This is a genomic window from Roseateles sp. (assembly GCF_047654805.1).
In the GTDB taxonomy this organism is placed as follows: Bacteria; Pseudomonadota; Gammaproteobacteria; order Burkholderiales; family Burkholderiaceae_C; genus Pelomonas.
In genome coordinates this window covers 4,657,668-4,880,261 of the sequence record NZ_JASGIV010000001.1, presented here as the reverse complement: position 1 = coordinate 4,880,261, position 222,594 = coordinate 4,657,668, and the positions used below count along the sequence as shown (strand labels likewise).

At 68.8% G+C, this 222,594-nt stretch carries 214 protein-coding genes, 2 tRNA genes and 3 pseudogenes (2 of these 219 running past the window's edge); 111 read left to right on the top strand and 108 right to left on the bottom strand.

Annotated features, from left to right (window positions below; genetic code table 11):
* A protein-coding gene (gene prsT, locus QM732_RS22045; RefSeq protein WP_415658230.1) for an XrtA/PEP-CTERM system TPR-repeat protein PrsT crosses the window boundary here: on the top strand, window positions 1-502 show its 3' end. 2,285 nt of this gene lie to the left of the window's left edge; the window shows 502 of its 2,787 coding nt (coding positions 2,286-2,787); its start codon lies beyond the left edge, outside the window; its stop codon occupies window positions 500-502.
* Here prsT and QM732_RS22040 read toward each other — a convergent pair whose 3' ends face one another.
* Together QM732_RS22040 and QM732_RS22035 are read right to left on the bottom strand one after the other, a co-directional pair.
* Window positions 503-1,777, bottom strand: coding sequence for a D-amino acid dehydrogenase (locus QM732_RS22040; protein WP_415658229.1), 1,275 nt, complete (start codon window positions 1,775-1,777; stop codon window positions 503-505).
* 18 nt (window positions 1,778-1,795) lie between these two features.
* Window positions 1,796-2,434 (bottom strand): LysE/ArgO family amino acid transporter, encoded by a 639-nt coding sequence (locus QM732_RS22035; RefSeq protein ID WP_415658228.1) that lies wholly within the window; start codon window positions 2,432-2,434, stop codon window positions 1,796-1,798.
* 73 nt (window positions 2,435-2,507) lie between these two features.
* Between QM732_RS22035 and QM732_RS22030 the strand changes: the two genes are divergently transcribed.
* A complete protein-coding gene (locus QM732_RS22030; protein WP_415658227.1) occupies window positions 2,508-3,413 on the top strand; it encodes a LysR family transcriptional regulator ArgP in 906 nt (301 codons plus the stop codon).
* Here QM732_RS22030 and QM732_RS22025 read toward each other — a convergent pair whose 3' ends face one another.
* Complete coding sequence (locus tag QM732_RS22025) at window positions 3,414-3,587, bottom strand: hypothetical protein (protein ID WP_415658226.1); 174 nt, start codon at window positions 3,585-3,587, stop codon at window positions 3,414-3,416.
* 294 nt (window positions 3,588-3,881) lie between these two features.
* On the opposite strand from QM732_RS22025, the gene QM732_RS22020 reads away from it, so the two are divergent.
* Window positions 3,882-4,103, top strand: coding sequence for a hypothetical protein (locus tag QM732_RS22020; protein WP_415658225.1), 222 nt, complete (start codon window positions 3,882-3,884; stop codon window positions 4,101-4,103).
* On the opposite strand, the gene pssA is transcribed toward QM732_RS22020, so the two are convergent.
* The 6 genes from pssA to QM732_RS21990 all read right to left on the bottom strand — a co-directional run bounded on the left by pssA (window position 4,100) and on the right by QM732_RS21990 (window position 8,845).
* The gene (gene pssA, locus QM732_RS22015) at window positions 4,100-4,717 is read right to left on the bottom strand and encodes a CDP-diacylglycerol--serine O-phosphatidyltransferase (protein WP_415658224.1); all 618 of its coding nucleotides are present in this window, start codon (window positions 4,715-4,717) and stop codon (window positions 4,100-4,102) included. The genes QM732_RS22020 and pssA overlap by 4 nt on opposite strands.
* A gap of 26 nt (window positions 4,718-4,743) precedes the next feature.
* Window positions 4,744-5,832: a nucleotidyltransferase family protein gene (locus QM732_RS22010; RefSeq protein WP_415658223.1), complete on the bottom strand. Its 1,089-nt coding sequence runs from the start codon at window positions 5,830-5,832 to the stop codon at window positions 4,744-4,746.
* Window positions 5,829-6,740 carry an HprK-related kinase A gene (locus QM732_RS22005; RefSeq protein ID WP_415658222.1) on the bottom strand — a complete coding sequence of 304 codons (912 nt, stop codon included), beginning with the start codon at window positions 6,738-6,740 and terminating at the stop codon, window positions 5,829-5,831. Before QM732_RS22005 ends, QM732_RS22010 begins: the two co-directional genes overlap by 4 nt.
* Entirely contained in the window at window positions 6,737-7,021 is a 285-nt protein-coding gene (locus tag QM732_RS22000; RefSeq protein WP_415658221.1) for an HPr-rel-A system PqqD family peptide chaperone, read from the bottom strand. Before QM732_RS22000 ends, QM732_RS22005 begins: the two co-directional genes overlap by 4 nt.
* 66 nt (window positions 7,022-7,087) lie before the next feature.
* Window positions 7,088-7,798: a hypothetical protein gene (locus QM732_RS21995; protein ID WP_415658220.1), complete on the bottom strand. Its 711-nt coding sequence runs from the start codon at window positions 7,796-7,798 to the stop codon at window positions 7,088-7,090.
* 174 nt (window positions 7,799-7,972) lie between these two features.
* Window positions 7,973-8,845, bottom strand: a complete 873-nt coding sequence (locus QM732_RS21990; protein ID WP_415658219.1) for a neutral zinc metallopeptidase — start codon at window positions 8,843-8,845, stop codon at window positions 7,973-7,975.
* A 128-nt stretch (window positions 8,846-8,973) separates the two neighbouring features.
* On the opposite strand from QM732_RS21990, the gene QM732_RS21985 reads away from it, so the two are divergent.
* The gene (locus tag QM732_RS21985; RefSeq protein WP_415658218.1) at window positions 8,974-9,771 is read left to right on the top strand and encodes a head GIN domain-containing protein; all 798 of its coding nucleotides are present in this window, start codon (window positions 8,974-8,976) and stop codon (window positions 9,769-9,771) included.
* 25 nt (window positions 9,772-9,796) lie between these two features.
* On the top strand, window positions 9,797-10,438 hold the full coding sequence (locus QM732_RS21980) for a hypothetical protein (protein ID WP_415658217.1): 642 nt from the start codon (window positions 9,797-9,799) through the stop codon (window positions 10,436-10,438).
* Here the strand turns inward: QM732_RS21980 and QM732_RS21975 are convergent.
* Complete coding sequence (locus QM732_RS21975; protein WP_415658216.1) at window positions 10,428-12,077, bottom strand: alkaline phosphatase family protein; 1,650 nt, start codon at window positions 12,075-12,077, stop codon at window positions 10,428-10,430. The two genes, QM732_RS21980 and QM732_RS21975, sit on opposite strands and share 11 nt — an antisense overlap.
* Before the next feature lie 112 nt (window positions 12,078-12,189).
* Between QM732_RS21975 and QM732_RS21970 the strand changes: the two genes are divergently transcribed.
* Both QM732_RS21970 and QM732_RS21965 read left to right on the top strand, forming a co-directional pair.
* Complete coding sequence (locus tag QM732_RS21970; protein WP_415658215.1) at window positions 12,190-12,951, top strand: enoyl-CoA hydratase/isomerase family protein; 762 nt, start codon at window positions 12,190-12,192, stop codon at window positions 12,949-12,951.
* A 95-nt stretch (window positions 12,952-13,046) separates the two neighbouring features.
* Window positions 13,047-13,283, top strand: coding sequence for a hypothetical protein (locus tag QM732_RS21965; protein ID WP_056266878.1), 237 nt, complete (start codon window positions 13,047-13,049; stop codon window positions 13,281-13,283).
* Window positions 13,284-13,457: 174 nt separating this feature from the next.
* Here the strand turns inward: QM732_RS21965 and QM732_RS21960 are convergent, their stop codons facing one another.
* The gene (locus tag QM732_RS21960; protein WP_415658214.1) at window positions 13,458-14,018 is read right to left on the bottom strand and encodes a thymidine kinase; all 561 of its coding nucleotides are present in this window, start codon (window positions 14,016-14,018) and stop codon (window positions 13,458-13,460) included.
* A gap of 165 nt (window positions 14,019-14,183) precedes the next feature.
* Between QM732_RS21960 and QM732_RS21955 the strand changes: the two genes are divergently transcribed.
* Complete coding sequence (locus QM732_RS21955) at window positions 14,184-14,387, top strand: hypothetical protein (RefSeq protein WP_056875494.1); 204 nt, start codon at window positions 14,184-14,186, stop codon at window positions 14,385-14,387.
* Between the two features lie 15 nt (window positions 14,388-14,402).
* On the opposite strand, the gene QM732_RS21950 is transcribed toward QM732_RS21955, so the two are convergent.
* The 4 genes from QM732_RS21950 to QM732_RS21935 form a co-directional block, all read right to left on the bottom strand.
* Window positions 14,403-15,782 (bottom strand): efflux transporter outer membrane subunit, encoded by a 1,380-nt coding sequence (locus QM732_RS21950; protein WP_415658213.1) that lies wholly within the window; start codon window positions 15,780-15,782, stop codon window positions 14,403-14,405.
* A gap of 5 nt (window positions 15,783-15,787) precedes the next feature.
* Window positions 15,788-19,066 (bottom strand): efflux RND transporter permease subunit, encoded by a 3,279-nt coding sequence (locus tag QM732_RS21945; RefSeq protein WP_415658212.1) that lies wholly within the window; start codon window positions 19,064-19,066, stop codon window positions 15,788-15,790.
* Window positions 19,067-19,171: 105 nt separating this feature from the next.
* Window positions 19,172-20,386, bottom strand: a complete 1,215-nt coding sequence (locus tag QM732_RS21940) for an efflux RND transporter periplasmic adaptor subunit (protein WP_415658211.1) — start codon at window positions 20,384-20,386, stop codon at window positions 19,172-19,174.
* A 19-nt stretch (window positions 20,387-20,405) separates the two neighbouring features.
* Window positions 20,406-21,188: an alpha/beta hydrolase gene (locus tag QM732_RS21935; RefSeq protein WP_415658210.1), complete on the bottom strand. Its 783-nt coding sequence runs from the start codon at window positions 21,186-21,188 to the stop codon at window positions 20,406-20,408.
* 128 nt (window positions 21,189-21,316) lie between these two features.
* On the opposite strand from QM732_RS21935, the gene QM732_RS21930 reads away from it, so the two are divergent.
* Window positions 21,317-22,249, top strand: coding sequence for a LysR family transcriptional regulator (locus QM732_RS21930; RefSeq protein ID WP_415658209.1), 933 nt, complete (start codon window positions 21,317-21,319; stop codon window positions 22,247-22,249).
* A 7-nt stretch (window positions 22,250-22,256) separates the two neighbouring features.
* Here the strand turns inward: QM732_RS21930 and QM732_RS21925 are convergent, their stop codons facing one another.
* The 7 genes from QM732_RS21925 to trpE all read right to left on the bottom strand — a co-directional run bounded on the left by QM732_RS21925 (window position 22,257) and on the right by trpE (window position 28,302).
* Window positions 22,257-22,415: a hypothetical protein gene (locus tag QM732_RS21925; protein WP_415658208.1), complete on the bottom strand. Its 159-nt coding sequence runs from the start codon at window positions 22,413-22,415 to the stop codon at window positions 22,257-22,259.
* A 241-nt stretch (window positions 22,416-22,656) separates the two neighbouring features.
* Window positions 22,657-23,358: a uracil-DNA glycosylase gene (locus tag QM732_RS21920; protein ID WP_415658207.1), complete on the bottom strand. Its 702-nt coding sequence runs from the start codon at window positions 23,356-23,358 to the stop codon at window positions 22,657-22,659.
* Window positions 23,355-24,146 carry an indole-3-glycerol phosphate synthase TrpC gene (gene trpC, locus QM732_RS21915; RefSeq protein ID WP_415658206.1) on the bottom strand — a complete coding sequence of 264 codons (792 nt, stop codon included), beginning with the start codon at window positions 24,144-24,146 and terminating at the stop codon, window positions 23,355-23,357. The genes QM732_RS21920 and trpC overlap by 4 nt, the downstream gene beginning before the upstream one ends.
* Window positions 24,146-25,180: an anthranilate phosphoribosyltransferase gene (trpD, locus tag QM732_RS21910; protein ID WP_415658205.1), complete on the bottom strand. Its 1,035-nt coding sequence runs from the start codon at window positions 25,178-25,180 to the stop codon at window positions 24,146-24,148. The genes trpC and trpD overlap by 1 nt, the downstream gene beginning before the upstream one ends.
* Window positions 25,181-25,183: 3 nt before the next feature.
* A complete protein-coding gene (gene ltaE / locus QM732_RS21905) occupies window positions 25,184-26,233 on the bottom strand; it encodes a low-specificity L-threonine aldolase (RefSeq protein WP_415658204.1) in 1,050 nt (349 codons plus the stop codon).
* Window positions 26,230-26,814 carry an anthranilate synthase component II gene (locus tag QM732_RS21900; protein WP_415658203.1) on the bottom strand — a complete coding sequence of 195 codons (585 nt, stop codon included), beginning with the start codon at window positions 26,812-26,814 and terminating at the stop codon, window positions 26,230-26,232. The genes ltaE and QM732_RS21900 overlap by 4 nt, the downstream gene beginning before the upstream one ends.
* The gene (trpE, locus tag QM732_RS21895; RefSeq protein WP_415658202.1) at window positions 26,815-28,302 is read right to left on the bottom strand and encodes an anthranilate synthase component I; all 1,488 of its coding nucleotides are present in this window, start codon (window positions 28,300-28,302) and stop codon (window positions 26,815-26,817) included.
* Window positions 28,303-28,575: 273 nt separating this feature from the next.
* On the opposite strand from trpE, the gene QM732_RS21890 reads away from it, so the two are divergent.
* Window positions 28,576-29,175: a chalcone isomerase family protein gene (locus QM732_RS21890; protein ID WP_415658201.1), complete on the top strand. Its 600-nt coding sequence runs from the start codon at window positions 28,576-28,578 to the stop codon at window positions 29,173-29,175.
* A gap of 18 nt (window positions 29,176-29,193) precedes the next feature.
* On the opposite strand, the gene QM732_RS21885 is transcribed toward QM732_RS21890, so the two are convergent.
* A complete protein-coding gene (locus QM732_RS21885) occupies window positions 29,194-29,658 on the bottom strand; it encodes a MarR family winged helix-turn-helix transcriptional regulator (RefSeq protein ID WP_415658200.1) in 465 nt (154 codons plus the stop codon).
* A gap of 130 nt (window positions 29,659-29,788) precedes the next feature.
* On the opposite strand from QM732_RS21885, the gene QM732_RS21880 reads away from it, so the two are divergent.
* The 4 genes from QM732_RS21880 to QM732_RS21865 all read left to right on the top strand — a co-directional run bounded on the left by QM732_RS21880 (window position 29,789) and on the right by QM732_RS21865 (window position 34,578).
* Window positions 29,789-30,544 (top strand): hypothetical protein, encoded by a 756-nt coding sequence (locus QM732_RS21880; RefSeq protein ID WP_415658199.1) that lies wholly within the window; start codon window positions 29,789-29,791, stop codon window positions 30,542-30,544.
* A 123-nt stretch (window positions 30,545-30,667) separates the two neighbouring features.
* A complete protein-coding gene (locus QM732_RS21875; protein WP_415658198.1) occupies window positions 30,668-32,209 on the top strand; it encodes a methyl-accepting chemotaxis protein in 1,542 nt (513 codons plus the stop codon).
* A 1-nt stretch (window position 32,210) separates the two neighbouring features.
* On the top strand, window positions 32,211-33,293 hold the full coding sequence (locus QM732_RS21870) for an HD domain-containing phosphohydrolase (protein ID WP_415658197.1): 1,083 nt from the start codon (window positions 32,211-32,213) through the stop codon (window positions 33,291-33,293).
* A 4-nt stretch (window positions 33,294-33,297) separates the two neighbouring features.
* Window positions 33,298-34,578 carry a diguanylate cyclase domain-containing protein gene (locus QM732_RS21865; protein WP_415658196.1) on the top strand — a complete coding sequence of 427 codons (1,281 nt, stop codon included), beginning with the start codon at window positions 33,298-33,300 and terminating at the stop codon, window positions 34,576-34,578.
* A gap of 28 nt (window positions 34,579-34,606) precedes the next feature.
* Here the strand turns inward: QM732_RS21865 and gph are convergent, their stop codons facing one another.
* The 10 genes from gph to QM732_RS21815 all read right to left on the bottom strand — a co-directional run bounded on the left by gph (window position 34,607) and on the right by QM732_RS21815 (window position 45,932).
* A complete protein-coding gene (gene gph, locus QM732_RS21860; protein ID WP_415658195.1) occupies window positions 34,607-35,284 on the bottom strand; it encodes a phosphoglycolate phosphatase in 678 nt (225 codons plus the stop codon).
* 410 nt (window positions 35,285-35,694) lie between these two features.
* Window positions 35,695-38,484: an AAA family ATPase gene (locus tag QM732_RS21855; RefSeq protein ID WP_415658194.1), complete on the bottom strand. Its 2,790-nt coding sequence runs from the start codon at window positions 38,482-38,484 to the stop codon at window positions 35,695-35,697.
* A 103-nt stretch (window positions 38,485-38,587) separates the two neighbouring features.
* Window positions 38,588-41,365 (bottom strand): AAA family ATPase, encoded by a 2,778-nt coding sequence (locus QM732_RS21850; RefSeq protein ID WP_415658193.1) that lies wholly within the window; start codon window positions 41,363-41,365, stop codon window positions 38,588-38,590.
* Window positions 41,366-41,407: 42 nt separating this feature from the next.
* A complete protein-coding gene (locus QM732_RS21845) occupies window positions 41,408-41,632 on the bottom strand; it encodes a hypothetical protein (RefSeq protein ID WP_415658192.1) in 225 nt (74 codons plus the stop codon).
* 13 nt (window positions 41,633-41,645) lie between these two features.
* Window positions 41,646-42,317, bottom strand: coding sequence for a hypothetical protein (locus QM732_RS21840; protein WP_415658191.1), 672 nt, complete (start codon window positions 42,315-42,317; stop codon window positions 41,646-41,648).
* A gap of 1 nt (window position 42,318) precedes the next feature.
* Window positions 42,319-43,053: a hypothetical protein gene (locus QM732_RS21835; protein ID WP_415658190.1), complete on the bottom strand. Its 735-nt coding sequence runs from the start codon at window positions 43,051-43,053 to the stop codon at window positions 42,319-42,321.
* Window positions 43,054-43,064: 11 nt separating this feature from the next.
* A complete protein-coding gene (locus QM732_RS21830; protein WP_415658189.1) occupies window positions 43,065-43,805 on the bottom strand; it encodes a hypothetical protein in 741 nt (246 codons plus the stop codon).
* Between the two features lie 30 nt (window positions 43,806-43,835).
* Window positions 43,836-44,441 carry a LysE/ArgO family amino acid transporter gene (locus QM732_RS21825; protein ID WP_415658188.1) on the bottom strand — a complete coding sequence of 202 codons (606 nt, stop codon included), beginning with the start codon at window positions 44,439-44,441 and terminating at the stop codon, window positions 43,836-43,838.
* Between the two features lie 31 nt (window positions 44,442-44,472).
* A complete protein-coding gene (locus QM732_RS21820) occupies window positions 44,473-45,183 on the bottom strand; it encodes a hypothetical protein (protein WP_415658187.1) in 711 nt (236 codons plus the stop codon).
* A gap of 29 nt (window positions 45,184-45,212) precedes the next feature.
* Window positions 45,213-45,932, bottom strand: coding sequence for a hypothetical protein (locus QM732_RS21815; protein WP_415658186.1), 720 nt, complete (start codon window positions 45,930-45,932; stop codon window positions 45,213-45,215).
* A 169-nt stretch (window positions 45,933-46,101) separates the two neighbouring features.
* Between QM732_RS21815 and QM732_RS21810 the strand changes: the two genes are divergently transcribed.
* The 3 genes and pseudogenes from QM732_RS21810 (at window position 46,102) to QM732_RS21800 (ending at window position 48,317) form a co-directional block, all read left to right on the top strand.
* Window positions 46,102-46,467 carry a Rid family hydrolase gene (locus QM732_RS21810; RefSeq protein ID WP_415658185.1) on the top strand — a complete coding sequence of 122 codons (366 nt, stop codon included), beginning with the start codon at window positions 46,102-46,104 and terminating at the stop codon, window positions 46,465-46,467.
* Window positions 46,468-46,489: 22 nt separating this feature from the next.
* A pseudogene (locus QM732_RS21805) lies at window positions 46,490-46,645 on the top strand (IS3 family transposase); the annotation flags it as partial.
* A 637-nt stretch (window positions 46,646-47,282) separates the two neighbouring features.
* Window positions 47,283-48,317, top strand: a complete 1,035-nt coding sequence (locus tag QM732_RS21800; RefSeq protein ID WP_415658184.1) for a GSU2403 family nucleotidyltransferase fold protein — start codon at window positions 47,283-47,285, stop codon at window positions 48,315-48,317.
* A 7-nt stretch (window positions 48,318-48,324) separates the two neighbouring features.
* Here the strand turns inward: QM732_RS21800 and QM732_RS21795 are convergent, their stop codons facing one another.
* Together QM732_RS21795 and alaC are read right to left on the bottom strand one after the other, a co-directional pair.
* The gene (locus QM732_RS21795; RefSeq protein ID WP_415658183.1) at window positions 48,325-48,525 is read right to left on the bottom strand and encodes a hypothetical protein; all 201 of its coding nucleotides are present in this window, start codon (window positions 48,523-48,525) and stop codon (window positions 48,325-48,327) included.
* Window positions 48,526-49,076: 551 nt separating this feature from the next.
* Entirely contained in the window at window positions 49,077-50,297 is a 1,221-nt protein-coding gene (gene alaC, locus QM732_RS21790; RefSeq protein ID WP_415658182.1) for an alanine transaminase, read from the bottom strand.
* 140 nt (window positions 50,298-50,437) lie between these two features.
* Between alaC and QM732_RS21785 the strand changes: the two genes are divergently transcribed.
* From QM732_RS21785 to QM732_RS21765, 5 genes are all read left to right on the top strand, one after another.
* Window positions 50,438-51,115, top strand: a complete 678-nt coding sequence (locus QM732_RS21785; protein WP_415658181.1) for an alpha/beta family hydrolase — start codon at window positions 50,438-50,440, stop codon at window positions 51,113-51,115.
* A gap of 10 nt (window positions 51,116-51,125) precedes the next feature.
* Window positions 51,126-52,034 carry a carbohydrate kinase family protein gene (locus tag QM732_RS21780; RefSeq protein ID WP_415658180.1) on the top strand — a complete coding sequence of 303 codons (909 nt, stop codon included), beginning with the start codon at window positions 51,126-51,128 and terminating at the stop codon, window positions 52,032-52,034.
* Window positions 52,031-52,939 carry a pseudouridine-5'-phosphate glycosidase gene (locus QM732_RS21775; protein WP_415658179.1) on the top strand — a complete coding sequence of 303 codons (909 nt, stop codon included), beginning with the start codon at window positions 52,031-52,033 and terminating at the stop codon, window positions 52,937-52,939. Before QM732_RS21780 ends, QM732_RS21775 begins: the two co-directional genes overlap by 4 nt.
* Before the next feature lie 108 nt (window positions 52,940-53,047).
* Window positions 53,048-54,241 carry an efflux RND transporter periplasmic adaptor subunit gene (locus QM732_RS21770; RefSeq protein WP_415658178.1) on the top strand — a complete coding sequence of 398 codons (1,194 nt, stop codon included), beginning with the start codon at window positions 53,048-53,050 and terminating at the stop codon, window positions 54,239-54,241.
* On the top strand, window positions 54,238-57,339 hold the full coding sequence (locus tag QM732_RS21765; RefSeq protein ID WP_415658177.1) for an efflux RND transporter permease subunit: 3,102 nt from the start codon (window positions 54,238-54,240) through the stop codon (window positions 57,337-57,339). Before QM732_RS21770 ends, QM732_RS21765 begins: the two co-directional genes overlap by 4 nt.
* Here QM732_RS21765 and QM732_RS21760 read toward each other — a convergent pair whose 3' ends face one another.
* Genes QM732_RS21760 through QM732_RS21745 form a run of 4 tightly spaced genes read right to left on the bottom strand, consistent with a single transcriptional unit; the run spans window position 57,340 to window position 59,871 of the window.
* Window positions 57,340-57,813, bottom strand: a complete 474-nt coding sequence (locus QM732_RS21760) for a low molecular weight protein-tyrosine-phosphatase (RefSeq protein ID WP_415658176.1) — start codon at window positions 57,811-57,813, stop codon at window positions 57,340-57,342.
* Between the two features lies 1 nt (window position 57,814).
* Complete coding sequence (rpe, locus tag QM732_RS21755; RefSeq protein ID WP_415658175.1) at window positions 57,815-58,504, bottom strand: ribulose-phosphate 3-epimerase; 690 nt, start codon at window positions 58,502-58,504, stop codon at window positions 57,815-57,817.
* Window positions 58,505-58,513: 9 nt separating this feature from the next.
* Window positions 58,514-59,128 carry a DNA-3-methyladenine glycosylase I gene (locus QM732_RS21750; protein ID WP_415658174.1) on the bottom strand — a complete coding sequence of 205 codons (615 nt, stop codon included), beginning with the start codon at window positions 59,126-59,128 and terminating at the stop codon, window positions 58,514-58,516.
* Window positions 59,125-59,871, bottom strand: coding sequence for a substrate-binding periplasmic protein (locus QM732_RS21745; protein WP_415658173.1), 747 nt, complete (start codon window positions 59,869-59,871; stop codon window positions 59,125-59,127). Before QM732_RS21745 ends, QM732_RS21750 begins: the two co-directional genes overlap by 4 nt.
* A gap of 62 nt (window positions 59,872-59,933) precedes the next feature.
* On the opposite strand from QM732_RS21745, the gene apaG reads away from it, so the two are divergent.
* The 3 genes from apaG to QM732_RS21730 all read left to right on the top strand — a co-directional run bounded on the left by apaG (window position 59,934) and on the right by QM732_RS21730 (window position 63,502).
* A complete protein-coding gene (gene apaG, locus QM732_RS21740; RefSeq protein ID WP_415658172.1) occupies window positions 59,934-60,308 on the top strand; it encodes a Co2+/Mg2+ efflux protein ApaG in 375 nt (124 codons plus the stop codon).
* 13 nt (window positions 60,309-60,321) lie between these two features.
* The gene (locus tag QM732_RS21735) at window positions 60,322-62,280 is read left to right on the top strand and encodes a site-specific recombinase (protein WP_415658171.1); all 1,959 of its coding nucleotides are present in this window, start codon (window positions 60,322-60,324) and stop codon (window positions 62,278-62,280) included.
* Window positions 62,281-62,386: 106 nt separating this feature from the next.
* Entirely contained in the window at window positions 62,387-63,502 is a 1,116-nt protein-coding gene (locus tag QM732_RS21730; protein ID WP_415658170.1) for a murein transglycosylase A, read from the top strand.
* Window positions 63,503-63,529: 27 nt separating this feature from the next.
* Here the strand turns inward: QM732_RS21730 and QM732_RS21725 are convergent, their stop codons facing one another.
* Complete coding sequence (locus QM732_RS21725; RefSeq protein ID WP_394405714.1) at window positions 63,530-63,811, bottom strand: DUF427 domain-containing protein; 282 nt, start codon at window positions 63,809-63,811, stop codon at window positions 63,530-63,532.
* Between the two features lie 25 nt (window positions 63,812-63,836).
* Between QM732_RS21725 and QM732_RS21720 the strand changes: the two genes are divergently transcribed.
* The 6 genes from QM732_RS21720 (at window position 63,837) to QM732_RS21695 (ending at window position 66,819) form a co-directional block, all read left to right on the top strand.
* Window positions 63,837-64,088, top strand: coding sequence for a hypothetical protein (locus QM732_RS21720; protein ID WP_415658169.1), 252 nt, complete (start codon window positions 63,837-63,839; stop codon window positions 64,086-64,088).
* Window positions 64,085-64,471 carry a c-type cytochrome gene (locus QM732_RS21715; RefSeq protein ID WP_415658168.1) on the top strand — a complete coding sequence of 129 codons (387 nt, stop codon included), beginning with the start codon at window positions 64,085-64,087 and terminating at the stop codon, window positions 64,469-64,471. Before QM732_RS21720 ends, QM732_RS21715 begins: the two co-directional genes overlap by 4 nt.
* A 5-nt stretch (window positions 64,472-64,476) precedes the next feature.
* Window positions 64,477-65,124, top strand: coding sequence for a glutathione S-transferase family protein (locus QM732_RS21710; protein ID WP_415658167.1), 648 nt, complete (start codon window positions 64,477-64,479; stop codon window positions 65,122-65,124).
* Window positions 65,125-65,273: 149 nt separating this feature from the next.
* A complete protein-coding gene (locus QM732_RS21705; RefSeq protein ID WP_415658166.1) occupies window positions 65,274-65,690 on the top strand; it encodes a GFA family protein in 417 nt (138 codons plus the stop codon).
* Window positions 65,691-65,782: 92 nt separating this feature from the next.
* Window positions 65,783-66,004 (top strand): hypothetical protein, encoded by a 222-nt coding sequence (locus tag QM732_RS21700; protein WP_415658165.1) that lies wholly within the window; start codon window positions 65,783-65,785, stop codon window positions 66,002-66,004.
* Between the two features lie 51 nt (window positions 66,005-66,055).
* Window positions 66,056-66,819 (top strand): IS5 family transposase gene (locus QM732_RS21695; RefSeq protein ID WP_415654614.1). Its coding sequence is split into 2 segments (ribosomal slippage): window positions 66,056-66,371 and window positions 66,371-66,819, totalling 765 coding nucleotides; the frame shifts between segments, so codons are not numbered across the junction.
* Window positions 66,820-67,242: 423 nt separating this feature from the next.
* On the opposite strand, the gene QM732_RS21690 is transcribed toward QM732_RS21695, so the two are convergent.
* The 4 genes from QM732_RS21690 to QM732_RS21675 all read right to left on the bottom strand — a co-directional run bounded on the left by QM732_RS21690 (window position 67,243) and on the right by QM732_RS21675 (window position 71,789).
* On the bottom strand, window positions 67,243-68,955 hold the full coding sequence (locus QM732_RS21690; protein ID WP_415658164.1) for an NAD(P)/FAD-dependent oxidoreductase: 1,713 nt from the start codon (window positions 68,953-68,955) through the stop codon (window positions 67,243-67,245).
* 97 nt (window positions 68,956-69,052) lie between these two features.
* Complete coding sequence (locus QM732_RS21685; RefSeq protein ID WP_373716936.1) at window positions 69,053-69,217, bottom strand: hypothetical protein; 165 nt, start codon at window positions 69,215-69,217, stop codon at window positions 69,053-69,055.
* A 63-nt stretch (window positions 69,218-69,280) separates the two neighbouring features.
* Window positions 69,281-71,389, bottom strand: coding sequence for a putative bifunctional diguanylate cyclase/phosphodiesterase (locus QM732_RS21680; protein WP_415658163.1), 2,109 nt, complete (start codon window positions 71,387-71,389; stop codon window positions 69,281-69,283).
* Between the two features lie 31 nt (window positions 71,390-71,420).
* Window positions 71,421-71,789 carry a methylglyoxal synthase gene (locus QM732_RS21675; RefSeq protein ID WP_415658162.1) on the bottom strand — a complete coding sequence of 123 codons (369 nt, stop codon included), beginning with the start codon at window positions 71,787-71,789 and terminating at the stop codon, window positions 71,421-71,423.
* A gap of 196 nt (window positions 71,790-71,985) precedes the next feature.
* On the opposite strand from QM732_RS21675, the gene QM732_RS21670 reads away from it, so the two are divergent.
* Window positions 71,986-72,789: an isocitrate lyase/PEP mutase family protein gene (locus QM732_RS21670; RefSeq protein WP_415658161.1), complete on the top strand. Its 804-nt coding sequence runs from the start codon at window positions 71,986-71,988 to the stop codon at window positions 72,787-72,789.
* Here the strand turns inward: QM732_RS21670 and QM732_RS21665 are convergent.
* From QM732_RS21665 to QM732_RS21650, 4 genes are all read right to left on the bottom strand, one after another.
* Window positions 72,780-73,415: a hypothetical protein gene (locus QM732_RS21665; RefSeq protein WP_415658160.1), complete on the bottom strand. Its 636-nt coding sequence runs from the start codon at window positions 73,413-73,415 to the stop codon at window positions 72,780-72,782. The genes QM732_RS21670 and QM732_RS21665 overlap by 10 nt on opposite strands.
* A gap of 10 nt (window positions 73,416-73,425) precedes the next feature.
* The gene (locus QM732_RS21660; RefSeq protein ID WP_415659427.1) at window positions 73,426-74,313 is read right to left on the bottom strand and encodes an EamA family transporter; all 888 of its coding nucleotides are present in this window, start codon (window positions 74,311-74,313) and stop codon (window positions 73,426-73,428) included.
* A gap of 65 nt (window positions 74,314-74,378) precedes the next feature.
* Complete coding sequence (locus QM732_RS21655) at window positions 74,379-75,116, bottom strand: metallophosphoesterase family protein (RefSeq protein ID WP_415658159.1); 738 nt, start codon at window positions 75,114-75,116, stop codon at window positions 74,379-74,381.
* A 140-nt stretch (window positions 75,117-75,256) separates the two neighbouring features.
* The gene (locus QM732_RS21650) at window positions 75,257-75,754 is read right to left on the bottom strand and encodes an Lrp/AsnC family transcriptional regulator (RefSeq protein WP_415658158.1); all 498 of its coding nucleotides are present in this window, start codon (window positions 75,752-75,754) and stop codon (window positions 75,257-75,259) included.
* Window positions 75,755-75,972: 218 nt separating this feature from the next.
* On the opposite strand from QM732_RS21650, the gene QM732_RS21645 reads away from it, so the two are divergent.
* Window positions 75,973-79,515, top strand: coding sequence for an indolepyruvate ferredoxin oxidoreductase family protein (locus QM732_RS21645; RefSeq protein WP_415658157.1), 3,543 nt, complete (start codon window positions 75,973-75,975; stop codon window positions 79,513-79,515).
* A gap of 56 nt (window positions 79,516-79,571) precedes the next feature.
* Here the strand turns inward: QM732_RS21645 and QM732_RS21640 are convergent, their stop codons facing one another.
* Entirely contained in the window at window positions 79,572-80,084 is a 513-nt protein-coding gene (locus QM732_RS21640; protein WP_415658156.1) for a DUF4440 domain-containing protein, read from the bottom strand.
* Between the two features lie 125 nt (window positions 80,085-80,209).
* Here QM732_RS21640 and QM732_RS21635 point away from each other — a divergent pair, with 125 nt between their 5' ends.
* The 10 genes from QM732_RS21635 (at window position 80,210) to QM732_RS21590 (ending at window position 88,283) form a co-directional block, all read left to right on the top strand.
* A complete protein-coding gene (locus QM732_RS21635; protein WP_415658155.1) occupies window positions 80,210-80,989 on the top strand; it encodes a substrate-binding periplasmic protein in 780 nt (259 codons plus the stop codon).
* Between the two features lie 85 nt (window positions 80,990-81,074).
* Window positions 81,075-81,953: a DUF2167 domain-containing protein gene (locus tag QM732_RS21630; RefSeq protein WP_415658154.1), complete on the top strand. Its 879-nt coding sequence runs from the start codon at window positions 81,075-81,077 to the stop codon at window positions 81,951-81,953.
* Window positions 81,953-82,672: a site-2 protease family protein gene (locus QM732_RS21625; RefSeq protein WP_415658153.1), complete on the top strand. Its 720-nt coding sequence runs from the start codon at window positions 81,953-81,955 to the stop codon at window positions 82,670-82,672. Before QM732_RS21630 ends, QM732_RS21625 begins: the two co-directional genes overlap by 1 nt.
* 102 nt (window positions 82,673-82,774) lie before the next feature.
* Window positions 82,775-83,629, top strand: a complete 855-nt coding sequence (locus QM732_RS21620) for a DMT family transporter (protein WP_415658152.1) — start codon at window positions 82,775-82,777, stop codon at window positions 83,627-83,629.
* Window positions 83,630-83,731: 102 nt separating this feature from the next.
* Entirely contained in the window at window positions 83,732-84,268 is a 537-nt protein-coding gene (locus QM732_RS21615) for a cytochrome b (protein WP_415658151.1), read from the top strand.
* Between the two features lie 16 nt (window positions 84,269-84,284).
* Window positions 84,285-84,818, top strand: coding sequence for a YceI family protein (locus QM732_RS21610; protein WP_415658150.1), 534 nt, complete (start codon window positions 84,285-84,287; stop codon window positions 84,816-84,818).
* Window positions 84,819-84,853: 35 nt separating this feature from the next.
* Window positions 84,854-85,423 carry a YceI family protein gene (locus tag QM732_RS21605; RefSeq protein WP_415658149.1) on the top strand — a complete coding sequence of 190 codons (570 nt, stop codon included), beginning with the start codon at window positions 84,854-84,856 and terminating at the stop codon, window positions 85,421-85,423.
* A 172-nt stretch (window positions 85,424-85,595) separates the two neighbouring features.
* Entirely contained in the window at window positions 85,596-87,044 is a 1,449-nt protein-coding gene (locus tag QM732_RS21600; RefSeq protein WP_415658148.1) for a sensor histidine kinase, read from the top strand.
* Window positions 87,041-87,445, top strand: a complete 405-nt coding sequence (locus QM732_RS21595; RefSeq protein ID WP_415658147.1) for a hypothetical protein — start codon at window positions 87,041-87,043, stop codon at window positions 87,443-87,445. The genes QM732_RS21600 and QM732_RS21595 overlap by 4 nt, the downstream gene beginning before the upstream one ends.
* Window positions 87,446-87,461: 16 nt before the next feature.
* A complete protein-coding gene (locus QM732_RS21590) occupies window positions 87,462-88,283 on the top strand; it encodes a LytR/AlgR family response regulator transcription factor (protein ID WP_415658146.1) in 822 nt (273 codons plus the stop codon).
* Here QM732_RS21590 and QM732_RS21585 read toward each other — a convergent pair.
* Window positions 88,270-89,184, bottom strand: coding sequence for a LysR family transcriptional regulator (locus QM732_RS21585; RefSeq protein ID WP_415658145.1), 915 nt, complete (start codon window positions 89,182-89,184; stop codon window positions 88,270-88,272). The two genes, QM732_RS21590 and QM732_RS21585, sit on opposite strands and share 14 nt — an antisense overlap.
* Window positions 89,185-89,278: 94 nt before the next feature.
* Here QM732_RS21585 and QM732_RS21580 point away from each other — a divergent pair, with 94 nt between their 5' ends.
* Window positions 89,279-90,283, top strand: coding sequence for a bile acid:sodium symporter family protein (locus QM732_RS21580; RefSeq protein ID WP_415658144.1), 1,005 nt, complete (start codon window positions 89,279-89,281; stop codon window positions 90,281-90,283).
* Here the strand turns inward: QM732_RS21580 and QM732_RS21575 are convergent, their stop codons facing one another.
* The 3 genes from QM732_RS21575 to soxR form a co-directional block, all read right to left on the bottom strand.
* A complete protein-coding gene (locus tag QM732_RS21575) occupies window positions 90,284-91,060 on the bottom strand; it encodes a ferredoxin--NADP reductase (protein WP_415658143.1) in 777 nt (258 codons plus the stop codon).
* Window positions 91,061-91,160: 100 nt separating this feature from the next.
* Window positions 91,161-91,886, bottom strand: coding sequence for a hypothetical protein (locus tag QM732_RS21570; protein WP_415658142.1), 726 nt, complete (start codon window positions 91,884-91,886; stop codon window positions 91,161-91,163).
* A gap of 65 nt (window positions 91,887-91,951) precedes the next feature.
* Window positions 91,952-92,410, bottom strand: coding sequence for a redox-sensitive transcriptional activator SoxR (soxR, locus tag QM732_RS21565; protein ID WP_415658141.1), 459 nt, complete (start codon window positions 92,408-92,410; stop codon window positions 91,952-91,954).
* Window positions 92,411-92,461: 51 nt separating this feature from the next.
* Between soxR and QM732_RS21560 the strand changes: the two genes are divergently transcribed.
* The 4 genes from QM732_RS21560 to QM732_RS21545 are packed head-to-tail and all read left to right on the top strand — an operon-like array spanning window position 92,462 to window position 95,120.
* Window positions 92,462-93,463 carry a questin oxidase family protein gene (locus QM732_RS21560; protein ID WP_415658140.1) on the top strand — a complete coding sequence of 334 codons (1,002 nt, stop codon included), beginning with the start codon at window positions 92,462-92,464 and terminating at the stop codon, window positions 93,461-93,463.
* A gap of 30 nt (window positions 93,464-93,493) precedes the next feature.
* The gene (locus tag QM732_RS21555) at window positions 93,494-94,069 is read left to right on the top strand and encodes a helix-turn-helix domain-containing protein (protein ID WP_415658139.1); all 576 of its coding nucleotides are present in this window, start codon (window positions 93,494-93,496) and stop codon (window positions 94,067-94,069) included.
* Window positions 94,066-94,584 (top strand): GNAT family N-acetyltransferase, encoded by a 519-nt coding sequence (locus QM732_RS21550; protein ID WP_415658138.1) that lies wholly within the window; start codon window positions 94,066-94,068, stop codon window positions 94,582-94,584. The genes QM732_RS21555 and QM732_RS21550 overlap by 4 nt, the downstream gene beginning before the upstream one ends.
* Window positions 94,585-94,598: 14 nt before the next feature.
* Window positions 94,599-95,120, top strand: a complete 522-nt coding sequence (locus QM732_RS21545; RefSeq protein WP_415658137.1) for a GNAT family N-acetyltransferase — start codon at window positions 94,599-94,601, stop codon at window positions 95,118-95,120.
* A gap of 2 nt (window positions 95,121-95,122) precedes the next feature.
* Here the strand turns inward: QM732_RS21545 and QM732_RS21540 are convergent, their stop codons facing one another.
* From QM732_RS21540 to QM732_RS21530, 3 genes are all read right to left on the bottom strand, one after another.
* A complete protein-coding gene (locus QM732_RS21540; protein ID WP_415658136.1) occupies window positions 95,123-97,438 on the bottom strand; it encodes an ATP-binding protein in 2,316 nt (771 codons plus the stop codon).
* 94 nt (window positions 97,439-97,532) lie between these two features.
* Window positions 97,533-97,814, bottom strand: coding sequence for a DUF3567 domain-containing protein (locus tag QM732_RS21535; protein ID WP_415658135.1), 282 nt, complete (start codon window positions 97,812-97,814; stop codon window positions 97,533-97,535).
* Window positions 97,815-97,937: 123 nt separating this feature from the next.
* Window positions 97,938-98,843: a hypothetical protein gene (locus QM732_RS21530; protein WP_415658134.1), complete on the bottom strand. Its 906-nt coding sequence runs from the start codon at window positions 98,841-98,843 to the stop codon at window positions 97,938-97,940.
* 46 nt (window positions 98,844-98,889) lie between these two features.
* Between QM732_RS21530 and QM732_RS21525 the strand changes: the two genes are divergently transcribed.
* Window positions 98,890-99,663, top strand: coding sequence for a fumarylacetoacetate hydrolase (locus QM732_RS21525; RefSeq protein WP_415658133.1), 774 nt, complete (start codon window positions 98,890-98,892; stop codon window positions 99,661-99,663).
* A complete protein-coding gene (locus QM732_RS21520; RefSeq protein WP_415658132.1) occupies window positions 99,660-100,601 on the top strand; it encodes a nucleoside hydrolase in 942 nt (313 codons plus the stop codon). Before QM732_RS21525 ends, QM732_RS21520 begins: the two co-directional genes overlap by 4 nt.
* 3 nt (window positions 100,602-100,604) lie before the next feature.
* On the opposite strand, the gene QM732_RS21515 is transcribed toward QM732_RS21520, so the two are convergent.
* The 3 genes from QM732_RS21515 to QM732_RS21505 all read right to left on the bottom strand — a co-directional run bounded on the left by QM732_RS21515 (window position 100,605) and on the right by QM732_RS21505 (window position 104,748).
* The gene (locus tag QM732_RS21515) at window positions 100,605-100,964 is read right to left on the bottom strand and encodes a hypothetical protein (protein WP_415658131.1); all 360 of its coding nucleotides are present in this window, start codon (window positions 100,962-100,964) and stop codon (window positions 100,605-100,607) included.
* 95 nt (window positions 100,965-101,059) lie between these two features.
* Complete coding sequence (locus tag QM732_RS21510; RefSeq protein WP_415658130.1) at window positions 101,060-103,768, bottom strand: GNAT family N-acetyltransferase; 2,709 nt, start codon at window positions 103,766-103,768, stop codon at window positions 101,060-101,062.
* A gap of 41 nt (window positions 103,769-103,809) precedes the next feature.
* Window positions 103,810-104,748, bottom strand: coding sequence for a histone deacetylase family protein (locus QM732_RS21505; protein WP_415658129.1), 939 nt, complete (start codon window positions 104,746-104,748; stop codon window positions 103,810-103,812).
* 119 nt (window positions 104,749-104,867) lie between these two features.
* Here QM732_RS21505 and QM732_RS21500 point away from each other — a divergent pair, with 119 nt between their 5' ends.
* Together QM732_RS21500 and QM732_RS21495 are read left to right on the top strand one after the other, a co-directional pair.
* Window positions 104,868-105,548, top strand: coding sequence for a DUF4197 domain-containing protein (locus QM732_RS21500; RefSeq protein WP_415658128.1), 681 nt, complete (start codon window positions 104,868-104,870; stop codon window positions 105,546-105,548).
* 35 nt (window positions 105,549-105,583) lie between these two features.
* Complete coding sequence (locus tag QM732_RS21495; RefSeq protein ID WP_415658127.1) at window positions 105,584-106,405, top strand: ProQ/FINO family protein; 822 nt, start codon at window positions 105,584-105,586, stop codon at window positions 106,403-106,405.
* Here QM732_RS21495 and QM732_RS21490 read toward each other — a convergent pair.
* Window positions 106,390-107,772, bottom strand: coding sequence for a leucyl aminopeptidase family protein (locus tag QM732_RS21490; RefSeq protein ID WP_415658126.1), 1,383 nt, complete (start codon window positions 107,770-107,772; stop codon window positions 106,390-106,392). The two genes, QM732_RS21495 and QM732_RS21490, sit on opposite strands and share 16 nt — an antisense overlap.
* Window positions 107,773-107,933: 161 nt before the next feature.
* Between QM732_RS21490 and QM732_RS21485 the strand changes: the two genes are divergently transcribed.
* The 5 genes from QM732_RS21485 to QM732_RS21465 all read left to right on the top strand — a co-directional run bounded on the left by QM732_RS21485 (window position 107,934) and on the right by QM732_RS21465 (window position 112,228).
* Window positions 107,934-108,116: a hypothetical protein gene (locus QM732_RS21485; protein WP_415658125.1), complete on the top strand. Its 183-nt coding sequence runs from the start codon at window positions 107,934-107,936 to the stop codon at window positions 108,114-108,116.
* Window positions 108,117-108,368: 252 nt separating this feature from the next.
* Window positions 108,369-108,950, top strand: coding sequence for a hypothetical protein (locus QM732_RS21480; protein WP_415658124.1), 582 nt, complete (start codon window positions 108,369-108,371; stop codon window positions 108,948-108,950).
* Between the two features lie 3 nt (window positions 108,951-108,953).
* Window positions 108,954-109,511, top strand: a complete 558-nt coding sequence (locus tag QM732_RS21475) for a tRNA-uridine aminocarboxypropyltransferase (protein ID WP_415658123.1) — start codon at window positions 108,954-108,956, stop codon at window positions 109,509-109,511.
* 9 nt (window positions 109,512-109,520) lie between these two features.
* Complete coding sequence (locus tag QM732_RS21470) at window positions 109,521-111,620, top strand: protein-disulfide reductase DsbD family protein (protein WP_415658122.1); 2,100 nt, start codon at window positions 109,521-109,523, stop codon at window positions 111,618-111,620.
* A 2-nt stretch (window positions 111,621-111,622) separates the two neighbouring features.
* On the top strand, window positions 111,623-112,228 hold the full coding sequence (locus QM732_RS21465) for a redoxin domain-containing protein (RefSeq protein ID WP_415658121.1): 606 nt from the start codon (window positions 111,623-111,625) through the stop codon (window positions 112,226-112,228).
* A gap of 6 nt (window positions 112,229-112,234) precedes the next feature.
* On the opposite strand, the gene QM732_RS21460 is transcribed toward QM732_RS21465, so the two are convergent.
* Window positions 112,235-113,146 (bottom strand): glutaminase, encoded by a 912-nt coding sequence (locus QM732_RS21460; RefSeq protein ID WP_415658120.1) that lies wholly within the window; start codon window positions 113,144-113,146, stop codon window positions 112,235-112,237.
* Window positions 113,147-113,180: 34 nt separating this feature from the next.
* Between QM732_RS21460 and QM732_RS21455 the strand changes: the two genes are divergently transcribed.
* Window positions 113,181-114,101, top strand: coding sequence for a class I SAM-dependent methyltransferase (locus QM732_RS21455; protein WP_415658119.1), 921 nt, complete (start codon window positions 113,181-113,183; stop codon window positions 114,099-114,101).
* 466 nt (window positions 114,102-114,567) lie between these two features.
* Here the strand turns inward: QM732_RS21455 and QM732_RS21450 are convergent, their stop codons facing one another.
* Window positions 114,568-115,605, bottom strand: coding sequence for an IS110 family transposase (locus QM732_RS21450; RefSeq protein ID WP_415654893.1), 1,038 nt, complete (start codon window positions 115,603-115,605; stop codon window positions 114,568-114,570).
* A gap of 165 nt (window positions 115,606-115,770) precedes the next feature.
* On the opposite strand from QM732_RS21450, the gene QM732_RS21445 reads away from it, so the two are divergent.
* Entirely contained in the window at window positions 115,771-116,490 is a 720-nt protein-coding gene (locus tag QM732_RS21445; protein WP_415658118.1) for a PEP-CTERM sorting domain-containing protein, read from the top strand.
* Between the two features lie 100 nt (window positions 116,491-116,590).
* Window positions 116,591-118,981 (top strand): CehA/McbA family metallohydrolase, encoded by a 2,391-nt coding sequence (locus tag QM732_RS21440; RefSeq protein ID WP_415658117.1) that lies wholly within the window; start codon window positions 116,591-116,593, stop codon window positions 118,979-118,981.
* 59 nt (window positions 118,982-119,040) lie between these two features.
* Here QM732_RS21440 and QM732_RS21435 read toward each other — a convergent pair whose 3' ends face one another.
* The 6 genes and pseudogenes from QM732_RS21435 to QM732_RS21410 all read right to left on the bottom strand — a co-directional run bounded on the left by QM732_RS21435 (window position 119,041) and on the right by QM732_RS21410 (window position 126,674).
* Entirely contained in the window at window positions 119,041-120,477 is a 1,437-nt protein-coding gene (locus tag QM732_RS21435) for a serine/threonine-protein kinase (RefSeq protein ID WP_415658116.1), read from the bottom strand.
* A gap of 19 nt (window positions 120,478-120,496) precedes the next feature.
* Window positions 120,497-121,369: a DUF3365 domain-containing protein gene (locus tag QM732_RS21430; RefSeq protein WP_415658115.1), complete on the bottom strand. Its 873-nt coding sequence runs from the start codon at window positions 121,367-121,369 to the stop codon at window positions 120,497-120,499.
* A 542-nt stretch (window positions 121,370-121,911) separates the two neighbouring features.
* Entirely contained in the window at window positions 121,912-124,212 is a 2,301-nt protein-coding gene (gene bglX, locus QM732_RS21425) for a beta-glucosidase BglX (RefSeq protein WP_415658114.1), read from the bottom strand.
* Between the two features lie 107 nt (window positions 124,213-124,319).
* Window positions 124,320-125,525, bottom strand: coding sequence for an MFS transporter (locus QM732_RS21420; RefSeq protein WP_415658113.1), 1,206 nt, complete (start codon window positions 125,523-125,525; stop codon window positions 124,320-124,322).
* 22 nt (window positions 125,526-125,547) lie between these two features.
* Window positions 125,548-125,793: pseudogene (locus QM732_RS21415) on the bottom strand (MFS transporter); the annotation flags it as partial.
* Window positions 125,794-125,885: 92 nt separating this feature from the next.
* On the bottom strand, window positions 125,886-126,674 hold the full coding sequence (locus QM732_RS21410) for a DeoR/GlpR family DNA-binding transcription regulator (protein WP_415658112.1): 789 nt from the start codon (window positions 126,672-126,674) through the stop codon (window positions 125,886-125,888).
* A 90-nt stretch (window positions 126,675-126,764) separates the two neighbouring features.
* On the opposite strand from QM732_RS21410, the gene QM732_RS21405 reads away from it, so the two are divergent.
* Both QM732_RS21405 and QM732_RS21400 read left to right on the top strand, forming a co-directional pair.
* Window positions 126,765-127,742 (top strand): phosphotransferase family protein, encoded by a 978-nt coding sequence (locus QM732_RS21405; RefSeq protein WP_415658111.1) that lies wholly within the window; start codon window positions 126,765-126,767, stop codon window positions 127,740-127,742.
* Between the two features lie 29 nt (window positions 127,743-127,771).
* On the top strand, window positions 127,772-128,350 hold the full coding sequence (locus tag QM732_RS21400; RefSeq protein WP_415658110.1) for a sugar O-acetyltransferase: 579 nt from the start codon (window positions 127,772-127,774) through the stop codon (window positions 128,348-128,350).
* Window positions 128,351-128,522: 172 nt separating this feature from the next.
* On the opposite strand, the gene QM732_RS21395 is transcribed toward QM732_RS21400, so the two are convergent.
* The 6 genes from QM732_RS21395 to QM732_RS21370 form a co-directional block, all read right to left on the bottom strand.
* Window positions 128,523-129,551, bottom strand: a complete 1,029-nt coding sequence (locus tag QM732_RS21395; protein WP_415658109.1) for a hypothetical protein — start codon at window positions 129,549-129,551, stop codon at window positions 128,523-128,525.
* A gap of 48 nt (window positions 129,552-129,599) precedes the next feature.
* Window positions 129,600-130,736 (bottom strand): SPFH domain-containing protein, encoded by a 1,137-nt coding sequence (locus QM732_RS21390; protein ID WP_415658108.1) that lies wholly within the window; start codon window positions 130,734-130,736, stop codon window positions 129,600-129,602.
* A gap of 237 nt (window positions 130,737-130,973) precedes the next feature.
* Window positions 130,974-131,047, bottom strand: a tRNA-Met gene (locus QM732_RS21385).
* Between the two features lie 183 nt (window positions 131,048-131,230).
* The gene (locus QM732_RS21380) at window positions 131,231-131,791 is read right to left on the bottom strand and encodes an HNH endonuclease (protein WP_415658107.1); all 561 of its coding nucleotides are present in this window, start codon (window positions 131,789-131,791) and stop codon (window positions 131,231-131,233) included.
* A 155-nt stretch (window positions 131,792-131,946) separates the two neighbouring features.
* Entirely contained in the window at window positions 131,947-132,840 is an 894-nt protein-coding gene (locus tag QM732_RS21375) for a hypothetical protein (protein ID WP_415658106.1), read from the bottom strand.
* 660 nt (window positions 132,841-133,500) lie between these two features.
* The gene (locus QM732_RS21370; protein ID WP_415658105.1) at window positions 133,501-133,680 is read right to left on the bottom strand and encodes a hypothetical protein; all 180 of its coding nucleotides are present in this window, start codon (window positions 133,678-133,680) and stop codon (window positions 133,501-133,503) included.
* Between the two features lie 163 nt (window positions 133,681-133,843).
* Between QM732_RS21370 and QM732_RS21365 the strand changes: the two genes are divergently transcribed.
* Window positions 133,844-134,212, top strand: a complete 369-nt coding sequence (locus QM732_RS21365; protein WP_415658104.1) for a hypothetical protein — start codon at window positions 133,844-133,846, stop codon at window positions 134,210-134,212.
* Window positions 134,213-134,231: 19 nt separating this feature from the next.
* Here the strand turns inward: QM732_RS21365 and QM732_RS21360 are convergent, their stop codons facing one another.
* From QM732_RS21360 to QM732_RS21350, 3 genes are read right to left on the bottom strand one after another with little or no spacing between them, the layout of a single operon-like run.
* Window positions 134,232-135,455: a beta-ketoacyl-[acyl-carrier-protein] synthase family protein gene (locus QM732_RS21360; protein ID WP_415658103.1), complete on the bottom strand. Its 1,224-nt coding sequence runs from the start codon at window positions 135,453-135,455 to the stop codon at window positions 134,232-134,234.
* Window positions 135,455-135,718, bottom strand: a complete 264-nt coding sequence (locus QM732_RS21355; RefSeq protein WP_415658102.1) for an acyl carrier protein — start codon at window positions 135,716-135,718, stop codon at window positions 135,455-135,457. Before QM732_RS21355 ends, QM732_RS21360 begins: the two co-directional genes overlap by 1 nt.
* The gene (locus tag QM732_RS21350; protein WP_415658101.1) at window positions 135,702-136,544 is read right to left on the bottom strand and encodes an alpha/beta hydrolase; all 843 of its coding nucleotides are present in this window, start codon (window positions 136,542-136,544) and stop codon (window positions 135,702-135,704) included. Before QM732_RS21350 ends, QM732_RS21355 begins: the two co-directional genes overlap by 17 nt.
* A 118-nt stretch (window positions 136,545-136,662) precedes the next feature.
* Between QM732_RS21350 and QM732_RS21345 the strand changes: the two genes are divergently transcribed.
* Complete coding sequence (locus QM732_RS21345) at window positions 136,663-137,331, top strand: response regulator (protein WP_415658100.1); 669 nt, start codon at window positions 136,663-136,665, stop codon at window positions 137,329-137,331.
* 177 nt (window positions 137,332-137,508) lie between these two features.
* Window positions 137,509-138,885, top strand: coding sequence for a sensor histidine kinase (locus tag QM732_RS21340; protein WP_415658099.1), 1,377 nt, complete (start codon window positions 137,509-137,511; stop codon window positions 138,883-138,885).
* Window positions 138,886-138,926: 41 nt separating this feature from the next.
* Here QM732_RS21340 and QM732_RS21335 read toward each other — a convergent pair whose 3' ends face one another.
* The 10 genes from QM732_RS21335 to QM732_RS21290 form a co-directional block, all read right to left on the bottom strand.
* Window positions 138,927-140,837, bottom strand: coding sequence for a B12-binding domain-containing radical SAM protein (locus QM732_RS21335; RefSeq protein ID WP_415658098.1), 1,911 nt, complete (start codon window positions 140,835-140,837; stop codon window positions 138,927-138,929).
* Window positions 140,838-140,906: 69 nt separating this feature from the next.
* Window positions 140,907-141,248, bottom strand: a complete 342-nt coding sequence (locus QM732_RS21330) for a hypothetical protein (protein WP_415658097.1) — start codon at window positions 141,246-141,248, stop codon at window positions 140,907-140,909.
* A 40-nt stretch (window positions 141,249-141,288) separates the two neighbouring features.
* Window positions 141,289-142,938, bottom strand: coding sequence for a GMC family oxidoreductase (locus tag QM732_RS21325; protein WP_415658096.1), 1,650 nt, complete (start codon window positions 142,936-142,938; stop codon window positions 141,289-141,291).
* 50 nt (window positions 142,939-142,988) lie between these two features.
* Window positions 142,989-144,284 carry a cell envelope integrity protein CreD gene (gene creD / locus QM732_RS21320; RefSeq protein WP_415658095.1) on the bottom strand — a complete coding sequence of 432 codons (1,296 nt, stop codon included), beginning with the start codon at window positions 144,282-144,284 and terminating at the stop codon, window positions 142,989-142,991.
* Window positions 144,285-144,343: 59 nt separating this feature from the next.
* Window positions 144,344-145,768 carry a two-component system sensor histidine kinase CreC gene (gene creC, locus QM732_RS21315; protein WP_415658094.1) on the bottom strand — a complete coding sequence of 475 codons (1,425 nt, stop codon included), beginning with the start codon at window positions 145,766-145,768 and terminating at the stop codon, window positions 144,344-144,346.
* Between the two features lie 3 nt (window positions 145,769-145,771).
* Window positions 145,772-146,440, bottom strand: coding sequence for a two-component system response regulator CreB (creB, locus tag QM732_RS21310; RefSeq protein WP_415659426.1), 669 nt, complete (start codon window positions 146,438-146,440; stop codon window positions 145,772-145,774).
* Window positions 146,428-147,456, bottom strand: a complete 1,029-nt coding sequence (locus tag QM732_RS21305; protein ID WP_415658093.1) for an NAD(P)H-dependent flavin oxidoreductase — start codon at window positions 147,454-147,456, stop codon at window positions 146,428-146,430. The genes creB and QM732_RS21305 overlap by 13 nt, the downstream gene beginning before the upstream one ends.
* 10 nt (window positions 147,457-147,466) lie before the next feature.
* Window positions 147,467-148,108, bottom strand: coding sequence for a MarC family protein (locus QM732_RS21300; protein ID WP_415658092.1), 642 nt, complete (start codon window positions 148,106-148,108; stop codon window positions 147,467-147,469).
* Between the two features lie 15 nt (window positions 148,109-148,123).
* Window positions 148,124-148,894, bottom strand: coding sequence for a helical backbone metal receptor (locus QM732_RS21295; RefSeq protein WP_415658091.1), 771 nt, complete (start codon window positions 148,892-148,894; stop codon window positions 148,124-148,126).
* On the bottom strand, window positions 148,891-149,790 hold the full coding sequence (locus QM732_RS21290; RefSeq protein WP_415658090.1) for a hypothetical protein: 900 nt from the start codon (window positions 149,788-149,790) through the stop codon (window positions 148,891-148,893). The genes QM732_RS21295 and QM732_RS21290 overlap by 4 nt, the downstream gene beginning before the upstream one ends.
* Before the next feature lie 233 nt (window positions 149,791-150,023).
* Here QM732_RS21290 and QM732_RS21285 point away from each other — a divergent pair, with 233 nt between their 5' ends.
* Window positions 150,024-150,536 (top strand): RNA recognition motif domain-containing protein, encoded by a 513-nt coding sequence (locus QM732_RS21285; protein WP_415658089.1) that lies wholly within the window; start codon window positions 150,024-150,026, stop codon window positions 150,534-150,536.
* Window positions 150,537-150,623: 87 nt separating this feature from the next.
* On the opposite strand, the gene QM732_RS21280 is transcribed toward QM732_RS21285, so the two are convergent.
* The 5 genes from QM732_RS21280 to QM732_RS21260 form a co-directional block, all read right to left on the bottom strand.
* Window positions 150,624-152,930 carry a carbohydrate binding family 9 domain-containing protein gene (locus QM732_RS21280; RefSeq protein ID WP_415658088.1) on the bottom strand — a complete coding sequence of 769 codons (2,307 nt, stop codon included), beginning with the start codon at window positions 152,928-152,930 and terminating at the stop codon, window positions 150,624-150,626.
* 213 nt (window positions 152,931-153,143) lie between these two features.
* On the bottom strand, window positions 153,144-153,917 hold the full coding sequence (locus QM732_RS21275; RefSeq protein WP_415658087.1) for an SDR family oxidoreductase: 774 nt from the start codon (window positions 153,915-153,917) through the stop codon (window positions 153,144-153,146).
* Window positions 153,914-154,573, bottom strand: a complete 660-nt coding sequence (lptC, locus tag QM732_RS21270; RefSeq protein WP_415658086.1) for an LPS export ABC transporter periplasmic protein LptC — start codon at window positions 154,571-154,573, stop codon at window positions 153,914-153,916. The genes QM732_RS21275 and lptC overlap by 4 nt, the downstream gene beginning before the upstream one ends.
* Window positions 154,570-155,148, bottom strand: coding sequence for a KdsC family phosphatase (locus tag QM732_RS21265; protein WP_415658085.1), 579 nt, complete (start codon window positions 155,146-155,148; stop codon window positions 154,570-154,572). Before QM732_RS21265 ends, lptC begins: the two co-directional genes overlap by 4 nt.
* Window positions 155,148-156,134: a KpsF/GutQ family sugar-phosphate isomerase gene (locus QM732_RS21260; RefSeq protein WP_415658084.1), complete on the bottom strand. Its 987-nt coding sequence runs from the start codon at window positions 156,132-156,134 to the stop codon at window positions 155,148-155,150. Before QM732_RS21260 ends, QM732_RS21265 begins: the two co-directional genes overlap by 1 nt.
* A 138-nt stretch (window positions 156,135-156,272) precedes the next feature.
* Between QM732_RS21260 and QM732_RS21255 the strand changes: the two genes are divergently transcribed.
* From QM732_RS21255 to QM732_RS21230, 6 genes are all read left to right on the top strand, one after another.
* Complete coding sequence (locus QM732_RS21255; RefSeq protein WP_415658083.1) at window positions 156,273-156,980, top strand: phosphatase PAP2 family protein; 708 nt, start codon at window positions 156,273-156,275, stop codon at window positions 156,978-156,980.
* A gap of 108 nt (window positions 156,981-157,088) precedes the next feature.
* Entirely contained in the window at window positions 157,089-158,891 is a 1,803-nt protein-coding gene (locus tag QM732_RS21250) for an FAD-dependent oxidoreductase (protein ID WP_415658082.1), read from the top strand.
* The gene (locus QM732_RS21245) at window positions 158,888-160,723 is read left to right on the top strand and encodes a 2-oxoacid:acceptor oxidoreductase subunit alpha (protein ID WP_415658081.1); all 1,836 of its coding nucleotides are present in this window, start codon (window positions 158,888-158,890) and stop codon (window positions 160,721-160,723) included. The genes QM732_RS21250 and QM732_RS21245 overlap by 4 nt, the downstream gene beginning before the upstream one ends.
* Window positions 160,720-161,772 carry a 2-oxoacid:ferredoxin oxidoreductase subunit beta gene (locus QM732_RS21240; protein WP_415658080.1) on the top strand — a complete coding sequence of 351 codons (1,053 nt, stop codon included), beginning with the start codon at window positions 160,720-160,722 and terminating at the stop codon, window positions 161,770-161,772. The genes QM732_RS21245 and QM732_RS21240 overlap by 4 nt, the downstream gene beginning before the upstream one ends.
* Window positions 161,773-161,781: 9 nt before the next feature.
* Window positions 161,782-162,273: a hypothetical protein gene (locus QM732_RS21235; protein WP_415658079.1), complete on the top strand. Its 492-nt coding sequence runs from the start codon at window positions 161,782-161,784 to the stop codon at window positions 162,271-162,273.
* A gap of 147 nt (window positions 162,274-162,420) precedes the next feature.
* Complete coding sequence (locus QM732_RS21230; protein ID WP_415658078.1) at window positions 162,421-165,495, top strand: diguanylate cyclase; 3,075 nt, start codon at window positions 162,421-162,423, stop codon at window positions 165,493-165,495.
* On the opposite strand, the gene QM732_RS21225 is transcribed toward QM732_RS21230, so the two are convergent.
* Entirely contained in the window at window positions 165,479-166,105 is a 627-nt protein-coding gene (locus QM732_RS21225; RefSeq protein ID WP_415658077.1) for a hemerythrin domain-containing protein, read from the bottom strand. The genes QM732_RS21230 and QM732_RS21225 overlap by 17 nt on opposite strands.
* Window positions 166,106-166,223: 118 nt before the next feature.
* On the opposite strand from QM732_RS21225, the gene tkt reads away from it, so the two are divergent.
* The 4 genes from tkt (at window position 166,224) to QM732_RS21205 (ending at window position 172,635) form a co-directional block, all read left to right on the top strand.
* Window positions 166,224-168,239, top strand: a complete 2,016-nt coding sequence (gene tkt / locus QM732_RS21220) for a transketolase (protein ID WP_415658076.1) — start codon at window positions 166,224-166,226, stop codon at window positions 168,237-168,239.
* Window positions 168,240-168,374: 135 nt separating this feature from the next.
* A complete protein-coding gene (locus QM732_RS21215) occupies window positions 168,375-169,358 on the top strand; it encodes a hypothetical protein (RefSeq protein ID WP_415658075.1) in 984 nt (327 codons plus the stop codon).
* 81 nt (window positions 169,359-169,439) lie between these two features.
* A complete protein-coding gene (gene gap / locus QM732_RS21210; RefSeq protein WP_415658074.1) occupies window positions 169,440-170,438 on the top strand; it encodes a type I glyceraldehyde-3-phosphate dehydrogenase in 999 nt (332 codons plus the stop codon).
* 133 nt (window positions 170,439-170,571) lie between these two features.
* A complete protein-coding gene (locus QM732_RS21205; protein WP_415658073.1) occupies window positions 170,572-172,635 on the top strand; it encodes a S8 family serine peptidase in 2,064 nt (687 codons plus the stop codon).
* Here QM732_RS21205 and QM732_RS21200 read toward each other — a convergent pair.
* The 3 genes from QM732_RS21200 to QM732_RS21190 are packed head-to-tail and all read right to left on the bottom strand — an operon-like array spanning window position 172,612 to window position 174,483.
* On the bottom strand, window positions 172,612-173,286 hold the full coding sequence (locus QM732_RS21200; RefSeq protein WP_415658072.1) for a hypothetical protein: 675 nt from the start codon (window positions 173,284-173,286) through the stop codon (window positions 172,612-172,614). The genes QM732_RS21205 and QM732_RS21200 overlap by 24 nt on opposite strands.
* Complete coding sequence (locus QM732_RS21195; RefSeq protein ID WP_415658071.1) at window positions 173,283-174,014, bottom strand: biotin--[acetyl-CoA-carboxylase] ligase; 732 nt, start codon at window positions 174,012-174,014, stop codon at window positions 173,283-173,285. Before QM732_RS21195 ends, QM732_RS21200 begins: the two co-directional genes overlap by 4 nt.
* A gap of 4 nt (window positions 174,015-174,018) precedes the next feature.
* Window positions 174,019-174,483 (bottom strand): SET domain-containing protein, encoded by a 465-nt coding sequence (locus QM732_RS21190; RefSeq protein WP_415658070.1) that lies wholly within the window; start codon window positions 174,481-174,483, stop codon window positions 174,019-174,021.
* Window positions 174,484-174,602: 119 nt separating this feature from the next.
* Here QM732_RS21190 and QM732_RS21185 point away from each other — a divergent pair, with 119 nt between their 5' ends.
* The 7 genes from QM732_RS21185 (at window position 174,603) to QM732_RS21155 (ending at window position 186,835) form a co-directional block, all read left to right on the top strand.
* On the top strand, window positions 174,603-177,194 hold the full coding sequence (locus QM732_RS21185) for a DNA topoisomerase III (RefSeq protein ID WP_415658069.1): 2,592 nt from the start codon (window positions 174,603-174,605) through the stop codon (window positions 177,192-177,194).
* A 58-nt stretch (window positions 177,195-177,252) separates the two neighbouring features.
* Window positions 177,253-179,121 (top strand): ATP-binding protein, encoded by a 1,869-nt coding sequence (locus tag QM732_RS21180; RefSeq protein WP_415658068.1) that lies wholly within the window; start codon window positions 177,253-177,255, stop codon window positions 179,119-179,121.
* 4 nt (window positions 179,122-179,125) lie between these two features.
* On the top strand, window positions 179,126-180,121 hold the full coding sequence (locus tag QM732_RS21175; RefSeq protein ID WP_415658067.1) for an AEC family transporter: 996 nt from the start codon (window positions 179,126-179,128) through the stop codon (window positions 180,119-180,121).
* 70 nt (window positions 180,122-180,191) lie between these two features.
* Window positions 180,192-183,074: a M16 family metallopeptidase gene (locus QM732_RS21170; RefSeq protein ID WP_415658066.1), complete on the top strand. Its 2,883-nt coding sequence runs from the start codon at window positions 180,192-180,194 to the stop codon at window positions 183,072-183,074.
* Window positions 183,075-183,146: 72 nt separating this feature from the next.
* Window positions 183,147-184,967, top strand: coding sequence for a hypothetical protein (locus QM732_RS21165; RefSeq protein ID WP_415658065.1), 1,821 nt, complete (start codon window positions 183,147-183,149; stop codon window positions 184,965-184,967).
* Between the two features lie 20 nt (window positions 184,968-184,987).
* Window positions 184,988-186,247 (top strand): glutamate-5-semialdehyde dehydrogenase, encoded by a 1,260-nt coding sequence (locus QM732_RS21160; protein ID WP_415658064.1) that lies wholly within the window; start codon window positions 184,988-184,990, stop codon window positions 186,245-186,247.
* Between the two features lie 84 nt (window positions 186,248-186,331).
* Window positions 186,332-186,835, top strand: a complete 504-nt coding sequence (locus QM732_RS21155) for a YybH family protein (RefSeq protein WP_415658063.1) — start codon at window positions 186,332-186,334, stop codon at window positions 186,833-186,835.
* 15 nt (window positions 186,836-186,850) lie between these two features.
* Here QM732_RS21155 and QM732_RS21150 read toward each other — a convergent pair whose 3' ends face one another.
* Window positions 186,851-188,446, bottom strand: a complete 1,596-nt coding sequence (locus tag QM732_RS21150; RefSeq protein ID WP_415658062.1) for a DUF4139 domain-containing protein — start codon at window positions 188,444-188,446, stop codon at window positions 186,851-186,853.
* A 120-nt stretch (window positions 188,447-188,566) separates the two neighbouring features.
* On the opposite strand from QM732_RS21150, the gene QM732_RS21145 reads away from it, so the two are divergent.
* From QM732_RS21145 to QM732_RS21130, 4 genes are read left to right on the top strand one after another with little or no spacing between them, the layout of a single operon-like run.
* Entirely contained in the window at window positions 188,567-189,697 is a 1,131-nt protein-coding gene (locus QM732_RS21145) for a Kelch repeat-containing protein (RefSeq protein WP_415658061.1), read from the top strand.
* Between the two features lie 10 nt (window positions 189,698-189,707).
* A complete protein-coding gene (gene queC, locus QM732_RS21140) occupies window positions 189,708-190,412 on the top strand; it encodes a 7-cyano-7-deazaguanine synthase QueC (RefSeq protein ID WP_415658060.1) in 705 nt (234 codons plus the stop codon).
* On the top strand, window positions 190,409-190,954 hold the full coding sequence (locus tag QM732_RS21135) for a LemA family protein (protein WP_415658059.1): 546 nt from the start codon (window positions 190,409-190,411) through the stop codon (window positions 190,952-190,954). Before queC ends, QM732_RS21135 begins: the two co-directional genes overlap by 4 nt.
* A gap of 1 nt (window position 190,955) precedes the next feature.
* Window positions 190,956-191,495, top strand: a complete 540-nt coding sequence (locus tag QM732_RS21130) for a demethoxyubiquinone hydroxylase family protein (RefSeq protein ID WP_415658058.1) — start codon at window positions 190,956-190,958, stop codon at window positions 191,493-191,495.
* 5 nt (window positions 191,496-191,500) lie between these two features.
* On the opposite strand, the gene folE is transcribed toward QM732_RS21130, so the two are convergent.
* Entirely contained in the window at window positions 191,501-192,211 is a 711-nt protein-coding gene (folE, locus tag QM732_RS21125) for a GTP cyclohydrolase I (RefSeq protein ID WP_415658057.1), read from the bottom strand.
* A gap of 43 nt (window positions 192,212-192,254) precedes the next feature.
* Here folE and rsmB point away from each other — a divergent pair, with 43 nt between their 5' ends.
* The 8 genes from rsmB to ltrA all read left to right on the top strand — a co-directional run bounded on the left by rsmB (window position 192,255) and on the right by ltrA (window position 201,216).
* Window positions 192,255-193,595: a 16S rRNA (cytosine(967)-C(5))-methyltransferase RsmB gene (gene rsmB, locus QM732_RS21120; RefSeq protein WP_415658056.1), complete on the top strand. Its 1,341-nt coding sequence runs from the start codon at window positions 192,255-192,257 to the stop codon at window positions 193,593-193,595.
* Window position 193,596: 1 nt separating this feature from the next.
* Window positions 193,597-194,160 carry a DUF4390 domain-containing protein gene (locus QM732_RS21115; RefSeq protein WP_415658055.1) on the top strand — a complete coding sequence of 188 codons (564 nt, stop codon included), beginning with the start codon at window positions 193,597-193,599 and terminating at the stop codon, window positions 194,158-194,160.
* Window positions 194,157-196,442: an ATP-binding protein gene (locus QM732_RS21110; protein ID WP_415658054.1), complete on the top strand. Its 2,286-nt coding sequence runs from the start codon at window positions 194,157-194,159 to the stop codon at window positions 196,440-196,442. Before QM732_RS21115 ends, QM732_RS21110 begins: the two co-directional genes overlap by 4 nt.
* Before the next feature lie 6 nt (window positions 196,443-196,448).
* Window positions 196,449-197,150, top strand: a complete 702-nt coding sequence (locus tag QM732_RS21105; protein WP_415658053.1) for a response regulator — start codon at window positions 196,449-196,451, stop codon at window positions 197,148-197,150.
* A gap of 75 nt (window positions 197,151-197,225) precedes the next feature.
* Window positions 197,226-197,301: transfer RNA gene (locus QM732_RS21100), tRNA-Phe, on the top strand.
* Window positions 197,302-198,199: 898 nt separating this feature from the next.
* Window positions 198,200-198,559 (top strand): HU family DNA-binding protein, encoded by a 360-nt coding sequence (locus tag QM732_RS21095; protein WP_415658052.1) that lies wholly within the window; start codon window positions 198,200-198,202, stop codon window positions 198,557-198,559.
* A 14-nt stretch (window positions 198,560-198,573) separates the two neighbouring features.
* Window positions 198,574-199,242 (top strand): hypothetical protein, encoded by a 669-nt coding sequence (locus QM732_RS21090; protein WP_415658051.1) that lies wholly within the window; start codon window positions 198,574-198,576, stop codon window positions 199,240-199,242.
* Between the two features lie 600 nt (window positions 199,243-199,842).
* Window positions 199,843-201,216 carry a group II intron reverse transcriptase/maturase gene (gene ltrA, locus QM732_RS21085; protein ID WP_415659425.1) on the top strand — a complete coding sequence of 458 codons (1,374 nt, stop codon included), beginning with the start codon at window positions 199,843-199,845 and terminating at the stop codon, window positions 201,214-201,216.
* Here ltrA and istB read toward each other — a convergent pair whose 3' ends face one another.
* The 3 genes from istB to QM732_RS21070 all read right to left on the bottom strand — a co-directional run bounded on the left by istB (window position 201,217) and on the right by QM732_RS21070 (window position 204,079).
* Window positions 201,217-202,005 carry an IS21-like element helper ATPase IstB gene (gene istB / locus QM732_RS21080; protein ID WP_415654705.1) on the bottom strand — a complete coding sequence of 263 codons (789 nt, stop codon included), beginning with the start codon at window positions 202,003-202,005 and terminating at the stop codon, window positions 201,217-201,219.
* Window positions 202,002-203,495, bottom strand: coding sequence for an IS21 family transposase (istA, locus tag QM732_RS21075; RefSeq protein WP_415654706.1), 1,494 nt, complete (start codon window positions 203,493-203,495; stop codon window positions 202,002-202,004). Before istA ends, istB begins: the two co-directional genes overlap by 4 nt.
* Window positions 203,496-203,812: 317 nt before the next feature.
* Window positions 203,813-204,079 (bottom strand): hypothetical protein, encoded by a 267-nt coding sequence (locus QM732_RS21070; protein ID WP_415658050.1) that lies wholly within the window; start codon window positions 204,077-204,079, stop codon window positions 203,813-203,815.
* A 357-nt stretch (window positions 204,080-204,436) separates the two neighbouring features.
* Between QM732_RS21070 and QM732_RS21065 the strand changes: the two genes are divergently transcribed.
* The 5 genes from QM732_RS21065 to QM732_RS21045 all read left to right on the top strand — a co-directional run bounded on the left by QM732_RS21065 (window position 204,437) and on the right by QM732_RS21045 (window position 208,406).
* Window positions 204,437-204,739, top strand: a complete 303-nt coding sequence (locus QM732_RS21065) for a helix-turn-helix domain-containing protein (RefSeq protein ID WP_415658049.1) — start codon at window positions 204,437-204,439, stop codon at window positions 204,737-204,739.
* Entirely contained in the window at window positions 204,736-206,058 is a 1,323-nt protein-coding gene (locus QM732_RS21060) for a type II toxin-antitoxin system HipA family toxin (RefSeq protein WP_415658048.1), read from the top strand. The genes QM732_RS21065 and QM732_RS21060 overlap by 4 nt, the downstream gene beginning before the upstream one ends.
* 1,024 nt (window positions 206,059-207,082) lie before the next feature.
* Window positions 207,083-207,490 carry a hypothetical protein gene (locus tag QM732_RS21055; RefSeq protein ID WP_415658047.1) on the top strand — a complete coding sequence of 136 codons (408 nt, stop codon included), beginning with the start codon at window positions 207,083-207,085 and terminating at the stop codon, window positions 207,488-207,490.
* Window positions 207,491-207,535: 45 nt separating this feature from the next.
* Window positions 207,536-208,048 (top strand): hypothetical protein, encoded by a 513-nt coding sequence (locus tag QM732_RS21050; protein ID WP_415658046.1) that lies wholly within the window; start codon window positions 207,536-207,538, stop codon window positions 208,046-208,048.
* Entirely contained in the window at window positions 208,017-208,406 is a 390-nt protein-coding gene (locus QM732_RS21045; protein WP_415658045.1) for a DUF6959 family protein, read from the top strand. The genes QM732_RS21050 and QM732_RS21045 overlap by 32 nt, the downstream gene beginning before the upstream one ends.
* Window positions 208,407-208,733: 327 nt before the next feature.
* Here QM732_RS21045 and QM732_RS21040 read toward each other — a convergent pair whose 3' ends face one another.
* Window positions 208,734-209,816 (bottom strand): IS110 family transposase, encoded by a 1,083-nt coding sequence (locus QM732_RS21040; protein WP_415658044.1) that lies wholly within the window; start codon window positions 209,814-209,816, stop codon window positions 208,734-208,736.
* 169 nt (window positions 209,817-209,985) lie between these two features.
* Here QM732_RS21040 and QM732_RS21035 point away from each other — a divergent pair, with 169 nt between their 5' ends.
* From QM732_RS21035 to QM732_RS21025, 3 genes are all read left to right on the top strand, one after another.
* Entirely contained in the window at window positions 209,986-210,381 is a 396-nt protein-coding gene (locus QM732_RS21035; protein ID WP_415658043.1) for a hypothetical protein, read from the top strand.
* A gap of 138 nt (window positions 210,382-210,519) precedes the next feature.
* On the top strand, window positions 210,520-211,023 hold the full coding sequence (locus QM732_RS21030) for a hypothetical protein (RefSeq protein ID WP_415658042.1): 504 nt from the start codon (window positions 210,520-210,522) through the stop codon (window positions 211,021-211,023).
* Between the two features lie 161 nt (window positions 211,024-211,184).
* Window positions 211,185-211,604, top strand: a complete 420-nt coding sequence (locus QM732_RS21025) for a hypothetical protein (RefSeq protein ID WP_415658041.1) — start codon at window positions 211,185-211,187, stop codon at window positions 211,602-211,604.
* A 100-nt stretch (window positions 211,605-211,704) separates the two neighbouring features.
* On the opposite strand, the pseudogene QM732_RS21020 reads toward QM732_RS21025, so the two are convergent.
* Window positions 211,705-211,815, bottom strand: a pseudogene (locus tag QM732_RS21020) (IS5/IS1182 family transposase); the annotation flags it as partial.
* A 188-nt stretch (window positions 211,816-212,003) separates the two neighbouring features.
* Between QM732_RS21020 and QM732_RS21015 the strand changes: the two are divergent.
* Entirely contained in the window at window positions 212,004-212,390 is a 387-nt protein-coding gene (locus QM732_RS21015) for a DUF3597 domain-containing protein (RefSeq protein ID WP_415658040.1), read from the top strand.
* Between the two features lie 165 nt (window positions 212,391-212,555).
* Entirely contained in the window at window positions 212,556-213,356 is an 801-nt protein-coding gene (locus QM732_RS21010) for a PEP-CTERM sorting domain-containing protein (RefSeq protein ID WP_415658039.1), read from the top strand.
* 106 nt (window positions 213,357-213,462) lie between these two features.
* Here QM732_RS21010 and QM732_RS21005 read toward each other — a convergent pair whose 3' ends face one another.
* Complete coding sequence (locus tag QM732_RS21005; protein WP_415658038.1) at window positions 213,463-213,726, bottom strand: helix-turn-helix domain-containing protein; 264 nt, start codon at window positions 213,724-213,726, stop codon at window positions 213,463-213,465.
* A 142-nt stretch (window positions 213,727-213,868) separates the two neighbouring features.
* Here QM732_RS21005 and QM732_RS21000 point away from each other — a divergent pair, with 142 nt between their 5' ends.
* The 6 genes from QM732_RS21000 to QM732_RS20975 all read left to right on the top strand — a co-directional run bounded on the left by QM732_RS21000 (window position 213,869) and on the right by QM732_RS20975 (window position 219,217).
* A complete protein-coding gene (locus QM732_RS21000; RefSeq protein ID WP_415658037.1) occupies window positions 213,869-214,492 on the top strand; it encodes a hypothetical protein in 624 nt (207 codons plus the stop codon).
* A 5-nt stretch (window positions 214,493-214,497) separates the two neighbouring features.
* Complete coding sequence (locus tag QM732_RS20995) at window positions 214,498-214,992, top strand: RNA polymerase sigma factor (protein WP_415658036.1); 495 nt, start codon at window positions 214,498-214,500, stop codon at window positions 214,990-214,992.
* A 53-nt stretch (window positions 214,993-215,045) separates the two neighbouring features.
* Window positions 215,046-216,119 (top strand): FecR family protein, encoded by a 1,074-nt coding sequence (locus QM732_RS20990; RefSeq protein WP_415654696.1) that lies wholly within the window; start codon window positions 215,046-215,048, stop codon window positions 216,117-216,119.
* A 232-nt stretch (window positions 216,120-216,351) separates the two neighbouring features.
* A complete protein-coding gene (locus QM732_RS20985; RefSeq protein ID WP_415658035.1) occupies window positions 216,352-217,098 on the top strand; it encodes a phosphatase PAP2 family protein in 747 nt (248 codons plus the stop codon).
* Window positions 217,099-217,190: 92 nt separating this feature from the next.
* Window positions 217,191-217,850 carry a response regulator gene (locus QM732_RS20980; RefSeq protein ID WP_415658034.1) on the top strand — a complete coding sequence of 220 codons (660 nt, stop codon included), beginning with the start codon at window positions 217,191-217,193 and terminating at the stop codon, window positions 217,848-217,850.
* Window positions 217,850-219,217: an ATP-binding protein gene (locus QM732_RS20975; protein ID WP_415658033.1), complete on the top strand. Its 1,368-nt coding sequence runs from the start codon at window positions 217,850-217,852 to the stop codon at window positions 219,215-219,217. The genes QM732_RS20980 and QM732_RS20975 overlap by 1 nt, the downstream gene beginning before the upstream one ends.
* Before the next feature lie 192 nt (window positions 219,218-219,409).
* Here QM732_RS20975 and QM732_RS20970 read toward each other — a convergent pair whose 3' ends face one another.
* The 4 genes from QM732_RS20970 to QM732_RS20955 all read right to left on the bottom strand — a co-directional run.
* Entirely contained in the window at window positions 219,410-220,204 is a 795-nt protein-coding gene (locus QM732_RS20970; RefSeq protein WP_415658032.1) for an alpha/beta fold hydrolase, read from the bottom strand.
* Window positions 220,205-220,262: 58 nt separating this feature from the next.
* Window positions 220,263-221,399, bottom strand: coding sequence for an MFS transporter (locus QM732_RS20965; RefSeq protein WP_415658031.1), 1,137 nt, complete (start codon window positions 221,397-221,399; stop codon window positions 220,263-220,265).
* Window positions 221,396-221,854, bottom strand: a complete 459-nt coding sequence (locus tag QM732_RS20960; protein WP_415658030.1) for a thioredoxin family protein — start codon at window positions 221,852-221,854, stop codon at window positions 221,396-221,398. Before QM732_RS20960 ends, QM732_RS20965 begins: the two co-directional genes overlap by 4 nt.
* Before the next feature lie 131 nt (window positions 221,855-221,985).
* On the bottom strand, window positions 221,986-222,594 hold the 3' portion of the coding sequence (locus QM732_RS20955; protein WP_415658029.1) for an alpha/beta hydrolase family esterase. Its footprint extends 354 nt past the window's final position; 609 of the gene's 963 nt are visible here — the last part of the coding sequence; its start codon lies beyond the right edge, outside the window; its stop codon occupies window positions 221,986-221,988.

Below are 222,594 nucleotides of genomic sequence, written 5' to 3'. Positions count from 1 at the left end.
CCGCGACGAGGCGCTTGCGTTTGAAAAGCAATGGCAGACGTCGCATCCCCAGGATGTTGTCTTTGCCGGCGCCGTGGCCGACGTGTTGCTGGCCCGCGGCGACATCGAGGCGGCGCTGACGCGCTACGAAGCCCTGCTCAAGCGCAGTCCCGATGCGTTGGCCGTCATCAACAACGTGGCATGGCTGCGCAGCAGGCTGGGCAAGGCCGATGCGCGTGAACTGGCCGAGCGCGGCCTCAGGATCAACCCCGACTACCCGGCCCTGCGAGACACCTACGCCACCGTGCTGGCCAACGAGAAGGACTTCGGCAAGGCTGTGCGCCTTCAGCGCCAGCTGGTGGCCGATCAGCCCGATCAGCCGGCATTCCGCCTGAATCTGGCTGAGATCCTCATCCAGTCCGGTGACAAGCCGGCCGCCAAGACCGAGCTGGAGGGGCTGGCCCGGCTGGGCGCGAAGTTCCCTCAGCAGACCAAGGTGGCGGCGCTGCTGAAGACGCTCTGATCAGGCGCCGTAGAAGCCGAAGGCCATGTCCGGCCTGCGACCGGCGATGAGCTCGGCCATCGCATGGCCCGAGCCGGCGCCATGCGTCCAGCCCAGCGTGCCATGGCCGGCGTTCAGCCACAGGTTGCGCGCCTTCCTGCTGCGGCCGATGTAGGGCACGTTGTTGGGCGTGCTGGGGCGCAGGCCGGTCCAGTAGTTGGGCTCGCTGGTGTCGGCCACGCCGGGGAACAGCTCCTCGTAGCGTCGCACCAGGGCCGCGCAGCGCACCTTGGCGGTGGGCGAGTCGAGGTTGAGATCGAAGCCCGACAGCTCGGCCGTGCCGGCGATGCGGATGTGGTCGCCCAGGCGCGAGATGGCGATCTTGCGCGTGTCATCGAGCAGGCTGACGACGCTTGCGGCCTCGGGTTTCTTCAGGCGCAGCGTTGCCGAGTAGCCCTTGGCCGGGTAGATGTTGAGATGCTCGCCCAGCGGCCGGACCAGGGCTGGCGTGTATGAGCCCATGGCGGCGACGAAGGCGTCGGCCTTGAGCGACTTGCGCTCGCCGCTGCGGGTGTGGGCGATCTGCACGGCCTCGATGCCGTCGGCGACGCGTTGCAGGCCGAGGATGTCGTGCTCGTACAGGAACTGCGCGCCGCGTTGTGCGCACAGCTGCGCGAGCTTCTGCGTGAAGACCTTGGCATCGCCGCTTTCGTCGCTGGGCGTGAAGGTGCCGCCGAAGATGCGGCTGCCGAAGGCAGCCAGCGAGGGCTCCACCTTCAGCACCTCCTCGCGGCCCAGCACGCGGCGGTCCACGCCGTGCCGGCGCATGATCTCGGCGCCGGCGGCGCCGGCGTCGAAGTCGGCCTGACTGGAGAAGAAATGCAGGATGCCGCGCTCCAGGCGGTCGTACTCGATGCCGGTGCGCGCAACGAGGTCCTTCAGCGACTCGTGCGAATAGCGGCCCAGTTGCACCAGCTCCTCGACGTTGCGCTCGAAGGCCGCGTCAGTGCACTGCGTCAGGAAGGCAAGGCCCCAACGCCACTGGTTGGGATCCAGGCGCGGGCGGAACAGCAGCGGCGAGTCGTCCCGTAGCAGCCACTTGGCCACCTTGAAGGGCGCGCCGGCATTGGCCCAGGGCTCGCAGAAGCTGACGGAGATCTGCGCGCCGTTGGCGAAGCTCGTTTCCAGAGCTGCGTCGGCCTGGCGGTCGACGACGATGACGTCATGCCCCTCGTCGAGCAGATACCAGGCCGTGGCGATGCCGATGATGCCGGCACCGAGAACGACGATCTTCATGGCTTTCCTTTGGTGTTCCTAGAGGGGTTTCAGGAGGAGTTGTAGACCCAGGCCGGCCATCAGCAAAGCGACCGTGGCGTCGACGACCCGCCAGGTGGCGGGGCTGCGCAGCTTGGGTGCTGCTGCGGCGGCACCGAAGCCCAGCAGGCCGAACCACATGGCCGACGCGAGTCCGGCGCCGGCCGCGAAGGCCGCGCGCGACTCGGGCGGCTGGCGCGCACCCAGGCCGCCCAGCAGCACGACGGTGTCCAGGTAGACATGGGGGTTCAGGTAGGTGAAGGCGAAGGCGGCCGACAGCGTGGCGCCCAGTCCCGCGGACGCGCCTGCGGCGTCCAGCCCCGCGACGGGGCGCCAGGCACGCCGGGCCGCGAGCAGCCCGTAGCCCATCAGGAAGGCGGCGCCACCGAAGCGAAAGATCTCCAGCAGCAGAGGCTGGCCCTGGATCAGTGCGCCCAGTCCGAAGACACCCAGCGCGATCAGCAGCCAGTCCGACAGCGTGCAGACGGCGACCACGGCGCCGACATGCTCGCGCCGCAGCCCTTGGCGCAGCACCAGGGCGTTCTGGGCGCCGATGGCCAAAATCAACCCGGCGCCCATGGCCCAGCCCTGCGCGAAAACGGCAGGCGTGGTCGGGTCGGCCAGGACGGCGGCAGGCATCGGCGGATTCTCGGCAGGCACCGCGGATTCAAGAAGCTTCATTCATATTATTCGCCATACATTAGCGGAGCTTATGAACGAGTTCGATCCTGCCGCCCTCGACTGCCTGGCCGCCCTGGCTGACGAACAGGGCTTCGAGCGCGCTGCGCAGCGCCTGTCCATCACGCAAAGCGCCGTCTCCCAACGGCTGCGCGGGCTGGAGGCGCAGGCCGGGCAGCCGCTGGTCGTGCGCTCGCGCCCGCTGCGCCTGACCGAGGCCGGCAAGGTGCTGCTGCGCTTCGCCCGCCAACTCCAGGCATTGCGCGTGGATGTGGCGCGCGAGCTGGGTGAGCGCGTGGCGCCGCAGTCGCGGCTTGCCATCGCCGTCAATGCCGACAGCCTTGCAACCTGGGTGCTGCCGGCCCTGGACGCTCTGGTGCAGCAGGGCTTGCGCGAGGGCTATGGGCTGGAGCTGGTCGTGGACGACCAGGACTTCACCCACGACAGCCTGCGCCAGGGGGCCGTGCTGGGCTGCGTGTCCACCGTGGCCGAGGCCTTGCAGGGCTGCCGCGTGCAGCCGCTGGGAGTGATGCGCTATGTCGCGGCAGCCAGCCCGGGATTCCTGGCAGCGCAACTGCCCGAGGGGCTGCATGGTGGCAACTTCGCCGACACGCCCTTCCTGGTCTTCAATCGCAAGGACGACAGCCAGTCCCAGTGGGTCTCACAGGCCTTCGGCGTGCGCGCGCCGCGGCTGAGGGAGCGCTTCGTGCCGTCCAGCGAGGCCTATGTGCGTGCCGCCGTCATGGGCTGGGGCGTGGGCGTCGCTCCGGAGATCCAGGTGCGTCCGCTTGTCGAGGCCGGTCAGTTGGTGGTGCTGAAGCCGGAGGTCGGTGTCGATGTGACGCTCTACTGGCACCAGTGGCAGCTGCAGGGCCGGGATGCGCTGCTGGACCGCATCGGCCAGGCCCTGGCCGATGGCGCCAGGCGGGCACTGGGCTGATCAGCGAGTGGCCGTGGCGGGTGCGGACGCGGCAGCCGCGGCAGGTGCGACCTGGGCGATCAGCAGACTTTTGCTGCCTTGTTCGGGATGGATGGCGTAGGCCATCCACAGCGTGCTGACCAGCACAACGGCAATCAGGCCGTTGGCGAGCCACTTCAAAAATGCTGAACTCATGCGGAGCCGGGGGGCTTGAAAGGTTGCGCAGCTTAAGCGCCGGAGCAGCGAACCCTATCCTTGGCGCTGCGAAGCGGGGAAATGAATTGCAAATCAGCAACGCCCCCTCGAATTGAGGGGCGCCGCTCGGAAGGCCCTGTCGCCACTGGGAAAAACAGGTCTTGCACTTGTGCGGTAATGCCAGTAGAGGCAATATTTACTCACAGTTGCGGGGTCCTTTTGTCACATGAATCCCGCACACTGGACCCACGGAGCCAATAGGGTTGTTGGCCCGTCAAGCCAGAGAGGTCTGCCATGCGATTCGTTCCAGCGCTGCGTTTCTTCCGCCGTGACGCCGCTGCGCGCAGCGCGCCGGACCCGGCCGACCTCGGTACCGCCTTCGGGCTGGACGCCTGCCTTGATGGCGGTGGCGTCAGCGAATACCGCAGCCAGCCGCCGAGCGATTTCCTCGAGTCGCAGGGCAACCACGCGGCGCAGGAGTCGCCACTGAGCTGGCTGTCGCGCCGGACGGCCTAGATCTTCGGAATCCGGATCCGGCTCACCATCAGCGAGCCGGACAGCGCAAACATCAGCACCAGCGGGTGCAGCCGGAAGCCCGCCAGCCACCAGACCCCGCCCCAGAGCGCGTCACCGAGGGCGCCCTGGGCCACCGCGACCCACAGCACCGCGACCAGCAGCATCGACGTCGGGATCGGCGTTCCTTCGAAGTAGGCCACCTTGCCGGTGCCGCCGCTGAGCTTCTCGGCGGTGACGTTGTAGCGGGCCAGCCGGCTGACGCCGCAGGCCACGAAGAACACCAGCACGATGCGGTCGTACAGCCCCTGCATGCCGCAGCCATAGGCGATGACGGCTGGCGCGACGCCGAAGGAGATCACGTCGGCCAGCGAGTCCAGCTCGCGGCCCAGCGCCGAGCTCTTCTGCCGCCAGCGCGCGATGCGTCCGTCCAGCACGTCGAAGGCCAGGGCCAGCGGGATCAAGGCGCAGGCGTACTGCAGGTGCAGCCGGTCGCCGCTTTGCAGGAAGCTCATCACCGCGAACAGCGCACCCATGCCGGCGCAGGCATTGCCCAGCGTGAACCAGTCGGCGAGGTGGAACTCGCGGATCATCGAGAAGGGCTTGGGTCGGTCCATGGCCCGTCGATTGTCGGCTTCGCCGCCTAGGGCTGGGCTTCTTTCGCCGGACGCATGCGCAACCAGGTCTTGCGCGCCAGGTGCTGGACCAGCAGGCCGAAGGGCATGCGCAGCCAGTGCGAGCGCACATAGAGGGCCAGCCTGGCGCCGCTGGTCAGCGGGCCATCGCAGCTCGGGTGGTCGGGCATCAGTGCACGGTCGTAGCAGGCGTCGAGCAGGCCCTGGCAGGCCGGTGCGTCGGCCGCGGCTGCCCGCATGACGTCGTGCGGTACAGGCGTATCCAGCCAGCGCGTCGTGTAGCGCAGGGCGTGAAAGAGGGGCCGGCCCAGGCCCAGCGCGCGGGCGCGCGGCACCAGGGCGGTCCAGAACGCCGGATCGCGGCCGAAGTCACGCAGCAACGCATCCAGGTCGAACAGGTCGCGCAGGCCTTTCTCGAGCTCCCCCTCGTGGAACAGGTGGGCTGCGCTGTGCAGCACCATGGTCACCGGTGCCAGTACGTGGACACCCGGGTGGCCGGGGAGCTCGCGCGCATCCTCGAACAGCGCGGCGGTATCGACCTGTATGCGTGCCGACGGTGGCAGGATGGTGTGGTGGACGTCAAGGCTGCTGCCGCGGTCCACGTGTGTCAGCGGGGGGATCTCGTGCATCCACTCGCGGTAGTAGCGCTCGTCGTAGGCATCCAGGTCTTGCTCGAAGCTCCAGCCATTGGCGAGCAGCGCCGCCTCGATGTCATCGATGCGCGCCTTGGGCACGAGGATGTCGACGTCGCCGAACACGCGGCCGTAGCTGGCCGGCAGGCCCGCCATCAGGTAGGCCGTGCCCTTGAGCAGGATGGGTTCGACGCCCAAGGGGCGCAGTGCCGCCTGGATCCGGCTCACCTCCCAATGTGTCAGCTTCGACTGGCGCTCCGCGGTCAGCAGCGCGGCATGGAGGTGATGCCCGGGACCGGATGGCACGCCGTCCAGCCAGGGTTTGAGCAGGACCGCCAGCTTGGCCAGCAGCACGCCTCGCCGTGCCTGGCGCAGGAGCAGATCCCATTCCAGCGGGCGCAACTGCAATGCCGAGCCGGGGTCGCGCAGTACGCGCAGCAGCAGGGGCGCGTGAGAGGTCGTCACGCTCGCGCCGCCAGTTGGTCGATGTGCTGCACGGCGTCGTCCAGCGACGAGTACTCGAATTCCAGGCAGTCGCAGCTGTCCACAAGGTCGGCGGTGGCCTCGAAGCCTTTGCGGCCATGGAGGTCGTAGTTGAACGCCTGTTCCGCCAGCAGCAGCAGCATCCGGGCCTTGGGAACGTCGGTCAGCGCTGGTGCTGCGCCAGCGGTGTAGCGGGGCATCACGATCCAGGTCGGCCGTGCCGGCTCGCGGATACGTGCAACGCTCTCGGCGGGGGCCTTCATCAGCGCGAGAGTGCCCTTGGTCGTGTCCGGAACCGGCCGCGTCAACTCCGCCTGTGGCGCGAACTTCCGGACCAGCTCGATGGACACGTTCTTCAGGTTGACCGGGCGCCCCATGCCGGTGACCTGCCGATCGACCAGGTCGTAGAGCGTGATCTCGTCAGACATCAGCCGCCAGCCGCTATGGGCCAGCGCTGCGGTCAGGGTGCTCTTGCCGGAGCCCGGGGGTGCCGGCATGACCAGCGCCCGACCATCGCGCTCCAGCGCTGCCGCGTGATAGGAGAGGTAGGGGTGAGCCATGGTGCTGACGGCCCAGTTCAAGCCCCACTCGACCATGTGGAAGGCTTGCTCTGCCGGCAACTGGCTGAATGCCGGTTCTCCGTCCGCGAAGAAGCGGGCCATGGGCTTGACCCAGCGGCGCAGGCCACCTTCGCGCAGCACCTCGAGATGGAAGTCCGCGAAGTCCTCCGGCGTGCCGAGGTCGAAGTCGGCGTAGAGCAGGCTGAGGTCCTCGGCCACGCGGTCGACATCGGAGCGCAGGCGGGCCACGAAAGGAGGGACGTTCAAGACCAGGTCGCCACGGGCCAGCCTCCCGCGCAAGTCGCCCAGGGCCAGATCGCGGACCTTCATGCCGGCTCGACGAGCCCCATGTCGCGCATGGACCTTAGCTGGCGTTCGAAGAAGGCGAAGGCGGTGGCCTGATCCATGGACTCGGGCAAGGCATCGCCCAGCAAATCGACCAGCTGTCGAACCGACAGCGGCTGCCGTGTCAAAAGCTCCAGGAACTCGATGACGAGCGCATCGACCAGATGCGTGTCACCCGAGCCGTCGTCATAGACCGCACCCAGGCCGTCCCAGTCGCGCCAACAAATGTCAGCAGGCCTGTGAACGCTCCAAAGGGGCTCCCGCATCTGCGCTCAGGTGCTTGGGTTCGGCGCGCAACGGCCTGAAGTCGGCAATACCCGGCGGGGTGAGACTCAGCTCAGGCGGCCGATGAGGTTGTTCCTCAAGTAGTCCTGCACGTTCACCACCGTCCACGTCTTGCCGTCTGGGCCTTTGCCCCCGCCGTTCGCGACGATGGTGCTCAGCGTGTTGAGCTGATTGGTGGAGAAGGAATCGATCACGCAGACGTCCGTATTGGTCGTGCGACTGATCTGGAAGTTCAGCCAGGCGACCAATATCTGCTTCTGCGCATCCGAGCACGTGCGCTTGCCGGTCTTGTCTTTGTTCGAATCGGCATCGTTGAGCATTTCCCAGATCAGCTTCGTGCCAGGCACGCCGGCTGTGCTGGTGCCTCCGCATGCCTGCGAAACCTTGTAGGCCTTCACGGCGGCAACGGTGTTGCAGCTGATGGTCGCGCGCGTCCAGCCGGCACAACCCGTCCCCTTCCAGTCATCCTTTGTGAAGCAGGAGACGGTCGGCGCATTGTTGGCCTTGCGTGTGTAGGTGCTCGCCGTCGTGTTGACCAGCGACTGGATGGAACCCCAGGCCGAAGCCGAGAAGCACTTGCCGGTGGCGGTGGTGGCCAGAACCGGCCGGCTGCTCAATGTCAGCGCCACGGGAATGACGCCTGCGCCGGCCTTGATGAACCGGCGGCGTCGTGCCGAGGCCAGCTTGATGGCGGACGCGTCGACGGAGGTCGGCGCCTGGGGCGTCGACTGCGGGTCGTTGATCTGGCGTTCGCTCATGACAGTGGCCTCGGTGGATGGTGCGGGTCGTCCCCATCAGGGGGCAACTTGCCCTGGATTTCAGGGTTGGCCGATGCTAATAGAAGGCTCGGCGATTTGGATGGGAGTGTTTCACACAAAGCCTTTTGGGCGCTATCCAGCGCCCCCTTGATTGGGTGGGCCTGAATCGGGGACTCAGAGGGCGGCGGACGAAAAGGTGTCGCAGGCCTTCAGGTCGCCGGCGTCCAGGCCCCGTTTGAACCAGCGCACCCGCTGGGCGCTGCTGCCGTGGGTGAAGCTCTCGGGCACGACGCTGCCCCGGGAGCGCTTTTGGAGGGTGTCGTCGCCGATCTGGGACGCGGCGTTCAGCGCCTCCTCGATGTCGCCCTGTTCCAGCCAGCCCTTGCTGCGCTGCGACAAGCTGGCCCACACGCCGGCAAAGCAGTCGGCCTGCAGTTCCAGCCTGACACTCATGGCGTTCATCTCCCGCTCGGAGACGCGGCCGCGGGCCTGGTCCAGCTTGGCGGTCGTGCCCATCAGGTTCTGCAGGTGGTGGCCGACCTCATGGGCGATGACGTAGGCCTGGGCGAAGTCCCCTGGCGCACCCAGGCGCTCCCGCAGCGTGTCGTAGAAGCTCAGGTCGATGTAGACCTTGCGGTCGGCCGGGCAGTAAAACGGCCCCATCGCGGCTTCGCCGGTGCCGCAGGCCGTTGGCTCGCTGCCGCGGAACACGCGCAGCTTCGGGTTGGGGTATTGCTGGCCGCTGCGCTGGAAATAGGCGCCCCAGACGTCCTCGGTGTCGGCCAGGATGACCTTGACGAAGCGGTAGCCGGGGTCCTGGGCATGGGAATCGGGCGCCGGCGCCTGGACCGGCGTGCCGCCGCCGCCCCCGCCGCCCAGAAGGCCCAGCACCGTCAGGGGGTTGACGCCCAGGACCCAGGAGGCCAGCAGGGCGATGACGATGCCGCCCAGGCCGATGCCGCGCCCGCCGATCGGCAGCCCCCCTCGACCACCTCCGTCGCGGGCGTCTTCGACGTTGTCACTCTCGCGCTGGCCTTCCCACTTCATGTTGCGTCTCCTGCTGGTCGGCCCATCCTACGGCCCATGACTGCAAAAGCGCAGTCCATCGCCTGCCGCGGGCGTGGGATCTCCCGGCTGGACACACTGCCGCCGCATCGCCGCACCGGGAGTCCCGAATGAAACGTCTTGCCATCATGGCCCTTGTCGCCGCCTTCGCTACCAGCGCCGCCCTGGCCGGTGACAACGACTGGCGACTGCGCATCAAGAAGGAGGCTGATGGCTGGTCGGCCAGTTTCAGCGGTCCCACCGACTACGGCAGCAGCAGGAACCGCGTGCGCGGCTCGGGCGTCAAGGTGGAGAAGCTGCGCTCCCTGGCTGCCTTCAGCCAGTTGCGCATCGACGGCCCCCTCGACGTGAAGCTGACGCAGGGCGGCAGCGACGAGGCCGTCGTCGTCGCCGATGACAACATCGAGCCGCTGATCGAGACCATCGTGGAGGGCGATGCCCTCGTCGTGCGCCTGAAGCGTGATGCGGGCTTCACGACGCGCCACGCGCCGGCGGTGCGCATCAGCGCCCGCGCGCTGCAGACGATCGCCATCCATGGCTCGGGTGACCTGGGCGTCGACAGCTTCCGGGCCGACAGCCTGGGCCTGAGCATCGACGGCTCGGGGGACGCCCATTTCGGGCTTGTCGAGCTCAAGGAGCTCAACGTCAGCATCAGTGGCTCGGGCGACGTGCGCCTGGCCGGCCGGGCGGAGCAGCAGCGCTGGCGCGTCAGCGGCTCCGGTGATGTCGATGCACGCGCGCTGGCGGGGCGGGCCGCCAAGGCCAGCATCAGCGGCTCGGGTGATGTGGACCTGGGCGTGACCGAGCAGCTGGACGTGCAACTGAGCGGTTCCGGCGATCTCAGCTACGCCGGTCGCCCCCAGTTGCGCCAAAGCGTCAGCGGTTCGGGGGAGATTCGCCGCCGTTGAGCCGCGCCGGCCCAGAATCGGGGCCGTGACTGAAGACGAACTCTGGTGGCAGACGCTGACCGAGGGCCCGCTGCTGCTGGCCCTCTTCGATGAGCATGACCGCCTGCTGCGCGCCAATGCAGCCTATCGCCAGGCCTGGCATCTGGCCGAGGGCGCCACACCGGCCTGGGAGCAGATGGTCGACGCTGCACGGCAGGCTGGTGTCGGTCCGGTCGAATCGCCCGAGCGACGCAGCCGCCAGGCCCAGCGCGGCTATGAGCAGGCCTGGCGCGACGGCCGGCGCTTTTGGTGGGTGGCGCAGCGCACGCCCGACGGCGGGCTGGCCCTTACCGGCGTGGACATCAGCGCGTTGGCCCGACCGCGGGCAAGCGCCGGGCAGTTGCTGCCGACCCAGGCCGGCAGCGAGCTGCTGCAGGCCTTGCTGTCAGACCCCGGTGCATGGCCGCTGTCCGTCGCGACGCTGGCCGTCGGGGCCGATCCGGCCGAACTGCTCGCGCGCATCCGCGGCGAGGACGGCTGCATGCGGCTGGCCGACGGCCGCTTGCTCGTCATGCTGCCGGCCACCGGCCCCGCCCAGGCCCGGGCACTGGGCGTGCGCCTCGGCGCGCAGGCGCTGACCGAGGCCACCTGGGGCGAGTCGGCTGCGGCCTTGCTGGCTAGGGTTTGAGCTTCAGGTCCCGGCCTTGCGCCTGGGCGGGCGCGGGCAGGCCGGCGACGGCCGCCAGCGTGGGGGCCAGGTCGGCCACCTCGGCGCGTTCCTTCATCTCGCCCTGGCCGACGTAGCCCGGCCCCCAGAACAGCAGCGGCACATGGGTGTCGTAGCTGTAGGGGCTGCCATGGGTGCTGCCGCCCGGGCGGTAGCTGAAGATCCAGTTGGGCTTCAGCACGATCTGCAACTGCGCGGCTCGCGTCGGGTCGAAGGACTTGCGCATGGCTTCCAGGTAGGGCGTGGTCGTGTCGTTGCCGAGCAGCTGCTCGCGCGTGAACACGGCGGCGACGCCGGGGAGCTTGAGCAGCTCCTCGCGCGCGGTCGCCTGCACGGCGGCGAAATCCAAGCCCTTCTCGGCGGCGAGCTTGTCGTTGAGCAGCAGGCCGGACGCGGAGAAGGCGCGCGCCAGACGCTCGACGCCGAACTTCGCGCTCAGTGCCGTGTTGACGGCCAGCAGCGACGGCGGGTTGTTGAAGCGGCCGGCATCGCGGCCCTGGGTGATGGCCCATTCCGGCGTGTCGGTGAAGCCGTGGTCGGCCGTCAGTGCGAGCACGTAGTTGCCGGCGCCCACTTCCTTGTCCAGGAACTGGAAGAAGGCCTGCAGGTGGCGGTCCAGGTGCAGTGTGTGGTCGTGTGACAGCCGCGACTCGGGGCCGAAGGCGTGATTGATGTAGTCATGGCTGGACAGGCTGACCGACAGCAGGTCCTGTACGCCGCGCTGGCCCAGCTTCTCGTTCTTCACGGCGGCGCGGGCGAAGGCCAGAGTCAGCTCGTCGCCGAACGGCGAGGCCAGCAGGCCGCCGTAAAAGCGCGGGCCGGGGGCATCCATCTTGTCGCCGATGACCGCGGGCAGGCGGTTGCCGTTGCCGCTGGCGACCTGCCAGGACTGGCCGTCCGGCACCGAGCGGGCATAGGCGGATTCCGGCAGCAGCGGCGCCCAGGTCTTCTTGAAGAAGGCGTCGGCCGGCCTGGCGGCATTGAAGTCCGTCACCCATTGCGGGTGCTGCTGCATGTAGTACGTGCTGGACGCGAAGCGGCCCGTCTCCGACATGTACATGTAGGCCGTGCCCTTGTGGCCGGCCGGCAGGATGGCACCGCGGTCCTTGCCCGAGATGCCGATGACCTTGGATTGCGGCGAGCGCGTGCGCAGCACATCGCCCAGTGTTTCCACCTTGAGGTTGCGCGGGCTGGTGCCGGCCAGCGGTGCCGTCGGGCTGTCGATGTACTTGTAGTCCGTGTCGCCGGTGTTGTAGACCTGCTCCCCGGTATCCGGATTGCGCCATTCGTTGCTGATGATGCCCGTTCGCTGCGGGTAGGCGCCGCTGAGCATGACCGAGTGACCCGCCGCCGTGACGGTATGGCCGTGGCCGTAGTGCGCATCGGCGAACCAGCGACCATGGTCCAGGAAGCGTGCGAAGCCGTCGGGCGAAAGCTGGTCGCGATAGCCGGTGACCTGGCGCATGGGCAGGCCGTCGATGACGACAAGGACGAGCAGCTTGGGTGTCTGGGGAGCTGCGACCGGCGACGGAGTCGTCGTGCAGGCGGTGAGGGCACTGGCGAGGGCCAGGGTCAGCAGGCGGCGTCGGGTGAAGAACATGACGGTTTTGTGACGGTGAAGGGCGCGAGCTTACGTCGTCACAATGTCTGATTTGTAAAGCCATGACCCAGCACGACCACATCCATTCCGAATGGGCCACGGGGCGACGTCCGTGAGCAGCGGCCAGGCCCCGTTGCTGGAGATGGCCGGCGGCGTGGCGCGCATCACGCTGCGCCGGCCGCGCCAGGCCAACCGCCTCGCCGTCGACGACCTCGCCACGCTGCGCGGCCAGCTCGATGCCGTCAATGCGGACGAGGCGGTGCGCGTCCTCGTGCTGGCCGGCGAAGGTCGGCATTTCTGCAGCGGCTTCGACCTGGGCGCGCTTGGCGCCATCGACGCCGGTGCGCGTTTCGGCGACCTGGCGGATGCGCTGGAAGGCGTGCGGCCCATCACCGTGGCGCGTCTGCACGGCGGCGTCTACGGCGGCGCTGCCGACCTCGCGCTCGCCTGCGACTTCAGGCTTGGCGCGCCTGCGGTCGAGATGTTCGTTCCCGCTGCACGCATCGGCCTGCATTTCTACGCCGGCGGCCTGCGGCGCTTCGTCGACCGCCTCGGGCTCGCGACCGCCAAGCAGGTGTTGCTGGCCGGGCGCACGCTGGACGCACAGGCCCTGCTCGGTTGTGGCTATCTGGACCAGTTGCTGCCCGATGTCGAAACGCTGGATGCCGCGCTGAAGGCCCTGGTCGATGAATTGCTGGGCATGGCACCGCTGGCACTGCTGCCGATGAAGCAGCACCTGAACGCGATCGCGGCTGGCCGGCTGGATGCGACCCGGCTCGCGGACGACATCGTCCGGGCCCGCGATTCGGCCGATCTCATCGAGGGACAGGCGGCCTGGGCCGGAAAAAGACCGGCCTGTTTCAAGGGGGGTTGAAAGCCCTAGGCCGGGGCTTTCGCCACATCGTGGAAAATATGGGGCCTGCGCCTCTGCCCGGCGCCTTCTTTTACACACTCTTCGACAGGACCAGCGTGGCCAAAGAAACCACCAAGACCACCATCGAAGCGGATGGTCTGCGCTACCGCTCCAAAGCTCCCGGTTCGCCCTTCGCGGCGACTTCCTCCTTCGGCGCGGCGACGATGTCGTGCTTCCTGTGCGGCAAGCATCGCCCGCGCGCGATGCTCAAGTCCAAGAAGCTGCTGGGCAAGTCGCAGCCCGTCTGCTCGCCGTCCTGCAAGGAGCTGGACGCGCAGATTGCCGCGAAGTAAGTGAGCTCCCGGCCCGCGGGTACGCGGGCTGACCCCTTAGCCCTTGGGGGGTCGATTCATTGGGGGGCGTTTGCCCCTCAATGAATCGAGAAGCACCACCCGTGAGTGGCGTCGGCGACGCCGCTCAGGGATGGCACGCCTTGCTCGTACGGCGGGGCCGCCGCTGGCCGGTGCCTAGCCCTGGCGGAAACAACGCCCGCAGACGGAGCGGTAGCGTGCATTGCCGCCGATCTCCACCTGGGCGCCCTCGGTGACCTTGCGGTTGCTGGCGTCCACGCGCATGTTCATCGTTGCCTTGCGGCCGCAGTCGCAGATGGTCTTCATCTCGTCCATCTCGTCGGCCAGCGCCAGCAGCGCGGCGGAGCCGGGGAAGAGCTCGCCCTGGAAATCGGTGCGCAGGCCGTAGCAGATGGCCGGCAGGCTGCGCAGATGCGCCATCTCGTGGAGCTGCTGCACCTGGCGCTTGCTGAGGAACTGAGCCTCGTCGACGAGGATGCAGGCGATGCCGGGGTTATCACCCATCAGCGCGATGAAGTCGGTGTCGGCGTCGAACTGCTCGACCTCGCGCTGCGGGCCCAGCCGCGACGTGACGAAGCCGCGGCCAAAGCGGTCGTCCAGCCGCGCCGTGAAGATGCGCACGCGGTGGCCACGCTCCTCGTAGTTGTGCGCCACCTGCAGCAGGGCGGTGGACTTGCCGGCGTTCATCGCGGCATAACGGAAAAAGAGCTTGGCCATGGGGGTGTCTGAAGCGGGGTCGCATTGTCCTCGCAGGCCGACCCCGCAGATCGGGGCAGGGAAAGCCCGCGGTTTCGGTCCTTTTGGGCTGCAACTGCGGGCTTGCGAGATGGCGCTGTCATCTGGGCCGTGAGTCAATTCGCCTTTCCCTGACCTGTCTGAAGAATGAGCAAAGACACCGTCACCGCGGTCCGCCAGGATGGCTTGCGCTACCAGTCGAAAGTGGGTGGTTCGCCCTTCCTCGGCAGCGGCCACACCCGCTCCTGCTTCAAGTGCGGCAAGCACCGCGCGCCGGCCAGCCTGCAGTCCATCCGGCTGCTGGGCCGCAACGAAGTGGTCTGCAAGCCCAACTGCAAGACGTTGCCCTAGCCCCGGCCGCGCCGTTCAGGCTCCGGGGCCGACCCAGCCGCCGCCAAGGGCCCGGATCAGGCCCACCGTGGCTTGGTATTGCGCCGAGCGCACCTGCAGCGCCGAGCGGCGGTTGGCCAGCTCGCTGCGGCGCGCGTCCAGCAGCTCCAACTGACTGACCAGGCCGTTGCGGTAGCGCGTGTCCGACAGCTTCAGCGCCTGGCCGGCCGCGCTGACGGCGCGCGCGCTGGCCTGCTCTTGAGCCTGCAGCAGCGACAGCGCCCCGAGCTGGTCCTCCACGTCCTTCAGCGCCAGCAGGAACTGCTCGCGGAACGCGATGGCCTGCGCGTCCATCTGCGACCTGGCCGCGTTGACGCCAGCCTCGCGGCGGCCACCGTCGAAGATGGGCAGCGCGCCCAGCAGGCCCACGCCCCAGGTACTCGCGCCGCTCTTCAGCAGGTTGGACAGTTCGCTGGAGATGCCGCCGCCCTGGGCCGTCAGCGACAGGCTGGGCCACCATGCCGCCTGTGCGACGCCCACGCGGGCCTGCGCGGCCTGCAGCTGGCTGCGTGCAGCGGCGAGGTCTGGGCGGCGCTGCAGCAGCTCGCTGGGCAAGCCGGCCGGTACGGCGGGAAGTGCGGTCGTCCACGCGTGCGGCTCCAGGCTGAAGCCGGACGGCACCTCGCCGACGAGCACGGCGAGTGCCGTCTCCAGCTCGATGCGGCGGCGCTCCAGCGACAGAGCCTCGGACTCGTTCGCGGCCAGTTCCGCGCGCACGCGCGCCAGGTCCAGGTCGGCGACGTCGCCCGCGCGGGCGCGCTTCTCGGTCAGCGACAGCGTCTCGCCGTAGGCGGCCACGGTGTCGCGCACGATCTCGCGTTCCGTGTCCAGCGCCCGCAGCGCCAGGTAGCCGCGCGCCACGTTGGCCTGCACCAGCAGGCGGGCGTCTGCCAGCAGCTGCTCGCGCGCCTGCACGTCCAGTGCCGCGGCATTGCGCTCGTGCAGCAGCCGCCCGCCCAGGTCCAGCTCGTAGGCGAGGTTCAGGCCGGCGCTGTACTGGTTGGCGGGCTGCGGCGCGGCCTGGCCGGGCGTGGACGAGCGGCCGGCACCGGCCGCCGCGCCGAGCTGCGGCAGCCGGCCGGCCTGGGCCGAGCCCAGTGCGGCGCGCGCCTGCGCCAGCCGGCTGGCGGCCGACTGCACGCTGGTGTTGGTGGCCATCGCGCGGGCGACGAGGTCGTCCAGCACCGGGTCGGCGAAGGGCCGCCACCAGCTCGCGGTCAGTGCGGCCGCGTCGTTCGCGACCGTGGCCTTGTAGGTCGCCGGCGCCTGCGGCAGCTGTGCCGGGTCAATGGTGCCGACGGAGGCGCAGCCGGCCAGCAGCAGCGCTGCAATGAGCGGGGTAAGAGTCAATTTCATGATGATCACTTGCCTCGTTGAGGAAGGGCGTCGGCCACGGGGGTGGCTGGCGCGACATGCGCATCAGGGACCCCAGGGGCATCAGGCGCATGAGGAGCGTCGTGAGCGGCCGGGGCGGCCACTTGGCCACCGTGGTGGCGCAGCGGCGCGTTGCCGGTCAGGCGACGCACGATGACGTAGAACAGGGGCGTCAGGAACAGGCCGAACAGCGTCACGCCGATCATCCCGGCGAACACAGCCACGCCCATGGCTTGTCGCATCTCCGCGCCGGCGCCGGTGCTGAGCACCAGCGGCAGCACGCCCATGACAAAGGCCATCGACGTCATCAGGATCGGCCGCAGCCGCAACCGTGCAGCCTCGAGCGCCGCCTGCACCGGCGAGCGGCCGGCGAACTCCAGCTCGCGGGCGAACTCGACGATCAGGATGGCGTTCTTCGCCGACAGGCCGACCAGCACGATGAGCCCGATCTGCGTGAACACGTTGTTGTCGCCGTGGCTGAGCCACACGCCCGTCATCGCGGCCAGCAGGCCCATTGGCACGATGAGCAGGATGGCGATGGGCAGCGTCAGGCTCTCGTACTGCGCGGCCAGCACCAGGAACACCAGCAGGATGGCCAGCGGGAAGACCCAGGCGGCTGAGTTGCCGGCGATCTTTTCCTGGTAGGTCAGGTCGGTCCACTCATAGCCGATGCCCGGGGGCAACGTCTCGGCGGCGATGCGCTCGACGGTGGCCTGCGCCTGGCCCGACGAGAAGCCTGGAGCGGCGCCGCCGTTGATGTCGGCGGCCAGGAAGCCGTTGTAGCGCAGCGCGCGCTCGGGGCCGAAGCTGGGCGTGACCTTCATCAGCGCGGACAGCGGAACCATCTCGCCCGACGACGAGCGCACCTTCAGCGCGCCGATGTCCTCGGCACGGGCGCGGTAGGCGGCGTCCGCCTGGACGCGGACCGAGTAGGTGCGGCCGAACTTGTTGAAGTCGTTCACATACAGGCTGCCGAGGTAGATCTGCATCGTGTCGAACACGTCCGTCACGGCCACCCCGAGCTGGCGTGCCTTGGTGCGGTCGAGGTCGGCGAACAGCTGCGGCACGTTGACCTGGTAGCTGGAGAACAGGCCGGCGAGTTCGGGCGCCTGGGCTGCCTTGGCCATGAAGGCCTTCACGGCGCCGTCCATCGCCTCGTAGCCCAGGCCGCCACGGTCCTCCAGCTGCAGCTTGAAGCCGCCGGTGGTGCCCAGGCCCTGCACGGGCGGTGGGGGGAACATGACGATGAAGGCGTCCTCGATCTGGCCGTACTGCGCGTTCAGCGAACCGGCGATGGCGCCGGCCGACAGGTCCTTGGTCTCGCGTTGCTCGAAGGGCTTCAGCGTTGCGAACACGATGCCGGAGCTGGCGCTGTTGGTGAAGCCGTTGATGGACAGGCCGGGGAAGGCCACCGCATGCTCGACGCCGGGCGTCTTCAGCGTGATCTCCGTCATGCGGCGGATCACGTCCTCGGTGCGGTCCAGCGTGGCGCCGTCAGGCAGCTGCGCGAAGCCGATCAGGTACTGCTTGTCCTGACCCGGCACGAAGCCGCCGGGCACGGCCCTGAACAGGCCGGCCGTGGCCGCGACCAGGCCCAGGTAGACGACCATCATGATGGCCTTGCGCGACATCAGCGTCTTCACGCCGCCGCCGTACTTCTCGGAGCTGCGCGTGAACAGGCGGTTGAAGCGCGCAAAGAAGCCGCCCAGCACGCGGTCCATGCCGCGCGTCAGCGCGTCCTTGGGTGCGTGATGGTCCTTCAGCAGCATCGCGGCCAGAGCCGGTGACAGCGTCAGCGAGTTGATCGCCGAGATCACCGTCGAGATCGCGATGGTCAGCGCGAACTGCTTGTAGAACTGCCCTGTCAGGCCGGTGATGAAGGCCAGCGGCACGAACACCGAGATCAGCGTCAGTGCGATCGCGATGATGGGGCCCGACACCTCGCGCATCGCCCGATAGGTCGCGTCGCGCGGGCTCAGGCCCGACGCGATGTTTCGCTCCACGTTCTCGACCACGACGATGGCGTCGTCGACGACGATGCCGATGGCCAGCACCAGGCCGAACAGGCTCAGCGCGTTGATCGAGAAGCCGAAGACGTGCATTACCGCGAACGTGCCGACGATGGAGACCGGCACGGCCAGCAGCGGGATGATGGACGCGCGCCAGGTCTGCAGGAACAGGATGACGACCAGCACGACCAGCGCGACGGCCTCCAGCAGCGTGTGGATGACCGACTCGATGGACGCGCGCACGAATTGCGTCGGGTCGTAGACGATGGTGTAGTCCACGCCTTCGGGCATCGCGGCCTTCAGCTCGGCCATCGTGGCGCGCACGTTGGCGGAGATGTCCAGCGCGTTGCCGCCGGGGGCCTGGAAGATCGGAACCGCGACGGCGGACTTGTTGTCCAGCAGCGAGCGCAGTGCGTACTCGCTGGCACCCAGCTCGATGCGGCCCAGGTCGCGCAGCCGAGTGACGGCGCCCGAGGCCGACCCCACGCCGGTCTTCACGATGATGTCCCCGAACTCCTCGGCCGACTGCAGTCGACCCTGTGCGTTGACGGACAGCTGCAGGTCGATGCCTACCAGGCCCGGCGATGCGCCGACGACACCGGCCGCGGCTTGCACGTTCTGGCCGCGGATGGCCGTCACGACGTCACTGGCCGACAGGCCGTGCTCGGCGACCTTCTGCGGGTCCAGCCAGATTCGCATCGAGTAGTCGCCCGAGCCGAACAGCTGTACCTGGCCCACGCCCGGGATGCGCGCGAGGCGGTCCTTGACGTTCAGCAGCGCGTAGTTGCGCAGATAGGTCATGTCGTAGCGGTCGTTGGGCGACGTCAGGTGCACGACCATCGTCAGGTCCGGGCTGCTCTTGACGGTCGTCACGCCCAGGCGCTTGACCTCCTCGGGCAGTCTCGCCTCGGCCTGTGCGACGCGGTTCTGCACCATCTGCTGCGCCTTGTCCGGGTCGGTGCCAAGCTTGAAGCTGACAGTCAGCGTCATCAGGCCGTCAGTGGTCGCCTGACTGCTCATGTAGAGCATGTCCTCGACGCCGTTGACGGCCTCCTCGAGAGGCGTAGCGACCGTCTCGGCGATGACCTTCGGATTGGCGCCGGGATACTGGGCGCGCACGACGACGGACGGCGGCACGACGTCGGGGTATTCCGAGATCGGCAGCGCGCGTATCGACAGCAGGCCGCCGATGAAGATCAGCAGCGACAGCACGCCCGCGAAGATCGGTCGGTCGATGAAGAACTTGGAGAGATTCATGGGTGCTCCTGGCGAGCGCTGCGTTTTCAGGCGAAAGCACGCCCCCCGCAGGCCGGCTGGACCGGCCCGCAGACAGCGCTCGCGGGTGGGGTTAGGCTTCTTGGATCAGGAGTTCTTGGCAGCGCCCTGCTGAGCAGCCAGTTCGGGCTTGGCGTCCATCGCGACATCCTTCGGCGCGAGAACAGAACCCGGCCGCACGCGCTGCACGCCGCCGACGACGATGCGCTCGCCGCCCTTCAGGCCGCTGGTCACGACGCGCAGGCCGTTGACGCTGGCACCCAGCGTGACGGGTCGCCATTCGGCCTGGTTGCCGGCGCCGAGGACGATGACGTAACGCTTGTCCTGGTCCGTGCCGACGGCGCGCTCGTTGACAAGCAGCGCCGCCTCATCCTTGGCCTGGCCCATGCGCAGCTTCGCGAACTGGCCCGGAATCAGGCGGCCGTCCTTGTTGTCGAACACGGCGCGCACGCGCAGCGTGCCGCTCTTCGCGTCGACCTGGTTGTCGACCAGTTGCAACCGACCGGTCTGCGCGTCGCTGGCGCCGTTCAGCATCTCCACCGGGATGCGCTCCAGGCCGCGGCGGTTCGATCCACCGTCGGGCAGCGCGGCGAGCGCGCCGCGCACGATGCTCTCGTCGGCGTCGAAGCTCGCATAGATGGGGCTGACCGACACCAGCGTCGTCAGCACAGGCGCGCCAGCGCCGGCGGCGACCAGGTTGCCGGATGTGACCTCGATCTTGCCGACGCGGCCCGCCACCGGGGCGCGCACCTGCGTGTAGCCCAGCGACAGCTGGGCCGCTTGCAGCGCGGCCTGCGCGGCGCGCAGGTTGGCAGTGGCCTCGCGGGCGGCGTTGTCGCGCTCGTCGAAGTCGCGACGTGCGACCGCGCGTTCCTCCAGCAAGGCCTTGGAGCGCGCCAGCTCGCTCTGCGTGTAGCTGACGCGGGCCTGCGCGGCGGCCACAGTGGCCTCGACGCGGGCGACCTCGGCCTGGTAGGGCGCGGGATCGATGCTGACGAGCAGATCGCCGGCCTTCACGAGGCTGCCCTCACGGAAGTGCACGGCCTGCACGGCACCGGACACGCGGGCGCGAACGTCGACGCGGTCCACGGCCTCCAGCCGGCCGGAGAACTCGTTCCATGCCGAGACCTGCTGGCTGACGACCTGGGCAACGGACACCGGCGTGGCCGGTGGCGCGGCGGGGCCGGAGTTGGCGCGTGCGGGCTGGCCGAACTGGCCGAGCCCCACGGCGCCGAGTGCGACCAGGGCGATGGCACCGGCGAAAAGGCCGAGGCGGCGGTTGAGGCGAGGGGTGGACTGCATTTCTATTTCTCTCCGGGGATCAAGCAGGATTCGTGAGTGCCTGGCGGGTGGCCTGGCTGAGGAAGTCGTGGATGGGTGCCAGCATCAGCTCGCTGGTCAGTGCCGGCAGCGTCAGGCCGCGCGCGCTGCCGCCGTGCTCGCGCAGGGCGCTGGCGTACCGCACGGCTTCGTCATTCAGCGGATGGCCGGCGACGCTCAGTACCAGCGCGGGCGCGAGGCCGGCCAGGCGGCTGGCGTTCAACGGCGTGGCGTAGGGGTGGTCGGCGCGGGTGCAGTCGCCCAGGTAGGCCTGCCAGCCCTTGGCATAGATGCACTGGCTGTCGCCGCACTCGCCCTCGCGCATGGAGGCACTGCCCAGCTGCGGGTCCAGCATGGGCGAGATCAGCAACTGGCCGGCCAGGGCTGGTGCCCGCTGGTCGCGGGCCATCAGTGCCAGCGCCGCGGCGATGTTGCCGCCGGCTTCCTCGCCGGCGACGAAAAGCGCTGTCTGAACGCTGCCGACCAGCTTGGCCGGCTTGGCGGCGATGGCCTGCAGCGCTTCGAAGGCTGCGACCAGGCTGGCCGGGAACGGGTGCTCGGGGGCCAGGGGGTAGTCCAGCGCGACGACATCGGCGCCGGCCTCGGCCAGAAGCTCGCAGCGCGCCTCGGCGGCCGCGCAGGAACCCTCGGTGAACGTGCCGGGGTGCAGATAAAGCATCAGCGCACGACCACCGCCGGCCAGCGGGCGGCGCGCGGTGAACACGCAGGCGTTCAGCCCCGGGGCGGGGCCGAGGCGCAAAGTCGATGGGGCCATCTTGTCCATGGACCGAAAGATAGAGATTGATTGCTCGGCGATAAACGGCCTTCGAGACGACTCACTTTTCTTGTGCGTGGAACAATCGAAATTCCCGTGCCGCTCGTAGGGGCGCGTTCCAACCCAACCGGACGACCATGGATCGACTCCAAGCCATGCAGGCCTATGTGCGCGTCGTCGAGGCCGGCACCTTCACGAAGGCGGCCGACTCGCTGGACCTGCCCAAGGCCACCGTCACGCGCCTGATCCAGACGCTGGAATCCCATCTGCGCACCAAGCTGCTGAACCGCACCACACGCCGCGTGACGGTGACGCCGGATGGCGCCGCCTACTACGAACGCGCGATGCGGCTGCTGTCCGACCTGGAAGAGCTGGAAGGCAGCATGAACCAGGCGCGCATGACGCCGCGCGGGCGCATCCGCATCGACGTCCCTGGCGTGGTGGGCCGCGAGATGATCATTCCGCACCTGCCGGACTTCTACGCGAAGTACCCGGACATCCAGATCGAGATGGGCGTCAGCGACCGGCCGGTGGACCTGATCGGCGACAACGTCGACTGCGTGATCCGAGGCGGCGAGCTGACCGACCAGAGCCTGGTGGCAAGGCGCATCGGCGAGTTCCGCTTCATCACCTGCGCGACGCCGGAGTACCTGCGCCGCCACGGCACCCCGGCGCACCCGCGCGAGCTGGGTGAGCCGCCGCACCGCATGGTGGGCTACTTCTCTGCGCGCACCGGCAAGATCGTGGGCGACACCTTCCGCCGTGGCGACGAGGTGGTGGATGTGGTGGGCAACCACGCGATCGCCGTCAACGACGCGAATGCCTATCTGAATGCCGGTCTGGCCCACCTGGGGCTGGTGCAGGTGACCTGCTTCATGGCAGGGCCGCTGCTCAAGAGCGGCGAGCTGGTGCGGGTGCTGGAGGATTGGGACACCGACCCGGTGCCCGTCTACGTGGTCTACCCGCCGAACCGCCACCTCAGCAGCAAGCTGCGCGTGTTCGTCGACTGGGTCGTGGAGCTGATCGGCCGCGAGGCGCTGGGTGGCGTGAAGATGCGCTGTACGGCCTGAGCGGCGCTCAGGCCTCGTCGTTGCTTGCGGCGACGGTGACTGCCTGGCCGAAGTCCTCTGCTGCGGGCACGGGTGCACTGATCGCCAGCAGCATGCCTGCCGCCAGCGCCGTGACGGCCGTCGCGGCGGTGATCAGCGAGAAAAGGGAGCGGGTGTTGTTGTTCATGGTGACTCTCCTGGTCGATCACCCGGTGGGGACGGGGTGTGCCGACAGGTTGTCACTTTAGGAATTGCGGCCCGCGAGAAAAAGCCGGCGCAGCAGAATGGCGAGTTGCTGTTGGCGGAACAATCCGCCCGGGCTTGGCGGTGCTCCCGGGGCTTGGCACGGGAATCCTGCTCGATCCGGCGAAAGTCCGGGCTTGCCGGGGCGGTGGCCTGCCGTGATGACGGCCACCCGGCGGGCAAGCCTAGTCAGTCGACTGGGCGCTGGTGGCGGATCGTCCGCGCCCGCGCTCTTCCAGCCAGGCCTTGGCTGTTGAGAAATGGCCACAGCCTATGAAGGGGCGCGGTGGCTTCAGTGCCGACAGCGGCGACGGATGGTTGGCCTTCAACACCAGATGGCCCTGGCGCGCCGCCTCGATCAGCGGTGCCTTGGCCTGGGCATAGCTGCCCCACAGCATGAAGACCTTGGGGGCCGGGTCTTCGGCGGCGGCCTTCATCAGCGCATCGGTCAGTGCTTCCCAGCCCTGGTTGGCGTGGCTGGCGGGCTGGCCGTCCTCCACGGTCAGCACGGCGTTCAGCAGCAGCGTGCCACCCTCGGCCCAGCGCACCAGGCTGCCGTTGGGCGGGAAGGGCTTGCCCAGGTCCCGCTGGATCTCCTTGAAGATGTTGCGCAGGCTGGGCGGCAGTGGTACGCCCGGCGGCACGCTGAAGGACAGGCCCTCGGCCTGGCCTGGGCCGTGGTAGGGGTCCTGGCCCAGGATGACGACGCGCGTCTGCGCCAGCGGCGTCAGCGTGAGCGCGCGCAGCGGTTCGGGCGGGTAGATGGTGGCGTCGACGGCCGCGCGTTGTTCGAGGAAGGCCTGCAGCCGCTGCCCGGCAGGAGATGCGGCCCAGGCGTCGACAACGGGACGCCAGTCGGTGTCAGGGAGTTGCAGCGGCAGCTTCATCCGAACAAGTTTGCCAGGGCCTCGCCTGGCTCCGGTGCGCGCATGAACGCCTCGCCGACGAGGAAGGCGTGCACATTGGCGTCGCGCATGCGCTTTACGTCCGCCCCGCCCAGGATGCCGGACTCCGTCACCAGCAACCGGTCAGCCGGCACGCGCGGCAGCAGGCCGAGGGTCGTGTCCAGCGTGACCTCGAAGGTGCGCAGGTTGCGGTTGTTGATGCCCACCAGCGGTGTCTTCAGTTTCAGCGCGCGTTCCAGCTCGGCGCCGTCATGCACCTCGACCAGCACGTCCAGGCCGACAGCATGAGCCGCGGCTTCCAGATCGGCCATCTGCGCGTCGGCCAGGCAGGCGGCGATCAGCAGGATGCAGTCCGCGCCCATCGCGCCGGCTTCCATGACCTGGTATTCGTCCACCATGAAGTCCTTGCGCAGGACCGGCAGCTCGCAGGCTGCGCGGGCGGCCTGCAGATAGGCGACCGAGCCCTGGAAGAAACGCTCGTCGGTCAGCACGCTCAGACACGCTGCGCCATGGCGGGCATAGCTCTCGGCGATGGCGGTGGGACGAAAGTCCTCGCGCAGTACGCCCTTGGATGGGCTGGCCTTCTTGACCTCCGCGATGACGCCCGCGTGGCCCGCGGTGATCTTGCTGCGCAAAGCGCGCTCGAAGCCACGCTGTTCGCCCCTGCGGGCCTCGGCCTCTTCGCGTTGGGATGCCAGCGAGCGCCTGTTCTTGGCCGCCGCGATCTCCTCCCACTTGACCTCGACGATGCGGTTCAGGATGTCGGCCATCAGCTCGCTCCCAGCCCTTGCGTGGTCTTCACGAAGGTATCGAGCTTGGCGCGTGCGGCGCCGCTGTCCAGGGCCTGGCGGGCGCGGGCGATGCCGTCGGGCAGGCTGGCCGCCACGTTGGCGGCGTACAGCGTCGCACCGGCGTTCAGCAGCACGATGTCGCGCGCGGGGCCGGGCTGGCCATCCAGCACGCCGATCAGCATCTGGCGTGACTGCTCGGGGCCTTCGACCTTCAGGCTGCGGTTGCTGGCCATTGCAAAGCCGAAGTCCTCGGGATGGATCTCGTACTCGCGCACGGCGCCGTCCTTGAGTTCGCCGACCAGCGTCGTCGCGCCCAGCGAGATCTCGTCCATGCCGTCCTTGCCGTAGACCACCAGCGCATGCTCGGCGCCCAGGCGCTGCAGCACGCGCACCTGGATGCCGACGAGGTCGGGGTGGAACACCCCCATCAGGATGTTGGGTGCGCCGGCCGGGTTGGTCAGCGGACCCAGAATGTTGAAGATGGTGCGTACGCCCAGTTCACGGCGTACCGGCGCGATGTTCTTCATCGCGGGGTGGTGGTTGGGCGCGAACATGAAGCCGATGCCGCACTCGGCCACCGACGCGGCCACCTGGCGCGGCGTCAGCTGGATGTTGGCCCCCAGCGCCTCCAGCACGTCGGCGCTGCCGGTCTTGCTGCTCACGCTCCGGTTGCCGTGCTTGGCCACCTGCGCGCCGGCCGCGGCCGCCACGAACATGGAGCAGGTTGAGATGTTGAAGCTGTGGGCGCCGTCGCCGCCCGTGCCGACGACGTCGACGAGATGGGGCAGCGGCCCCAGCGGCACCTTGTTGCTCAGCTCGCGCATGACCTGCGCGGCAGCGGTGATCTCTCCGATGGTTTCCTTTTTCACGCGCAGGCCCGTGATGAGGGCCGCGGCGATGACGGGCGACATCTCGCCAGCCATGATGCGGCGCATCAGGGTCAGCATCTCATCGTGGAAGATCTCGCGGTGCTCGATGACGCGGGTCAGGGCTTCGTTGTCGGTGATCGGCATGGCTCAGCTCTTGAAGAAGTCGGCGGCGGAGGCAATGGCGTGTTCGATGCCGGCGGCATCGACATCCAGATGGGTGACGAAGCGCAGGCCGATGAGGCCGGTGGCCAGCACGCCGCGCGCCTTCAGGTGCTCCAGCAGTGCCGGGCCGCGACCGTCGCTGACCTGGACGAAGACGATATTGGTCTGCGGTGGCGTGACGGTGACACCGGGCAGGGCGGCCAGGCCCTCCGCAAGGCGCCGGGCCAGCGCGTGGTCGTCGGCCAGGCGTTCAACGTGATGGGTCAGCGCATGGTCGGCCGCGGCGGCCAGCAGGCCCACCTGGCGCAGGCCGCCGCCCACCATCTTGCGGATGCGGTGCGCGCGATGGATGAGCTCGCGCGAGCCCACCAGCATGGAGCCGATGGGCGCGCCCAGGCCTTTGCTGAAGCAGATGGAGACCGAGTCGAAGTGGCGCGCGAGCTCCGTCACCGTGCGGCCGGAGGCGACCGCGGCGTTGAACAGGCGGGCGCCGTCCAGGTGCGTGAACAGCCCGCGCGAATGGGCCAACTCGCAGGCCGCCGTCACGTAGCTGGCAGGCAGCACATTGCCGCTCCAGGTGTTCTCCAGCGCCAGTAGCCTCGTGCGTGCAAAGTGCGGGTCGTCGGGCTTGATGGCCGCGGCGATGTCCTCCAGCCTGATGGAGCCATCGGTCTGATTGGGCAGAGGCTGGGGCTGGATGCTGCCCAGCACGGCCGCACCGCCGCCCTCGTAGCGGTAGGTATGGGCGAGTTGGCCGACGATGTACTCATCGCCGCGACCGCAATGCGCCAGCAGGCCGCAGAGGTTGCTCTGCGTGCCGCTGCTCATGAAGAGGGCCGCCTCCTTGCCGAGCAGCGCGGCGACGCGCTCTTGCAGTGCATTGACGGTGGGGTCGTCGCCAAAGACATCGTCGCCAACCGGGGCGGCCTTGATGGCCTCCCGCATGGCTGGCGTCGGTCGGGTCACCGTATCGCTGCGCAGGTCGACGACGGCATCGCCACCGTGTCCTCCGGAACCGGGCGCGTAGTCGCTCATGGCTTCAGCTCCAGGAAGTTGCGCAGCATCGCGTGTCCATGCTCGCTGAGGATGGACTCGGGATGGAACTGCACGCCCTCCATCGGCGTGGCCGTGCCGGCCAGCTCGCGATGGCGCACGCCCATGATCTCGCCGTCGTCGCTGCGCGAGGTGATTTCCAGCACCGCCGGGCAGCTCGCTTCCTCGATGACCAGGGAGTGGTAGCGGATGACGCTGAAGTCCTTGGGCAGGCCTGTGTAGACGCCGCGCTGGTCGGTCGTGATGGTGCTCGCCTTGCCGTGCATCTGGCGTTTCGCCCGCACGATCTTGCCGCCCAGCGCCTGGCCCATGGACTGGTGGCCGAGGCAGACGCCCAGCAAAGGCTTCTTGCCCATGAAGTGCTGGATGGCCTCCACGCAGACGCCCGCCTCGTTGGGTGTGCACGGACCGGGCGAGAAGACGATGTGGTCGGGTTTCAGGGCCGCCATGTCTGCCACGGTGATCTCGTCGTTGCGCACCACCTTCACGTCGGCGCCCAGCTCACCGAAGTACTGGACGATGTTGAACGTGAAGCTGTCGTAGTTGTCGATCATCAAGAGCATTTAGAAGCCCTCCTCAACCAGCTCGGCGGCGCGCAGCAGCGCGCGGGCCTTGGCCTCTGTCTCCTGCCATTCCAGCTCGGGGACCGAGTCGGCGACCACACCTGCCGCGGCCTGCACGTACAGCGTGCCGTTCTTGATGATGCCGGTGCGGATGGCGATGGCCAGGTCCATGTCGCCGGCAAAGCTGAGATAGCCGCAGGCGCCGCCGTAGATGCCGCGCTGCACGGGTTCCAGCTCGTCGATGAGCTCCATGGCCCTGACCTTGGGCGCGCCGGTCAGCGTGCCGGCGGGGAAGGTGGCCTTGAGCACGTCCAGCTGGCCCACCTCGTCCCGCAGCGTCCCCTCGACGTTGGAGACGATGTGCATCACGTGCGAATAGCGCTCGACGACGAAGGCCTGCGTCACCTTGACGCTGCCGGTGCGGGCGATGCGGCCGATGTCGTTGCGTGCCAGGTCGATCAGCATGAGATGCTCGGCGCGTTCCTTCGGGTCGGCCTGCAATTCGGCTTCGAGTTCCTGATCGCGTTCGGTCGTGGCGCCCCGCGGGCGGGTGCCGGCCAGCGGGCGAATGGTCACCTTTCGCGAACCGTCGCCCGAGTGCTCCTCGCGCACGAGGATCTCGGGACTGGCGCCGACGATCTGGAAGTCGCCCAGGTCGTAGAAGTACATATAAGGGCTGGGGTTCAGCGCGCGCAGCGCGCGATACAGCGCGATGGGCTCGGCCTTGTAGGGCTTGGAGATGCGCTGCCCCACCTGCACCTGCATCAGGTCACCGGCGGCGATGTAGTCTTTGGCCTTGGCCACGGCGGCCAGGTAGTCGGCCTTGGTGAAGCCTCGCGTGACCGGGTGGGATTCGCTGCGCGGCACACGCGGCACGCTGACGGAGTAGCTCAGCTTGTCGCGCAGCTGGGAGAGCTTCTTCTTCGCGCGGAAATAGGCCTCGGGCTGTCGCGGGTCGGCCCAGACGATGAGGTACAGGCGCCCGGAGAGGTTGTCGATGACGGCGACTTCCTCGGACAGCAGCAGCACGATGTCCGGCGTGCCGAGCGATTCGCCCTTGTGCTCGCGGTCGAGGCGCTTCTCGATCGCGCGCACGGCTTCGTAGCCGAAGTAGCCGGCCAGGCCGCCGCAAAAGCGTGGCAAGCCGGCAGGGATCCTGGGCTTGATGCGCTCTTGGTAGGCCGCGATGAAGTCCAGCGGGTTGCCTTCGTGCGTCTCGACGACGGCGCCATCGGTGACGACCTCGCTGAGGTGTCCCGTCGCGCGGATCAGCGTGCGCGCCGGCAGGCCGATGAAGGAGTAGCGCCCGAACCGCTCGCCGCCGACGACGGACTCCAGCAAGAAGCTGTTGCGGCCCTGGCCGGAACCGGCGCAGAGCTTGAGGTAGAGGGACAGCGGGGTTTCGAGATCCGCAAATGCCTCGCTGATGAGCGGGATGCGGTTGTAGCCCTCGGAAGCGAGGCTCTGGAATTCGAGTTCGGTGATCACGGTCAAACCTTGAAACGGCAGTGTTCAGGGCTTGGCGTGCAGCCCGGTTCGTGAACGGGCAACGCGTACGGGAGCGCGTCAGGGCGCGCCAAGCGGCATCAGGCTAGGGCTGACCAGCGACGCCAGGGCCAGGCTCCCCGGTCGCTCGACCCCGTGATGTGCTTGCGCGTGATGAACATGATCGGGTCAGTGTATCAGCCGGGTTTTCACCTTCTCGGGCCATACTTCGCCTCGCGAAGAGGCCGCTATCGCGGCACGACAACGGAGCGAGACATGCGCGCATTCATCGTCGCGGCACTGCTGGCCGCAACCGGGCTGTGTGGCGGGGGAGCCCAGGCCCAGGCCGTCGAGGTGGCCAATGTGAAGTACGAGCAGACGCTCGATCTTGCCGGGCAGAAGCTGCAACTCAACGGCGCGGGCATCCGCTACAAGTTTGTCGTCAAGGTCTACACGGCGGGGCTGTACCTGACGCACAAGGCCGGCACCACGCAAGAGGTCCTGGCTACGCCCGGCCCCAAGCGCATCCACATCCAGATGCTGCGCGACATCGACGGCAACGAGTTGGGCAAGCTCTTCACCAAGGGCATCGAGGCCAACGTGACGCGCGACGAGTTCGCCAAGTCCATCAACGGCGTCCTCAAGCTCAGCGAGGTCTTTGCCAGCCGCAAGCAGCTCAACAGCGGCGAGAACTTCTCGGTGGACTACGTGCCCGGCATCGGTTCCACAGTGCTGCTCAACGGCAAGCCCATCGGCGAAACCATCAAGGAGCCCGAGTTCTTCAGTGCGCTGCTGCGCATCTGGCTGGGCGACAAGCCTGCTGACGACGGCCTGAAGGACTCGCTGCTGGGCGTCAAGCGCGAACGCCGGCGCTGACGCCCCCAGGGCCTGACCTCACTGCGGGGCCGGTGACGGTCCCGGTCGGTGCACGCTGGTCAGCAGCCCAAGCAACTCCATCAGCGTGGCCGCCTGCTCCGGGCTGAGCACGGCCAGCAGGTCTTCGCTGGCCCGCCAACTGGCCTTCTCGGCCCGGGCCAGCAGCAGGCGCCCCGGCCGCGTGAGGGTCAGCAGGCTGCGTCGCTTGTCCGTGGGGTCGTCGGCGGCGCTCACCAGGTCGCGCTCGCGCAGCAGGCGGACCACCAGTGACATCGTGGCGCGGTCCAGCGCGATCACGCGGCCCAGCTCGTTCTGGCTGATCGGCGCACGGTGGCGCAGAGCGAACAGCGTGGCGTACTGCGCGGGGGTCAGGTCCAGGTCCGCGCAGGCTTCGGCGAACGCGGCGCTGGCAACCTGATGGGCGCGCCGGATCAGGAAGTCCGGGCTGTCGTAGAGCCTGTCCAAGGCGTCGTTCGTGGGCATATGGTGGTGCGGAACACGGGCGGGTGGGCGGCACTTCTGCAGGAAATGATAGCGATAGCGTGCCGGGGCGCGCCTGCGTGACACCCAGGTCGGGGATGCCGGATGCTTAAACCATACAGACAATGTGGTTATGAGGAAGGCTGCGCTGATTGTCGAGGCCGATGAGTTGCGCACGCGGACTCTCGCCAGCTTGTTGGATGAAGCTGGCTATCGCGCTGAATATTGTGTCGATGCCGAGGCGGCCATTGCGAGGCTGGCGGCAGGCGAGGCCGCGGCATTGCTTGTCATCGACCTGGACTACGCCGCGGACACGCTGACGCTGCTGAGGTCCTTCCACTGCACCCATGACCTGCCGCCACTGCTGGCGATGACGCGAGGCATCGATGCGGCGCGCACCGCCGAGGCGCTGGCTGATGGCGCGGCGCTGGTATTCGACTGGGCGACGCCGGCGGCTGCGCTGCGCCAGGCCTTGCAGGCCCTCCAGCGGCCCGCCGCCGAAGGCCGGCTGGGGGGGGAGGTGCTCGGTGCGCATCTCGGTGCCGCCGGGCTTGAGGCCCGCATCGGGCTGGCCCAGGTGATCGAGCAGCAAGGCCGCAGGCTGCTGCAGGAGGCCGTGCACGGCTGGCTGGCAGGGCGGGCCCAGGAGGCCGCCGCCGCCGCGACGCGGCTCGAGCAGGTGGCGCGCCGGCTTGGGGCCCATGGCCTGGTCGGCGCCTGCCGGCAGCTCGCGGGCGAAGGCGGCACCGGCCTGCTGTTGCAGCAGCGCGCGGCGCGAGTCAGGCAGGAGCTCGATGGCCTGGTGTGCGGTCTGGGCCGGGCGGCCCTTGATGCGCCGCGCTGGGTGCGCGAGGGCGAACTCGACGGCTTGCCAAGCCGCGCTTCATAGTCTTTTCTGGTTCGAGAAGTTTGTTCGATATCAAACGTATTTGAAATATCGTTTGATATCGATCATGATCCGGGATGGCCACGTCAACGTGGATGAAGGCCTTTCCGAGGGGAGTCGTGCCAGATGCGAGACAACCAACCCGTGACGCGGCAGGAACACAAGGTGCCAGAGGGCGCGACGCTGATGTCGACGACCGACCTGGACAGCCGGATCGTCTATGCCAACGGCGTCTTCACCGAGGTCAGCGGGTTCTCGCACGAGGAGCTGGTGGGGCAGCCCCATAACCTGGTGCGCCACCCCGACATGCCGCGCGCCGCGTTCGCCGACATGTGGGCCACGCTCAAGCGCGGCCAGTCATGGTCGGCGCTGGTCAAGAACCGGCGCAAGGACGGCGCCTTCTACTGGGTGCGGGCCAACGCCACGATGGTGCGGCGGGCGGGACGGCCCTGGGGCTACATGTCGGTGCGCACGCCGGTGGGCGCCGATGAGGTCGCGCAGGCCGAACAGCTGTACCAGCGCTTTCGCGAAGGCCTGATGCGCGGCTGGACCTTCCGCCAGGGCCTGCTCATCCGCTCGGACTGGCTCAGGCCGTTGAGCGCCTGGCGCCTGATGTCGCTGCAGGCGCGGCTGTTGTTCGCCGGCGTGCTGGCGGCGCTGCTGGTGCTGCTGCCAGTGCAGCTCGCTGGCGCGACGCCGTTGGCGGCTGCCGTGGGCGTGGTGCTGGCCGTGACCGTGCAGACGGCGTTCCTGCGCCGGCAGGTGCTGAGCCCGGTGCGCCACATCGCAGCGCAAGCGGCGCGCGTGGCCAGCGGAGAGCCCATCGCCGTCAGCGAACTGGGGCGGCTGGACGAGCTCGGGCTGCTGATGCGTTCGGTCAACCAGTCCGGCCTGAATCTCAGGTCGCTGGTGGCTGACGTGGCGGGCCAGATGGAGCGGCTGGTACTGGCCAGTGACGAGGTGAAGGCCGGCAGCGCCGACGTGAGCGCGCGCAGCCGGTCAGCCGCGGATCAGCTGAGCCGGGCCGGCGACGCGGTCGGGGCGCTGGGGCGCAGCAGCGAGGCGAACGCGCGTTCGGCGCAGCAGGCACGAACGCTTGCCGAGCAGGCCGCCGCCGTGGCGCATCGCGGCGGCGATGCGATGCGCGACGCAGTAAGGCGCATGAACGAGCTCAGCCAGGCCAGCCAGCGCATCGCCGACATCGTCGCGACCATCGACGGTCTGGCGTTCCAGACCAATGTGCTGGCACTGAATGCTTCGGTCGAGGCGGCCCGGGCCGGCCCGGCGGGGCGTGGCTTCGCCGTCGTGGCGCAGGAGGTGCGTGCGCTGTCCCAGAGTTCCGCGCAGGCGGCCCGCGAGATCCGCTCGCTGGTCGAGGACTCGCTGCGCCACATTGGCGAGAGCGCTGAAGGCGTGGCCGCAGCCGACCGGACAGGCGAGGCCATCCTGGCGCAGGTGAACGAGGTCAGTCGCCTGGTGGGTGAGATCGCGTCGGAGTCCGCCCAGCAGGCCGGCGGCGTGCAGGAGGTGCATGCGGACCTGGATCGCCTGCAGGACCTGACGCGGCAGAACATGACCATGGTGGCGCAGAGCGCCGCAGCAGCAGCCGAGCTGAACCAGCGCGCGCAGCAGTTGATCCAGGCGGTTGCCGTCTACCGGGAGTCTTGAGATGCTGCCGTCGCGCCTGTTGCTGCATGGCGGCCGCGTGCTGGTGGTCGACGACGATCCGGCGACGCTGTCGCTGCTTGACGAGCTGCTTCAGTCGGCTGGCTTCGCGCCCCCGACCCTGGTGGCTGATCCGCGCGAGCTGAAGGCCTGGTCCGAGACGCGCGGCTTCGACGCGATGCTGTTGGACCTGGATATGCCGCACATGGACGGCTGGGAGGTGCTGGACGTGCTGCGCGCGCGCTACGGCGACAACATGCCGCCGCTCATCGTCGTCAGCGGTGACACGCGCCGCGGCAATCAGGTCCGCGCGCTGTCGGCCGGGGCCTGCGACTACGTCACCAAGCCCTTCGATACCAACGAGCTGCTGCTGCGCATCCGCATGCACGCCACGGGCCACATGAACCGCCACCTCTTGCGGGAGCAAAAGAGCGAGCTGGAGGCCACGGTGCAGCAACGCACGTCGGCGCTGCGCCAGTCGCGGCTGCAGATCCTGCGCATGCTGGGGCGCGCGGCGGAGTTCCGCGACAACGAGACCGGCGCGCACATTCTGCGCATGAGCCACGTTTCGGCGCTGCTGGCGCGCGAGCTGGGCTGGGACGAGGAGCGCTGCGAGCTGATGCTCAACGCCAGCCCGCTGCATGACATCGGCAAGATTGCGATCCCCGACGCCATCCTGCTCAAGGCCGGTCCGTTGACGCCGCAGGAGCGCGAGGTCATGCAGGAGCACACCGTCAAGGGCGCGGCCATCCTTCGTGCGCCCGAGGGCGAGGGCAACGAACTGCTGGCGATGGCCACGGAGATCGCGCTCCATCATCATGAGCGCTGGGACGGCGGCGGCTATCCTTGCGGCCTGGCCGGTGTAGACATTCCGCAGAGCGCGCGCATCGTGGCCGTAGCCGACGTCCTTGACGCGCTCACCTCCACGCGGCCTTACAAGACGGCCTGGACCTTCGCCGAAGCACTGGCGTTCATCCAGGCCCACGACGGCCGGCACTTCGATCCCGACGTGGTGGCGGCCCTGTGCCGCAACCGACATCGGGTCCAGGAGATCAGACATCACTTCCAAGACGCCGACGCTGGCTGAAACCGTGCCCGATTCCGCGCTGCCGCCGTCCAAGGCGCAAGGCGCCGCCCGCACAGCACTGCGCCTGCTTCTCGTGTCGCCGGACGAAGAGGTGCTGCAGCAGCTGCGACCGTTGCGCGCCAGCCAGGGGCTGGAGTTGCTGCATGCGGCCAGCGCGGGTGCGGCCGAGTCGCAGGTGCGGCAGTCACGGGTGGAGCTGGTGCTGATCGACGAGGCCATCGGGCGCCAGGCGCTGGTGGGGCTGGTCGAGCGCCTGCGCGACCAGCTCTTCAAGGACTGGCTGCCGATCATGGTGCTGGGCGGCAGCCCAGAGCTGCTGCACCTGCTGGAGCGCCGTGCGCGCGGCCTGGTGGACTACTTCCTCGCAAAGCCGCTGTCCACCCGCGCCTTCCGCGAGCGGTTGGTTGCGGCTCGCCGCATGGTGTCGTTGCGTCGTGTCTGCGGCAGCGCGCTGGACCGTGTCTCCGAGGGCGTGCTCATCATCGACGAGCACGGCACGCTGCGCTCCTTCAACCGGGCCGCGGAGCGGCTGTTCGGCTGGAGCGCCGAGGACGTCATCGGCCAGAACGTCAGCCTGCTCATGCCCAGCCGCCATGCCCTCAAGCACGCGCGCTACATGGAGGACTACCTGCGCACTGGGCTGCCGCGCATGATAGGTACCGGCCGCGTGGAGACCGCGCAGCGCCGTGACGGAAGCAAGTTCCCCATGCACCTGACGGTGGCCGACATCAGCGACGAGACTGCGATCCGCTTCGTTGGCGTGATTCGCGACCTGTCCGCCGAACTGGAGCGCGCCGAGCTGCAGCAGATGGCGCTGCACGATTCGCTGACCGGCCTGCCCAACCGCAGCCACGCCGAGCAGCGCGTGCGTCGCGAGATCGAGATGGCCGCGGCGGGTGCGCCGGGATTCGCGCTGCTGTTTGTCGACCTGGACCGCTTCAAGCGCATCAACGACAGCTTCGGACACGCGACGGGCGACGAGGTGCTGCGCGCCGTGGCCCAGCGGCTGCGCCATTCGCTCAGCGAGACCGACTTTGTCGCCCGGCTGGCCGGCGACGAATTCTTGCTGCTGCTCTCTGGGGTGCAGGATCCGCTGGATGCGCAACGCATCGGCGACCGCGTCTCGCGCCGCCTCGCCCAGCCCCTGCTGCTTCAGGGGCACCGGCTCACGATCAGCGCCAGTATCGGAGTGGCGTTGTACGGCCCCGACGGGAAAAAGGTGGAGGAGTTGCTGGCCCGGGCAGATGCTGCCATGTACGCCTGTAAGCGCCAGCTGCCGCCATGAATGCGTGAGGGCTGGAGTGCGGCTTGCCTCAGCCGGCAGGCAGTGCCAGGGTGTCCAAACGGTCCAGGTGCTGCAGCGCCGCCACGGCGCGAATGTCCTCGCCGTGGTTGTAGCCGTAGGTCACCAACACCAGCGGGCAGCCGGCCGCCCGCGCGGCCTCGGCGTCGTTGCGCGAGTCGCCCACCATCCAGGTCGCCGCCGGCGGCGTGCCGAGGGCCTCGCAGGTCTTGATGAGCGGTAGCGGGTCGGGCTTCTTGCGCGCGAAGTCATCGCCGCCGAAGACGTGTCGGAAGTAGCCGTCCAGCCCCTTGCGCCTGAGCAGTTCGCGTGCCGGCGCGGCCGGCTTGTTGGTCAGCACGGCCAGCGGCAGGCCGCGGATGCGCAGCGCCTCCAGCCCCTCGACGACGCCCGGATAGACCGCGGCGTGCTCGCCGTTCACTGCGGCGTAGTGCTGCTGGTAGAGCGCCCAGGCGCAGTCGAACAGCGCCGCGTCGGCGCCCACCTGGGCCAGCGTGGTGCGTACCAGGTGCTCGCTGCCTCGGCCTATGGTGTGCTCGACGAAGTCACGGGTCACCGGCGGCAGCTCCAGGTCGGACAGCACGAGCCCCAGCACGGCGACGAAGTCGCCCAGCGTGTCCACAAGGGTGCCGTCGAGGTCGAGGATGCAGGCTTGGGGCGCGGCCTGGTGCGAGTGAATAGAGTTCAAAAGTCAGAAATGAAGTTAAAAGGATCTGTCTGCATCGTCCCACCCCGCCGCGAATAGAGTTCAAAAATCAGCAAAGGCGTCTGACCTATCGTAGGTGTCTCGGGGATCTGCGCGCCCTTCATGTCGGCGTGGTCGACCTGCGGATCCAGCGAACCAGCAGGTCGTCTGGCTATGGCAGCGCCAGGCTGAATGCAGAAATCCACCAGCGACTGCTTTGCGGCAGTTCAGACTTGGGCTGAGAATCGAGAGGGTGGCACATTTTCAATTGCTTCGCTCAACGTGAGCTAGCGGTTGTCTGCGGACAAGAGCGGCTGTGGGATGGCCGCCAGTCACTGTGGCCAGCGATCCTCGGAATCCACATTTGAGTGCTTTGCCCCGCAGACCGACTAGCGGTGGCGGTAGATGTGGCGTTAGGTCCCGTCGCCGAGCAGGCGACGCTCCCGCCGCGTTGCCTCCAGCAGCCGGCCGAGGCCGCGTGCCTCCGCGTAGGCCTGGGCTTCGTGCAGGCACTCCAGCGCGGCGGCACGACCGGGTGGGGTGAGCGCTAGCCGGGCTGCGCGGGTCAGCAGCACCTCGCCGCGCAGCGAGGTCTCGCCTTGGGCATGCAGCGCTTCACAGCTGTCCAGGCAGCGGTCGGCGAGCGTCAGGTCGCCCGCGGCCATCGCCTGGCGGGCCAGCAGCTGCAGGTAGTACATGCGGCCGGGCATCAAATTTTGTGTTTCATAGCTGCGCAGCGCCTCCTGCAGCTTCGCGATGCCTGCCTGGCGTGCACCCGACTGGCACAGGCTCCAGCCGTGCATGACGCCATTGGGCGCTGCCAACGGCAGGGATTCGCGCGTGGCGAGCAAGGCCTGGGCGCGTCGGGTCAGGCCGGCCAGGCGTTTCTCGTCGCCCTGGAGCTGCGCGCCGTTGGACAGGTAGAACAAGGCCATGGATTCGTTCAGCGGCATGACGCCTTGGCGCAGCCGCGCTTCCAGGCGCTCGGCCGTGGCGGCGGCACGCGTGGCGTCGCCCAGCTCCACGCAGGCGATGTAGTGGTGGCACAGCGTGTTGATCTCGAAGTCCAACAGCAGCTGCGGGTTCTCGCCCGGCTGGTGCATGTGCGCCTCGAAGAGCTGCAGCGCCCGCTCCAGGTGAGGCAGCGCCTCCAGGGGCTGGTTGCGGTGCGTGTTGACGAAACCGCGGGCGTTGGCGCAGATCGCCGCCACCAGCCAGCCCGCGTCGGGTTGGTCGCGCAGGCCTTCCAGCCGGGCCAGCAGCTCGTCGCGCTCGGCCCAGCGGCCGACGTTGTGCCGGGCCCGGATCGCGGCATACCAGACCGGCAGCGTCCGGGCGCTCAGCGGCCAGCGGGACACCAGGGCGTAGGCGTCCTCGACGCAGGGGATGCTGTAGCCCCGCGTGGCGACCAGCGCGCGCACGCGCGTCAGCAGCAGGTCCACGCGCGCTTCGTCCGTTTCGCGGCCGGCCTCGAGCTGGTCGAGCTGGCCCAGGCCTACCCGCACCAGATCCAGCGCCGAGAACGGCGCGATGCGTTGCAGCGCCTGTTGTCCCGCCAGGTTGTAGTGGCGGGCGGCCTTCAGCGGCTCGCGGCCGAGGCGTGCGTGCTCGGCCAGCTCCACGCTGCGCTCCCCGCAGCAGTCGCCGTAGACGGCCTCGATGGCCTGGCCCAGGCGGCGGTGCAGCGCCATGCGGCCGGCTGCCGGGGTGCGCTGCTCGAAGGCATGGCGCATCAGCGCGTGCTGGAAACCATAGCTGGCGGCGACGCGCTCGCCCGATACCAGGCGGGGCTCGCGCGCCAGCAGCCACAGGCGGCGGCGCACCAGGCCGTCCAGCCTCTGCCGCACGTCGGCCGGCGCGATGCCCAGCACCTCGGCGAGCACCACGTCGTCGAACTCGTGGGGGGACAGCGCCGCCACCTCCAGCATCTGCCGCGCGGCCGCGGGCAGGCGGTCGATCTGGCGCTCCATCAGGTCGATCAGCGTGGGCGGCAAAGGCAGCGGGTGGCCGGCTTCAGGGAAACGCCAGCCCCCCTCATCCAACGGCCGCAGCAGGCCCTGCTCCAGCAACTCGCTGAGCACGCGTTCCGCGAACAGCGGCAGGCCGTCGGTGTGGCGGTGCAGCTGGGCAAGGAAGGCCGCGGACGGCTGAGCGCCGGGGCAGCGGGCGGTGGTCAGCGCCGCCAGCTGTGCCTGGTTCAGGCCGTCCAGCGCAATCTCGCGCACCTGGCCGTGCAGGCGCAGCTCGCGCCGCATGTCGCCCAGCGGATGCTCGCTGGCCGCCACGTCCACGGGGCGGAAGCTGCCCACCACCAGCCAGCGGCCGCTGCTGCGCCGTCGCGCCAGGTGGCCCAGCAACTGCACGCTGGCGCTGTCGCTCCAGTGCAGGTCTTCCACCACCACCAGCCAGGGCTGCGTCTGCGTGGCCTGATCCAGCAGCACGGCGAACTCGCGCAGCATGCGTTCCTGCGAGGCGCCGGCCACCTCGCGGGCCAGCGCCTCGCGGTCCTCGAGGGCCACATGCCAGGGCATCTGCGACAGCCAGGTGGGGGCCACGCGGCGCAGTTCGGCCAGCAGGCCGGGCTGCTGGGCCAGCAGCGGGCTCAGCGCCTCCAGGAAAGGCAGGTAGGGCTCGCCCTCGCCCAGCGCCTCGACGGACTGCCCCACCGCCACCACGGCCTCGTCGCCGCTGCGCTGGTCCAGGCCGTGCATGAACTCGCTGAGCAGCGCCGTCTTGCCCATGCCGGCATCGCCGGCCACCAGCAGCACGCCTGGCTGGCCCTGGCAGGCGGCGGCCCAGCGGGCCTGGAGCGCGGCCAGCGCATCCTCGCGGCCGATCAGCGTCGAGCTGCGCTGCGGCGGCGATACGCCGGCAGGCGCTGCCGCAGCAAGCAGCGCGGTGCCGATGTAGCGGTAGCCGCGCCGCGCCAGCGTCTCTATCCAGCGTGGCTGTTTCACGTCGTCGCCCAGAGCCGCACGCAGTTCGCTGATGGCCGTCTTGATGACGCCCTCGGTGATGAAGCGGTGCCCCCAGACCTCGTCCAGCAGCTGTTCCTTGCCGATCACCTGGCCGGGCCGCGAGGCCAGGCACTGCAGCAGGCCCAGCACGCGCGGCTGCAGCTGCACCTCGCGGTCGCCCAGGCACAGCAGATGCCGCTCGGCGTCGATGGTCACGGGTGGCAGGGGTGGGATGGAGGATGTCATGGGCCAGGCAAGAGGCGCTACCGGACGAGGCACGGCATGTGGCCGGAGGGGCGGTGGGCGATGTGTCGTCGTCTCTGCGGGCGGTGGTCGGTGAGCGGAAGCGTCAGGACAGGAGGCCGCGATCGTGCTGCAGTGTCGCCAGCAGGCGCTTCAGGCCGCGCTGCCGGGCATAGGCTTCGGCCTCATCCAGGGTGCGCAGCGCTGCGGCTCGGTTGTCGTGGCGCACCAACCAGGCGGAGCGTGTTCGCAGCACCTCGCCGTACAAGGCCCGCTCGCCTATGGCGTGGAGATCGTCACAGTCGCGCAGGCACTGTCCGGCGAGCGTCAAGTCATCGGCCGCTAGCGCCTGGCGCGCCAACAACTGCAGGTAGTACATGCGACCGGGAATGGATTTCTGCGCCTCGTAGTCGCGCAGTGCCTGCTGCATGCGCGCGATGCCGGCCGGCAGGTCGCCGGCCCGGCACAGGCTCCAGCCCAGCAAAACGCCGTGGGGACCTGCCCCGGGTAGCGCCTCGCGGGTGGACAGCAGCGTCTGTGCGCGCTGCACCAGGCCACCCAGCCGCGCGTCGTCATCCTGCAGCTGTGCACCCATCGCCAGGTAAAACAAGGCCATGGCCTCGCTCAGCGGGTCCACGCCAGCAGTCAGGCGTGCCTGTATGTGTGCTTCAGTCGTGGCGGTTTGTGCCTCGTCGCCCAGCTCCACGAACGAAACGTACTTGTGGCACAGCGTGTCGATCTCGAAGTCCTGCAGCAGCGGTAGCGGCTCGCCGGGCTGGTGATGGGCCTCGTGCAATTGCAAGGCTTGTTCCAGATGGGGCAGGGCCAGCAGCGGCTCGCCGCGATGCGATGCGATCAGACCGCGGGCGTTGGCGCAGACCGCAGACAGCACCCAGTCCGCCGTCGGTTGTGCCTCCAGCGCATCCAGCCTGGCCATCAGCTCGTCACGGCTGGCCCATTGGCCGCCGTTGTGGCGCGTCCATAGCGCTGCGTGCCATACCGGCAGTGTCTGCCGCGTCAACGGCCAGTCGGCCACCAGCGCGAAGGCATCCTCGATGCATGGAATGATGTAGCCGCGCGTGACGACCAGCGCGCGCATGCGCGCCAGCAGCAGGCCCACGCGCACGCCGTCGGCTTCCTGGCCGGAGGGCGCCTGGTCCAGCTGGGCAAGGCCCACGCGTACCAGGTCCAGTGCCGAGAACGGCGCGATGCGCTGCAGCGCCTGCTGTGCCGCTAGGTTGTAGTAGCGGGCGGCCTTCAGTGGCTCGCGGCCGAGACGCGCATGCTCGGCCAGCTCCACGCTGCGCTCGGCGCAACAGGCGCCGTAGACGGCCTCAATGGCCTGGCCCAGTTGACGATGCAGCGCCACGCGGCCGGCCGGCGGCACGCGTTGCTCGAAGGCGTGCCGCATCAGCGCGTGCTGGAAGCCGTAGCTGGTGGCGACGCGCTCGTCCGACACCAGGTGCGGTTCGCGCGCCAGCAGCCACAGCCGGCGGCGTACCAGGCCATCCAGGCGCTGGCGCACGTCTGCCGGGGCTATGTCCAGGACCTGGGCCAGCACCAGATCGTCGAACTCGTTGGGCGACAGCGCCGCCACCTCCAGCATTTGGCGCGTGGGGGCGGGCAGGCGATCGATCTGACGCTCCATCAGGTCGATCAGCGTGAGCGGCAGTGGCAGCGGGTGACTGGCTTCAGGGAAGCGCCAGGCGCCGTCGCCCAGCGGCCGCACCAGCCTCTGTTCCAGCAACTCGGTGAACACGCGCTCGACGAACAGCGGCAGGCCGTCGGTGTGGCGGTGCAACTCGGCGAGGAAGGTCGCAGTCGGCTGCGCGCCGGGGCAGCGGGCGGCGGTGAACTGCGCGAGCCCGGCTTCGTCCAGGCCGTCCAGCACGATCTCGCCGACCTGGCCGTGCAGGCGCAGCTCGCGCCGCATGTCGCCCAGCGGATGCTCGCTGGCCGCCACGTCCACGGGGCGGAAGCTGCCCACCACCAGCCAGCGGCCGCTGCTGCGCCGTCGCGCCAGGTGGCCCAGCAACTGCACGCTGGCGCTGTCGCTCCAGTGCAGGTCTTCCACCACCACCAGCCAGGGCTGCGTCTGCGTGGCCTGATCCAGCAGCACGGCGAACTCGCGCAGCATGCGTTCCTGCGAGGCGCCGGCCACCTCGCGGGCCAGCGCCTCGCGGTCCTCGAGGGCCACATGCCAGGGCATCTGCGACAGCCAGGTGGGGGCCACGCGGCGCAGTTCGGCCAGCAGGCCGGGCTGCTGGGCCAGCAGCGGGCTCAGCGCCTCCAGGAAAGGCAGGTAGGGCTCGCCCTCGCCCAGCGCCTCGACGGACTGCCCCACCGCCACCACGGCCTCGTCGCCGCTGCGCTGGTCCAGGCCGTGCATGAACTCGCTGAGCAGCGCCGTCTTGCCCATGCCGGCATCGCCGGCCACCAGCAGCACGCCTGGCTGGCCCTGGCAGGCGGCGGCCCAGCGGGCCTGGAGCGCGGCCAGCGCATCCTCGCGGCCGATCAGCGTCGAGCTGCACTGCGGCTGCGACGACACGCTGGCTGGCGCCGCCGAAGCAAGCAACGCGGTGCCGATGTAGCGGTAGCCGCGCCGCGCCAGCGTCTCTATCCAGCGTGGCTGTTTCACGTCGTCGCCCAGAGCCGCACGCAGTTCGCTGATGGCCGTCTTGATGACGCCCTCGGTGATGAAGCGGTGCCCCCAGACCTCGTCCAGCAGCTGTTCCTTGCCGATCACCTGGCCGGGCCGCGAGGCCAGGCACTGCAGCAGGCCCAGCACGCGCGGCTGCAGCTCCACCTCGCGGTCGCCCAGGCGCAGCAGATGCCGCTCGGCGTCGATGGTCACGGGCGGCAGGGGCGAGGTGGGGGACGTCATGGGGCGGGCAGGCGGACGCTGCCAGTCTAGGGCCTGGCCGCTTCAGGGTTCCGGGTGCTCCAGCTCATGGCCGCGTTCGCGCTGCTCGCGGGCGACCTGCTGTTCTTCATGGTGCAGGCAGCCGATCAGCGCAACGCCGCTGTCGAAGTCATGGCGTCGGCCCGAGGCGATGTGCTCAAGCCGGCCGCGCAGCACGGAGCCACCCATCTCGTCGGGGATCAGCTTGAGCACGTAGACGTGGCTGTGGGGCGTGGATGAGGTCGACATGGGCGGCTCCGGTTCAGCCGCGGCGGCGGCGGTGCAGCAGCAGTGCCAGTGCGGTGGTGGCCAGTGCCAGGCCGCCGGGCTCGGGCACCGTGTTGCCGCCGCCACCGGGGTTGCCCGGCGTGCCAGGGCCCGGATCGCCGCCGCCGGGGTTGCTGGCGCTGCAGCCCGCCGTGCAGGCCAGCGACGTGAACATGCCCTGCAGCGTGCCGGCGCCGGACTCCCATTGGAAGTCGGACCAGCCGAAGTCCGCCAGCGTGTAGCCGCCGTCCTTCAGCGGCAGCGCGGCGTTGCCGAACAGCAGCGCGGTGAAGTCGTACAGCCCGGCGCTGACGGTGCCGTCGCTGCCCGTACCCAGCAGGCCCAGCCAGTCGTAGCCGCCCGCGTTGTTCATCACGTTGACGTGCAGGCCCTGGCTGCTGAAGTCCAGCAGCGCGCCGCCGTCGAAGGCCAGCGTGAACGACCAGGCTGCACCGATGCCGGTGTAGCTGCCCATGCTGCCGCCCGGGTCGTTGATCTGGTTGGCGGCCGTGCTGTCGAAGCTGAAGCTGCCGGCAAAGCCGGTATGGCCGCGGTCGGCGTCGTCGTAAGTCACGCTGCCGGTGAAGCCGTAGCTCACCGGAGCGGCGTGGGCGGTGGTGGCGGCCAGCGCGAGGGCGGCGGCGAGGAGGGGTGCGAGGGTTTTCATGTCAGTAGGCGCCGTTGCTGGCCAGGTTGTTGCCCATCGAGGTGGAACCGGGGTAGTAGTCGGCCGTGCCGTTGTCGTAGGCCACCGTGGCGCGCAGGCGGCCATACATGCCGTAGGTGTAGTTGCCGGAGGCCAGGCTTTCCTGCACATAGCCACCCGAGATGCCTATGCTGCCGTTGTTGCGTGCCACGCTGCCGGTGGTCAGCAGACCGGAGCCCGAGATGCCGTTGAAGCCGTTGGTGTCGGACTCGATGTCCCGCGCATGGCCGCGCACCAGCGTCAGGCCGTTGCCGGCGTTCTGGCTGACGTGCAGCTGTTCTGCGCTGCCGCTCTGCTGCAGCCAGACGCCGTGGCCGGCAAAGCCCCGCACCATGCCGTTGCGGACGGCGACGTCCTTCTGCGTCGCCAGGATGCCGGCGGCGTTGGCGTTCGTCTGCTGCGTGCAGACGACTTCCTTCGTGCCGGCATTGCGCGTGCAGCTGCCCGGCCCGCGCACGGTGAAGCCGTTCAGGTCCAGCGTGACGTTCTCGGCCGTGATGAGGATGCCGAACACGTCGGCCGGCACGTTGAGGTTGCCAGTCAGCTTGTAGCTGCCGGGCTGGCTGAGGGTGATGGGGAAGCCGGCCGTGTCGCCCGGCGTGATGCCGCCGGCCAGGGCCTTGTTCTGGTCGATGGTGGTCTGCGCGAAGGCCGAGGACGTGGCCAACAGCGTGGCGAGGAGGAGCGGGTGTTTCATGAGGGTGGCTTTCAGCAGAGAGAGGCGCTGCAGAGGTTGTTGCCCATGCTGTAGCTGGTGTTGAGGTTGTTGGTGCCGTTGTCCGCCAGGACCGAGGCGCCGACATGGCCGCCTTGCATGCCGTAGGTGCCGTTGTGGCTGGCGATCACGCCTTGCACGGACGAGCCGTGAAAGGACTGGATGCCGATCCAGCGATTGCCCGAAGCGGTGAGGTTGCGCATCAGGATGCCGATGCTGCCGCTGACAATGCCGACCGATCCGTTGCTAGAGAAGTTCCCTCCGTCGACGACGGCATTGGTTTGCGTCAGGGACAGCCCTACGGTGCCGTTATGGACGACCCGCAACTGCTCCACCAGGGCGTTCGCTCCCAGCACTACACCGCGGTAGAAGCCTGTTACGGTGCCATTGCGCACCGTTGTGCCCCGCGCCGCGTAGGAGATCACGCCGTCACCCTGGCCTCCGGTGCAGACCAAGCCTGCGCCGGAGCCCGTGCAGGTGATCGCGCCGCTGATCGTGAACCCGTTGAGGTCCAGCGTGACGTTGTGGGCAGCGACCTCGATGCCATTGGTGTCGGCCGGCACGATGAGGCTGCTGGTCAGCTTGTAGCTGCCCGGCTGGCTGATGCGGATGGGAAAGCCCGGTGCGTCGCCCGGCGTGACGTTGCCGGCCAGGGCCTTGTTCTGGTCGATGGTGGTTTGCGCGAAGGCGGTGGAGGTGGCCAGCAGCGCGGCGAGGAGCAGCAGTGGTTTCATGGGGTTGGACTCGTGATGAAGGAGAAGGTGTTAGGCCGTCGCGGCCAGGCTGCCGAGCAGCAGCGCGGCGCTCAGCCCGTGCAGGCCGCGCAGCAGCCAGGGCCGCTGCAGGTGGCGGGCGAGGTGGCGCGCGCCATAGCCCAGCGCGCAGAACCACAGCACCGAGGCCAGCAGCGCGCCCAGGCCGAAGGCGCTGCGCGCGGGCGGCTCCAGGCTGGCGCCGGACGCGCCGACGATGAGCAGCGTCTCTATCCACACGGCCGGGTTGCCCAGGCTCACCAGCGCCGCCAGCCCGAAGGCCGCGCGCGCCGAGGCGGCCGCGGGCTGCCGCAGCGCCGCCACCGGGTCGGCGCGGCAGGCCTCGCGCAGCGAGCGCAGCGCCATCAGGCCCAGCAGCGGCCAGGCCAGCCAGCGTAGCTGCGTCAGCCAGTCGGGCCGGCTCATCAGCAGCAGCGACAGGCCGCTGAGGCCCAGCGTGATGAGCACGGCGTCGACGCCGATGCAGACGGCCACCGTCGCGGCCACGTGCCGGCGCTGGATGCCCACCTGCAGCAGGTGCAGGTTCTGCGGGCCGATGGCGACGATGAGCCCGCCGCCGAGCAGGATGCCGGCGAGGAGGTGGTAGAGGGTGGGCATGGTGGGCCGTCCGGTCAGGGGGCGGTGGGGTTCAGCAGCGCTGGCCGTTGGCGTAGGTGGCGGCGCACACGTTGTCATTCATGCTGATCGGTCCTGCCGTGCCGTTGGCATCGAACGGCACCGGGCCGAGGAGGGTGTTGCCACTGACCAGGACCGTACCGTTGGAGCCGCGCAGTTGGGCCTGCGTGTTGCCGGCGATGACGTTGCCCCGCACGATGCCGCTCAGCATCGTCAATCCAATGCCTTGGTTCTGCGTGATGCGAGAGTCCTGCACGAGGGAGTACCCGCTCGCGGCGATGCCGCCGGATCCGTTGTTGGCGACGAACACACGCTCGATGACCGTTCGGAAACCACCCAAGGTGGCGTAGAACCCCCAGCCCGCGAAGTTCTCGATCCAGCCATCGTGGATACGCACGTTCACGCCGCTGATGCCATGCACCTCGGGGGTGATGATGTTGCACAGCGTGCCGCTGCAGCGCGTGCCGCGAACGACGAAGCCACCAAGGTCCAGCGTGACGCCGCCTTCCGTCGTGACCTGGATGGCCCCGTAGTTGTGGCTGGGCACGTTCAGATTACCCGTCAGCCGGTAGCTGCCCGGCTGCGAGATCGTCACCGGAAAGCCCGGCGCGTCGCCCGGCGTGACGCCGCCGGCCAGCGCCTTGTTCTGGTCGATGGTAATGACTTGCGCCTGCGCGCCGGCCGCGAGCAGCGCGGCGAGGAGGAAGGAAAAGGTCTTGGACATGGTGGAGCTCCTGGGATGAGACGGCCTGTTCAGGGGCACAAGGCGGTGCCGCAAAGGTTGCCGCCGAGGTTGCGCACACTGGCCAGCGCGTCCGTGCCATTGCCCTGGATCACATTGCCGAGGGCGGAGGAGTCGGAGTTGAGCGAGAAGGCTGTGCTATTGCGGGTGATGTCGTTGTGGCGCAGCGCGACGCTGTTGCCGTGGAGGGCGACCACGTTGCCGCTGATGTCGCTGTTGGCGACACTGCCGCCGCCGGCTATCGAGATGCCATAGCGGTTGTTCAACAGCCGCATCCGTTCCACCCGCAGCGCGCCGTAGCTGCCACCGTGAAGGGTGTTGATGCCATTGATGCCATAGCGGCCCATGCCGCGCACCGTGCCGTTGGCGATTTCGATGGCGGCCAGCCCGATGCCAGGGCTGGGGTTGGGCAGGGCCAGCGCCACGCCGTCGCCAAGGCTGGACGAGCCGCAGCCGCCGGCGCATGGCCCCAGGATGGCGTAACCGCCCAGATCCAGCGTCACGTTGGGCGACGTGATGAGGATGGCGGTGGTGTTGGCTTCGGGCACCGTCAGATTGCCAGTCAGCCTGTAGCTGCCGGGCTGGTTGAGCGTCACCGGAAAGCCCGGTGTATCACCCGGCGTGACATTGCCGGCCAGCGCCTTGTTCTGGTCGATGGTGGCCTGCGCCTGGGCGCCGGCCATGCAGCCCGCGAGCAGCGCGGCGGCGAGGGAGAGGTGGTGCGGTTTCATGCTCGTTGCCCTGGTGGACGGTGTCCGTTGCGATGGCACGCAGTCTCCCGGCGGGGCCCGCACAAGTCGTCAGCGCGGGGTCAGCGCTTGGTCAGCGGTGGGTCAAGGCCGTGTTGGTGCGCAGACTGCGCCCTAAACTGGCCGCCCACCCGACGGAGCCCGCTGCACCATGACTTCAGAATCCCTTGCCATCCAACGCTGGCCTGCCAGCGGCCCGGGGCGTAGCCGCACCGTGGCCTGCTCGGGCCTGGTCTGGACGGTGGCGAATGCCACGGACGCGACTGCACCGTTCGCGGCGCAGGTGGCACAGAGCCTGCGCGTGTTGAACGCCCATCTGGCCGAGGCCGGTTCGTCACGGGCCAGGCTGTTGTCGTTGCAGGTCATGCTCGCCGACATCGCGGACCGCGCCGAGTTCGACGCGCTATGGCAGGAGTGGATAGGCCCTGCCCCAGCGCACTGGCCGCAGCGCGCGTGCTTTCAGGCCGGACTGGCGCCGGGTTTGCGCGTGGAACTAGTGGCGGTGGCGGCGTCGTGAGAAGCTCAAGTTCAGCGTCCGCAAGCAGGTCTACGCCACGCGCAATGATGCCCGCGCCGACGTCTTCAACTACATCGAGATGTTCTACAACCCCAACCGGCGTCACGGCACCGTCGGCGACACCTCGCCGGTCGAGTTCGAACGATGCCAATCCCATGGACTGCACCTGTTCGAGTAGACAACCTGTCCCTATCTCCACAAGCAAAGACTGATCACAGACCCTCGAGGGCACCGAGAGTCAGTGCACTTGACCGAAGCAGCTCGAATAAAGGCCAACACTCTGGCCGAACAACTCTTTGGAGCTGAAGCGGTTCGGTAGCAGGTCTCGATGTCGGCTTCGCGGCTTGCTGTCGGCCCCTGGCGATGTCTGTTGTCGCTGCAAAGCAGGCAACCAGCACGGCTTGCGGATGTTGCCTGGCCCGCTGCACTACACCGCCGAATAGCCGAGACCATCTTCGCCATGGTTGAATCAGGTTTTGGCCTGGCCATCGTGACGGATGCCCTGGCGAAGGGCGCGACGATGACCCATGCCGTAGAGCGGTGCGCGTTGACTGAGCCGCCCTACAGGCTGACTCTGGCTACGGTTTCAGAGGACAGTCATAGCTTTGCTTTGCGCAATCTCTTGAAGTTCGTCTCGGGTCGCGTTTGTCGTCGGCGCGCTATCGCGTTTCGGACATGCGATCGCCGGCTGGGTCTGGGGGTGTTCCTCAAAACACCTCATCTGAAGCGGCCCCGTCGGGTTTGACGGCCTTCCAACACTATGGTCAGAAATTGATGTACTACCTATTATAAAAAGGTAGTATACAAACATGTTCGTGGACAACAGCTTGGCAGCTCAGGCCGCCTACTCCTCCGTGCTCTCCGCAGCCCGGATGGCGCAGCTCAATCGATCGCCCGCCGACCTTCCAGGCGGCTTCGCGTCGAAGCTGGTCCACGGCAAGCGGTACCACTATTACCAGCGCAAGGGTCCGGCCGGCCTCGAACAGATCTATGTCGGTCCGGATGACGAAGCAACGCGCGCGCTCATCGATGCCGCGCACAACGAAACGGCGAGCGCCAACCAACAGCACTTGCGCAAGCTGGCCAATGCGGCTGCAGCCTTGGGCTGCTACACCGTCGCGCCGAAGCATTTCCGAGTGCTGAAGCGCCTCGCCGATCACGGTGTGTTCTCGGCCGGCGCCCTTGTGGTCGGTACCCATGCATTCCTGGCCTACCAGAACGTGCTGGGCGTGCTCTGGGGTGATCCTGGCCAGACGGTCGACCTGGACTTCGCCCACGCGGGCAGGAACCTATCATTGGCTGTGGCGCCGGACGCCCGCGTCGATGCCCACTCGGCGATCGAGTCCCTGCAGATGGGCTTTGTGCCGGTGAACTCTGGAACACGCTATGTGAAGCCGGACGAGCCGGACTTCGATCTGGACTGGCTGACCTCCCGGACGCGCGCCGGTGACGAGCCGGTCGACTGTCGCGCGCTGAACGTGACCCTGCAGCCGCTGCGCTTCATGGAGCTGGCGCTTGAAGCTCCCGTCCCCGCGGCCCTGCTGGGCAGTACTTCGGCCATCGTCGTCAACCTGCCAGCGCCGGCCACCTACGCCGTGGGCAAGCTGCTCGTGGCCGCCGAACGGACCGGGGACAGCCGATCAAAGACGAAGAAGGACATCGCCCAGGCAGCGGCGCTGATCGACTACTTCGTGCAGCGCGACCCCGACACCATCGTTGAGATGGTTGCCTCGACACGTGCACGCGGCCCGGCTTGGCGCAAGGCCTTGGACGTTGGCTTGGATGCCCTCAACAGGACGTGGCCCCGAGTCGGCGAGAGCCTGGCTGCGGCGACCGAACAAGGGAAGTAGGCGGGCACTACGCCAGCGCTCGACGGCGGCGCTCGGCAGCCAGTCGGTCCATCTCCCGATTGGCGGTCCCCCGCGTCAGGACCCGCTCTGCTTGCTCTGCCTCAGCCGTCATGCGCGCCTGGCGGTAGGCCTCTGCCGATTCCTTGGTGATCTGATCCTGCCGTTCGATCCAGGCCGGGAGCGAGGCGCCATGTGGCCGGTCCGCCATGCATTGCTTCTTTGGCTGCACATTGCCTGCACGAGCGAAGGCCCGTCTGTGTCGCAACGGGACCGTGCGTTCTTGTGTAGCGGACGCAGCCTTGCGCGCGCCCACTAGCTAGCTCCGCGGACCATTGGTTCGAAGCCGCAGAGGTCAGTCCGAGCGAGTAGTCGCCAAAGAGCGTGTTGCTCCGCCGGATCTCGATCGGCGATTTGGCGCCGTTGAATGACTGACTGCTGCCGAACCTGCACCCGCACCCAACCAATTCGCGTGGCTTGCTCCGCGGTAGCCGTAGACCTGTCCACAAGTCATCGGCCATTGCTGGCTGCTGACGATCGGTAGCTGAATGCCAACGCTGAATGGAGCATCGACCCTTTCGGAAGAGTTGGGATCTGAGTACTCACGCTTTTGAATCCTATTGTTTTGCGAGTGGGGCGCTGCACCTGTCAAGGCCAGCGGCCCTTAAACTATTCGCTCCCGGAGTACAGCGTCCACAAACCGTGCTCTCCCATGAGTGCGGTCGGTTCGAGTTTGTGAACTCTATTGAGTCGAACCAGAGGTCATGGCTTCAGGACTCCATCGGCCTTGAACATGGCCTTGATGCCGCGAACCGCCTGGCGGATGCGCGACTCGTTCTCGATCAGCGCGAAGCGCACGTGCCCGTCGCCGTGGTCGCCGAAGCCGATGCCGGGTGACACGCAGACCTTGGCCTTCTCCAGCAGCTGGCGGGCGAACTCCAGAGAGCCCAGTTCGCGGTAGGGCTCGGGAATGCGGGCCCAGATGTACATGCTGGCCTTGGGACAGTCGACGGGCCAGCCGGCCTCGGTCAGCCCCTTGTAGAGCACGTCGCGGCGGCGCTGGTAGCTGGCGGCGATGTCCTGTACGCATTGCTGGTCGCCTTCGAGCGCGGCGATGGCCGCGACCTGCAGCGGCGTGAAGGTGCCGTAGTCGTGGTAGCTCTTGATGCGCGCCAGCGCCGCGACGAGGTCCGGGTTGCCGACCATGAAGCCGACGCGCCAGCCGGCCATGTTGTAGCTCTTGCTGAGCGTGAAGAATTCGACCGCCACGTCCTTGGCGCCGGGAACCTGCATGATGGACGGCGCCTGGTAGCCGTCAAAGACGATGTCGGCATAGGCCAGGTCGTGTACGACGAGGATGTCGTGCTTCCTTGCCAGTGCGATGACGCGTTCGAAGAAGGCCAGGTCCACGCACTGCGCCGTCGGGTTGGACGGGAAGCCGAACACCATCATCTTGGGCTTGGGGTAGCTGCCGCGTATGGTCTTCTCCAGCTCGGCGAAGAAGTCCACCTCGCTGCTGACGGGAATGGCGCGGATGTCGGCGCCGGCGATGACCGCGCCGTAAATGTGGATGGGGTAGCTGGGGTCTGGCACCAGCACTGTGTCGCCGCGGTCCAGCGTGGCCAGCATCAGGTGGGCCAGCCCCTCCTTGGAGCCTATGGTGACGATGGCTTCGGTGTCGGGATCGATGGCCACACCGTAGCGGCGCTGGTACCAGTGCGAGATCGCGCGGCGCAGCCGCGGGATGCCCTTGCTGGCCGAGTAGCCGTGGGTGTCGGGCCGCTGCGCGACCTCCGCGAGCTTGGCGACGATGTGCGGCGGCGTGGCCCCGTCGGGGTTGCCCATGCTCATGTCGATGATGTCCTCGCCACGCCGACGGGCCGCGAGCTTGAGCTCGGCCGTGATGTTGAAGACGTAGGGCGGGAGGCGGTCGATGCGCGCGAAACGGCGCTTGCCGCCGCTGGCGGAAGTGGAAGAGGTCATTGCAGTGTCACGTGAGCGCCCGGAACCGTCCGAGCGACGTCGCCCTGCCGGAGCGGCCGGGCCGGTGCATCGTAAACGACGGCCCGGTGAGACCTTGCGGGCACCGTAAGCTGGCGGGCATGCAGCCGGCGCCATCCAGCATGAATCCACCCGAGCCCTGTTCGCTGACGATCGACGGCCACGCTACCGTGTCCGCCCTGTGGCAGCAGCCGCCGCGGCCGCTGTGTGCCTACGTCTTCGCCCATGGAGCGGGTGCGGGCATGCAGCACGACTTCATGGCGGCGCTGTCGCAGGCCTTGCTCGAGCGCTCGGTGGCGACGCTGCGCTACCAGTTCCCCTTCATGGAGCGCGGCTCCAGGCGGCCTGACGCGCCCGCGTTGGCCCAGGCCACGGTGCGCGCAGCGGTGGCGGCCGCGCACTCCCGACTGCCCGGCGCGCCACTGTTCGCGGGTGGCAAGTCCTTCGGCGGCCGCATGAGCTCGCAGGCCCAGGCTGCGGCGCCAATGCCCGGCGTGCGTGGGCTGGCCTTCGTCGGCTTTCCGCTGCACCCGGCTGGCAAGCCGGGGACTGAGCGGGCAGCGCACCTGGCCGAGCTGCGGCTGCCCTTGCTGTTCCTGCAGGGCACGTGCGACGAGTTGGCACGGCTGGACCTGCTGCGGGGTGTCGTGCAGGGTCTTGGCGCCGGCGCCACGCTGCACGTCGAGGAAGACGCAGACCATGCTTTCCATGTCAGGGCGCGCAGCGGGCGCATTGACGCGCAGGTGGTGCAGTCATTGGCGGCGGCGATGGTGGCGTGGTTTGGTGAGCGGTCTTCCTAGAATCACGCCAATGACTGCTTACGCCGCCCCCATCGTCTGCATTGGCGGCCTCAATGTCGACCGCAAGCTCAAGCTGTTGGCGCATGCGCTGCCCGGGTCGTCCAACCCCTGCGAATCCCATGAAACCCCCGGCGGCGTCGTTCGCAACGTGGCCGAGAACCTGGCGCGCCTGGGCCTGCCGGTGTCGCTGGTGGCCGCCGTCGGCGACGACGCCGGCGGGCGCATGCTGCTGGAGCAGGCCGCGTCCGTGGGCATCGACCTGCGCGCCATCATCCGGTTGCGCCGCCATGCCAGCGACAGCTACACGGCCGTGCTCGCGCCAGATGGCAGCCTGGAGCTGGGCCTTGCGGCCATGCCGCTGGTGGAGAGCCTCAACCCGTGGGCGCTCGGCGCCAGCAGGGCGCTGCGTGCCGGGGCGGCCCTGATCGTCGCCGACGGCAACCTGCCCACGGACGCCTGGCCGCTGCTGCTGGGCGAGGCGAGTGCCAGCGGCGTGCCCCTGGTCTGCGTGGCGGTGTCCGAGGCCAAGATGGAGCGCTTGCCTGAGCGGCTCGCCGGCATGCACTTGCTGATCCTGAACGCTGGCGAGCTGGCCTGCGTGGCGCCCGAGCCGCTGGGCGCCTTCGCGGCCCTGCACGCGCGCGGCGTGGCGCGTATCCTCGTCTCCAAAGGTGCCGAGGGCCTGCTGCTCAGCGAGCCCGGTCATGCGCCGCGCCACTGGCCGGCACCCGACGTGCCCATCGTCGATGTGACCGGCGCCGGCGATGCGCTGTCGGCCGGAGTCTGCGCGGCACTGCTGCGCGATGCCGCCGACTTCGACGCCGCCGCCCGCCTGGGCCTGGACCTCGCTGCGCTGACGCTGCAGACCGAGGACAGCGTCCACCCCGAACTGACCTCCGATTTCCTGCTGAAGCGATGAACGACCTGATCCAACTCTCGCCCGAAGTGGCCGCCGCCCGTGAACAGGGCCGCCCCATCGTCGCCCTCGAATCGACCATCATTGCCCACGGCATGCCCTGGCCGCAGAACCTGGAGACGGCGCGCCAGGTCGAGGACGTCATCCGCATCGAAGGTGCCGTGCCGGCCACCATCGCCGTCATCGGCGGGCGCATCCGCGTCGGCCTGGCCGACGCGGAGCTGCAGCAACTGGCCCAGGCACCGGATGCCATGAAGCTGAGCCGCCGAGACCTGCCCTACGCCATCGCGACGGGCCGTCTGGGTGCGACGACGGTGGCCGCGACCATGATCTGCGCCCACCTGGCCGGCATCGAGGTTTTCGTCACCGGTGGCATTGGCGGCGTGCATCGCGGCGGTGCAGAGAGCTTCGACATCTCGGCGGACCTGCAGGAGCTGGCGCGCACGCCGGTGGCCGTGGTCTGCGCCGGCGCCAAGTCCATTCTCGATCTGGGCCTGACGCTGGAGTACCTTGAGACGCATGGCGTGCCCGTGCTGTCGATCGGCCAGGACAACTTCGCCGCCTTCTTCACGCCTGACAGCGGCCTCAAAGCCGACTTCCGCATGGATGGGGCGTCTGAGCAGGCGCGCTTCATCCGTGCCAAGTGGGTACTGGGCCTGGGTGGCGGCGTGGTCGTCAGCAATCCTGTGCCGGCTGCCGAGGCCATGCCTCGGGAGGAGATCGATGCGATCACGGCTCAGGCGCTGGCTGAAGCGGATGCGCAGGGCATTGCCGGCAAGGCCATCACGCCCTTCTTGCTGGGCCGCATCAAGGCGCTGACGGGCGGGCGCAGTCTGGCCACCAACATCGCCCTCGTGAAGAACAACGCCGTGGCGGGCGCGCGGCTGGCGCGTGCGCTGCAGGGCTGAGGAAAAAACGCACGTCTCGGCCGGGCCAGCAACCTGCCCTTAAAACTGGCCGGTTAAGCTGGTCTGTTTTTTCGGTCAATCCCTATTACTTTTGGCAGGCCCAGCCTCATGCGCTCGACCCCTCATCTGATGATCTTCTGCGGCCTGGCCATTGCGGCGCTGAGCGGCTGCGGGCGCAAGGCCGATGCCGGTGGTGCCGCGGCTGCGCCCGGCGCCTCGGCGCCGGCCGCCGCGGCAAGCGCGCCGCCGCAGAACGTCGGCGTCGTCAAGGTCAGGCAGGCCGACGTGCCCATCACCGTGGAGGCCAGCGGAACGGTCACGGCGCTGCAGAGCGTGGACCTGCGCGCGCAGACCACCAGCACGGTAGCGCAGGTGCTCGTCAAGGACGGTCAGAACGTCAGGAAGGGCGAACTGCTGTTTCGCTTCGACGACCGCGCCGACCGCGCCGCGCTGGACAAGGCCCGAGCCCAGCTAGCCCGCGACCGCGCGGCCCAGGCCGACCTGGAGCGCCAGCTCAACCGCGCCAAGGAGCTGAAGGCGCAGAACTTCATCGCCCAGAACGCCGTCGACACGGCGCAGGCCAACTTCGACGCCGGCCAGGCCCTGATCCGCAGCGACGAGGCCGCCGTGCAGGCCGCCCAGGTGGCCGTCGGCTACAACGAGCTGCGCGCGCCCATTAGCGGCCGTGCGGGCATCGTCAGCGTCTACCCGGGCAGCCTCGTCCAGGCCAATGCAACTGCGGCGGCGCTGGTCAACATCGCGCAGCTGGATCCGATCGCCATCAGCTTCACGGTGCCCGAGACCCAGCTCGGCTCGCTGCTGAGCGCCACGCGCGCCGGCCAGCTGGACGTGGAGGCCCTCCCGCCGCCAGGTTCGCCGCGCGGTGCGGCGTCCATCAAGGGGCGGGTGACGGCGGTGGACAACCTCGTCGACGCCACCACCGGCACCATCAAGGTCAAGGCCGAGTTCGACAACAAGGCCCAGGCTCTTTGGCCGGGCCAGTACCTGCGCGTGCGCGTCACGCTGCGTACGCTGCAGGGTGTGACCGTGGTGCCGCAGGCCGCCATCATCATGCGTGGCAACGAGCGTTCGGTCTATGTCGTCGGCCCGGACAACACGGCCAAGCTCGTGCCGGTGCAGCTGCGCCAAGCCGTGGGTGAGCAGGCCGTCGTCGAGGGCCTGGAGACGACGGCCCAGGTCGTCATTGAGGGCAAGCAGAACCTGCGCCCGGGAACGCCGTTGCGCATCCAGCCCAGCGGCGGCGCGGGCGCGGCGCCGGCAGCTTCGGGCGCCGGCAAATGAGGCTGACCGAAGTCTTCATCCGGCGGCCGGTCATGACCGTGCTGCTGAACCTGTCGCTGGTCATCGCCGGCCTGGCGGCCTGGAGCAAGATCCCGGTCGCGGCCCTGCCGTCCTACAACACGCCCATCATCAACGTCGGTGCCTCGCTGCCGGGTGCGTCGCCCGAGACCATGGCGTCGTCAGTCGCGCTGCCGCTGGAGAAGCAGTTCTCCACCATTGCCGGGCTGCAGACCATCTCGTCGACCAACACGCTGGGCAACACGTCGCTGACGCTGGAGTTCGACCCGTCGCGCGACATCGACGCCGCGGCCGTGGACGTGCAGGCCGCTCTTTTCCGTAGCTTGCGCGCGCTGCCGGCCGAGATGACCTCTCCGCCCAGCTACCGCAAGGTCAACCCGGCAGACGCGCCGGTGCTGTTGGTGGCGCTGACCTCGCCGTCCATCGACCTCACCGAACTGAATGATTACGCGGAGAACCTGTTGTCGCCGGGGCTGTCCACCATCGACGGCGTGGCTCAGGTGTCCATCTTCGGCCAGAAGCGCTATGCGGTGCGCATCAAGGTCAGCACCGACCTGCTGAACCAGCGCAACATCACGCTGGACGAGCTGCAGACGGCCGTGCGCGCGGCCAATGCCAACACGCCCGTCGGCGTGCTGGACGGATCGCGCCAGACACTGACCATCCAGGCCAACCGGCAGCTGCGCAACGCTGCCGAATTCGGCCGCATCGTCGTCGCCTCGCGCAACGGTGCGCCGGTGCTGCTGCGCGACGTGGCCGAAGTGCAGGACAGCGTCGAGACCAGCAAGACCTACTCCACCTACCAGGGCGAGCGCTCCATCGTTCTGGCCATCCAGCGCCAGCCCGACGCCAACACCGTGCAGGTGGTGGACAAGGTCAAGGCCTTGCTGCCGCGCTATGCCGAGCAGATGCCGGCGTCGATCAAGATGTCGACGCTGAACGACCGCTCGGTGTCCATCCGCGAGTCGTTGCACGACGTCTACCTGACGCTGGCCCTGACCGTGGGCCTGGTGGTGCTGGTCATCTTCATCTTCCTGCGCCGTGCGGTGGCGACGCTGATCCCGACGGCGTCGCTGCCGATCTCGCTGATCGGCGCGCTCACGCTCTTGTTCGCGTTGGGCTATTCGCTGGACAACATATCGCTGCTGGGCATCACGCTGGCCGTGGGCCTTGTGGTGGACGACGCCATCGTCATGCTGGAGAACATCGTCCGCCACGTCGAGGACGGCATGAAACCCTTCGATGCGGCGGTGCGCGGTGCGCGCGAGATGGCGTTCACCATCCTGTCCATCTCGGTGTCGCTGGTGGCGGTGCTCATCCCCATCTTCTTCATGCCGGGCGTCATCGGCCTGCTGTTCCACGAGTTCGCGGTCGTCGTGGGCCTGTCCATCCTCGTCTCGGCCGTCGTGTCGCTGACGCTGGTGCCCATGCTGTGCAGCCGCCTCTTGAAGGCCGACGAGCACCACGAGGACGGCCCGCTGGGCCGGATGTTCGAGCGCGGCTTCACAGCCACGCTGAATGCCTACACGCGCACGCTGGACCTGGCCCTGCGCCATCGCGCCTGGGTGCTGGGCGTTGCCGTGCTGAGCTTCGTTGCGACGATCTGGTTCTACACCACCATCCCGAAGGGCTTCTTCCCCGAGGAAGACATCGGCCAGATCCAGGCCAGCACCGAGGCCGCCGAGGACACCTCGTTCGCTGCCATGACGCTGCTGCAGGAGCGGGTCGCGGCCATCGTGCGCAACGATCCCAACGTCGCGGCACTGAGCTCGGCCGTTGGCGGCGGACCTTCGGGCAGCGCCACCAACACCGGCCGGATGTTCATCAACCTCAAGGCCCGCGGCGACCGCGAGCCCATGCCCAAGGTGCTCGAAGGCCTGCGCAAGAAGCTGCGTGCCGTGCCCGGCATCCAGGTCTACCTGCGCCCGGTGCAGAACCTGCAGCTCGGCGGCCGCCAGAGCAAGAGCCGCTACCAGTACACGCTGCAGTCGGTGTCGGCCGGCGAGCTCAACAGCTGGGCCACCAAGCTGCAGGAGAAGCTGCGCGGCGACAACCGCTTCCGCGACGTCACCAGCGACTCCCAGCTGCGCGGCTTGCAGGCCAGCCTCGTCATCGACCGCGAGCGCGCGGCCATCCTGGGCGTGCAGATGCAGGACCTGCGCAACGCGCTCTATGGCGCCTTCGGCGAGCGCCAGGTGTCCAGCATCTACGCCGAGAGCAACACCTACCAGGTCATCATGGAGGCGGGTGACGACGACCGCAGCAGCGAGGCCGCGTTCGACAAGATCTACCTGCGTGGCAAGAACGGTGCCCAGGTCCCGCTGACGGCCTTCGCTACCGTGCAGCGCACGCTGGGGCCGACGGCCGTCAACCACCAGGGCCAGCTGCAGGCCATCACGATCAGTTTCAACCTCGCGCCGAACGTGCCGCTGGGTGATGCGACCAAGCAGATCGCGGCCTTCACGCAGGAGATCAAGCTGCCGCCGAGCATCATCACCAGCTATGGCGGCGATGCGGCGGTGTTCCAGGATTCGCAGGGCGGCCAGTTGCTGCTGATCGGCCTCGCGGTCGCCGTCATCTACGTGCTGCTGGGTGTGCTCTACGAGAGCTACATCCACCCCCTCACCATCCTGGCCGGCCTGCCGTCGGCTGCGGTGGGCGCACTGATCACGCTGCAGCTGTTCGGCATGGAGCTGACCATCATCGCCACCATCGGCATCGTCATGCTGATCGGCATCGTCAAGAAGAACGCGATCATGATGATCGACTTCGCGCTGGACGTGCAGCGCAGCCAGGGCCTGGCGCCGGCCGAGGCCATCCGGCAGGCGGCCATTCTGCGTTTCCGGCCCATCATGATGACGACGCTGGCTGCGCTGATGGGCGCGCTGCCAATCGCCCTTGGCCTGGGTGCCGGCGCCGAGCTGCGCCAGCCGCTGGGCCTGGCCGTGGTGGGCGGGTTGATCCTGTCGCAGGCGGTGACGCTCTACATCACGCCGGTCATCTACCTGGCGCTGGATCGGTTCAGCGGCAAGGGGCCGGACACCCGCGAGGTGGCCGAGTTCGCCAGCAAGGCCGGTTGATCAGCTGAACTTCAGGCGGCCCTCGCGGGCCGCAGTCTGCAGGCTGCCGGCGGCGCGTTCGATCATGCCGATGACGGCATCGAAGCCCGCGACGGGGCCGAAATAGGGGTCGGGGATGTCCTGGCCGGCCAACTCGGGCACGAAGCTGCTCAGCAGCTGGATGCGGGCGTGATGCTCGGGCGCGGCCTTCCTGCGCAGCGATTCCAGGTGCTCGGCTTCCATCACCAGCACAAGGTCGTATTGGCCAAGTTGCTCCGGCTCGACGCGGCGCGAGCGCCATTTGCGTTCCAGGCTGTAGTCATGCCGGGCCAGCGCGGCCGCCGCGCGGGCGTCCACCGGCCCACCGTGCGGGTCGGCGTGCACGCCGGCCGATGCGATGGTCTTGAACACATCGCCGAGGCGCGCCTTGAAGATGGCCTCGGCCATTGGCGAGCGGCAGATGTTGGCCGTGCAGACGAGCAGGACGGCGGCCATCTCAGACTTTCGCGAGCTCGGTGCGCATTGCGGCTATGACCGCCTGGTAGTCGGGCTTGCCGAAGATGGCCGAGCCGGCGACGAAGGTATCGGCGCCTGCGGCGGCGATCTCGCGGATGTTGTCCACCTTCACGCCACCGTCGATCTCCAGGCGGATGTCACGGCCGCTCTTGTCGATGATCTCGCGTGCCTTCCTCAGCTTGGCCAGCGCGCTCGGGATGAAGCTCTGCCCACCAAAGCCGGGGTTCACGCTCATCAAGAGCACCATGTCGACCTTGTCGATGACCCACTCCAGCACGTCCAGCGACGTGGCCGGGTTGAACACCAGACCGGCCTGCTTGCCTTCGGCCTTGATGAGCTGCAGCGTGCGGTCCACGTGGGCGCTGGCCTCGGGGTGGAAGGTCACCATGTCGGCGCCGGCGCGGCAGAAGGCCTGGGCCAGCGAATCCACCGGCTGCACCATCAGGTGCACGTCGATGACGGCCGGCGTGCCGTCGGGCTTCACCGCGTGCTTGCGCAGCGCCTCGCAGACCATGGGGCCGAAGGTCAGGTTGGGCACGTAATGGTTGTCCATCACGTCGAAATGGATCCAGTCGGCGCCGGCGGCCAGCACATTGCGGACCTCCTCGCCCAGGCGGGCGAAATCGGCGGACAGGATGCTGGGGGCGATGCGGTATTGGGGGGCTGCCATGCCCGGATTTTAGGTTCCGGGCCGCCTGAAGCTGTCGCGTGCCTTTTGCGCCACTGCCCAGTGGTGGCAGCCGGGCTGGTGGTCGTTGATCAGGCCCATGGCCTGGATCAGCGCGTGCATGGTGGTCGGGCCGACGAACTTCCAGCCACGCTTCTTCAGGTCCTTGGACAGTGCCTCGGACGCGGGCGATTGCGACAGGTTGTGGGCCACCGAGTTCCGCGCCGGCTCGAAGCGCCACAGGTAGGCGGCCAGCGAGCCTTCCGTCGCCACCAGCTCCACGCAGCGCCTGGCGTTGTGGATGGTCGCCTCGATCTTGCCGCGGTGGCGCACGATGCCGGCGTCGGCCAGCAGCCGGTTCACGTCAGCCTCGCCGAAGCGGGCGACCCGGTTGTAGTCGAAGCCCGCGAAAGCCGCGCGGAACGCCTCGCGCTTGTTCAGGATGGTGCGCCACGACAGCCCGCTCTGGAAGCCTTCCAGGCACAGCTTCTCGAACAGCCGGAAGTCATCGGCCACGGGCTGGCCCCATTCCTCATCGTGGTAGCGCAGGTAGGCGTCGTCGCCGGCCGCGGCGGCGCACCAGGCGCAGCGGGGACGGCCGTCGGGCGGCAGGTAGAGGGGCTTCATCGGTATTTCTCGGCGAGTTGGCGCAACGTGCCGTCGCGTTCCAGCTTGCGCAGCGCCTGCGTGAGGCGTTCCTCCTGCGCGGTCGGCAGGTCGGTGCGGATGGTGAGGTACTGCGCTTCTTCGTGGAACACGGTGCGGCCGATCTTCAGCTTGTCGCCCATCTTGCTGTCGGCGACGTGGCGCTGCAGGTTGATGTCCTGGCCATAGACGGCGTCGGCGCGGCCCATCGCCAGCATCTGCAGCGCCTCGCGCTCGGAGGCGACTTCGGCGATGGTCACGTCGGCGGCCGAGAGGCGGCGTGCGAGCGCGGAGCCGCGCGAGATCAGCACCGGCTTGCGCTGGCTCAGCGTCGCCAGCTCGGCCAGGCTGGCCAACGGGCGGGGGTCGTCCGCGCGCTGCAGGACGACGTGGCGGATCGTGTACAGCGGCACCGGCACGTAGCGCCACTGTTTCTCGCGCTCGGGCGTCCTCAGCAGGCAGAAGAAGCTGTCTATGAGACCCTCGGCCAGCAGCCGCTCGACGCGCTTGAGCGGAACCTGCTGCTCCAGCCCCGTGAAGTGCAGTCCCGGGTCGGCGCGCTCCACGGCGCGCAGGATCTCCAGGCACAGCCCCGGCCTGGCCGGGCCGCCGTCCGGGTCGTACTTGATCGTCGCGCCGCTTTGCTGGACGGTGCGCAGCGACAGTTCCTGCGCCTGGGCCGAAAGGCTCAGCAGCGCGCTCAGCAGCAACGGCCAGCGCAGCACTTAGGATCACGCATCCTGACGAACATGCGGCGAGCATAGCGTTCGGCACCGACAATCACCTGATGGCGAACCCCCGTTTCAGTTGCAGCGTCGCGGTCCAGGCACTGCCCGAGCAGACCCATCTCGAGCAAGGCCTGTACGCCTTCAGCTACACGGTCACGATCACGAACAGCGGTGACGTGCTATCCCAGCTCATCGGCCGGCATTGGGAAATCACCGATGCGCGCGGCCAGGTGCAGCTCGTCGACGGCCTGGCCGTCGTCGGCCACCAGCCGGTATTGGCGCCGGGCCAGAGCTTCCAGTACAGCTCCTGGGCACAGATCGGTACGCCCCAGGGCACGATGCGAGGTCGCTTCCTGTGCGTGACAGAGGGCTGCGAGGTCTTCCACGCCGAGGTCGACGAATTCCTGCTCGCCGACAGCGCCTCCCTGCACTAATTCAGATCCGCCATTGACCTGGGACCTTACCGCCCTCCTGAACGCGGCCGACCCGCAGGCCACGCTCGCCGAGCGCAACCTCTGGCTGGTGCGCCTGCTGGAATGGCTGCGCCATGCGCCGCGCGAGGAAGCCACCGGCACGCCACTGCCCCTGGTGCGCCTGAAGCACCTGCTCAACGTGCTGGAGCGTCACCCCGAGCATGCCTGGGCCTTCGCCAACGTCATTGGCGGGGTCTGGAACGATGTCGATGCGGTCTCCCTGTTCGCCGAGGTGGGCTTCGCGCCGCGCATGGCGCTGTGGCACGAGTTCCTCGGCCGCCTGCGCCGGCGCCTGTTGCCCGCCACGACCGACACGCGTGACCTCGCCGCGCTGTTCGAGCTGCTTTTCGGCAGCGAGGCCGACGAGGACTGGATCGCCGCCATCGACGACGAGTTGCTGGGACGGCTGCGGCTGCTGTTCGCGGCCACGCCTGACGACGGCTGGCGCGTCGAGGCGCGTGCCGCCATCACGGTCCTCGTGAGCAGCGTGCACGCGGCCGGGCTGGCCGGGCCGTTGCGCGTGCGCATGGACGAGGCGGCGGTGCAGGGCCGGCCCTTCCACCAGCTGCCCACGGCGTGGGAGGCCGTTGAGCGGGCGCTGTCGGGGCCGGATGGCGCGGCCCTCGTGCCGGCCACGCAGTACCTGCGCGCCCTGCTGGATCGCTGCCGCGCTGCTGCGCTGACGGTGCCCGAGCACCTCGAAACCCATGGCGTGTCGGTGGACCTGATGTTCTCCGTCGAGCAGCTCACTGCGCGGCTGGACCGCATCGAGGCGCTGCTGGCCTGCTTGCTGTCCCGCGAGCCGCAGCGCGAGCTGCTGCGCCTGGTGGCCGGCCTCGTGCGCGTCGTGCACGAGCGGCGCAGCCTGCGCACGCTGTTCGCGCGCCACTACTCGCTGCTGGCACGCAAGGTGGCCGAGCGCAGCGCCGAAACGGGCGAGCACTACATCACCCGCAGCCGCGACGAGTACCGCGACATGCTCCTGCGCGCGGCTGGCGGCGGCGCGGTGTTGGCAGGGACCACCTTCCTGAAGTTCGGCATCGCGCTGCTGGGCTTCACGGCCTTCTGGGGCGGCTTTTGGGCCGGTGTGAACTACGCGGCCTGCTTCGTTCTCATTCACCTGCTGCACTGGACGGTGGCGACCAAGCAGCCGGCGATGACGGCGCCGGCCATGGCCGACAAGCTGCAGCACATCGAGCGCGACGAGGCGCTGGAGGACTTCGTCGACGAGGTGGGCCACCTGGTGCGCTCGCAGGTGGCTGGCGTCATCGGCAACCTCAGCGTTGTCGCGCCGCTGGTGCTGGCGGTACAGGGGCTGTGCTGGGCGGCCTTCGGCATGCCGCTGGTGGGTGTGCAGGACGCCGAGTACGTGCTTCATTCGCTCAGCCTGTTCGGCCCGTCGCTGCTGTTCGCGGCCTTCACCGGCACGCTGCTCTTCGCCTCCAGTCTCATCGCCGGTTGGGTGGAGAACTGGTTCGTCTTCCACCGCCTGGACAGCGCCATCGCCTGGAACCCGCGCATCGTCGCAACACTGGGCCAGCAGCGCGCGCAAGCCTGGTCGCGGTGGTGGCGCGCCAACATCTCCGGCCTCACGGCCAACATCAGCCTCGGGCTGATGCTGGGCCTCGTGCCGGCGCTGGGCAGCTTCTTCGGCCTGCCCGTCGAGGTGCGCCACGTGACGCTCTCCACCGGCCAGCTCGCCGCCGCGGTGGGGGCGCTCGGTGCCGGAGTCCTTGGCACATGGGCCTTCTGGTCCTGCGTGCTGTGCATCGCCGGCATCGGCATGCTCAACGTCGGCGTCAGCTTCCTCTGCGCCTTCAAGGTCGCCATGCGTTCGCGCGGCATCCGCCTGGCCGACCGCAAGCGCGTCTACGCCGCCATCCGCGCACGGATGCGGCGCGCGCCGCTGAGTTTCCTGGTCCCGCCCAGGTGATTACTCGTCGCGGCGCTCGCCCTTCTTGCGGCCCGAGAACATGGTCCACCAGATGATGAAGACGAAGATCAGCAGCGCGCCGAGGGCTTCAAGGGCAAGGAGCAGCATGGGATGGTGGGCGCGTGGGGTGTTGGCGGCGATTCTAGGAAGCCTGGCCGCCTGCTCGTCGCCGCCTCTGCTGCAACCGCTGCCGGAGCCGGTACATCGTGCGCCGCCGACGCCGGCCCCGCAGCGGCCCGCCGCACAGCGCTGGGTCGCCGCTGACTGGAAGGACCTGCCCGGCTGGGGCAGCGACGACCTGCTCGCCGCCTGGCCGGCCCTGCTCGCCGGATGCCAGCGCCCCGCCACGGGCTGGGCCGAGTTCTGCGCCCGTGCCGCGCTGCTGGCACCCGCCGATGCACTGGAGGCCAGCCTGTTGCTGATGAAACACCTGCGTCCCTGGAGGCTGCAGGCCGACGGCGGCGAGGCCACCGGCCTGCTGACGGGCTACTTCGAGCCCCAGCTTGCAGCCAGCCGCCAGCGCCAAGGCGCCTTCCAGTGGCCGCTGCATGCGCTGCCCACCGACCCCGCGCTGCGCCGCACGCCGCGCCGCGACATCGACGCCAATCCACGTTTCACCGCGCTGGAGCTGGCCTACGTGGATGATCCCTTTGCGCTGCTGCAACTGCAGATCCAGGGATCGGGCCGCCTGGTCATGCGCGACGCGGCTGGCGCTGAGCGCACCAGCCGCGTGGCCTACGCCGGCCACAACGACCAGCCCTTCCAGTCAGTCGTGCGCGCGCTGCTGGACCGGGGCGAGGTGGGCGACGCGACGGCGCGCACCCTGAGCGACTGGGCGCGCCGCAACCCGGCCAAGGTACGCGAGGCGCTGGCCGTCAACCCGCGTGTCGTCTATTTCCGCGAGGAGTCGCTGCCCGACGCGGCCATCGGCCCGCGCGGCGCCCAGGGCGTGCCGCTGACGCCTGGCCGCTCGGTCGCCATTGACCGCGCCTTCATCGCCCTGGGCACGCCGTTGTGGCTGGACAGCACCGAGCCGCTGTCCACCACACCCATGCGCCGCCTCGTGCTGGCCCAGGACGCCGGCAGCGCCATTCTGGGCGCGGTGCGCGCCGACCTGTTCTGGGGCTGGGGCGAAGAAGCCGGGCTGCGCGCGAGCCGCACCAAGCAGCCGCTGCGGCTATGGGCGTTGTGGCCCGCCGAGAGCCGCCCGGCCGTTCCTTAGCCGCTCGACCCGGTGCGCCAGGTCCGCTCACTCCGTGACCTTCACGCCCTTCCAGAACGCATAGCGGCCCTTGATCTCCGCCGCGGCGGGCAGTGGGTCCGGGTAGTACCAGACCGCGTCGGGGTTCATCTCGCCATTCACGAGCAGGCTGAGGTACTTGGCTTCGCCCTTCCAGGCGCAGCGGCTGACGTGGTTGCTGAAAGTCGTGTACTGAGTGTTCAGCGACTCGGCCGGGAAATAGTGGTTGCCCTCGACCACCACCGTGTCGTCGCTCTCGGCGAGGGTGATGCCGTTCCAGACTGCCTTCATCTGCGGTCTCCTTGAGAATGAATGGATGAAACGCTACCACTCCCACCTCGGCCGCGACATCGTCGTCACTGGCGGCAGCGCGCGTGACCTGCAGCCAGGCCAGTTCGGCGTGCTTGCCATCGACGGCGGCGCGGGCGGCTGGTCGGTGGTGCACAAGGGGCCGAGTGGCGAGGTCGTGGAGCTGAACAACGAGATGCATTTCGAGCTTCCCGAGGATGCGTTGGCATTCGCCAAGGAGCTGATCGAGATGCTGGCGCCGGGGGGCGCGGGCGCATGAGGCCGTGGCCGGCCTGGGCGTCGGCGGCGCTGCTGGCCTTGTTGACGCCGCCCGCCTCGGCCGGCGGCGACCCGGTGGCGGGCCGCAAGGCCTTCGCGGCTTGCATCCATTGCCACCAGGCCGGACCCACGGCGCGCCACGCCTTCGGCCCGCAGCTCAACGGCCTGGCCGGCCGCACGGCAGGCACGCAGCCCGGCTATGGCTATTCCGCGGCATTGAAGGCTTCGGGCCTGGTCTGGAACAAAGCGACCCTGGCCGCCTATCTGCGCGCCCCCGACGCGCTGGTGCCGGGCACCAAGATGCGCTTCTGGGGGCGGGGCACGACCGAGCGCGAGGCGGCCGACCTGCTGGCCTATCTGGCCCCGCCCACCGTGAAACCATAACCGCCATGACACCGCCACCTGCACCGTTGACCTTGTACGGCGCCGCGGCCTCCGGCTCGGTCGCCGTCGAAGCGGCGCTGACGCTGCTGGGCCGCCCCTACACGCTGGTCGAAGGCGCCACCTGGGCTGACGCTGCCGCGCGCGACCGCGTCGCGGCCAGCAACCCCATGCGCCAGATCCCGACGCTCGTGCTGCCCGACGGCGAGGTCATGACCGAGAGCGCGGCCATCCTGATCTACCTGGCGGACCTGCATCCCGAGGTCAGGCTGTCGCCTGCGCCCGACGACCCGCTGCGCCTGCAGTTCCTGCGCTGGATGCTGTATGTATCGTCGGCGATCTATTCGCTGCACTGGATCAAGCCCGACGTGACGCGCATCGGCGCACCAGAGAGCGCTCGGGATGCAGTGGTGGCCGCAGTGCATGATCGCATCGCCTTTTGCTGGGCCCAGATGGACCATCAGCTCGTGCCGGGGCGCTGGCTGCTGGGAGACGAGCTGACGGTGCTGGACCTGTACGTCGCCACCGTTTCGCGCTTCGGGCCTTGGCGGGAGCGCTTCCACGCGGTGGCGCCACGCATGGCCGAGGTGGTCCGGCGCGTGGACGAGGAGCCGCGGCTGGCGGCGCTGTGGCGCGAGCGGTTCCCGCAGGGGTAGGGCCCGAGCGGGGGCTTCGCGGCGATGCCTTCGCTGTCGGTCTATGCTCGCGCTTCGCGGGCCAGGTGCATTCCGGCCGTTTTCCGTCGGCTCCAGCAGTTAGGCTGCAGAAAACCGGGCTGCGCGACTTTCTCAATTGAGTGCCATACATGAACGGTCATTGCCTCTGCGGCGCTGTCAGCTTCACTTCCCCCGGCGCCCGGGAGATCGGGGCCTGTCACTGCGGCTTCTGCCGACGGTGGGGTGGCGGCCCGATGCTGGCCGTCCACTGCGGCCCTGGCGTGGAGTTCAAGGGCACGGAGAGCATCACGGTGTTCGCATCGTCCGAGTGGGCGGAACGGGCCTTCTGCAGCCGGTGCGGCACACACCTGTACTACCGGCTGCTCGCAACGGGCGAGTACTTCGTGCCGGCGGGCACCTTCGATCAGGGTGACTTCGAACTCACGAGCCAGGTCTACGTGGACGGCAAGCCGCCGTACTACTCCTTTGCCAACGAGACGCCGATGCTCACCGAAGCGCAAGTCCTGGCGCTGTACTCGGCGCCTGGCGGCGAGACCGCAGCCTAGAGTCCTTCGCACGGTTCGAGCATGGGCTCGCGCTCGCGCCGGCGGTCCTCTCGCATGCAAAGCAATACGTCACGTTGAGGTCAGACAGCCACATGCCAGCCCAGCGCTTCAACGTCTTCGGACGACTCTTCGACATCGAACGCCGCAGCGATCAATGGTTGGTGCTGGCCGTGGGCAACGATGGCAAGCGGGCGCCGGCCGGATTCGTCATCCCGGAGTTCGTGACGGACGGCGAGCTGGAGCAGTTCCTGTTCGACCTGTTCCATGAACAGGCCGCCTACAAGAAGGGCGGGATCTTCAGGGTGCGGGGCTAGGGCCTGTTAACACTAATTGCACCAAAGCAATTGGGCTGCGACAGTGAGTGCATGGAGATCACAGCAGCCCAATTCGCGCAGATCGAGCACTGCTTGCCGCTGCAACGCGGCAATGTCAGCCTGTCGAATCTGCAGGTGTTGAATGCCATCCTTTACGTTGCTGAGCACGGCTGCAAATGGCGCGGCTTGCCCAAGCGCTTCGGCAACTGGCATACGATCTACACGCGCATGAGCCGCTGGGCAAAGTCGGGCGTTTTGGACCGGACCTTCGAGCAATTGCAGCAGGCGCAGATCGTGCAGATCAAGATTGAAGCGGTGTCGCTGGACAGCACCAGCGTCAAGGTGCACCCCGATGGCACCGGCGCGCCAAAAAAAACGGTCCGCAAGCTATCGGCAAATCCCGTGGTGGGTGGAACACCAAAATCCATCTCGTCGCGGCGGACGCGCGCACGGCCATAACCTTCTCGCTGTCACCAGGGCAGGCGCACGATGCTCCCGAGGGGCGAGCTCTGCTGAAGCGGCTCGGTGCGCCCAATCGGCCTTTGCATCTGTTGATGGATCGCGCCTACGAGGGCAACGAAACTCGGCAGCTCGCACTCGACCTGGGGTTCATCCCTGTCGTGCCGCCCCTGAGCACGCGCATCGAGCCCTGGGAGTACGACCGCGAGATGTACAAGCGCCGCAATGAAGTCGAGCGCCTGTTCCGCCGCCTCAAGGGCTATCGCCGAATCTTCTCCCGCTTCGAGAAGCTCGACATCATGTTCACCGCCTTCATCAGCTTCGCTCTGATCGCTGACGGATTGCGTTTGTGTTAACAGGCCCTAGATTCGTACGCCGTCGATTCAATCCACCGCTGCGATACATGTTGGCGTGGCGCCGGCCGTTGCGCTAGAGCACAGGTCGCGGTATCGGCCAAGGAGCAAGGAAGTGATATTCAGCGATCCCGTCAGCTGGACTTACAGCGCCGTTGGTACTTGGTGGCGATTCGCTTTGATCGCCATCGCTAACGCCGCATTCCTTGCAAATGCGGTGTATATCGCTGCAGACAGCGGTCTTCGGTCCGGTCTCATTGCAATGCTCATGCCCTGGGTGTTCCAGCTCATGCTCTTGTATGCCCTTCGCCGGATGCATCGGCTGGCCACAGGGGCCGAGTCCGGGAGAAGTGCCGGCTAACCGGCTCCTCCGGCCGATCCGCGTGGGCCTGCTTGCGGCCCAGCTTCAGCGTCGAGCGGGAACTTTCACACCTGCCCGCCTGCCTTGGCCCCCTTGCCCTGCAGCACCGGCGCATCGGGCATCCCGAGCAGATCCGCCGCCAGCGCCTCGGCCACTTCGATGCCGTCCACGCCGGCGCTCATGATGCCGCCGGCATAGCCGGCGCCCTCGCCGGCGGGGAACAGCCCACGCACATTCAGGCTTTGGTAGTCGCGACCGCGGTTGATGCGCAGCGGTGACGAGGTGCGCGTCTCCACGCCGGTCAGCACTGCGTCAGGGCGATCGAAGCCGCGGATCTGGCGGGCAAACGCCGGCAGAGCCTCGCGGATGGCCTCCAGGCAGTAGGTCGGCAGCGAGCCGTTGCCCTTCTGCTGCAGATTGGTCAGCGTCACGCCAGGCTTGTAGCTGGGCTCGATCTCGCCGAACTCCTTGCTGACCTGGCGCTTGATGAAGTCGCCCACCAACGAGCCCGGCGCAAGGTAGCCGCCGCCGCCCAGCGCGTAGGCGCGGCTTTCCCAGATGCGCTGGAAGGCCATGCCGTCGAGCGGACTCACGGGGCTGCCATCGCGCTTGCCGTCCTGGCGGTAGTCCTCGGGCGTCAGGCCCACGACGATGCCGGCATTGGCGTTGCGCTCGTTGCGCGAGTACTGGCTCATGCCATTGGTGACGACGCGCTCGGGCTCGCTGGTTGCAGCCACCACGGTGCCGCCCGGGCACATGCAGAAGCTGTAGACCGCGCGGCCGTTCTTGGCGTGATGCACCAGCTTGTAGTCGGCTGCGCCGAGGATCTCGTTGCCGGCGCTCGGTCCGAATCGGGCCGCGTCGATCAGCGACTGCGGGTGTTCGATGCGGTAGCCGATGGAGAAGGGCTTCGCCTCCATCTGCACGCCGCGCGCATGCAGCATCTGGAAGGTGTCGCGGGCGCTGTGGCCCAGCGCGATGACGACATGCGTCGTGCTGATCTGCTCACCGGATTCCAGCGTCACGCCACGCACTGCGCCGTCCTCGATGAGCAGGTCCGTCATCTTCTGCTGGAAGCGGATCTCGCCTCCCAGCGCTTCGATCTCGGCCCGCATCTTGATGATCATGCTGACCAGGCGGAATGTGCCGATGTGGGGCTTGCTGACGAACAGGATCTCCTCCGGGGCTCCAGCCTTGACGAACTCGGTCAGCACCTTGCGCGTTAGAAAGCGGGGGTCGGAGATCTGGCTGTAGAGCTTGCCGTCGGAGAAGGTGCCGGCGCCGCCCTCGCCGAATTGCACATTGCTTTCGGGGTGGAGCTTGCTCTCGCGCCACAGGCCCCAGGTGTCCTGCGTGCGTTCGCGCACGGACTTGCCGCGCTCCAGCACGATGGGGCGCAAGCCCATCTGCGCCAGGATCAGCGCCGCGAACAGCCCGCAAGGGCCGAAGCCGACGACGACGGGGCGCGGGCCGGTGTACTCGCCCCGACCTTGCCCGAATCGGGCCAGGAAGTGGTAGCCGGTATCGGGCGTGGGACGGATCTGGTGGTCCCCGGCGAAGCGGGCCAGCACGGCGGCTTCATCGGCGCCGGCGGCCAGCGTGCAGTCCAGCGTGTAGACGAGCTGGATGTCGCTGCGCTTGCGCGCGTCGTACCCGCGGCGGAAGACGTGGATGCCGGCCAGTTCGGTGTCGGCCAGCTTCAGGCGGGCCAGCACCGCCGGGCGCAGCGCGTCCTCGGCGTGGTTCAGCGGCAGGCGGAGTTCGGTGATGCGGATCATGGTTTGGTCAGTGTCGAGCCGACAAAAACAAACAGGCCCCGCGGGGCCTGTGTGCGTTGAACCTTCAGGCGCTAAGCCCGAGGATTCTCCCGAAAGATCAGCCCGAGTGCGGGCGCTTGCCCGGGTTCTTCTTCGAGCGGGTGTGCGAACCGCGCTCCAGGCTGCGCAGCTGGCCCTTGCCGGCGGTGAAGGTCACGCCCTTCGGGGCGGCGGGGCGGGGGGTGGCGCGGCGATCCGCTTCGGTGATGATCTTGTTGCCCATGAATGGCTCTCCAGTGAAACAAAAAGCCCGCTTGCAGGGGCAAAACGACGAAAGGCGCGGATTTTAGCTTGCCCGGCCCAGCCAGGTCTCGAAATCCGGCAGATCCATGGGCCGGGCCAGCAAAAAGCCCTGCATGAGGTCGCAGCCACAGGCGGTGGTGCAGGCCAGCTCGGCCGTGTTCTCGACGCCCTCCACGGTCACTGTCAGGCCCAGGCCGTGGCCCACGCCGACGATGGACTTCAGCAGCGCCTGGCGCCGCGGGTCGCGGTCCACGTCCTGCACGAAGCTGCGGTCGATCTTGAGCTCGTCCACCGGCAGGTGCTGCAGGTAGGCCAGCGAGGACTGGCCGGTGCCGAAGTCGTCGATGGCCAGTTTCACGCCCCAGCTCTTGAGCGCGCGCAGCACGGCGATGGGATCGTTGCCGCTGGCCATCAGGCCGGTCTCGGTGACCTCCAGCTGCAGCCGGCTAGGGTCCACGTGGTATTCGGCCAGCAGCGAGGCCAGACGGGCGGGCAGGGTCTGATCCTGCAGGTCCAGCGTGGATATGTTGACCGCGATGGACAGCGGCTCGCGGCCCTCGGCCGCCCAGGTGGCCAGGGTGCGCACGGCGCGGGCCAGCATCCAGTCCGTGATCTGGCGGATGCGGCCGCTGCGTTCGGCGAAAGGGATGAAGTCACCCGGTGGCAGCCAACCGCGCTGGGGGTGCTGCCAGCGCACCAGGGCCTCGGCGCCGGTGATGCGGCCGGTGCGCAGGTCGCGCTTGGGCTGCAGGAACTGGCACAGCTGGTCCTGCTGGATGGCGGTGGCCAGATCAGACAGCAGGCTCAGGTGCAGGGCCCGCACGGCCTCGGCGCCTGGGTTGAAGACGGCTACCGCCTGGCGCAGCCGCTTGGCCTCGAACATGGCCTGCTCGGCGCGACGTAGCAGGGCCTCGGTATCGGCCGCATGCTCGGGCCAGTGGGCCACGCCCAGTGACACCGACAGGTCCAGCGACTGACCTTGCCAGGACAGCTTGTGTTCGACCTCCTCGCGCAGTTGGGTCGCGAGCGCGATGCCATGGTCCAAGCGCAGCACCGGCGCCAGCGCCGCGAAAGTGCCGCCCGCGAGGCGTCCATAGGCGGCGGCGCCCTCGAACAGCACGCGCAGCTTCGTTGCCGCACCGCGCAACAGAGCGTCCCCGGCATCGAAGCCCAGCACGGCGTTGACGGCCTTGAGACGGTCCACGTCGATGCAGATCAGCACGGCCAGGCGTTCGTCCGGCGGCAGGCTCGCCAGCAGGCGGTCGCCGTCGGCGATGAAGCGGGCCCGTTGCGGCAGGCCGGTCAGCAGGTCCACGTCGGCCAGGCGGCGCAGCTCTGCCTCGCGCTCGCCGACGGCTGCGGCCATGGTGTTCATCGCGCTGGCCATGTGGCCCAGCTCGTCGGCCGAGTCCACCTCGATGCGGTGGCCGTACTGGCCCTGGGCGATCAGCTCGGCGCCGTCCTCGGCGCGCTTGAGGGGCTTGACGATGGAGCGCGTGACGCCCACGGCCAGCAATGCGCCGGCCAGCAGCGCAGCGATGCACAGGGCCAGCACGCCGGTACGGTCGGCGTCGATGCGGTCGCGCAGCACGCGGGCCTGGGCCGTGCCGGCGCGCTCCTCGCTGGACGCGAGCTGGTGGATGGCGCCGACAAACAGGGACAGCGCCGACTCGACGTCGCCGCCGAGCCGGGAGCGTGCGGCGTGGAAGTCGTCGTGCTCGATGAGCTTGCGCACGTCGACATAGCTGGCGCGGTAGTCGGCCAGCCGCTGGCGCACCTCGGCCAGGCGTTCGCTGCGCGGCCCCGGCGGCAGCACCAGGGCCAGGCGCTGCATGGCGTCGTCGAGCCGGTTGTTGGCCGAGGAGATCTCGGGCGAGGCGGCCAGGCGCAGCTCGGCGTCGGGGCTCATCAGCACCAGCAGCTTGCGCGCGACGGCCTCGGCGTTGCGGTTGATCTCGTTGACGGAGTCGCGGATGACGGCCTGGTCGTCGACGATGTGATTCAGTGCATCCGACAGGGCGCTGAGCCGGTATACCGACAGGGCCGCCAGCGCCAGCAACAGCCCCAGCATCAGCCCGAAGGCCAGGCCCAGACGCGTGCGGATGCGCAGCCGCCGCGACAGGCTGCGCACGGGAGCCTTCAGGGCGTTCATCAGCCGCGGGGCTCCCGGCGCGGCGCCGAGGTCACACGGCGCTCCACTGCGTCAGCAGCAGCCGCGCGGTGGCGACGTTGGTGGCGCAGGGCACGTCGTGCACGTCGCAGGCGCGCACCAGCGCATTGATGTCGGGTTCGTGCGGCTGCGGCGTCATCGGGTCGCGCAGGAAGATGACGCCTTCCAGGTCGCCCGCGGCCAGCCGGGCGCCGATCTGCAGGTCGCCGCCCATGGGGCCGCTGAGCATGCGCTCGATGTCCAGGCCATGGGCCGCGCTCAGCCGGGTGCCCGTCGTACCGGTAGCCATCAGGCGGCAGCGGCGCAGCAGCGGCAGGAAGTCGGCGGTCAGGGCGACGATGGCGTCCTTCTTGCCATCATGGGCGATCAGAGCGAGTTTCATGGGCGGCGGGCGGTCGGCTGCACAAAGGATTGACGTTACACGCAAGCCACCCTCGTGAATGGGCAAGACTTGGCACATTGGCGTATTGCCGCATCGGCATTCCGCCGGCCGTTGTGGCTTGGATGCGTCCGCCGCGCCACTGCTGCCAGCTCCTGGCAGCATGGCGGGCCAGCCCTCCCAAAACCACCGTAAAGCCATGAACTTCCGCCAACTCCATCAAGGCCCAGGGCTGCTGCAGATCGCCAACGTCTGGGACGCCGGAAGCGCCGTGCTCGTGCAGGCGCTGGGCGTGCGCGCCCTGGCCACGACCAGCGCGGGCCTGGCCTGGGCGCTGGGCTATGCCGACGGCAACCAGCTGCCCATCGAGGAGCACGCGGCCGCGATCCGGCGGATCGCCCGCATCGCCCGCGTGCCGCTGAGCGCCGACAGCGAGGCCGGTTACAGCGACGACCCGGCCAAGGCGGCCGACAACGTCATGCGACTGGCAGAAGCCGGCGCCATGGGGGTCAACCTGGAGGACGGCGCAGGTGAGCCTGCCCTTCTGTGCCTCAAGATCTCGGCGATCAAGGCGGCGGCGGCTCGAGCCGGGATCGACCTTTTCGTGAACGCGCGCTGCGATGTCTACCTGAGGAACCTCGCACCCGGCCGTGCGGCCGACGAGGTACTGCTGCGGGCGCGCGACTACGCGGCGGCCGGCGCCGACGGGTTGTTCGCGGCCGGCGTGACGGCCGTCGCGGACATCGAGGCCCTGGTGGCCGGCCAGCCGCTGCCGCTGAACGTGATGGCGCGGCCTGCGCTGCCGGGCCTGGACGAGCTGCGGCGCCTGGGCGTGCGCCGTATCAGCGCGGGCAGCGCGATCGCTGAGGCGGCCTGGGGCCGTTCGCAGCGGGCGGCGGCGGGCTTCCTGGCCCAGGGCGGCGGTACCGACTTGTTCGACGGCGCGACGCCGTATCCGCAGATCAACGGCGCACTGAGCGCCGCGCCTGCGGGTCAGGGCTGAACGGACACGCGCAACTGCAGCTCGCGCTCCGGCAGGCCGGCTGCATCGTGACTGCTGATGGTGCCGCGGGGTGTCGGCGCCGTGGCCGCGCCGCCGCTGCGGGCGACGGTCTGCCAGCGCTCCAGAGGCAGATCCAGCGTGGACTGGAAGGCCTCGTCGCCGCTGTCCACGCCGAACGCGACGCGCACCGGCGCGCGGCCGCCGGGCCAGGTGGGCGTGACGGTGAAGGACTGTGTGATGCGGCGCTCGCCCTGTCGCGGGCTGGCATAGAGCCGGCGCAGTGCGGCACCCTTGCCGGAGGCCGGGTCGAGTTCGACGACGGCGTCCACCCACTGCAGCGGCTCACGCGTCGTCAACTTCAGGTCGGCGCGCTGGCCGTTCAGCACCAGCAGGCGGCGGACCGGCGGTGGCGTGGCGGCGGCTGTGGACGTAATGACGCCCGGTCCGCGCGGCGACACCGCGCCGGCCGTGCCGATGACGACGGCACCGTCGCGCACACCGCCCTGGGCGGCGCCTGGCAGGTTGCTGTCCACCCAGCGCAGCTCGACGAGGAACTGCACGGCTGGCGGCGCCGCGCCGGCCGCCAGCGGCAGCAGGATCATTGACAGCAACGTGCGGCGCTTCATGCGCGAGAGCTTAGTCCCGGGCCGGCTTGAGGCGCAGCTGCAAAAGCCGGGGTCCGAACAGGTTGATCGCCAGACCGGCCAGCACCAGCGCGGCGGCGACGAGCTTCCAGCCCGGCAGCGGCTCGCCCAGCAGAAGGCTGGCCGAACCCATGCCGAATACCGGTACCAGCAGCGCCATGGGCACGATGCGCCCGGCCGCGTGGCGGGCCAGCAGCCAGCTCCAGGCGCCATAGCCGAACAGCGTGTTGCCCACTGACTGCCACAGCACGGCGGCCCAGGTGCCGAGGTCAGCCGCTGCCACGCCGGCGGCCATCTGCTGTGGGCCGTCGATCAGCCAGGCCAGCGCAAGCAGCGGCGGCACCGCGAAGGCGCTGCTCCAGACGACGTAGGCCAGCATGTCGATGCGGCCGGCGCGCTGCGTCAGCAGATTGGCGCAGGCCCAGGAGAAGGCAGCGGCCAGCACCATGAGCACGCCCAGCGCCGTCGTCGCGCCGTCGGTGTGCGAGGCGATGACGGCCACGCCGCCGGCCGCGAGCGCCAGGCCCAGCCATTGCGTGCCCAGCACCTTTTCCCTGCGGATGCGAACGGCCAGCAACAGCGTGAAGAAGACCTGGGTCTGCACGACCAGCGAGGCCAGGCCGGGCGAGATCTGGCTGCGCATTGCCAGGTACAGCAGACCGAACTGGCCCACGCCGATGAGCACGCCATAGCCGGCCAGGTTGCGCCAGCCTACGGCCGGCCGACGCAGAAAGAAGCAGGCCGGCACCAGCGCGAACGTGAATCGCAGCACGGCCAGCGTCATGGGCGGGAGCGTGTGCAGTGCGTACTTGATGACGACGAAGTTGCTGCCCCAGATGGCCACGACGGCGAGGGCGAGCAGGAAGTGGCGCAGGGGCAGGGGAGCCATGCGGCCACTATGCCAGCCGGGAGCTTCCCCTGGCGCGCGCAGGGCCGCGCGGGCGGTCAGCCCACGTAGCCGCTCAGCAAGGCCCGCGCCCAGTCCGGCCGGCCGTTGCGCTGCGCCAGCTCGGCCATCGCGCGATGGTCGTAGGGCACGGCGTGCTGGCTGCAACGCCAGGCGCCGTCCGAACACTCGACGATGGCGTAGTTCGCATCCGGCGTGCCGCGCTCGACGACATAGCGTTCCGGCTCGTCGTCCACATAGGCCTGAAGGCCCACGCTGCCGGGGTTGACGAGGAGCTGCCCGGCCGTCGTTCGCAGGCAACGCGGCAGGTGGCTGTGGCCACAGGTGATCAAGGCGCTGGTCTGGCCGGCCAGACGCGCGCCGATCTCGGCCTCTGTGGCCAGGCCCAGAACGCCGGCGCGCGGGGTCTCGAGGAAGTGCTCGTCATCGCGCCGCGGCGTGCCGTGGCACAGGAAGATGTCGGGCGCCCACTGCCACATGGGCCGCAGCGTGCGCAGCCAGTCCAGCTCGGTGCTGCCCAGCTGTGATAGCGCGTACCCGTCGGAGGCGCCGCCCGTGCCGGGCTGCCACTCAAGGATCTGGCGTTCGTGGTTGCCCGCCAGCACGGGCCAGCCCGAAGCCATCAGGCATTGCGCCGTCTCGCGCGGCAGCAGGGGGCCGGACAGGTTGTCGCCCAGGCACAGCACCTGGTCGACGCCGCGGCGGGCGATGTCGGCGACCACTGCCTCGAGCGCGGGCAGGTTGCCGTGGATGTCGGAGACGAGGGCGAGGCGCATCGTGGTCCTTCAGTCGTTTCGAGCCGAGTGCCGGGCTGCTTCCAGGCCGGTTAGCCTGGGGTGATGCGCTTGCCGGTCGATCCGGCAGGCATCGCCCTCCCTGCGGCCGGGTGGCCAAGTTGGTACTTGGACGAAGTGCTTCATCCTGCCAGATGCCCCAGCGGCAGCACGCCGCTGGCCTTGACCTCGCCCAGCGAGAAGCTGGTGTGGATGTCCTTGACGTTGGGCAGGTTGAGCAGCGTGTCGATTGAAAAGCGCGAGAAGGCGTCCAGGTCGGTCACCATGACCTGCAGCTCGAAGGTGCCCGTGCCCGAGATGTAGTGGCAGGCGATGACCTCCGGCAACCGGCGGATGGCGTCCTCCAGTGGCTTGGTTGCGGCGCCGGCGCTGCGCTCGGCGTCCAGCCGCACGAAGGCCAGCACGCCCAGGCCCAGCTTGCGGCGATCGATCTCGGCACGGTAGCCGGTGATGTAGCCCTGGTCTTCCAGCCACTTCACGCGCCGCCATGTGGGGGCGGCCGAGAGGCCGATGCGCTGGGCCAGTTCGGCGTTGGACAGGCGGGCATCGGCCTGCAGTTCGGCCAGGATGGCGATGTGATGGCGATCCAGTGCGTCGGCGGTGGGGTCTTCGGAACTCATGGTTTGCCCTGATCGGCTGAATGTCGATATGAATCGAAACGAATTCTGCCAATTCAAGCAAGAAAATTGCCGCAAGACCGATTTCAGGGCGTAATTGAGAAAGCACTCCGCGCCCTCATTTCCATACACTGCCCGGTCCGGCCATACTGGCCCATGGCCCGCGCGGCCGCCTCACAAGGGCAGGTCGAACGGGTCGCCACCCCAGGAGCACCCATCCGATGAACGCCCCGCTGCCCGAACACGTCCTGCGCGCGCTGCAGACCGTCACGCTGGACGACAAGTACGCGCTGGACCATGGCCGCGCCTTCATGAGCGGCGTCCAGGCGTTGGTGCGCCTGCCCATGCTGCAGCGCACGCGTGACGCGATGGCCGGCCTGAACACGGCCGGCTTCATCAGCGGCTACCGCGGCTCGCCGCTGGGGGGGTACGACCAGGCGCTGTGGGCCGCCAAGAAGCATCTGGCCAAGCAGAACATCGTGTTCCAGCCGGGCGTCAACGAGGAACTGGGCGCAACGGCCGTGTGGGGCACGCAGCAACTGGACCTGTTCCCCGAGAAGGCCAAGTTCGACGGCGTGTTCGGGCTCTGGTATGGCAAGGGGCCAGGAGTCGACCGCTGCATCGACGTGTTCAAGCACGCCAACATGGCCGGCACGTCCAAGCATGGCGGCGTCATCGCCATTGCCGGCGACGACCACATCGCCAAGAGCTCCACGGCGGCGCACCAGAGCGACCACGTGTTCAAGGCGGTCGGCTTCCCAACCTTCTTCCCCAGCAGCGTGCAGGACATCCTGGACATGGGCCTGCATGCATTCGCGATGAGCCGCTTCTCCGGCCTCTGGGCTGGGATGAAGACCATCCAGGAGATCGTCGAGTCGTCGGCCTCGGTCAGCGTCGACCCCGACCGCGTCAACATCATCCTGCCCGAGGACTTCGTCGTGCCGCCGGGCGGCCTGCACATCCGCTGGCCCGATCCGCCGCTGGAGCAGGAGTCGCGCATGATGAACTTCAAGTGGTATGCCGCGCTGGCCTACATCCGCGCCAACCGCCTGAACTACAACGTCATCGAAGGGGCCAGCGACCGCTTCGGCATCATCACCAGCGGCAAGGCCTTCAACGACACGCGCCAGGCGCTGCATGACCTGGGCCTGGACGACGACACCTGCCGGCGCATCGGCATCCGGTTGCACAAGGTCAACGTCGTGTGGCCACTGGAGGCGCAGGTGGCGCGCGAGTTCGCGAAGGGCCTGCAGGAGATCCTGGTGGTCGAGGAGAAACGCCAGATCATCGAGTACCAGGTCAAGGAGGAGCTCTACAACTGGCGCTCCGACGTGCGCCCCAACGTGCTCGGCAAGTTCGACGCCGGGGACGGCGAGGGCGGCGAGTGGAGCGTGCCGAATCCCAGCGACCACTGGCTGCTGCGCCCGCAGGCCGACCTGACGCCGGCCATCATCGCCCGCGCCATCGCCAAGCGGCTGAAGAAGCTGGGCGTGGACAGCGACATCGTCGCGCGCCTGGACGCACGCCTGGCGGTCATCGATGCCAAGGAGGCTTCGCTGAAGGCAGAGGAGAAGACCGCCGGTGGTGCCGACCGCACGCCGTGGTTCTGCTCCGGCTGCCCGCACAACACGTCCACGCGCGTGCCCGAGGGCTCGCGCGCCGTGGGCGGCATCGGCTGCCACTACATGGTGACCTGGATGCCCGGCCGCAGCACGGCCACCTTCACGCAGATGGGCGGCGAGGGCGTGCCCTGGGTGGGCCAAGCGCCGTTCACGAACGAGAAGCACATCTTCTCCAACCTGGGCGACGGCACCTACTTCCACAGCGGCAGCCTGGCCATCCGCCAGAGCATCGCCGCAGGCGTGAACATCACCTACAAGATCCTCTACAACGACGCCGTCGCGATGACCGGCGGCCAAACCGTGGGCGAGCGCCCCGAAGGCCACACCGTCATCCAGATCATGAACAGCGTGATCTCGGAAGGCGTCAAGAAGCTGGTCATCGTCACCGACGATCCGGCCAAGTACGAAGGTGTGGCGCTGGCCCCCGGCGTCACGGTGCACCACCGCGACGAGCTGGACCGCATCCAGCGCGAGTTCCGCGAGATCCCCGGCACCACGGCCATCATCTACGACCAGACCTGCGCCACCGAGAAGCGCCGTCGCCGCAAGCGCGGCAAGATGGTCGACCCGGCCAAGCGCGTCGTCATCAACGAGCTGGTCTGCGAGGGCTGCGGCGACTGCTCCATCCAGTCCAACTGCCTGAGCGTGGAGCCGCTGGAGACCGACTTCGGCCGCAAGCGCCAGATCAACCAGAACACCTGCAACAAGGACTACTCCTGCGTGAAGGGCTTCTGCCCCAGCTTCGTCACCGTCGAGGGCGGCGAGCTGAAGAAGCCCAAGAAGGAGGGGCGCAAGAGCCCCTTCGACGCGGCGCTGGGCATGCTGCCCATGCCCGTCGTCCCGAATGCCGACGAGGCCTGGGGCATCGTCGTCGCCGGCGTGGGCGGCACGGGCGTCATCACCATAGGCCAGTTGCTGGGCATGGCGGCGCACCTGGAAGGCAAGGGCGTCATTACGCAGGATGCTGCAGGCCTGGCGCAAAAGGGCGGTGCGACCTGGAGCCACATCCAGATCGCCAACACGCCGGAGGCGATCTACTGCACGAAGGTCGGCACCGCCGAGGCCGACCTCGTCATCGCCTGCGACGCCATCGTGGCTGCCAACAAGAGCACGCTGGCCGTCATGCGCGAGGGCCGAACCTTCGTGGCGCTGAACACGCACGGCTCGCCGACGGCGACGCTGGTGAACGACCCGGACTGGAGTTTCCCGGGGACGGCCTGCGAGCAGGCGCTGGGCAAGGCCGTTGGCGAAGGCCACCTGGGCGCCTTCGATGCCGAGGACGTGGCCGTCAAGCTGCTGGGCGATTCGCTCTATACCAACCCGCTGATGCTGGGCTATGCCTGGCAGCAGGGCCGCATCCCGCTCAGTTACGACGCGCTGATGCGCGCCATCGAGCTCAACGGCGTGCAGATCGACAACAACAAGGCCGCCTTCGAATGGGGCCGTCGCTGCGCGCATGACCTGAAGGCCGTGCAGGCCCTGTATGCGGCCCAGGCCGTCATCCAGCTCGTCAAGCGCCAGAGCGTGGACGAGATCGTCGCCAAGCGCGTGGACTTCCTGACCGGCTACCAGAACGCTGCCTACGCTGCCGAGTACCAGGCCTTCGTCGACAAGGTGCGCGCGGCTGAAGGCCGCCTGGGCAGCAAGACCTCGTTGACCGAGGCCGTCGCCCGCTACCTGTTCAAGCTGATGGCCTACAAGGACGAGTACGAGGTCGCGCGCCTGCACACCGACGCTGCGTTCACCAACAAGGTCGCCGGCATGTTCGAGGGCAACTACAAGCTGGTGCACCATCTCGCGCCGCCGCTGTTCGCGAAGAAGAACGACAAGGGCGAGCTGGTGAAGCGCCCCTTCGGCAGCTGGATCCGTCCCGCCTTCGGCCTGCTGGCCGGGATGAAGGGCTTGCGCGGCACGGCCTTCGACGTCTTCGGCTACACCGAGGAGCGCAGGATGGAGCGCCGCTGGATTGCCGACTATCGCGCCGGCATCGAGAAGGCATTGGCCGGCTTGAGCCCCGAGTCACTGGCGGCGGCCGTCGAGCTGGCCCGCGTCCCGGAGGACATCCGTGGTTACGGCCACGTGAAGGCTCGCCACGAGAAGGCTGCCAAGGCCAAGTGGGACACGCTGCTGGCCAAGGTCTGACCGCGCGTCTGCGTTGATGCACCTTCGAAGCCCCGCAGCCGCGGGGCTTCGTCCATTCAGGGACGGACTGTCGAGTGTTGCAGCACGATGAGCCAGCGGCCCCCGATGCGCTGGTAGGCGAAGCTGTAGCGCGCCGGCTTGTTGCGGACCTGGCCGCCGGACTGCTCGCTGAACTCATACTCGCCCGAGCGCACGGCCGTGTCGCCGAACAGCTTCAGGTTGCCAACGATCCAGCGCATGCGCGCCGTAGGCCGTTGCGCCATCTGGTCGAAGAACTCGGGCAGCGCGGCACCCTCCAGGGGCACGGCTGAATACTCGTCGTCGGTGATCAGTGCGCCCGGCGCATACAGCGACTGCAGCCGCCGCGCATCGCGAGCGTTGTAGGCGTCCTTCCACTCTTGCAGCGCCTGCATCAAGTCGTTGACACACTGACTGCGCGGATCGTCGCAGCGCAGCGGCGGCGATACGCTCAGCCGCGGCGTCGTCGTGCAGCCGCTGCCCAGCGCCATCAGCAGCAGGGCTGCCGCCGCCGTGCGTGGCATCCGTCTCGGGTTGTTGAGCGCCACCATCACGTTTTCCTTGCCTTGTTGCGCGCATTGAACGACAGGCCGAGATCGGGCGCAGCGCGGAAAAACGCCGATGTGCGCACAGACGTGACGCGACGCGGGGGCACCCGTCACCTAAAGTGCGACGCATGCGTCGCCGCCTCGCCCTGCAACTCGGCCTGATGCCAGGGTTGCTGCCGGCCGCCCAGGCTCAACCACAACCCCTGGTCCTGCGCTCGTCCGCCCAGGCCGGCTTCGCGCACAAGTACAACCCGGGTGGCGTCGGGCCGCAGGGCTTTTGCATCGAGTACATCCAGGCGCTCAAGCGCATCGAACCTGGCCTGGACTTCACCGGCTTGCAGGAGATGCTGCCGACACTGCGCATCGAGCAGGACCTGGCGGCAGGCCGCATCGAAGTGTTCTTCGCGATGCTGAAGACGCCCGAGCGCGAGGCACTGTTCCGCTTCGCCGACAACCCGCGCATCTACACCATCTTCCACCAGATTGCGGTGCTGGCCTCGGACACGCAGGCAGAGCAGGTGCGTGGCTTCGGCGACCTGCGCGCGCTCGGTGGCGAGGGGCGTGTGCTCACCACCAAGGGCAGTGGTTACGCCGCCTTCCTTCGGGAGCAGGCGGGGCTCGACGTGGACGATGGCGCGACGACCATTGACCAGAACCTGCGCAAGCTCGTCGGCGCGCGGGCCCGGTTCCTCTACGACTCGGAGTCCTCGCTGCGGCGTGCGATCCAGGCGCAGGGGTTGCAGGACCAGGTGCGTATCCTGCCTGCCGTCTTTCGGCGGCAGGACCTGCTGCTGGCCTACACGCCCGGCCTGGCACCGGAGCGCCTCGCCCGCGTCCTTGCCGCCATGCGGGCGCTGGAGGCCAGCGGCGCGGCCGGCCGGCTGCGGGCCGGCTACGGACTGAGCTGAAGTGAAACTTCCCCTCGGCTCGCAATCCCTGAGCGGGACGGCGCCCGGGCCTGCCTAGACTGCGGCCCTTTCCAAGGGAGAAGACATGAAGAACATGCTGCACGGCCTGCTGGCCGCCATCGTCCTGTGCCTGGGCTGCACGGCCCGCGCGGCCGACACACCCGAGAACCCCGCCTGGACCGAAGCCAAGGCGGCGGCCAAGGCCGGCCCAGCCGACATCGCCATCGCCGGCCAGGCCACGCTGCACCTGCCGGCCGATCGCGTCTTCATCCCGCAGCCCCAGGCCGGCAAGCTGCTGACCGCGATGGGAAACCCGGGCGAACATAGCGAGCTGACCGGGCTGATCTTTCCCCAGGGCGATGCGCAGTGGTTCGCGACGCTGCGCTACATCGCGTCTGGCTACGTCAAGGACGGCGACGCCAAGGAATGGAAGGCCGACGACCTGCTGGCCAGCTACAAGGAAGGTACCGAGGCCGGCAACGAGGAGCGCAGGAAGATGGGCGTGGCGCCCATCGAGATCACCGGATGGGCGGAGGTGCCGGCCTACGAGGCGACGACCCACCGTCTCGTCTGGGCGATGAGCTCCAAGGAGAAAGGTGCGCCGGCCGATGCCGGCCAGGGCGTCAACTACAACACCTACGCGTTGGGCCGCGAGGGCTACCTGAGCCTGAATTTCGTCACCGGCCTGAAGGAGCTGCCGGCGCAGAAGCCCGATGCCAAGGCGCTGTTGGGGGCGCTGGAGTTCGACAAGGGCAAGCGCTACGAGGATTTCGACGCATCCACCGACCACGTCGCGGAGTACGGACTCGCGGCTCTGGTGCTGGGCGTGGGTGCGAAGAAGCTGGGCCTGCTGGCCGTCATCTTCGCTTTCGTCGCCAAGTTCGCCAAGATCATCTTCATCGCGGTCATCGGCATCGGTGCGGCGGTCACGAAGTTCGTCAAGCGCGGGAAGCCGGCGGCCTGATGCTGAAACTGCTCGCGCTGGCGCTGTCGGGCGCCAAGTTCGGCAAGCTGCTGACCACCGGCGGGACCATGCTGGTCTCGCTGGTCGTCTACGCGTGGATCTTCGGCTGGCGGTATGCGGCCGGTTTCATCGTGCTGCTCTTCGTGCACGAGATGGGCCACTTCATCGCGGCGCGCCACAAGGGCCTGAATGTCGGCGCGCCCACCTTCATCCCCTTCGTCGGCGCCTGGGTGGAACTGAAGGACATGCCTCACGACGCACAGACCGAGGCATTCGTGGGCCTGGGCGGCCCGCTGCTCGGCACGGTGGGCGCGACGCTGGCCTATCTGCTGGCGCGCAGCTGGGATGCGGACTGGCTGCTGGCCGTGGCCTACAGCGGCTTTTTCCTGAACCTGTTCAACCTCATCCCGCTGTCGCCCTTCGACGGCGGCCGCATCACGGCCGTGTTGTCGCCCCGCATCTGGCTGCTGGGGGCGCCGCTGCTCGTCGCGCTGTTCTTCTGGCGGCCCAGCCCCATGCTGATCCTGATGGCCGTGCTGGCCTGGCCGCAGCTCGTCAAGGCCTGGAAGCACCGCGGCGACAGCCCCGAGGCCCAGACCTACTACGCGGTGCCCGCCGCGGTGAAGTGGGAGTACGCGACCTACTATCTGGTGCTGGCTGCCTACCTTGCCGTCATGTGCCACGAAGTGCACGAGATGCTTGCGCATTTGCGTCATTGAACTTCGCGGCACGCGCAGGGCCCGCGTCCTAGACTGGGCCATGCTGTTCCGCTCCTTCGCCCGGTGACGCCGCGCCACCTTGGATCCGGGCTGGCGATGGCCATGCTGGGCGCCATCGGCTTCTCGGGCAAGGCCATCATCGTCAAGCTCGCCTACCGCCATGGCGTCGATGCCGTCACGCTGCTGATGTGGCGCATGCTGCTGGCGTTCCCGCTGTTCCTGCTGCTGGCCTGGTGGGCCGGCCGGGGCAAGCCGCGGCTGACGGCACGCGACTGGCGCGACATCGTGGTGCTGGGCTTCACCGGCTACTACCTCGCCAGCTATCTGGACTTCGCCGGCCTGGCCTACATCTCGGCGAGCCTGGAACGGCTCATCCTGTACCTGAACCCGACGCTGGTGTTGCTGCTGTCGGTGTTGTTCTTCCATCACCGGCTGCAGGGGCGCCAGGTGCTTGCGCTGGCAATCAGCTATGCAGGCGTCGTCGCGGTGTTCGCCCATGAGCTGCATTTCGAAGGCAGCGCCACAGCCCTGGGCGCCGCGCTGGTGTTCGGCAGCGCCGTCAGCTATGCGATCTACCTGGCGCTCAGCGGCAAGGTCGTGCAGCGCCTGGGTGCGCTGCGACTGACCGGCCTGGCCAGCAGCGTCGCCTGCGTGCTGTGCATCGCCCAGTTCCTGGCGCTGCGACCGCTAGGCGATGCCTGGGTCAGCGAGCCGGTGCTGTGGCTGTCGCTGCTGAACGCCACCGCCTGCACGGTGGCACCCGTGCTGATGGTCATGCTGGCCATCTCCCGCATCGGTGCGCCCCTGGCGGCCCAGGTCGGCATGGTGGGGCCCATGAGCACCATCCTGATGGGGTGGTTCATCCTCGACGAGCCGATGAACGGCTGGATCGCCGTTGGCACGGTGCTGGTGCTGGGTGGAGTCTTCCTCGTGGGGCTGAAAAAGGGTGCCCGCTGAAGCGGATTGACCCCAGAGGGGCGGCTGTGTTCAAAATCGCTGAACATTGGCGACAAGGCCGATGAACCGAACCCCGGTCGCCCGGGAACACACTGCATGCCCATGACGAGCTCCGCCCGCTATACCCCCGTCGCCATCGTGCTGCACTGGCTGCTCGCGCTGGCCATCGTCGGCGCCTTCTGCATGGGCGTGTACATGGCCGACCTGCCGTTCTCGCCGACTCGGCTCAAGCTCTACAACTGGCACAAGTGGGCAGGTGTCACCATCCTGGCGCTGTCCGCGTTGCGCCTGCTGTGGCGCATCACGCACCGCCCGCCGGCGGACCTGCCCATGCCGGCCTGGCAGGCCGGTCTCGCGCACGCCACGCACGCCCTGCTCTACATCGCCTTCTTCGCCGTGCCGCTGACCGGCTGGGCGATGAGCTCGGCGAAGGGCTTCCCCATCGTCTGGTTCGGCGTGCTGCCGCTGCCCGACTTCGTGCCCAAGGACCAGGATCTCGGCAAGCTGCTGGAAGAGGTCCACGGCTGGCTGGCCTATGGCCTGGCCGCGCTGGTGCTGGCCCATGTGGCCGGTGCGCTCAAGCATCAATTCATCGACCGCGACGGCCTGCTGGCCCGCATGTCCCTGCGCCGCTCCTGAACGAGGACTTTCCGCCATGACGAAACTGTTCGCCTCCCTGCTGCTCGCCGCGGCAATCCTGCCCGTCCAGGCCGCCACGCTGCAGCCCGAGAAGAGCGACCTCAGCTTCACCTTCAAGCAGATGGGCGTGCCGGTCGACGGCAAGTTCCGCAAGTTCGAGGCCCAGCTGGATTTCGACGCCAAGAAGCCCGAGGCCGGCAAGATCGCCTTCACGGTGGACCTCGGCAGCGTCTCCCTCGGCGACCCAAGCTTCGACAAAGAGGTGGCTGGCACGCCGTGGTTCGACACCAAGCGCAACGGCAAGGCCACGTTCGTGTCCAGCGGCATCAAGCCCACCGGCCCCGGCAAGTACGACGTGGCCGGCAAGCTGACCATCAAGGGCGCCAGCCGCGACGTCGTCGTGCCGATCACGCTGGCCTCGGGCGTCGCTGCGGGCAGCGTGGCCATCAAGCGCCTGGATTTCAAGATCGGCGACGGCGAATGGGCCGACACCTCCATGGTCGCCAACGACGTCACCGTCAAGTTCAAGCTGGCCTTCAGCGGCCTGTAATCTCACCCAACCAACCCCACCCTCGGAGACCCCCGATGAAGAAAGCCCTGTTCCTCACCGCCCTGCTGGCTGCCGCCGGCGCCGCCCAGGCCCAGAGTGGCACCTATGCCATCGATCCCACCCATACCCAGGTGTTCTTCGAGGCCAAGCATTTCGGCACCAGCACCAACCGCGGTCGCTGGGACAAGAAGGAAGGCACCGTCACGCTGGACAAGGCCGCCAAGACCGGCAAGGTCGAGATCACGCTGGACATGAGCTCCATCTCCACCGGCATCGGCCCGTTCGATGGCCACCTGAAGGGCAACGACTTCTTCGGCGTGGAGCAGTTCCCGACCGCCAAGTTCGTCGGCGACAAGTTCGTCTTCAACGGCGACAAGGTCACCAGCGTGTCCGGCGTGCTGACGCTGCGCGACAAGACCAACCCCGTCACGCTGACGGCCACCAGCTTCAACTGCTACGAGAACCCGCGCCTGAAGCGCGAGGTCTGCGGCGGCGACTTCGAGACCACCATCCAGCGCAGCCAGTGGGGCGTGAGCTACGGCGTGCCGGCCATTCCCGATGCCGTGCGCCTGCTGATCCAGGTCGAAGCCATCAAGCAGCCCTAATCGCTGCAGGCTCGCGCCTCGAGGCCCGCCCATCGGCGGGCCTCGTCGTTTCTGCCTCGACGGCCTGTCGCATGCCGCTGCAGTTCGTCCCCCGGGCGGGCCGGAGCGTCGCTTCGGCCACACGCCACGCAAAACGCTTGCGTACAGTGGCTCCCAACGACGATTCCTGGCCATGAGCACCTCCTTCACCCCCAGCCCCCAGCAAAAGCTCTGGATCGAGCGCTGGCAGCGCTTTGCCACGACAGTGGTGCGCTACTTCCACATCTACGCCGGCTGGCTGGTTGGCATCAGCTGGAAGCGCTTCGTGCTGCTGTCGCTGGCGTTGCTGATCGGCGTCAACGTGCTGAAGAACCTGCCGCCCTTCACCTGGCGCGTCAGCGAGCAGGTCGAGCAGAGCGACCGCAGCGCCGCGCGTCGCCAGGCCAAGCTGGAGGCCGAGGCCAAGAAGGCGGCCGACCTCGCCCGCAAGGCTGCCGAGAAGGCGGCCGAGAAAGCCGCGGCGAAGGGCGGCAGCGACAAGGGCGTGCACTACGAAGTGAAGATCGACGAGCGCGGCCTGCGCATCCAGCCCGTGCGCTCCGCGTCCGCCGCCAGCGCCGCCGCTGACGAGGGGGGCGAGCCCAAGGCCGACGACGCTCCCGGCATCTCGATCGAATTCCCCAAGAGCGCCCGTCCCGAGGACATCCGCGCCGCGGTGGACCAGGCCAAGGAGCAGCTCAGCGAGCTCAAGCAGGAGGCCGAGGACGTCAAGCAGGCCCAGCAGGCCGCCGCCGAAGCCCAGGCCGCCCTGCAGGAGGCCGTCGACGAGGCCCGCGATGCCCAGAGCCGCCGGCGCGTCACCGTCGTGTACGCCGGCGACTCCCTGGTCGATCTCGCCATCCTGTGGATCCTGGCCTCGGCCGTCATCAAGGCCATGTACAAGGGCCGCATCCAGGCCGAGGTCAAGGCAGCGCAGGCCGCCGAGAACGCGGAGAGCGAGGCCCTCAAGCGCCAGGTCGTCGAGGCGCGCATGGCTGCCATGCAGGCCCAGGTCGAACCGCATTTCCTGTTCAACACGCTGGCCAGCATCGACCACCTGATCGAGGTGGACCCGCCGCGCGCCAGCCAGATGCAGAAGAACCTCATCGCGCTGCTGCGCGCCTCCATGCCCACCATGCGAGAGGCCAATGCCAACGGCGCCGTGCGCGACCTGGGCCGCGAGCTGGCCGTCATCCGTCCCTATCTCGAGATCCTGAAGATGCGCATGGAAGAGCGCCTGCAGACTGAGATCGACGTGCCCGAGGGCCTGCTGTCCGCCGAGTTCCCGCCCATGATGATCCAGGGCCTGGTCGAGAACGCCATCAAGCATGGCCTGGAGCCCAAGGCCGAGGGCGGCACGCTGAAGGTCAAGGCGGAGATCGTGCACGGCAAGCTGGCCGTCACGGTGGCCGACACCGGCCTTGGCTTCGGCCGCGCTGCCACCTCCGGCACCGGTGTGGGCCTGGCCAACATCCGCGAGCGCCTGCAACTGCTGCATGGCAGCAAGGCCAGCGTCACCGTCACAGAGAACCAACCCAGCGGCACGGTCGTCACCATCACCGTGCCCTACCGCAGCCGCAACGAAGAAGGAGCCGCAGCATGAAGACCCTGTTCAAGATCCTGTTCATCGGCACCGCGCTGATGGTCCTGATGGCGATGTTTGGCGGCTTCGCGCTGCTGCATCACCATGGCGGGCCGGACATGCACATCGTGCTGGACGACGGCGAGTTCTTCCTGGGTGGCGGGGGCGTCGGTGACTGGTTGGGCGCCAGCATCGGCCTGTTCGTCGCCGGCGTCGTCTGCGTGATCGTGCTGCCCCTGGTGCTGTTGCTGGGCGTGGCGCTGCCGCTGCTCATCGTCGGCGGCGTGCTGGCGCTGATCGTCGCCAGCCTGCTGGGCGTCGGTGCGGTGCTCGGCTCGCCGCTGATCCTGCTGGGCCTGCTGCTCTTCGTGGTGCTGCGCAACCGCAGCCGCGCCAACGCTGCCAAATCGACGTCGGTCTGATCTAGCATCCGCGGCCATGAACACAGCAGCCCCCATCCGCGCCGTTCTGGCCGACGACGAACGCTTGATGCGCGAGCAACTGCGCAGCCGACTGACCGAGGTCTGGCCCGAGCTGGACATCGTTGCAGAGGCCAAGAACGGCCTCGAGGCCGTCGAGCTGACCAAGGAACACAAGCCCGATCTGGTCTTTCTCGACATCCGCATGCCGGGACTGACCGGGGTGGACGCCGCCCGCCAGATCGCCCAGTTGCCCGAGGACGACGACTGGCTGGTGCCGGAGATCGTCTTCATCACTGCCTACGATCAGTACGCCGTCGAGGCCTTCGAGCAGGGCGTGGCCGACTACGTGCTCAAGCCCGCCGAGCGCGAGCGCCTGCAGCTGACGGTGGCGCGCATCAAGAAGCGCCTGGCCCAGCGCGAGGGCAGCGAGACGGTCGAGACCTCGTCGGCGCCGTTGCAGCAGCTGCTGCACAAGCTGTCCGCCCAAGTCAGCGGCGGCGGCGGCAAGCCCAACTACCTGCAATGGATCCAGGCCACGGTGGGCCAGGCCATCCAGATGATCCCGGTCGAGGACGTGCTGTTCTTCATCAGCGACGAGAAGTACACCCGGGTGCAGACGGCCAAGGTGGAGGCGCTGATCCGCAAGCCCATCAAGGAGCTGGTGGACGAGCTGGACCCGCAGTTGTTCTGGCAGATCCATCGCTCCACGCTGGTCAACGCACGTGCGATCGACGGCATCACGCGCGACTTCCGCGGCCGCCAGCTGGTGGGCGTGAAAGGCCTTGCCGAGAAGCTGGAAGTCAGCCGCAGCTACACCCACCTTTTCAAGGGGATGTAGGCCGCGGCGCCGCCAGTGCGGCGATCAGCTCCCACAGCTTCTGGGCCGCCGGCGCCAGCGTGCGCTGGCGCCGGCGCGCCAGCACCACCTGGCGGTTCAGCGCAGCCTCCAGCGGCACGGCGCGCAGCGCCGCGGCGTCGGGCAGCGGCAGCGACAAGGCCGGCAGCACCGACACCCCCAGCCCCGCTTGCACCATGCGGAAGGCCGTGGCCGGGTGGCCCACGTCGAGGGCCACCTGTGGAACCACGCCCGCGCGCGCGAAGGCGCGGTCGATCAGCGGGCGGCTGCCCGAGCTGTAGTCCAGCAGCACCAGGGGCCGGCCGCCCAGGTCCGGCAGGCTCAGCAGGGGGCGGTCGGCCAGTTCGTGTGCCGCGGGGCAGACGAGGACGAAGCGCTCATCGAACAGCGGCTGCTGTTCCAGGTCCGGCTCGGCGGCGTCCATGCCGACGAGCACGGCGAAATCCACCTCGCCGCTGCGCACCGCCTCGATGGCCAGCTGCTGGGACTGGTCGCCCAGCCGCACCTGGATATCGGGGTAGCGCTGCTGCGCGGCGGCCAGCACCTGGGGCATCAGCCCGCCCGAGATCGTCGGTGCGCTTGCCACGCGCACGATGCCGCGTGCCGCCGCACCCGAACCGCGCGCCTCGTCCAGCACGCCGTCCAGCTCGCCCAGCAGCCGGCGCAGCGGGCCGACGAGGGCCTGGCCGGCTGCCGTCAGCACCACCTCGCGCGTCGTGCGGTCCAGCAGCTTCAAACCCAGCTCGACCTCCAGGCCGCGGATCGCCTGGCTGACTGCGGGCTGCGACAGGCCGATGCTGTCACCGGCCCGGCCGAAGCCCTGGTGCTCGGCCACGGCCAGCAGCACGCGCAACTGGCGCAGCGTGACGTGGGGTGAGGACATGGGGGAGTGTGTCGGGCAATTGATTTGCTAGTTGGATTAAATCATCCGATTAATCCATTTCCCAACTTCTTTGCGTTCCGCTGCAATGCGGCCCATGAAACGCCCCGCCTGGATGCCCGACAACTTCGTGCTCTCGCTGCTCGCCAGCGTAGGGCTGGCCATGCTGCTGCCCGCCCAGGGGCGCGGTGTCGCGCTGCTGCAGGGGCTGACCCAGGCCGCCATCGCGCTGCTGTTCTTCCTGCATGGCAGCAAGTTGTCGCGCCGCGCGGTCTGGGAAGGCCTGCTGCACTGGCGGCTGCATGCCGTCGTGTTCGCAGCGACCTTCGTGCTGTTCCCGCTGCTGGGGCTGGCGCTGCGCCCCTGGCTGGAGCCGCTGGTGGGGCCGACGCTTTATCTCGGCGTGCTCTTCATCTGCGCGCTGCCGTCCACGGTGCAGTCGTCCATCGCCTTCACCTCGGTGGCGCGGGGCAACGTGGCGGCGGCCATGTGCAGCGCCTCCACGTCCAACATTCTGGGCATGGCGCTGACGCCGCTGCTGATGGCCGCGATGGCACGCTGGGTGGGCGCGGCCGCCGAGGGCGGCGCGGTGCAGCTGTCCTGGCACACCTTCGAGGGCATCGTCGGCACGCTGCTGCTGCCCTTCGTCGCCGGGCAGTTGCTGCAGGGATGGACCGGAGCCTGGGTTGCCAGGCACAAGGGCTGGATACGCTGGTCCGACCAGGGCACTATCTTGTTGGTCGTCTATGGCGCCTTCAGCGCGGCCACGGTACAGGGCCTGTACCGTCACCTGCCACCGGCCACGCTGCTGGCGCTGCTGGGCATCTGCGCGCTGCTGCTGGCCATCGTCATGCCGCTGCTGATGGTGATCAGCCGTCGGCTGGGCTTCTCGCGCGAGGACGAGATCGCCATCGTCTTCTGCGGCTCAAAGAAGACCCTGGCCAGCGGTGTGCCCATGGCCCAGATCCTGTTCGCCGGCCAGGCCGTGGGCCTGCTGGTGCTGCCGCTGATGGTGTTCCACCAGCTGCAGCTGATGGTGTGCGCACCGCTGGCGCGGCGCTACGCCGTCGGGCCGCGGCCCGAGCCGGCGCTGCAACGCTGATTACTTCTCGACGAAGGCCCGCTCGATGACGTAGTCGCCCGGCGTCGTCGTGCTGCCTTCCTTGAACTTGCGGATCTCCAGCATCTCCTGCATATCCTTCAGCAGCGCGGGGCTGCCGCACAGCATGATGCGGTCTTCTTCGGGATTCAGCGGCGGCAGGCCCAGGTCGGCCTGCAGCTTGCCGGTCTGGATGAGGTCGGTGATGCGGCCCATGTTCTTGTACGGCTCGCGGGTCACGGTCGGGTAGTACAGCAGCTGCTCGCTGGCGTACTCGCCGAGGAACTCGTGCTGGCGCAGGTCCACGCTGAGGTGGTCGTGATAGGCCAGCTCGGCCACCTCGCGCACGCCGTGCACGATGATGACCTTCTCGAAGCGCTCGTAGGTTTCGGGGTCTCGCACGATGCTGATGAAGGGCGCCAGGCCCGTGCCGCTGCCCAGCAGGTAGAGGTTCTTGCCCGGCAGCAGGTAGTCGATCAGCAGCGTGCCCGTGGGCTTGCGGCCGACGATGATCTTGTCGCCCGGCTTGATGTGCTGCAGGCGCGAGGTCAGCGGGCCGTCCGGCACCTTGATGCTGAGGAACTCCAGGTTCTCTTCGTAGTTGGCGCTGACGATGCTGTAGGCGCGCAGCAGCGGCTTGCCCGTCTCGGTCTTGAGGCCGATCATCGTGAAGTGGCCGTTGGAAAAACGCAGGGCCTGGTCGCGCGTCGTCGTGAAGCTGAACAGGCGGTCGGTCCAGTGGTGGACGGTCAGGACGGTCTCTTCGTGAAAGGCACTCATGGGCGATGAAGGTTGCGGGTTAACCCCGCGATTTTCGCCTTGAGTTGCCACCCCCTTGTCGCATGGGGGTCAGCCAGGGGGCTTCGTGCCTGTCCGGGCCTCAGCTCTTGTGCGGCGAAAGGTCGGTGGCGATGCGCTCGGCCAGCCGGCCCAGCAACGATTCGATGGGGCTGGCATCGGGCATTGCAGCCCATTCCGCCGCTGGCCGCTTGTCGGTGCCGATGATGCGGTAGTCCTTGGTCCAGACCGGCGTGTCAACGCCGGCGGCCTGGATCTGTGCCCGAGCCAGCAGCACCAGCGGCGTGGGGCTGCCTTCCTTGACCCGCGTCATGCGCAGGTCGGCCAGCTTCACGCTCAGCGCATAGGCGGGCGGCTGGGTGGCGCCTGTCACGCCGCCCTGTCCCTGTCCCTGTGCATGCTGCTGCAGCAAGGCGATGAGTTGTTGCTGGGAGGCCGCCGTGTCCAGCCGGGCCGTCAACTCGGCGGGCGCCAGGTCGGTGTTGTTCGTGACTGCGCCGCCGATGACGCCGCTGCTGACGGCCCCCGTCGTCACGGTAATGGGGGCCACGATGCCCAGGCAGCCGGGCGCGGCGAAGGGGATCAGCACGGAACAGATCAGCGCGCCCACCGCCAGGCCGCCGCCGCCGCCCTTGAGCGCGCTGGACCCCGCTGCACCGCCCTTGGTCTGCGGTGTCGGGGCCTGCGTCTCTTCGGGTGCGGCCTGGATCACCATGTGGCGCAGGTCCGCGTCAGCCGGACGGCGGCTGGCGCAGGCGCCCAGCATCATGCAAAGCAGCAGTGTGCAGGCCTTGGCCCTGGAATCCATGCCGTTTCTCCCTGGAACTCGCGCGTTACGACACGGCTGATTCTGCACCGGCCGGCCTGCGGGAATCATGACGCGTCGGGACGATCCAGCAGGCGCGGCCCGGCCCCGGACTCGCCGACCGCGTCGTTCGGGTTGTAGAGCGCGCAGGCCTTGAGCGACAGGCAGCCACAGCCTATGCAGCCCGTCAGCCGGTCGCGCAGCCTTTGCAAGGCCGCGATGCGTTCGTCCAGCACGGGCGCCCAGCTGGCCGACAGCCGCGCCCAGTCCGCCTTGGTGGGCGTGCGTCCCTCGGGCAGCGTGGCGAGCGCGGCCTTGATCTGCGGCAGGCTCAGCCCGACGACCTGGGCCGCGCGGATGAAGGCCACGCGGCGCAGCACGTGGCGCGGGTACTGGCGGTGCCCGCCGGCGCTGCGGCTGCCGGCGATCAGGCCCTCGGACTCGTAAAAGCGCAGGGCGCTGGCCGCGACGCCGGCGCGCTGGGCGAGCTGGCCGATGCTTAAGGGAGCAGGGGAACTTGACTTCAAGTTAACTTGAACTTCGAGCATGCCGCCATGTTCCCACAGCCGAGACCCGTCATGCCGATGAAGACCGCCACGCCCGCTCCTGCCACCCTGGCGCAGCTGCACCACCTGCTCGACGCGGGGGCGGCGCTGTCGCCCACCTATCGCGGACGGCTTAGCAACCACCTCCCCATGGCCCAGCAGGCGCTGCTGGAGCTGGGTGCCTCGGCCGAACGGCTGCAGGCCTGGAGCGAGCATCACGAGACCCAGCTGGAGCCTCGCGTCGCGGCGCGGCCGGGCCGCATCGCCCAGGAGCGTGATCTGGGCCGGACCGATAGCGAGGCTGCCTGGCATGCCCATTTCGCCGCGCGCATCGCGGCCATCGGCGCGGCGGCCGCGCTGCGCGAAGCTCTGCCTTTGCTGCTTGATGGTGCAGGCGCCATCGCCTTCCATGGGCTGATCCGCACCGCCCACGCCGTGCTCGCCGGCCATGAGGGAGAACTCGCCTTCGGTCTGGCCCACTGGGCGGCCCACTATCTGCCGCTGGCGACGACCGCCGGCGGCCCGCCGCTGACGCGGGCTGACTGGTTGCAGGCCTTGCAGAAGCTGCCCCGTCCGGCCCCTGGGTCGGCGGCAGGCCTGATCAGCGACCGCATGCAAGCCTGGGGCGCTTCGCCCGATTTCGCTGCCATCGCCCCCCGGCTGCAGCATGGACCCGGCACGCTGCGCGACATCGCCCTGCTCGCCGCCCGCACCTATGCCTTCACCGGCAACTTCACCGTGCTGCATCTGCTGACGGGCAGCCATGCGATGAGCGTGCTGCAGCCGTGGTGGCCGGCGCCCGAGCTGGCGCGCGGCTTCAGCGTCGCTGCCGCGGCCGGGCTGCTGGCTGCAGGCGTCGGGCCGGCGCTTGTGCTGGACCGCGAGCCCGGCCGCAGCTGGCCGGCGCTGAGCGCGGCGGCCTGCGGGCAGGACGACGCCCACGTCATCAAGCTCGTCCACGCTGCGTGGCGCCTGGACCGTCGCTGGCCCGATCCGGCCTGGCGCTGCGCCGCCGAACGTGCTATTCCATTTTGATGGATAGAAAATTCCAGTAAACTGGAATGCATGGACATCACGCAACGCATCGGGCGCAGGCTGCATGAACTGCGCGCGGCCGCCGGCCTGTCGCTGGACGCGCTGGCCCAGAAGAGCGGCGTCAGCCGCTCCAATATCTCGCTGATCGAACGCGGCCAGAGCAGCCCGACGGCCGTCGTCCTCGACAAGCTGTCGTCGGCGCTGGGCGTCAGCGTCGCATCGATGTTCGAGGCGGGACCGGACGCCAATCCACCGGCCGCACCGTCGCCACTGGCCCGCGTGGACGAGCAGCCGGTCTGGAGCGACCCGGCCTCGGGCTACCGCCGCCGCAACGTCTCACCGCCCGGCGTGTCGCCGCTGCAGCTGGTGGACGTCGTCTTCCCCGCCGGCCAGCGGGTCGCCTTCGAAACCTCGCAGCGCGATGCCGACATCCACCAGTTGATCTGGATGATCGACGGCGTCATGCAGATCACCCATGGCAGCGAGCAGTGGCAGCTCGGCGCCGGCGACTGCCTGGCCGTGCGGCTGGATGCGCCCATCGCCTTTCACAACCCGGGCGACAGCGCGGCGCGCTACCTCGTCGCCCTGACCGGAGCCAGGCCATGAGCACGATCCGAGAACTCGACGGCACCGAAGCCGCGGCCCGCGTCGGCGAACTGGCGCAGGTGCTGCGTGACTGTGTGGAGGGCGGTGCGTCGGTGGGCTTCATGCTGCCGCTGGCCGAAGGGCGTCCGGAGGGGTTCTGGCGCAAGGTGGCCGCCGCAGTGGCGGCGGGCGAGCGTCATCTGTTCGTTGCCGAGGGCGAGGATGGCCGCATATGCGGCACGCTGTCCCTTGTCGTCGACATGCCGGACAACCAGCCGCACCGGGCGGACGTGAGCAAGATGCTGGTGCATCGGGGCGCGCGCCGCCGGGGTGTGGCCGAGCGGTTGTTGCGGGCGCTGGAAGCGAAGGCGCGCGAGCTGGGCCGCACGACGCTGGTGCTGGACACCGTCACGGGCAGCGATGCGTCACGGGTGTACGAGCGGATGGGATGGCTGAGAGCCGGCGACATCCCGAACTTCGCGTTGATGCCGGACGGGCCGGCGTGCTCGACGACTTACTACTTTCGCCAGCTTTGAACCGGGAGCGCCGCATGGAGTTCATCGATTGCAACCTGGATGAGCATGCCGACGCCATCCTCGACATCTTCAACGAGGCCATCGTCAACTCGACGGCGCTGTACGACTACAAGCCGCGCACGCGGGAATCCATGGACGGCTGGTTCAAGACCAAGCAGGCCCATGGCTTTCCGGTCATAGGGGCGGTGGACGGCCAGGGGCGCCTGCTCGGCTTTGCGAGCTACGGCACGTTTCGGGCCTGGCCGGCCTACAAGTACTCGGTCGAGCACTCGGTCTATGTGCACAAGGACCATCGCGGCAAGGGCCTGGGAATGCTGTTGATGGAGCGCCTCATCGCGGCCGCGAGGCAGCAGCAGATGCATGTCATGGTCGGCGGCATCGACATCGCCAACCAGGGCAGCATCGCGCTGCACGAGAAACTCGGCTTCGTGCACTGCGGCACCATCCGCCAGGCCGGGTTCAAGTTCGGCCGCTGGCTGGACCTGGGCTTCTATCAGTTGGTGCTGGACACGCCCGTCCTGCCCGTCGACGGCTGAGTTCAGCCCGTCCTGAACCCGATCCCCCGCCGCTCCCTCACCTCTGGCTTGGCCCGATGTTCGGCCTCCAGCTGTGCCAGGAACTCGTCGGGCGTGAAGGCCTCGCCGAGGATCTCGACTTGCTGGCGCACGGCCGCGAAGTCGCCATGCGTCAGGCAGTCCAGCGCGGCGAGCCTTGAGCGCTGCTCGTCGGTGGGGGCCTCGCCCGCCTCGCGCTCGAACATTGCCGCGCGCTGCTCGGGCTTCAAGGCCTTGAAGCGGATCTTGAACGCGAAGCGCCGCAATGCCGCCTCGTCGAGGTCGTCGAAGAGGTTGGTGGTGCAGATGAACAGCCCGCCGAAGCGCTCCATGCCGGCCAGCATCTCGTTGACCTCGCTGACCTCGTAGTTGCGCTCCGCATGCCTGCGGCTGCGCAGAAAGCTGTCGGCCTCGTCCAGCAGCAGCACGGCGCCTTCGGTTTGCGCCGCCTCGAACATGCGGGCCATGTTCTGCTCGGTCTCGCCGACGAACTTGCTGGCGATGTCGCTGGCCCGCTTCACCATCAGCGGCCGACCCAGCGCCTGGGCGATGTGTTCGGCCAGGGCGGTCTTGCCGCTGCCGGGCGGGCCATAGAAGCACAGCTGGCCCCGTCCCTGTCGGCGCAGCGCCTCGACGATGCGCGGGATCTCGAAGCGGCTCTCGCAGTTCAGCAGTTCCAGCGCGTAGCGCGTCACGCAGGGTCGCGCGAGGCTGCTGGCGTCGTCGCGGCCCAGGGCCTTGTCGGCGTTGAGCAGCTGGCGCTCGATGAGCTTCTCGGCGTCGCCGGCCGATCCGGCCAGCTGCGCGAAGCGCACGGCCGTGCGGATCTGCGCGGGTGTCAGGCCGGGCCGCTCGGCCAGCTTGGCGATGAAACCCTCGCTGACGGCCACATCGGCCAGCGCCCGCGCCACCAGGCCCTGGCGAGCGCCGGGCGGCGGCGACTTCAGCTCCAGGTGGTACTGGAAGCGGCGCCGGAAGGCCGGGTCGATCTGTTCGATGCGGTTGGTGACCCAGATGACGGGCACGGGGTTGGTCTCGAGAATCTGGTTCACCCAGGCCTTGCCACTGACCGAGTTGCCGATGCCGGCTTCGCCGCTTGCATCCAGCCGGCTCAGCAGCGAGGCCGTGTCGCTGGACAGCGGCGGGAATACGTCCTCCACCTCGTCGAACAACAGCGCCACGTTGGCGCTGGCCTTCAGGAAGACCTGGCTGATCTGCAGCGAGCGGTAGCGGTCGCGGCCCGACAGCGAGTTGCCGTCGCGGTCGGCGTACTCGACCTCATACAGGTCCAGCCCCGCGGCGGCGGCGGCTACCTTGGCCAGCTCCGTCTTGCCCGTACCCGGCGGACCGTAGAGCAGCACGTTGACGCCGCTGGCATGCGTGGTCACAGCCTGGCGCAGCAGGCCCTGCAGCAGGGTCAGGTCGTCAGCGACGAACTGGAAGTCGGTGGGCGCCAGCAGGCTCGGGGCGGCCGGCCGCGTGAACACGGCCATCAGGTCGTGCGGTCCCTGGTACTCGCGCATGAGCACCGGCGGCAACTGGTCGCTGACCTTCATCAGGTCGGCCAGGTCGGTGATGTTGTGCTCGGAGATCAGGTTCTCCACCATGCCGATGCGCTCCAGCCGCGAGCCGGCGCGCAGCGCCTCGGCGACCTCACGCTCGTCCACGCCGGCGACGGCCGCGATGGCTGCGAAGGCTTCCTGCGCCGTGTTGACCTTGAACTCGACCAGGGCCCCGCGCAGCTCGCGCTGGTAGCGGGCCAGCGTGCCGTAGAGCAGGATGGCCCGCTCGGCCGGGTTGAGCTGCAGCAGCTTGCCCAGCGCGGCAATGTTCTTCTCGACCAGCGTGGATTCGCGCTTGAGCTGGCGGTCCAGGTGTTCGCAGGTGGTGGCCAGCAAGGCCATCATGTCCTTGGGCGCGTCCTTGACGTACTCGTCGAGGTAGAAGAACAGCGTGCCTTCCGAGAAGGGGCCGCTCCATTGGCCGAAGCGGTCGAGGAAGGCTTCGTCGTTGAGCGCCTCGTGGCCGCGCCACAGCTCGTTGCCGGCGCAACGCAGGCTCAGATAGCCGCGCAGCCGCTGCAGCACCCGGGTGGGCCAGACGAGGTGGCGACCGGTGAAGGAGAGCAGGCCATTGAAGTCGCGCCGCAGGTTGAAGCGGCCGGCGTGCCGCACGGTCAGCGTCAGCACGAACTGCGAGCACATGCGATCCAGCACCGGGGCGCTGTCCAGGCCGGGCGAGGGCAGCACGCGGGCAGCGGACGCCCGGGGGGCTGTCTCTGCGGCGACTCGCTTCACCATCGATGGGCTCCTTGCGCGGCCCGGGGCGGCCGGCGTTGACCCATCTTGTATCAGGCTTGGCGGCAGATCAATGCGTCGCCAGGCTCTTAACCGTTCAGTGCATCACGACCGGCTGCTGGCCCATCAGCGCATAGCGCTCGATGAAGGCGTCGAGTTCGTCCTCGGAGGGCTCGCCCTCGGCGATGAGCGCCTGCACGCCCTGCTGGAAGGATTCCGCCAGCGCGCCCTCGATGAAGATCTCCTTGCGGGCGAACTTGTCGACGATCTCGAAGCCGCCGCGGTTGAGCTGCGGCCCTTCCTCCACGGCGTGGAGCTCGGCGGTCGGCACGTCGAACTGGACGACGATGAAGCTGTCGGAGTTGTAGAGCATGTGCATGGAGTTCTCCTCGGGGCTTCAACTGCGGGTGGGGCCACTGTTTTCAAGCCCCGCTCGCTCCAGATACTGGCAGAACGCCTCGGTGTTCTGCCGATCCCTCGCCCGGGTAACGCGTAGGAAGCGTCAGGAGTTCACGTCGGACAGGTTGATTTCGAAACCACGCGTTTCAGGGTCACCCTGGCGCAGGCGCACCGGCCAGCAGCCGCGCGCCGGATCCAGCCACAGCTCGACGCCCGGGTCGTGGGGGCCCAGGGGCTGGCGGCGCAGATGCAGCATCTCGGCGTCCTCGGGCGCAGCCGCGACGGCTTCGAAGACCCATTCGCGCAGCTCGCCGCGCAGGCCCGCCACCCAGACCCGCCAGCGCCCGCCCGGCGCGCTGGCCTCGGCTCCAGAGGCCTGGACCAGCGCCGCAAGCTGCAGCCACCAGGAGAGCCGGTCCTGCGCCCCCTCGGGCAGGTCGAGCAGGGCCGGGCTGGCAGAGAAGCTGACATGCCGCCCCTCGCTGTCGAAGTTGATGGCCTGGCGGTCCTGGCCGCCGCGCTGCATCGCGAAACGCTCCGGGGCCAGCCCGGCGCTGCCGGTACGGCCCAGGCTCTCCAGCGCGGGCAGGGCGCGCTCGCCAATGAGGCGCGTCAGACGCAGGCTGTAGCGGCCATCGGCCTCGGGGCGCCAGTCCAGCCAGGCCTCGCCATCCTGGCCGCCCTGGCGCAGTCGGTAGTGCCAGGCCGCCGGGCCGGCCAGGCGCAGCGGTGGCACCTCGGGCGGTTTGACCGGCGCGTCGACGACGGCAGGCGCCGGTGGCTGCTCGCCCGCTCGGCTGGCGCGCGCCGTGGGTTGGGGTGGGGCGGGTGGTGCCGGTTCGGGCAGGGCGACGGGTGGGGTGGGCGGCGACAGGGCGACGCTGACGGCCCGGGCCGGCCGGACCGCCTCTGCGCGCGGACTTCCACCAACCAGCAGTGCCGCATGGGCGAGCAGGCTGGCCACAAGCGCCAGCCAGGCGGCACGGGAAGGGAGCGGGGCGGCGCGCATCGCACAATGCTGCCATCTTCCCCGGCCGCTTCCCGGACTCCCTCACATGAAACTCGCCAGCTACGCCGACGGCTCGCGCGACGGCCACCTGGTCGTCGTCTCGCGCGACCTCACCCAGGCCCACTACGCCACCGGCATCGCCACGCGGCTGCAGCAGGTGCTCGACGACTGGGGCTTCATCGCGCCCCAGCTCGAAGACCTCGCCGTGCAGCTCAACCATGGCAAGCTGCGCCATGCCTTCGCCTTCGAGCCCGAGAAGTGCCTGGCACCGCTGCCGCGCGCCTATGGCTGGGCCGTCGTCGATGCCGATGGTGGCGTACAGCGCGAAGCCGGCAGCATCTCGGCGCCGCACCAGCCCTTGCGAGCGCCGGCCCAGGGCCGGCCTGTGCTGGCTGCCATCACGGGCGACCTGGCCGCTGCCAGCGATCCGGCCGCGGCACTGGACGCGCTGCGCCTGCTGACGTTTGCGCTGGATTGGCGCATCGATGGCGAGCTGCTCGCCACGCAATGCGCGCCTCTGGCCGTCACGCCCGACGAACTGGGCGGCGCCTGGAGCGGCGCCCGCCTGCAGGCCCGCCTGCTGGCCTTGCACAACGGCAGCAAGCTGGAGCCGCGCGACGTGGCCGCATCTCCCGGCGAGGCGCTGGCTCGCCTGGCCCGGCTGCGGGCTCTGCGCGCGGGGCAACTGGCCGGTGCAGCGCTGGAACCGCTGGGCCTGGCCCTCGCGCCAGGCGACAGCCTGCACCTGGACCTCAAGACCGCCGAGGGCGTCAGCCTGTTCGGCGCCATCGACCTCGACATTGCCCCCGACACGCCATGAAACCCCTGCCCATCATCATCGACACGGACCCCGGCCAGGACGATGCCATCGCACTGCTGCTGGCGGCCGCCTCGCCCGAGCTGGAGCTGCTGGGGGTGACGACGGTGGCCGGCAACGTGCCGCTGGCGCTGACGACGCTGAACGCCCGCAAGGTCATGGAGCTGGCGGGGCGGCGCGACGTGCCCGTCTGCGCCGGTGCCGACCGGCCGCTGGACGTGCCGCTGGTCACCGCCGAGCATGTGCACGGCGACACCGGCCTGAACGGCGTGGAGTTGCCCGAGCCCACGCTGGCGCTGGACCCGCGCCATGCGGTGGACTTCATCATCCAGACGCTGCGCGAACAAGAGGCCGGGACGGTGACGCTGTGCCCGCTGGGCCCGCTGACCAACATTGCGCTCGCGCTGCGCCAGGCTCCGGACATCGCGCCGCGCATCCGCCGCATCGTGCTGATGGGCGGCGGCTTCTTCGAGGGCGGCAACGTGACGCCGGCGGCCGAGTTCAACATCTACGTCGACCCGCAGGCCGCCCATGAGGTCTTCACGAGCGGCGTGCCCATCACGATGGCGCCGCTGGACGTCACGCATGAGGCGCTGACGACGGCAGCGCGAATCGCAGCGCTGCGCGCTCTGCCCAACCGCGTGGGCACCGCCGTTGCGGCCTGGATGGAGTTCTTCGAGCGCTACGACGAGCAGAAGTACGGCCAGGACGGCGGCCCGCTGCACGACCCGTGCGTCATCGCCTTCCTGCTCAAGCCCGAGCTGTTCTCCAGCCGCGACTGCAATGTGCGCATCGAGACGAAGAGCGAGCTCACGCGCGGCATGACCGTCATCGACTGGTGGGCCGTCACTGAGCTGCCCGCCAACGCGCAGGTGCTGCGCCACGTCGACGCGGACGGCTTCTTCGCGTTGCTGACACAGCGGCTGGCGCGGCTGGGCTGAGAGTCAGGCGGATGTGCCGTTGTGCTCCTGCTCTCTGACCATGCGGTTGGCGATGAGGAAGTTGCGCTGAACCTCATTCTTGCCAGCCAGCTGGGAGCGTTCCAGCGTCGCAGAGACCTCGCCAGCGTCCGATGCCTGCAGCCGCCGCGCCTCTGGTTTGGAGAGGGCGATTTCGTCGCCGCAGCCCTCGCACACCGTCGAGTACTTGTTCCTGAAGGGCAGGGTGCGCATGTAAAACAGCGTCACCCACTCGGTCTCCTGAAGCAGCACCCACTGCCGGTGGCGCTGGCAGACAAAGCAGTAGCAGCGTGCCAGCTGCGACAGCGGCCGCCGTTCTTTGAGCCAGCCATAGACAACGAACATGGGCTCCCCCCAAAGCTCACTGCGCGTGACGGCAGCGTTCGCACATTGTCCTGGCGCTCTGCGAACTCCCAGAAGTGTGGAAACCCGGGCAGGTCTCAGCCCTGCAGTGACCTCGTCACGAGCCTGAAGTCCGGGTCCTCCGGGAAAGGCTTGGCCGTGAAGCCCAGGCCGCGCATCAGCTTGAGCATGTCGGTGTTGTTGCTCAGCACCAGACCCTCGATGTCGGCCAGGCCTTTCTCGCGGGCCACGTCGGTGATGCCTTCCATCAGCCGCGAACCCAGGCCCTTGCCGCCGAAGTCGTCGGCCACCAGCAGGCTGAATTCGCAACTGGTCTGGTCGGGGTTGGTGATGATGCGCGACACGCCCACGATGCGCTCGCACTCGTCGAAGCCGCCGTCGTCGCGCGCCGTGCGTTCCGTGTAGACGGCCACCAATGCCATCTCGCGGTCGTAGTCGATCAGCGTCAGCCGCGCCAGCAGCCCTGGTGGTAGCTCCTTGATGGCGCTGGCGAAGCGGAAGTAGCGGCTCTCGGGCTTGAGCCCGCGCACCAGCTCCTGCAGCATCTGCGCATCGTCGGGCCGTACGGGGCGCACGGTGACCTCGCCGCCGCCGGCGAGCGGCCAGACCTGCTCGAAGCGAGCCGGGTAGGGCAGGATGGCCAGGTGCCCGTAGTCGAAGGCGCGCGGGCTGCCGACCTGCGGGCCGGGCTGCAGCACGACGCGCGCGTCCACCGCGATGGCACCTTGCTCGTCGACGATCAGCGGGTTGATGTCCATCTCGCGCAGCTGCGGGAACTCGCACACCATCTCTGACACGCGCAGCAGCACGCGCTCCAATGCCTCCAGGTCTGCCGGCGCACCACCGCCCCAGCCCTCGGCCAGCGTCTCGGCGACGCGGGCGCGCTCGACGAGGCGGCGCGCCAGGAACTGGTTCAGCGGCGGCAGCTCCATCGCACGATCCGCAATCAGCTCGATCATGGTGCCGCCGGCGCCGAACACGATGGTGGGTCCGAAGGCTTCGTCGGTCACCAGGCCCACGCAGACCTCGCGGCCACCACGGCTGCGCTGGGCTCGCGCCATCTTCTGCACCGTGACGCCGTTGATGCGCGCCTGCGGCTGCAGCCGCTTCACGCGGGCCACCATCTCGTTGTAGGCGTCGCGCGCGGCCGAGCCGCTCTGGATGTTCAGTGCCACGCCCTGCACGTCGCTCTTGTGCGGGATGTCGGGCGAGTCGATCTTCAAGGCCACCGGGAAGCCGATCTGCGTCGCGAGCATCATGGCCTCGTTGGCGCTGCGCGCCAGCACCGTAGGCGTGACCGGGATGTGGAAGGCGGCCAGCAGCGCCTTGCTCTCCATCTCGGTCAGCGTGCGGCGGCGCTCGGCCAGCACGCTCTCGATGAGCAGCCGGGCGGCTTCGACGTCAGGCTCGGCGAGGCTGGACATGGGCGGCGGCGTCTGCTGCAGCAACTGCTGGTTGGCGTAGAACGACGCGATATTGCCGAAGGCGCCCACGGCGGCCTCGGGTGTGCGGAAGTTGGCTATCGAGCCATCGTTGAGCACGCGACGTGCGTCGAGGACCGAGGCGTCGCCCATCCAGCAGGCCAGCAGAGGCTTGGCCGTGGCGGCCTTGGCGGCGACGACGGCGCGCGCCGTCTCGGTGGCGTCGGAGCCGATCTGCGGCGCATAGATGGCCAGCAGCCCGTCGACCGCCGGGTCCTGCGCGGCGGCCTCGATGGCGGCGCGGAAGTGTTCGGGCGTGGCCGCGGCCGACAGGTCGATCAGGTCCGCCAGCGAGGCCAGCTCGGGCAGGTGCGGCTGCAGCGCGCGGGCCACGTCGGACGACAGCTTGCCCAGCTGCAGGCCGATCTCGCTGACCCAGTCGGCCGCCAGAACGCCGGGGCCGCCGCCGTTGGTGATGATGGCCAGGCGCTTGCCTACCGGGCGGTAGCGCGCAGCCAGGCATTTGGCGGCCGAGAACAGCTCGACGAAGCTGCGCACGCGCACCGCGCCGGCACGGCGCAGCGCAGCGTCGAAGACGTCGTCGCTGCCGACGATCGCGCGGCTGTGCGTCAGCGCCGCCTCGTTGCCGGCGCTGCGCCGGCCGGCCTTGAGCACCACCACCGGCTTGGCATAGGCCGCCGAGCGCAGCGCGCTCATGAAGCGGCGTGCGCTGGAGATGCCTTCCAGGTAGACGACGATGCTCTGCGTGCGCGCGTCGGCGGCCAGGAAGTCCAGCACCTGGGCCAGGTCCACCGCCGCGTTGGGGCCCAGCGACACGACCTGGCTGAAGCCCACCTGGTTTTGCCGCGCCCAGTCCAGCATTGCCGAGGTCAGTGCGCCGGACTGCGAGACCAGTGCCAGCGAGCCTTGCGCCGCCAGCGGCCCGGCCGCGCTGGCGTTCAGGTTCAGGTGCGGGCGCTGGAAGCCCAGGCAGTTGGGGCCCAGCAGGTGCACGCCCTCGCGGCGGGCGATGCGCTTGAGCTGGGCTGCCTGGCCGGGCTCGATGCCGTCGCTGACGATGAGCGCTGATCGGCAGGCGATGCGGCCGGCCATCTCCAGCGCGCCGGCGATCTCGTCGGCCGGCAGGGCGATGATGGCCAGATCGGCGCGCGAGCGCGCCAGATCGCCCAGCGTGCCGGTCGTCTCGCCATGCAGGAATTGCGGCGGGCTGGCGCCCGGCGCCTGCGTCAGCGCCGCGCGCAGCACGCGGGCCTGGCGCGTCTGGCGCTCGGGCTCCTCCGGCGGGCCGGCGAAGACGACCACCGAGCGGGGCATGAACAGAGGGGTCAGGAAATGGTGGTCCATGCGATGACTCTAGGGCCTGTGAACCTGGGCGGGGCGACGGCTCAGTCGGCCCCGATCAGCACCTTGACGTGGGCCGCGACGCTGCGCGCCAGCGGGTTGAGCATATAGCCGCCCTCCAGGCAGGAGATGACGCGGCCGTGGCAGTGGCGCCAGGCCAGGTCCACCAGCTGGCGGGTGACCCATTCAAAGTCGGCATCGACGAGGCCCAGGTTGGCCATGTCGTCGTCGCGGTGCGCGTCAAAGCCGGCGCTGATGTAGATCAGTTCGGGCTGGAAACGTTCCAGGGCCGGCAGCCAGTGCTCGGTGACCGCAGCGCGGAAGGCTGCGCTGCCGCTGCGCGGCGCCAGGCCTACGTTGACGAGGTTGGGCGCATCCTTCAACTGACGGGCGTCCTCGCCGTTGAAGGGGTAGAGGCCGGACTCGAAGCTGCTGCACATCAGTACGCGTTCGTCCCCGGCCAGGATGTCCTCGCTGCCGTTGCCATGGTGGACGTCGAAGTCGATCAGCGCGACGCGCTGCAGGCCGTGGACGTCCAGAGCATGGCGGATGCCGACGGCCACGTTGTTGAAGAAGCAAAAGCCCATGGCCGCCGAACGCTCGGCGTGGTGGCCGGGCGGGCGCACCGCGCAGAAGGCGGCCGATGCCTGGCCGCCCAGCACGAGATCGGTGGCCAGCACGGCCGCGCCCGCGGCCCGCAGCGCTGCGCTCACGGTATGGCGGTTCATGCGTGTATCCGGGTCTACCTGCACATAGCCCTCGGCGGGCGCGGCATCCAGCATCCGCCGCACGTGCAGGGCCGTGTGCGCCCGCTCCAGCTGCGCCTCGGTGACCAGCGGCGCGTCGTAGGGCAGCATGTAGTCGAGCAGACCGCGGGCCAGCAGCAGGTCGGCGATGGCGCCCAGACGCTCCGGGCACTCGGGGTGCCCCTCGCCCATCTCGTGGCGGGCGCAGTCAGGGTGGCTGATGTAGGCGGGCAGCATGGTTTGTCTCCTGGCACCATGCTAGGCAGCCGCGCCGCGGGCGCCTTGACGCAGGACAAGCGTCGGGCCGGCCGTGCCCGGTGGCAAGATGGCTGCCGTCTTTCCCCTGGAGTACTGCCATGCACCGTCGCCTCATCCTCACCAGCGCGCCCGCCCTGTTGCTGCTGCGCCCGGCCTGGGCCCTGAGCCTGAGCGAGGGCGATGCCAACGCCGGCATACGCACGGCGCTCGAGCGAGGCGCCAACGCGGCGGTGGCCTTGCTGGGGCGGCCCGACGGATTCCTCGGCAATCCCCTCGTCAAGATCCAGCTGCCGGGCTACCTGAAGGATGCCTCCAGGCTGCTGAAGGCCACCGGCCAGGGCGCCAGGCTGGACGAACTCGTCACCGCGATGAACCGCGCCGCCGAGGCCGCCGTGCCGGCGGCCAAGCCGCTGCTCGTCAAGGCCGTGAAGGACATGAGCGTGGAGGACGGCCTGAAGATCCTCAAGGGCGGCGATGACTCGGTGACGCAGTTCTTCGCCACCAAGACGCGCGAGCCGCTGGGGCAGCAGTTCCTGCCCATCGTGACGCAGGCGACCGAGAAGGTGTCGCTGGCCGACAAGTACAACGCCGTCGCCAAGAAGGCCGGCGGATTCGGGCTCGTCAAGGGCGACGAGGCCAACATCCAGCAGTACGTCACCGCGCGGGCGCTGGACGGCCTCTACCGCATCATTGGCGAGGAGGAGAAGAAGATTCGCCAGGACCCGGTCGGCACCGGCAGCGCCATCCTGAAGAAGGTCTTTGGCGGCCTGGGCGGCTGAACGACAATCCCCGGTCCCGCAAGCCGGCACCGTTCATGAATTCCGATCTTCCCGAATCCGCTCCTGCTCCCACGCCCGAGGCCGCCGAGGCTGCTGCCGGGCCCGTCGCGGCCCCGGCCGCCGACGCGACGGCGGAGCTCAAGGCCCTGTTTCCGGCCCTGTTCACCGGCAAGCCCAAGCCCGTCAAGCTGCGCATCCAGGCCGACATCCAGGAGCGCGCGCCTGGCCGCTTCACCAAAGCCCAGCTCAGCGCGTTCCTGCGCCGCCATACCGGCGGCACCGGATACCTGATCGCGCTGACCCAGGCCAAGACCCGTTTCGACCTCGACGGCAATCCGGCCGGCGAGATCACCGAGGAGCACCTGGCCGCGGCGCGCGAGGAGCTGGCGCGCCGCAAGGGTGTGCAGCAGGAGCGCCAGCAGCTGGAGGTGCAGCAGCGCCGCAACCGCGCTCAGCTGCTGTGGGACTTCGAACGCACAACGCTGACCGAGGCCAATTTCTGCGTCCTCAAGGGCGTGGTGCCCGAGGAGCTGCCTGGCCTGCTGGAGATCGCGCGCAAGGAGCGCGCCGAGGCGCCGCCGGCCCCGCCGCGCGAGGCGCGCCGCGATGGCCCGCCGCGCGAGGCGCGCCGCGATGGCCCGCCGCGCCGCGACGAGCGCCGCCCGGGTGGCGGTGGCCGCCCTGACGGTCGCTCCGAGGGCCGGCCCGAGGGCCGCCGCGAAGGCGGGCGGCCGCCGCAGCGCCAGGGCCGCAAGCCCGACCAGCCGCGTCGCGATCAGGCCGCGGGCAAGCCGCAGGCACCCCAGGCCCAGGAGACCCGGGAGGCGCTGCCGCCCGAGGATCAGACCGCCGCGTAACGCTGTTCCAGGTAGGCGAGCAGGGTGCGGATGGTCTGCGCCTCGCCGCCAACCGGCCGGCCGGCGCGCGGTGCGTCGTTCCAGGCGAACAGGTCCACGTGCAGCCAGTCCTGCTGGGCCGGCAGGAAGTCCTCCAGGAACAGCGCCGCATTGATGGCGCCGGCCAGCGCGCTCTTGCCGGTGTTGACGATGTCGCCGATCGTGCTCTCGATGCCGGCGTGGTACGGCGCCCACAGCGGCATGTGCCACAGTGGATCATCCAGCTTCAGGCCCAGGTCCACGAGGTCGCGCGCCGTGTCCATGTGCTTGGCGAACAGTGCCGGCAGCTGGGCGCCCAAAGCGACGCGGGCCGCGCCAGTCAGCGTGGCCAGGTCGATGACGAGGTCGGGCTTGCCTTCGGCGGCATAGGCCAGCGCGTCGCTCAGCACCACGCGGCCTTCGGCGTCGGTGTTGCCGATCTCGATGTGCAGTCCTTTGCGGGTCTTGATGATGTCGCCGGGCCGGTAGGCATTGCCGGAGATCGAGTTCTCCACCGCCGGGATCAGCAGTTGCAGCCGCACCGGCAGCTTGAAGGCCATGATGAGGCCGGCCAGGCCCAGCGCGTTGGCCGCGCCGCCCATGTCCTTCTTCATCTGACGCATGCCCTCGCCGGACTTGATGTTCAGCCCGCCGGTGTCGAAGCACACGCCCTTGCCCACCAGGGCCAGGCGGGGGTGCTTGGGGTTGCCCCAGTTCAGCTCGATCAGGCGAGGTGAGCGCACGCTCGCCCGGCCAACCGCATGGATGCTCGGGAAATTCTTCTTCAACAGCGCGTCGCCAACAACCTCGGAGAAGGTCGCGCCGTACTGCTTGGCCAGCGCCTTGGCAGCGCCGGCAAGTTCGGCCGGGCCCATGTGTTCGGCCGGCGTGTTGACGAGGTCGCGCGTTGCGGCGATGGCGTGGGCCAGGGCGAGGCCGCGCTCGGCGTCGGCTCCACCCTTCAGTGCCAACGTTGCCGGGGCGCGTTTGGCCGGCTTGTAGAGGTCGAAGCGGTAGCCACCCAGCTCCCACGACATCGCCGCCGCCTCCGGCTGCAGCGGCAGTCCGGCGTCGTCGAGCTTGTAGACACCCTCGGGCAGCACCAGCGGCAGGTGGCTGAGCGCGAACGGGTGGGCCGAGTGGGCCACGCCGGCAAACACCTGGGCCAGCCGGCCGTCGGCGCCGGGCACCAGGGCATGGCTATCGGCGGCGCCGACGAATCCGACCGTTGCCAGCCAGGCGCGGGTGGCCTCGGGCAGGCCGGCGGCCAGCGCCTGGAAGGCGGCGCGGTCGACGACGGTGATGGGGGTGGCCTTGGCCGGGAGGGTCTTCTTCAGCTGGACGGTCATCGCGGGAGTCCTGGATTTCCAAAGCCGGCATTGTCGGCACAGAAGAGTGCAAAGAAATGTGTGCGACCTGTCAACCGCTGCCGCAGGGCTGGCGTTGTGCCTCCCAATCGCGCCGCAATCGGCGTGAGACGGCCCCCGAAAGGCCAGACAAGATCGCCATCATGAAGATCCAGCCCCGCACCGAAACCCAGCCCCGCCGCCTTCCCGCGCCCGAGGCGGGCCTGGCCTGGAGCGCCGAGGAATCCGTCGACAAGGGCCGCAAGCACGAGGCCTTCGACACCGGCTTCTACAGCGGCGAACGCCGCGGCTTGGCCCGCGCGATGCGCCTGGACCGCAAGCGCTGAGTCGGGACCGGGCCCAGTGCCTGCGCACTGGGAGACGGCCTGCGAAGGCTGGCCGGCGGGCATGAGCCAGGGCCGCGAACAAGCCTTGCGCATCGGGTGACGCCTCGCAAAGGCACGCCCCCGGGGTGCGCCCGGCCGGCCCGAAGCGTCGCCGAACGCCCGGCCGCCCCCCCGAACTGCGGGTTTCGTTTTTTGGCGTTGTCGGGAAATCCTGCCGGATCCCGGGCGTTGGCAGCACTCAGAATGCGCCCCATGAAAGCCGCCCGCCGCTCCATCGCCTTTGTTTCCGGCGTCCTGCTCTATTGCTTCGGCGCCGCTGCCGCCGTGAAGTACGCCAGCACAGGCCTGCCGCGCCAGGTCTATGTGCAACTGGGCGGCCGCAACAGCCTGCCGGTCATGCTGGGCGAGGCCATTGCCATTGCCGTGGTGCTTCTCATCGTCGCCCTGATCTGGGCCTACCTGACGCTGCGTCCCCAGCGTCGCCGCCACAAGCCCTACGTGGCCTGGATGATGTCCGGCGTGGGCGCGGCCTGGGCGGGCTGGCTGATCTTCGGCGCCTTCAGCTTCGCACTGAAGCCGCGCGCCTATTCCGCGCCGCTGCAGAACATGCTGCTGTCGTCCAGTGCGGCGCCTCTGTTCGGTGCGCTGAACATCTTCGGCGTCGTCGCCGGCGTCTGGCTGGCGGGCCGCCTGGCCAAGAGGCGGCAGTTGCGCCTGCCCACCACGCGTTCGCGCAGCCGGCCGCAGGAGGACTCCGTGCAAGATGCCGGTGCGGACAGCACGATATCTTCCAGCATCGGCCCCCATACCGTGGCGCCGCCCACGGTGCGCTGAGCCATGCCGCGCGCGGTCTGCGCGCGCTGCGAGCGCCCGGCAACGACCTGCCTGTGCGCCACGCTGCCGGCGCCGCTGACCCATCGCACCGAGCTGCTGATCCTGCAGCACCCAGCCGAAGCCGGCCATGCGAAGAACACGGCGGCCTTCCTGACGCTGGGGCTGCAGTCCGCGCGGCTGCTGCGCGGCGAGGTGTTCGATGCCGAGCTGGCCGGACCGGGCACGGTGCTGCTCTACCCGGACGCGGCCAGTGCCGCCGGCACGGCGCGGGCGGCCGAGGTCCGGCGCCTGGTCCTGCTCGACGGCAGTTGGCGCCAGAGCCGCCGCCTGCTGGCGGCCAATCCCTGGCTGACCGGGCTGCCGCGGTTCACCCTGCCTGAGCGGGTGTCGCGCTACGCCATCCGCCGCGCCCACCGGCCCGGCCAGCTGTCGACGCTCGAGGCCGGCCTGCATGCGCTGGCCCTGCTGGAGGACGATCCGGCGCACTTCGCGCCGCTGTGGGCGGCCTTCGATCGCTTCGTCCAGGCCGGCCTTTACAGAAGGGAAATCGGTTTGGCCTAGGATTTCGGGATGTCTTCGTTCCTGCGACCCGCTTTCCTGGCCCTGCTGGCCGCCCCGCTGCTGGCCCTGGCCGCCCCTCCCGAGGCCGCGACCGAACATGTCAAGGCTCGCCTGGTGTCCAGCCAGGCAGCGGTTGCGCCGGGCCAGCGCTTCACGGTGGCGCTGGAGCAGGACATCAAGTCGCACTGGCACACCTACTGGCTCAACCCGGGGGATTCCGGCCAGGCCACCAGCATCGACTGGGCGGGCGCCGAGGCAGGCCCCATCCAGTGGCCGACCCCGTCCGTCCAGGCCATCGGCCCCATCGTCAACTATGGCTATGAGGGGCGCCCGGCCCTGCTGGTGGACCTGACCGTGCCCGCCGACGCCAGGCCCGGCGGCCGCTTCAAGCCGACGGCCGAGGTGCGCTGGCTGGTCTGCAAGGATGTCTGCATCCCCGAGCAGGTCTCGCTGGGCCTGGACCTGCCCGTCGTGGGTTCGGCCGCGCAAGCCACGGCTGGCGCCGATTCGGCGCAGGTGCAGGAGTGGCGTCGCGCCATCCCGACGCCCGCGCCCTTTGCCGTGCAGATCAAGGCCGCGCCGCAGGGCGTGCGGCTCAGCGGGCCGACCGAAGGCGTCACCAAGGCCTATTTCTTCGCCGACACCTGGGGTGCCGTCGCCCACAGCGCGCCGCAGCCATTGAAGGCCGAGGCGGGCGGCTGGGTGCTGGACATCCCGGCAGGCGACGAGCCGCTGCCGGCGGGCAAGCCGCTGTCGGGTGTCATCGCGCTGACGACGGCCGCCGGCGAGCAGGCCTGGACGGTGTCCCTTCCCATGCCCGAAGGGGCGGGCAAGGGACCCGGACCGGCCGACCTGGCGGCCCCTGCCGTCGCCGCCGCCGCGCCGGTTTCGGCTCCGGTGAGCGATCTCGGCCTGCTGCCGGCCCTGGCCCTGGCCCTCGTGGGCGGCCTGATCCTGAACTTGATGCCCTGCGTGTTCCCGGTGCTGTCCATCAAGGCGCTGGCCCTGGTTCGCGAAGGCAACCACAAGGCCGAAGGCCTGGCCTACACGGCCGGCGTGCTGGCCAGCTTCGTGCTGCTGGCGGCCGTGCTGATCGCGCTGCGCGCGGGCGGCCAGCAGGTGGGCTGGGGCTTCCAGTTCCATTCGCCGGTGTTCGTGCTGGTGGTGGCATATCTGCTCTTCCTCGTGGGCCTGAACCTGTCGGGCCTGTTCGAGATCGGCGGCAGCTTCACCGGCATCGGCTCGGGCCTGGCCGCGCGCCAGGGGCTGGCGGGCAGCTTCTTCACCGGCGTGCTGGCGGCTGTGGTCGCCACGCCCTGCACGGCGCCTTTCATGGGCGCGGCGCTGGCCTTCGCCCTGTCGCAGCCGGCGGCGGTGCTGCTGGCCGTGTTCCTGGCGCTGGGGCTGGGCCTGGCGCTGCCCTTCCTGGTGCTGGCCTTCTGGCCGGCGGCGCAGCGCTGGCTGCCGAGGCCCGGCGCGTGGATGGACCGCTTCAAGCAGTTCCTCGCCTTCCCGATGTATGCGGCCGTCGTCTGGCTGCTGTGGGTGCTGGCGCAGCAGACCGGGCCGGATGGCGTCGCGCTGGCGCTGGTGGGCCTGGTCGTGATCGCCTTCGGCCTGTGGTGGCGCCGTGCCAGCGGCGCGAGCGCGGTCGGCACGATTGCGGCGCTGGCCGGCGTGGTGCTGGCGCTGGGCGTGTCGGCCTGGATCAAGCCGGTTGGCGCCGACGCCGTGGCCGGCTCGAACGCGTCGGCCCACGAGCCCTACAGCGCCGAGCGCCTGGCCGAGCTGCGTGGTCAGAACAAGCCGGTGTTCGTCAACATGACCGCCGCCTGGTGCATCTCCTGCCTCGTCAACGAGCGCGTGGCGCTGTCGCGGCCCGAGGTGGGCGAGGCCTTCGCCAAGGCCGGCGTCACCTACCTGAAAGGCGACTGGACCCGCGAGGATCCGAACATCACCGCCGTCCTCAAGGCCCATGGCCGTTCTGGCGTACCCCTGTACCTCTACTACGCGCCGGGCGCCGCCGAGGCCCAGGTGCTGCCGCAGATCCTCACCCCCGGCCTCGTCGTCGAGGCTGTTTCCGCCCCCGCCCCCGCTTCCAGGAGTTAGCCATGACCTTGCTTCGCCGCAGCCTGCTCACCGCCCTGATCCTGCCTGCCCTGGCCCATGCCAGCGCCAGCGTGGATGCGCCCGCGCCCGCCTTCACGGCCACCACGGCCGACGGCAAGACCGTCAACCTGGCCGACTACAAGGGCAAGACCGTGGTGCTGGAGTGGACCAACCACGACTGCCCCTACGTGAAGAAGCACTACGGCAGCGGCAACATCCCAAGCCAGCAAAAGGCCGCGGCCGCACAGGGTGTCGTCTGGCTGCAGGTCATCTCCTCGGCGCCGGGCCAGCAGGGCTTCGTCGACGGTGCCACGGCCCAGAAGCTCAACACCGACCGCGGCGCCGCACCCGCAGCGACGCTGCTGGACCCCAAGGGCGAGCTCGGCAAGCTGTACGGTGCGCAGACGACGCCGCACATGTACGTCATCAAGGCTGATGGCACGCTGGCCTACAAGGGCGGCATCGACAGCATCGCCACCGCCAAGGTGGAGGACATCGCCAAGGCCGAGCCCTACGTCACCGAGGCCCTGGCCGCCGTGGCCGCGGGCCGCAAGGTCGAGAAGGCCAGCACGCGGCCCTATGGCTGCAGCGTCAAGTACGCGAGCTGACGCCGCCTAGAAGACGGACAGCCCCGTCCGCTCGACGAACAGCTCCAGCGCACGGCGGCCGAGCATGGAGTTGCCCGTGCCGTCCAGCGCGGGCGACCACACGCACAGCGTGAGGTGGTCGGGCACCACGGCCACGATGCCGCCGCCCACGCCACTCTTGCAGGGCAGCCCGATGCGGAAGGCGAACTCGCCAGCCGCGTCGTAAGTGCCGCAGGTCAGCATCAGCGCGTTCACGCGCCGTGTCTGCGCTGCGCTGAGCACGGGCGTGCCGGCCAGCGGGTGGCGGCCGTCGCGGCACAGGTAGCCGGCCGCGCAGGCCACCTGCTCGCACGTCATCGCCAGGGCGCACTGGTTGAAGTAGACGTCCAGCACCGTGGCCACGTCGTTGTCCAGCGTGCCGAAGCCTTTCATGAAGTTGGCCAGCGCCGTGTTGCGAAAACCCGTGTCCGCCTCGGATCGCGCGACCTCGGCGTCGACCGGGACGGGCTCGCCGCACAGCCGGCCGAGCAGCGCCAGCAGTTCGGCCTTGGCGTCGCCCAGCGATACCAGCCGGTCCGCCACTGCAATGGCGCCGGCATTGATGAAGGGGTTGCGCGGGATGCCGCGCTCGGTCTCCAGCTGCACCAGCGAGTTGAACGGGCTGCCCGAGGGCTCGCGGCCGATGCGCTCCCAGAGCTTCTCGCCCAGCGACCGGATCGCCAGCGTCAGCGAGAACACCTTGGACATGCTCTGTATGGAGAAGGGGGTCGCGCTGTCGCCGGCCGCCGCAGTCTCGCCCGCGCAGGTGCGCAGCGCGATGCCGAACTGCAGCGGCGACACCCGCGCCAGCGCCGGGATGTAGCCCGCCACCTTGCCGCCCTGGCCCAGCAGCGGGCGCAGCTCGGCATTGATGCCGTCGAGGATGCGTTGGAAGTCCATGGCGCGGGATTCTCGGGCTTCAGAATGCCGGCCCATGCAAGCCCTGCTCGACACCATCGCCACGGTGACCTTCCCCGCTGATGCCCAGCGCCTCTTCCACGGCCGCGGCGGCCGCCATCCCGGCTGCGAGCATCTCGCGCTGGACGCCTACCCGCCGGTGCTGCTGCTGACCAGCTTCAAGCCTTTGGCCGATGCGGCGCTGGTCGCCGTCGGTGCAGCCCTCGCGGCGCGCTGGCCCGAGGCGCCCTGGGTCTTCCAGTGCCGACAGGAGGGAGGACGCATCGAAACCCGGCTGATGGCGGGTGCCGTGCCACAGCCGCACGTCGTCGCCGAGGCCGGCGCGCGCTACCTCGTGCACCTGCTGCGCGGGCAGAACCACGGGCTCTTCCTCGACATGGCCGAAGGCCGGCGCTGGGTGCGCGAGCAGGTGCGGCCGGGTGCCAAGGTGCTCAACCTGTTCGCCTACACGTGCGCCTTCTCGGTGGCGGCACTGCAGGCCGGCGCGGCCGAGGTGGTCAATGTGGACATGGCGTCGGGCGCGCTGGCGATCGGGCGCACCAACCACGAGCTCAATGGCCTGAACGGCCGTGCAGGAGGCGGCGCGAAGTTCCTCGCCCACGACATCTTCAACTCGTGGGGCAAGCTGACGCGCGGCGGCCCCTACGACCTCGTCGTCTGCGACCCGCCCAGCTTCCAGAAGGGCAGCTTCGTCGCGACCAAGGATTACGCCCGCCTTGCCCGGCGGCTGCCCGCGCTGCTGGCGCCGGGGGGCCAGGCGCTGCTGTGCCTGAATGCGCCGGAGCTCGGCGTGGACTTTCTGCGCGACGTGGTGGCGCAGGACGCGCCGGAGCTGGTGTACCTGGGGCGGGTGGACAACCCGCCAGCGTTCGCCGACATCGCGCCGGAGCGTGCGCTGAAGGTATTGGCCTACCGCATGCCCGACCCCGCCAGCTGATACCGCGGCGTGTTGCCGCAGCAACGGAGAGGGCCAGGCTGCCCCCCCTGAACGCGGGAGGGGGCAGGCCCCCTTGCCAACTCCGCAAACGCCGTTTTCCCCAATGGCCATGGGCCTTGGCGGGCCGGTGGCCGTCCCGTGTGCGACGGCTAATTCCGACATGGTAGTAAAACTTTCCCAATCCGTAAAAATCTATGGTCACCCCCGTTTTTGCAAGGGCTGAATGCAGGTTGAGGTGAAGATGGTTTGCGTAAATCTATCCGGCGTCTGGATAGGGATCGTTGATCCCTGCGCCACGATGAGAGTCGCACCTGGCAGTCCTTAAAAAAGCCTCGGCGTTGGTCGCCGTTTTTACGATCTGGATGCCTGCCAGGCCGAATGGGCCGTTCACGTCATCACTGCTACAGCGGTCGCAAAACCTGTTGGGTGCCCCGGTTGGGGTTGAAGAGCAGAAGGGAGCTGGAGTTCAGGCGGCTGCCGGTTCTGGTCGCAACTTGCCCGGCTCATAGACCGAGTGCCCGCGCGCCAGCGCCCAGGCCATGCGCGCGAGCTTGTTAGCCAGCGCGCAGGCAACGACGTTGGAGTGACGGCGCGTGAGCAGCGCGTGCACCCAGTCGGCCAGCGGGCTCGGGTGTTTATGCATGCACAGCATGAAGACCCGGGCGCACTGCACGAGCAGCCGTCGCATGTTCTTGTCGCCGCGTTTGCTGATGCCCAGCAGCGTGGCCTTGCCGCCGGTGCTGTACTGGCGCGGCACCAGCCCGAGCGAGGCCGCGAAGTCGCGACTGCTGGCGAACTGATGCCCGTCGCCCATCTTGGCGGCCAGCACGCTGGCGGTGATGGGCCCCACGCCCGGCAGCGTCATGAGCCGCTGGCCCAGGTCGTCCTCGTGAACTTGCTGGCTCAGTTGCTTCTCGACTTCGGCGATCCGCCCGTCGAGGTACTTGAAGTGCTCGTGAAGACGCTCCAACACTGACACGAACTGTGGCGGGAGATCCTCATGCTCGGCCAACAGCGCCGGCAGCCGCTTGATAACGGCGAAGCCGACAGGCAGACCAATGCCGAACTCCAGCAGGAAGCCGTGCATCTGGTTGGCGGTCTTGGTGCGATCGTGAACCAGTGACTCACGCACACGGTGCAGCATGGACAGCGTCTGCTGTGCCTCGGTCTTGGGGACGACAAAGCGCATGGTGGGCCGCGAGGCGGCCTCGCAGATCGCCTCGGCGTCGATGAAGTCGTTCTTGTTGCCCTTCACGAACGGACGCACGTACTGGGGCGAGATCAGCTTGACCTCGTGACCCATCGCGATGAACTTGCGCGCCAGGTAGTGCGCGCCGGCGCAGGCCTCCATCACGGCCGTGCAGGGATGGAACTTGGCGAAGAACTCGACCAACTGCTTGCGGTTGAGCTTCCTGCGGAACACGGCCAGGCCCTTGCGGTCCTGGCCGTGCAGGTGAAACGAATGCTTGCCCAGGTCGATGCCGACCAGCGTCACAGAGTCCATGATGACCTCCGCCACATAGAAGAACACCCCGGCAACTTATGTCACCGGGGTGTTCGGGGCAAACACGGAGATGGGGGTGACCATCTCATTAAAGCCTCACTACGCTCGCGCCGCGCGTCGGGAAGGGTCCTGGCGCCCGTTCATGAACCACCGAGCCAGACCGCCATGCAAATTCGCACCCTCGCCCTCGCTGCCTTCGCGGCCGCCAGCTTCCACGCCCAGGCCGACACCGTCGCGCTGTGGGACTTCAACACCTTCAGCTGTTCCAGCGCCTGTACCGATCTGCCCAAGGGGGCGACCGCCAACGGCGGCAAGATGAGCATGGTGGGGGGCGCCACGTTCACGTCGGCCGGCGGCTCGGGGACGGGCAGCGCCTTCAATACCACCACGTACGCCGCCCAGGGCGCGGGCGACTTGACCCGTGGCGTGCAGTTCATGGTCGACACCTCGGGCTACACCGACCTGGTGCTGAGCTTTTCCCAGCGCAACAGCGATACCGCTTCGGCCTGGACTGCGCTGCAGTACACGGTCGACGGCAGCACCTGGCTCAACGCCACCACGTTCCTGATGCCCTCGAACAAGTCCACGAGCTTCGTCGACGGCCTTCGCTTTGACTTCAGCAGCATTCTTGAAGCCAACAACAACGAGAGCTTCGGTGTTCGTTTCCTGGCGACCTTTGCTCCGGGCACCAGCGAGTACATCGGGACCAAGGACAGTCTGGCGAGTGCGTACCGCACGTCCGGGACCATCCGCTATGACAACGTGATGTTCAGTGGCACCGCGATCCCCGACACCGCGCCCATCCCCGAGCCGCAGACCTATGCGCTGATGCTCGCCGGGCTGGCCGCCGTCGGCCTGTTGGCGCGCCGCCGCCGCGCGGGCTGATCGCCGCCGGCCCACCCGCTCCAAGCCAAGAACATCCACCTCTGCCATTGAGGACGTCGTGAACGCTCAATCCCTTTCCTTGCGCCCCCTCGTGGCGTGCATGCTGCCCTTGCTGCTGGTCGCCTGCGGCGGCGCCAACGAACCCGCCGCCACGGCGGCGGCAACCGCCTCCGACACCATGTCGAGGGCGGCGTCGGTCGACGCCAGTGCCAAGCACCCGGACCACCACGAGTTCGAGGCCGAGCTGCAGGTGCCCTTCGTCAGCACCGTCGCCAGCGGCGCGCGCCGCTTCAGCGTGGCGATGAACTACCTGGGCGCGCCGGAGGGAGAGCAGTTCGCCTACCGGCTGGAACTGGTGGCGCCCGACGGCCGCATCGTGCAGACCTACAACGGCATCGCGCGCTACGCCGGCAAGCCGGTGCTGCTGGACTTCGACTGGGCCGGCCGCGGCGAGAAGTCGTCGCTGGCCGATGGCGTCTATGAAGCCCGGCTGACGGCGTTCGCCGTCGCTGCCGACGTGCTCGCCAAGGGCGACACCGACGACGCGCGCGTGCAGTCGCTGATGAACGCGGACGAGCACGGCCACGAGCCGCACACCGAGTCCTTCAAGTTCGTGCTCGGCGCCGCACCTGTGGCCAAGATGCCGGCCTACCGTGCCATGGCCATGGGCAGCCAGCTCGGCGAGGGCGAGGAGCCGCGCGCCAAGGCCCTCGCGGCCTCGGCCATCGCGAGCTGGCCGTACACGGTGTACTACGGCTCGCTGCATGGCCAGACCAACGACTCCGACGGCGGTGGCGACCTGGCCACCTGCAACTCCTCGCAGGCGGCGCAGAGCGGCAAGTTCGGCCCCGACGCCGCCTTCCCCTACGCCAAGGGCCGTGGCCTGGACTTCTTCGCCAACACCGACCACAACCACTATTTCGACGGCAGCTCGGGCCTGGGCAGCATCCCGGCCGCGACGGCCAAGGGCCGCTATTCCGCCGGCGTGACCATCGCCACCAACTACACGGCCGCCAACCCCGGCTTCCTGGCCATGTACGGCATGGAATGGGGTGTCATCAGTGGTGGCGGTCACCTGAACATCTTCAACAGCGACGAGCTGTACTCATGGGAGTACGACCCGAGCAACCAGCTCTACGGCCACCGCTTCGTCGCGAAGAACGACTACGCGACGCTGTATTCGGTGATGCGCGCGGCCGGCCAGGTGGGCCAGTTCAACCACCCCGACACCTCGGGCCAGTTCATCATCAACGGCACCGACTTCGGCTATACCGCCGATGGCGACGAGGTCATGGTGCTGGCCGAGATCTCCAACACCAGCGCCTTCTCCAACAAGACCGATGAGTCCCAGCAGCCAGGCTCTGGCTACGAAAGCGCCTTCCGCAAGATCCTGGAGCGCGGCTTCCACGTGGCGCCGGCCACCAACCAGGACAACCACTGCGCGAACTGGGGTGCGTCGTACACCAATCGCACGGCCGTCCTGATCCCCAACGGCACCGCGCTGACCAAGGCCAGCTTCGTCGATGCACTGCGCGCCCGCCGCGTGTTCGCGACGCATGACAAGAACTCGCAGGTGGTGTTCAGCGCCAACGGCGCGATCATGGGCTCGCGCATCGGCAATACCGGCGTGCTGAACCTGAACGTGGGCTTCGCCAACACGACCGGCAAGACCGTGTCGCTGGTGGAGATCTGGCAGGGTGTCCCTGGCCGCAACGGCACCATGACAGTGCTGTCCAACAGCGCCACCTACAGCCACACGCCCACCAACGGCCCGCACGTCTACTACGCCAAGCTGACGCAGAGCGACGGCAAGATCCTGTGGTCCGCACCGATCTGGGTGAACCAGGGCGTTGTCGACAACGGCGACACCACGCCGCCCACCGTCAGCGCCAGCCAGACCGGCAGCAGCGGCACCATCACGCTGTCGGCCACGGCCAGCGACAACGTCGGCGTGACCAAGGTCGAGTTCTGGGTGGATGGCGCGCTCAAGGGCACGGCCACCGCGGTGCCGTACAGCTTGACGCTGGACTCGCGCTCGCTGCCCAACGGCACGCACAGCCTGGTCGCCAAGGCCTTCGACGCTGCGGGCAACAGCGCGTCTTCCACGCCGGTCAGCTTCGACATCCTGAACGCCGGTGCGTCCGGCAGCGAGGCGGAGCCCAACAACACCATCGCCACCGCGAACGCCCTGGGCACGGCGACGACGGTCACCGGCTTCATCAGCAGCGCCAGCGACAAGGACTACTTCAAGGTCGACCTGCCGGCCGGCAAGAAGATCCGTGTCGACATGACGGGCCCCAGCGGCCTGGACTACGACCTCTACCTGGTCACGTCCACCGGCGCCGGACTTGCATCGTCCGAAGGCAGCACCGCCTCCGAGTCGCTGACCTACACCAATGGCAGCACGGCCCGCACGGTCTACATCAAGGTGCAGAGCTACGGCGGCTTCAGCGCCGCGACGGCCTACACGCTGACGATCAGCTACCCCTGAGCGGCGGCAGCTTGAGTGACTGAAGGGGCCCTCGGGGCCCCTTCTTCACGGCTGCCCGCTCAGGCGAGCTTGCCCAGTTCCGCCAGCAGCCGGGTGCGCGCCGCCGGATCAGCGACGGCCTCCGCCAGCCGGTTGAAGAACACCGCGCGGCTGTCCGTGCCGGCCGCAGCGCGCTTGACCAGCACCTTGGCGATGGGGCCCACGTGCTGCGCGAGCAGCGGCGCGACCTTGTCCATCAGCGCCTCGTTCAGCGGTCCGCCAATGGCCGTGCCGCTGCTCGAGCCGGGCATGGAGGGAACACTGGCCGTGCCGCCGCCGGCCGTCTTCACGCTGCCGCCCGTGACCAGGCTGGCCTGGCCGAGGAAGGCGTCGCGCGCGCGCGGGTCGCTCACCTGTTCGGCCAGCTTGGCATAGAGCTCGTTGAGATCGGCGCATTCGCGTGCGGCCCGGCGCACCAGCACGCTGGCGAGCGGGCCGACGTGGCGGGCCAGTGACTGTTCGGCCTGGGTCAGCTGTGCCCTGTCCCAGTGGCTGGGCGGCGGCGTACCCGTGGACGCGCTGCCCACCGACGGCGGCGCGAAGGTGGGCGGAGACAGCGGCGGGCGTGCGGGGCGCGGCGGGGCCATCATGACCGTCGTCTCCCAGCTGCTGTCGTCGATGCGCCGGCCCACGCCGTCGAGCAGCGCCTGCTTGAACTCGTCGGCCGTCGCGAAGCGGTCCTCGGCACGCTTGGCCAGGGCTCGCGCGACGATGGCATCGAACCAGCGGGGGCGGCCCGAGCCGTCCACGGCCGAGGGGGGCTCGGGCGGCTCGTTGACGACCTTGTACATCAGCGACTCGGTCGTGCCGGTGAAGGGCGTGCGACCGGTCAGCAGCTGGTAGAGCACCACGCCGGCGCCGTAGATGTCCACGCGCCGGTCCATTGGCTTGCCGAGGAACTGCTCGGGCGCCATGTAGCTTGGCGTGCCCACCATGTAGTGCGTCTGGGTGAGGTTGGTGCTCTCGATGCGCGCGATGCCGAAGTCGGCCACCTTCAGGCGGCCGGCCGTCGTCATGATGATGTTGGCCGGCTTGACATCGCGATGCCAGACGCCCTTCTCGTGGGCGTGGCCCAGGGCGTCGAGCAGTTGGCTCATGATGCCGGGAATGTCGGTGTCGGTGAAGCGCAGCTTGGCGCTCAGATAGCTGGCCAGCGAGCGGCCCTCGACGAACTCCATCGCGATGTAGGCGATCTGCCGGTCCCGTCCGAAGTCGTAGACGGCGACGATGCCCGGATGGCCCAGCCGCCCGGCGGCCTGGGCTTCGTTGCGAAAGCGCGAGGCCGGCGCGCCGGGACTGTCGTCCTCGGCGTCCAGGCTCGTGCGTATGGTCTTGAGGGCGACGGTGCGCTGGATGTCGGGGTCGAAGCCCTTGTAGACGACGCCCATCGCGCCTTCACCCAGGACTTCGGTGATGCGGTACTTGCCGAGCTGCGTCGGATGCTTCGTCGTGGCCATGGAAGGGAAATGGGTGCGGTCAGGCGTCCAGCAGCTTCATGGCCTGCACGACGCTGGCACGCATGCGCGAGAACGAGTCGGACAGCGTCGCGATCTCGTCCTTGCCGCGGGTCCTGAACTCGGGGGCGTCCAGGTCGCCCTGGCTGACGCGGTCGGCCAGCGCCGAGAGTTGGGTGACGGGGCGGACCACCAGCATCCAGATCATCAGGTTGAGCACGATGCCCACTGCGACGAACACGCCGACCAGCGATGTGATGAAGACCTTGAAGGTCTGCTCTGCGCGCTGCAGCGGCACGCCCAGCGGCACGGAGACGACCTGGGCGCCGATGACTTCATTGAGGTTCCAGCCGAAGCCGTTGGCCGGGCCGTACTTGGCCACCATGGTGGCGGGTGCTGCCTCAACGCTGCTGTGGCAGGCCAGGCAGGCGGGGTCGGTGATGCGCAGCGGGCGGGCGATGTACAGCGACGGGCCGGCGGGGGTGTCGCGCGTACCGACGGTTTCCTTCAGGTCGGCCGAGGAGCGGAACTGGCCGACGATGTCCACCTCCCAACTCGTGGCGCGGTCACGCGGGTTGGTGGGGTTGAGCGTCGCCTCCTTGTAGGCGAACTCGGGGTGGTTGGCCAGCAGCGTGCCCAGCACCTCGGTGGCCGAGTAGCTGGGCACAGTCTGCGGCAGGAACTCGGTGGCCATCTGCGATGCCAGCAGTGGCTTGATCTGCGTGTTGGTGTAGTTGCGAACGGCCAGTGCCTTCTCCATGAGCATGCGGGCGCTTTCGACGACCTCCTGCTGGGCATTGTTCTGCAGCAGGTTGCGCGCGATGTAGCCGCTCAGGGCGATGCCCAGGCCCATCACGACCAGGTAGACGAGATTGAATTTCGCGAGCAGTTTCATGGAGCCTCTCCCAGAGGTTGGCAATGGTAGTGCGCCGACGAGGGGCGGCGGCTTCGCGGTGGTCTGCCTGAGGCTTCCGCCGCGGTCCGCACAAGCAAAAAAAACGCGCCCGACCGGAAGCCGGCTGCCCTGGGCCGCCCTGGGCTGCCCTGGAGCGACCTTGAGTGGCTTGAGTGCCCTTGATCGCCTGGGCACGTCGATCAGCCATTGAGCGGTCCGGGTGCGTGAGCATGTGCACCACACACCAGATCGACCCGGCCGTGCATGCTCCCTCGGCGCTGACTACGCGCTTGGCCGACTGGCGCAGAGGGCCGGTTGGCGGCGGCTCGCGCCCGGAGGCCTCCCGGGCGAGCACCTGGCCGGGGCGGCGTTCGTCACGTATTGTCGAGGCGTGCTGCTCTTGGCGCCGACCAGGCGGAACGGCGCGCGTGCGCCGGGACCGTCAGCCTGCCAGTGCCTGGCCTCGTGCGAGCCTGCAGTACCTCGAGGCTGAACCCGCCCGGCTTGCGGCCGCCCCGCATCGTCGCGCAGCAGGGTGCGTGTCAATGGACCTCGAAGGTGCCGGCCAGCGAGGCCGCCGAGCTGTTGCCGACATACACGTCGAACACAGCCGCATCCTGCACGAACGATCGCGTCGATGCAGCCCAGTAGCGCAGGTCATGCGGTTGCAGCTTGAAGCGGATGGTGCGTGTCTGGCCCGGCGCGAGGGTCACCCGCTCAAATCCCTTGAGTTCGCGGACCGGCCGTGCCGCCGTGCCGTAGCGTTGATGGATGTACAGCTGAACCACCTCATCAGCTTCGTGCTCACCTGCGTTGCTGACATCGACGCTGACGGTGATGGATTCGCCGACGGCAATGCGTGTCTTGTCGGTCTGCAGCCTGGAGAACGTGAAGGTCGAGTAGCTCAGGCCGTGGCCGAACACGTACAGCGGCGTGCTCGGCTCATTCCAGTAGCGTTCGCCGGCCGTCCTCGGTTGATGAGTCTTCAGGTGGGCGTACGGCATCGGGATCTGGCCAATGTTGCGCGGCCAGTTGAACGGCAGCTTGCCGCCAGGGGACACATCCCCGAAGAGCAGGTTGGCTACGGCGGCACCGCCTTGAGTGCCGGGATACCAGATGGTCATCAGCGCTGCGGGCTTGCTGCCCTTCAGGTCCAGGGGGCGTGCGGCCATCAAGAGCACCACGACCGGCGTGCCTGTGGCGAGAACGGCGTCGAGCAGCTCTTGCTGGCGACCGGGCAAGTCCAGGGAGGACCGAGACGCCTGCTCGCCGATCATCAGCTGCTCTTCCCCAAGTACCAGCACCGCGATGTCGGACGTGCGGGCCAGTTCGACCGAACGGCGAATCTCGGCGTCGTCGTCGACCTGGACGCGCGGGACCTCCTTGTGCGGGCTGGAGTCGAAGATGGACTTGTGCAGACGCGCGGGCATCGTGGCGCCCGGCGAGTAGTCAACACGCACACCCTTGCCGACTTTGGCCCTGATGCCATTGAGGACGGTCACGGTCTCCCGGTCGTCCTGGTCGAAGACCCAGGGTCCCGTTGTGTCGCGCGCCGAGTCGGCCAACGGGCCGATGACGGCGATCGACTGGAGGACCGCGCCGTTCAGTGGCAGCACGCCGCCGTCGTTGTGCAGCAGCACGGCCGAGCGCTCGGCAGCGACACGCGCCACCACGCGATGCTGCGGATCGTTCAGCACGCGCTCGGCCTCGTCAAGGTCGACGTAGGGGTTCTCGAACAAGCCCATGCGAATCTTGGCCTCGAGCACGCGGCGCACGGCGTCGTCGACGGCGTCAACTGAGACCTTGCCTTCAGCAAGGCTCTTCGGGAGCGTCTTGAAGGCCGAGGTGCCGAAAGGCGGCGCCATCTCCATGTCGACGCCGGCGATGAGGGCGCGGATGCCCGCGTCCTCCAGGCTGGATGCGAACTCGTGAGTCTGCAGGTCATGCGCCGAGCCGGCGTCAGTCACGATGAAACCCTTGAAGCCCCAGGTCTCGCGCAGCACGTTGGTGAGCAGCCAGTGGTTGCCCGTGGCAGGCACGCCATTGAGTCCCATGTAGGCGCTCATGATGTTGCCGGCGCCGGCATCCACCGCGGCCTTGAACGGCGGCAGATAGACGTTCCAGAGTTCGCTGTCCGACAGGTTGACTTCGTCGTAGTCGCGACCGCCGATGGAGGCGCCGTAGCCAGCGAAGTGCTTTGGGCCGGCGATGATGGTTCCCGGCGTGCCGATGCCCGCTCCCTGAAAGCCGCGGACCTGGGCTGCCGCCATCGCGCTGCCGAGGTAGGGATCCTCGCCCGCGCCCTCGATCATGCGCCCCCAGCGGGGGTCACGTGCGATGTCGACATTGGGTGCAAAGGTCCAGTGGATGCCGACGGCGCGGGCCTCCCGAGCCGCGACAGCCTGACTTTGCTCGGCCAGCTTCGGGTCCCAGCTGGCCGCCAGCGCGATAGGCACCGGCATGATGGTGCGCAGGCCGTGGATGACGTCGTAGCCGAACAGCAGCGGTATCTTCAGGCGTGTCTTCTCGACGGCGGTTTGCTGCAGTCGATGAAGTTCACGGGCGTCGTGGACGAACAGCAGCGACCCGGCCCGCGCCGCAGCCATCTCCGCCTCAACGCGCGCAGCCTCCTCGGCAACGCTGAGAAAGTCGAAGTACTGGGTGATCTGTCCAGCCTTTTCCTCGGGGGTCATCTCCGCGATGAGCGCATCGGCGCGGGCGCGCACCTCCATGTCGCTCAGCGGCCTGAAGCCCTGGCCTGCGTCGCCCTCACCGGGGATGGGCGAGGAGCTGGGCGCGGCACCGGGAATTGCGGTGACGGTGAGCGGGGGGACGGTCTTCATGAACGGACTCCTGGGGCGGCGATGTAGACGCTTGGCGTTGCGACGGAACGGGCCGGCGTCCCCGCCCGAAGGGGGCGTCCGGCGGGGTTGGGATGGGCTGCTGTTGCTCAACCACGATTCACAGGGAAGGGCGGGAGCCGTGCGCTGATGGCGGCGCAGGCAACCGCCAGCGCCGCACACACCGCGTAGCTGGCGCGAACGGCGTCCGCGATGGCGTTCCTCGACAGGACAAGCATCTCGCCTGGATCGGCGCCCGACTGTGTGGCGGCCTGCTTGAGCTTGAGGATTCCTCCGGGCTGCAGCAGCACCTGAGGCGAGTCGAGCAGGCTGGCCAGCGCGGCATGCCCCGCGCCCGCCGCAGCCAATGCGTCGGTCACGGAGCTGCGGAAGAGAGACGCAACGAGCGCCCAGCCCAGGGCCGCGCCCAGCAGGCCACCGAGCAGCCTTGACGCCTGTCCCAGCGCCGACGCGAGGCCGCCGTTTTGCCGGCTGGTCAGCACGAGGATGTGCTGAGTGAAATTGGGCAGGAGGAAGCCGAACGCGGTGCCGCAGATGCCCAGGCTCAGCGCGATGTACGCCGTGGAATGCCCTGCGTCGCCGACGGCCATCAGCATGCACCCCGTTGCGAGGAGAAGGTGCCCTCCCACCATGAGTCCCTCCGCGCGATCCATGCGCATGGCGAGGCGGGCGTTGGCGACGCTGGCGATGGTGATGCACAGCAGGAGCGGCGTCATGACGGCGCCGGCCTCATCTGCCGACAGTTGCAGCCCCGCCTGGAGGAGCAGCGGCGTCGTGAACAAGAGCATGTTGAGCACGAGGCCAGCCATTGTTCCGAGCGCGAGCAGTTGCAGCGTTCCGCCGCTGGCCCGCACCTCCGCCGGAACGATGGGTGCCGCGCAATTCCGCTGTCGGCGTATGAACAGGTAGGCCGAGACCGTGGCTATGCCGATGCAGGCCAGCGCCGACGGCGACGTCAGGCCCGCTCCTTCGATGGCCCCGGACCACAGGACCAAGACGATCAGCGACACCGCGAGCAGGACGACCGACGTCGCGTCGACGCGGCGCTCCATTGCCTCGTGGTGTTCGACAAGCGGGAAGAAACGCCAGGTTGTGAACCAGGCCAGCAACGCCACCGGCACCGCAGCCAGGAACACCCAACGCCAAGTGGCGTGCTCGGTCAACCAGCCCCCAAGCCAGGGGCCCACGCCCTGTGCAAGGGCAAAGCCGACGGAGTGCATGAGCTGCCAGCGCATGCGGTCCACGGGTTCGGGAAACAGGTCCGCGATGCAGGCCGACAGGACGCCGACGATCATGCCGCCGCCGCGCGCGCGCGATGATGAGCTGCTCCATGGTTTGCGCTGCTGCGCAGGCTGCGGACATCAACGAAAACGTGGCGACCGCCCATAGCAGGATGCGCTTGCGGCCATGCAGGTCGCCCAGCCTGCCAACGACGGGAATGGCGACGATGCTCGTGAGCAGGTATGCGGTGGCTGGCCAGGCGTACAACTCGAAGCCTTGCAGTTCTGCTGCCATTCTGGGCAGCGCCGTGCTGACCGCGGAGCCGTTCAACGCCGTCAGCATGTAGACGAGTGTCACGCCGAGCATGGCCAGGAACGACTCCCGCGGGCTGCGCTTCGCGGCGCTCGCCGCGGCCATGCTCGGTGTCAAGGACGTCACTGCCCTGCTGCTTGAGGGTCTTCGACCCTGACGATGTTCGGGCAGCCGCCGCGCAGCGGCTCGATGTGGCTCTCAGGTACATCGTGCTCGACGAGCATGAGCTCGATGTCCTGGAGCCCGCAGATGCGGTGCGTGGACTTTGTCGTGAACTTGTGGTTCATCGCCAGGACCACGCAGTGCTGGGTCACATCAAGTACCACCCGCTTGAACAGGGCATCCGAATGCAGGTCGGCCGTGGCGCCGAACTGGGCGTCTATCCCTGCGGTGCCAAGGAAGCAGCGGTCGATGCGCAGCGCACTAGCGCCCTGGACTGCGACGAGATCGACGCAGCCTCCGATGGTCGGGTCGACCGTGCCTCCGAGCATGATGAGCCTCAAGTCCGGTCGCCGCAGCACTGCGGAGGCGATATCGATGGAGTTCGTGACCACGAGCAGCTCCTGGTCTTCAGGCAGGAACTCGGTCAGTGCCAGGTTGGTGCTGCCGGCGTCCAGGAACACCACCTCGCCAGGCAGGATGGATTCGGCGGCGCGTCGTGCCAGGGCTTGCTTGCGAGCCTTGTCCTTGTCGATGCGCGCAAACATCGGCTGGTTGTGACCGGACACCGGCAGCGCTCCGCCATAGACGCGGCGGCACAGGCCCTCGGCGGCCAGTGCTCGCAGGTCGCGCCGGATGGCGTCCTCGGAGACTGCGAATTCGGCGGCGAGGGCGGCGGCCACGACCGGTTCTCCTTGCGCAAGTCGGTTGGCGATGACGTCTCTGCGGCCCAGCGGAAGTTCGGAGTTCATGGGGTCATCTTAATTGTGCACGTTTGGTTTTGCAAACCATGCATAATCGTGCAAACAGGCCGGGCGCATGCCAATTCGGCGAGGACATCGATGGAAAGCAAGACCAAGAACGTGAAGACCTGGGCGCAGATCGACGCCATGGCGCGCAAGGGGTTTCGTGGCGTCGGTCTGCAGCCGGGCGCCGACGCGGTGCGCGAGCTGAAGGACGGCTGGTTCAACGCGGCTTACGCCGTGCGCCTGGTCGACGGCCGCGAGGCCGTCCTCAAGATCGCGCCGGCTGCGCAGGCGCAGGTGATGCGCTACGAGCGCAACATCATGCTCACCGAGGTGGCCATCATGCGTCTGGTGCGCCAGAACGCTGGCATCCCGGTGCCGGAGATCTACTTCTGCGACGACGCGCGTGACGTGTGCGACTCAAGCTACTTCTTCATGGAGAAGATCGAAGGCCAGAACCTCGACCACGTCCACGAGGCGATGAGCCCGGACCAGAAAGCCGCCATCGATCGCGAAATCGGCGCAATCATCCGGGAGATCAACACATTCAAGGGCAGCTTCTTCGGGTACGACGGCAATCCAGAACTGCGTGCCGACAGCTGGAAGGCGGCGTTCCTGAAGATCATGGATTCGGTGTTCGCCGATGCGGCAGACAAGTCGGTCGTCTTCGACTACGGCTACGACGCGCTGCGTGCGGCTGTTGAGAAGCACGCGGAGGCACTCGACGAGGTGACGCAGCCCTGCCTCGTTCACTGGGACGCATGGAAGCCCAACTTCTTCGTCGAGCAGGGGCGAGTCAAGGGAATCATCGACTTCGAACGTGCCTTGTGGGCTGAGCCTTTGATGGAGGCGCAGTTCAGGTCGCTGTGCTGGGAGGGTGTGACCCAGGCCATGCTCGGCTACGGCAAGACCGAGTTCACGGCAAACGAGATGCGCCGCTCATGGCTGTATCTGCTGCACCTCGCGCTGGTGATGCACGTCGAGTGCTACTTCCGCCACTACGGCAGCGATGAGGTACTTAACAAGTCCAGGGAGCTGATTGCCTCGGCGATGGCCTGGCTGCAGGCCAACTGATCCGACCCTTGAATCCAGACCCGAAGAGGATGACCGTGACCAAGACCGAGAAGCAGAAGATGCTGGCTGGCGAGTACTACAACGCCGGCGATGCCGAGATCCAGGCCGACCAGGCCGCCGCGCGAGAGTGGATGGACCGCTACAACCTAACCCCAGGGCTGACGGGCGCTCAGCGGCAGGCGATGCTGCGCGAGGGGCTTGGCGAGGCTGGCGAAGGCGTGGCCATCCGTCCGCCGCTGCATCTCGACTACGGCTACAACACCAGGGTGGGGCGTGGCGTTTTCATGAACTTCGGCTGCGTCATCCTCGACGTCGTGACTGTTGAGATTGGCGACATGACGCAGATCGGCCCTGGTGTGCAAATCCTCACCGCCGACCATCCGCGCGATCCGGCACTGCGTGCGCAGGGATTGGAATTCGGCCGGCCCATCAAGATCGGCAGGAATGTGTGGATCGGCGGCGGCGCGCTCATCATGCCCGGCGTCACGGTCGGCGATGACGCGCTGATCGGAGCCGGTGCCGTTGTCACCAAGGACGTGCCAGCGGGCGCGACCGTGGCGGGCAATCCCGCCCGGATTCTCAAACGTCAAGAGGTTGAAGGGGGCTGACTCCGCGGCCAGCACAGCAATGTGGTCGCGCCTGCGCCCTGGCGGCGATGTGGTGCCGCATCCCAGGTCCGGCCCAATGCCCAGGGGCGGGCGAGCATGGAGGATGCCGCGGCGCAGTCCTTCGAGGATGCGCCGGGGCTCCACTTGGTCCTTGCACCTCGGCAATTTCGCATCAAGCCACGTGCAGGGCGCCGCGCTTGATGCGCCGGCCCGCGCGTTCGATGCGGCGCCAGCCGCTGTTGTCGTTCAGTGTGATCCAGCGTCTTTCTTCGGCGCGGTAGAACCAGTCCTTGTCCTGTTGGTAGTAGACCTGTGAGCCGCTGGCTTCCCAGATATTGCAGATCTCGTTGCTGTGCGCGTGCACCTCGTCGAAATCGGTGGTCGCCTTCTGGCCCATCTCGCTGTAGCAGGCGTTGAGCTGCAGCAGCAGGGCGTTCACGTCGGCCGGCATGCGCTCGGCGCGCAGGCCGATCTTGACCGCCTCATCCAGCAGGATGGGGTAGCTGTGCGATGGGTAGTTGCCGTTCAGCGCCGTCGAGATCGCCTCGGCCTTGGCCCCATCGTCGATGTGGTACGCAAGCAGCTCGCGGCACAGCATCAGCGACAGTGACTCGGCCCGGTCCACGGCGCCGATGACGAGAGGGTGCACATACTGGAACAGCGACTTGTAGGCGTTCTCGGGTGGGGCTTGTTCAGCACCCTGCTCGTCGCGCCACAGGCGGACGACGCGCAGCAGCTCGTTCTGGCTGACGCTGACGCGGTCGTTGTCGCGGTCCACGGGCGACAGCGCGTGATTGAGCGACGTGTCCACGGCGGTCAGGTAGGCCGTCGGGCCCATCTGGATGCCGTCGCAGCCCAGGGCCACCATGGTCGCGGCCGAGGCGCATTCCAGCGGTACGAGCGCGACGAGACGCCGGCACTGCTGGCGCAGCAGGTTCACGAGGCGCAGCGAGGTCTGGCCGCTGCCGCCGTCCGACTTCAGGAACAGGTAGATGGTGTCGTGCCGGCCGAGCCGTTCGAGCACGTGGTACAGCGCCACGACGTCGTTGGCGCAGACCGAGCCGCGCGGGCCGTTCCAGTAGGTCACGAGCGGGCCGCCCAGCGTGTCGGCCAGCCGCTGGATGAGCGACTGGGTCTTGCTGAACAGCACGGGAGGTTGCTTGACCGGTACCTCCACAACCGGCAGGGTTTCGCTTTTCATGATGTGTTGCGTGGTTGAAGCCCTGCCGGTTTCCCGGCAGGGCGGTGCTCAGCGAAGCTTCACCAGCCCGTTGAGCACCTGGTCCAGACCTCCGAACACGGAGATCTTGTCGATGCGCTCGGCCACGCGCTCCAGCGTTTCCAGCTCCTTCAGTCGCAGCGCGACGGGGTTGTCCTCCATCACCTTGGCCGTGTTGAGCAGGGCACGCGTCGCGGCGGTTTCCTCGCGGCGGCGGATCACGTTGGCCTCGGCGGCCTTGCCGGCCTCCACCACCTGGGCGAGGATGGTTTTCATATCGCCCGGCAGCACGATGTCCTTCACGCCCACGCCGTCCAGCTGCAGGCCGTAGCCGGCCAGCTTCGCGGTGACCTGGGCGGTCACGACCTCGTCGATGACCGACTTGTTCTCCAGCAGCTCGTCCAGCGTTCGGGTGCCCACTGCTGCGCGCAGGCCAAACTGCAGCTCGCGGTAGAGGTGGTCTGCCGGCTTGATGAGCTGTCCGAACGCGCGCAGCACGTCGGTGTAGCGCCAGTTGGCCGAGAGGTTGAGCCGCAGCGCGACCTTGTCGCGGGTCAGGATCTCCTGGCCCGTGACTTCGAGCGCCTGCAGCCGCAGGTCCACCAGTTCTACGGCCACGTTGCGGCCGAACTTCCAGAACGCGTGCGCGCCCGGTCCCAGCAGCTGCTCGACCTTGCCGTCCACGCGCAGCAGGCCGGCGCCGTGTTCGGGAACCTCGACCTGCAGCACGCCGCTCAGGCCGGCTATCGCGCGCGGCCTCAGCTGGGGCTGGGCCAGCCGCGTGGTGACGACTGCGGGCAGCTCGGCGGACGCGCGGATGTCGATCACCTCGACCTGCACGTCAACATAGCCGCGCCAGTACAGGCGCCGCGTGGCGGGTGGCAGCAGCTCGACCAGCACGCCGTTCTCGCTGCGCAGGCCCACCTCGTGCTCGGCCAGCTCGACGCACGTGAACTCGGTTGCGACCACCTCGGGCTCCTGGGCCATCAGATAGTCGGCCAGCGGGTGAACAAAGGCCGGCTGGCCGAGCGTGAAGAGCTCGACCTTGAGCTCATCCAGGCCGGTGAGCAGCCAGTGCGTGCCGGGCTGCAGCACGCGTTCGAAATCGCCATTGCGCAGCAGCAGGCCGCGCTCGTTCTTCTTCACAGTCACACGCTTGATGGTCATGCTGTCCTCCTTGGTTGCGTGTTTGAGATGTCTTAAAGGTGCCGTTACAGCGGCCCGTGCGGGCGACGGATGCCAGGATCTGGCGCCACGGTGCGCGTTGAGCGTCCCTCCCTGAAGACGTTCGCTGCTGATCGTGGAGGCAGAGTCCCGCTTGCCCAGCGCACAGGCGCGGGCCACTGATGCGCGGTCCCGGCCAGGGCCGGGGGCGCACGTTCGGCGGTGGTCTCGCGACCGGTGTGGTTTGGAGTGGGAGTCGAACCCACGACACACGGATTAATGACTCCGTTGCTCTACCCGACTGAGCTATCCAAGTGGGAGGAATGAAGGGACTCGAACCCTTCCCTTGCGGGACACCGTGTCATTCCCGGATCGGCCGATTCCGGCAGGGCGGCATACGCCGCGGCGACGGGGATGAACCCGGCCGCAGCGCACCGGCGGGGAAGATGAACCCCGGCCTGTGAGCCTCTGCCCTCCTCGGCAGATTCGTAGGCGCCTCAGCTGAGGCGAGATCCTTTGGGCAGGCGCGCGGCCAGCCAGTCGTGCACGTCGGCGCGGATGTGGCGGCCCTTGAGGATGAAGTCCTCGAAGCGGCTCGGCACGAAGGGCGCGAACAGCAGCGGCATGCGGGCCTCGTCCGGCGTGCGGTTGGCCTTGCGCGAATTGCAGGCGCGGCAGGCCGCGACCGTGTTCATCCAGCTCAGACGTCCGCCGCGGCTGGCCGGCACGATGTGGTCCACCGTCAGCTGGTGGGCGTCGAAACGCTCGCCGCAGTAGGCGCAGGTGCAGCGGTCGCGCCTGACGAGCTTGGCCTTGCCGTAGGTCGGCGTCAGTTCGAAGAGGTTGATCCTGGACGCGCCGCGCAACGCCACGATGGCCGGCACTTCCAGCCGCGACTGGCGGCCCGTGGCGCTGTTGAAGCCGCCGCGCAGCACGGCCAGGGGCCGGTCGCCGGCGGACCAGACCACGGCGCCGGTGGCCACCAGGCAGGCGGCCTGTTCCACCGAGATCCAGGCCTGCGGGAGGCCGGTGATGTCCAACTGCAGAACGTCGTGCATGCTGACCTCCTTTCCGTCTGGCACGAGTACAGGCGCGGCGATCGGCGTTGGGGCGATCGTGGTTCACGCCATGGGAATGGGCCGCTGCGCGGGCAGCAGCCCGCGAAACGATCTCCGTGTGTCGCCAGCGGCCTCGCGGCCGTGCATGGCGCAGTTCAACGCGGCGCGCTGGCGGTGGGATCCACCGCCTTGGGCTGGGTAACGTAGACGCTGGACTTGCCGCGCACCGAGGTGTAGGCCGACCGCTCGGCCAGGGCCAGCAGCTTGCCCGTCATCACATGCAACGGGATCTGGTCGCCGACATCGATGGCCGTGGCTCTCGGGTCGGCGTACTTCACGTTGTCGAGCTGCCGCTTGCGGCCCAGCACCTCCAGCGTGCGGGCATCCAGCGTGATGCGCTGGAAGTACATGTAGGCCGCGATGTAGGTCGATGACCTGCCGGTCTCTCCAGTGTTGGGGTCGACGGTCTTGTAGTCGGAGTTGTCGGCCGGGGCGGGTTCGGACGTGACGGCACTGATGGCACCGGTATCGTCCCACTCCACGGCAACGTCTCCCTTGGAGAGCGGCTGCACATAGAAGCCCACGCCAGAGAGCTTGCGGCCCATGCCGCCGACGCTCTCGAAGAAATAGCTGGGCAGGATCACCTCGATGCGGTCCCAGTCGGCGCGGGCCGGCTGCGCTTGCAGATGCTCCGTGAGTGCCGCCAGCAGCAGGGATTCGCGTTCCTTGCCATGGGCGTTGGCCAGCTGGCGCTGGACTTCGGCGGGCGCCGTCCACGCCAGCAGCACGCGCTTGGCCTGCGGTTCTTCCTCCTCGATCGCCTGATCCAGTCCCTTCAGGACCGCCAGGTTCAGGGACTGGCCGTTGACGGAGAAACTCTTGCGGATGAAAGGTTCGCGGTGGCTGCCGGTACTCTCGCGCTGGCGGACGACATCCACCCTATCACCGACGGCCGCCAGCAGCGCGACCGTGGGGGCCTTCGCCGCAGGCTGTGCCCAGGCACCGAAGCTGACGATTGCTGCGGCAAAGATGCAGGCCAGGTTCTTCAAGATCGGACCTTTCAAAGAGGGTGGAGTCACCTTTACCGGATGATTATGTGCCGCCGCCTGGAAGGTGCCGGGCCGGCTGGCAGGAAAGGTTGCCGGTGACGGGTTCCGACGCCGCCCAATCGTTGCGGCCGGTTTGCGCCTCTCAAGGCGTGAGTTCGCCGAGAAGCTTCAGGTTGAGGATGGATCTGGTACCCCTTGCGGGAGTCGAACCCGCCTCCTCGACTTGAACGGGCGAGGACATCGCCGGAAGTCCAGCGGGGCGCCGTGGCGGTGGGCCGCGGTGGTGCGCCATGGTGATCTTGCAGACCATCTCGGCTGTGTCCACACGCGACGCGACCGGCCTGCGCAAGCTGGTGATGCGTCGCTGCACGCGACAGGTGGCCGCCCGAGCGCACATGCACACCGAACCGGCCGGTGCTTGTGCGTGGGCACACCCGAGATGGGGCAGGCCACCGAGCGAACCCGGCGTCTGCCTTGGTATGGGCGCGGTGCCGGCGTTGTCCGGCACCGCGCTCGGTGCGAGTTGTTAAAGAGCGTGCCGGGCGCCAGGCGCCGCGACGGTCCGAAGACCGGACGCCACCGGGCGTTCCCGGCGGCGGTAAAGCAAAAGGCCCGGTTCCTTGCGGAGACCGGGCCTCGAATGAGCGTGGAAGGTCGGCGTCAGCCGGGTCCTTCACCCGATGTATTGCTGTCATCACTCTCACGACCGTAGTCGTGCGCAAGGGCGACCGTCGCGGGCAAGCCCGCCAGCTTCGATTTCCGGCCCTGCACCATCGGCGCGGCATCGCATCGGCTCAGCGAGCCGGTGCGGGCGATGACGGTGACGAAATGGCGATTCATGGTGGGCCTCGAAGGCGTTTTGGTCGTCGGTTGTTGGAAAAGCTCAAATGCGTTGAGCGAATCCCTGCATTGTTAAGAATGTTCACGCGGATCGTCAAGCTGCGGCAGCCACCTAGAATGCATGTGAAGTGTTTTCACAACACTGCGAGCCGCTTCCCGCCCCATGTCCAGTCCCGCCACCGTCCGCCGGCTCAACGCCCTAGCGCTGTTCCAGTCCTTCGCCGAGGAGCGCATCACGGCGGGTGATCCGCCCAAGGGGCTGGAGGCCGCGTGGGCCGCGCGGATCGGTGTCAGCGGCGCGACCTGGTCGATGGCCAAGAGCGGTGCCCGCCCCCTCGGCGACCGGCTGGCAAGGCAGATCGAGCACCTCTGCGGCAAGGAGACAGGATGGCTCGACGAAGCCCGTGAACCCGCGGGCCTGACGGTGGCGGAGCAGCAGTTCCTGGCGCTTGCGCTGAAGACCTATCGAGGCACCAACAGCGACGGGCGCAAGAAGCTCAGGCAGTGGCTGAAGGCGTCCGGCGCGTCCTGAGGACTGCCGGCAGGGCCTTTCAGCCTGCGGTGGTGACGATCAGCGCGACATTGCTGCCACCGAAGGCGAAGGAGTTGGACATCGCCGCGCGCAGCGTCGCGGCGCGCGCCTCGCCGGTGATGATGTCGACCTGCTCGGCCAGCGCGCTGGCGCGCACATGGGCGCTGGGCGGCAGCGTCTGGCGGCGCAGCGCCTGCACCGTGGCCACCAGTTCCAGCGCGCCGCCGGCACCTATCAGGTGGCCGTGCAGTGCCTTGGTGGCGGACAGCGGCACGGCGCGCCGGCCGAAGACTGTCGTCACGGACTCAGCCTCGACGGCGTCGCCCACCTCCGTGGCCGTGCCGTGGGCGTTGATGTAGCCGATGTCGGCCGGCGCGAGGCCGGCGTCGCGCAGCGCCGCGCCCATCGCGCGAGCCTGCCCGGCGGCATCGGGCCGCGACAGGTGCACCGCGTCCACGCTGTGTCCATAGCCGGCCAGCACGGCCAGCGGCGTGGCACCGCGTGCACGTGCATGGGCCTCGGTCTCGAGGACGAGGGCTGCAGCACCCTCTCCAAGCACCAGGCCCTTGCGCGCGTCGTCGAAGGGGCGGCAACTCTGCGCTGGCTGGTCGGCGTCCAGCGGCGCCATGACGCCCATGGCCTGCCAGCCCAGGGCACTGCCGACATGCAGCATCGCCTCGGAGCCGCCCACCAGCGCGACGTCTGCGCGTCCGTTGCGCAACAGCCACAGCGCTTCGCCGATAGCCTGCGCCGATGACGCGCAGGCATTGGATACGGCCAATTGGGCCGCGCGCAGCTGGTGGCGCATCGCAAGGTGGGAGGCGGCCGAGTTGGCCATCACTCGCACTACCGTGTAGGGGTGTACGCGCGGTGGCCGGGCCGTGAACATCTGCTCGTAGGACGCTTCCATGGACACGGAGCCGCCCAGGCCAGTGCCCCAGGCCACCGCGGCGCGGTCCGGCTCGGGTGCTGCCGCCGGCAGCCCTGCCTGCGCCCAGGCCTCGGTGGCGGCCTCCAGCGCCATCAGGCTATGGCGATCGTAGAGATTGCGCTGGGCCGGCGGCATGCCGGGCGACAGCGGCGCGGTCACGGCAGCGGCTGCAAAAGGCTTGAGGCCGTGCACCTCGCTGCCCGCGTGGGCCGTGACGCCGGAGTGGCCAGCCAGCAGCGCGTCGGCCAGCGCCTGGGCACCGACGCCCAGCGCGCTGACGGCGCCCAGCCCCGTGACCCAGACCTGGGCCATCAGGCTGCCGCGGCGAGCGGCTGCGCCTTGGCCGCGACCAGCTCGTCGACGAGGGTGGCCAGGCCGGCCAGCGTGGGATTCTGCAGCGCGCGGTCGTGCTCGATGCTGACGTGGAAATGGTCCTCTACGGTGAACATGAAGTCCACCAGGCCCAGGGAGTCGAGGCCAAGCTCGGCGAAGGGCGTCTCGACCTTGCCGTTCAGCGCCTCGGCGCCGAGTTCGCGTTGGGCGAGGATGCAGAGTTCTTCAAGCGTGCTGTTCATGTTGGCGGGTTCCGGTGGTGAGGGGAGCGAGGAGGGCCAGCGGATGCCGGCTCAGCAGGAAGTCGCGCACCGTGCGCGCGACGGCGGTGCGTTCGTTGTCCAGGGTCAGCATGTGATAGCTGTCATGGAACCAGTGCACCTCGGGCTGTGAGCCAAGGCGGCTCTGCAGCTCGCGCACGCTGCGCGGGCCGGCCACGTCGTCCTCGCTGGCATGCAGCACGACGGCCGGTGCGACCAGGCCGTCGAGCCGGGCGCGGACGTGGCGGATCAGCCGTGAGGCTTCGTACAGCGATGCGGCGGACAGCCGAGCAGCGCCGACCGCCGAGACGTGATCGGACGCCATCGCCTGCTCTACCCAGGCGCGCAGGCGTTCGTTCTTCAGGCCGAAGGGCGTCGTCTCCTTGAAGCTCATGCGGCGGCGCAGGACCGGCAGGTAGGCCAGCGGCAGCAGGCGCCGCCAGGGCGAGACGTTCCAGCCGTCGAAATGCAGCGTCGTCGAGATCAGCACCAGGGCTGCCGCCGGCCGGCGTGCGGCCAGCGCCAATGCCAGCACGGCGCCCATGCACAGGCCGCCTACGGCGACGCGGCCATGCTCGGCGGCCAGGTGATCGAACCGGGCCTCGGCCTCCGCCAGCCATTGCTCGAAGGGAGGTACCGGCAGTTGTTCGCCGGTGGCGCTGCTGACGCCATATCCGGCCATGGCGGGCACATCGACCGCATAACCGACGTCGCGCAGGGATTTGGCCACCGGCGCCAGCTCCAGCGGATTGGCGCACAGGCCATGAAACAACAGCACCGCAGGCCGGCGCTCGATGGAAGATTTCATGGCGGCCAGTGTCCGGACCGCCGCCGTCACCGTCTTGACACCCGCCTTGCCGCGAGCTTTCCTCGTGCGACAGCCCGGCGTCAGCACGCCGGGCGCTCTCAGGCCATACTTCACCACCATGCGCATCCTGCTCGTCGAAGACGACGAACATCTCGTCGAAACCACCGCCCGCGCACTGCGCTCCCAGGGCTGGGTCGTGGACTGCACCGCCCGAGGTGAGCCCGTGCCGCGCTCGTTGCGTGAGGACGCCTACGACATCCTCATCCTCGATATCGGCCTGGCCGGCATCGATGGCTTCGAGACGCTGCGCCGCGTGCGCAGCGAGGGCATCGCCGTGCCGGTACTGCTGCTGACGGCACGCGACGCCGTCGAGGACCGGGTGCGAGGGCTGGAGGGCGGGGCGGACGACTACCTCGTCAAGCCTTTCGCGCTGACCGAGCTCGTCGCCCGCGCCCGCGCGCTGGTGCGGCGCAGCCAGGCGCGTACCAGCAATCAGCTGCAGCTTGCCCGGCTGCGCATCGATCAGGAGGCGCGCCGCGCCTACATCGACAACGAGCCGCTGGCGCTGTCCGCCCGCGAGTGGGACGTACTTGGCTTCCTGATGGCTCGGGCCGGCAAGGTCGTGCCCAAGGAGCACATCGCGCTGGCCAGCAATGCGTGGGACCAGGGCGTCAGCGACAACGCCATCGAGGTGTGCCTGTCGCGCCTGCGCGCCAAGATCGAGCCGGGCGGTGTGCAGCTGCGCACCGTGCGCGGCCTGGGCTACCTGCTCGAGGAAATCGTCTGAAGTGCAGCTACTCGCTCAGTTCCGCCCGCTGAACGCAGGCGGCTCCGGTCTGTCCCTCACGGGGATGGCGGCCTGTGCCGGTTCGAACGGCCTGCGCACCGCCTCGGGGCGCAGGCTTCGGCGTGGCTTGCGCGGGGCGGGCCGCGGATGCCGCGAGCGCGCAGCGGATAGCTGACCTTGGCTGAAGGTTCGCGCTCCAGCCTGCAGCGGAGGCTGTTCGGCTGGCTGATGCTGCCCCTGCTGGTGGCGCTGCCGCTGCTGGGCATGGCGCTGTACGAGCAGGTGCAGCGCAGCGCGCAGGGCTGGCTGGATGAAGGACTGGAAGACACGGCGTTGACGCTGGCCGGCCAGATCGACCTGCGCAGCGCCGAGCCGCGCATCGACATCAGCGCCACCATGGACCGTGCGTTGCGCTTCGACCGCCAGGACGATGTCTTCTATCTCGTGCTGGCACCGAGCGGAGAGGTGATGCAGGGCGATGCCGGCCTCTCGGAGGTGCAGCCCCTGACGCCCATGCAGGAGCCCGGCCAGGCTTTCTACGGCGACGTCAGGCTGCGCGACCGCGAACTGCGCGTGGTACAGCTGGGGCGTGACTGCGGCACCGGTGCCTGCCAGGTGATGGTGGCCGAGACGCTGCACAAGCGTGATGCACTGCAGCAACAGATTGCCAGCCTCGTCGCGCTCAGTGGCCTGGGGCTGGTGCTGCTGCTGGCCCTGGCCAGCTGGTGGGCCATCCGTCAGGGCCTGGCGCCGCTGACCGGCCTGAGCGCCGAACTGGAGCGTCGCGACCTGCACCGCCTCACGCCGCTGGAGGCGCCACTTCCGCGCGAACTCGTGCCGCTGCAGGCCGCTTTCAACCGCCTGTTCGAACGCCTGGACCGTGCGGCCGGCGCGCAGCGCGAGTTCCTCGCCGACGCCGCCCACCAGCTGCGCACCCCGCTGACCTCGTTGCAGACCGAGATCGAGCTCGCCATGCTGGAGCCGCACGACCAGCGCCTGGACCCGATGCTGGAACGGCTGCGCCAGCGGGTCATGCGCAGCGCGCGGCTGGCGCAGCAGCTGCTGTCCCTGGCGCGAGCCGAGGACCGCACGGTCAACGTCGGCCAGCGTATCGACCTGCGCGACATCGCGACCGAGAGCGGCCAGGACTGGGCCCACCGCACGCTGCCCAGTGGCGTCGACCTCGGCTTCGAGCTGGAGGAGGCGCCGGCCCTGGGTCACGCCTTCTTGCTTCGCGAGGCGCTGGAGAACCTCATCCACAACGCCGTTAGCTATGCCGGCCCGGGCGCGCGCATTACCGTGCGGTGCGGCAGCAGCCTGGAGGGCCCCTGGCTGGAGGTGGAGGACAACGGCCCTGGCATCCCGGCGGCGGAGCGCCCGGCTGCCATGCAGCGCTTTCGGCGCGGCAGCAGCGCCAGCGGCTCCGGCAGCGGCCTGGGCCTGGCCATCGCGGCCGACATCGCCATCCGCCATGGCGGCCTGCTCGAGCTGCTGGATGCCAATGCCGGCCGGGGCCTGAGGGCGAGGATCAGCCTGCCACCGCTGCGGTCCTGAACCGCACTCTCCGTCCGGCCTGCCGAGGCGGGTGGAGAGCCTCAGGCGTGCGCGCCGAGCGCGCGCTCGACGAAGCGGCGCGGCACCGTCGTCTTGGGGACGCGCACCGGGAACCAGGCGCGGATGTCTTGCTCGATGCCGATGCCGTGCATGAAGTTGTAGAGGCCTTTCTTCAACCCCTGGCCGAGTCCATCGTGGTCGGTGGGCGTGGGATCGATGAAGGCGATGTCGTTCTTCGCGAAGCGGCCGTCGGGTGGCAACGGCTGCAGGGTCACGCCGTACTCCGCCGGGTTCAGGCCGACCGGCGAATGCACCGTGCAGGCGAAGCGATGGAAGAAGCCGCTGTGGATGCAGCCGTTCTCGAACAGCTGGCGCACGTACTCCAGCGCGTCGACGGTGTCCTGCGTCGTCTGCGTCGGGAAGCCGTACATCAGGTAGGCATGCACCAGCACGCCGGCGTCGGCAAAAGCCTTGGTCACGCGGGCGACCTGCTCCACGCTGACGCCCTTCTTCATCAGTTTCAAGAGTCGGTCCGAGGCCACCTCCAGCCCGCCCGAGATCGCGATGCAGCCGCTGTCGGCCAGCAGCTGGCACAGCTCGGGCGTGAAGGTCTTCTCGAAGCGGATATTGCCCCACCAGCTGATGGCCACACCGCGGCGGATCAGCTCCTCGGCCAGAGCCTTGAGCGCCTTGGGCGGTGCGGCTTCGTCGACGAAATGAAAGCCCGTCTGGCCCGTCTCGCGGACGATTGCCTCGATGCGGTCCACCAGCACCTCGGCCGAGGCCGCCTCGTAGCGCGAGATGTAGTCCAGGCTGACGTCGCAGAAGCTGCACTTCTTCCAGTAGCAGCCGTGGGCCACTGTCAGCTTGTTCCAGCGCCCGTCGCTCCACAGCCGGTTCATGGGGTTGAGCATGTCCAGCAGCGACAGGTAGCGCTCCAGCGGCAGGCCGTCCCAGGTGGGCGTGCCGACGTCGTCGAACGGCACGTCGGGCTCGACGAAGTTGGTGTACCTGACCTCGGCGCCGTCGCGCCAGAACGTGCGCACCAGCCGAGTCTTGGAGCGCTTGGCCGAAACGTGTTCCAGCAGCGCCAGCAGCGGGCGCTCGCCGGCATCCAGCGTCACGTAGTCGACGAAGTCGAACAGCCGCGGCTCGGCCAGCTCGCGCAGCTCGGTGTTCACGTACCCGCCGCCCAGCACGCAGACGACCCCGGGGCGCGTGGCCTTGATGGCCTGCGCGATGCGCAGGGCTGCGTAAACCGATCCGGGGAAGGGCACGGACAGCAGCACGACGTCCGGGCTGTGCTGCTCCAGCGCAGCCAGCGTGAGGCGTTGCAGCGTCGCATCGACGAGATTGGGTGGGGCCGCGAGTGCCTCGGCCAGCGGGTCGAAATGGGCCTGGGCCGCGGCCAGGGACTCGGCATAGCGGACGAACTCGAAGCGCGCGTCGACGGCGTCGCGCAGCACATCGGCGAGGTCATTCAGGAACAGCGTGGCCAGGTGCCGCGCGCGGTCCTGCAGGCCCAGGGCGCCGAAGGCCCAGGCGAGCGGGTCTTCACCCTCTTCGCCGATGTAGTTCTCCAGCGACGCGAAACGCGCGCCTTCCGGCAAGAAGGTCCGCGTGTTGATGCGGTGGGCAAGTGTTGGGTCGCTGCCTTGCAGGAAGCGCAGCACGCGCGGCGTGGCGGCGGCAATCGCCGGGAACTCGCCATCGAACCAGGCGGTCTGCGGCGTCTGCCGGGCATGCGGCAGGGTCTGGACGGCCTCACGGATCTGGGTAAGGCCGGCCGGCGAGAACAGCTCCAGCACCAGCGCCAACGCCAGATCCACCTGATGCGCGTCGATCTGCCGCGAGCGCAGGAAGCCGGTCAGGTAGGCGGTGGACGGATAGGGCGTGTTCAGCTGCGTCATCGGGGGGATGACGGCAAGCACACGGGGGGACGGGGACTGCATGGTCCGGATTGTCGTTCTGCACGCGGCCGCCATGCCGGCCGGCGAGGCGCGCTGCGGCCGCGGGGCGACTCAAGGCCAGACCAGGAAAAGCACAGGCCAGAGGATGAGGCCTACGAAGATGAACAACGCCAGAAAGAGTGACGCGTACCAGCGCACGAGGCGCTGGACGACATCTGGCAGCCTGCCGACGAATCGGCTGCCTGGTTGCAGGGCGCCGTGTTCCGGATGCAACCAGATGCAGGTACAGAGCAGTGCCCAGGGGACGAAGATGACCGGCCCTGCGAGTGCGGCAATCACGGCCACCCCACCGGTGCACATCCACGTCAGCAGAGCAAGCAGCGACACCGCCAGCAGCCACCATCGATGCGGGAACAAGCGGGTAGCGAGCCGCGTCGCGATCGTCGCAGACATGGTTGTCCGAACCTGGTGAAGCCGCGTAATTGCTACTGGGCTACCCCGCCAGCCATCCCGCCAGCTTCTCGGCAATCATCAGCGTCGGCGAATTCGTGTTCCCGCTTGTGATCGTCGGCATCACGCTGGCGTCCGCCACACGCAACCCGGCCACGCCTCGCACGCGCAACCGCGAGTCGACCACCGCGCCGGGATCGTCGTTGCAGCCCATCTTGCAGGTGCCCACCGGATGGAAGATGGTCGTCGCGATGTCGCCAGCCAGGCGCGCCAGTTCCTCGTCGGTCTGGAACTGCGGCCCCGGCTTGTATTCCTCCGGCTTGAAGGCAGCCAGCGCAGGCTGAGACACGATCTGCCGCGTCAGCTTCAGGCTGTCGGCGGCGACCTGGCGGTCCGCCTCGGTGGACAGGTAATTGGGCCGGATGGCGGGGGCGACGGTGGCGTCCGGCGATGTGACGTGCACCGTACCGCGGCTGGTCGGGTTGAGATTGCACACGCTGGCCGTGAAGGCGTTGAAGCTGTGCAGCGGTTCGCCGAAGGCGTCCAGCGACAGCGGCTGCACGTGGTACTCCAGGTCGGGCCAGATCTTGGTGGGGCTGCTGCGCGTGAAGGCGCCAAGCTGCGATGGCGCCATGCTCATCGGACCGCTGCGTCGCAGCGCGTACTCCAGGCCGATCATGGCCTTGCCGAGCATCGAGGCCGAGCGGGTGTTCAGCGTCCTGGCGCCATGGACCTTGTAGACCGCACGGATCTGCAGATGGTCCTGCAGATTCATGCCGACACCTTGCAGGTCCTGCTCAACGGTGATTCCCAGGCCCTGCAGCAGCCCACCCGGGCCCAGGCCCGATAGCTGCAGGATCTGCGGCGAGCCGATGGCGCCGGCCGCGAGGATGACCTCGCCGCCGACGTTCAGCCAGGGCTGCTCGACGCCGTGCGGCGTCAGCACCTCGACGCCGCAGCAGCGTATGCCCGCGTCGTCGCGCAGCAGGCGCAGCCTGCGCACCTGCGCACCCGTCCACAGTTCGAAGTTGGGCCGGCCCAGCGCGGTCGGCCGCAGGAAGGCCTTGGCCGTGTTCCAGCGCAGGCCCTTCTTCTGGTTGACCTCGAAATAGCCCACGCCCTCGTTGTTGCCGGCGTTGAAGTCGCTCGTGGCCGGGATCCCGGCCTGGGTTGCGGCCGCCGCGAACGCGTCGAGGATGGGCCAGCGCAGCCGTTGCTGCTCGACGCGCCATTCGCCTTTGTGGCCGTGCATGGCGGCGAAGCCCTCGGGCGCCGTCTTGGGGTTGTCGAGGCGCCAGTGGTTCTCATGGCGGCGGAAGGCACGCAGCACGCGCTCCCAGCGCCATGTGTCGTCGCCCGTGACGTCTGCCCAGTGCTCGTAGTCGCGGCTCTGGCCGCGCATGTAGATCATGCCGTTGATGCTGGAACTTCCGCCCAGCACCTTGCCGCGCGGGTAGCGCAGGCTGCGACCGTTCAGCCCGGTCTCGGCCTCGGTGTTGAAGCACCAGTCGGTGCGCGGGTTGCCGATGCAGTAGAGGTAGCCGACGGGGATGTGGATCCAGTGATAGTCGTCCTTGCCACCGGCCTCGATGAGCAGCACGCGCTTGCCGCGCATCGCGCTGAGGCGGTTCGCCAGCAGGCAGCCGGCGGTGCCGGCACCCACGATGATGTAGTCGAAACCTTGTTGGGACATGAGGAGCGCTAACGGGGCGTGCTGGGGAGGGATGCAGCCCCTAGCGTAAATCACGCCTCGTCCGCCGTGCCGCCCAGTCGATACCAGTCGAGCTTGCGCGTGAGCGTCATCACGGCCGCAAGGACGGCGAACAGCAGCACGGCGCCGATGACCAGGGCTGTCTGCTCGCGGCTCAGCAGCACGTAGAGGGCGCCGTACAGCAGCGCGATGCCGCCGCCGAAGGCCGCGCCGCGCCGCCAGCCGCCCAGCATGGCCGCTGCGTACTGCGTCAGCACCAGGGCCGCCGCGCCGGCCGCGATCAGGTAGGCCTTCACGAAGGGCAGGTGCTCCGACAGGCTGAGGAGCAGCAGGAAGAAGAGGCTGAGCGCCATGCCGACGAGCAGGTACTGCACCGGGTGCACGCGCCGGCCGGTGAGCAGCTCGGTCAGGCCGACGGTGATGAAGGTCAGTGCGATGAAGATGAGGCCGTACTTGATGGCGCGGTCGCTCATGACATAGGGATTCACGGGGTCGATGAGCTCGACGGCCAGCGCGTCGAGGTTCTTGCGGCCCGCAGCCACGTCGGCCGCGGCGCTGCTGGAAAGCTCGCTGACCTGCCAGCGCGCGAGGAAGCCGCTGACGCCCACCTGCCGCTCGGCGGGCAGGAATCGTCCGCCGAAGCTCGGATGGCGCCAGCTGGACTCCAGCCTCACCGAGGTGTTGCCCGCCGCCGGCACGACCGCCAGGCCGCCCGTGCCGACCAGGTCGATGCCGAGAGTCACGGCCAGCGGTTCACCCGGAAGCGGCGGCTGCAGCCGGGCGTGCAGGCCGCTGGGGTAGTCGGCGCTGGTCGTGCCGGGCCGGACGATCAGGGCCATGTTGTCGCGCTTGAGCTCGACGTTGCGCAGGCCGCGGGCGTCGCTGGCCGAGAACATCACGATCAAGTCGCCGCATTCGACCTGGCCGCCGGTGTTTTCGGGCGGGGGGGTCAGCGAAGGCAGGGTGTCCCAGCGCGCGGAGATGGCCAGCTTGCTGGCGTAGGTGTTGACCTTGAACAGGCCGCGGTAGCGTGGCTCGGGGCTGAGGCCGCCGCTGACCTGCAGCTGCGAGGGCGGCAGCCGCAGCGTGAAGCTGCGGCTCTGAACGCCATCTTTGTAGGCCGCCCAGGTCTCCTTGCAGTCGCGCATCAGCAGCGGGCCCAGCAGTGTCTGCGGGCCGGCCAGCGACTCCTCGACACCGCGCGCGGCCTCGCGCTGGTGGGCTTGGCGTTCTCGTGCGAGTCCGCCGATCTGGCCGAGCACGATGCACAGCAGCAGGGTGACGATGGCCAGGATGGCCAGCTTGGCAAAGGTGGGGTTGAGCTTCATGCCGCCAGCATCGCCAGCGGCGGTGAGGAGACGACGAAGTGTGTGAAGCGACGGTGAAGTCAGCGCGGCAGGATCAGCGTCACCTTCAGCCCCGGCTGTGCCACCTCGAACGCCAGCCGCCCGCCATGCAGCTCGGCCACGCGCCGGGTGATGGCCAGGCCCAGCCCGGAGCCCTTGACGAGGCTGCCCGGCCGCGCCGTGGAGAAGAAGCGCTTGCCCAGTTGGGCGAAGCCGGCCGCAGGCACGCCGGGGCCGTGATCGCGCAGGCTCAGGCGGGCGGTGGTGGGCGTCGTGCCGACGGCGAGTTCCAGTGTCGATCCGGCAGGTGCGAAGTCGATGGCGTTGACGAGCATGTTGCCGAAGGCCAGCTCCAGCAGAGCCGGGTCGGCATCCACCGCCACCTCATCGCGAACCGTCCAGACGACGCGAAGGCCCTTCTGCTCCAGCCGCGGGGCCTGGCGCTGCAGCTGGACCTCGGCCCAGTCGGCCAGCATGACCCTCTGGTGCTCGCCCAGGCCCACCTGCGCCTCCAGCTGCGACAGCGCCAGCACCCGCTCCACCAGCGTCTGCAGCCGCGCCGTCTGGTCCAGCACCTGGGCGGCGAAGCGCTGGCGGTCGGCGGTGGGGAGTTCGTCCTGCAGCAGCTCGCCGCTGGCGCGCAGCGCGGCCAGCGGGCTCTTGAGCTCGTGCGTCAGCGCGCGCACGTCGTGTTCCAGCTGCTCGCGGCCTTCGAGCCGACGACGCATGTCGTCCATCGCGTGCGCCAGATCACCCAGCTCGCCGGGCATGGCCGGCGGCGTGATGGCCTGGCCGGCCTGGGCTTGCTGGGCGTAGCGGCGCAGCCGCCGCACCGAGGCCACCAGCCACAGCGTCACGGCGACGCCGATGAAGAGGCTGGCCGCCAGCAGCGCGGCGCCTGCCCAGAACACGCGCCGTTCGGCACGGTCGATGAAGCGCTGCACGCTGGCCACCGGCTTGGCGACGCTGACGACGCCCAGGGTGTGGCCGTCCTTGAGCACCGGCGCGGCGACGACGAGCACGGTGCTGCGATCGTCGGCCAGATAGTCACGCGAGGAGCGCGCGCCGTAGTCGCCACGCAGCGTCAGCGCCACGTCGCGCCATTGCGAGTAGTCCTGCCCGACGGCCGAGGGCTGGCCGGAGTCCAGCACGACGCGGCCGGCTGCGTCCGTCACGTAGATGCGCAGGTCCAGGCTCTGCTTGCGCAGGCCCCAGATCATCACGTCCACGTCGCGCCGGGAGTAGCGCCGCAGCTGGGCGGCGAGCGGCCCGTCGTGCCTGGCGCCGCCGGCGGCCATCTCGTCCGCGGCCGCCTCGGCCAGCAGGTGGGCCGTGTCCACCATCAGGTCTTCCATGACCTCGCGCACGCTGGGTTTGACCTCGGCAAGGAAGACCTTGAGCAGGAGCACGGCGCTGAGGCCGGCAATGAGGAAGAAGCCGAAGAAGACCCTGAGCCCGAGTCTCATCGGTCAGGGCTCCAGCGAGTAGCCCAGGCCGCGGTGCGTCTTGATCGGGTCGCGCGCTGGCGCGGCCTCGCGAAGCTTCGCGCGCAGCGTCTTGATGTGGGTGTCCACGGTGCGGTCCGTGCTTTCGGCGTTGCTGCCCCAGACGGCGTCCAGCAGCGCGTCGCGGCTGTGGATGCGCTGCGGTGCGCGCAGCAAATGCGTCAGCAGCCCCAGCTCCAGCTTGGTGAGGTGCAGCGGCACACCGTCCAGGCTCACGCGCGCGCCATCAACCCTGAAGCCCGCCGGCGCCGCAGGAGTCACCTGGGCGCGACGCAGTAGCGCGCGTACGCGGGCCACCAGCTCACGCGGGCTGAAGGGCTTGGCGAGGTAATCGTCGGCGCCCAACTCCAGGCCGAGGACGCGATCCATCTCGTCGCTGCGCGCGCTGAGGACGATGACGGGCAGCCGGGAGAGCGGTCCGCCGCGCAACTCGCGGCACAGGTCCAGACCGTGCCCGTCGGGCAGCCCGATGTCGAGGATGAGCAGCTCCGGCGGCGGTGCCGCGCGCAGCAGCTCGCGAGCCTCCGACAGCCAGGCGCGGTGTTCGACCGCGAAGCCCTCGCGCCGCAACGCGAACACCACTGTGTCCGCGATGGCGGGATCGTCTTCCAGCAGCAGGATCAAGCGCGCCAGCCTTGGGTCAATGCGCGCACCAGCTGCGCCGCCGAGCCCGGTGCGCGGTTCAGCGGCAGGGCCTGGCCGGCCCACAGGCTGATGAAGTCCGGTCGGCCGGCTTTTGCCGCGGCCTGGCGCATGGCCCGGCTGGCGGCATTGGGTTGGGGGAAGTCGGGCAGGGGCACGCCGTCCAGCTCGCGCGTGACGCGGTTTTCGAGGCCGCGCGCAAGGCGGCCGGAGAAGGCGCGCGTCAGTGTCGAGTCGGCGTCCTGCGCCGCCAGCAGCGCCGCGCGGTAGGCGGGCGACAGCGGGCATTCGTCGACGAGCAAGAAGGCCGTGCCGACGGTGACGCCGCTGGCTCCGAGCGCCTGGGCGGCCGTGACGCCGCGTGCGTCCGCGATGCCGCCAGCGGCCAGCACTGGCACGTCCAGCGCGTCGACCAGCTGCGGCACCAGGGCCAGCGTGCCGATCAGCGCGCCTTCCGGCGTGCCGAGGAAGCCCCCGCGGTGGCCGCCGGCCTCATAGCCCTGGGCGACGACGGCATCGACGCCGCTGGCCTGCAGCAGCCGCCCTTCGGCGGCCTGCGTGGCCGTGCCAACCACGGTGAAGCCCTGCGCCTTCAGCGCCGCGACCCGCGTCGCACCGGGGTCGCCCATGACGAAGCTGATGACGGCCGGCCTGGCGGCGACGGTGGCTGCCAGTTGGGCCTCGAAATCCTCCTCGCAGCGCTCGGGCCGGGTCGGCGCCGGCAGGCCCAGCTCGGCATGCCAGGCGGCCAGGCGGGCGAGGTAGGCGCCCAGCGCCGAGTCGTCGCGCTGCCAGGGCTGCGGGCAGAACAGGTTGATGCCGAAGGGCCGGTCGGTGCGGGCGCGGATGTCGGCGGCGATCTCGGCGATGCGTGAAGGTGCCAGATAGGCCGCGCCCAGCTGCCCGAAGCCGCCGCCCGCGCTGACGGCGGCGACCAGGTCGGCGCTGGCGGCCTCGCCGGCCATGGGCGCCATCCAGATGGGGGGCAGGTCGAAGACGCGGGCCATGGCGGGCTCCTCAGCTGATGGAGCGTGCGGCCAGCACGGGGAAGAGCTTGATGAGGCCGTCGGAGAGCAGCTCCACGGCCAGCGCGGCGAGGATGAGGCCCATCAGCCGGGTCATGATGTTGATGCCTGTCTGGCCCAGCACCTTGGCGATCTTGCTGCTGGCCGAGAACGTGAGGAAGGTGACCAGGCCGACGACCAGGCCGTACCCGCACAGTACCGCCAGCTCCCACCAGTGGCGGGTCTTGTCGGCGTAGATCACCATCGTCGAGATGGTGGCCGGGCCGGTCAGCAGCGGGATGGCCAGCGGCACGACGGCGATGCTGGCGCCCGCGTCCGCCTTGCTGGAGCCCTCGGTCACGTCCTCCTTGCGCGCCTCGGCCGGCTTGGCGTTGAGCATCTGCAGCGAGCTGATCAGGAGCAGGCAGCCGCCGCCGACCTGGAAGCTGGCCAGGGAGATGTTGAAGAACTCGATGATCTTCAGCCCGAACAGGGCCGAGAGCGCGATGACGATGCCGGCCGTGCAGGCGCTGACGAGGATGGTGCGGCGCCGCTGCTGGCGCGTGAAGGCAGACGTGAAGTGGATGAAGAAGGGCACCACGCCGACCGGATTGACGATGGCCAGCAGCGCAACGAGAGGCTTGTAGATGTCCATGGCGGCGATTGTGGGTCAGGCGCCGTGGCTCAGCGCTCGCAGATAGTCCAGCCCCGCGGCGCCGCGCGAACCCCACCAGCTCAGCAGTTCGCCGTCCACCAGTTGCACGCGCGCCCGCGGGCACAGGGCCTGGGCCTCGGCCAGATGCTCGGCACCGAAGCGGTAGGGCTCTGAGCTCAGCAGCACGCGGCTGATGTCACCCAGCCAGGCTTCGTCACCGCGCAGCGCCGGGTAGCGGTCGGCGCCCTGCGCGCCGCCCCGCGCGTCAGGCCAGGTGAGCCAGCCGCCCTCGGCCAGCAGGGTCGAGATGTAGGTATCGCGGGCCACCGTCATCCAGGGTTGGCGCCAGATCAGGTAGAGCACGTTCTCCTGCGGCCGTGCCCGGTCGCGGCAGCGCGCCAGGGCGGCGCCGAACTCGGCGGCCAGGACTTGGGCCCGCTCATTGACGCCCGGCTCATCGGCGAAGGCCGTGCGCAGCTGCTCGAACAGCGCCAGGTTGTCCTGCGGCCGGCAGGGATGGGTCACGATGACGTGCGGTACGAAGCCGCGCAGCGCCTTGGCCGTCTCGCGGCGGTTCTCGTCGACGTTAACGACGACGTGCGTGGGCGCAAGTGCCCTGAGCTTGGCAAGATTCACGTCCTTGGTGCCGCCCACCTTGGGCACGCCCGCGACCGCTCCTGCCGGGTGGATGCAGAAACCCGTGCGGGCGACCAGGCAGGGCCCCAGTCCCAGGGCCACCAGCGTCTCGGTCGCGCTGGGCACCAGGCTGGCGATGCGGGGCCTCATTCCTCTTCCGTCAGCGCCAGGTAGACCGCGCAGCAGCCGCGCAGCCAGACCAGGGTCGGCAGCACCAGCGCGATGGCGAAGACGACGCCTCCGCCTATCAGTGCGGCCAGGCCCAGTGATCCGCCATGCAGCGGCATGCCGGTGGCACCAAAGCCGCGCGGTCCCAGGCCCATGACACCGGCCAGCAGCTGTGCGGCGGGCAGCTCCACGCCGGCACCCAGGATGGCCAGTCCAGCCACCAGCCGGCTCCCGCTGACGACGACGAAGCTGACGCCGGCCGTGGCCAGGGCCGTCAGCAGGTAGACGGTGGCCATCAGCAGGGCTGTCTCGGGCAGGCCGTGGCGCAGGCGCCCGCGCAGGAAGGCGAGCACGCCGCTGCTGCGCTGGCCGGCCCAGACCGCCGGCCCGGCCAGCGGCCCGACGAGGACGGCCAGCACGAAGGCGATACCGCCCAGCACCAGCACACCCAGTGGCAGCACGACGGCCAGCAGCGGCGCACCAATAAGGGGCGCGCGCGTCGCCCACAGCATGCCCGCCAGCGCGGCGGCGGCCAGCGCCGCCAGGGCCAGGCAGGCCAGCAGGGCCAGCAGCACGCGGTGGGCGCTGCGCAAGGCGTCCGAGAGCGCGTCCTGGGGGTCGCGCACCGGCAGGCCGCGGGCCTGGTCCATCAGCATCAGTCCCGTGGCATTGACCCCGAAAAAGGCGACAGCCAGGGCCAGGCCCATCCAAAGCGCGCTCAGCAGGCCTTGCTCGCGCACCAGGGCGGACTGGGCCATGGCCAGCAGCAGGCCGGCGAAGCAGAACCCGGCCAGCAGGGCGTAGAGGGCGCGCAAGTTGCGCAGCGCGTCGACGCTGGCGAGCACGCGGGAGAGGGCAGGGAGCAGGATTGGCGTCATGACTTCACGGTCGGGCGGCGATGGTATCGATGACGGCGCCGTGACGCCCGGGAATCTCCAGGGTTTGTGCTAGATCGTAAAAACAACACTTGCCAGAGTGCCGTCCCGCAATCTCGGCACCCCGCCACCATAATCAATTGCCTGTGTCTGGACGCCGCACCTTCGCTTGAATGGTTCACGATGGGTTGAAGCTCCACATGGTTTTTTGATTTTGAGAAGAGAAGGGCTTCCCCATGGGAAACAAGCTTTACGTGGGCAACCTTGCCTACAGCGTGCGTGACGAATCGCTGCAAGAAGCATTCGGTCAGTTCGGGACCGTGACCTCCGCAAAGGTCATGATGGATCGTGAAACCGGTCGCTCCAAGGGTTTCGGCTTCGTGGAAATGGGCTCGGACGCCGAGGCTCAGGCAGCCATCAACGGCATGAACGGCCAGGCCCTGGAAGGCCGCGCCATCGTCGTCAACGAAGCGCGTCCTCGTGAAGAGCGTCCGGGCGGCTTCGGCGGCGGTGGCCGTTCGGGCGGCGGCGGCTACGGTGGTGGCGGCTACGGCGGCGGTGGCCGTTCGGGCGGCGGCGGCTACGGTGGCGGCGGCGGCTACGGCGGCGGCGGCGGTGGCCGTTCGGGCGGCGGCGGCTACGGTGGCGGCGGTGGTGGCTACGGCGGCGGTGGCCGCTCGGGCGGCGGCGGCGGCTACGGCGGTGGTGGCGGCGGCTACGGCGGCGGTGGCCGTTCGGGCGGCTACTGATCTCACAGCCTCCTCGCCAAGTGATCTGAACAAAGCGCCTTCGGGCGCTTTGTTTTTTTCGGAAGCCACTCGGCCGTGGCGCGGGGCTCAGAAGCCCAGCGTGGCCTTGGCAAACACCTCGTCCGCACGCACTGTGCCCGGCTGCTCGCGGGCCCGGTTCAGGCCCACGCTGACGACGCGGGAGAGGCCCACGCGGTGCTGGAACATCAGCGACAGCACCCGCCCTGCGTCGTTCTGTGCGGCCAGGCCCGCGGCCGGGTCGTCACGGCGGCTGAAATGCGTCTGCTGGCGGATCAGCCGCAGCGAATCGCGCGGACCCAGATGCAGCACGACCAGGCTTTGCGCACTGCGGTCCGTGAAGGCGCGGCGGCCGTCCGGGCCGTCGACCCAGCCCAGGCCGAAGCGCTGTTCGTACTCCAGCCACCATCCGCCTGGTAACGGCGTTCGCAACTGGGCCTGCAGCTGGCCTTGCGCGCCCAGGCCGACGCGGTCGGCGTCGAAATCCAGCCGGCGGCCCCACTCGACCTCGGCGCTGATGTAGGTCAGCAGTTCGCCCGGATTGGACTCCAGGCCCAGCAGCAGCGTGCGTGTGGGGTGGAGCCGGCCGCCGCTCTTCGCCCGGTGGCTGTCCAGGCCGACATGTCCCCAGGCGCCGGTGTTGCGCGCCGCGGCGAACCAGAAGCCCGGCTGAACCAGGCGTTCCACCACCTGCCCGGCCGCGACGCCCAGCAGCGGATCGGCCAGCGTGCGGGTCTCCTGCAGCTTGAGCTGGACCTCGCTCTCATGCATGTCCACGCCTGCCAGCTCGCGCGGGCCCAGGCGCAGGTAGCCGAAGGCCGAGGCCCGGCGGATGCCGCTCTGGCTGACGAAGCCGTTGTCATTGGCGAAGCGCGGGCTGATCTCCTCGACGTTGACGTTGGCCACCCAGTCGCCGTCGCGGTGGCGCCAGCCCAGCCAGGCGCGGTGGCCGCGCTCGCGCGTCACACGCAGGGTGCGGCCCGCCTCATCCAGGCCCAGCGTCGTGCCGGACACCAGGACATGGCCGCGCATCTGGTCGCTGTCGCCGACCCGCCAGACGCCGTCGCTGCCCACGACCTGGGTCTCGAGGCCATGCCCGAAGTCGCGCAGCGACACGAGGCCCGCGAGGCCGAACTGCCCCTGACTGCCCAACTGCATGCGCCCGCGTGCGAAGCTGGCCTGCGAGCCGCCAGGCTGCACGCCGCTGCGCGTGGCGAAGGCGCCGGCGCGCAGCACCGGGCCGCCGCCGGCGTCGCGCAGATGCAGGGCAGTGGCTTCGGCGCCGGCGCCGCGCCAGGTGGCGCGCAGGCCCCAGTCGGGGTCGGTGACGGCGCGTGTGTAGAAGGCCGCGAGGCTGCGGTTCTCGCCGGACTCGTCGGCCTGGGTCGGGCCGACGACGTCGGCGCTCTCCAGGAAGAAGGGCCGCTTCTCGGGCACGCTGAGCGCGAAGCGCGTGTTGCCGGCCAGCTGCGGCGCGTCGAGCTCGACCTGCGAGAAGTCGGGATTCAGCGTCACGTCCAGCACCCAGTCTGCCCGCGGCCGCCACTTGAACTCCGCACCCAGTGACGCCTTGCGGGCACGCCGCACGCCATCCGCCTCGCTGGAGTCGCGCGTGCCGCGCAGCGTCAGTTCCGGCCGGAAGCCGATGAAGCTGCGCTCGCGCACCTGCAGGGCCAGGTCGCCCAGCCCGTCCAGCGGCTGCAGCTCGGCGATGAAGCTCAGCGCGTCCTTGGTCAGCGCGGGGGCGCTGACGTCGAGGGTGCGCTCCTCGCGCGGGATGTTGCGGGAGACCATGACGCGCCAGGGCAGGCCGTCCTCGTGCGCAAACCGCAGTGCCGCCAGCGGCCAGCGCAGCTCGATGCTGTAGCCGTCGGGCAGCAGCGCGGTCGCAGCGTCCACGTCGAAGTCGGGGGCCGAGTCCTCGCTGTCCTCCTCGGCGGAGAACAGGCCGTCCTCGACCGCACCGGCTGCGCTGACGCGCACGTACTGCGCGGTGCGGCGGTGCCCCACGGGGTCGATGAGGATGGAGATGAAGTCCTGGTCGGCCTTGACCTGGTCGCGCCGGGCCAGCGGTGCACGGATGCGGCCGGGCTCGGGGTCCCAGGCGCGGATGCCGAAGACGAGGGCGTCGTCGGTGACCAGCACCTGCACCGTCGTGCGCCAGCGCGCGGGCTGCTTGTCTGCGGGCAGGAACTGCGCGAAGCGCTCGTAGACCGGTGCTCGCCGCCAGGCGGCGTCGTCCAGGCGGCCGTCGATGACGGGCGTGGCCTCACCGGCGGTCAGGCGCAGTGCGGTGGGGTATTGCAGCTCGGGGGCGTTGCCCCAGGCCGGCAGGGCCAGGGCAAGCAGGCCCGGGCCGAAGAGACGGAAGGTCATGGAAGTCGTCCGAGAACGGCTGCGCGGTCGGGCGGCAGCCGCGGGAATCAGGTGGGGCGTGCGCGGGGCACGGCCGGCGGGCGGCGCTGCACTAGACGGCAGCGCGCGGGCTCAGCAGGGGTGAAGCACCTTGGCCATGATGTCCTCCTTGGCTGCGTCGGTGCAGCTCTCGGTTCGAAGGCGCGCAGTGTAGCCATGGCGCGCGCGCCTTGGCTACTCGCTTGCGCGCTTCTTGCGCGGCCGGCTGCCCAGCGCGCGGTCGTAGAGCCAGTTGGGCAGCAGGCGCAGGATCTTGGCCAGCACGCCCATCTGCCAGGGGATGACGCGGTAGCTGACCTGGGCGCGGATGCTGCGCACGGCCTGGTCGGCGAACTCGTCCACCCCCATCAGGAAGGGCATGGAGTAGCGGTTGCCGCGCGTCAGCGGCGTGTCGATATAGCCCGGCAGCAGGGTCACGACGCGCACGCCGAAAGGCCGGCACTCCCCGCGCAGGCTTTCGCAGTAGGCCACCACGCCCGCCTTGCTCGCGCAGTAGGCACCATGCCCGGGAAGGCCGCGGATGGCAGCGACGCTGGCCACACCTACCAGCGTGCCCGAGCGGCGCTCGTTCATCGCAGCCACGAAGGGGTGGAATGTGGCGGCCAGGCCGACGTTGTTGGTCGCGAAGGTGCGGCGCATCACCTCGAGGTCGTCGAAGTGGGCCGTGTCCATGCCGATGCTGATGCCTGCGTTGGCGATGACGACGTCGGGCAGGCCCTGGGCCGCGATGCACTCGCGGCCGATGCGGCCCATGGCTTCGAGGTCGGCGACGTCGGCGCCGTAGACCTGGAAGCGGGCGGCGTCGAGCTTCTGTTCTGCGGCCCAGCGCTGGACTTCGGCTGTGCGCCGGGCCACCAGCGCGAGACGGGCGCCGTCGCGGTAGTAGCGCAGCGCCAGGGCCTGGCCGATGCCGCTGGATGCGCCGGTGATGAAGACCAGCTCGCTCATCGACCGTCGCGCGACGCGATCTGCCCCTGGGCCCGGCCCGTGAAGCTGACCCGGCCTGTCAGGTGCCGGTACTCGAAGTTCTGTGCGTTCACTGTTGAGCTGCCCTGGCGGATGGTGACGGGCAGGTGCGAGCGCAGGATCTCGCTGTTAGCAAGCACCTGCAGGAACTCGCCGCGCACCTCCAGCTGGGCCGGCGCGTTCTCGCCCGCGCCTGACGGCAGGCGACGCAGGCGCACGTCGCCGAGCAGCTGCATGTCGCTGCCGTCGCCGTTGCTGACTGCGCGCTTGGCCTCGGCGATGGCCAGGCTGCCGTCCGGCGCGATGGCTCGCACGCGGGCCTGGTCGATCTCGATGGTGTCGGTGTCCGGGTAATGGCGCAGCTCCGCGCCGGCGATCTGCACATTCAGCCGGCCATCGGCACCGATGCGCTGGATCTCGAAGTTCTCCATGCGGTAGTCGGGGATGTGGCGCGGCGGGGCCAGCTCTCCCGGGGCGTCGATCAGCGGCGTGTTCTTCACCAGCCACCAGGTACCGCTGGCCAGCAGGGCCATCAGCAGCAGTGGCAGGTAGTTGGACAGCAGGCTCTGGACGCGCCACAGCCAGGGCCGGGGCTTGGCGGGCCGCGGCGTGGCAAGGGGGAGGGCCGCGGGCGTCATTTCGGGGCAGTGCCGTCCAGCGTGGCGTGGTGCGCGTTCAGCAGGCGCTCGTAGTGGCCACCGGCCATCAGCAGGACGTCGCAGTACTCGCGCGCCGCGCCGTGGCCGCCGGCCGCGCGGGTGACGTGGTGGGCGACGGCCAGCACCTCGGCGTGGGCGCCGGGTGGGGCACAGGCGAAGCCGGCGCGCGTCATCAGTGGCAGGTCGGGCCAGTCGTCGCCCATTACGGCGACTTCGCCCCAGCTCGCGCCCAGCCGGGCCAGCAGCGGCTCGGCGGCGGCCAGCTTGTCGCCGGCGCCATAGACGGCGTGGGCCAGGCCCAGGTCGGCGACGCGGCGGCGCACGGCGGGGCTGTCGCGGCCGGTGATGATCACCGGTGTGATGCCCGCCTGCTGCAGCGACTTCAGGCCATGGCCGTCCAGCGTGCTGAAGGCCTTGAACTCTTCGCCGCGCTCGCCGATGTAGATGCGGCCGTCCGTCAGCACGCCGTCGACGTCGAAGATGGCGAGCTTGATGGAAAGTCCCGTGCCCTGGGCCTTGACCAGCAGCTCGGGGGGGAAGCTCAGGGCCGCCATCAGATCACCTTGGCCCGCATCAGGTCGTTGATGCTGATCGCGCCGACGAGATGACGTTCCGGATCGACGACGAGGACCACGGTGATGCGCGCGGCTTCCATCAGGTCGGCGGCATCGACGGCCAGCGCCTCGGCGCCGACCGTGCGCGGCCTGGGGTGGGCGACCTCGGCGGCGGTGAGAGCCCGCAGGTCCCGCCCCTGCTCGACGAGGCGGCGCAGGTCGCCGTCCGTGAAGATGCCCTGCACGCGATCCTGCGCATCGACGACGACCGCCATGCCCAGGCCCTTGGCGCTCATCTCGCGCATCAGGTCGGTGAAGGCGGTGTCGGAGGCCACACGCGGCAGGGCCTCGCCGCTGCGCATCAGGTCGCGTACATGGGTCAGCAGCTTGCGGCCCAGCGCCCCTCCAGGGTGGGAGCGGGCGAAATCCTCGGCCTTGAAGCCACGCGCGTCCAGCAGGGCCACGGCCAGCGCGTCACCCAGCGCCATCTGGGCGGTGGTGCTGGCGGTGGGCGCGAGCTGCAGCGGGCAGGCCTCTTCGGCGACGGCGCTGTCCAGCACGACGTCGGCATGCGCGGCCAGGCTCGACTCGGCGCGCCCCGTCATCGCGATGACCGGCACGCCCAGGCGCTTGAGCACGGGCAGGATGGCGTTGAGCTCGTCGCTCTCGCCGGAGTTGGACAGGGCCAGCACGACATCGCCGCCGGTGACCATGCCCAGGTCGCCATGGGCCGCCTCGGCGGGGTGGACGAAGAGGGCCGGCGTTCCGGTGGAGGCCAGCGTGGCGGCGATCTTGCGGCCGACATGGCCGCTCTTGCCCATGCCCATGACGGCGACGCGGCCACGGCAGGCCAGCACGGCCTGTATGGCGTCGACGAAAGCGTCGCCCAGGCGCGGTGCCAGCTCGGCGAGGGCGCGGGCCTCGACCTCGAGCGCCTGGCGGCCGATACGGATGGCGCGCTCGGCGGCAAAGACGGGAGAACTCATGGGGCCAGTGTAGACAAAGGCCTGGGCGCCCCTGGCGGGACTACCCCGGCGTGACTTCCATCGCATCGGGGTGAATACGGGGGGGGCCGCCAGCCAGGTGCAAGGATTCGGGGCACCCGCCTCCGGACAATCTCGTCCATGCAGATCAGCCTGTCCTCCGTCCCAGCGCGCGCCGCCCGGCTGCCGGCCGGCGTGTGGGCCTTGCTGCTGGGCCTGGGAGTCTTGCTGGCCTGGGATGCCAGCGGCCTGGACCTCTGGGTCATGCGCCATGTCGGCGGCGCGGCGGGTTTCGCCTGGCGCGAGCATTGGTTCACGGCGCAGTTGCTGCACCAGGGAGGACGCCTGCTGTCCTGGCTGGCGGTTGGCTTCATCCTGCTCGCCAATCTGCGGCCCCGGCAGGTGCTGCCCGATCTGACCCGGCGCGAGCGCCTCGACTGGCTGCTGGTCACGCTGCTCTGTCTGGCCGCGGTGTCGCTGATCAAGCGCACCAGCCTGACGAGCTGCCCCTGGGACCTCGCCGAGTTCGGTGGCACGGCCCACTACATCTCGCACTGGGCGTTCGGCCTGCGCGACGGTGGCGGCGGGCATTGCTTCCCGTCCGGCCACGCCAGCGCGGCCTTCGCCTTTCTGAGCGGTGGCTGCGTGCTGGCCCGCGCCTACCCGCGCCTGGGGCGCGCGTGGCTGGCCGGCGTGGTCTGCCTGGGGGTGGTCTACGGCGTCGGCCAGATGCTGCGCGGCGCCCACTATCCCAGCCATACGATGTGGACCGCCTGGATCTGCTGGATGGTGACGCTCATTGCCCTGCGCGCGCCCGCCTGGCTCACCAGGCGGCGCGCCGTCGCCTGAGCCTTGCTCAAGGCCGCGCCCGCCGCGGCTGCAAAGGGTTTCCACAGAGACGGGTGATCGGCCGTCGGCCTAGACTGGCCCGACAAATCGCACCACGGAGGAGACACCGTGCAGCGGACCGACATCTCGGACCCGGCCTATTTCCACAAGGTCGTCGATTGCCAATGGGCCTGTCCGGCGCATACGCCGGTGCCCGAGTACATCCGGCTCATCGCCCAGGGCCGGCATGACGAGGCCTACTGGGTCAACTGGGTCAGCAACGTCTTCCCCGGCGTGCTGGGGCGGACCTGCGACCGCCCCTGCGAGCCGGCCTGCCGGCGCGGCCGCGTGGAGGAAAAACAGGCGGCCAAGCCCGAGCCCGTCGCGATCTGCCGCTTGAAACGCGTTGCGGCCGACAGCAAGACCGACGAGTTCCGCGCCATGGTCCCCAAGCCCGCGGCGCGCAACGGCAGGCGTGTGGCCTGCGTTGGCGCGGGGCCTGCGTCCCTGGCCGTGGCGCGCGACCTGGCACTGGAGGGCTACGCCGTCACCGTCTTCGATGGCGAGGCCAAGCCGGGTGGCTTCATCCGCACGCAGATCCCGCGCTTCAGGCTGCCGGAACGCGTCATCGACGAGGAGTGTGGCTACGTCCTGGGGCTCGGCGTGGAATGGCGCGCCGGGCAGCACGTGGCCTCGATGAAGGCCTTGCTGGCCGAGGGCTGGGACGCTGTGTTCGTCGGCTGCGGCGCGCCGCGCGGGCGTGACCTGCCGCTGCCGGGGCGGCAGGAGGCGGCGGAGCACATCCATATCGGCATCGACTGGCTGTCCAGCGTGAGCTTCGGCCACGTGAGCGCAGTGCAGCCGCGCGTCATCGTGCTGGGCGGCGGCAACACGGCCATGGACTGCTGCCGCTCGGCGCGGCGCCTGGGAGCCTCGTCGGTCACCGTGGCGGTGCGTAGCGGCTACGCACAGATGAAGGCCTCGCCCTGGGAGAAGGAGGATACCGAGCACGAGGGTATCCCCATCCTGGACTTTCACGTGCCGCTGGCCTTCGAGCACGTCGATGGCCGCTTGACGGGCATGCGATTCAGGAAGGCCAAACCGGGGAGTGATGCGGGCGAGGAAGTGGTTCTGCCTTGCGACGAGGTGCTGATCGCCGTGGGCCAGGAGAACGCCTTCCCGTGGATTGAGCGCGATGCGGGCGTCACCTTCAACGAGCACGGCCTGCCGGTGCTGGATGAAAAGAGCTTCCAGTCGACATTGCCGCACGTGTTCTTCGGTGGCGACGCGGCTTTCGGCCCCAGGAACATCATCACGGCAGTAGCCCACGGCCATGAGGCCGCTGTCAGCATCGACCGGCTGCTGCATGGGGAGCCGGTCGCGCAGCGCCCGCCTCCCCATGTCAATCTCGTGTCCCAGAAGATGGGCATCCACGAGTGGAGCTACGACAACGCCATCACGCTGGACCTGCGCAGCAAGGTGCCCTGGGCGGCGGCCGAAAAAGCCCTGGCCAGCATCAAGGTGGAGGTGGAGCTTGGCTTCGACGCCAAGACCGCCTTGAAGGAAGCCCAACGCTGCCTGAATTGCGACGTGCAGACCGTCTTTGCGCCCAAGCTGTGCATCGAGTGCGATGCCTGCGTGGACATCTGCCCGATGGATTGCATCACCTTCACGGAGGATGGTGACGACCTGCGTGAGCGGCTGAAGGCGCCGGCGCTGAACCTGCTGCAGGACATTTACGTCGAGGGCGGACCAGGCTCACTGAAGACAGGCCGCGTCATGGCCAAGGACGAAGACGTCTGCCTGCACTGCGGCCTGTGCGCCGAGCGCTGTCCGACCGGGGCCTGGGACATGCAGAAGTTCCTGCTCGTGACCACCAAGGCGGGTGCGGGCTGCCGCGACCATGCCACGCGCAAGGAGGTGGCCGCATGAGCAGGATAGAAGCCGTCAACGACTTCGTCGTCAAGTTCGCCAACGTGAACGGCTCGGGATCGGCATCGGCCAACGAGCTGTTCGCGCGCGCCATCCTGCGCATGGGCGTGCCGGTCAGCCCGCGCAACATCTTCCCGAGCAACATCCAGGGCCTGCCGACCTGGTACGAGGTGCGTGTGTGCGAAGCCGGCTGGCTGGGCCGGCGTGGCGGCGTGGACCTGATGGTGGCCATGAACCCGCAGACCTGGGTCCAGGACGTCGCCGAGATCCAGCCCGGCGGCTACCTGTTCTACGACTCCACCAAGCCCATGCCCGTCAGCGCCTTCCGCGCGGACATCCACGTCATCGGCATGCCGGCCACGGCCATCTGCAACGCCACCTACGACGTGCCGCGCGAGCGCACGCTGTTCAAGAACATCCTTGTGCTGGGGGCCCTGAGCGAGTTGATGGGCATTGACGCCGCCGTCATCGAGAAGCTGTTCGCCGAGCAGTACAAGGGCAAGGAACGGCTGCTGGACTCCAACGTGCGCGCGCTGCATGCCGGCCGCGAGTTCGCGCGCGACCATCTGTCGGTGCAGCCCTTCGGCCTGAAGGTGAAGAAGGCCGACGCGGTGGGCGACAAGATCTTCCTCGAAGGCAACGCCGCGACGGCACTGGGCTGTGTGTATGGCGGCGCTACCGTCTGCGCGTGGTACCCCATTACGCCGTCTTCGTCGGTGGCCGAGGCCTTCGAGAAGTACGCGGCCAAGTTCCGCGTCGACCCGGCCACGCGCGAGAAGCGCGTCGCCATCGTGCAGGCCGAAGACGAGATCGCATCCATCGGCATCATCACGGGCGCGGGCTGGAATGGCGCGCGGGCCTTCACGGCCACGTCGGGTCCCGGTGTGTCGCTGATGACGGAGTTCCTGGGCCTGGCCTACTTTGCCGAGATTCCCTTCGTCGTCATCGACGTGCAGCGCGGGGGGCCCAGCACCGGCATGCCCACGCGTACCCAGCAGGCCGACCTGCTCAGCAGCGCCTATGCCTCGCACGGCGACACCCAGCATGTGCTGCTGCTGCCAGAGGACCCTCGCGAGTGCTTCGAGTTCGCAGCTGCGGCGCTGGACCTGGCGGAGCGGTTGCAGACGCCCGTGTTCCTCATGAGCGACCTGGACATCGGCATGAACCAGCGCCTGTGCGAGCCGCTGCAATGGGACGACGAACGCCGCTACGACCGCGGCAAGGTCATGACGGCCGAACAGCTGGAGGCCGGCGCCGAGTTCGCCCGCTACAAGGACGTGGACGGCGACGGCATCCCCTGGCGCACGCTGCCCGGCACGCATGCCGCCAAGGGCGCCTACTTCACGCGCGGCACGACCCGCAACGAGCAGGCCGTCTACTCGGAGGCCGGGCCGGACTACATCCGCAATGTCGAGCGGCTGAAGCGCAAGTTCGCCACCGCGGCGCTGTTGGCGCCGCAGCCGCTCGTGCGCGCCGCGGCGCAGAAGACGCGGGTCGGCGTCATCTACTTCGGCTCCACGGCGCCGGCCATGGACGAGGCGCTGGCGGCCCTGGGCGAAGCCGGCATCCACATCGACGCCATGCGGTTGCGCGCCTACCCCTTCCCGCCCGCCGTGGCCTTGTTCCTGGCCACCCACGACACCGTCTTCGTCGTTGAACAGAACCGCGACGCGCAGATGCGCCGCCTGCTGGTCAACGAGCTGGAGGTGGCGCCCAGCCAGCTCACGCCGGTGCTGCATTTCGACGGCACGCCCATCACGGCCCGTTTCATCACCGACGCGATCACTCGGCATGTGCACGCGCTGGCCACCGCCCCGAGGAGCGCGGCATGACCTATCTCGCCAAGCCCAGGCTGCACCATCCCAGCCTGACCAAGAACCAGGTCGGCTACACGCGCCGCGACTACGAGGGCAAGGTCTCGACGCTGTGCGCCGGCTGCGGCCACGACTCCATCTCCGGCGCCATCGTGCAGGCCTGCTGGCAACTGGACATCGCCCCGCACCGCGTCGCCAAGCTCAGCGGCATCGGCTGCTCGAGCAAGACGCCGGACTACTTCCTCGGCGCCAGCCACGGCTTCAACACCGTGCACGGCCGCATGCCCAGCGTGCTGACCGGCGCCTACCTCGCCAACCGGGAGCTGCTCTATCTGGGCATCTCGGGCGACGGGGACTCGGCCTCCATCGGCCTCGGCCAGTTCGCGCATGCAATGCGCCGCGGCGTGCGCATGGTCTACATCGTCGAGAACAACGGCGTCTACGGGCTGACCAAGGGGCAGTTCAGCGCCACGGCCGACAAGGGCTCGGTCGCGAAGAAGGGTGCGACGAACAACGACACCGCCATCGACCTTGCCGCCCTGGCTCTGCAGCTGGGCGCCACCTTCGTCGCCCGCAGCTTCTCGGGCGACAAGGCCCAGCTCGTCCCCCTCATCGAGGCGGCCATCCGGCACGGCGGCGCGGCCTTCATCGACGTCATCAGCCCCTGCGTCGCCTTCAACAACCATGCCGGCTCCACGCGCAGCTACGACCATGTGCGCGAGCACAACGAGGCGCTGAACCGCATCGACTTCATCGACCTGGCCGCGGAACAGGTCGTCGAGCACCCGCTCGACGTCATCGACGTGCCGCAGGCCGACGGCACGGCGCTGCGCCTGCGCAAGGTCGCGGCCGACTACGACCCCACCGACCGCCTTGCCGCAATGAACGCGATGCAGCTGCGCGCCGCGGCCGGCGAGATCGCCACCGGGCTGCTCTACGTCGATCCGGCAGCCAGGGACTGGCATGCGGCACAGCGCACCGCGGCCGGCGCGCTGAACGCCTTTGGTGAAGAAGCACTCTGTCCCGGCGCGGCGGCACTGGCACGAATCAACGCCGGCCTGAGATGATCCGGGGCCATGCGCCCATCCCACCTCAGCCTCCTCGCCATCGCCCTTGTCCTGGCCGCCTGCGCCAGCTCCAGCCAGGACAAGGTCACCAACGCGGCCACGACGCCGCTCTCCGACCTCAATGTCGTCCGTGCCGACATCCCCGACGTGCTCAAGGCCGCCGCTGCTGCGCCCTATGCCGTGCCGGCCGACGTCAGCTGCGGCGCCCTCGCCGCGGGCATACGCGCGCTCGACGAGGTGCTCGGCCCTGACCTCGACGCGCCCTCTACCGCCGGCAATCCCTCCCTGCTGGAGCGTGGCGAGGATGCTGCGACCGGCGCGTTGCAGCGCACGGCCGAAGGCGTCATCCCGTTTCGTGGCTGGGTGCGCAAGCTGACCGGTGCGGAGCGCTACGCGCGCCAGGTCAGCGCCGCCATCACGGCCGGTGGCGTGAGGCGCGGCTTCCTGCGCGGGCTCGCGGCGGCGAAAGCCTGCACGGCTGCGCCGGCGAAGCCGGCCTAGCCTCGGCCGCCGCACCCGAGGCGGCGACCCGCGGAGGTGGTGGCCTAACTCGACCATCTCCCGTACGGCGAAGCGATCAGGCAGGATGCCCGTCCTGACACGGGCGGCTGCTACGCTCCGCATCCTCCCAGAAGAACAAAAGCGCCGATGCGCATCCTGACTGCCCTGCTCCTGCTGTTTTTCGGCCTGGCCCCGTCCGTGGCGATGGCCGAGCGAGACCCGATGGCCGAACCGCGCTTCGTCACGGCCGGCGGCACCACCGCCATCGTCGATGGCATCGTCGCGGCGCTGGCCCAGGACGACCGCGGCCTGATCTGGGTAGGCACCAGCGTCGGCCTAGTGCGCTACGACGGCTACCAGACCCGTGCCTTCCCGATGACGGACGGGGCCGGGTCCGGCAGTCGCGCCAACCGCTTCCTGCGCGTGCTGCTGGCCGATCGCGGCGGCGTACTCTGGGCCGGCAGCGCCAGCGAGGGCCTGGCTCGCTTTGACACGCTGAGCGAGCGCTGGACCTTTATGCACCACGATCCGGCGGTGCCCGGCTCGATCACGCCAGGCGCAGTGCAGCGTCTGGCGCGTGCCCACGATGGCCGCATCTGGGTGGGCCTGCTGGGTGGGCTGGACCGTCTGGACCCGGCCAGCGGCAGCTTCGAGCATTTCCGCGCCGGCGACGCCAGCGGCCTGCCCGACGACCGCATCGGTGCGTTGCTGGTGGACCGTGAGGGCGACCTCTGGGTGGGCACCGGCCATGGCCTGGCGAGGCTGCGCGCCGGCGCCCAGCGCTTCGAGCTTGTCGAGGGCGGCTGGGCCGTCAACGCGCTGGCCCAGGGCGTCGATGGCCGCATCTGGGTGGGCACGCGCGACGGCCGGCTGCTGCTGCTGGACCGCGAGGCACGCGTTGCGCCGCAGTCGCTGCAGGCGGGCGACGGTGCTCGGCCCTCGCCGGTGTTGAGCCTGCTGGGTCCTGCCGAGGGCAGCGGCGACGGCGAGGTCTGGGTCGGCCGCGTCACCGGCGTCGAGCTGCGTGCCGCCGATGGCCGGCTGCTGCAACTGCTCAAACGCAACCAGCGTCGGCCCTGGACGCTGGGCGGCACTGACTTCCATGCACTGCTGCGCGACCGCGCGGGCACGCTGTGGGTGGGTGGCTACGGCGGAGGCCTGCAGCGTTACGACCCGGAGAGCAAGGGCATGTGGGTGCGCCGCCAGGACGACGACCCGGCCAGCCCGCTGGCCGACACCGACGTGCGCAGCGTGCTGCAGCTGGGCAGCGGCGAGATCTGGCTGGGCACGCTCGAGCGGGGCATCGCCATCGTCGACCCGCAGCTGCGCCTTGTAGGCACGATTCGGCCGGATGCCCGGTTCAGCGGGCTGGTCGCCGCGCTGGCCCAGGCGACCGACGGCAGCGTGTGGGCCGGCACCGAGGGCGGCCAGCTGTACCGCTTCGACGCGCGTCGCCGCCTGGTCGAAGTGCGCTCCACCATCCAGGCGCGCGTGCGGCGGCTGCTGACCGACCGTGACGGCACGCTGTGGGTCGGCACCTCCGACGGCCTGTACCGCCTGGTGCCCGGCGTGGCTGAGTTGGAACGCGTGCCGCTGGCCGGTGGCAAGCACCTGGGCGGCAACGTCAACGCGCTGGGCCAGGCCGCTGACGGGCGGCTGTGGGTGGGTGCCGAGGCGGGCCTGTTCCAGCTCGCCGACGGCGAGCTGCGCCCGGCTGGGGGGCACCTGCCGCAGGAGGGCGTGCTGGGCCTGCTGATCGATGACCGCGGCGTGCTGTGGGCGGATCTCAGCACGGGTCTGTTCCGCCGCCTGCCGGGCGCGGACTTCGAGCGCGTGGGAGAGGGAGGGCGCAGCTTCGGCGCCAACCTGCTGGCGGATGCCAAGGGTCGCATCTGGACGCACCGCGGCATGTACGACCCGCACACGCGGGTGGTCACGGAGTTCGGTCGCATCGACGGCGTGGACATCGGCACCGGCTGGTTCCGCGCCTACGGCGAGCTGGCAGACGGTCGAATGCTGTTCGGCGGCAGCACCGGGCTGCTGGTGGTGGAGCCCGAGCGCTTTCACCGCTGGGCCTTCCAGCCGCCCGTGGTGGCAACCGGGCTGCGCATTGACGGCGGCAGCCAGCCGGCTGGCCAGTTGAGCGAGGGTTTGACGCTGACGGCCCGCCAGCGTGCCTTCTCAGTGGAGTTCGCCGCGCTGGACTACAGCGCGCCGGCCGAGAACCTCTACCGCTACCGGCTGCAGGGCTATGACGAGGACTGGATCTCGACCGGCGCTGAGCTGCGAGTCGCGAGCTACGCCAACCTGGCGCCCGGCCGCTACACGCTGGAGGTGCAGGGCAGCAATCGCCTGGGCGACTGGACCGACCAGTCGCTGCGCGTCGACGTCGAGGTGCAGCCGGCCTGGTGGCAGGCCTGGTGGACTCGCACGCTGGCCGTGCTGCTGGCCGTGCTTGGCATTTACGGCCTGGTTCAGTGGCGCACGCGCGAGCTGGAGCGCCGCCAGGTCGAGCTGGAGCGGCGCGTGCAGGAGCGAACGGCCGAGCTTGAGGCGCTGTCCGAGGCGCTGAAGGAGTCCAGCCTCAGCGACCCCCTGACCGGCCTGCACAACCGCCGCTACCTGACCCAGCACATCGATGCCGACGTGGCGGTGGCGCTGCGCCGCCATGCCGCGGGCGTGGTGCGGTCGGACAACGCCGACTTGGTGTTCATGCTGGTGGACGTGGACCATTTCAAGCACGTCAACGACCGCCACGGCCACTCGGCCGGCGACGCGGTGCTGGTGCAGATGCGCGAGCGGCTGCGCGAGGTCTGCCGCGACAGCGACCACATTGTTCGCTGGGGCGGCGAGGAGTTCCTCGTCGTGGCCCGCGACGGTTCGCGCGAACACGCGGCGGACCTGGCCGAGCGGCTGCGTCGCGCGGTGGCCGGGCGGCCTTTCGAGCTGCCCGACGGCCAGCAGCTCACGCGCACCTGCTCGATCGGCTTCGCCTGCTTCCCGCTGGCGCCGGCCCATCCGCAGGCGCTGGACTGGAGCGCCGTCATCGACGTGGCCGACGGCGCCCTCTACGAGGCCAAGCGCAGCGGCCGCGACCGCTGGGTTGGCGTTGTTGCCGCCGACCCGGAACTGGACGCCGACACGCTGCGCGGGCTGCTCGCCAGCCCACCGGCGCAGTGGCTCGCCAGCGGGCGGCTGCGGGTGCTCAGGGGCGAGGACTGATGCCGGGCAGCGCCGGCCCCCAGCCTAGCGGCGCCGGCAGCGCCGCCAGGATGCGCTGGCGCAGCGGCGCATAGGCCTCGTCCACCGGCTGGCCTGCGCGTGGGGCGAGCGGGTCCCGGTGGCTGCCGAAGGCCTCGTCCAGCTCCGCCCAGTCCTCGACGCTCAGGATCGCCGCAGCGCGCGGCAGCAGTTCGGTCTCCTCGCGCTTCATATGGCGCAGGTAGCGTGCCGTGTAGACCTTGAGCTGCTGCTCGAACTTCTCGCGCCGGACCTCTCCCATCTGCTCCCAGGCCAGCAGCGTGTGCTGCAGCTCGCGGATGGCGCGCTCGCCCTGGGCATGGTCGGCGTCCAGTTCGTCCAGTGTCTCGCGCAGGTCCGGCGCCAGCGCGCGCAGCTTGGGGAAGAGCAGCTCGCTTTCCTTTTTGTGATGCAAGCGTTCCGGAAATTCGTCGACGTAGAACAGCATGGCCCGCAACGCGCCGAAGTCGGGCGACGTGCCGGCGCGACGTTGCGCATCCAGCAGCAAGGGCAGGGTGCGCAGCATGGCCGCGAGCGCATCGTGCTCGGCGCGGATGATGCGCACGGCCAGGGGCATGGTCGAGGAAGGCATGGGGCCGAGCGTCGCGCTTTGCCGCGCGCATGACCTTGCTCTGGATCAAGGGCTGCCCAACCACCCCCGTAAAATCCCGGGTTTTGCCCAACCGCCCTCAGCAAGGAAAGCCCCGGCCATGACAGCAACGACCGCCTCCCCCACCCTCATGGCCAACGCGATCCGCGCCCTCGCGATGGACGCGGTGCAGGCGGCCAACTCGGGCCACCCGGGCGCCCCCATGGGCATGGCCGACATCGGCGTGGCGCTGTGGGCGCGTCACCTCAAGCACAACCCGGCCAACCCGCACTGGGCCGACCGCGACCGCTTCGTGCTGTCCAACGGTCACGGCTCCATGCTGATCTATGCGCTGCTGCACCTGACGGGTTATGACCTGCCCATCGAGGAGCTGCGCCACTTCCGCCAACTGCACAGCAAGACGCCGGGCCACCCCGAGGTGGGCATCACCGCCGGCGTCGAGACGACGACGGGCCCGCTGGGTCAGGGCGTGACCAACGCCGTGGGCCTGGCCCTGGCAGAGAAGCTGCTGGCGCGGGACTTCAACCGTGACAAGCACGTCATCGTTGACCACCACACCTACGTGTTCCTGGGCGATGGTTGCCTCATGGAAGGCATCAGCCATGAGGCCGCCTCGCTGGCTGCCGCGTGGAAGCTCAACAAGCTGATCGCCATCTACGACGACAACGGCATCTCCATCGACGGCCAGGTCGCGCCCTGGTTCGGCGACGACACGGCCAAGCGTTTCGAGGCCTACGGCTGGAACGTCATCGGCCCGGTGGATGGCCATGACGTTGATGCCGTGGACAAGGCCATCGCCAAGGCCAAGAAGAGCGCCGACAAGCCCACGCTCATCGTCGCCAAGACGGCCATCGGCAAGGGCTCGCCCAACCGCGCCAACACGGCCAAGGCCCACGGCGAGCCGCTGGGCGCCGAGGAGATCAAGCTCACCCGCGAAGCCCTGGGCTGGACCCACGAGCCCTTCGCCATCCCGGCCGACGTCTACGCTGCCTGGGATGCCAAGGCCGCCGGCGAGAAGGCCGAAGGCCTCTGGGACGAACGCTTCGACGCCTACGCCGAAGCCCACCCCGAGCTGGCCGCCGAGTTCCAGCGCCGCATGGCCGGCGTGCTGCCCGCGGACTTCGCCCAGGTCGCCGTGGACGCCGTCGTCAAGGCCCATGCCGAGGCGCAGACCGTCGCCAGCCGCAAGGCCAGTCAGCTCGCGCTGGAAGCGTTCACGCTGAAGCTGCCCGAAATGCTGGGCGGCAGCGCCGACCTGACCGGCTCCAACCTGACCAACACCAGCTCGACGCCCAACCTGCGCTTCGAGGCCAACGGCACGCCCAATAACGGCCGCCACATCAACTACGGCGTGCGCGAGTTCGGCATGGCCGCCATCATGAACGGCATCGCGCTGCATGGCGGCTTCATTCCCTACGGCGGCACCTTCCTGACCTTCAGCGACTACAGCCGCAACGCCATCCGCATGGCTGCGCTGATGAAGACCCGCGTCATCCACGTGATGACGCACGACTCCATCGGCCTGGGCGAGGACGGCCCGACGCACCAGTCGATCGAGCATGTCGCCAGCCTGCGCCTGATTCCGGGTCTGGACGTCTGGCGCCCGGCCGACACGACCGAGACCGTCGTCGCATGGACCATGGCCCTGGGCAACGCGCAACGCCCCAGCCTGCTGGCGCTGTCGCGCCAGAACCTGACGTACTCGCCCAAGACCAACGTCGACGAGGTCGCCAAGGGCGCCTACGTGCTGGCCGAGCCTGCCAAGGGCAAGCCCAAGGCCGTCCTCATCGCCACTGGCTCCGAGGTGCAGCTGGCCATGGCCGCCAAGGCATTGCTGGCCGAGGAAGGCATCAAGGTGCGCGTCGTCTCCATGCCCTCCACCAACGTCTTCGACCGCCAGGACAAGGACTACAAGAAGCACGTGCTGCCCAAGGGCCTGCCGCGCGTGGCCGTGGAGATGGGCGTCACCGACTTCTGGTGGAAGTACGGCGTGGATGCCGTCGTGGGCATCGACACCTTCGGTGAATCGGCCCCGGCAGGCGTGCTGTTCAAGCACTTCGGCTTCACGCCGGAGAACGTCGCGGCGACCGTGAAGGCGGTGCTGAAGAAGAAGTAAGCCGCCGGCCTGCCCGCGCAGGGGCCGAGGACCGGGCCCTGCGTCGCGTCAGGTCCTTCGCACGCGCGCAGTTGCGGCGTGCCGGATCTGCGCTACAACCTCCACCTGTCCGTAATGTTAGGAATGGAGGGCAGGATGCGGCATGCTTTCATCGCTGCGCTGTTGTGCGCGAGCGCGCTGGGCGCGTCGGCGCAGACGGAGAAGGTGATCCTCAGCAAGGCCCAGCGGCTGGAGTGCCTGGTCAAGCCTTCCAGTGCGCCGCGCTACCCGCGGCGCGACGAGCTGGACCTAGGCCAGGGGGCGATGCGCGTGCTGCTGAAGTTCAGCCGGCCCGACGGCGCGCCCGAGGTCCAGGTGCTCTTCAACAGCGCCCGCGAGGCCATGCAGGACCAGGTGCACGACTACGTCGGCGCCTACCGTCTGCCCTGCCTGGGGCCCGACGACGGCACGGTGACCGCAGTGCAGGACTTCCTCTTCGACGGCAGCGACCGCGATCCCGTCACGGTGCCCGAGCCGACGAGGGCGGACGCGTCGGCGCACTGCATGGTTCTGCCCCGCTTCGACATGCAGTATGGCGGTGGCCACAGCAAGTACCGCGTGGAGCATGTGCGCATCGAGGCCACTTTCGCTGGCGTCGGCGATCAGCCGCCCGAGGTCCAGGTGGTCTTCGCGCGAGCGTCCAACCGTTTCGAGCAGGCCGTGCGCGAACGGGTCGCGCAGTACCGCATGCCGTGCCGTACGGCCAAGGACAAGCCGTTCACGATGATGCAGCAGTTCACCTACTCTGGCAGTGGCCAGCGCTTCGGCCTCACGCGTGACCGCTTCCCGCTGATGGAGTTCCTCGGCCAGACCCGGGAACCCGGCAAGCTCAAGGCCCGCTTCGACCTGCGCACCATGGGCTGCCCGTTCAGCGTCGACTTCATGCTTGGCGGCGGGGCCGTGGCGCACGAGGCTAGCGTGAATGGCCCGATCGACCCGAACAAGGTGGCCTTCCTGCGCTGGCTCGAAGGCCTGCAGATCAGCTTCGCGTCCCGGGAGGTGGCGGACGACTTGTTCGGCACGCAGCTGCAGATCGACGTCCCCTGCGGCCTGCTCGATCTCCGGGGCGAAGCCAGCTGAAATCAGGACGAAACCTGCCCGGCGTCCGAATCGCCGAGAATCCCGCCCGCGCAGAATTTTTCATCCTCTGGAGACTCTTCCATGACCATCAAGATCGGCATCAACGGCTTCGGCCGCATCGGGCGTATGGTGTTCCGTGCCGCCGTCGCGAATTTCAAGGACATCGAGGTCGTCGCGATCAACGACCTGCTGGAGCCCGACTACCTGGCCTACATGCTCAAGTACGACAGCGTGCACGGCAGGTTCGACGGCGAAGTCTCGGTGGACGGCAACACGCTGGTCGTCAACGGCAAGAGGATCCGCCTGACCGCCGTGAAGGACCCGTCCGAGCTGAAGTGGGCCGAGGTCGGTGCCGACATCGTCATCGAGGCCACGGGCATCTTCCTGGACAAGGCCGGCGGCGAGAAGCACCTGGCCGCGGGCGCCAAGAAGGTCATCTTCTCGGCCCCGTCCAAGGACGACACGCCCATGTTCGTGTTTGGCGTGAACCATGCCAAGTACGCCGGCGAGGCCATCATCTCCAACGCCTCCTGCACGACCAACTGCCTGGCCCCGCTGGCCAAGGTGCTGAACGACAAGTGGGGCATCAAGCGCGGCCTGATGACGACCGTGCACGCTGCCACCGCCACGCAGAAGACCGTGGACGGCCCGAGCAACAAGGACTGGCGCGGCGGCCGCGGCATCCTGGAGAACATCATCCCCAGCAGCACCGGCGCCGCCAAGGCCGTCGGCAAGGTCATCCCCGAGCTGAACAAGAAGCTGACCGGCATGAGCTTCCGCGTGCCCACCAGCGACGTATCGGTGGTCGACCTGACCGTCGAGCTGCTCAAGGATGCCAGCTACGAAGAGATCTGCGCCGAGTTCAAGGCCCAGAGCCAGGGCGCGCTGAAGGGCGTGCTGGGCTACACCGAGGACAAGGTCGTCGCGACGGACTTCCGCGGTGACCCGCGCACCTCCATCTTCGACGCCGACGCCGGCATCGCGCTGGACGGCACCTTCATCAAGCTGGTGTCCTGGTACGACAACGAGTGGGGCTACTCGAACAAGTGCCTGGAGATGGTTCGCGTCGTCAACGGCTGAGCATCGCCGGCGACAGCGCCCTGACAGCCCCGCCCCGGCGGGGCTTTCTGCTTTCTTGCAGCGGGGTCATCCGCATGCGGGCGTCATGGCGCTCCCCTAAACTGGCCAGTCCTTTGGCCCCTGTGCGTTCGTCATGAAGTCTCTGCGCCCGCTGTTCGTCGCCACCGCCCTGCTGGCGTTGCCCTGGGCCGCTTCGGCACAGGTGGAGGAGGCCCGCGTCATCGTGCGCTTCAAGCCGCAGGCCGACAGCGTGCGCGCCAAGGCGCTCAGCGTGCGCGCCACGGCCACCGAGGCGCGCGACGTGGCGCAGACGCGCGCCGCCGCGCTGGGCCTGCGCACCGGGCAAAGCCTGGCCGCCGGCATCAGTCTGGACGAGCGCACCCACGTCGTTCTCGCCCGAGGCATGAGCAGCGCCCAGCTCGCGCAGAAGCTGGCCGCCGACGCCGAGGTGGAGCTCGTGGCTGTGGACCAGCTCCGCAAGCACACCAAGCTGCCCAACGACCCGTTGTTCGGTGGCGCCACCGTGAACGCCGAGTCCACCGTGGGCGGTGTCCAGGCCCGCACCATAGACCAGTGGTACCTGAAGGCGCCGGGCAGCGTGACCAATCCGGCGGCGGTATCCAGCATCAACGCGCCGGCGGCCTGGGACGTGACGACCGGCACCGGCAGCGTCATCGTCGCCGTGCTGGATACCGGCGTGCGCCGCGACCACCCGGACTTCGGCAACGCCGACGGCGCCAGCCAGTTCGTCAGCGGCTACGACATGATCGGCACGCAGTCGTCCTCTGCCGGCAGCGTCGCCACCGCGATCGCCAACCGCCCGGCCGGCGCCGACCTGACGCTGGCCCTGGACTACGGCGACTGGGTCAGCCAGGCCGACATCAATGCCGGTACGCTGGGCAGCAGCTGCACCAGTGCCGACATCAGCAACAGCTCCTGGCACGGGACCCGCGTGTCCGGCCTCATCGCCGCCGCCAGCAACAACGGCACCGGCATGGCCGGCGTGGGCTGGGGCCTGAAGATCATGCCGGTGCGCGTGCTGGGCAAGTGCGGCGGCTACGACAGCGACATCATTGCCGGCATGAAGTGGGCCATGGGCATCAACGTGCCCGGCGTGCCGACCAATGCCAACAAGGCCAAGGTGCTCAACCTCAGCCTGGGCGGGTCGGGCAGCTGCGGCACCACGGGCACCGGCGCCCTCTACCGTGACGCCATCACCCAGGTCAATGCCGCGGGCGGCGCCATCGTCATCGCGGCCGGCAACTCCGAGGGCCAGGCCGTGGGCCTGCCGGGCAACTGTCCGGGCGTCATCACGGTGGCTGCACTGCGGCACGTGGGCACCAAGGTAGGCTTCTCCAGCCTGGGCCCCGAGGTGACCGTATCCGCTCCGGGCGGCAACTGCATCAACACCGGCAGCAACCAGGCCTGCCTCTACCCCATGGTGAGCACCACCAACGCCGGCACGACGGTGCCGGTGATCGGTGACGCCTCCTACACGGGCAGCGGCGCCTCGGTGGGCACCAGCTTCTCGGCGCCCATCGTCAGCGGCATCGTGGGCCTGATGGCCTCGGTACGGCCGGGCCTGACCTCTGCCGAGGCGATACAGATCCTGAAGAGCACGGCGCGGGCCTTCCCGACCACCGGCGGCACGGCGGGCATACCGCAGTGCCAGGCGCCCGGAAGCACCGTGCAGGACGAGTGCTACTGCACCAGCAGCACCTGCGGCGCCGGCATGGTGGATGCGGCCGCTGCCGTGGCTGCGACGGTGGCGCTCAACGGTGTGGGCGTGGCCATCACGCAAAGCCCCGCCAGCGGCCTGACCGCGGGCCAGACGCTGACGCTGACCGCTGCTGCCAGCGGCCTGCCCAGCGGTCGCTCGGCGGCTTCCGTCGCGTGGACGCTGGTGAACGGCGGCGGCATCGTCACGGCCTTCGCCTCCGGCGCCAACACCGCCACGGCCACCATCACTCCCACGGCGGCGGGCAGCTTCACCGTGCGCGCGGACGTGACGGACAACGCGGGCGTCGTCTACAGCCAGACGGCGACCATCAGCGTCGCCGCGGCCACGACAACGACATCGCAGACCCCAACGACCAGCAGCAGCGGCGGCGGCGGCGCCGCAGGTGCGGCCTGGCTGGCCGGCCTTTTGCTGGCCGCGCTGGCGCTGCGGCGCTCAGCCGCCCGCCGAGGCTGCTGACGCGGCCGGCGCCGCGCTGCAGGCCTTGAAGCCGGCGGCCAGGGCCGCATCCTTGCTCGCCCTGAGCTTGGCAGCCAGCAGGCCATCGGCCTGGGCGATGACGAGGTTGTGGCGGTGCACCGGCGGCTTCAGCACCAGCACCCGCAGACCCTTCAGGCCGCGCTTGTCCAGGGCCGCGGCGGCGGCCGTCGCTTCGGCCTGGCCGGCATGCCGGCTCAGCACGAAGGCGGGCTGCTCGTCGGGCAGGCCCTCCAGCGGCTCGAAAGCCAGGCGCAACTGCTTGTAGGTGGCTTCCTTGCGGGCGCGGAACTCGGGGTCGGCGAGCTTGATGGTCGCGACGGCCCACACGCCCGGCAACTCGCTGCTGTGCACCTGGGCCTCGGCGCCGGCTGCCTTCAGCGCGGCCTGGGCGGCCGCGAGGGCCGCGTCGCCTTCGAGGGGACCCAGCTCCAGGCAGCTGCGCTGGGCCAGGGCTGCGGCGGCGCTGGCGGCCAGCGGCTGGATGCGTTCCGGGTGCTGCTGGGCCGCCAGGCGCTGGGGCTCGCGGCTGCCCTGGGCGGGCAGGCCGGTCACGGCGTCCAGCCAGCCGCGCGACCAGATGAAGAAGAGGGCGTTGGCCGCCAGCAGCACGATGACGAGCACGCGCATCACGGTTGGGTCTCCAGTCTCAAGCTCACTTCGCCACCGTTGACGGCAACGAGGCCGGCTTCGGTCTCCAGCAGCAGTTCGCCCTGAGGGCCGACGCCGCGTGCGATGCCGGGCTGCTCGCCCGCACGCACGCGCCGGTTCAGCATCAGGTCGCGCCGCGCGAACGCACCCTGCCATGGCGCGAAGCCCAGCGCCTCGAAGTCCGCCAGCAGTGCGTTCAGGGCGGGCGCGAGGCGGTCCAGCGTCGTCCCGGCCGTGGCCTGCGGGTCCAGCGTCTGCAGCGCCGAGTGGCCGGTCGTGAAGGCGCTGCGGTCTGCGTCAGCCGGCAGCGGCCTCAGGTTGAGGCCGATGCCGATGACGACGCCGCGGCGTTCATGGGGCAGCGGTACGGTCTCGATGAGGATGCCGCAGAGCTTGCCGCCGTCCAGGAAGACGTCGTTGGGCCACTTCAGCTGGATGCGCGCACCGCCCGGGTCGAGCACGTCGGCCACCGCGCAGCCGATGGCCAGCGACAGGCCGGAGAGGTCCAGCGCGGCGGGCATGGGCCTGGCGATGGAGAAGGTCAGCGCGGCCCCTTCGCCCAGGGCCTGGCTCTGCCAGGGCCGGCCGCGCCGGCCGCGGCCGGCGGTCTGGCGGTCGGCCGAGACCAGCAGCGGACCGCCGCCGTCGCGCAGATGGGCCAGCGCCTCGGTGTTGGTCGAGCCGCATTCGGCGAGGTGGCGGCGCTCCATCGGTTCAACGACGCTTGGGCGCCAGCATCGTGCCGCGGCAGCCCGGCGCGCCGCACCAGCAGGCGAACTGCTTCTTCACCTTGGCCGTATGGCGCTCCTCGAGCACCAGGCCGTAGTCGTAGAACAGCTCCTCGCCGGGCCGCAGATCGCGCAGGGCCTTGATGAAGACGCGGCCGTCCACCTCGTCGGCCTCGCAGTTGGGCTCACAGGCGTGATTGATCCAGCGCGCGTCGTTGCCGCCATACAGCGCGTCGATGACGAGGCCGCCGTCGATGTGGAAATAGAAGGTGTGGTTGGGCTGGCTGGGGTCGTGCGGATGCCGCTCGACGGCCTGTTCCCAGGTGATGCGCTCACCCGTGTACTCGATGACCTCGGCGCCAGCCGCGATGGGGGCCACCGCATAGACGCCGCGGCCGTGCACGCCGGATTCACGGACTTCGATCTTGCGGCGAGGGGTTTTGGCGGTCATCGGCGCTGTGGTACGGTGATTTCATGGGTGCGCGCGTGCGTAGGCGTGCGCGCGAGGCCCGGATTGTAGGCAGGGGATTTAGAGCCCCTGCGTTAGGGAAGACCGAGAGACACGACCTCATGAGCAAGACTCTGATCATTGCCGAGAAGCCCTCTGTTGCGCAGGACATCGTCCGCGCGCTGACCCCGGTGGCGGGCAAGTTCGACAAGCACGACGACTTCTTCGAGAACGAGCAATACGTCGTCAGCTCGGCCGTGGGCCATCTGGTGGAGATCGCAGCGCCCGAGGAGTTCGACGTCAAGCGCGGCAAGTGGAGCTTCGCCAACCTGCCCGTCATCCCGCCGCACTTCGACCTGAACCCCATCGACAAGAACAAGGGCCGGCTGAACGCGCTGTCCAAGCTGATCCGCCGCAAGGATGTGACGGCCCTGATCAATGCCTGCGACGCGGGCCGCGAGGGCGAGCTGATCTTCCGGCTCATCGAGCAGTACGCGCAGCCCGCCAAGGGCAAGCTCAACAAGCCCATCCAGCGCCTGTGGCTGCAGTCCATGACGCCCGCGGCCATCCGCGAGGGCTTCGAGAAGCTGCGCAGCGATGCGCAGATGCTGCCGCTGGCCGACGCTGCGCGCTGCCGCTCCGAGGCCGACTGGCTGGTGGGCATCAACGGCACGCGCGCCATGACGGCCTTCAACTCGCGCGACGGTGGCTTCTTCCTGACCACCGTCGGGCGGGTGCAGACGCCCACGCTGTCCATCGTCGTGGAGCGCGAGGAGAAGATCCGCAAGCACGTCGCCCGCGACTACTGGGAGCTGCGCGCCAACTTCGACGCCCAGGCTGGCCAGTACGAAGGCAAGTGGTTCGACCCGGCCTGGAAGAAGAACGACGATGTCGAGCGCCGTGCCGACCGGTTGTGGACCCAGGCCGAGGCGGACGAGATCGCCAAGGCGGTACTGGGCCAGCCCGCCACGGTGACGGAAGAGAGCAAGCCCAGCACCACCAGCTGCGGCGCGCTGTACGACCTGACCACGCTGCAGCGCGAGGCCAACTCGCGCTTCGGCTTCTCGGCCAAGACGACGCTGTCCATCGCACAGGCGCTGTACGAGAAGCACAAGGTGCTGACCTACCCGCGGACCGACTCGCGCTTCCTGCCCGAGGACTACCTGGCGGTGGCCAAGGACACCGCCAAGATGCTGGCGACCGAGGACCTGCCAGGGCCGCTGGCCGCGCTGTCCGGGCACGCCGCCAAGTCGCTGAAGGAAGGCTACATCAAGCCCACCAAGAAGGTGTTCGACAACGGCAAGGTGTCGGACCACTTCGCCATCATCCCGACGCTGCAGGCGCCCAAGGCGCTGACCGAGGTGGAGGCCAAGCTCTACGACATGGTCGTCAAGCGCTTCCTGGCGGTGTTCTTTCCGCCGGCCGAGTTCCTGGTCACGACGCGGATCTCCAAGGTGCTGGACAAGCATCATTTCCAGACCAACGGCAAGGTGCTGGTGAAGCCGGGCTGGCTGGCCGTCTACGGCAAGGATGTGGACGACGAGGACGCGAATCTGGTGCCGGTGCAGCAGGGCGAAGTCGTGCGCACCGAGAGCGTCGACGTGAAGGCGCTGCAGACCAAGCCGCCGGCGCGCTACACGGAAGCCACGCTGCTGTCTGCCATGGAAGGCGCGGGCAAGCTGGTGGAAGACGACGAGCTGCGCGAGGCCATGGCCGAGAAGGGCCTGGGCACGCCGGCCACGCGCGCCGCCACCATCGAAGGCCTGATCACTGAAAAGTACATGCTGCGCGAGGGCCGCGAGCTCATCCCGACAGCCAAGGCCTTCCAGCTGATGACGCTGCTGCGCGGCCTGGACGTGGAGGACCTGACCAAGCCCGAGCTGACCGGCGACTGGGAGTTCAAGCTCTCCGAGATGGAGAAGGGCCGCCTCAAGCGCGAGCAGTTCATGGCCGAGATCGCGGCCATGACCGAGAAGATGGTCGCCAAGGCCAAGGGCTATGACCGCGACACCATCCCCGGCGACTACGCGACGCTGAAGACGCCATGCCCCAAGTGCGCCGGCATCGTGAAGGAGAACTACCGCCGCTTCACCTGTACGGGCAAGAGCGGCACGGGCGACGACGCCTGCGGCTTCTCCATCGGCAAGATCCCGGGCGGCCGCAGCTTCGAGCTGCACGAGGTGGAGACCTTCCTGCGCGACAAGAAGATCGGTCCCCTGGAAGGCTTCCGCTCCAAGGCGGGCTGGCCCTTCACCGCCGAGCTGGCGCTGGTGTTTGATGACGAGATCGCCAACTGGAAGCTGGAGTTCGACTTCGGCGAGGACGCCAAGAAGGCCGAGAACGACGGCGAGCCGGTGGACTTCTCGGCCCAGGCCTCGCTGGGCGCCTGTCCCAAGTGCAAGGGCCATGTCTACGAACATGGCGCCAACTACGTCTGCGAGCACTCGGTCGGCGCCCACGTCACCTGCGACTTCAAGACCGGCAAGGTCATCCTGACCCAGCCCATCGAGCCGGCCCAGGTGCACAAGCTGCTTGCAGACGGCAAGACCGACCTGCTGGAGAACTTCGTCTCCAACAAGACCCGGCGCAAGTTCAAGGCCTTCCTGGCCTACGACAAGAAGGAAGGCAAGGTCGTCTTCGAGTTCGAGCCGCGCGCCGCCAAGGCGCCGCCGGCCAAGAAGGCAGCAGCGAAGAAGACGACCTCCAAGGCCTGACGGTGCGGCCTTATGCTCGCCGAATGGGCCTGAGCAGGCCAAACGGGGAGGGCAGGGGATGGCGTTGACGCCGATCAACATCGGGATACAGACACGCCTGACGGCCGGCATTGCGCTGGTCGCGAGCCTGCTGGTGCTGGCGGTCGGCTGGTACTGGACGACGCACGAGGAGGCCGAGCTGATGGCCGGGCTGAACCAGCGCGAGGCGCGCATGGCCGGCCTCATCGAGCGTGGCTTCGCCGGCCCGATCTGGAACCTCGACCACGTCGCCATCGAGAACCTGCTCGACGCCGTCATGGCCGATCCCGAGGTGCAGGCCATCGAGCTCAGGGGCCTGGGCCTGCGCGGTGGCCTGGCGCGGCGCGGCGCGGAGCTGCCGGTCGACGCACCGCTGCGGCGCGAGTTCGCCGTCACCTACCAACCCGCTGCCAATGGTGAAGGCACGCAGGTCGCTTCGGCTGTCCTCGTCTTCTCGCGCGAGCTCGTCGACGAGCAGATCCAGCGCACGCGGCTCTTCGTCGTCGAGCTGCTGGCGGTCGTCGTCGTCGGCATCGTCATCGCCAGCTCGCTGCTCGTGCACTGGCTGGTGCGTCGGCCGGTGCACAGGCTCGGTGCCCTGGCCCAGCGCGTTGCCAAGGGCGACCTCGGCGCGCAGGCCACTGTCGAGCGCACCGACGAGATCGGCGAGCTGACGATGCGCTTCAACGCGATGAGCCTGAAGCTGCGCAGCGCTGCCGACCAGGTGCAGCTCAGCTCCGAGGGCCTGCGCGCCAGCGAAGCCCGCTACCGCAGCCTGTTCGAGAACGCCACCGAAGGCATCTTCCAGGCCGATGCCCAGAGCCGCGTGCTCGGCATGAACCGAGCCCTGACGCAGATGCTGGGGCTGGGCCAGCAAAGCCCTGTCGGCCAGCGGTTGCGCGAGCTGACCGGGATCGCGCACGACGAGATGCAGCGCGTGGCCGCCGTCATGAACGAGCAGGGCAAGATCCAGCAGGCCCAGCTGCAGCTGCGCGGTGCCGATGGCCGGCCGCTATGGGTGGAGCTGAGCGCGCACTGGGTCGAGGCCGAGGGGGCCGGGGGCCAGCGGCGTATCGAGGGCATGGTCAGCGACATCTCGCAGCGCCGCCAGGCCGAGGCCGAACTGGCCCGCCACCGCGAGCATCTGGAGGAACTCGTCAACGAGCGCACTGCCGAGCTCAGCGAGGCCAAGCTGCGTGCCGAGGCCGCCAACCAGGCCAAGGGCCGCTTCCTGGCGACCATGAGCCACGAGTTCCGCACGCCGCTGAACGCCATCCTCGGCTTCACGCAGCTGATGCAGATGGACGCCGCCATCCCGCCCGGCCAGCAGGCCAAGCTGCAGCTGATGCGCGACTCGGGCCTGCACCTGCTGGAGCTCATCAACGACGTGCTGGACATGGCCAGCATCGAGGCCGGCAAGGTCAGCCTCAAGCCCACCGCCGTCGACCTGCGCGCGCTGCTGGACATGGCCAGCGACAGCGTGCGCCTGCGTGCCGAGCAGAAGCACCTCGCCTTCGGCCTGGACGTCGATCCCGCCCTGCCTCATCTCGTCATGGTGGACGGCCAGCGCCTGCGTCAGGTGCTGCTCAACCTGCTGTCCAACGCCGTCAAGTTCACCGACAGCGGCCGCGTCCAGCTTTCGACCCGCGTCATCGAGCAGGAGCGGACGCACGTGCGACTGCTGTTCTCGGTGGTGGACAGCGGCATCGGCATGACGCCGGCCCAGCAGGCACGGCTCTTCCAGGCCTTCGAGCAGGTCTCCGACGCGTCGCGTCACCTGGGCGGCACCGGCCTGGGCCTGTCCATCAGCCAGCAGCTCGTGCGCCTGATGGGCAGCCAGATCCTCGTGCAGAGTGCGGCCGGGCAGGGCAGCAGCTTCGAGTTCGAGCTGAGGCTGCCGCTGGCCTGAACCTATGACCTGGGCGATCGCCTTCAAGCTGCTGGCCATTCTGGTGGCCGTGGCCATAGGCTGGATCGTCGGCCGCATGCGCTGGCTGGGCGGCGGGAAGGCGGGCAGCCAGCCGGGGGAAGAGGGCGACCCGGCGCGCGTGCTCGCCAATGCGGCCTTCTACATCTTCGTGCCGGCGCTGCTGTTCCGTACCACGGCGCGGCTGGACACGTCGACGCTGCCCTGGGCCTTCCTGTTCGCCTTCTTCGTGCCGGTGCTGGCCGTCGTCACGCTGATCTACCTGTTCGAGCGCTGGCGCCGCAAGCCCGGGGAGGCCGTGACGGCGCCCAGCGTCAAGGCCATCACGGCCGGCTTCGGCAATACGCTGCAGGTGGGCGTGCCGGTGGCGGCCGGCGTGTTCGGCGAGCAGGGGCTGGCCATCCACATCGCCGTCGTCAGCCTGCACTCGCTGACCATCCTCACCCTGCTGACCAGCCTCGTCGAACTCGACGTGGCCCGCGAGCGCGGCTCGCGCAGCTTCCGCGCGACGCTGCTGCAGACAGTGCGCAACACCATCATCCACCCGGTCGTGCTGCCGGTGCTTGCCGGCCTGAGCTGGAACGCGACCGGCTGGGCCCTGCCCGCGGTGCTGGACGAGGTGCTGCAGAACCTCGGCACCGCCGTCGTGCCGCTGTGCCTGACGCTGATCGGCATGTCCCTGGCCTACTACGGCTGGCCCAAGTCCTGGCGCGGCCTGTCCGGCCTGGTGTCGGCCAAGCTGCTGCTGATCCCGGCCGTCGTCTTCGGCATCGCGCACTGGGGTCTGGGGCTGCAGGGCCTGCCGCTGGCCGTCATCGTCATGCTGGCTGCGCTGCCGACCGGCTCCAACGCGCTGATCTTCGCCCAGCGCTACCGCACGCTGGAGGCCGAGGTCACGGCTGCCACCGTGCTGTCCACGGTGCTCTACGTCGCCACGGCACCGCTGTGGCTGGCGCTGCTGGCCTGGGTTTCTCCATGGTGACTCCCGGCACTTCTGCGCCCTACCGGGCCCGCTGCCCAATGCCCTTCTGTCTTCTCGAGGACCGACACGAATGAATGCTCCCGTCCCCCGCCGCCCCGTCCCTTGCCGTCTCGTCGCGCTGCTGGCCCTGGCCGGTGCACTCTCGGCAGCGCTGCCTGCGGGCGCCGCACCGGCCGCACCGGCTGCGCTGACAGGGGCCGTCAGCACCGAGGCCGGCCAGCTCGCCGTGCGCCAGGAGAAGTTCACGCTGGCCAACGGCTTCGAGGTCATCCTCGTCGAGGACCACCGCCTGCCACTCGTCGCCTTCAACCTCTGGGTGCATGCCGGCCCGCGCAACGAAGCCAAGGGCCAGACCGGCTTCGCGCACCTGTTCGAGCACCTGATGTTCGCCGGCAGCCGCCATGTGCCGCGGGGTGAGTTCGACAAGTTCGTCGACGCCGCCGGCGGCACCGACAGCAACGGCTCCACGAACTTCGACCGCACCAACTACTTCTTCACGCTGCCGTCCAACCAACTCGCGCTGGGCCTGTGGCTGAAGGCCGACATGCTGGGCTGGATGATCGACGAGGTCGACTCCGTCGCGCTGGCCAACCAGCAGGACGTGGTGCGCAACGAGCGCCGCCAGAGCTTCGAGAACCGGCCCTACGGCGTCGTCGAGGAGGCGCTGTACCAGGCGCTGTACCCCGAGGGCCACCCCTACCGGGCCGCCGTGATCGGCTCGCATGCCGACATCCAGAGCATCCAGCTCAAGGACGTGAAGGACTTCGCCCGCACTTACTACCGGCCCAACAATGCCACGCTGGTGCTGGCCGGCGACTTCGATCCCAGGCAGGCCCGCGAGCTGGTGCAGAAGTACTTCGGCACGCTCAAGCCCGGCCCCAAGCCGCCCGAGGTCCACGTCGCGATGCCCGAGATCACGAAGGAGCGGCGTCTCGTCGTCACCGACCGCATCGAGCTGAGCCGCCTCAACCTGGCCTGGCACACGCCGGCCATGTTCGCCGCGGGCGATGCCGAGCTGGACGTTGCCGCCCACGTGCTGGGCGGGGACAAGGCGAGCCGCCTGTACGGCCTGCTGGTGCGCGACAAGCAGCTCGCGCAGAGCGTGCAGGTGTCGCAGGACTCGCAGTCGCTGAGCTCGGTCTTCGGCATCGAGATCGTCGCCCGCCCGGGCGCCTCGCTGGACGAGATCGAGCGGCTCGCCGATGCCGAGATCGCCCGGCTCGCGACGACACCGCCCAGCGCCGCCGAACTCGCCCAGGCCCGCGCCACCATAGAGACCCAGCTGCTGCAGCGCATGGAGAAGGTCACGACGCTGGCCGACCTCGTCAACCACTACAACCAGATGGCCGGCGATCCCGGCTTCGTCGGGCAGGACCTGGCGCGCTACCGCACGATGGCGCCTGCCGCCGTCAGCGCCACGGTGGCGCGCTGGCTGCAAAAGGACCGCCGCGTCGCGGTGCAGGCCCTGCCCGGCGAGCAGGTGCTGCCGCCCGAGGTGCCCACGCCGCCCATGCCGACAAAGGCCGCCAGGAACGAGCGCGAGTCGCTGAACGCCGCCGAGCCCTGGCGCAACAAGCCGCCGGCCGCCGCGAAGTCCAAACCGCTGGTGCTGCCCGCCGCGCAGAGCTTCACGCTGGCCAACGGCCTGACCGTCATCCACTCGCCCAAGCCGGGGCTGCCGCTGGTCAGTGCCAGCCTGGTGCTGCGTGCCGGCCAGGGTGCAAACCCGGCGGAGCGGCCTGGCCTTGCCGGCTTCACGGCGGCCATGCTGCCCGAGGGCACGGCGACACGCAGCGCCCAGCAGATCGCCGAGAGCCTCGCGGCGCTGGGGGCCACGCTGACGGCCCAGGCCGGCAGCGAAGAGGCGCGCGTCGAGTTCTCGGGGCTGAAGGCCAGTGCCAGCGAGGGCCTGGCGCTGCTGGCCGACGTGGTGCTGAACCCCGCCTTCGCGGCGCCCGAGATCGAGCGCCAGCAGGCCCAGCGCCTCGCCGCGCTCGCCCAGGCGCGCGAGCAGCCCGCGCTGCTGGCCAATGTCGTTGGCAACCGCGCCGTCTACGGCGTTGGCCACCCGCTGGCGGCCAACGCGCTGGGCACCGAGGCGAGCATCAGGGCCGTCGACGCGGCCGCGCTGCGCAGCTTCTGGCAGGGCCACTACCGCCCCGAGCGCGCGGCCCTGGTCGTCGCCGGCGACCTGAGCGAGACCGAGCTGCGTGCCCTTGTCGAGCCGCTGTTCGGCGCCTGGAAGCCCAGCGGCGAGGCCGCGCCCGCCACGCCCCTGCCTGCCGCCAGGCCCGTGGCCGCGCGCACCCTGGTCGTCGACAAGCCCGGTGCGCCGCAGACGGCGCTGGCCGTCGTCGCGCCCGGGCCGTTCGCGGCCGCGCCGGACTGGGCGGCCGTGGAGGTCATGAACGCGGCCCTCGGCGGCCTGTTCACCTCCCGCATCAACAGCCAGTTGCGCGAGGTCAAGGGCTACACCTACGGCATCTTCTCGGGCTACGCCATGGGCCGAGAGCGCGGCCAGTTCGGCATCCGCGGCAGTGTGCGCACCGACGTGACCGGCGCCGCCCTGGCAGACATGTGGAAGGAGATCGCCGGCATGCGCGCCAAGCCCATGGGAGCGGCCGAGCTGACGCGGGTGCGCAATGCCCGGCTGCTGTCGCTGCCAGGCTCCTTCGACACCAACCAGGCCGTCGTCGGCGCCTATGCCGCCAACTGGGCCGTGGGCCGCCCGCTGGGTGCCATCGCCGCAGAGCCGGGGCAGCTGGCCGCAGTCACCGCGGCCGCGGCGCTGAAGGCGGCGCGCGACCACCTCGACCCGGCCCAGCTCATCGTCGTCGCCGTCGGCGACAAGGCCAAGATCGTGCCGCAGCTCCAGGCCATCGGCCGCAAGGCCGAGCTGCTCAACGCGGACGGACAGGCCGAGGGGCAGGCCGGGGGACAGCCCCGCCCCTGACATGGCCCGATTGCGCCCCGGCACGGCCGGTGCGAGCATGCCTGCTCGGCCCCCGCCGGGCCTGGAGGACGCATGCATGCTCGCCATCGACTCGCCTCTCGCCTGCTGCAGGCCCTGGCCGCCGCCGGCCTGGGTCTCGGACTCACGGCCCTGGCCGGCAGCACTGACCAGGCCGCTGCCTTCGATCCGCTGCTGAGCGGCCCGGGCGGTGTCTGCGCGCCCCCGGTTGCGGGCCGGCCGGCGCTCCTGCAGGCCCTCGTCGCCGCCACGGCCGCCGCCCCGCGCAAGACCGAGACGGCACCCTTCCAGCCCGCACCCATGAAGGCCGCGCCGGGCGAGGTGCCGGTCTACAAGGACTTGGGGTCCATGAGCTTCAAGCTCGAGCATGTCTCGCCCCGGGTGCAGGCCTATTTCGACCAGGGGCTGCGCCTGGCCTTTGCCTTCAACCATGCCGAGGCCCAGCGCGCCTTCCAGGCCGCGCAGAAGCTGGACCCCGGCTGTGGGCTGTGCTTCTGGGGCGAGAGCCTCATCCTGGGCCCCAACATCAACGTGCCCATGCTGCCAGAGGCCAACGCGCCGGCCTGGGGGCAGTTGCAGCGCGCCGTGCTGCTCAAGGACAAGCTGCCCGCGCGTGAGCGCGCCCTCGTCGAGGCCTTGCAGGCCCGCTATGCCGCCGAGCCGCCGGCCGACCGCGCGCCGCTGGACGCCGCCTATGCCGACGCGATGAAGCGCGTCGCGGCCCAGTATCCCGGCGAGGACCTGATGCAGGTGCTTGCCGCCGAGGCTGCGATGGATACCCAGCCCTGGGACTACTGGGAGGCTGCCGGCGCCCGCCCCAAGGGCCGCACGGCCGACATCGTGGCGATGCTGGAGACCGTGCTCAAGCGCAACCCGAGCCATGCCGGCGCCATCCATCTCTACATCCATGCCGTGGAGGCGTCGACGACACCCGACCGTGCCCTGGCGCCCGCGCGCCGCCTGGCGGCGCAGATGCCCGGCGCCGGCCACATCGTCCACATGCCCTCGCACATCTACTACCGCGTGGGCCTGTACCGCGAGGCGCTGGAGGCCAACCGAGCGGCCATTGCCGTCGACGAGGCCTATTTCAAGAAGTCGCCTTCCGACCCGCTGTACCGCTCGGCCTACTACCCCCACAACATCCACTTCCTGATGGTGTCGGCCCAGATGGGAGGGGCCGCTCGCACGGCCATCGAAGCCGCGGCCAAGCTGGACGAATCCATGGCCAACGACGTCGTCAAGGCCTATCCCATCATGCAGCCGGTCAAGGCCGCGCCCTACACGACGCATGCGCAGTTCAGCCCCCCCGACGTCATCCTGAAGCTTGCGGCGCCGGCGCAGGAGCTGGTACTGGTTCGCGTCATGTACCACTACGCACGCGCCGTGGCCCAGGCCGCCCGCCACGACGTGGCTGCGGCCCAGCAGGAGATCGCGGCCATCACGGCCCTGGAGAACGATGCCGACTTCGCACCATTCGACGCCTGGGGTATCCCGGCCAAGGCCATCGCGCAGACGGCCCGCCTGGTCGCCAGCGCCCGCGTCGCCGATGCCCAGGGCGACCTGGCCGGCGCCGCCGCGGCGCTGGAGCAGGCCGTCGCCATCGAGGACGGCCTGGCCTATACCGAGCCACCCTACTGGTACTACCCGGTGCGTCAGTCCCTGGGGGCGGTGCGCCTGCGCCAGGGGCGGCTGGACGAGGCCGAGAAGGCGCTGCGCGAATCGCTGGCCCGCGTGCGCAACAACGGCTGGGCGCTGGCGGCGCTGGCCGAGGTCTACCGCAAGCGCGGCGACACCTCGGCCGAGCGCAGCACTCGCCAGGCGTTGAGCAAGGCTTGGTTCGGCACGGAGGGCGGACCAGACCTCACCAAGCTCTAGGTCAAGGGGGCTCGACGAAAATGGCGGCCATGAGCCTGACCGCCTATATGGACGACCTCGGCCGCGCCGCCCGCGCCGCCGCCACGCAGATGGCCGCCGCCTCCACGGCCGCCAAGAACACCGCGCTGCTGGCCCTGGCCCGCCGCCTGCGCGAGGCCGGCCCGGCACTCGCCGCAGCCAATGCGCGCGACCTGGCCGGAGCTGGCGAGCTCAGCGGCCCGCTGCGTGACCGCCTCAAGCTCGATGCCAAGACGCTGGCCACCGTGGCCGAAGGCTGCGAGCAGATCGCCGCCATGCCCGACCCCATCGGAGAGATCACCGGCGTGAAGCGCCGCCCCACCGGCATCAGCGTCGGGCAGATGCGCGTGCCGCTGGGGGTGTTCGGCATGATCTACGAAAGCCGCCCCAACGTGACCATCGAGGCCGCGTCGCTGGCCATCAAGAGCGGCAACGCCTGCATCCTGCGCGGCGGCTCCGAGGCCATCCATTCCAATCTGGCGCTGGCCGAGCTGGTCGCCGCGTCGCTGGAGGAGGCGGGCCTGCCGCGCGCGGCCGTGCAGCTGGTCAACACGACGGACCGTGCCGCCGTGGGCCTGCTGATCGCAGCGCCGCAATGGGTGGACGTCATCATCCCGCGCGGCGGCAAGGGGCTCATCGAGCGCATCAGTGCCGAGGCCCGGGTGCCCGTCATCAAGCACCTGGACGGCAACTGCCACAGCTATGTCGACGAGTTCGTCGACCTGGAGCAGGCCGTCAAGGTGGTCGACAACGCCAAGACGCAGAAGTACAGCCCCTGCAACGCGACCGAGTCGCTGCTGGTGCATGCGGCACAGGCCCGCGCCTTCCTGCCGCGCATCGCCGAGGTGTTCACGGCCAAGGGCGTGGAGATGCGCGGCTGCGGCCGCACGCGTGCGCTGGTTCCGCAGGCGGTGCCGGCGACGGAAGAGGACTGGGCCACCGAGTACCTCGCGCCCGTCATCAGCATCAAGGTGGTGGACTCGCTGGACGAGGCGATCAGTCACATCAACCGCCACGGCTCGCACCACACCGACGCGATCCTGACGACCCATCACCCGAGCGCGATGCGCTTCCTGCGCGAGGTCGACTCGGCCAGCGTGATGGTCAACGCCAGCACGCGCTTCGCCGACGGCTTCGAGTACGGGCTGGGCGCCGAGATCGGCATCTCCACGGACAAGTTCCACGCCCGTGGGCCGGTGGGGCTGGAGGGGCTGACGTCAATGAAGTGGGTGGTGCTGGGGCAGGGCGAAGTCAGGAGCTGACCGGCATGACGCCCGGCACGGCGCCGGCGCTGCCGAATGGGTGATGATGGTTGCGGCGTCCGCACCTCGACCCTCGTCCCGACCATGAAGCACTCCCGCCCCGCTCCCATCCTCGCCCCGACCGTCGCGCTCGTGCTCGCCCTTGCCTTCGCCACCGGCCCCACCGGGGCGGTGGCCCAGGCGCAGCCGAGCGTCAGCTTGCCGGTCGATGTGGAGCGCGTGCTGAAGGACTACGCGCGGGCCTGGGAGGCCAACGATCCGGTGGCGCTGTCGAAGCTGTTCGCTGCGGATGGCATGGCCCTGCCCAGCGGCCAGCCTCCCGCCCGTGGCCCGGAGAGCATTCGCAGGGCCTACTCGCAAGGCGCGGGCATGCCACTGCACCTGCGACCGATCGCGTTCGGCGAGTCGGGCGAGCTGGCCTACGTGATCGGCGGCTGGGGTTCGTCGCCGACCCAGCCTGATTTCGGCAAGTTCACGCTGGTGCTGCGCCGGGGCGTCGACGGCCGCTGGCTCATCGTGTCGGACATGGACAACGCCAACGCGCCCCCGCGTCCGCCGCAGCCGGCCTCCCGCCCGGCGGGCGGCTGAGTCGGCCCCAAGTGCTCAGCGCAAGCCCGTCAGCTGCGCGTCCTTGGGCGCGCTGATGACGTAGTCCGCCGAGAACCGGTTGCTTTGTCCCGCCGCCAGCGGCTGCTCCCACAGCACCAGGCCGGGCTGCTTGCGCCAGCTCTGCGTCGTGGGCACGGGGTTGAACTGGGACTGCACCTTGATGTCCTCATGCTGGGCGACCGGTGCGGCCTCGACGAGCTGCAGCGTGACCGTGCCCGCCGTGTGGCGGTTCTCGACGACATAGGCGCGCCCGTAGCGGTGCTCGGCGCGTGCACCGATGAAGCCGGTGTTGGCGGCGTTGCGCTGTTCGGGCTCGATCTGCACGCGCAGCGCCTCGTCGCGGCCGAAGGGCAGCTCCAGGCGCTCCTCGCCACTCGCAACATTGAGCGTGCTGCTGCCCACCAGGGCGCCGTCGCGCAAGAGCTGCAGCACGCCGCGCGGCCAGGAACCGGCGGGCCTGGCCGCGTCGGCCACCAGATAGGCCGCGGCTTCGGCCTGCGGCTGCACGCGGGCCAGCACCCTGGCCTGCAGCTTCTCCTGCCCCAGGGCCAGGCTGGCGCGCTGCGTGCCGCTGTCGACACTGACGCGCAGCGGCAGCACGAACTCGGCGGCATAGCTGCCCTGGAAGACGCTGACGTCAAAGCGCTCCAGTTGCGGTTCCGCAGCGACGCGCGAGCCGGTCACGGCGAGTTGGGATACCAGGGCGGGCGCCGGCGCCGCCATCGGCTGCACCGACTGCGTCAGGGCCGGCGGCTGCGGCCGGTAGATGTCCAGTTGCCAGGGCCGCGGCAGGCCGATACCCACCCGCGGTGTCACCTGCGCCGTGGACAGGCGCAGCTTGACGTTCTTCCAGTCCTCGCCGCTTTGCTGCGAGACCTGGGCCAGCCGCTCCAGGCTCAGCGTGCCGCTGGCCGTGTCCAGCAGCGCGCGGTAGCTGGGCGCCCAGCCGGCCTGGGTCACGCGGTAGCTCAGCTTGAGCTCGGCCTCGCGCGTCGTGGACAGCCGCAGGCGCAGGCTGCGCCACTGCGGGTTGGCGCTGGCCAGGCGTTCACGCTCGCCCTGCAGCGGCGCGATCTGCCGGTCCAGCTCCTCCAGCTGGCGGCGGATCTGGGCCTGGCGCAGCAGCGCGTCCTGCGCCGTCCTGCGGATGCCGTCGGACGTGGCTGCGATGCTGGCGGCCGGCGTGGAGCGGGCCTCGCCCGAGCCCAGTGCCTTCAGGTAGCCCAGGCTGGTGTCCAGCGCGGTGTTCTCGGCCGTGAGCAGGTCGCGCTGGGCTTCGAGCTTGCGCACCTGCTCGTCCAGCGGGCTGGCGGCGCATTCGGGGGCGCGCTCGCGCGGCAGCGTTTCCAGCTGCACCGGGCCGAGGTTGACGCCGGCCGGCGCGTCGATCTGCAGCGAGTCGGGGTCGAAGCGCGCCGACAGGCAGTGCAGCACCAGCTCACGGGCGTTCGCGGCCACCGCCGCCAGCCGCGTGACCTGGGCACCGCCCGGGTAGACGAGGACCTCGTCGATGCGCGACGGCGCTTGCGCCTGGGCCGCCGTGGCCAGCAGGCCGGCCGTCATCAGCCAGGTGGAAGGGATTCGGGTCATGCGGCCTCTCCAATGGTCCATGCAACAGGGCGGCAGGCTAGCACCAGCCGGTGGCGGTCCATGGCGACAGGAGCGACGAGGGCTAGGATCCAGCCGTCGATTCGCACGGCAGGAGTTCCGATGAAACTGCGCATGCTCCCAGGCTCCGGCCTGGCCCTGCTGGCCACGTCCGCGGTGGCCGCCCCCTTGCTGCTGGCGCCGGTGTGGCGTGTCGATACGGGGCCGGTGCTGTCGACGCCACGCGCGGCCCACCAGGCCACGCTGCTGGTCGACGGCCAGGTGCTGCTGACGGGGGGATGCAGTGGCGCCAGTTGCACGCCGGCAGAGCGTTCCGCCGAGCTGGTCGACGGCGCGACCGGCCGGCCGGCGCCCGTGGCATCGATGGCGGTGGCCCGCGTGGCCCATGCGGCGGCTCGCCTGGGCGACGGCCGCGTGCTCGTCGCGGGCGGCTGGACGGGGGCGGCCACCACCGCGTCCGCCGAGGTCTTCGATCCGCGGACGCATCGTTTCGTGACCCTCGGCAACATGGGCATGGCCCGCATGGACGCCACGCTGACGCCCTTGTCCGACGGCTCCGCCTTGATCGCCGGCGGGGCCGCGGACACCAACCGCCCGCTGGCAGGTGCGGAGGTGTTCGAGCAGAACCGGTTCACGGCCGTCGGTGCCCTGCACGAGGCGCGCGCCCATCACGCGGCAGTGCGCCTGGCCGATGGCCGCGTCCTCGTCATGGGCGGCCTGGTGGCGCGGGGACGCGCCACGGCCTCGGCCGAGATCTACGATCCGCGCACACGCACGTTCTCGTCCGCCGGGGCGATGCGCATGCCGCGCTGCAAGCACGCGGCCCTGCTGCTGCGCGACGAGCGGGTGATGGTGATCGCGGGCTCGCCCGACTGCAACGAGCAGCGCCGCATCGCGCAGACGGAGATCTTCGACCCCCGGACCGGCGAGTTCACACCGGGGCCGGCCCTGCAGAACCCGCGCTACAAGATCGTCTCCGCTGCCGCCGTGACGGCGGAGGGCGATGTCGTGGTGGCCGGCGATGCCGCCGACGTCGAGGTGTGGACGCCGGGCGCGGCGGCCTTCGTGAAGGCCCGGGGGCTCGTCGGCGGCGCGCTGGCCTTCAGCACTGCCACGCCCCTGCCCGGCGGGGCGCTGCTGGTTGCCGGCGGCTATGACGGCGAGATCCGCCCCACCGCGAGGACCTGGGTCGTCAACCGGGACGGGAGGCCCCGGGCGGCGGGCGCCCGTTAGCATCCCGTCCATGACCGACAACCGCAAAGCCCTGGTGCTTTTTTCCGGGGGGCAGGACTCCACCACCTGCCTGGCCTGGGCCCTGGACCGATATGCCGAGGTCGAGACGCTGGCCTTCGACTACGGCCAGCGCCATCGCATCGAGCTGGACTGCCGCAACAACGTGCGCGCCGAGATCGCGCGCCAGTTCCCGGCCTGGGCCGCCAAGCTCGGCACGGATCATTTGCTGGACCTGTCCCTGCTCGGGCAGATCAGTGACACGGCGCTGACCAGCGAACGCGCCATCGAGCTGCAGGCCAACGGCCTGCCCAACACCTTCGTTCCCGGTCGCAACCTGCTGTTCCTGACCTTCGCGGCCACGCTGGCCTACCGGCGCGGCGCGTCGGTGCTCGTGGGCGGCATGTGCGAGACGGACTTCTCCGGCTACCCGGACTGCCGCGACAACACGATGAAGGCGCTGCAGGTGGCGCTGAGCCTGGGCCTGGATGCGCCCATGACGCTGGAGACGCCGCTGATGTTCATCGACAAGGCCGCGACCTGGCGGCTGGCCGAGGGCCTGGGCGGCGCGGCGCTGGTGAAACTCATCGTCGAGGAGACGCACACCTGCTACCTCGGCGAACGCGGTGCGCTGCACCCCTGGGGCCATGGTTGCGGCCACTGCCCCGCCTGCGCGCTGCGCGCGCGCGGCTTCGAGCAGTACAGGGTGGCGGCATGACGCCGTGGCAGTGGGCGGGCGTCGCGGCGGCGGCGCTGCTGTTCTTCTGGGGCGTGGGTGCCTACAACCGGCTCATGTCGCTGCGCAATGCCATCGGCGACGCCTTCGTGCAGTTGGGCACGCACCTGAAGGAGCGTAGCGAGGCTTGCGACAAGCTGCTGGCTGCCGTGGCGCCGCGCCTGCCCAGCGAGCAGGCCACCTTCGACGCGCTGGCCAGCGCGCAGGCGGAATCGCAGGCCGCCATGCTGGCCGCGCGCGCCAAGCCCTGGGCGCCCGACCCGGTGGGGGGGCTGGCCGTCGCCAGCGCCCTGCACGCCGCGGCACTCACGCGGCTGCTGTCGCTGCTGGACCACCAGGCCGAACTGCGCAGCGAGACCGAGATCGACGGCCTCATCAGCGAGCTCAAGCTCATTGAGCGCCAGCGCGCCTTCACGCGCCAGGTCTTCAACCAGGCGGTGGCGCAGTACAACGAGGCCTTGCACCAGTTCCCGACGCGGGTGCTGGCCAACCTCTACGGCTTCAGCGAGGCGCGCTCGCTCTGACATGCGGGCGCTGCCGCTCGACACCGCCGATACGGAGCTGGGCGCCCGCATCCTCAAGGTCAACCACGCCGGCGAGAACGGCGCCGTGCAGATCTATGCGGCGCAGATCGCCGTGGCCCGGCTGACCGCACCTGCGCTGGTGGCGGAACTGCGCGAGTTCCGGTCGCACGAGGAACGGCATCGAGCCATCTTCCAGGCCGAGTTGCTGCGCCGTGGCCGGCCACGCTGCCGCAGCTATGTACTGTGCGCGCTGGGCGGTTGGGTGCTGGGCTTCGTGACGGGCCTGCTCGGCAGCTCGGCCATCGCGGCCACGACGGTGGCAGTCGAGCGCGTGGTGCTAAGGCACCTGAAGGTTCAGCTCGCGCAGCTGCGGCACTCCGACCCCGCCGCCGTGCTGGCGATCGAGGCGATCGTGGCCGACGAGCAACGCCACCACGATGAGCTGGCCGCGCAAGTCGGCCAGAGCGCCTGGGTGAAGGTGCTGGAGCCTGTCGTGTCCACCGCCACCGAGGCGGTGATCTGGCTGGGCATGAAGCTTTGAGGGCTTCAGCCCCGGCGCGGAGGCATCAACGCCAGAAACTCCCGCCGCAGGTTCGCATCCGTCAGGAACGCGCCGCGCATGACGCTGTTGGTCATCGCGGCCTGGTTGTCCTTCACGCCGCGCCAGTGCATGCAGAAGTGGTCGGCCTCCATGACGACGGCCAGGCCATCGGGCTTGACGCGGCCTTCCAGCTCGTTGGCCAGCATGATGACGGCCTCTTCCTGGATCTGCGGGCGGTTCATGACCCAGTCGGTCAGGCGCACGTACTTGGACAGGCCGATCAGGTTGGAGTGCTCGTTGGGCATGATGCCTATCCACACCCGGCCCAGGATGGGGCAGAGGTGGTGGGAGCAGGCGCTGCGCACGGTGATGGGTCCGACGATCATCAGCTCGTTGAGACGGCTGACGTTGGGGAACTCCGTGACCGCGGGCGCCTCGGCGTAGCGGCCGGCGAAGACCTCGCGCACGAACATCTTGGCGACACGCTTGGCCGTTTCCTGGGTGTTGTGGTCGCTGTCGGTGTCTATCACCAGGGCCTTTAGCACGTCCTGCATCCGGGCCTGCACCTCGTCCTGCAGCGCGTCCAGCTCGCCGGGTTCGATGAAGGCGGCGATGTTGTCGTTGGCATGGTGTCGGCAGCCGGCCGACACGAGGCGGTAGCGGATGCGCTCGGAGACCGGCTGATCCGGCGGCGCGTCTTGGGCGGGGGCGTTCATGGGCGCGGATTGTCCGGGCAAAGGGGACTTCTACACTGGCGCCATGACCCAAAGCCCCCAATCGGCTGGATTCAGCGCTCCGCTGCACCGGCTGCTGTCGCAGGCTGCCGATGCCGTGCAGGGCGTGCGCGAGGGCCGCTCGCTGACCGACCTGCTGGCCCGCGTGCCGGCCGAGCTGCGTCCCGGCGCGCAGGCGCTGGCCTTCACGGCGCTGCGCCGCCTTGGCGGCGCCGAGGCCGTGCGCCAGCAGCTCGCACCCAAGGCACCGCCGCCGCGCGTGGACGCCCTGCTGCTCGTCGCGCTGGCGCTGCTGTGGCCCGATCCCGAGCCCGCCTATGCCGACCACACGCTGGTGGACCAGGCCGTCAATGCCGCCAAGACCCGAGCGCCGGCCAGCGCCGCCTTCATCAACGCGGTGTTGCGCCGCTTCCTGCGCGAGCGTGACCAGCTCGTCGCCGCCGCCGGGCACAGTCCCCAGGGTGCCTTCAATCATCCGGCCTGGTGGATAGAGAAGTTGCGCCAGGACTGGCCCGCGCAGTGGCAGGCCATCCTGGCGGCCAACAACCGCCCGCCGCCCATGACGCTGCGCGTGCATGCCCAGCGCGCGACGGCGGCTGGCTACGTCGAGCGGCTGGCCGGCCAGGGCATTGCCGCGAGGGCGCTGGGCGCGCCCACGCCCCAGGCCATCGTGCTGGACAAGCCCGTGCCCGTCTCGGCCCTGCCCGGCTTCGCCGAGGGGCTGGTCTCGGTGCAGGATGCCGCGGCGCAGCTCGCCGCGCCGCTGGTCGTCGGCACCGGCCCCGACGCCAAACTGAAGCCCGGCGCCCGCGTGCTGGACGCCTGCGCCGCGCCCGGGGGCAAGACCGCCCACTTGCTGGAACTGCAGCCCGACCTGCAGCTGACCGCGCTGGACGCCGACGCCCAGCGCCTGACCCGCGTTCAGGACAACCTCAACCGCCTGGGCCAGGCTGCCAGCCTGCGCGCTGCCGACGCCCGCCAGACCGCCACCTGGTGGGACGGCCGGCCTTTCGACGCCATCTTGCTCGACGCCCCCTGCAGTGCCTCCGGCATCGTGCGCCGCCATCCCGACGTGCGCTGGCTGCGCCGGCCCGACGACATCGCCGCCCTGGCCCGCATCCAGGCCGAGCTGCTGGACGCGCTGTGGCCGCTGCTGGCGCCGGGCGGGCGCCTGGTCTATGCCACGTGCTCCGTCTTCCGGGCCGAAGGTCAGGCCCAGCTCGACGCGTTTTTGCAACGCCAGCCCGACGCGAAGTCCCATGCCGTGCCCGGGTTCACGGGACACCTGCTCCCCCTGGCCGACAATGCCGCCCAGACTTCGCCGCCGCTCGACGGTTTCTTCTACGCCCTGCTGACCCGCCCCTGAGTTGTTCGCCCGAATCGTCATCGCCGCCTGCTTCGCCGTGCTGCTTGCCCTGCTTCCGGGGGCAGCGCGGGCCGATGGCGTCGAGCTGACGCAGCTCGCGACGCGCAAGGCCGACGACGGGCTGGAGCTGAGCTTCACGACCCGCTTCGAGCTCAGCCGCGCCGCGGTGGACGCGCTGCACAAGGACGTGGCGCTGTACTTCGTCGCCGAAGCCAACGTGCTGCGCAGCCGCTGGTACTGGCGCGACGCCCGCGTGGCGCGCGCGGAGCGCACCTGGCGCCTGACCTGGAATTCGCTGACGCGCCAGTACCGCGTCTCCACCGGCGGCCTGCACCAGAGTTTCGCGACGCTGGACGAGGCGCTGACCGTGCTGCGCGGCCAGAGTGCCTGGCGCATCGCCGAGCCCAAGGACATCGAGGACGGCGGCGGCTACTACCTTGAGTTCAGCTACCGGCTGGATGTCAACCAGCTGCCGCGCCTGATGCAGATCGGCGGCCTGCAGTCCGGCTTTGTGCTCAGCGTCGAGCGCAAACACAACTTCGGCGCCGACTTCACCCTCCGATGAGCAAGGCCGCGCGATGGGGCTGGGTCATCACCGGGGTGACCCTCACGGGTGTGGCCGGCGTGCTGGCCTTCTTGCTGTCCATCGGCACGACGAACGAGCGCGGCTTCTTCGAGCGCCATTACCACTGGCTCTACTGGGTCAACGTGGTCGTCGCCGCGGTGCTGGCCCTGGTCATCCTGACGGCCGCCGTGCGCCTGATCGTGCGCGTGCGCCGCGGCCGCTTCGGTAGCCGGCTGCTGCTCAAGCTGGCGGCCATCTTCGCCCTCGTGGGCATCGTGCCGGGCGTGCTGATCTACGCCGTCTCCTACCAGTTCGTGAACCGCAGCATCGAGACCTGGTTCGACGTCAAGCTCGCCAGCGCGCTGGAGGCCGGCCTCAACCTCGGCCGCGGCACGCTGGACGGCATGGTGAGCGACCTCGGCACCAAGACCCGCGACGCCGCCGACCAGCTCGCCGAAAGCAGCACGCCCCAGCTGCTCATGCTGGAGCGGCTGCGCGACAAGCTGGGTGCTCGCACCATCGCCATCGTCGGCGGCAAGGGCCAGATCCTGCTCGAAAGCGGCGGCGACACGCGCCAGCTCACGCCGGACCGGCCCAGCGACAGCATGCTGGCCCGCGCTCGTGGTGGAGCTCCGGCCAGCCAGCTCGAAGGCCTGGAGGACGAGGCCACGGCCCTGCAGGGCGGTGCGCAGATCCGCACGCTGGCCCTGCTGCCCAACACCGAGCTGCGCCTGGGCCTGGGCGAGCGCTACCTGATGGTCATCCAGCGCATCCCGGCCAGCATGCTCACGAATGCGCTGGCCGTGCAGACCGCCAACGCCGAGTACCAGCAGCGCTCGCTGGAGCGCGTGGGCCTGCGCCGCATGTACCTCGGCACACTGACGCTGGTGCTCATCCTGGCCACCTTTGCGGCGCTGCTGCTGGCCGTCACGCTGGGCAACCAGCTTGCGCGGCCACTGCTGATGCTGGCCGACGGCGTGCGCCACGTGGCCCAGGGCGACCTCTCCGTGCGCCCCGTGCACGGCTCGCGCGACGAGCTGGGCGGCCTGACGCGCTCCTTCGCCGACATGACCGGGCAGCTCGCCGATGCGCGCGCGCAGGTCACGCGTACCGTCGCCGAGCTGGACGCCGCCCGCACCCACCTGCAGACCATCCTCGACAACCTGACCGCAGGCGTCCTCGTGTTCGACGCCGCGGGCCGGCTGGAGACCGTCAACCCCGGCGCGACGCGCATCCTGCGCCTGCCGCTGTCCGCCTACGTCGACCGCCCGCTTGCCGACGTGCCGGGCCTGGCCGACTTCGCCGCCAAGCTGGACCAGCGCTTCGAGCAAAGCCTCAGCAACGACGGCGATCGGGGCCTGGACCGCGAGCTTTGGCAGGAATCCTTCGAGCTGCAGCTCGATCCCAAGCAGGATCTGCTGACCCTGCTCGTGCGCGGCGCACCGCTGCCCCAGGGCGCCCGCCTCGTGGTCTTCGACGACATCTCCGAGGTCGTGTCGGCCCAGCGCTCGGCCGCCTGGAGCGAGGTCGCGCGCCGCCTGGCCCACGAGATCAAGAACCCGCTGACGCCCATCCAGCTGTCCGCCGAGCGCCTGCAGCACAAGCTGGAGGCCAAGCTGGAGGGGACCGACCAGGCCATGCTGGTGCGCTCGGTGGCCACCATCGTCAACCAGGTGCAGGCCATGAAGCAGCTCGTCAACGAGTTCCGCGATTACGCCCGCCTGCCGTCGGCCCAGCTGAAGGCCCTGGACCTCAACGCCCTCGTCCACGAGGTCCTCAGTCTCTACGCCGAGCCGCAGGACGCGGGCCGCCTCGCGGCCGACCTCGCCCCCCAGCTGCCCGCCATCAAGGGCGACGCCAGCCAGCTGCGCCAGGTCATCCACAACCTCGTGCAAAACGCGCTGGACGCCGTGCATGACCGGCCCGACGGCCGCGTCACCGTGCGCTCCTCACTGGCCGTGACCGACACCGGCGCGCCGCGCTCGGTGCGCCTGCACGTCATCGACAACGGCCCCGGTTTTGCTGACAAGGTGCTCAAGCGCGCCTTCGAACCCTATGTGACGACCAAGGCCAAGGGCACCGGCCTGGGGCTGGCCGTCGTCAAGAAGATCGCCGACGAACACGGTGCCCGCATCTCCCTGCGCAACCTGCATGCAGCTTCCGATGCGGGTTCTCCCGCTGAAGCCGAAGATGACGGGCTCGTGATCGGTGCGCAAGTTTCGCTATCATTTTCGAACCTGACACCCGCCACCGAGCCCGGTGCGCAAGGTGCCAAGACCTAAGGATTCATGGCCACCATTCTTGTTGTCGACGACGAGCTGGGCATTCGCGCCCTGCTGTCAGAAATCCTCAGCGACGAGGGGCACACCATCGAGCTTGCCGAGAACGCCACCCAGGCGCGGGCGGCGCGCGAGCGAATGCGTCCCGACCTCGTGCTTCTCGACATCTGGATGCCAGACGTCGACGGTGTCACGCTGCTGAAGGAGTGGGGCGGCGCCGGGCTGCTGACCATGCCCGTCATCATGATGAGCGGCCACGGCACCATCGACACGGCGGTCGAGGCCACCAAGTTCGGTGCCATCGCCTTCCTCGAAAAGCCCATCACGCTGCAGAAACTGCTGCGCGCCGTCGAGCAAGCCCTCGTCAAGACGGCGCCGCCTCGCCCCGCGCCCGCGGTGGTGGGTTTGCCCAGCTACACCCGCACCGAACCCGGCAACCTGCCCGTCGCGGCCAGCCATGGCATGGCGCTGTCCAACCACCTGCCCGTCAGCAACGCGCTGGCGTCCGAGCAGAGCTTCGAGCTGGATCGCCCGCTGCGCGAAGCCCGGGATGCCTTCGAGAAGAGCTATTTCGAGTTCCACCTCGCCAAGGAGAACGGCTCCATGACGCGGGTCGCCGAGAAGACCGGCCTGGAGCGCACGCACCTCTACCGCAAGCTCAAGCAACTGGGCGTGGACCTGAGCCGTAACAAGCGCGGCAGCGGCGGCTAGCCGTTGGCACGTTCGGCTGTGCTATAGTGGCGGACTTCGCTGCCCGGCTCCGGCTGGCTCGGCGAGCAGAACAAAGGCCAAGTAGCTCAGTTGGTAGAGCAGCGGATTGAAAATCCGCGTGTCGGTGGTTCGATTCCGCCCTTGGCCACCAAACATCTCTCAGAAGCCCATCCATCGCGATGGGCTTTTGCGTTTCTGGGTGGTGCCGAATGCGGCGGTCGGGTTCGGCGGAGGTTCGGTGTTCGTGCCGTTCCTGGCGCGGTGGGGCCCAAGGCGCCCCCCTCGCCTCCAGTTGGTGGCCCATCTCGCCCGGCTCCCGCCACGTCGGCCAGCGACGGCAGGCTTCCGATTGCTTTGCCCGCATCGATCTTGGCCGCACAGAAGGTATCACTCCCGGCTTCGCGCCCCATCGCAACCGTCACGCCCCAAGAGCCGAACGACCTCCGTGCCATCACGGAACGCATAACAGCTCGACGTGCGGTCGAAGCTGAGAAGCAGGCCAGAACACGCGCCGATGAGCGAGTAGGCATGTGGAAGGCCATGCTCGAGGGCCTTCCAGTGATCTCGACCGTGTGTGGCGCAATCGGCGGACTCGGCGCATTGATATTCGCTTGGCGCAGAGATCGTCGCGAACACCAAGCCTTAGAACTGGACAGGCAGTTGAAGCAACACGAATTGGACAAGCGATTGGGTCGGCGATGAATAGGCCGGACAGGTAACGCTTAGGGAACTCCGTGCTTTCCGAAGCGGACCGCCCCCTGTTGGTCATCGCGGCGGCGCAATCAGGCGCCCCAGGGTCAGGTCTTAACAGTTTGATCCTGAGCCGGAATGGCACCTAGGCGGGGCAATTGTGGGGTGGCTCGCAGATGCGATTGACGGAGAGGGCATTCCTCGCCTCCAATCTTTCCCGAGCAGCAGAACGTGCAACGATAGGCTTGGCGTCGCTCCAGAGCTATGGCCGAAGCTAGGTTGCCTGCGGAAGCAGTTCTGGCCGCGTCTCAGGCTGCCCACACTCAATCCTCATCTACCCGCCCAGCTTCTGCCCCAACATGAACAAGACAGAACTGATCGAACACATTGCCAAGCAAGCAGGCATCTCAAAAGCAGCAGCTTCTCGGGCCCTTGAGGTGATCATCGGGAGTGTGAAGAGCACGCTAAAGAAGAACGACACAGTCACGATTGTGGGCTTTGGCACGTTCTCCGTGTCAAAACGAGCGGCCCGGACTGGCCGGAACCCCAGGAGCGGCGAGTCGATCAAAATACAGGCTGCAAAGGTCCCAAAGTTCCGCCCCGGAAAGGACCTCATTGCATCAGTCGCCGGTAAGCACTTGCTGGATCCGGTAGTACCCGAGCCTGAACCCGATAAGCGACCACCCAAAAAGAAGATCGTGATTACGAAACGCTCGTAGTGTGGAGCAGTGGTATGACAACACCATCCGATCTCTCAAATCCAGAACTTGGATCAAATATTCTTCCTGCCGCGCTCGCCGAGAGCGCAGCGGATGCAAACGCTCAGCATGATGACGATGCGTACGAACAGCATATCTGGGAGCGACGAACGAAGATTGAGTACCGAGTCAGTCTCTCGGCCCTATATCACCTGAAGAGAGAGCGCTTCTTCGACGTAATTGACAAATCGTCCTCTATGTTCACTGCGCTGGCTGCAACCAGTGTTGTTGCCACTACTCTAAAGCAGATACCGGTGCTCGACGTCACCGCCGCTCTTGCAACGGCAGCACTTTCGATAATTCCGCTCGTATTTACACCAGCAGAGAAAGCGAGGCGGCACAGCCAAGCCGCAGCAGATTATCGGCGCCTACTAGCTGAGATTGAACTAGCAGGGGAGCATTGGAGCGAGGAGCAGGCCAATGTATTTGCTTCTCGCGAGCGTGAACTCGGCGCAGGGGAGCCCGCCTCGCTATCTGCTCTAGTAATTCATTGTCAAAACCAACTAGCCATTTCACGAAACAAACTGAAAAGTGTCATTCCGCTCAAATGGTATGAACGACTTCTCATGCAGTGGATTGATTTTGATGCGAATCGCATAATTTCCAGGAAAGTAAATCCAGCCCAAACCTCCGCCTCTTCTTGAGCAGAAAGCTAGGTGAAAAAACCACTGTCGTGAACGGAGGCCTAGTTCGACTGCACTCACTCTTGCTAAGCTGAGATGTCGAATCTCCGGACTCCTTGGCAGTCCATATACCTGTTAATCCGTAGGTCCCTGATTTGAGCCCAGGTCGGGGAGCCTAATCAAAGCCTCATTTGCGCAAGCAGATGGGGCTTTTTCTTTGGTGCGCCCAGCATGGGCGCACTCCTACGGGTGCAAGTCCCGTCGTAAGTTGATCACGACGAACGAAGCGAAGCGCAACTGCGTGAGGGCGACCGAGCGTGGGAAGGAAGCGTGGAGCGCAAACCGCGAGCCGATGAACAAGAACCGCATAGAAGGCGCTGCCGAGCAGGGCGAGCGGGCTGAAAACCGCGAAGCTCTCGTGATCAAGGCGAGGCGGCGTAGATGCGGCGGTTGTGCGGTGAAGGAGCGCGTGCCTTACCTGGGGACGCCTCGCCTTATGGCTGAAAGGCCGACGGCGCTGCCGGAGCGAGGTCTCAGCAGAGGTCGTAGTAGCTGGGTAGCGGGGCCGCCGAGGCCGCCAGCGAGAGGCGAAGGACCGAACGGGAGTGAGTGACCAAGGACGTGGGAATGCCAAAGGCCATGCGTCAGATGCCGGCAGCGTCCGGGCGGGTAGGCGTAGCGCACGGTGAAGCCGGGCGTGATCCTGCCAGTGACGAAGCCTGCGGCCCGTCCCATGAACACCAGGGCACAGGGTCGGCAAAGCAGACGGTGGGGGCTGGCACCCTGCTGGAAGCGGCGCTGACGAGAGAGAACCTGCAAGCGGCCTGGAAGCGGGTCAAGGCCAACAAGGGCGCAGCGGGCGTGGACGGGCTCGACATTGAGCACACCCAGCGCCTGCTGCAAACGAAGTGGCCGCAGATCCGCCAAGAGCTGCTGGCGGGGCGATACCGGCCATCGCCGGTACGGCGGGTGATGATCCCCAAACCGGACGGCAGCCAGCGCGAGCTGGGCATCCCGACGGTGACGGACCGGTTGATCCAGCAGGCACTGCTGCAAGTGCTGCAACCGCTGATCGACCCCAGCTTCAGCGACCACAGCCACGGGTTCCGCCCGGGCCGGCGAGCGCACGACGCGGTGAAAGCCGCGCGGGCGTATGTCCAGTCCGGCAAGCGCGTGGTGGTGGACGTAGACCTGGCGAAGTTCTTCGACCGGGTGAACCACGACATCCTGATGGACCGGCTCAAGAAACGCATCCCGGATATGGCCGTGCTGCGGCTCATCCGCGCGTACCTGAACGCCGGGATCATGGAGGGCGGGGTCAAGGTGGATCGAGACCAGGGCACGCCGCAAGGCGGGCCACTGAGTCCGCTGCTGGCCAATGTGCTGCTCGACGAGGTGGACAAGGCACTGGAGGCGCGGGGCTACAGCTTCGCGCGCTATGCCGACGACGCCAACGTCTATGTGGGCAGCGTGAAGGCCGGCGAGCGGGTGATGGCGTGGCTCAGGAAGCTGTACGGCAAGCTGAAGCTTCAGATCAACGAAGCCAAGAGCGCGGTCTGCAGCGTCTTCGGACGCAAATTCCTGGGCTACACGCTGTGGGTGGCTAAGGGGCGCGAGGTGAAATGCAAAGTGGCTCACAAGGCCCTGAACAACTTCAAAGCGCGCATCCGGCAACTCACCGGCCGCTCAGGCGGGCGCAGCATGGCGCAGGTGGTGCAAGGGCTGCGGCCCTATCTACTGGGTTGGAAGGCGTACTTCGGGATGGCGCAAACACCAACCGTCTGGCGCGAGCTGGACGAATGGCTACGCCACCGGCTGAGGGCCCTACAGCTTAAGCACTGGAAACGCGGAACGACTATGTATCGGGAACTGCTGGCGCTGGGCGCCCGCGCTGATGTTGCTCACCGTGTAGCGGCCAACAGCCGACGCTTGCCCGGCGTCAACTATCCTGAGCTGCCAGCGTCAACTATCTTGAGCGGTGCGGATGGGTGTTGATCACGGTGTTGGAGGTGCGCTGCGTTGCCGGCGCGCCGGCAACGCAGCGCGGCGTCGGTAGCTGTCCACGTTCATCTCCAGGATGGTCGAGTGATGCACCAGGCGGTCGACCGCAGCCACCGTCATGGCTTTGTCCGGGAAGACCTCATCCCACGCCGAGAACGGTGCGTTGGCCGTGATGGCCAGGCTCTTGCGCTCGTACCGCTCGGCGATCAGCTCGAACAGCACCGAGGTCTCGGCCTGGTCGCGCCGTGCATAGCTGAGGTCGTCCAAGATGATCAAGTCGAACCGGTCGAGCTTGGACAACTCCGCCGGCAGGCGCAGGTCGCGCCGGGCTGCCTGCAGGCGCTGCACCAGCTCGCTGGTGCGCACGAACAGCACCTTCAGCCCACGGTCGATCAGCGCGTGGCCGATGGCCGCCACGAGATGCGTCTTGCCGGTGCCCGGCGGGCCGAAGGCCAGCAAGTTGTGGCCCTGCGCAATCCAGCTGTCGGCCTCGGCCAGCGCCATCACATGGGCCTTGGAGACGGCCGGCACCGCAGCGAAGTCGAAGTCGGCCAGGCTCTTGCCCGGCGGCAGCTGGCTGTCGACCCGTGCACGGGCCAGGCGCCGCGTCTCGCGCTCGGCCATCTCATGGCCCAGCAGCGTGTGCAGCAGCCGCTCGGCCGGCCAGCCCTCGCGGTTGGACTGCGCGGCCACATCGGCCCACAAGCGCTTGATGGTCGGCAGGCGCAGCTCGGTGAGCATCAGTGGCACCGCTGCCCCCGATGCATTGGTGTCGGCACTCATGCGGCCTCCAGCAGTTCGTCGTAGACCGCCGCTGACGGCAGCACCACGACCACCTGAGGCATCGCAGCCGGTCGTGGCGCGAACCTGTCCCTGAGCACATCGATGTCGGGGAGCTCGGCGCCATCCAGCAAGCGAGCGAGTTCGATGGCCAGCTCTGCCACCACGTTGGCTCGGTCGGCCAGGTCCAGCAGGTCCACCATCAAGCGGCAGGCCGCCCGCTCGGGCAACGCCTGGCTAATGTGCTCCCAGGCCAGGGCGTACTCGCTGCGCGGGAACATCGCATCGCGCAACACCCAACGCGCGAAGGCGCCGGGCTTGCGCTTCAAGTTGGGCAGCATGTGACGCCAGTCAATGCGCTTGGGGTGGCGATCGGCCGTGCTGGCATGCAGCCGCTCGCACTCGAAGACCTTCACTCCGCCCAGCCAGGCGTCCAGATAGGTGCTGTGCAGCCTCACCTTCAACCGTTGACCGGCCAGACGCGAAGGCACGCTGTAGAGCACGCCCTTGGCGCTGAACACGCCGAACTTGCTAACGCGCGCATCCATCTCCTCGAAGTCGGACGTGCGCCGAGTCGGCAGCGGTTGAAGGCTGGTGCGCTCGACTTCCCATGCGCGCGCGCAGCGCGCGTTGAGCCGGCGCACGGTCTCCGCCACGAACTGCTCATAGGCCGGCAGGTCATCGAACTCGCGGCTGCCACGCAGCAGCAGAGCCTGGTCCAGTCCGCGCTTGAGGCTGCCTTGGCGCGCTTCAATGGAGCCGTTCTCGTGGCTCACGCCGGTGTTATTGCGCGTGGGCCGCATGCCATAGTGCTTGCACAGGGCCTGGTAACGCCGCGTCAGCTCTTCGCGCTCGGCCAGGTTGTTGAAGGCCGCCGACAGGCTGTCGGTGCGGTGTTCCTGCGGGACGCCACCGGCCATCCATAGCGCGTCTTGTAGCCCTGCAGCCAGGCTCTGGAAGCTCTCACCGCCCAGGACCACCCTCGCATGGCGCCAGCCGCTGTGGGCCAGCGCGAACTGGTACAGCCGGTGTGGGAAGGCCAGCCCCCCCAGACTGACGTCCAGATCGTCGGCCACAGTGAAGTCCGACAGCCCCAGCCGGCCCGGCGGATGCTCCTGCGCGAAGAACAACTCGCGCTCGCCGCCGTGCTCGGCGCGCCACTGGCTCACGCGCCGCTGCAGCGTGCGCAGCACTCCATCGGCGAACCGCTCGGGGTGGCGGCGCTGCAACTCCTCCAGCACGGTGACGGCCATCAACGACGGTGCGCCTTCCAGCATGGGCACCACCTCACTGGCCCACACCTCGGCCAGCGGGTCGGCGCGGGTGCGCCAGTGTCGCGGTGGGCGTTGTGATGGCAATGTCGTCGCCGATTCCAGCCGCCGCGCGCTGGCCACGCTGATGCCCGTCTTGGCTGCAGCAGCCTCCTGGCTGTGCTTGCCCCTCAGTTCCTTGTACTTGCTCACTTGCAGGTCCGTTATGCGTTTGCCGGGCACCGTGGCTGCCTCCCTCTGGAAGCCAACCACTGTAGGAACCCACCCGCAAAACGCTCCCCGGCGGCCTGCGTCAACCGCTCACGATAGTTGTCGCTGAGCGCTCAAGATAATTGTCCGCCGCCACGACGCTGGTGGCGTAACAGCGCAAAGGGACTCAATGCGGTCCTGGACATTGCGTCGTTCGACCGACTTGGCCTGCCCCGACTCTCCTGACCTCAAGCTCTCGAACCGCCTGGTGCGGACCCGCATGCCAGGTGGTGTGGCAGGGGCGCCTCCTCAAGGAGGCCCCCTATGCCGATCGCCGAATTGGCGGGCCTTCACCCTCCCGTAGCGCCAGCGGCAAGGGCCAGCAGCGTTGCAACGTGCGGCTTCGCCAGTTCCCCTAGGATGTTGCCCGCCGCACCTTCGGCAACGGTTTTAATGCTTCGGGCTGTCGCCTTGATAACCTCCCACTTCGGCTTCGGGGATGCAGCTTGCGCTTTCAGGGTCGCCAGTTCGGCCCGAAGTTCGGCGACCGCCTCGCCTTGCATAGGACTCCGGTCAAGCGATGTGCTCAGGGCTTCAATCAGGCGATTTGCCGTCAAGCACCCGAGGTGGGAGCCGAGTGCGTGAATTGCGCATGCTCGGATCTGTGCGGGGGGCGCCCAGCAATGGGCGTCCCTACCGCAATCGCGGGGAGGGGGGGGCAGGGCGCGGCGTCAACCTGAGGTGTTTGGCACGAAAATGCCGTATTTGCTATTTTATGGAGTGGCTGGATAGGCCCCATTAAAGGAATTTGTTCCTGTCTGAGTGTCTCAATCAATGACGAATACAGCATCTTTCGTTGCGTAGTGTTGTCCTTGAAGTTGCCTTATTTGCTATTATTTTGGATGCGCGAGTCCTCTTTTCCTTCAATGAGGGAGTGGCTCGATGGTCCGCCACTTGCATAGCAGATACAGCACATGGACAGTCTCTACTCACTCGGCCGAGCCGTGGCCAAGCTGCGGCAAGAGCGTGGCATGACTCAGAAGCAGCTCGCCATGATGTGCGGCCTGGGTCAATCGACTCTGGCCCGCTTCGAGACTGGCGGTGTGGCGGAGTTCGGCTCCCGAAAGCTGCTGCGACTCCTTGAGGTGCTTGGGCACGAGCTGTCGTTCACGCCCAAGAACAGCAGCTTCACGCTCGACGATGCCCTGGCGGAGCGCCAACGGCAGGCGCAGGCCTCCGAGGAGACGGGCTCCCCACGGCGGAGTACCGAGCGATGAAGCTGCATGCCTATGTTCACAACCGCCCCGTTGCCACGTTGGAGTCGGTTGACGGTTTTCGGCATGTGATGAGCTACCACCCGGAAGTCGCTCCGGAGCAGTTCGTCTCGCTGCTGATGCCGGTGCGCACCGAGTCCTACGTCTATCCGGAACTGCATCCGCTGTTCCGCATGAATCTGCCCGAGGGCTTCCTGCTGTCCATCCTTCAAGAACAGCTCGGCCCCCATGTTGGTGCCTCACCCCTGAATCTGCTGTCCGTCGTCGGACGCAACGCCATCGGGCGGGTCAAGGTGGCGACACCCGGCGCCGACCCGATGCAGCCACCGGTGCCCTTCGACATGAGCGGCATCCTGCGCGGCGACAACTCGGAAGAGGCATTTGTCGAGCTGGTGCGCCGACACGCCGTATCGGGCGTGTCCGGCGTCGTGCCGAAGTTCCTGTCGCCGAACAGCCTGGGCGAGCATGGCAAGGGCGCCTTGGCCACCGAGCGTTACATCGTCAAGGGGACGACCTCCCGCCTGCCGGGCGCGGCCCTGAACGAGCACCTGTGCATGGAAGTGTCGCGACAGGCAGGGTTCCCGACGGCGACCACCGAGGTCTCCGACGATGGACAGGCCCTCGTCGTGCACCGATTCGACTTCGAAGCGGATGGCGTGACGCGCAAAGGCATGGAGGACCTATGCAGCCTGCTCACGCTGCGCCCGGAGCAGAAATACGAGTCCACCTGGGAGCGCGTTGTCGGCCGCATCAAGGACGTCACGCCACGGCCCGAGCAGCAGAACGCCGCCTTGTCGCATCTGGCCAATCTGCTGCTGCTGACCTATGCCCTGCGCAACGCCGACTGCCATACGAAGAACATCGCCCTGCTCTACAGCTCGCGCGATGACATCGAGCTGGCACCTGTCTACGACATGCTGACCATCTCGGTCTACGACGACTACGCGAAGAACCCGCCCGGCATGCCCGTCGAAGGCCGCAGTACCTGGACACCGGGCAAGGCGCTGGAGCGTTTCCTCCAGACGCGATGTAACGTGATGCCGGCACAGACCCGGGAACGTGTCGAGCGCATCTGCGAAGCCATCGTGAAGGTGACGCCCCAGGTCGTGGAGGCCGCGCAACGCTACCCGTCGTTTCATGAGACCGGCAAGCGGATGCTCCATGCATGGAACGATGGCATGAACAGCCTGCGCCTTCAGAAGACGTGGAGCCTGCCGACCTTGGACGAGCCGATTGCTGCCGCCGGGTTCTCGGACCCCGTGCCGGCACAGCCTGAAAAAGCCGAGAAGATTGGGCGCTCGCCGCTGTTGGGGCGCCGCTGAGCAAGGTGGCTTCAACCGCACGGATCAATCAAGCCCTGCCTGCCGAGCCGAGGTTGAGCGCCGTCCCCTGTGGCAAGGGGGCACATGGGCCCATGGAGGGCCTATACCGCTTAAGGAAACACACCGCAGGGCTGCTGGGCTATTGTGTTTCTGCGTGGGCTCGATGGGGCGCCTCTTCGGGTGGCCTTGTTCGCTGGCGGTTCGGCGCTTGTGCCGGGCGGTTTCGGCCAGGAGCGGGCCGATGCCAGCGACCACTTGCGGGCCTTCCGATCTGACCCTGGCGCCAGTGCAGGCAATGCAGGGTTAGCGCCAGTGCCTGCGCCCCAACACGGGGACCATTTCCTTCTGCATCGCGCGCCATACTCGCTCCAAGCCAGTGCGCATCCAAGGCTCACCATTCCGGTAGACACGCCACTGGCGCACATCCTGAGGGCTCGGCTCGAAGTGCAAAGACCAAGACACCCCGCCACACGAGAAAGTCCAGTCGAAAGGCTGCCGAGGATCGCGCGGCTCTGGGAAGCCGCCAACCGGTGCTTCCGTGACGTTTGGGCGTCTGGGCATGCTCAGAATGTTATGCGGATCGTTAACGATCCTCCTACAACACGTTAAGTGGCTCAAGGAATGATTCCTCACAACGCTATTCGCTTCTATGGACTCGCGCTTGGCGCTGCCGCGCTTTTGACAGTCTCAGTTGCCCTATACAAAGGCGCCGAGACAGCGAGGGAGCTTGTCGACTTGGCGACCTTAGTGGCTATTGGGCTTGCCTTCATAGCCTTTCCCTTCCTTGGTCCAGGCAAATATTCGGAGGTTTATCGACTGGAAGAAGATCCTTCGAGTACCGAGTCCCAACACGCTCTGAGTAATCGTGCGAGGGGTGTTCTTGCAATAGCCGCCGCAGTGTCATGGCTTGGATTGGCAATTGCTTTCGATTTTGCTACGCGATGAGTACGCCACTGAACCATTCATTGCAGCCGACCCTGGCCAGCTGCGCCGTCCGGTCGGCTGAATTCCGACGTTAGAGCGCATGCAGATCTTCCTCCGCTTCGTCGCACTTGTCGTGGTCGCAAATGCCGCGTTGCTTGTCAACGCTTACGTGCAAGAGTATTGGGCCGGCTTGCTGTTCCCGCGGGTTGATCCCCGCTCGTACACGGAGATGGTCAGCGCTGCTGTAGTTGGCGCACTTGCCGCCGCAACCGTCTCGGCACTTTCGCTGGCATGGCTGTTCAAACGATGGGCTTGGCTCGCTGGACTGGCTATTTCGCTTCCCGTGATCGCCATCCGAGCACCGGAACTCGCAGCAGGCCCCTCTTCTTCAATACAACAAGCCACGGTCGCTATGGCTTGGGTTGAAATGGTTTCCTACGCTGCGGCAGTGGCAGGTGCAGCCTGGCTGCTCTCGCGTCGTAGGAGGGGCGCCGAAAATGCGCTCTAACCTTCAGTTCCAGCCGACGCCCAACGGCCCGGCTGAACATGTACGTTGAACATCAACATGCGCGCGCTCGTTCTCTTCTTGGCGATGATGACCTCGCACCTTGGCCACGCGGCGGAACCTCTACAAACGTTCGGCATATCGCTGCTACAGCCGCAAGAGGTTTTTCAGTCACGAGTTCAGTCCGTTGAAGCGTTGGCTACCTATATCAAGTCTGTCCAACGCGTCACCAATGACTTCTTATCTGCGCAGCCTCACGGGCAGCCAACCAATGGGTTCATCGTACTCGCGGTTCGTCCCGGCCAGCAATCACGTGTGTGGCTCGACCTCAAACCAGAGTTTCCCGCCCAAGCTGCGGCGCAGTTGAAGACGGCAATCGGTCGGAGCCAGCCTCTGATCGTCAATCACGGGCCAGTCGTGTTTGCAATCAGCGTTGGCATTTGGGGTGGCTCTGCCTCGACGGCAAAGATGCCGGCGCCTTCTGAATTCGCCGTTGCTGCAAAAGCGACGGGGCGGCCGCTAGAAGTTGGTGACCTGGTGGAGCGCATATGGAACGACTGATGTCCAACTGGTCACTGCAGCGAACGGCTTCGCCTTCCGCTGGGCTTGCACGTTAGGCGCCAAAGCACCTGCCATGCGTACAGAAACTGTCGAGGTCTATTCCGATGCCTCCAATGCTGCAGTTCTGCGGCATCCGGATCGTCGGTATCCTGGAGTGCTCGTGCAAGGCGACACCTTGAACAGCATGTGCGTTTCCGCCGAAGCCATTTCCAAGTTTTTGGCTGAATCCGGCAGCGTCGAAGCTCGAGACGAAGCGCAATTGCTCGCGGACCAGTTGCGCGAGCTTGTGGAGCACTACAAGTCGGTACTGGCGCAGCATGCAATCCAATTGCCGTTTGGGGCGGCCCATGGTGCCTAACCAGTCTACAGGGACTTCCCAGTTGATCAAGCGGATTGATGTGGGCGGTATTCGATAGTCGCCTTTGCTGTTTTCCTCAAGACCAGAGTTCGGGTTCGATGCAGCGCCACAGAGAACAGACTGCACATCTACAGGCGGCCTTGTTGCACTCGGGATTCGGTGCGGGCCCAGATACCAACCGCTCAGCAGGGCTCCATTCGTTCGCCGCCGTCGCCTCAATTGGCGCGGCACCGGGTTAGTCGAGCTTGCCTGCTGCCGGTCTGACCTGTGTGATGCATCTTCGAACGCACGTCTACGGGGAAGAACTTGTTCGTTGGTGAGTGGTTTTCAGGCCGGCTTCACGGCCGGTATCGGCGGCACCTCGCCGGGCTTGACCGACACGTAATTCGGATCGAACTCGCGGCCCTTGGTCAACAGCGCCCAGACGATGCGCGCGTTCTTGTTGGCCAGCGCCACCACGGCCTTCTGCCAGCCCACGCGGGCCAGCAACTGCACCAGCCACTGCGAGATCTTGTCGCTGCGTTTGTGGGCCGTCATCACCGCCGACTTCGCGCCCTGGATCAGCAGCGTGCGCAGGTAGTCGTCGCCGCGTTTGGTGATGCGCCCGAGCTGCGTCTTGCCGCCGCTGGAGTTCTGCCGGGGCACCAGGCCCAGCCACGACCCGAATTGCGCGCCGTTCTTGAACTGCGTGAAGTCGCCCACCGTGGCGACCAGCGCCGAAGCGGTCACGGGGCCGATGCCGGCCAACTGGGCGGCCGCCTTGGCCTGCGCGTCGGTGCGTACGTGCGCGGCGATGCGCTCGTCGCAACTGGCGATGTGGCACTCCAACTCGATCCAGTGCAGTCGAGCCTCCTGCAGCGCCAGCCGGGCGATGCCGGGCAGTTCGTCGCTGGCGTCCTCAAGCACGTCGGCCAGGCCCAGGCGCAACGTGTCGGGGCTTTGTGCGAAGACGATGCCGAACTCGGTGAGCAGGCCGCGGATGCGGTTGATGCAGGCGGTGCGGTCCTCCTTGTAGCCCTCGCGCAGGCGGTGGATGGCCAGCAAGGCCTGCTGGGCGGGCGTCTTCACCGGCACGAAGCGCATGTGCGGTCGGCCGGCAGCCTCGCAGATCGCCGCAGCGTCGGCCGCGTCGTTCTTGCCGCCCTTGCCGGCCATGCGGTAGGGCGTGACGAAGTGGCCGGCGATGAGGCGCGCATCCAGGCCGAAGCCGCGCAGCTTGCGCGCCCAGTGATGGGCGCCGCCGCAGGCCTCCATGGCGACCAGGCAGCCGGCCGGCAGTTGCACGCACCAGGCGGCGAACTTGTCGGCGGGCAGGGCCTTGGCGGCCACGACGCGGCCGGTGGCATCGACGGCGTGGACCTGGATCACGCGCTTGGCCAGATCGACCCCAACTCGGGTAATCTCGTTCATGGGCTTCCCCTTTCACATGGCTGCAGATTGACGATTCGCACCATCAATCTTGGCGCCTCGACGCCGTTGGCCAGAAGGTGGGAAGTCCCTTCGTATTCTCTCGAGCCAACTCGAGTCGGCAGGCCGCCGCTCGCGGCTTAGCTTCAACGCTAGGCATCTGGAAGTCGATATGTCGAGCTCTCAGCTTGTCGAACAGCGAGTTCGCAACCGAATCATCGAGTGGCTTGAGTTGATCGTCGAATACGAGGCGAGCCCGCCGGGTTTCGACCTCAATGAAGTGCTCAATCAGTGGGAGGACTGGAATCCATGCGCGACTACCAACTCAGAGAGCTACCCCACTCCGGTCTACACCTCCAGCGAAACGGTTCTTCTCGTCAGCGTCCACCACGCTTGGCAAGAGTTCTGCGGTGCTACTCCGCAAATCATCACTCAGGATTCCTCAGAGTTGATCAAGCCTCAATGGGCCACTCTGGTGTCAGTCGCCACATCGGCCCTTGGCGAGCTCAACAAGCGCGGTAAGCTGCCAGAAGACCATGCCTCTTCATTCTCACAGACCGAGGCCTAACTCATCTGTCAAGGGGCTGGCTTTCAGCCAGCCCCTTACGTCGAACGTTGAGCATCACTTTGAGGCCTCTTTATCTAGTGCCGGCATGTTGACCGTGTACAAGACTGCCCGCGCCGGTACTGCCGTGGAGAGCAGATCATGAATTTCTGGCTGAGGTTTGCGCCGTTCATGTTCGTCATGGCCCCGCTTGCGGCACGTGCCTGTTCATGCGGGCCGCGGACAACACTTGAGGCCGAGGTGAGCGCCAGCCATGCTGTCGTCGAAGCCGATTTCGTTTCCGCCACGATCACCCTCACTAAGGATGGTGAACCCATTGAAGACGGCGTCCTCCGCGTACGGACAAGCTTCAAGGGCACCTTCAAGCCTGGCGACCTGATCCGCACCAGGAGCAACATTTCCGGCGCTGCGTGCGGATTTTCGCTCCGCGGTACACCCCCGGCCGCTATAGAGCTTGCTCGCGGCCCCGGTGGACCATATTGGGAATGGGGAGCCTACGATCGCTGGATTCTTTTCCTGTCCGCTCACAAGCCGTTTGATGTCAACACCTGTTCTCGCTCGAGTCCATCCATGCTGTTCGCTGAGCTTCCCGAATTGAAGAGGCTTCAGAAGCGCCGTGTCCCTTCAGACCAACCCAAGCGATAGGTCGTTCGCGCGGTGTGTGCCTCATGACAATGCTGGAGTTGCGGATCTGTATGCTGAACGGGCGGCTCAACCTTTCATTGCAGCGGACCTGCGTCAGCTTCGCTGGCTGGTCCACTGAATTTCGACGCTAAGCGCAGCAACCCACTTCCAGCACTACCTCCATGTGGGACCTCCTCCAAATCTCCTTTGGCACTGCATCGCTGGTTGCGCTTCTCTACGCCGTTTGGCCGAACATTACTCATAGAGACGTGCAGTACCGCAAACAAGCTGGGGTCGCCACACTCGCGTTTCTCTTGCTGACGGTTGGGCTGTACGTTTGGGGCCCATCAGCAAGCACAGGTCTGCATCGGCAGACTGACACCGTTGAGGTCAGCAATAGGCAAGGCGACTACATCGAAGTGTTCTATCCAAAGACGTTCAGTTCCCCCCCGAACCTGAAGCTCCGCTTCATTAAGGGAAACGGAACGCTAGAGATACTCGACCAGAGGTCAGACGGCTTTCGTTTCAAGGCCAAGGATATGTGGTACGAGACCAGCGAAGGGGCGTTCGTGGAGTGGGCCGCGGCTGGGACTGTGCGCTAGCACGAGCTTCGTCGGCGATGTCTAGTCCTTCAATCGAACACGTCGGCGACGACATGTAGTACCGCGAACAGCATGCCTGCGCCGTTCATACGGCCCGGCTGGTTTCATTGCCCTCGTCGGCGCGGTCCATGAGCAGGTGCAGCGGCTGGTTTGGTTTGCCCAGGTGCTTGAGCCGCGCACGTCCCTCGAGGGCGTCGTGCGTCTGGCCGGGAGGCCAAGGGGCGCGAGGTGGAATGTGCAGTGGCTTGCAAGGCGGTGAGCCTCGCAGAGCGGTCGCCCTGTGTCGGCGGTCGTGGCATTCGTTCCGGACGTGCGCTTGTCAGAGCGAGGGGTTCGTAAGGCGGGCGCCCGTGTCGTGCTTATGATGATTCGCTACAGGTTGCCTCAAAGGAGATTTCGATGAGTCTGTTCGGTTCGATTCTTGAAAAGCTGGGGCTGAAGTCGGCCGCCCCTGCGCCTGCTCCCGCGCCCGCTGCAGAGCCGAGCGCGCCTGCGGCACCCTCGGCTCCGGCAGTCGTCCCCATTTCCGCGGTCGATGTGGTCGCTAAGTTGGAGGGTCTGGCCAGCGCCAACCCGCAGAAGCTCAACTGGAAGGTGTCGATCGTCGATCTTCTGAAGCTGTTGGGTCTGGACAGCAGCTTCGAGGCGCGTAAGGGTCTCGCCACGGAACTCGGCTGCCCGGCGGACAAGATGGGCGACTCTGCGCAGATGAACATCTGGCTGCACAAGACGGTGCTGCAGAAACTCGCCGAGAACGGCGGCAACATTCCGAAGGATTTGCTTTAGTGACCTGCCGGAACTTGTAGTCACTCGGGCGGCTGGGGCGAGCCGTGGGCATGGCCCGTCGTGGGCACGCCAATGGCTCCATAGGGTGATGCGTGCTCGGACTGGGACGGGGACCATACGTAGCATGCCGACAGGTCGTCGGCGCTCTGCTGTCAAGGACCCGAAATGACCACCGAACTCGCCACCATACCCGGCAATAGCCCTGTAGCGACCACTGCGCCGAAGGCGCCGCGCTTTGGCATGAACGAGCTCATCCGCAAGGCGATGCGCCAGTTCACAGGTCATGCGCTGCACCGGCTTGGACAGGTGGGTGTCGACGTGCCGCTCAAGAGCTGCGCCGCGGTGTTCGCCGCCGCAGCCTGCGCCGGCAGCGCCCACGCATCGATCGTCAGCTATGACTCGATCACCGGCAACACCAACTCGGGCTATGCCCTGTATGGCGGCTACTTCGCGCCGTTCGATCAGAGCGCGCTCGTCGGCCTGCGCTTTACCGCCACCGCCAGCGGCTACATCGACGCGCTGACCGTCGCCGTCAGTGGCCGCACGCCGAACTTCAGCATGACGCTGTTCTCTGACGACGCCGGTGTGCTTGGCAGCCAGATGCAGACGCTGGCGATGGTCGGCGACGGCGTTCTCGGCGGCTTCTCGAGTGGCGAGTTCACGAGCGGTGCGCAACTCACCGCAGGTGCCAGCTATTGGCTCGTGCTCGGCATGGACTTCATCATGCAGAGCTGGTTCTACATGAGCGGCAGCAGTGCGCCGGGTGCCGGCACGATGGCGTACGGCTACACAGCGGGCCAGAACGTGCCGACGGCGCTCACCTACTCGAGCCCGACGCAGTCGCTCGGATTGATGGTCAGCATCGACAACGACTCGACGGGTGGTGGCACGGTGCCGGAGCCGACGACCTACGCGCTGGCCGGCCTTGCTCTGCTGGCCGCGTTTGCGGCACGCCGCAAGGCCTGAGCCCGTCGAACTGCGGGGCCCTGCAACGTCGATTGAAGACGGCTCCAGGGCTGCAATGCTGCTGGGCGAGCATATGGCTGGAGGCGGGCCTATCTACCTGACGAAATCAGAGACTCGGTGGCGTGTTCGACCCTAGCCGTTGCTCAAACATTTCGATGAACTCAGGCAGCGAAATGCCCAGTGCGTTGACCCAGCGCCGTAGTTCAAGCACATCCAGACGACGAACTCCTCGCTCGACTCGGCTGACGTGCGTTTGCTCCCAGGCCAGCTTTTCAGCCAGCCCAACCTGGGTTAGCTGCGCCGCGTTGCGCAGCTCAACAAGCAGCTCCAGAAGTAGTTGGTGGTCTTGAGTGTGGAGGTTCTTTTGCATCGGCCGTCACAAAGCGGCCGACACATTGCTGCGACTGGATGAATAGACGAAAATCGTCTATTCTGCGTATGAGCAGGAGCACGCGATGAGGAGACTCCGATCAATCGCCTGAGTGAACTGCTTAGCACGTTTGGAGCGACCTATGACCTACTTCTTCTGGGATTCCCCCGACTGGTTCGACGGTGCACTGTGCTGCCGCTACGTGGTGGTGCAGTTCGACAAGCTGCACGTTCCGACGTGGATCGACGGCGCGCCCGGCACGGCCGAGTGGCACTGGGCGCTCGGCCTCTTCACCGATGGCCAGCTCCAGGTGCTCGGGGCCTGGCGCGACGAAGGCCCGGCAACGGCCCAGCGCATCGCGGCGGACCTCCATGACCGCGGCATCGAGCGCATCCAGGCGCTGGCCGCCGACGACGCCCTGGTTGCTGCCGTGAAGGGCCTGTGCCCCAGGGTCTGCGATCGCACCGTGGCAGAACTCGCTGCCCCGGGTGCCGCCAGCGCCCGCATGCGGCAGGCCATCCGCTGGACCGACACCGCCGCGCAGCACCTGCAGGAGCGCATGTCGCGAGCCACGAAGAAGCATGGCCCCTTCGCCGATCACGCGGCGGCGGCCGACTTCATCGCGCAGGCGTTCCAGCGCGCGGACCGCGACCTTCTGGCCGACGACTGGGACCGTGCCAAGCCGGCGCCCTACGGCCTGAGGGCCGCGCCGCCAGTCCTGGCACGAACAGCCTCGGCACGCGCGGCCCTGGCACAAGCGGCCTGATCGCCATGGCGACCCGGCTCGCAAAGGACTGGCAGGACATCCTGTCGCAGGTGCGCGGCGTGCTGCGACGTCGCGGGCAGACCAAGCACGAGGCGGAGGACCTGGTGCAGGAGGCGTGGCTGCGCCTGGTCCGCTACGAGGAGGAGCACCAGAGCGTCGAGCGGCCCGAGGCCTTCCTGATGCGCACGGCGCTGAACCTCTCCATCGATGCCTATCGCACGGGCGTGGGACGGGGCGAGCACGTCCTGGTGGAGGAGGTGGTGCTGGTGGACACCGCCCCTTCCACCGAGTCCGTGGTGCTGGCCAGGGAGCGCATGGCTCGCCTGGCGCTGGGGGTGAGCCGCTTGAGCGAGAGGACGCGGGAGGTCTTCATGGCCTGCCGCATCGACGGTCTGTCCCAGGTCGAGATCGCGAAGCTGCACGGCATCAGCGTCACGACCGTCAACGAACACCTGGCCAAGGCGACACTACGGCTGACGGACTGGATGGAAGGCTGGTAGCCGTGCAACCGTGGGATGCCACCGGTGCGCCGGGGGCAAGTGACAAGCCGCGCGTGCCGCGCAGGATCTTGGCCGAGGCGGCCGTGTGGGTGACGCGGCTGCACGGCCCTGACCGGTCGCGGGCGATGGAGCTCGAATGCCTGGCGTGGCAGGCCCGCTCGGCGGTGCACCGCCTGGCCTTCGAGCGCTGCACGGATGCGTGGCTGGAGGTGGGCGGGCTGACCCGGGAGCAGGTCCAGGCGGCCATCGACAAGCAGCCGGGCAAGTGGTCATGGCGGGGCCGGGGCACGCGCGTGGCGCTGGCGGTCGCGGTCCCGTGCTGCGTGGCCGTCATTGCCGTGCTGGGCGTGCTGGGCATGTTTCGTGGGGCCGGCGACACCTACAGCACCGGCGTGGGCGAGCAGCGGCAGCTCGTCCTGGCCGACGGCAGCCGCCTGACGCTGAACACCGCCACCGACATCCGCGTGAAGCTGACGGACGCGCTGCGCGAGGTCACGGTCGAGCGCGGCGAGGCGCTGTTCGAAGTCGCCAAGGATGCCGGCCGGCCGTTCGTGGTCGGCGTGTCCGACGCCAAGGTCGTGGCCACGGGGACGGCCTTCCTGGTCCGCTCCACGCCGCCGGCACAGGCCGGTGGCGGGGTGTTCGGCGTGACGCTGCTCGAGGGGCAGGTGCTCGTGCAGCGCTCGGGCCGCGCCGTGCGGGACGTCCTGAGCGACACGGTGGTCATGAAGCCTGGCGAGCGGCTGCAGGTGCGCCGGCTGCCCAGGCCGGCGGGGCGCGCGGAGCTGGGGCCTGCCGGGATGGGGTCTGCCGGGGCGGGGCGTGCCGAGGAGGGGCCGGCGGAGCCGGAGCAGGCACAGCTGGACCGTCCCCCGCTGGACCGGCTGCTGGCCTGGAAGCGCGGACTGGTCGACCTGGGCGACGTCACGCTGCCGGAGGCCATCGCCGACATGAACCGCTACAGCGCCGTGCAGATCACGCTCGCCGACCCGCAGGCTCTGGGCGTGCTGCGCGTCAGCGGGACGTATCGCACCGGCGACAACCGGGCTTTTGCGGAAGCGGTGGCGAGGTTGCATGGCCTGGTCGTGCGGCCGCGCGACGGGGGCGTGGAGCTGGCCAGCAGATAGGCAGATAGCGCGGCGGCGAGGCGAGGGCTGCCGGAGTGGCCTTAAGTCGCCTTTAAGTGCTCGGCGCCAACACTGGCCAGCTTCCTTGCTGCGCTCGTGTCCCGGTGATCCAAGCTGCCACGCATCACTTTCCCGAAAGCCTGCCGAAAAACCCATCGGACACAGTCCACCGACCGGTGGCAGGCGCTGTGTCACTGACCGCTGGCCTTGCGAGATACGTCGGAGCGCGCGGGTGAGCTCCACGCCGCGAACTTCCCGGCCTGGCCCGGCCCGCAGTGGCGTGCTGTCCGAGGCGCGGTCTGATGCACTGCTGGCTGCCCTGGCGCTGATCGCACTGGCGGTGTGGGAGGTGTCGGGGCTGGACCTGCCGCTGGCGCGCCTGTATGGCACCGCGGCGGGCTTTGCGTGGCGGGATCAATGGCTGACGGCGAGCCTGTTCCACGATGGTGCCCGGGCGATCGGATGGCTCTTCCTGGCGCTGCTGCTGCTCAGCGTCTGGCGGCCGCGGTTGCTGGTGCCTGAGCTGCCACGGCGCGAGCGGGTGCAGTGGATCCTGACGACCCTGCTGTGCGTCGCGCTCATCGCGCTGCTGAAGCGTTCGAGCGCCACGAGCTGCCCCTGGTCGCTGGTCGAGTTCGGCGGTGAGGCCGCGCGCTACGTGCCGCACTGGCTGCTTGGAGTCCGCGATGGCGGGCCGGGCGGCTGTTTTCCTTCGGGCCACGCGTCGACGGCCTTCTCGCTGCTGCCGGGATGGTTTGCGCTGCGCAACCATGCTCCTCGTGCCGCCCGCGTCTTCCTCACGGTCGTCCTCGCCGTCGGACTCGTGCTGGGCTGGGTGCAGATGATGCGCGGCGCCCACTATCTGAGCCATTCCCTGTGGACCGCGTGGATCTGCTGGGTGGTCAGTGCGGTGACGTGGCATGGCGCGCAGGCAGGCAGGGGGCTGGTGCAACCCATGCTCTCGAGGTCGCTGCCCTGAAGCCTTGCGCGGCTTGGCCCGGGCCGCCGAGGGCCATCTGGAGCGAAGATCGCGCCCTGGCCCATGTGCGCCAAGGCGAACCTCCAGGACCCATGCGACTGCTGCTGATTGAGGACGACACGATGATCGGTCGCGCGGTGCGAGAGGGCCTGCGCCAGGCCGGCTTCGCCGTGGACTGGGTCACCGACGGGAGGGCCGCGGAGCTTTCCCTGTCCAACGGCGTGTACGACCTGGCGGTGCTGGACCTCGGGCTGCCGCGCGGGGACGGCATGACGCTGCTCAAGCACCTGCGGGCCGGCGGCAGCGCATTGCCCGTCCTGATCGCGTCGGCGCGTGACACCGTTCGCGACCGCATCGCCGGACTGGAGGCCGGCGCCGACGACTACGTGCTCAAGCCGTTCGACCTCGACGAGCTGGTGGCCCGCGTGCGCGCGCTGCTGCGCCGTCATGCCGGCAGCGGCAACCCGGTGCTGCAGCGAGGCGAGCTGATGCTGGATCCGGTGAGCAGGCGGGTGACCCAGGCGGGCGAGCCGGTGGAGCTGTCGGCGCGCGAGTTCTCCGTGCTGGAGGCGTTGATGCAGAAGCCCGGCGCCGTGCTGTCCCGCGAACGCCTGGAAGAGGCTGTCTACGGCTGGGGGCAGGAGGTGGCCAGCAACGCCATCGAGGTGCACCTGCACAACCTGCGCCGCAAGCTGGGCAGCGCGGCCATCAAGAACGTGCGCGGCGTGGGCTACCGCGTGGCCAGCGACTGATGCGCTCCATCGAGCGCGCGCTGCTTGCGTGGATCTCGGGTGCGTTCGCGCTGGGGACCGCGCTCGTCGCGGGGGTGGCGTACGCATTCATCCTCGAGGAGATGAGCGAGGTCTTCGACGAAGACCTCAGGAACGTGGCCACCAGCCTGGCGCATTACCAGCAGGTCAACGGCCTCGGCCGCCAGGCGCCGTTCGGTGGGGAAGTGCCATTGCAGGCGCCCGGGTCGGAGGAAACGGAGATCGCGACGTTCGCATGGGACTCGGGCGGGAGGCTGCTGTACTCGTCGAACCGACAGGTGCACATGCCCCTCATCGGCCAGGAGGGCCTCACGCGATTGAAGGTGGGCGACGAGCAATGGGTCGTCTACACGGTACGGCATCGCGCCGGTGCGTCGCAGGCGGCGCAGAGGATCTCTTCAAGGCGCGAGATGGCCCGCGAGTCGGCGACGCACATATTGCCACCGCTCCTGCTACTGGCGGCGGGCATCGGCGTGCTGCTGATCTTCGGATTGCGGCGCGGCCTGCGGCCGCTGGACGAGGCGGCCCGGGACGTCGCGAGCCGCAGCGCCGCGTCGCTCAGGCCCATCGAAGGCACGCCGCTGCCCAGGGAGCTTGCGCCCATGGTGCATGCCATCAACGGGCTGATGGCGCGGCTGGATGACTCGATGACCGCGCAGCGGCGCTTCCTTGCCGATGCGGCTCACGAGCTGCGCAGCCCCGTGACGGCCTTGCGCCTGCAGCTGCAGCTGCTGGATCGCAGCCCCGACGACGTCCACAAGCAGGCCGCGATGGCGGAGTTGCAGCAGGGCATCGACCGCGCGCAACGGTTGATCGAACAGCTGCTGCACTTTGCGCGCACGGAGCCGGAGGCACAGCTGTCCGCGCTGGTGCCGCTGGATCTGGGCGTCATGGTCCGCGAGGTGGTCGAGGCGCTGAATGCGAAGGCGGAGTCCTGGCAGATCGATCTCGGCGCGGAGCTGCACGGTCCCGTGCCCGTGATGGGTGACGCCGATCAGCTGGTCGTGCTGCTGAACAACCTGGTGGAGAACGCGCTGCGCTACACGCCGGCGGGGGGTGTCGTCGACGTGGGGGCCGCGCTGCAGGATGGCCGGCCGGTACTGTTCGTGCGGGACACGGGGCCGGGCATTGCCGCCGCGGAGCGGGAACGGGTGTTTGACCGGTTCTACCGCGGCGAGCAGCCGGTGCCGTCGGAGCGCGCGCAGGACGGAAGCGGCCTCGGCCTGTCCATCGTGAAGGCGATCGCGCAGCGCCATAGCGCTGCCGTGCGGCTCCTGGACCGCGAAGGCGGGCCGGGGCTGGAGGTGCGCGTGGTGTTTCCCCCGTTCGTGGAGCAGAGGTCTACCTGAATGCAGCCAGCCCCGGCTCGGTCGGGTGCTGCTGATCGTGGCTAGTTTGCGGGCACTTCGCCGGTAGTTCGCCGGTGACGAATCGGTTGATTCAGCTGGCCGGCAAGCGTCGTGGAGCAGTACTGTCGCTTGCGGCGGATCCGCTTGGCCCGACCGGCATCACGGCGCGGCATCAGGGCGAGAAGGATGGGCTCAAGCCAGGGCCGCCAGCCGGTCGCGCACCGCAGCGATGAGCGCCTCGGGCTGCTCGCGATGCGGCACATGGCCGGTGTCCGCGAGCAGCTCGATACGGGCTTGCGCCCCGGTCGAGCGGGCGATCAGCTCGGCGATCATCTCGGGGTGGCGCGCCGAGCCGTACTCGTCGTCGGCGCCGTGGATCACCAGCGCGGGGCATGTCACCCTGGGCAGGACCTCCGCCAGCGACCATGTCGCGAACTGCGGGCTCAGCCAGGTTCCCAGCCAGGCCTCCAGCACCCATGCGGCCTTGTCGCCGTGGTGGCGGGCGAGCTTGTGCATCTGCCCGGCTTCCTGGAACTGCTCCCGGGCGGCCAGCAGTCCACGTACTGTCCGGTCCTCGACGAAGGCCTGCGCAGACTCCGTGATTAGCGCCACGCAGCGTGCCTGCATTGCTGCCGCGCAGTGCACGGCCATGCCGCCACCCACGCTGTGGCCGAAGACGGCAAAGCGCTCGATGCCGAGCTGCTCCAGCACCACCGGAAAGAAGCGCCTTGCTTCCTCCGCGACGAAGTCCAGCGGCATCGCGCCTGTGCGCGCATCGGCCTGACCGAAGCCCAGCCGGTCATAGGCGAAGGCGCGCCGTCCGGTGGCCTCGGCAAGGGCGGCGGGGAAGTCGCGCCACAGCGCCACGCAGCCCAGCGAGTCGTGCAGCAGCACGATGGGCACGGCAGCCGTCGCGGCGCGCGGCGTCCATGACCGCGCGAACAGCCTGCCGTCCTGATGGTCAATCCAGTGGTCGTCGATGCGCATGAGCCCGCCATCCTAGGCCCGGCGGCACCCCGGGCGGGCGCTGCCGGCCATGGCGGGGTCAGTGCCCCCGCATCGCCCGTCGTGCCGAGAAGGCCATGAAGGTTGCGAACGCGACGACGACAACCAGTCCGGCGGTCAGCGACGAGTGCTCGGCGATGAGGCCGATCAGCGGTGGGCCGGCCATCATGCCGAGATAGCCCACGCCCGACACGGCCGCAATCCCGTGGGCCGGCGACACCCCTGGCACCTGGGAGGCCGCGCTGAACAGCACCGGCACGACGTTGGACAGTCCCAGGCCCACGAGCGCGAAGCCAAGCAGCGCGACGAGGGGAGAGGGCACGGCCAGCGCCAGCGCCATGCCGGCAGCGGCGAGCACGCCGCTGGCGCGCATCAGCCGCGTGCCGGACATGCGGGCGCGCACCCAGTCGCCGCCAAAGCGGCCAAGCGCCATCGCGCCGCTGAAGCTGGCGTAGGCCAGGGCCGCCGTGCTGGCCTCGCTGGCACGCTCCTGCTTCATGAACAGCACGCTCCAGTCGTACATCGCACCTTCGGCGATCAGGCCCATGGACGCCAGCAGGCCCAGCAGCACCAGTGGGCCTCGCGGCAGGCTCAGCGGGTGCTTCTCGCCGCCTTCGTGCTTCGGCACGGGCAGCATGGCGCGGCTGGCCAGCAGCACGATGGCCGCACCGACGCCGGTGGCCAGCAGCAGGTGCGACTGCGGCGAGAGGCCCAGCGCAGGTGCAGCGCTGCCCAGGCCGGCGCCGGCCATGCCGCCCAGGCTGAACATGCCGTGAAAGCCGCTCATCAGCGGCTTGCCCGCGAGGCGCTCGATCTCGGTGGCCTCGGTGTTCAAGGCCACGTCGAACAGGCTGCCGGTGATGCCGAAGACCAGCATCACGGCCAGCAGGGCTGCGTAGGCCGGCCAGGCCAGCAGGCAGGCGATGGAGGCGCAGCACAGCACGCCCATGGCGGCGGCCACGGCACGCGGCCCCCAGCGGCCGACGATGCGGCCGGCCTGGGCCAGGGCCATCAGCGCACCGGCGCCGCTGGCCAGCATCGCGATGGCCAGGGTCTGCTCGCTGAGGCCGTAGTGGCCCTTGACGGTGGGCACATGCACCCCCCAGGTCGCGAACAGTACGCCCAGGACGAAGAACTGCGCGCGCAATGCGCGCGACGCACCGACGACCGGCGTCACTTGGCGGACGCGCTGATGCGGGTGAAGAAGTCGTAGACGCCCTGGTCGCCCATCTTGCGCGCGTCGGCCAGCTCGCCGCCCTCGGTCGCGTAGAGCAGCTTGCCCTGGGGCGACAGCACGGCGACGGCGGGGATGCCCTTCTTCAGGGGCACGCGGTAGCTCTCGGCGATGTCGACATTGCGGTCGAAGCGGCCCACGTCGACCTTGACGACCTTGAAGGCCTTGGCGATCAGCGGGGCGCTGGGGCCGTGCTTGAAGGTGGCGTCCAGCATGCGGCAGTCGCCGCACCAGTTGGCGCCGAAGACGACGAGGACGGGAAGGCTGGCCCTCTCGGCCTCGGCCAGCGTGGCGCGGATGGCGGCCTTGGCGTCGACGCCTTCGTCATAGATGGCGGGCGGTCCGGCGTGGGCGGCAAGGCTGGTGGCGAGAAGCAGGGAAGCAGTCAGGAAACGCATGGTACGGCGAGATTTGAAAGCGCTTTCATTGCATCATGCATGGGATTTGACAACGTTGTCAAGAATTCCTGCATGGCGATGGCTGTGGGGCGCGATTGTGGGAACGGGGAGGTGCAGGATCACGCGACGGGTCAGCGGGAGGCCTGTTCGAAGAAGCGCCAGATGACGTCGTTGGCGTCCAGGGCCTGGGACGCGGGCTCCTTGCCGCGCCGCACGCTGGCTGCGCCGGGCCAGGAGTGACCACCGGTCTCGGTCACGCAGAGCTGCACGCGGGAGCCGCCGCTGCAGCTGCCGTAGGCCTCGCAGTAGGCCCCGGGCTTGTCCAGCGTGCGCTGCGGCGGCGCGGTGCAGTGGTCGCGCTGCACCCAGCGCGACATCGTCTCGGGCACCGACACGAAGGTCATGACCTTGCTCTCGTCGCGGAAGGCGTTCGGGCCGGCGCCACCGCCGAAGAGGACGTGGTCATCGTCCCTGGCATGGATGTGCAGCACCGAGACCGGCCGGGACGGCGCGCAGCTGGACGTCGCATCCGTGCCGGCAACGGCAGCGACGGCGCGGAAGACGTCCGCCGCCTCGCAGGCGAGCCGGTGGCTGAGCATGCCGCCGTTGGACATGCCGGTGGCGAACACGCGGCTGGCATCGATGCTGTAGCGGCCCTGGATGGCTGAGACGACGGCGCGGGCGAAACCCACGTCATCGCTGCCGCGGTCGCGTGCGTCGCCACAGCAGCCTCCAGCGTT

Bases quoted from the DNA above. Each gene is read 5' to 3' on its own strand.
- QM732_RS21715 (WP_415658168.1), top strand. From the start codon at position 64,085: ATGAGGCCGTGGCCGGCCTGGGCGTCGGCGGCGCTGCTGGCCTTGTTG.
- ltaE (WP_415658204.1), bottom strand. From the start codon at position 26,233: ATGAGCGACTACGCGCCCGGTTCCGGAGGACACGGTGGCGATGCCGTC.
- QM732_RS21710 (WP_415658167.1), top strand. From the start codon at position 64,477: ATGACACCGCCACCTGCACCGTTGACCTTGTACGGCGCCGCGGCCTCC.
- QM732_RS21770 (WP_415658178.1), top strand. From the start codon at position 53,048: ATGCGCTCGACCCCTCATCTGATGATCTTCTGCGGCCTGGCCATTGCG.
- QM732_RS21440 (WP_415658117.1), top strand. From the start codon at position 116,591: ATGCTGCCCTTGCTGCTGGTCGCCTGCGGCGGCGCCAACGAACCCGCC.
- QM732_RS21480 (WP_415658124.1), top strand. From the start codon at position 108,369: ATGAAAGCCGCCCGCCGCTCCATCGCCTTTGTTTCCGGCGTCCTGCTC.
- QM732_RS21040 (WP_415658044.1), bottom strand. From the start codon at position 209,816: ATGAACGAGATTACCCGAGTTGGGGTCGATCTGGCCAAGCGCGTGATC.
- QM732_RS21855 (WP_415658194.1), bottom strand. From the start codon at position 38,484: ATGACATCCTCCATCCCACCCCTGCCACCCGTGACCATCGACGCCGAG.
- QM732_RS21360 (WP_415658103.1), bottom strand. From the start codon at position 135,455: ATGGCCCAGGTCTGGGTCACGGGGCTGGGCGCCGTCAGCGCGCTGGGC.
- QM732_RS22030 (WP_415658227.1), top strand. From the start codon at position 2,508: ATGAACGAGTTCGATCCTGCCGCCCTCGACTGCCTGGCCGCCCTGGCT.
- istB (WP_415654705.1), bottom strand. From the start codon at position 202,005: ATGAGTGCCGACACCAATGCATCGGGGGCAGCGGTGCCACTGATGCTC.
- creC (WP_415658094.1), bottom strand. From the start codon at position 145,768: ATGAGACTCGGGCTCAGGGTCTTCTTCGGCTTCTTCCTCATTGCCGGC.
- QM732_RS21275 (WP_415658087.1), bottom strand. From the start codon at position 153,917: ATGAGCGAGCTGGTCTTCATCACCGGCGCATCCAGCGGCATCGGCCAG.
- QM732_RS21195 (WP_415658071.1), bottom strand. From the start codon at position 174,014: ATGGAGCGCCGCCACCTCGCCGAATGCGGCTCGACCAACACCGAGGCG.
- QM732_RS21825 (WP_415658188.1), bottom strand. From the start codon at position 44,441: ATGCCCACCCTCTACCACCTCCTCGCCGGCATCCTGCTCGGCGGCGGG.
- QM732_RS21350 (WP_415658101.1), bottom strand. From the start codon at position 136,544: ATGAAATCTTCCATCGAGCGCCGGCCTGCGGTGCTGTTGTTTCATGGC.
- queC (WP_415658060.1), top strand. From the start codon at position 189,708: ATGACCGACAACCGCAAAGCCCTGGTGCTTTTTTCCGGGGGGCAGGAC.
- QM732_RS21700 (WP_415658165.1), top strand. From the start codon at position 65,783: ATGCCAGCCCAGCGCTTCAACGTCTTCGGACGACTCTTCGACATCGAA.
- QM732_RS21680 (WP_415658163.1), bottom strand. From the start codon at position 71,389: ATGAACGCCCTGAAGGCTCCCGTGCGCAGCCTGTCGCGGCGGCTGCGC.
- QM732_RS21540 (WP_415658136.1), bottom strand. From the start codon at position 97,438: ATGGTGAAGCGAGTCGCCGCAGAGACAGCCCCCCGGGCGTCCGCTGCC.
- QM732_RS22000 (WP_415658221.1), bottom strand. From the start codon at position 7,021: ATGCGGGAGCCCCTTTGGAGCGTTCACAGGCCTGCTGACATTTGTTGG.
- QM732_RS21610 (WP_415658150.1), top strand. From the start codon at position 84,285: ATGACGAAACTGTTCGCCTCCCTGCTGCTCGCCGCGGCAATCCTGCCC.
- QM732_RS21600 (WP_415658148.1), top strand. From the start codon at position 85,596: ATGAGCACCTCCTTCACCCCCAGCCCCCAGCAAAAGCTCTGGATCGAG.
- QM732_RS21875 (WP_415658198.1), top strand. From the start codon at position 30,668: ATGCGAGACAACCAACCCGTGACGCGGCAGGAACACAAGGTGCCAGAG.
- QM732_RS21705 (WP_415658166.1), top strand. From the start codon at position 65,274: ATGAACGGTCATTGCCTCTGCGGCGCTGTCAGCTTCACTTCCCCCGGC.
- QM732_RS21255 (WP_415658083.1), top strand. From the start codon at position 156,273: ATGCAGATCAGCCTGTCCTCCGTCCCAGCGCGCGCCGCCCGGCTGCCG.
- QM732_RS21110 (WP_415658054.1), top strand. From the start codon at position 194,157: ATGAGCAAGGCCGCGCGATGGGGCTGGGTCATCACCGGGGTGACCCTC.
- QM732_RS21880 (WP_415658199.1), top strand. From the start codon at position 29,789: ATGAGGAAGGCTGCGCTGATTGTCGAGGCCGATGAGTTGCGCACGCGG.
- QM732_RS21730 (WP_415658170.1), top strand. From the start codon at position 62,387: ATGGGATGGTGGGCGCGTGGGGTGTTGGCGGCGATTCTAGGAAGCCTG.
- QM732_RS21475 (WP_415658123.1), top strand. From the start codon at position 108,954: ATGCCGCGCGCGGTCTGCGCGCGCTGCGAGCGCCCGGCAACGACCTGC.
- QM732_RS21160 (WP_415658064.1), top strand. From the start codon at position 184,988: ATGGCGGCCATGAGCCTGACCGCCTATATGGACGACCTCGGCCGCGCC.
- QM732_RS21395 (WP_415658109.1), bottom strand. From the start codon at position 129,551: ATGAAAAGCGAAACCCTGCCGGTTGTGGAGGTACCGGTCAAGCAACCT.
- QM732_RS21390 (WP_415658108.1), bottom strand. From the start codon at position 130,736: ATGACCATCAAGCGTGTGACTGTGAAGAAGAACGAGCGCGGCCTGCTG.
- QM732_RS21760 (WP_415658176.1), bottom strand. From the start codon at position 57,813: ATGGCCGCCGTCCTGCTCGTCTGCACGGCCAACATCTGCCGCTCGCCA.
- QM732_RS21035 (WP_415658043.1), top strand. From the start codon at position 209,986: ATGTCGAGCTCTCAGCTTGTCGAACAGCGAGTTCGCAACCGAATCATC.
- QM732_RS21095 (WP_415658052.1), top strand. From the start codon at position 198,200: ATGAACAAGACAGAACTGATCGAACACATTGCCAAGCAAGCAGGCATC.
- QM732_RS21550 (WP_415658138.1), top strand. From the start codon at position 94,066: ATGAGCACGATCCGAGAACTCGACGGCACCGAAGCCGCGGCCCGCGTC.
- QM732_RS21515 (WP_415658131.1), bottom strand. From the start codon at position 100,964: ATGTTCGTTGTCTATGGCTGGCTCAAAGAACGGCGGCCGCTGTCGCAG.
- QM732_RS21810 (WP_415658185.1), top strand. From the start codon at position 46,102: ATGACTTCAGAATCCCTTGCCATCCAACGCTGGCCTGCCAGCGGCCCG.
- QM732_RS21850 (WP_415658193.1), bottom strand. From the start codon at position 41,365: ATGACGTCCCCCACCTCGCCCCTGCCGCCCGTGACCATCGACGCCGAG.
- QM732_RS21510 (WP_415658130.1), bottom strand. From the start codon at position 103,768: ATGGACCACCATTTCCTGACCCCTCTGTTCATGCCCCGCTCGGTGGTC.
- QM732_RS21090 (WP_415658051.1), top strand. From the start codon at position 198,574: ATGACAACACCATCCGATCTCTCAAATCCAGAACTTGGATCAAATATT.
- QM732_RS21535 (WP_415658135.1), bottom strand. From the start codon at position 97,814: ATGCACATGCTCTACAACTCCGACAGCTTCATCGTCGTCCAGTTCGAC.
- QM732_RS21215 (WP_415658075.1), top strand. From the start codon at position 168,375: ATGCGGCATGCTTTCATCGCTGCGCTGTTGTGCGCGAGCGCGCTGGGC.
- QM732_RS21575 (WP_415658143.1), bottom strand. From the start codon at position 91,060: ATGAGTGCCTTTCACGAAGAGACCGTCCTGACCGTCCACCACTGGACC.
- QM732_RS21840 (WP_415658191.1), bottom strand. From the start codon at position 42,317: ATGAAAACCCTCGCACCCCTCCTCGCCGCCGCCCTCGCGCTGGCCGCC.
- QM732_RS21945 (WP_415658212.1), bottom strand. From the start codon at position 19,066: ATGAATCTCTCCAAGTTCTTCATCGACCGACCGATCTTCGCGGGCGTG.
- QM732_RS20995 (WP_415658036.1), top strand. From the start codon at position 214,498: ATGGCGACCCGGCTCGCAAAGGACTGGCAGGACATCCTGTCGCAGGTG.
- QM732_RS22035 (WP_415658228.1), bottom strand. From the start codon at position 2,434: ATGCCTGCCGCCGTCCTGGCCGACCCGACCACGCCTGCCGTTTTCGCG.
- QM732_RS21065 (WP_415658049.1), top strand. From the start codon at position 204,437: ATGGACAGTCTCTACTCACTCGGCCGAGCCGTGGCCAAGCTGCGGCAA.
- QM732_RS21655 (WP_415658159.1), bottom strand. From the start codon at position 75,116: ATGCGCCTCGCCCTCGTCTCCGACATCCACGGCAACCTGCCCGCGCTC.
- QM732_RS21130 (WP_415658058.1), top strand. From the start codon at position 190,956: ATGCGGGCGCTGCCGCTCGACACCGCCGATACGGAGCTGGGCGCCCGC.
- QM732_RS21685 (WP_373716936.1), bottom strand. From the start codon at position 69,217: ATGGGCAACAAGATCATCACCGAAGCGGATCGCCGCGCCACCCCCCGC.
- QM732_RS21435 (WP_415658116.1), bottom strand. From the start codon at position 120,477: ATGGCCACGACGAAGCATCCGACGCAGCTCGGCAAGTACCGCATCACC.
- QM732_RS21530 (WP_415658134.1), bottom strand. From the start codon at position 98,843: ATGCGCGCCGCCCCGCTCCCTTCCCGTGCCGCCTGGCTGGCGCTTGTG.
- QM732_RS21690 (WP_415658164.1), bottom strand. From the start codon at position 68,955: ATGATCCGCATCACCGAACTCCGCCTGCCGCTGAACCACGCCGAGGAC.
- QM732_RS21295 (WP_415658091.1), bottom strand. From the start codon at position 148,894: ATGAGGCCCCGCATCGCCAGCCTGGTGCCCAGCGCGACCGAGACGCTG.
- QM732_RS21625 (WP_415658153.1), top strand. From the start codon at position 81,953: ATGCTGAAACTGCTCGCGCTGGCGCTGTCGGGCGCCAAGTTCGGCAAG.
- QM732_RS21975 (WP_415658216.1), bottom strand. From the start codon at position 12,077: ATGTTCTTCACCCGACGCCGCCTGCTGACCCTGGCCCTCGCCAGTGCC.
- QM732_RS21185 (WP_415658069.1), top strand. From the start codon at position 174,603: ATGAGCAAGACTCTGATCATTGCCGAGAAGCCCTCTGTTGCGCAGGAC.
- QM732_RS20980 (WP_415658034.1), top strand. From the start codon at position 217,191: ATGCGACTGCTGCTGATTGAGGACGACACGATGATCGGTCGCGCGGTG.
- pssA (WP_415658224.1), bottom strand. From the start codon at position 4,717: ATGGACCGACCCAAGCCCTTCTCGATGATCCGCGAGTTCCACCTCGCC.
- QM732_RS21595 (WP_415658147.1), top strand. From the start codon at position 87,041: ATGAAGACCCTGTTCAAGATCCTGTTCATCGGCACCGCGCTGATGGTC.
- QM732_RS21580 (WP_415658144.1), top strand. From the start codon at position 89,279: ATGAAACGCCCCGCCTGGATGCCCGACAACTTCGTGCTCTCGCTGCTC.
- QM732_RS22040 (WP_415658229.1), bottom strand. From the start codon at position 1,777: ATGAAGATCGTCGTTCTCGGTGCCGGCATCATCGGCATCGCCACGGCC.
- QM732_RS21640 (WP_415658156.1), bottom strand. From the start codon at position 80,084: ATGGTGGCGCTCAACAACCCGAGACGGATGCCACGCACGGCGGCGGCA.
- QM732_RS21890 (WP_415658201.1), top strand. From the start codon at position 28,576: ATGCGCGCATTCATCGTCGCGGCACTGCTGGCCGCAACCGGGCTGTGT.
- QM732_RS21235 (WP_415658079.1), top strand. From the start codon at position 161,782: ATGCGCCCATCCCACCTCAGCCTCCTCGCCATCGCCCTTGTCCTGGCC.
- QM732_RS21570 (WP_415658142.1), bottom strand. From the start codon at position 91,886: ATGGATTCCAGGGCCAAGGCCTGCACACTGCTGCTTTGCATGATGCTG.
- QM732_RS21420 (WP_415658113.1), bottom strand. From the start codon at position 125,525: ATGATCGTCGGCGTCCTGTCGGCCTGCATCGCGGACCTGTTTCCCGAA.
- QM732_RS21000 (WP_415658037.1), top strand. From the start codon at position 213,869: ATGACCTACTTCTTCTGGGATTCCCCCGACTGGTTCGACGGTGCACTG.
- QM732_RS21665 (WP_415658160.1), bottom strand. From the start codon at position 73,415: ATGAAGCGCCGCACGTTGCTGTCAATGATCCTGCTGCCGCTGGCGGCC.
- QM732_RS21900 (WP_415658203.1), bottom strand. From the start codon at position 26,814: ATGCTCTTGATGATCGACAACTACGACAGCTTCACGTTCAACATCGTC.
- QM732_RS21400 (WP_415658110.1), top strand. From the start codon at position 127,772: ATGACCGTGACCAAGACCGAGAAGCAGAAGATGCTGGCTGGCGAGTAC.
- QM732_RS21145 (WP_415658061.1), top strand. From the start codon at position 188,567: ATGAAACTGCGCATGCTCCCAGGCTCCGGCCTGGCCCTGCTGGCCACG.
- QM732_RS21645 (WP_415658157.1), top strand. From the start codon at position 75,973: ATGAACGCCCCGCTGCCCGAACACGTCCTGCGCGCGCTGCAGACCGTC.
- QM732_RS21605 (WP_415658149.1), top strand. From the start codon at position 84,854: ATGAAGAAAGCCCTGTTCCTCACCGCCCTGCTGGCTGCCGCCGGCGCC.
- QM732_RS21205 (WP_415658073.1), top strand. From the start codon at position 170,572: ATGAAGTCTCTGCGCCCGCTGTTCGTCGCCACCGCCCTGCTGGCGTTG.
- QM732_RS21170 (WP_415658066.1), top strand. From the start codon at position 180,192: ATGAATGCTCCCGTCCCCCGCCGCCCCGTCCCTTGCCGTCTCGTCGCG.
- QM732_RS22020 (WP_415658225.1), top strand. From the start codon at position 3,882: ATGCGATTCGTTCCAGCGCTGCGTTTCTTCCGCCGTGACGCCGCTGCG.
- QM732_RS21025 (WP_415658041.1), top strand. From the start codon at position 211,185: ATGTGGGACCTCCTCCAAATCTCCTTTGGCACTGCATCGCTGGTTGCG.
- QM732_RS21650 (WP_415658158.1), bottom strand. From the start codon at position 75,754: ATGAGTTCCGAAGACCCCACCGCCGACGCACTGGATCGCCATCACATC.
- QM732_RS21670 (WP_415658161.1), top strand. From the start codon at position 71,986: ATGAACTTCCGCCAACTCCATCAAGGCCCAGGGCTGCTGCAGATCGCC.
- QM732_RS21960 (WP_415658214.1), bottom strand. From the start codon at position 14,018: ATGGCCAAGCTCTTTTTCCGTTATGCCGCGATGAACGCCGGCAAGTCC.
- QM732_RS21455 (WP_415658119.1), top strand. From the start codon at position 113,181: ATGCAAGCCCTGCTCGACACCATCGCCACGGTGACCTTCCCCGCTGAT.
- QM732_RS21950 (WP_415658213.1), bottom strand. From the start codon at position 15,782: ATGAAATTGACTCTTACCCCGCTCATTGCAGCGCTGCTGCTGGCCGGC.
- QM732_RS21330 (WP_415658097.1), bottom strand. From the start codon at position 141,248: ATGTCTGCGACGATCGCGACGCGGCTCGCTACCCGCTTGTTCCCGCAT.
- QM732_RS21490 (WP_415658126.1), bottom strand. From the start codon at position 107,772: ATGACCGTCCAGCTGAAGAAGACCCTCCCGGCCAAGGCCACCCCCATC.
- QM732_RS21430 (WP_415658115.1), bottom strand. From the start codon at position 121,369: ATGAAACTGCTCGCGAAATTCAATCTCGTCTACCTGGTCGTGATGGGC.
- QM732_RS22025 (WP_415658226.1), bottom strand. From the start codon at position 3,587: ATGAGTTCAGCATTTTTGAAGTGGCTCGCCAACGGCCTGATTGCCGTT.
- QM732_RS21055 (WP_415658047.1), top strand. From the start codon at position 207,083: ATGCAGATCTTCCTCCGCTTCGTCGCACTTGTCGTGGTCGCAAATGCC.
- creD (WP_415658095.1), bottom strand. From the start codon at position 144,284: ATGAAGCTCAACCCCACCTTTGCCAAGCTGGCCATCCTGGCCATCGTC.
- QM732_RS21155 (WP_415658063.1), top strand. From the start codon at position 186,332: ATGAAGCACTCCCGCCCCGCTCCCATCCTCGCCCCGACCGTCGCGCTC.
- QM732_RS21815 (WP_415658186.1), bottom strand. From the start codon at position 45,932: ATGAAACCGCACCACCTCTCCCTCGCCGCCGCGCTGCTCGCGGGCTGC.
- QM732_RS21335 (WP_415658098.1), bottom strand. From the start codon at position 140,837: ATGCAGTCCCCGTCCCCCCGTGTGCTTGCCGTCATCCCCCCGATGACG.
- QM732_RS21405 (WP_415658111.1), top strand. From the start codon at position 126,765: ATGGAAAGCAAGACCAAGAACGTGAAGACCTGGGCGCAGATCGACGCC.
- QM732_RS21015 (WP_415658040.1), top strand. From the start codon at position 212,004: ATGAGTCTGTTCGGTTCGATTCTTGAAAAGCTGGGGCTGAAGTCGGCC.
- QM732_RS21555 (WP_415658139.1), top strand. From the start codon at position 93,494: ATGGACATCACGCAACGCATCGGGCGCAGGCTGCATGAACTGCGCGCG.
- QM732_RS21720 (WP_415658169.1), top strand. From the start codon at position 63,837: ATGAAACGCTACCACTCCCACCTCGGCCGCGACATCGTCGTCACTGGC.
- QM732_RS21470 (WP_415658122.1), top strand. From the start codon at position 109,521: ATGTCTTCGTTCCTGCGACCCGCTTTCCTGGCCCTGCTGGCCGCCCCG.
- QM732_RS21365 (WP_415658104.1), top strand. From the start codon at position 133,844: ATGTCCAGTCCCGCCACCGTCCGCCGGCTCAACGCCCTAGCGCTGTTC.
- QM732_RS21750 (WP_415658174.1), bottom strand. From the start codon at position 59,128: ATGAAGCCCCTCTACCTGCCGCCCGACGGCCGTCCCCGCTGCGCCTGG.
- QM732_RS21460 (WP_415658120.1), bottom strand. From the start codon at position 113,146: ATGGACTTCCAACGCATCCTCGACGGCATCAATGCCGAGCTGCGCCCG.
- QM732_RS21370 (WP_415658105.1), bottom strand. From the start codon at position 133,680: ATGAATCGCCATTTCGTCACCGTCATCGCCCGCACCGGCTCGCTGAGC.
- QM732_RS20960 (WP_415658030.1), bottom strand. From the start codon at position 221,854: ATGCGTTTCCTGACTGCTTCCCTGCTTCTCGCCACCAGCCTTGCCGCC.
- QM732_RS21500 (WP_415658128.1), top strand. From the start codon at position 104,868: ATGCACCGTCGCCTCATCCTCACCAGCGCGCCCGCCCTGTTGCTGCTG.
- QM732_RS21175 (WP_415658067.1), top strand. From the start codon at position 179,126: ATGACCTGGGCGATCGCCTTCAAGCTGCTGGCCATTCTGGTGGCCGTG.
- alaC (WP_415658182.1), bottom strand. From the start codon at position 50,297: ATGACCTCTTCCACTTCCGCCAGCGGCGGCAAGCGCCGTTTCGCGCGC.
- QM732_RS21995 (WP_415658220.1), bottom strand. From the start codon at position 7,798: ATGAGCGAACGCCAGATCAACGACCCGCAGTCGACGCCCCAGGCGCCG.
- QM732_RS21305 (WP_415658093.1), bottom strand. From the start codon at position 147,456: ATGGCCCGCGTCTTCGACCTGCCCCCCATCTGGATGGCGCCCATGGCC.
- QM732_RS21280 (WP_415658088.1), bottom strand. From the start codon at position 152,930: ATGACCTTCCGTCTCTTCGGCCCGGGCCTGCTTGCCCTGGCCCTGCCG.
- bglX (WP_415658114.1), bottom strand. From the start codon at position 124,212: ATGAAGACCGTCCCCCCGCTCACCGTCACCGCAATTCCCGGTGCCGCG.
- QM732_RS21325 (WP_415658096.1), bottom strand. From the start codon at position 142,938: ATGTCCCAACAAGGTTTCGACTACATCATCGTGGGTGCCGGCACCGCC.
- QM732_RS21030 (WP_415658042.1), top strand. From the start codon at position 210,520: ATGAATTTCTGGCTGAGGTTTGCGCCGTTCATGTTCGTCATGGCCCCG.
- QM732_RS21795 (WP_415658183.1), bottom strand. From the start codon at position 48,525: ATGGCGGACCGGCCACATGGCGCCTCGCTCCCGGCCTGGATCGAACGG.
- QM732_RS21525 (WP_415658133.1), top strand. From the start codon at position 98,890: ATGAAACTCGCCAGCTACGCCGACGGCTCGCGCGACGGCCACCTGGTC.
- QM732_RS21190 (WP_415658070.1), bottom strand. From the start codon at position 174,483: ATGACCGCCAAAACCCCTCGCCGCAAGATCGAAGTCCGTGAATCCGGC.
- QM732_RS21300 (WP_415658092.1), bottom strand. From the start codon at position 148,108: ATGGACATCTACAAGCCTCTCGTTGCGCTGCTGGCCATCGTCAATCCG.
- QM732_RS21245 (WP_415658081.1), top strand. From the start codon at position 158,888: ATGAGCAGGATAGAAGCCGTCAACGACTTCGTCGTCAAGTTCGCCAAC.
- QM732_RS21820 (WP_415658187.1), bottom strand. From the start codon at position 45,183: ATGTCCAAGACCTTTTCCTTCCTCCTCGCCGCGCTGCTCGCGGCCGGC.
- QM732_RS21955 (WP_056875494.1), top strand. From the start codon at position 14,184: ATGAGCAAAGACACCGTCACCGCGGTCCGCCAGGATGGCTTGCGCTAC.
- QM732_RS21630 (WP_415658154.1), top strand. From the start codon at position 81,075: ATGAAGAACATGCTGCACGGCCTGCTGGCCGCCATCGTCCTGTGCCTG.
- QM732_RS21485 (WP_415658125.1), top strand. From the start codon at position 107,934: ATGAAGATCCAGCCCCGCACCGAAACCCAGCCCCGCCGCCTTCCCGCG.
- QM732_RS21290 (WP_415658090.1), bottom strand. From the start codon at position 149,790: ATGACGCCAATCCTGCTCCCTGCCCTCTCCCGCGTGCTCGCCAGCGTC.
- QM732_RS21495 (WP_415658127.1), top strand. From the start codon at position 105,584: ATGAATTCCGATCTTCCCGAATCCGCTCCTGCTCCCACGCCCGAGGCC.
- QM732_RS21635 (WP_415658155.1), top strand. From the start codon at position 80,210: ATGCGTCGCCGCCTCGCCCTGCAACTCGGCCTGATGCCAGGGTTGCTG.
- QM732_RS20975 (WP_415658033.1), top strand. From the start codon at position 217,850: ATGCGCTCCATCGAGCGCGCGCTGCTTGCGTGGATCTCGGGTGCGTTC.
- QM732_RS21180 (WP_415658068.1), top strand. From the start codon at position 177,253: ATGGCGTTGACGCCGATCAACATCGGGATACAGACACGCCTGACGGCC.
- gap (WP_415658074.1), top strand. From the start codon at position 169,440: ATGACCATCAAGATCGGCATCAACGGCTTCGGCCGCATCGGGCGTATG.
- trpD (WP_415658205.1), bottom strand. From the start codon at position 25,180: ATGCCGATCACCGACAACGAAGCCCTGACCCGCGTCATCGAGCACCGC.
- QM732_RS21410 (WP_415658112.1), bottom strand. From the start codon at position 126,674: ATGAACTCCGAACTTCCGCTGGGCCGCAGAGACGTCATCGCCAACCGA.
- QM732_RS21560 (WP_415658140.1), top strand. From the start codon at position 92,462: ATGCCGATGAAGACCGCCACGCCCGCTCCTGCCACCCTGGCGCAGCTG.
- QM732_RS21775 (WP_415658179.1), top strand. From the start codon at position 52,031: ATGAACGACCTGATCCAACTCTCGCCCGAAGTGGCCGCCGCCCGTGAA.
- QM732_RS21830 (WP_415658189.1), bottom strand. From the start codon at position 43,805: ATGAAACCACTGCTGCTCCTCGCCGCGCTGCTGGCCACCTCCACCGCC.
- QM732_RS21005 (WP_415658038.1), bottom strand. From the start codon at position 213,726: ATGCAAAAGAACCTCCACACTCAAGACCACCAACTACTTCTGGAGCTG.
- QM732_RS21620 (WP_415658152.1), top strand. From the start codon at position 82,775: ATGCTGGGCGCCATCGGCTTCTCGGGCAAGGCCATCATCGTCAAGCTC.
- QM732_RS21940 (WP_415658211.1), bottom strand. From the start codon at position 20,386: ATGCAGTCCACCCCTCGCCTCAACCGCCGCCTCGGCCTTTTCGCCGGT.
- rpe (WP_415658175.1), bottom strand. From the start codon at position 58,504: ATGGCAGCCCCCCAATACCGCATCGCCCCCAGCATCCTGTCCGCCGAT.
- QM732_RS21990 (WP_415658219.1), bottom strand. From the start codon at position 8,845: ATGAAGTGGGAAGGCCAGCGCGAGAGTGACAACGTCGAAGACGCCCGC.
- lptC (WP_415658086.1), bottom strand. From the start codon at position 154,573: ATGACGCCCGCGGCCCTCCCCCTTGCCACGCCGCGGCCCGCCAAGCCC.
- QM732_RS21285 (WP_415658089.1), top strand. From the start codon at position 150,024: ATGGGAAACAAGCTTTACGTGGGCAACCTTGCCTACAGCGTGCGTGAC.
- QM732_RS21060 (WP_415658048.1), top strand. From the start codon at position 204,736: ATGAAGCTGCATGCCTATGTTCACAACCGCCCCGTTGCCACGTTGGAG.
- QM732_RS20970 (WP_415658032.1), bottom strand. From the start codon at position 220,204: ATGCGCATCGACGACCACTGGATTGACCATCAGGACGGCAGGCTGTTC.
- QM732_RS21260 (WP_415658084.1), bottom strand. From the start codon at position 156,134: ATGAGTTCTCCCGTCTTTGCCGCCGAGCGCGCCATCCGTATCGGCCGC.
- QM732_RS21355 (WP_415658102.1), bottom strand. From the start codon at position 135,718: ATGAACAGCACGCTTGAAGAACTCTGCATCCTCGCCCAACGCGAACTC.
- QM732_RS21105 (WP_415658053.1), top strand. From the start codon at position 196,449: ATGGCCACCATTCTTGTTGTCGACGACGAGCTGGGCATTCGCGCCCTG.
- QM732_RS21445 (WP_415658118.1), top strand. From the start codon at position 115,771: ATGCAAATTCGCACCCTCGCCCTCGCTGCCTTCGCGGCCGCCAGCTTC.
- QM732_RS21835 (WP_415658190.1), bottom strand. From the start codon at position 43,053: ATGAAACACCCGCTCCTCCTCGCCACGCTGTTGGCCACGTCCTCGGCC.
- QM732_RS21885 (WP_415658200.1), bottom strand. From the start codon at position 29,658: ATGCCCACGAACGACGCCTTGGACAGGCTCTACGACAGCCCGGACTTC.
- QM732_RS21380 (WP_415658107.1), bottom strand. From the start codon at position 131,791: ATGCACGACGTTCTGCAGTTGGACATCACCGGCCTCCCGCAGGCCTGG.
- QM732_RS21450 (WP_415654893.1), bottom strand. From the start codon at position 115,605: ATGGACTCTGTGACGCTGGTCGGCATCGACCTGGGCAAGCATTCGTTT.
- QM732_RS21785 (WP_415658181.1), top strand. From the start codon at position 50,438: ATGAATCCACCCGAGCCCTGTTCGCTGACGATCGACGGCCACGCTACC.
- QM732_RS21780 (WP_415658180.1), top strand. From the start codon at position 51,126: ATGACTGCTTACGCCGCCCCCATCGTCTGCATTGGCGGCCTCAATGTC.
- QM732_RS21505 (WP_415658129.1), bottom strand. From the start codon at position 104,748: ATGCTGCCCGCCTACATCAGCCACCCTGACTGCGCCCGCCACGAGATG.
- QM732_RS21150 (WP_415658062.1), bottom strand. From the start codon at position 188,446: ATGACCCGAATCCCTTCCACCTGGCTGATGACGGCCGGCCTGCTGGCC.
- QM732_RS21615 (WP_415658151.1), top strand. From the start codon at position 83,732: ATGACGAGCTCCGCCCGCTATACCCCCGTCGCCATCGTGCTGCACTGG.
- QM732_RS21135 (WP_415658059.1), top strand. From the start codon at position 190,409: ATGACGCCGTGGCAGTGGGCGGGCGTCGCGGCGGCGGCGCTGCTGTTC.
- trpC (WP_415658206.1), bottom strand. From the start codon at position 24,146: ATGGCCGACATCCTGAACCGCATCGTCGAGGTCAAGTGGGAGGAGATC.
- rsmB (WP_415658056.1), top strand. From the start codon at position 192,255: ATGACCCAAAGCCCCCAATCGGCTGGATTCAGCGCTCCGCTGCACCGG.
- QM732_RS21585 (WP_415658145.1), bottom strand. From the start codon at position 89,184: ATGTCCTCACCCCACGTCACGCTGCGCCAGTTGCGCGTGCTGCTGGCC.
- QM732_RS21870 (WP_415658197.1), top strand. From the start codon at position 32,211: ATGCTGCCGTCGCGCCTGTTGCTGCATGGCGGCCGCGTGCTGGTGGTC.
- QM732_RS21985 (WP_415658218.1), top strand. From the start codon at position 8,974: ATGAAACGTCTTGCCATCATGGCCCTTGTCGCCGCCTTCGCTACCAGC.
- QM732_RS21345 (WP_415658100.1), top strand. From the start codon at position 136,663: ATGCGCATCCTGCTCGTCGAAGACGACGAACATCTCGTCGAAACCACC.
- QM732_RS21230 (WP_415658078.1), top strand. From the start codon at position 162,421: ATGCGCATCCTGACTGCCCTGCTCCTGCTGTTTTTCGGCCTGGCCCCG.
- tkt (WP_415658076.1), top strand. From the start codon at position 166,224: ATGACAGCAACGACCGCCTCCCCCACCCTCATGGCCAACGCGATCCGC.
- QM732_RS21240 (WP_415658080.1), top strand. From the start codon at position 160,720: ATGACCTATCTCGCCAAGCCCAGGCTGCACCATCCCAGCCTGACCAAG.
- QM732_RS21545 (WP_415658137.1), top strand. From the start codon at position 94,599: ATGGAGTTCATCGATTGCAACCTGGATGAGCATGCCGACGCCATCCTC.
- QM732_RS21465 (WP_415658121.1), top strand. From the start codon at position 111,623: ATGACCTTGCTTCGCCGCAGCCTGCTCACCGCCCTGATCCTGCCTGCC.
- QM732_RS21010 (WP_415658039.1), top strand. From the start codon at position 212,556: ATGACCACCGAACTCGCCACCATACCCGGCAATAGCCCTGTAGCGACC.
- QM732_RS21920 (WP_415658207.1), bottom strand. From the start codon at position 23,358: ATGAAGCTGCCGCTGCAACTCCCTGACACCGACTGGCGTCCCGTTGTC.
- QM732_RS21675 (WP_415658162.1), bottom strand. From the start codon at position 71,789: ATGAAACTCGCTCTGATCGCCCATGATGGCAAGAAGGACGCCATCGTC.
- folE (WP_415658057.1), bottom strand. From the start codon at position 192,211: ATGAACGCCCCCGCCCAAGACGCGCCGCCGGATCAGCCGGTCTCCGAG.
- QM732_RS21845 (WP_415658192.1), bottom strand. From the start codon at position 41,632: ATGTCGACCTCATCCACGCCCCACAGCCACGTCTACGTGCTCAAGCTG.
- apaG (WP_415658172.1), top strand. From the start codon at position 59,934: ATGGCGAACCCCCGTTTCAGTTGCAGCGTCGCGGTCCAGGCACTGCCC.
- QM732_RS21935 (WP_415658210.1), bottom strand. From the start codon at position 21,188: ATGGACAAGATGGCCCCATCGACTTTGCGCCTCGGCCCCGCCCCGGGG.
- QM732_RS22005 (WP_415658222.1), bottom strand. From the start codon at position 6,740: ATGAAGGTCCGCGATCTGGCCCTGGGCGACTTGCGCGGGAGGCTGGCC.
- QM732_RS21925 (WP_415658208.1), bottom strand. From the start codon at position 22,415: ATGAACAACAACACCCGCTCCCTTTTCTCGCTGATCACCGCCGCGACG.
- QM732_RS21265 (WP_415658085.1), bottom strand. From the start codon at position 155,148: ATGGCGGCCCTGAGCTTCCCCCCCGAGCTGCTGGTCAAGGCCCAGGGC.
- QM732_RS21520 (WP_415658132.1), top strand. From the start codon at position 99,660: ATGAAACCCCTGCCCATCATCATCGACACGGACCCCGGCCAGGACGAT.
- QM732_RS21930 (WP_415658209.1), top strand. From the start codon at position 21,317: ATGGATCGACTCCAAGCCATGCAGGCCTATGTGCGCGTCGTCGAGGCC.
- QM732_RS21765 (WP_415658177.1), top strand. From the start codon at position 54,238: ATGAGGCTGACCGAAGTCTTCATCCGGCGGCCGGTCATGACCGTGCTG.
- QM732_RS21225 (WP_415658077.1), bottom strand. From the start codon at position 166,105: ATGCCTTCCTCGACCATGCCCCTGGCCGTGCGCATCATCCGCGCCGAG.
- QM732_RS21590 (WP_415658146.1), top strand. From the start codon at position 87,462: ATGAACACAGCAGCCCCCATCCGCGCCGTTCTGGCCGACGACGAACGC.
- QM732_RS21725 (WP_394405714.1), bottom strand. From the start codon at position 63,811: ATGAAGGCAGTCTGGAACGGCATCACCCTCGCCGAGAGCGACGACACG.
- QM732_RS21165 (WP_415658065.1), top strand. From the start codon at position 183,147: ATGCATGCTCGCCATCGACTCGCCTCTCGCCTGCTGCAGGCCCTGGCC.